Here is a 227,869-nt window from a genome sequence, read left to right as displayed (position 1 = left end):
GTGGAACCAAAAATATCGATTGCCGGGAAGTTACCTGCGGCATCATCACCTTTGGTGCCCACGGTGTGGTCAACGGTGCCAATGAAGCGTTCACGCCGGTGAGTTTCGGCGCCGCTTCCAGCGGTGCCCAGACGCAGAAAGAAACCACCAAGGACTCTTCGACCACGCAGAATTCGACCACTACCGCTCCGGCCCAGCAGGCGCCTGCCCAGGCCAACGGTGCGACCGGTACCGAGAACCAGCAGGGCACCCAGCAGTCAGGGGATGCCGCCCAGAACGGCGAGCAGACCACTGAACAGGGAACCACCGAACAGGGGACTACCGAGCAGTCAACCGGAGCAACCGGCCCACGCGAGGCAGTGACCAGCGGGGATCCCACCCTGGGCCTTGAACAGGGCACCGTGATTGCAGGGCGTTCCCTGGGATTCACCGGCCGCGGATTTGCCGCCGGTGAGCAGGTAGTCGCCACCTTGTCCTCGGGTTTGAGTGCTGCAGGTCCGGTCGTTGCCGGCGAATTCGGCGAAATCGCTGGAACCGTCCAGATTCCTGCAGACACCGTAGCCGGAACCCACAAGATCAAGTTGACCGGCGCCGGCTCCGGCACCTCGGTTGAAGCTGAATTCAGCGTGATGGCCGATGCGCAGGCACTGGCCAGCGCAACACCTGAGAATCAGCAGCCGATCCGCTGGGCCCTGATTGCGGTTGTTGTCGCTGGCGCGCTGCTGGTGGTTTTGATTATCAGCTCGCTGATCTCAGGGATCATGCAAAGCCGCCGCAAGGCCGCTGCGGCAACCGGTGCCGCGGCATCCGGTAAACGCAAGGTCAAGCGTCCCGTGCAGAAACGTCGGCGCCCGGCGAACCGCAAGCCACGTGTTGAAAAGACCATGGAGGCCAGCGCCGCCGTGCCGCAAGACCCGGACACGGACGATCATCTGGAGACCACTGCCCTTGACCGACTCGAACAGAGTTTTGACAAGGAGCGAGCATGAGTTTTCGGCGCAAGCTTCTTTCAGTGATGGCTGTGCCGGTCCTCGGCGCCAGCATGCTGTTGGCTCCGCAGCTGGCCGTCGCGGATACCGGTGGAAGCAAAGACATTGACCTGAAGGTCACCATCCCTCAGGCAGATGCCTTTGAAGTCAAGGATGCCCAGTTCCGCTGGGGCGTCAACGTTGAGTCCAACGCCGGCTCCTTCTCCGGAGATTGCAACTTCCTTTCCGCTGGTGTGGCGGCAGACGCGGGCGCGAGCAAGGTCTGGAAGCAGTCCGATGGTTTGTATAAGACCTCGGATGGGAATACCCGGATTGAGAAACCCAATGCAGCCGGCAAGTGGGCAGATGCATCATGGGAGAACAAGTGCCTTGATGCAAATGGCCGCAACGTTGGCACGCTGTTGACCGAAACGGGTACCGGGGCTCAGGTTGTGATCGACAAGGGTGTCGGCAAGGTGGACGCGGCGAAGGGCACCGCAGAAATTTCCTGGAAGGGCTCTTTCTCCCTGGTGTTCTACGGGGGACTGACGTACTGGTCTCTTTCTGACCCGGTGCTTAAGGTGTCCGGCGGCAAGGGTACCCTGACCGCAACGGCCAGTGGGTACGCCGCAGACCGCATCGACACCACCAAGTGGAACAAGCTGGAAAGTAAAACCATCGTGATGGCGGAGCTGCCCAAGGTCAGCCTCGGGAAAAACGGCATCGTGACAACTCCTGCCTATAAGGGAGTCGAAATTGACGGTGTTGAGCCAGCCCAGTCGCGTGAGCAGTCCTGGTGGGGTTCGTTCCCCGAAGACTGGGTGGAATACAACCAGTCAACAGGTCAGGGCTCGTACTGGTACTCATCCGGTGGTGCGGCCGACGTGCGCAAGGTGGCAACCGACGTGTATATCAACTACACACAGGAGAATTCGGTGATCGCTACACCGATTCCGCCAAAAACGTCCACCGAGGAGGAGTCCGCCGACGAGGATCACACTGACGGCGGAACCGGTGCGGTGACGCAGGATCCAGAGAATTCCGGAGGCACGAACAACGTGACCCCCGGGGCAGCCAGCGCCGGTTCGCCGGTACAACAGCTGGTGCAACAAGCGCTCGAATCGGTTTTGCCGGCGAGTGCAGTACTACCAGGGGTGGGAACAACTCTCCTCGAACCAATGGCTTTGACGACCAGTGCGATCAACTGGGTGGGGAAGTCACTTATTCCAGAAGCCCTAGAACGCGTCAAGGATTATAAGGAACCATTGTTGTGGTCCCTGGCGGGTTTGCTGGCGTTGGGCAGCGTGGCATGGGTTGGATTCCGCCACGGCTGGCTCGTCTGGCCCTTCTCCTCGAAAAAGTAAGGGTCAGCAACTAACCGATCCGGGAACAAAAACGTTTCCGGGGTCAATCTGATACACATCACCGTCGGAACCCGCCAGGGTCCGACTCCATTCTACAAATCACTCGGAGGGGAAATGTCCGTAGGAAAGAACGGCATGACCAAAGTTCGTAAATCATTGGCACTGGCTGCCGCCGCTGGCGTTGCCGTGTCGATGGCAGTAGTTGCTGCTCCGGCTCAGGCCGCTGAGCAGTCAATCGACGGAGTCACGCTTACTTGGGGGTTCAACGCTGAAAGCGGCGCCGCAGGCTTCGCACCAGGCACCTGCAACTTCCTCTCGGCCGGTGTGGCCGGGAACAGTGGCTCCAGCCGCGTCTGGACCAAGGCCGATGGCTTCTACAAGGCTTCTGAAGGCAACGTCAGCATCATCAAGGACGGCCCAAACGGCGGCACCATGACCCCAGATTGGGATACCAAGTGCCAGACCGGTGACGGTTCGGCAGTCACCACCGGCACCGGTGCTAACCAGAAGGTCAGCAACAACAAGGTTGTGCTGAGCAACGGTACCGGCAGCGTTGATCCGGAAACTGGTGAGGCAACTGTTTCATGGACCGGTTCCTTCACCTCGGTGTTCTACAGCGGCATGACCTACTGGTCCGCTACCAACCCGGTTCTGACCGTCGCAGAAGATGGCACGGCAACGCTGAAGGCTACCGCTTCGGGCTACCAGGCTGATATGAATGACACCAGCAAGTGGATTGAGATCCCAGGCGAAGAGATCACTCTTGCTAACCTGAAGGGTGTCGAGCTGACGGAAGCAGGGTTTAACTCAACCCCTGAATACCTTGAAGTGGCGGCTCCATCCAGCGTCGCCCAGCAAAAGCCAGCTGGGATTTGGGGCTCGTTCCCAGCTGACTTCGTTGAGTTCCAGGGCAAAACCGGAACCCAGTCGTACTGGTTCTCCTCCGGTGGTGCTGCTGATGCGCGTAAGCCAACCACCGAGCTGAACGTGGCATGGGTAGCTGATTTCACCGTGCCAGTAGATCCAGAGCTTCCGGAGACTCCTCAGGTCGCCGAGTCCGAGGACGTAACGCTTGACGTGAACGTTCCTACGAAGCCGGTTGAGCCAGAAGAAAAGGAATTCAAGTGGAACATCGCAGGCAATAGCCTGAGCTTGGGTACCGCTGCTCAGCAGTCGATTGGTTTTGTTGCCAGCGGCACCTTGCCAGAGATCACTGTGAGCGATAACCGTGAAAACTCGAAGGGTTGGACCGTTACCGGTAAGACCACCGACTTCAAGGACGGCGCTAATACCTTCGGTGGCAACGGCCTGGGTTGGGCACCAAGCGGCACAACAACTGGTACCGGTGTAACCCTTGGTGCTTACGTAGTTCCAGGTAGCACCAACGGCCTGTCGGCAACCTCGACCATGGCTTCGGCTACCGGCGCCTCCACCGCAAAGCTGAACACCGGTGTGCACCTGCTGGCACCGACCGACGCTCCTGCCGGTGACTACACCTCGACCCTGACCGTTACCGCTATCCAGAAGTAACATCAGGCAGTAGTACCTAGCGGTGTCCGGCCAACCGACGGTTGGCCGGACACCGTATCACTTTCACGTTGACAGTTTGACTGCGACGACCACACCGCTTTACCCCGCAAGGAAAACATGTTTTCGAACCGCCCAGTCTCCCGTTCTAAAGCCGCACGGCTCATGATGGGCGCCGCCTGCGCTGCGCTTGTTGCCACGGCTACCGTTGCTGTGCCGGCAGCCCAAGCCGATGACATTTCGTGGGGGATCAACCCCGGCGGCGATGAGGATCGTTCAAGTTTTTCCTATGAGCTTGATCCGGGGGATAGCGTCGAAGATAGTTTTCAGATCACCAACTATGGTGTTAATCCGTTGGAACTCTCGGTGTACGGTGCCGACGGACAGACCTCGGCCAATGGTGCACTCGAACTCTTGCCAGCTTCGGAACCATCGCAAAACATCGGAGCTTGGCTGAAAGCGGATGAATCCACCGTTACCCTGGCCGCCGGTGAAGAAACGGAAGTCGATTTTACGCTGAGCATTCCCGAGGACGCGCAACCCGGTGACTACGTTGGCGGCATGATTTCTTCCTACATCGACTCCAGTTCGGGAGCCGCGGTTGCCGTTGACCAGCGACTGGCAACACAGTTGGCGGTGCGTGTTGGCGGCGAAGGAACCATGGCCCTGGGCATGGATAACGTTGATCTCAGCGCACCTATCGCCTGGAATCCTTTCGCGCCGGTCTCGGCGGATTTTGCGGCTCAGGTTACCAACGACGGAACCCTGCGTGCGCGCGGGAACTACACGGTCAAGATTTCAGGCTTGTTCGGTTTGGGCAGCAGTACTCAAACTATTGCGCTTGAAGAGATGCTTCCCGGTGCCACCGTGGATCTCGCATCGCAAGTTCCCGGGCTGTGGCCACTGATCTGGCAGCAGTATGAAGTCACGCTGACCCCGGAAGGCATTGATTCGGTTCCCGGAGAGCCGGTAGTCGTGAATGGCACGTTCTGGACCTTCCCAGCCGGATGGGTTGGAATCCTGCTGCTGATCATCATCGCGGTCGTAATTGTCGCGGTGGTCCGAAGTCGGAGATACGAGTACGTCTACGAAGACGAAGACGACGAAGCAGATGACGCGAAACCCACCGCCTCTGCCTCCCGCGAGTAGGAATTTATGATCAGCCCCAGCGATTCGCTGGGGCTTCCTACATTTAAGGACCTAGACGATATTCACGCTTGTCGCCAAGTACAGCCGTACCCTCGGCTTCTTTTAACGACACATGTCCTTTCGTGACGGAAAGTATTACGTATTTTCAGGCTAAAGAGGTCTGCAAAGTAGCAACATGACGAAGTTACTACGTAACTCTTGCGACTGATCAGACGCAAGTTACAGACTTGAAGAGTTCAAGCGATAAAGCAGAACACCACACCATCCAGAGCGACCGAGAGATCTGGCTCGAAGACGTCGCAGCAACCACCCCGCGGGGCCGGTGCTAAGGCCAGGACCGATGGAGCATTCACAATGACTCTGGCCCGTGCGCGGCTTCGTCCGTGCACAGTTCAGTTTGTTGATAGAGCTTCTAGGTGTAATCACCAGGGGAGAGCATGTACTCGTACTATCACGGAGGGAAAATCTCATGATTGAGATCAGGGATCTCCATAAACACTACGACTCAGCCCAGGGGCGGGTTGAAGTTCTCAAGGGTATCGATCTGAGTGTTGACGCCGGTTCCATTACCGCCGTCGTCGGGCCCTCCGGCGCCGGGAAATCGACACTCTCGCACTGCATCTCTCTGCTGGAGAAACCAAGCAGCGGCCAGATTCTAATTGATGGCAAGAACCTGACGTCCTTGTCGGGCAAGAGCCTACGCGCTGAGCGCCGCGCAATTGGGACAATCTTCCAGAACTCGGCCCTGCTGCGGCGGATGACCGTTGCAGAAAACGTTGCGCTTCCCCTGCGAAATCTCGGCGTGGTACACGGTGAGATGACCGACCGAGTAGCTGAACTGCTGGATCGTGTTGGACTGCTTGACCGCGCAAATTCGTACCCCGGCCAGCTCTCTGGCGGCCAACGGCAACGTGTCGGAATTGCTCGTGCGCTGGCACTGCGGCCGCGGTTGCTGCTGTCCGACGAATCGACCTCTGGTTTGGACCCGGAATCAACACAACAAGTGCTTGAACTGCTTGATTCGTTGCGTACCGATCTCGGTCTGGCAATCATCCTGATCACCCATGAGATGGACGTTGTCCGCCATGTCGCGGACAACGTTGCGCAACTCGATGGCGGCCGCATCGCCGAGTACGGACAGCTTCACGAACTGGTTGCCAACCCCGGTTCCGAGACCGGTTCAAAACTGTTGCCGTTGCGTGCGGAAAAATTGCCGCAGGGCTTCGCCTACTCAATGACCGTCGCCTACCTCAACGACCGTGTTGATCCAGCTTGGATTTCCAGACTGGGTATTGAGCACGGAATTCGTGTTGCCTTGCTTGGCGGTTCAGTCGAGGCGCACCATGACGGAACGCTGGGACGTATCAGCATTGGGGTCGAGGGCGCCGGAGCGGAGCAGGTCACCCAGATTCTGGCCGGATGGGGTCTGCGGGCCACGGTCCAGGAACACGAACGTGAAGAGGTTGCCGTATGAGGTTCCCATTCGAAAGCGCGGCAGTTGGCACGGATACCCCGTGGAATGAACTACTCGCCCTGCTCCTGCCGGCCTACGGTCAAACCTGGGCCATGGTGGGAATTGTTATGGCCCTGGTGATCAGCGTCGGTGGGCTGATGGGTGTTGCGCTCTACAACACGGACCGGCACGGACTGTTCCCGCGACCCAAGGTGCACGCAGTTCTCAGCTGGATTGCGAACATGGGACGTTCGCTGCCCTTCCTAGTTCTGATGGCAGCCATCATCCCGTTTACCAAATGGATCACCGGAACCACCATCGGCATTGCCGCCGCAGCGGTACCGATGACCATCGCCGGCATTCCCTTTTTCGCACGGTTGGTGCAGAACGCGCTTAACGACCTGCCAAAGGAGAACCTCGCGGTGGGTTTGGTAACCGGAGGCTCCCCAACGCAGATCATCGGAGCAACCCAGATCAGGGAAGCGCTGCCCGCGCTGGCCTCAGCGATCACGCTCAACACGATTTCCATGATCGAATATTCGGCCATTGCTGGAACCATCGGCGCCGGGGGTATCGGTTATCTCGCGGTGACCTACGGGTACCAGCGGTTTGATATGAACGTCATGCTGGCAACGATCGTGGCCCTGATCCTGACGGTTCAAATTGTCCAATTCCTCGGCGACCGCATTGCGCATGCACTGGCACGGCCGTAATCGCATCAACACGAACGAGTACAGAAAATGACTTCAACATATTCAGGCCACGACCATGGTTTTACCTTGCGCAAGAGCCGAAATCTGCTGCCTTGGAGTATTGCGGCGATCGCTACGATCCTCGCGGTTGTCCTGGGGGTGCTGCTTGGACAGCAACGAACCTCACCGGCGGTAGCGGCCGCCGAAGGAACCCAAACAAAGTTCGTGGTTCATTTTGAACCGGCCATGGCAGGTGAAGAAAAGATCCTCGACTACGTCGCTGAGAGTATCGCCCCGGACTACGGTGTGGAGATCGAGAAGATCGGTCTTCAAGACCCGATCCAGGCGAACCAGGCGGTGGCCAGCGGCCAATTTGATGCCACCATTTTTGAACACCAGTGGTACATGGAACAGTCCGCAGAAGCTGCAGGCGTGGAATTAACACCCACCGTGGAGCTCTACCAATGGGGTTTCGGCATGTACTCGACCAGGTACGACTCGGTGGATGCTCTGCCCAAGGGCGCAACACTGCTGCTCCCTAACGACGTGGCGAATCAAGGCCAGGCACTGTGGTTGTTGCAGCGCGAAGGATTCCTGAAACTGGATCCGGAGATTGAACCGCGAACCGCAAAAATGTCTGATGTGGTTGAGAACCCCCGCGGATTCGTGCTGAAGGAAGCTGACCTGTTGGCCATGCCTCGGATGCTGGACGACGTCGATGTTGCGATTGGCTACGTGTCGCAGTTTGACGCCGGAAAGATTGGCCGGGACAAGGGAATCTTGTTCCCGGAGCCGCCTAAGACCTTCGCGTCGCGGTTGATCATGGCCTCTGAATTCGCAGAAACCGCCGATGCCAAGAAACTGATCGAAGTATTCTCTGATCCACGCCTGCAGGAGTATTTGGAGACAACCGAAGACCCGTTGGTTCAAGGTGTCCTGACCAAGGTCTCCGACAGCTAACAACCGGTTTCGGTGTCATTGTTTTCTGTCGGATTCCTCCGTTAGGGTAGTGAATACCAGTCCCCCCGCCGCCTCTCACTGAAGCGCCCTGCGGGGGTCCTTTTTACCCACTGCCTGTGAATCTCTAGAAAACTTCTGCTTCAAGAAAGACCCTACGTAGGGGCCGTAGAGCGTAGGACCACAAACAATGCCGGTTACGTAGGTCTCCTCGCTGGCTGTTCATCAGGCTCCATGGTGGCTAAGCCGGTATGGAGCCTGTCACCGAGCTTCTGCTTGTCGGAGGGACCGTGGGACGAGACAGCTCTAGTGGCATAGTCGTGATCACCATTCCAGTGAGCAATCCGCACCGAGAAGATGGGACAGGCGGACAGCTCCCCTCATCCTCCGGTGAGGAAACTGCTAACAACGTAACGGGCTAGGCGGAACGAACCAAAGCACCCGCTCCGCGGGCGAGATGGCAGGGGTATGCTATCTGCGCTTAAAGCCAGTATCAATGACGCCCGGAGCATCCGAAAATTGCGTCGCAACGGAAGTTCCGGGCATCGTTTTGGCTGATTCAGGCACGAATCGCCATCACCTGTTGTTGAAGGGTAGTGAACGCGTGGCCCATGCGAAAACATAAAGAATCACCAACAAGCTGGACTTCTGATGTGACCATGACCCAAAGGTCAGATCTCCATCAGTAGCCAGCCTGTACTGGTGAGTGCCAACTAGACTGTGACGGCCGCGTAAACCTCGGTGCCTTCGAAGTACGTATGAAGTACCTTGGTGCCTGCGACCTCTGCCGGATCACAATCAACAATGTCTCGATCCAAAACGATGAAGTCTGCCGACAACCCGGCGCGCAGGGTGCCGGTGACATCTTCCAAACCCATGGCCTTGGCTGGGTTTTGAGTGAAGGCGGCGATCGCTTGGTGAATGTCCAACGCCTGATCCGGGTTCAATGCTCCCTCCACTTCGGGATCTGGGTTGCTGCGCGTCACCATGGTGGCAAGGCCGGTCCACGGATCCGGGGTAGGCGCCGCGCACGGCCAATCCGACCCTCCGCTGACCAAAGCACCGGCCGCCGCAAGGTCCTTCAGGACCCAGGAGCGGTCAAACACCTCGGCGGGAATCTGTTTGGCAATACTCTGCTGAATGACCGAGGGGAACCACAGATACGGCGAGGCATCGGGGACCACACCCAGGTCTGCGAAGCGTTGGACATCCGATTCATCAATGTACTCGGGGTGGGCGATCTGGAAGATCGGCGCGTCGCCGTGAATGGCGCGAATCTGCTCCACCGCATCCAGCACCGTGCGCACCGACGCGTCGCCGGTGGCGTGGAGCTTGGCATGCAACCCGCGCTGCACCAGGTCATCCAGCGAGCTCACGAGGTCTTCAAGCGACCACAAGGATTCTCCGGTGAAGTCAGCGTCGTGGTCATGGGCGGTGCAGCGGTAAGGGTTCAACATGGCGCTGGTCCGGGTCATCGGCACCCCGTCAAGGACGTACTTGGAGAAGCTCGGGCGTACATGCTCGCTGTGGTGCTGTTCTCCCACCTCATACAGTTCCGCCCCGGTAATTCCTGGCTCGATAAACGTGCGCGACGGCATCGAGGCCACCACATGAGCGGTCAGCTCTCCACGCTTGTCCAGATCATGCAGACCAGTCAGCGCGTAATCCATGGTGGCTGCTTCTTGCACCGCGGTAATGCCAAAGGAGTTCATGGTGGCTACCGCCGTGCGCAGGGCCGTGGTGCGGTAGGCCGCCGGGTCGCTGATGGATGCGTCCACGGCTTCCTCTGCAAGGCTACCGGCCAGCTCCCACAGCACCCCGGTCAGTTCCCCTGCATCATTGTGCACGTAGGTGCCGCCCTCGGGATTCGGGGTGCTGGCATCAACACCCATGATCTGCAGGGCACGGGTGTTGACCCAACGGTTATGCATCGAATCATCACGCAACAACACCGGGTGGCCCAACGAAGCCTCATCAAGCGCTCGCAGGGAGTCAACGTCCAGGTCATCCATGACGGTGGAGCCGACAATGCCGCCCACAACCCATTGGCCATCTTCCAGATCCGCCGCCCAAGCACGTACCTTGCCCAGGATTTCATCCAAGGTATCGGTGGGAAGCACGGGCAGTTCGAAGGCCTGTTGGCGTCCGCCAAGCCCCAGATGCGCGTGGACGTCTACCAGCCCCGGCATGACGAAACGGCCACCCAAGTCATGGACCGCGGCGCTCGCCGGGGCTGACTCGCGAACAGTTCCCTCATCTCCCACTGCACTGAGTTTGTTCCCGGACACCGCCAGGGCCTGGGCCCACGGGTTGCTGGCATCCCCGGTGTAAATACGTGCGTTGACGAAAATGTCAGTGATGCTGCTGGGTGTTGCCAAGGTGCACTCCTATGCTGGGAAGGACGAACGTCCGGTATAACCGAAATCTGACAAGAGGGTTTGGCCGTTAACCGCGCGGGCTTGGGCGCTGGATAGATAGGCGACGGACCAGGCGACATCACCGGGTTGTTGCAAGGGGAAGTCCGGATGATCCATGACGGCATCACCCAAGCCCCGCCGTGCCATCGGAGTATCGACGATTGACGGAGCCACGGAGTTGACCCGGATTCCGTAGTCATCGTAGAGCTCCACGGCCAACGCCCTAACCAACTGCACGGCAGCTCCCTTTGAAGCGTTGTAGGCCAACATGCCCGGTACCGCGACAAAACCGGAATCCGAACCAATGACCGTCACGGTGCCGGCGGTCGACTTCTGCAGAAAGGGGAGGGCCGACTGCACCGCATTAAACGTGCCAAGGACGTTGACCTCTAATACTTCACGGAACCCGGCCGCCGTAACCTCGGCGATGGAAGCACCCATTTCGCCTTCAATTCCGGCGCACAGCACCAGTGCGTCAATGCCGCCCAGATGGTCGGCCAATGCGGCGATTGCCTCCCGGGTCTGAGCATCATCTGCAACATCGGCAGCCGCGGTAGCTACCGACAGGGAATCGTTCTCACCGCGAAGCCGCGTCGCGGCCTGTTGCAACCGGGTGTGGGAGCGGGAAATCAGGCCGACGTGGCTGCCCTGATTGGCAAAGAGCCTGGCGCAGGCCAACCCGATCCCCGTGGCGCCTCCGGTAATCACAACACGCTGCGGTAATTTCAGTACGGCAGAGTCTGCGGACATCACTATTCCTTGCCGCTGTGGGTAGAAGTTTCGGCGTCAAGCGCCTCGTCGAACTTTTCGAGGTCATTGGACAGGTTGTTGTAGACCTCTGGCTTGTTGGACTTCAGGTACAGGCCGTAGAAGATGCCTCCCACCACGGCCGCCACCAAGATCCACGGCAGGGCCAGCACGTATGGCTCGTCCGAACCTGCAACGATTCCGAAGTTCACAATGGCCATGATGCTGAAGACCGCCAGGGCAATGAAACCGAGGCCCGGAGCTACAAAGGTGCGAATCCAGCGTGGGTCACGTTTTTTGCGGAAGTAGCAGACCACGGCCAGTGCGGCGATTGCCTGCACAATGATGATGGACAGGGTCGCAAAACCGAGCCCCACCGGAACCAGTGTGGCGATGGCTGGAATTTCGGGGAAGACGATGCGGAAAACCGCCGCGATGGCAAGGCCGAAAATCAGGTTCACCAGCAGCGCACGCTGGGGAACGCCCTTGTCGTTGGTTTTGGCCAGCCAGTGAGGCAAGACGTGGGCACGCCCCAGGGAGAACAGGTAACGGCCGGCCGAATTGTGGAACGCCAACTGGGCGGCGAAGAGGCTGACCACCACGAGGATCAAGGCAATCACCAGGCCAGCTGGGCCCAGGTAATCGCTGATCAGAACGAGCGACATGTCACCGGCGTCCAGGTGCTCTAGGGCGTTGTCTTGTGCCTGCTGCACACCCACCGCGCTGACGATCGCCCAGGCGGCGAAGGCGTGCATGAGGCCGATAACAACAATGGCCGTGTAGGTGGCCCGCGGGATGGTGCGCTGCGGGTTCTTGGCTTCCTCCCCGAACAGGGAGGTCGCTTCAAACCCGATGAACGCGGTGGCCGCCAGCAGCAAGCCAATCCACAATGAACCTCCGGTAATCACTCCGGGCGTGAAGATCGCTGCGTCAAAGCCGGTGCGAACCAGTACCGCGATGCCAAAGGAGAACACCATGATGATTTCGAGTACCAGCGCGACTCCGAGAACCACTGCACTGACGTGAATACCCGAGCGGGCCAGGAAGAACACCACCACAAACAACACCAGTCCGGTCCAGAACCAGTCCAGGGTGACCGCTCCGCCGGTCAATTCCGGCACCGCGACCATGCCGGCAAAAAAGCCGATGGTTCCCAAAGCCCCAGCCACGAAGGCGTTGTATCCAATGGTGGCAATCAAGCCGGTGATCAGGCCGGCGATTTTGCCAAGGCCCTTGACTGCGATGGCGTAGAAGCCGCCGGCGTTGGTCAGTTCCTTGGTGATTTGTGCATAACCTACAGAGAAGAACAGGAGCGCCAGCGCCACCAGCAGGATGGCAACGGGGATACCGCCGCCGTTGCCCAGGGCGATAGCCAGCGGGAGAACAACAACCAGCACGGTCATGGGTGCCACCGCGGCGAGCACCAAAAAGACGATTGAACCGACGCCAAGTTTGTTTTTGGCCAGTCCATTGGAAGACGATGACATGGGACTTCCTTTGCTATAAGGTCACAAGGACTTCAATTACTAAAGAGTGAAGCACATCACATACCCAAGTTTTAAGGCTTCACCGTGAGGTGTGCACGCAATGACAATGCGCAGGCACTCAAGCGCAACAGCGGGGTCATTCAGAGTGACCGAATGATTTTTGTCAGCTTTTTGATCAGGATTTCTGCATGCTGTTCTTCGAAGGCCAGCGGTGGGCGGATCTTGAGCACTTCATCGTTTCGCCCAACACGGCTGATGAGCACACCCTGGTGGTACATTTCCTCCACCACCTGCTTGGCGGTGGTTGGGTCCGCCTCCCCGGTGTCTGGGTCGGTGAAGCGCATGCCGGCGAACAAGCCATCGCCGCGTATCTCATCAAAGCGGCTGATTCCCGCCAGCTCGCGAGTGAGTTCACTCTTGAGGAAGGCCCCGGTGGCGGTGGCGCGTTCGCGCAGGCCTTCATCTGCCATGACGTCAAGGACCGCATGCCCGGCCGCGGAGGAGACCGGGTTGCCGGCAAAGGTATTAAAGAACATGTTGGCTGCGCCGAAGTCTTCAAGAAGATCGTGACCCATGATGGTGGCACCGATGGGATGCCCGTTGCCCATGGGTTTGCCCATGGTGACAATGTCCGGGGTGACGTTGAAGAGTTCGTGCCCCCACATGAATCTGCCGACGCGTCCGAAACCGGATTGGACCTCGTCGGCAATGTAGAGTCCGCCGGCCTGCCGGACACGCTGGATCAGACCCTCAACGTATCCCGGTGGCACCTTGACCAGTCCCTCGGTGGAGAACAACGGATCAAAAAGTGTTGCGGCGACACCGAATCCCGCTTCTTGCAGGGAGGCGATCGCGGTATCAACCTCGGAGAGTGCCTCGGCGAGCAGTTGCTGGGCTTCCTGCTCCGTGAGGCCGGTCGCGTCGGGGATGCGGATGGTGCGCACGTTTTCACCCATGGGTTCGCTGGTGGCCAGCCCTGTAGTGGCCTGCGCGAGCGTGAGTGTGGTGCCGTGATAGCTGTAGTCGCTGAAAATCAGTCCGGTGTTCCCGCTGCGGAATCTGGCGAGGCGGATGGCGAGCTCATTGGCTTCGGAACCGCTGTTGCCAAAGGAGACTCGATCCAGGTCTGGATGCAGCGTTGCGAGCAGCGCTTCGGCGTAGTCGACCACGCGATTATTGACGTAGCGGGTGTTCAGGGAGAGCTTGCGCATCTGCTGCGAAACCGCGTTGGCGATAGCCGGGTGGGCGTGGCCAACATGGGGCACGTTGTTGTAGGCGTCGAGAAAACGTCGGCCATTGACCGCGCGTAGCCACACACCTTTGCCACTGACCAGTTCCAACGGATCGTTGTAAAACATGGGGGAGTGGGTTCCAAGCACGGCTTTGCGACGAGCAATAAGATCCGGGGTGGCGTTTTGAGTTGAATGCTGCATTATTTGTCCTTGTGTGATCCTGATCTCTTTAGCTAATATCGTACACGGTGAGTAATTTTTGAACAATGTGTTCAGGAATTCTAATAAAAAGGAGTCTAAAGTGTTATTGACTAGGGAAAATTCGGTAGTTCTTGCTCGTCTTGCTCTCGTGGAGTTTGGCTACGATCCGGAAACCGTTGACCTTCAGTTCGTCAAAATGCGGGAAAACACCGTGTTTCGCGCGGAGACTCCCGATGGTTCCATTGCCCTGCGATTGCACCGACCGGGCTATCGAACGCATGAAGAAGTTAAGGCCGAGTCTGACTTCATCGATCTCCTGTCTCGGGAGGGCTTCCCCGTCGTGCACCTGGTGGAAGCGGCAAACGGTCACCGTGCAGTGACCGTCAGCGATGGTGAAACTGAAGTGATTGTTGATGCCCAGCGGTGGTTGGAAAACTCCCGGCAGCTTGGCCAAACCGAGGGAGCCGAAGAGGCGAGCCCGTTGTTGCCGGAGCACTTTGAAACCATGGGGGCGCTGGCGGCGCGCATGCATAATGTTGCCGAACGTCTTGGTGGGGCCGGAAAGTTTCCCCGAGTCCCTTGGGATTGCGAGGCGATTATTGGTCCGGACGCTCTGTGGGGAGACGCGCTCAGCGCGCCGGGTCTAGATGCCGGCGCGACAGGGCAGCTGCAGCGGGCACGGGAAATCATGCGGGATCAGTTCAAGGCTTTTGGGACCGAGCCATCGGTCTACGGCGTGATCCACGCAGACTTCACCCCTGAAAACGTTTTGGTTTCCGGCGATGAATTTGTTGTGATCGATTTCGATGATTTTGGTGATGGATGGTATCTCTTCGACCTGTCCACCGTGCTGTTTTTCTTTGTGGAGAACGAGTTGTACCCGGATTACCGAGAAGCCTTGTTACGCGGGTACCGAACCGAGCGGGACCTGAGCCAACACGAAGAGCAATTGCTTGATCTCTTTTTGCTCGCGCGGGGTTTCACTTACCTGGGATGGGCCGCGACGCGCCCCGAAACTGCGACCGCCCAGTTCTTGATCGCTGAAATCGTTCCGCTGGTCGTGCGCATGGCGACGGACTTGGGCGCGGAGTAGCCCTGGCTCTTCGACAGTGTTAATTCGCTTCAGTTAACAGTGCATTGCAGGTGCGTCGCAAGGCCCGCAGCAGACCATCGGCCTGCTCTGGGTGCTCCGCGGTCACGGAGGCAATTTCACGCAGCGCCCCGGAGACCAAAACTGCGATTTCTTCAACGGGTGCGTCGGCCGGCAGAGTTCCGTCGTTGCGTGCCTGACGAAGATCTTCAAGCAGCATCTGTTTGAAGTGCGATGAGGCCTGACCGGTCACGCCACTGAGCGGGCCGAACGTGGCCGTGCCGATGCGCGCGTAAAAGCGACCTTCCGGGGTTGACGCAATGTCCACCAGCGCAGTAGCTAAAGCGATGATTCGTGCCGTGGCACCAACTTGCTGGTCGCGGCGTGCCGAACCATCGGCATCTAGCAGGTTGCCAATTCGAGTGTAGGCTTCACGAACCAGCTGCTCATGCCCATCAGGGAAATACGTATAAACGGTTCCACGGGATACCCCCGCGTGTTTAGCGACCTCTTCAATGGTGATGCTGTCAAAGGACTTCTGACCGAGCAGCAGCGACATTGCCACGAGGATGTCAGTGCGAGTGCGCTGACGATTGCGTTCACGCAAACTTAGAGGCTCGTGGGACACAGCTGCACTTTCGGGACGAAGATAAATTGGAAGTAGTAGGGATTAGTTAATCATACGAATCAGGTCGTCCCTCTTTTGGTCAGGCACCTATGGGAATCCGTGGATACTCGAATGCCTCCCATTCGGTGGAGGCCAACGGCTAATCTGATTCCCCGAGCTCTGGACGCCGTGGACCGCGGGGCGGTCCGTAGGGCGGTTGATGTCCGAAAGCTGACCGAGCGATTTTCTGATCCATAACTTGCAGGAGCATTCGGGGGTAGTCGATGCGCCCTTGGTCCAGGGTCACCTGAGCATAGTCTTCGAGAGCGAATTGCCGGTTTCCGTGGCTTGCGGACTCAACTTCACTTTTGCGTTTGTGACGCAGCACCCACTCTCTGTGAACTGGTGTTGGAGACTGTCTTCTTTAAAGTCGGGTCATTAAGGACTATCGATAGCCACTAGCGCAAGGGAAAAATCTTCAGTGCGACACAAAACGACTTGTGACGAACTGTGACACCTAGTGTGACGTGATGACGGCGTGTTATCGCTTGGAATATGACTTCATGACGCGGACTTTACGTAACGCTTGGCTGGCACCCGCAATGGGTTGCACACTTGAATTGTTCGGCAGGTTAGCCGAACACCACACCATCCAGAGCGACTGAGAGACCTGGCTCGCAGACGTCGCAGCAACCACCCGAAGCAGGGAGCGGTGCTAAGGCCAGGACCGATGGAGATTGCTAGATTCCACAACGGTCCTTCGCGGGCGGAGCTATGCCTTCCCGCAGATCCTCAACAAAGGATCGTTGAGTATTCATGCGTAATCCTCGGGTCACATACCGAGAGGAACACACGAAGATGCGTATTTCGCACCTGAGCTTGAAAGCAGCGGCCCTGGCCGCCGTATTGGGACTAACCCTGACCGCCTGCGGTGGCAATGCAGATTCTGCTACCCCAGCAGAAGGTTCGCCGGCGGCGGCCGGTGAACCGGTAGAGGGCGGCACCTTCACCTTTGCCGAAGTTACCCCGATCAATAACTGGCAGACCCAGGCCGCTCGTTTCTACGAGAAGGCCAACGTGCTGAATTCGGTCCTGGACCGCCTGACCTACTATGACGTTGAGTCCGGCAAGCTCGTGGGCTGGATTGCCGACGATTTTGAGGCAAACACCGAGCAGACCGAGTTCACCTTCACCATTCGTGACGGAGTGACCTTCTCTGACGGCACCGCACTGGATGCGCAGGCGGTCAAGCTTAACCTTGATGCACTGGGTCTGGGCATCGAATCCGCTCAGATCGCACCAAACGTGGACTTCAGCGCATACAAGTCGGCTGAAGTTGTAGGCGATAACCAGGTCAAGGTGACGCTCAAGCGTCCGGACGCCAACTTCCTGCGTGCCACCTCCTCGGTCACCGCCGGCCTGGTTTCCCCGGCAACGTTGAAGCTGGACAACGCCGGACAGTCGGCGATTGCAAAGATCGTCGGATCCGGACCGTTTGTTTTCGAGTCGGAAAAGCCGGACGAAGAAGTTGTTTTCACCAGCCGTGACGACTACGCCTGGGCCCCGGAAACCGCAGCGAATCAGGGGGATGCCTACCTTGATTCCCTCGTGGTCAAGTACCTGCCAGAAGTTGCCAGCCGCGCCGGCGCCGCCCAGTCAGGCCAGGTCGACCTGGTCCGCGGCCTGCAGCCGGTTGATGAGCAGGTGCTCACCGCCAACGGCGGCCAGGTATTCGCCGCTCAGGGTGTTGACCTGACAACCAACCAGGCAGCGGTGCGTATCGGCTCCGGCAAGCTTGCCGACCCGAAGGTTCGCCAAGCACTCCAGGTCGGAATCGACCGTCAGGCCATCAAGGACACCGTGCTTTCGGACAGCTACGTCATTGCCGGATCGATCTTGAACCACAAGGCGCCGGGATTTGTTGATTTGTCCGCAGATCTTGCCTACAACCCGGAGAAATCCAAGCAGCTGCTCGACGAAGCGGGCTGGACCGTAGGGGCGGACGGCGTGCGCGAAAAAGACGGAGAGAAGCTGGAAATCACCGTTGCCAGCTCGAACAACTCCGTTGTCATCAAGCCGGCATTCGAATTGATCGAGCAGCAGTGGCGCGACCTCGGCGTGAAGCTGGTCAACCGCGCTGCCGACAATACCTTCCTGGTGAATGCGCTGGTTGACGACCAGATTGAGTTCTTCGGTACCCGGCAGTTCGCCCTTGGCGGCCTCGGCCCGGTCTACGCGCCGGCCAACAACACCCAGACACTGAACTCCGACGAAGAGCTGAACGAGCTCTTCGCCAAGGAGCAGGCGGCCACCAGCGAAGAAGAACACCTGAAACTGATCGAGGAAGAACAGCGTGCACTGGTCCTGGACAAGGCGCTGACCCTGGTGCTCTGGGACGAAGTCCAGGTGTACGGTGCCAGCGACTCGGCGCACGTTGAATTCACCTCCGGCACCGCACCAATCTTCCAGGGCGCCTGGAAGAGCGAAAACTAGGAGTTATTGCCATGGGCGGATACATAGCCAAGCGTGTTGGCCAGGCCCTGCTGGTGATCTGGCTGGCCTACACCGTTGTGTTCATCGCGGTACAGTCGCTTCCCAACGATCCGGTGACCATCTTCTTGAACTCGGATTCGGCAGCTGACCCGGCGACCATCGCGCAGATGAAGGCGTACTACGGATATGACCAGCCGGTTTTGTCCCAGTACTTCACCCAGCTGTTCGGTTTGCTGCGCGGGGATCTGGGATACTCGCTATCCAGCGGCTCTGAGGTATCCGCCCGTATTGGCGAAATCGTCGGTTCAACGTTGATCCTGGCCGGCTCGGCATTCGTGGTTGCGGTGGTTTTCGCCGTGGCGCTCACCGCTGCAGCCAGCCTGGCCCGCAGCGCCAAGCTGCGCAACCTCCTGCTGAACCTGCCGCCGCTCATGGTCTCAATTCCCGTCTTCTGGCTGGGTTTGGTCCTGCTGCAGTTGTTGGCCGTGCAGCTGGGGGTGATGTCGCTGTTCCCGGATGATTCCTTCCTGTCGCTCGCGGTGCCGATCTTCGTTTTGGCAGTCCACCTGAGCGCACCCATTGCACAGGTGCTCATCAAGAGTGTGCAAGAAGTGAACACCCAACCATTTGTGGATGTGCTGCGGGCCAAGGGAGCCAGTGAATCCTGGATCTTCTACCGCCACACCTTGAAGAACGCGGCACCAGCGGCGCTGTCGATCGCCGGTATCACCATTGGCACCCTGTTGGCTGGTTCGGTGATCACCGAAACAGTTTTTGCCCGCGCCGGACTCGGGCAGCTGATTCTCCAGGCAGTGACGGTGCAAGACATCCCGCTGGTCCAGGGTTTGGTGCTGCTCACGGCCATCGTGTTCACCGGAGTCAACCTGCTGGTTGACCTCATCCATCCGAAGCTCGACCCACGCATTATCACCGCCCGCTCGGGTTCGCCCCGTGCACTTGCGGCCTAGGGAAAGAAAAGATCATGAGTCTTCTGGCAGATAATGTCGATACGACCGTTGAGTCCCCGAACGCCCAGCAAAAGCCGAAAAACTCGTCCTCAGGTGCCGCAACGGTACGCCGCTGGCTGGCACGGTGGTGGGTATTGATTCCGCTGGCAATCATGCTTGCGTGGGCATTCGTCCCGGCACTTTTCTCCGGCCATGACCCGATCACCGGTGTGCCTGCCGACAAACTGATGGGACCGAGCGCGCAACACCTGTTCGGCACCGATCACCTGGGCCGTGACGTATTCTCCCGTGTTGTCTACGGGACCAGGCAAACTCTGCTCACCGCCGGGCTTGCCTGCCTGATTGGCAGCATTATCGGATCGGTCCTGGGACTTCTTGCCGGTACCGCCGGACGTTTCGCAGACAGCGTGGCCATGCGGTTGGTGGATGTGATCCTGGCAGTTCCAGCCTTCCTGATCGCACTGATCCTGGTCACCGCAACCGAACCGGGCCCGCTATCCTTGGGGATCGGTGTCGGTATTGCCTCCATCGCGGCCTTCGCCCGGCTGGTGCGCACCGAGGTTCTCCGCGTGCGTTCCAGGGACTTTGTGCAGGCCGCGCTCATGAGCGGCGGCAAGTACTTCACTGTTCTTCGCCGCCACATCATTCCCCATGTCATCGGCCCGGTGCTCTCTTTGCTGGCGGTTGACCTCGGGGCAGCCATTCTGGCAATTTCCGGTTTGGGATTCCTCGGCTTCGGTTCGCCGCCGCCAACCCCGGAGTGGGGTCTGCTGATCTCCGAAGGAAGGCAGTACCTCTCGGTGGCCTGGTGGTTAACCACGCTGCCAGGTTTAGTCATCGTTGCCGCGGTGATGCTGATGGCCACCCTTGGCCGCGCAATTAACAAAACCTTCCGTTTCTAGCACCGCTACCAGGCCGAACAGAGAAACCCATGAATACCTCACAGAACGCTGCTACTCCGGTGGTCCGCATCGAAGACCTGAGGGTTGAATACGCGCAGGGAACCATCGCGGCGGACAACATCAATCTAGAGATCCCCGGTGGCCAGATCGTGGCCATCGTCGGCGAGTCCGGTTCGGGCAAGTCCACCTTGACCAAGTCATTGATCGGGCTGCTTCCGCAGGGGACCAAGAGCACCGGCAGCATCCGTTTTGGCGGCACCGAAGTGACAACCTTCGATGTCCATCAGTGGCGCAAGATCCGCGGTGCCGGTATTGGTTTGGTTCCGCAGGATCCAGGCGCGTCCCTGGACCCGGTAAAAACCATCGGCTCCCAGGTTATCGAGGTTTTCAGGCTGCACCCAAGCCGTTCGGTTCCCAAAAGCCAGTGGCGTTCCAAGGCCATTGAACTGCTGGAAAGCGTGGGGATCGATCGCGCGGAAAGCCGGCTGTCGCAGTACCCGCATGAGCTGTCCGGCGGGCTGAAGCAGCGTGTGCTGATCGCCATCGCTTTTGCCCTGAACCCGCAGCTGCTGATTGCCGACGAGCCAACCAGCGCGCTGGATGTCACCGTGCAGCGAACCGTGCTGGAAATTTTTGTGTCGCTGGCCCGCAAAAACGGGACCACGGTCCTGTTTGTCACCCACGACCTGGCGGTGGCCACCGATATCGCGGACCGTGTGCTGGTGATGAATTCCGGGCGCATTCTCGAAGACCGCAGCGTCAAGGAGCTGGTCTCGGAAAGCACCGACCCGTATACCAAGGCACTGCTGGATCAGGCCTATGCCACGGCGAATCAGCAAGAAGCCCGGAGCACCGAAGACATCGCGATTTCCGTCAACAACCTGAGCAAGGTTTTCGGCAAGGGAAACAACGCGCATACCGCGGTGTCTTCCGTATCCTTCGACGTGGCCCGCGGAACCACTTTTTCCCTGGTGGGAGAGTCGGGGTCGGGCAAATCCACCACCGCGAAAATCATTATGGGCCTGCTCGAAGCCAGCGGGGGAGAGGCCTCGGTCAATGGCACAGATGTGAGCAACATCGGAGGCAAACAGCGTTACGCGTTGTGGCGCGAAGCCCAGCTTGTGTACCAGAACCCGGACTCGGCGCTTGACCCGCGGCAACATGTTGAATCGATTATTGCCGAGCCGATGGTCAATTACCGGTTGGGTGACGCCAGCTGGCGGCGTGCCCGGGTCGCCGAGCTCATGGAGCAGGTGAACCTGTCGCCGGAACTGGCTGCCAAACGACCCGGTGAACTTTCCGGAGGCCAGCGCCAACGTGTGGCGATTGCCCGCGCGCTGGCCAGCGGGGCCAAGATCCTGGTGCTTGACGAGGCGCTGAGCGCGCTGGATGTGTTGACCCAGGAGCAGATCCTGGAACTTCTGGACAAACTGCAACGCGAGGAAAACCTGACCTACCTCTTCATTTCCCATGATCTGCACGTGGTTGAGCGTATTAGCCACCAGGTCGGTGTGATGCGCGGAGGCCAGCTGGTGGAAACCGGGACGGTTGCCGAAGTTTTCTCCGATCCGCAGCACGAATACACCCGAACCTTGCTGGCGGCGAACCCCGGCCATGTCCTGCGCGAACTGGCTGATACACGCAGTATCTGATCTTTGACGAACCACTTGTTTCACGAATTTCCGAAAGAGATATTATGAGCACCGACGCCTTGGGCGCCACCCAGACCATCACCGCACCATACGGCAGCGAAGCCGCCTACGCGCAGCTGTCCCAACGATTCGCGGACGTTTTCGCGCGCATCGCCGAAGGCGCCCGGGAACGTGAACAGAACCGCGTTTTGCCATTCGAACAAGTCCAGTGGCTGAAAGACGCCGGGTTCACCACCCTGCGTGTCCCGGCGGCCCATGGCGGCCACCCGGTTAATCATGAGCACCTGTTTCGTTTGCTGATTGAACTTGCGGCCGCCGATTCAAACGTTGCGCACCTGTTGCGCAGCCACTTCTCCTTTGTCGAAACCATTGCCCTTCAGCCCCAGGAATTCCAGGACCGCTGGTTCCCTCGGGTGCTGGCCGGTGAGATCTTTGGCAATGCCGCCACCGAACGCGGCGGCAATGCACTGGGCAGCACCAACACCAAACTGATCCGTACGGATGCCGGATGGGTGCTGCGCGGCGAAAAGTACTACACCACAGGCTCCATCTTTGCCGACTGGGTGGTTGTCATGGCGACAACCGACGGTGTTGATGGACGCCAGTACGCGGTGATTGACCGCCACTCCCAGGGGGTTGAAATCCTCGACGACTGGGACGGGTTCGGCCAGCCGCTGACCGGTACCGGCACCGCAATCTTCACCGATGTTCCGGTGGAAGAAGAGAACATCATCCAGCGCAAGATCGCTTCGACACTGGAACCGGCGTTTTTCCAGCTCTGCCTGCTCTCGGTTTTGGTGGGTATCGGCAAGGCCGCCCGCAACGAAGCCGCACACATCGTGGCAACCCGCACCCGCACCTTCAACACCGGCTCCGGGGCGCTGTTCAAGGATGACCCGCAGATCCAGGAGCTTGTGGGTCGTTTGGCCTCCAACGTGTTCGCCGCTGAATCGATTGTGGTTTCGGCCGCCCGCGACCTCGACGCGGCACTGGACCCTGAACTGGGACTGGATGAGGAAAGCGCATTTATCCGCGCTGAGCTCGCCGTGCAGCAGGCCCACGTTGCGACCCCGAAACTGATACTGGATGCGACCAGCGAACTATTCGACGTCACCGGCGCCTCGGCGGTCTCCACTTCCAAGTCCTTGGACCGCTACTGGCGCAACGCCCGAACCGTTGCCACCCACAATCCGGTTGCTTTCAAGGCCCGCTCGGTGGGCGACTACTTCATCAACGGAACCATCCCGACGGGTCTGCATTCCATCGGCGAAGCTAAAGGAGCAAAATAATTATGGGAACTTTTGATCAGCGGCCACGTTTCCTCCTCTCGGCATTCTTGATGAACACCTCCAGCCACATCCTGGGCGGTATGTGGCGGCACCCGAAGGCCGAACAGCACAAGTTTAATGAGCTTGCGCTGTGGGTCGACCTTGCCAAGAAGCTGGAAGACGCCAAGTTCGACAACATGTTTTTCGCCGACGTGGTGGGCCTCTACGGGGATCACGAAGGCGGCTGGGCTTCGCTGGTACGCAAGGGAATGCAGGTCCCAAGCCACGACCCGCTGGTACTGCTTTCGGCGCTGTCAGCGACGACCGAGAACATCGGGTTGGCCATGACCAGCTCGGTGGTCCAGGCCCACCCGTTCCAGTTCGCCCGCCAGCTAACCACCCTGGACCATGTGTCCAACGGGCGCGCGGCCTGGAACATTGTGACCAGTGTTTTGGAGAACTCGCACCGCAACTTCGGCGGCGAGAGCCTGGTGGCCCATGACGACCGATACGCGTGGGCAGAAGAATACGTGGAAGCCGCCTACAAGCTCTGGGAAGGCTCATGGGAGGACGACGCGCTGCTGGCGGACAAGGAATCCGGCATCTACGCGGACCCTGCGCGCGTGAATAAAATCAATCACCGCGGGCAGCTGTATTCAATCGACGGGCCGCATCAGGCCCTGCCCAGCATCCAACGCACCCCGTTCCTCTTCCAGGCTGGTTCGTCAACGCGTGGTTCGCAGTTTGCCGCCACGCACGCAGAGGCGACCTTCTTGTTCGCCCCGCACCCGGAGTACGTGGCCAAAAAGAACGCTCAGTTGATTGGCAATCTTGAAGCCGCCGGACGCAGCCGCGACGATATCAAGGTCTTCGCCGGGCTCTCCTTCGTGGTTGGTTCCACCGAAGCGGAAGCCAAGGCGCTGGAAGCCGAATACGACCAGTACCTGGATCCGCACGCCATCATTGCGCACATCGGCGGCGGAATCGGTGTTGACCTCGGCGGACGAGACCTGGACACCCCGCTGGGAGAGATCAAGACCGAGGGCGCCCAAGGTGTGCTCGAAGCGGCCATTGCCTCCACCCCGGGTGGCAATCCAACATTGCGCGACCTGGCCCACTACCGGGCCAAGGCGCAGCAGATTGTCGGAACTCCGGAACAGATTGTTGATGAGCTTGAACGCTGGCAGGACGCCGGCATTGACGGGCTGAACATCATGAACCACATCCTGCCCGGCTCCTACGACAACTTTATCGAAGGGGTTCTTCCAGAGCTTCACAAACGCGGTCTGGCCCAGCGGGAGTATGCTCCGGGCAGCCTGCGCCAGAAGTTCTTTGGGCGCGGTGACAAGCTTCCGCAAAATCACCCGGCGGCGCAGTACCGCGGGGTGTTCTCCGAGCTCTCAGCGGCGAATACCGAGGTGAGCCTGCAGGAGCAGGTCTAATTCTGAAACCCAGGAGGCGGCTGGCGGGAGAGTTCCCGACAGCCGCCTCCTGGCCGTTTAACGCTCGAATTCCTAGCATCTGCTTTTCGGGCGTATCGTGGTGGCCATGAGCGCCACACACCATAATGACCCGGAAGTTATCCGCCAACTGCTGTCAACTCCTGCGCGCTGGGCAGTGGTTGGATTAACGAACAATCCACGCCGTGTGGCACCCTCGATCGCGTGGTTTTTGAAGAACGAACTGGGGATGGAAATCCTGCCGGTTTCGTTGACCGGTGAGGCGGTTTTCGGCCAACCCGGGTACCGTCGGTTAGCGGACATTCCAGGGAAGATTGACGTTGTTGACTGCTTTGTAAATTCGCAAAAAGTCGGAGAAATCATCGATCAGGCCATCGAGGTCGGTGCCCGCGCAATCTGGATGCAGCTTGGTGTCATTGACCACGAAGCGGCTCGCCGCGCGACCCTTGCGGGACTGGATGTGGTGATGGATACGTGCCCGAAAATCGAGTACCCCAAACTAGTTTTGTGACAGATTGTGACGCATAAATTTGCTGCTGTGTTGCGCGAATGTGGCTGTTGCCGGATAGGCTGAGCGCAGAATCATAAATTCGGGGGCTGGGGAGCCGAAGAATACTTGGGGATTCGCTCTGACTTGGGGTCTGAGTGATCAATGAGGTGTGGGTTATACCTATACCTCCGATGGTGTTTAACGCCTTCCAGCGTCCCATCGAAATTGGGGAATTTCAATGTTTGGCAAGCCTGATGGGGACGGTTTTGTGCGCGCTCGCGACGCCCAAAACCGGCAGTCTCGGACTTTACATCGTGATGGGACCTGGAAAAACCGTACCCTCCGCGCAATTGGGGGACTGTCGCTGAGTGTTGCTCTCGTGGCATCCATGTCGTTCTCGGGAGTCGTTCCTTCCTTCGCCGCCGGTACCAACCAAGCGGACGAAACGGTTACGGCCACTGCAGAACCTAGCGCATCGCTGCAAACGAGCCCTTCGGATGAAGAAACGAGCTCTGCTAAGAGCCTTGACGAGGTTTCGGAGCCGACCGCTGAGAGCGAATTGGCAGAATCGTCGCGTGACGGTTCGTCCTCGGACATCGAAGCTGCGAGCGATGCTCCAGAAGCTGTGGATGAAGATGTTGCCGAACGGCAGGCCGATGTTGCTGTTTCTCCGCTAAGCCTGGACGCGAACGGAAACAGTGTTGTCAAAACGCCAACACGAACTTCCACGATCATCAAGGTCACCAAGGGGGACGTGCGTACGGCGGCAACAACCATCGCCAGCAACTTCTCGACCGGGGCTCGATTCCAGCTGTACTATGCACGCTCCAATGGTTCCATCGGAGATGCAGTGACCGAGCCCTGGGGTACTTGCCAGATCGAAGCCGGCGACAACGGGATTTGCTACTTCTCAGTACCGAATACAAATAACGGCGGAGCAAATCGGACAAAGTTCTATATCCGCGAGTTAGCGCCTGCTGCTGGCTCTCTCGCAGCTCAGAACTATGATGTCTTGAGCAAGTTCAACACCGGTGCGAACGGTTCGACAGAATCTACGTATCAGTACCGCACCAAAACCTTGACTTCGAACTCCACGATTTCGATGCCTGCGGATCATGACGGTGCCTTGGGGACCGCAGACGCCAGCAGCGGGACATGGGCCAATTCAATCAAGAACCCTACACTTCCAGTTACCTGCGAATTGGGTATCAAAGTTGCTTTGGTGTTTGACCTCTCAGGCTCCGTCAAAAACGCTGGTGCGGCCGATACCCTAGGTAACGCTGGAAAAGGATTCGTTGATGCATTGAGCGGGACGAATTCATCCGTGGCCTTGTTTTCGTTTGGCGATACTTCACCGCGTGCAGGAACCACAAACGTTCCTGGACTTCGGAATATTGACTCCGGTACGAACAGCACGCGTATCAAAAATGACATACAAAATTACATCAATTCTTTTAGCGGCTGGGGATACACGTCCAACGGAACGAACTGGGATGCAGGTCTTTGGGCTACTGCTCAAAACGCAAAACAGTATGACCTCGTAGTCGTGCTGACCGATGGAAACCCGACGTTTTCTGGCATCAACAGCACCGTTGGGCCAGGCAACAGCACCTACTTCCGTGAGCTCGAAGCAGCAGTGTTCTCGGCCAATGCCGTCAAAGCACAAGGAGCACGCATTATTAACGTTGGCATCGGCGAAGGCCTGAATGCGGATAACAATCTTGCCGCAACCTCGGGACCCGTCAAGTACTCACCTGGCGCTTCGCTGAACACGGCCGACTACTTGAACGTAGGCTGGGAGGCCTTGCAGCCTCTGCTTGAAGACTTTGCCAAGTCAATCTCATGCCAAGCCGGTGTAACTGTCACCAAAAAAGTTAAGGATCTGGGAGGAACCACCAAGGTAGCTTCCGGGTGGACGATCGATGCCGCGACGCAGACCGGAAATGCGAGCCTGACACCGGAAACTTCGCAACAGACCAACACCGACGGTGAAGTGAAATTTGATCTCGGTTTCTCGAAACCAGATGGAAAAGAAACTGTCCAGATAGCTGAAACTCAGCAAGATGGGTACAAACTCTCGTCGGTAATCTGCACGATTAACGATCGCACCGTTCAGGTCACGCAATCGGAGAAGTTCACTCTGGCATTGACCGTAGGCGACAAGGCAAATTGCGTGATCACCAACGAGATGAAGCCTTCAACTCCCACGGTAGTCAAGACGTCCAACCCTGTTTCAGGTACCGAAATTCAGCCTGGAGAAGAGATCGAGTACAAACTGACCTTCTCTACAGAGGGAACCTTCTCGACGGATATCGACTATGTCGATCATCTGGAAGGCGTTTTGGACGATGCTGATCTGGTGGCGGGCTCGATAACGGCCGATCCTGGGTTGAACGCAGTTCTCAGCGGAAAAACTATCAAGATCACCGGCGCTGTTTCACCGGGCAAGCCACTGAACGTGACCTACAAAGTTAAGGCGAAAACCGAAAACTTCGGTGATGGCAAGGCTATCAACTTTGTGGTGCCGAACGGACAGACACCTCCTGAAAAGTGCGGGCCCGAAGATACCACCTGTACCGAGCACCCAATTGCTGGAAACCTCGCAGTTGAGAAATCTTCAGATCCGGAATCCGGAACTTCGGTGCTGCCGGGACAGCGTGTGAACTACACGCTGAACTTCGCGAATACCGGCGCTTCTGAGGTAGACGTCAACTACATCGACTACCTTGCTGACGTACTTGATGACGCCAACTTTGTCGAAGGGTCACTTGAAACTGGCCAAGGCCTGGATGCCACATTGGTTGGCGATCAGATTCAGATCACCGGCAAGCTCAAGGCCGAGTCTGCTGCAAGCGTGAGCTATTCGGTGACCATCAAGGAATCTGAATTCGGAAATGGTATCGCGAAGAATTTCTTGGTTCCTGACGGAGAAGATCCAGTGTGTGATCCGGAACAGAGCAACTGCACCGAACATCCTGTGTTGGGATCAGTGACCTGGGAAAAGATCGACGGTGGTGGCAATACACTTGCCGGTTCCGAGTGGGAACTGAGCGGTCCTGGTGCCGATGGGCAGCAGCTTGGAATTGAAGACTGCATCGAAGAAACCGCCGCAGAATGCACCGGAGCGGATAAGGACCCGGCCGCCGGAGCGTTCAAACTGACCGGGTTGACCTGGGGTGAGTACACCCTGGTGGAAACCAAGGCTCCAGCCGGGTACGTCCTGGACGATACCGAACACCGATTCACCATTGGGACTTCAGATGATGCCAAGCTCATCTGGGATCTGGGAGACATGGAAAATGAGCAGCGTCCTGCGCTGGCCTTGCCGCTGACCGGCGGCATGGGTACGCAGTCGTTTATCATCACCGGTTCCATCGCATTAATGGCAGCCCTTGGGGTTGTTGCCTGGCGACGCAGAAAGGCCGCGGCTCAGGGGTAATCCCGGCTTCCGGCTGAAGTACCAACACTCAATTCTGTACTAGAGCTCTACCAAATTTCACTCGCGGCCGTCACTGGGGACATTGCGGCTCAAAAGAAAGGAACAGCTGAAATGGCTGAAATCAAGCACACTCGGGGGAAGCGTGTATTGTCCGGTTTGGGCGTACTGACCCTTGCCGCAGCGGGCCTGCTCGGGGGAACCGGGGCCGCACAGGCCGATGACAACACCGCGTTGAACACCGGCAACATCGATCAGGCTCGTGAAGGATCGATCAAGATCCACAAGCACAAGCACCAGAACGGCACCTCCGCTACGCAGAATCCTGCTGGCACCGGGGACGCCATCAGCACCGAAGGTATTGCCGGGGTTGAATTCACCGCCTACCAGCTGACCGACATCGACCTCAGCGACACCAATGACTGGGACCAGCTCGATAACCTGGATCTGTCCAACGCCTGCACCTCGATCCCGGGCCACACCCTAGGCACCCCGATCGTTGCAGATGCCACCAACAGCCAGGGTGTTTCCACCCTGACCGGCCTGAAGCTGGGCGCCTACGTGGTGTGTGAAACCGACGCTCCGGCCTCCGTGGTCGACCGTTCGCAGCCGTTTGTGGTTGCCATCCCCACCCCGTATGAGAACGCCTGGGTCTACGACGTGAACGTGTACCCGAAGAACGGCACCTCGGACATCACCAAGAGCATCGACCCGCAGTCGGATCTTGGACTTGGCGGTGTGGTGAACTTCCCAGTGACCGTCACCGTTCCGAAAACCAAGGGTGACGAGCTGCTGACCAAGTTCGAGATCGTTGATACCTTCGACTCGCGACTGGGCCTGAACGACGACGGCGTGGCCTCGGTGAAGCTGGGCAGCGCGGATGTCGATTCGTCCTACTACACCGTTTCCAACGACGGCCAGAGTGTGAAGGTGACCTTCAACGAGGACGGCCGCCAGTGGCTGAAGTCCCAGGGCGAGAAAAAGATTGTTGTCACCTTCTCCGCAGTGGTCAAGGAGGTCGGCGAAATCTCCAACGACGCCACCGCTTACATCAACACCCCGGGTCATGACGGCACCATCGAATCCGACCCGGTCAACACCAACTGGGGCGATCTGGTCATCCAGAAGCTCGCCGCGGGTTCAAACGCCACGCTGGCCGACGCGGTCTTCGAAGTCTACGCAGCAGAAACCCCGTACTCCGGCGACAGCTGCGACACCGCAGTTGCCACCGGTTCGGCCCTGGAAGTCAACGGCAAGAATCAGTTCACCAGCGGTTCCAACGGCGTGGTTGACATTGCAGGCCTGTTCGTCAGCGACAGCGTGAACCCGACCATCAATGCCGAACAGCGCTGCTACGTGCTCAAGGAAGTCAAGGCCCCAACCGGCTACGTGACCCCAACCGGCGACAAGGCATTCACCGGTGTTGCGGTCAAGACCGGCGCCAACGCCGCCAACATGTACGACGTAATCATCACCAACCAGCAGCAGGACGTTCCTGAACTGCCGCTGACCGGTGCCAACGGCCAGATCTTGATGATCATGGGCGGTACCGCGGTACTGCTGCTCGCCGGTGGTATGGTCATCGTGAGCCGCCGTCGTGCAGCCCGCGAAGACACCAAGTAACCGCTAGCGGTTTACTACCCGTGATGGCGGGCGGGCATACTGCCCGTCCGCCATCCGTGGCTTAACCCCAGCTCGAGCACCGAGGACAGCAAATGACCGACACCGTGAGTCCACCAACCGGCGACCGTGCACGCAGCGGCCGCCGGGCCGCACCCACAACGCGCGCCTGGCGCCCGGGCCTGCTCACCATCGCCAGCGCACTGTTGGCATTGGTGGGACTCAGTGTGGTCTTGTACCCTTCCGCCGCCAGCTGGATGTCTTCCTACAACCAGTCGCTGCTGATCGAAGATATGGGCCACAGCCTGGAAAACGCCACCCCCGGGGTGGACCAGCAGCTGGCCCTGGCCCACCGCTACAACAATGCGCTGAGCTCCGGGGTGAGCCTGGAAGCTAATGCCAACGTACCCACCGGTAGCGGCACCAGTTCGGATTCAACGCTGGATTACTCGAAGATACTGAACACGGGAACCTCCGAGGTGATGGCCCGCGTCCGGATCCCCGCCATCAATGTCGACCTGCCGATCTACCACGGCACCAGCGACGAAACACTGCTGCGCGGGGTGGGGCACCTTGAAGGATCAAGCCTTCCGGTGGGCGGCGCAAACACCCACTCGGTGCTCACCGCCCACCGCGGCTTGGCCCAGGCCGAAATGTTCACCAACCTGGACAAGGTGGGGGTGGGGGACCGCTTCACCGTTGAAGTCTTCGGAGAGGTGCTGACCTACCAGGTGCGCGAAACCAAGGTGGTGGACCCGGATGACACCGACACCCTGCAGGCCGTGGCGGGAAGCGACCTGGTCACGCTGGTGACCTGCACCCCCTTGGGGATCAACAGCCAGCGAATTCTGGTGACCGGAGAACGGGTGACGCCAACCCCTATCGAAGATATCCAGGCCGCCGGCCAGGATCCGGGAATCCCCGGCTTCCCCTGGTGGGCTCTGATCTACGGGGCCGGTTTGCTGGCCATCACCGTGTATGTCTGGCGTTCGGGTTACGGGGACGCGCGCCGGGCCGCGGCCCGCACCCGCTGATACGGTAGGCACAAGACAGATGTAGTGTGCCCGGCGAAGGGGAGAAGCTGATGAGCGAGGCGGCCGCGGAAGAGCTGGAAAAATTCTGGAGCAAACTGTGCCTGGAGATGCCCGGCGCCTATGAGGACCACCCGTTCGGCCCGGACAGCACGGTTTTCAAGATTGCCGGCCGGGACCGTTCCCGCGGCAAGATGTTCGCCCTGCTGATGAACCTGCACGGGCAATCGGTGCTCAACCTGAAATGCGAACCGGCCCTTGCCGACCAGCAGCGTTCCGAGCATCCGCAGATCACCCCCGGGTATCACATGAACAAAAAACACTGGAACTCGGTGCGTCAAGGGCTGGATGAACAATTGATGCGTGAGCTGATTGAAGACTCCTACGACCTGGTGGTGGACGGCATGCCGCAACGCGAGCAAGAACATATCAAGTTGCAGGCCAAGATCGCCGAAGAATCCCTAGACTAGAAACATGTACTTCATCGTTGTTAAATATCAGGTAAAACCAGAATTCACCGACAGCTTCATGGATCGCGTTGCCGAGTTCACCCAGGCCACCCGCGCCGAGGAAGGCAACCTGTGGTTCGACTGGTCGATCAGCGTCGAAAACCCCAACGAGTTTGTCCTTGTTGAAGGTTTCCGCGACGACGAGGCAGCCAGCGCCCACGTCAACGGCCCCCATTTTGCCAAGGGAATGGAGACCATGCGCCCGCTGCTGGTTGCCACCCCGAACATCGTCTCCCGCAAGGTCGACGGCGAAGGCTGGGACAAGATGGGCGAACTGGTCATCGACTAATTCTGAAGGTTAACTACGTAAGGCGCGGGCCCCGTCGGGTCCGCGCCTTGCGTTTAGGCAGCTGGTGTGCCGTTTAGCCTAGTGGCTGTTTTTGTTCCCGAAGCGGCGAACCAGCAACAAGATGATACCGAGCAACACAATGGCTCCGGCGGCAAAACCGATCCAGGTTGCGCTGAAACCGGTCTGCGCCAGGTCATCATTAGGACCCTGGGTGGAATCATCCGTGGCGCTCGCCGTGGCGCTTGCCGTGGCAGAGGCGCTGGCCGAGCTGGTTGGCTCCTCGGATTCATCCGGGGTTTCGGTTGCGGTGGGAGTTGGCGTGGCCGTTTCCGTTGGGGTGGGGCTTGGAGTTGGAACGGCGCTGTCAGCCACGGTGAACGTGGTCACGATGCTCTCACGCTGTACCTGGGAGATCACCAGCTCGTAGTCGCCTGCCGCGGTTCCCTCGGCAACCGGCAGCGTGAAACTGGTGGTGCCCTGGGCATCAGCCGCGGGGACATCCGCGATGTTCAGTTCCCCGTCGAAGGCCGAGGCGGTGATCTGCGCACCTTCCTCCAGTCCGCTGACGGTCACCTCGATCTGTGCACCGGCTTCAACCTCGGTGGCGGAGAGTTCAACCTGTGCCCAGTCGGTGCCGGCGAGCATTGCCCGTCCCAGCGGAGCCGGGGAAACAACCTCGTGGGACTTGAAGTAGTTCACGGTGGCATCGAGGTCGATCTGGCCGGAGTCCGCGTGATTCACCCCGTCGGCGAAGGCGGTGAAGTTATCTCCGCCGGTCGCCAAGAAGGCATTGGCCGCAACCTGGAAGGTGGCCGATTCATCCAGCGGCTCGCCGTTGAAGGTGATCGACTTGATGTGTTCCCCGCGGGCGGCGTTTTCATCATAGGTGTAGGCAAGCCCGTCGGAGATCCCCAGGTGCAGCTTGGCTCGCTCGGAACCTTCAGGCTGCCACTGCTGTTCCAGCGCCTCGCGGATCTGAGCACCGGTCATCTGGAAGGTGATCAGGGTATTGGCGAACGGCTGGACATCGGCGGCGCTCTTGTAGGTCACCGTTCCGTCTTCGCCGTAGAGCAGGTCTGCACGCAGGCCGCCGGGGTTCATGAAGGCGATCTGCGCCGGGGTGCCGGCGAAGTCCTCATTCGAGGTGGCCCACAGGTGGATGTCGGCCACGGTGTTGCCCAGGGTGGATTCAACCCCGCGGTCTGATCCCGGGACCTCGCCGCCGCGCAGGATGTCTTCTGAAATCTCGCCGACCTTGACGTTTCCGACTTCTTCCGAGTCTTCGATCGCCTGGTCGACAAGGGCCTGGACGGCCGCGTCCGCCGGGTAGTTCGGCTGCCAGGCGCCGGAATCGTCCTTGCTGGTCAGCGGCAGCAGTTCGGTGCTGGAATCCACCACGTCACCGGTGGCGCTGTCGATCTCAAGGGAGACCTTGCCCAGCGTGGTGCCGTACTGGTGTCCCTGGATGACCGGGCGATCACCGTCTGGACCTGGAATCTGGCAGTCGTAGGCCTGATGGGTGTGCCCGGAGACAATTGCATCAACCTTGCCACTGGTTTTGCGCAACAGTTCGCCGTAGCTGCTGTCTTCGCCAGCGATGCTGGAGCAGTCGGCGTTTTCCGAACCGTTGTGGGTCAGCAAGACCAGGACGTCGGCCTCGCCGTTGCCGCTCTGGCCATCGGAGAGCTGCTCGGCCACACGGTTGACTGCTTCAAGCTCGCTGCCGAAGTCCAGGTCCTTGATGCCGGTGGGAGTCACCAGGGAGGGGACGTCCTCGGTGACGGTACCGATGAAACCGACGGTGACGCCATTGACTTCACGCAGCGCGTATTCGTTCAGGACCGGATTTTTGGTTCCCTTTTCGTATACATTTGCTCCCAGCGCGAAGTCTTCACCCGACTGCCCGGAAGCGGCGGCAAAGCGGTCGATGACACGGCCGCCGAGGTCTGCAAAACCCTTGTCGAATTCGTGATTTCCCACGGCAGAAAGGTCCAGGCCGCCAAGGCCCAGGGCATCGATGGTTGGATTGTCATCCTGCGATGCCGAAGCGAAGGTGGAGGCCCCGATGTTATCGCCAGCGGAAACAAACAGCGTGTTCGGATTCTCTCCGCGCAGCTGATCGACGGCTCCGGCGAGGACCGCGGCACCGGCAGAATCGCTGTTGGCGGCGATGCGGCCGTGGAAGTCGTTGATGGACAGGACATCCAATGTGAAGGTTTCCCCGGCTGCGATCTGGGCGGTCGGAGCCGCCTGTGCGACGGCGCAACCCGCGGCAAGCAATGAAGCCGTGGCTAGGGAAGTCAGCGAAATATTCGTGATCCGCCTGATGGCAGGCATAGATTCTCCTCAGAGTTAAGCGTGTGACTTCCTTTATATCTATCGCATCAAAGTGAACCTGTCGATGCTTGAACGTGAATTTTGTGTATAAAGCAGATCTTTACGGGTATGGCCGGTGCCTGCGGCATCCGAGATTTCGGCCTGAAACATCTCTGGCCCGGCTCGTGTGAGCCGGGCCAGAAAATTTTGCTGATGCGGGTCTCAGCGTTGGCGCCGACGGGATGATCCTGCGTCGGTGGCCGAGGAGGAACCTACGATGGTTCCCAGCAGCAGCATTGCCGCGGCAATGAACATGACCGTGGAGATCACCCAGCACGCCGTTGCCGTGGGCCGCTGTGATCCGTCAAGGGAAAACACGAAAAGGCAGACACTCGCCAAGAGCAGCACCGTACCGATCAATCGTGTCTTCATTGCACACCCTTGTAGAGTCGAATTTGGCTAATTTATCGCGAAAGCAATTCACTATCAGCTGGAATAACATCCATAATGCCATAATTCCAGCTGTTTGACCATACAACCATAGTGGTATCTTCCGAGGTTTCGCTCAGCCTTGAGGCGGAGTGCGGCCAAGGCTGGAAGCGGCGACTACACGCAAGCGGTCAGGATTTTTGCGATGGCATCGTGTTCCGCCTGGGTCATCCACGCGCCGTATTTGGCCTTAACCTGGGTTTGCCGCGCCACATAGTCGCAGCGGAAGTCCTTGTTTGGCGGCAGCCACGTTGCCGCGTCCTTGTCGCCCTTGGAGGCGTTGGTCGGCCCGTCGGCGGCCATGAGGTTCAGCGGGTCATTAGCGAACTCCAGCCGCTTCTTCTCGCTCCACTTCTGCGCACCCTTTTGCCATGCATCGGACAAGGCGACCACATGGTCAATCTGCACCGCGGTGCTGGTGTTTTGGCCGCGCTCGAAGTTGATGGTTTTGCCGGTGTAGGGATCGTGGAAGGTTCCACTCAATACAACACAGTTAACCCGGGCGGATTTGTATTCAACATCCACTAGATCTCGGGCAAGAATATCGTTGCGTGCATCGCAACCGTTGTTGTCCGGATCCTTCCACCCGTTGCTGAACTGCTCGCGAGAATACCCGGTTTTCGGGGCTCGTCCCTTGATGTCGATGCCTTCCAATTCTTCCAAGGCTTCGGTGTAGGTTTCCTTGTCGGCCGCAGATGGCGCGGCGGCCTGCGCGCCATTGGTCCCGGTGAAATCCGTAGACGTGAGCGAGGCGCAGGAGGCAAGCCCCAGTGTTGCGGCAATGAGGGCTGTTGAAAGGATGCGGTGCGAGATTCGCATGCTGTGGTGGTTCTCCTTGAGTTAATGCTGGGTTCGACGTTCCGAGCCCACCTGTCGACCCTATGTGCGCCTACCGACGAAACGGTGCATCGCTACACGGCATTCGGATGTGATCCTGTTCTCGACGCTCGATGGCTGAATCTGAAGAGTTATCAATTTGTGTCCATTGGGCCCTGTGACAAGTCTTGTTTTATTTCAGTTATCGAAATATGGTCAATTTGAAGTTAGAGTCTGACTGTTTTGGATGTTCTTGTGAAAAAGTTTGTGTTTCCGCTGGCGGCCGGGGTGCTGATACTTAGTGCCTGCACTACACCAGTATCAAAACTGGAAATGGTTGATCCGCAGGGGAATGGCAGCCCCGCGACGGCGTGGGATTCCGAGCAGCAAAGTTACGATGAAACATTCGCTGATCCCGACGACCCGTATGCGCAGTATTACCAGGACGGGGTTCCGTTCTTTTCCGAGTTGCAGTCACAGGTTGTGAACACCGCTGCGGTCTTTGGCCCGTTGGAGGCACGCGAAAACTCGGAAAACCTTGTGATGGGAATGTCAGGGTTCTTCCGCTCCACGGTATTTACCGATGAAACCGGGGCGCAAGAAGTGGTCAACGATTCCATGTCCATTGGTGGCACGGTGGATGCGCCTGGTACCTACCAGATGGAATTCGGGTGTTGGGGGACTGGCCAAGCCACCGCCCGAGTCATCATGTACGGCGAACAAGCTGAGCTGAACCTGGATCTGGACCTTGACTCCGAGCCGAGCAAAATGATCTCTCTGGCCTGTAACGTTCCCGCAGCAGTGGCTACGGATGAGTTCGAATTCACTGGCAACGAATTGTTTTACGACGTTGTGATTTCTGGCGAGCCGAAGACTGTCGGTTCCTACGAACTGAATCTGTTTCAAACATCTGGTGGGCAGGAGTAAGGGCTGTTTTCAGCACCCGGACAGCGCACGGGAACCGTTGCTGAGTTGTGCACCTCAAGCCGATTGGCAAGCTGGTTTAGCGTTTCGCCCGGACATCTGTTGCGCCGTGCCCGAGGGACTGTGGTACTAATGGGAGATAGTGACACGGGGTGCCGCCATGCGGCTGAGATAAAACCCGTCGAACCTGATCCAGTTAGTACTGGCGAAGGGAATGTCCTGGATACCGTGATGCGACGCATCTATGCCGGGGTCCCGTTCGCCTTGAAATAACCTCAAGGAGTTCGAGCACCATGAACGCACAACTAAGCACCGAAGCCGTACCTTCCGTACATACCGCCCTGCCGCTGAATGAGCAACTGATTCTGGTCACCGGCGCAGCCCGCGGACTTGGCGCAGCAATCAGCACCGCATTTTTGCGTTCCGGGGCGAAGGTCGTGATCAACTACCGCAGCTCCGCCCAGGCCGCCGAAGAGCTGGCCGCCGAATTCCCCGGCCAGGCGCTGGCAGTCCAGGCCGACGTCCGCGATCGGACCCAGCTGGAGACGCTCGCCGCCACCGTCGCAGAGCACTTTGGCCAGCCGGTCACCACTTTGGTGAACAACGCGCTGGTTGATTTTTCCTTTAATGGAGATGCCCGGCCCAAGGCCGCTGAGCTTTCCGCCGCCGACCTCACCGCCCAGTTCACCGGATCGGTGCTCGCCCCGGTCGCGGCGATCCAGGCCGTTTTGCCAGGCATGCGCCAAGCCGGATTCGGACGCATCATCAACATCGGCACCAACCTCTTCCAGCACCCCGTGGTCCCGTACCACGATTACACCGCCACCAAAGCGGCGCTGTTGTCCCTGACCCGCACCTTTGCCGACGACCTGGGGCCGGAGGGAATCAACGTGAATATGGTCTCCGGGGGACTGCTGCGCACCACCGACGCCTCGGCCACCACCCCGGACGAAGTTTTTGACATGATTGCCGCCGGCACCCCGCTGCGCCGGGTGACCACCCCCGCCGAACTTGCCGATGCAGTGCTCTTTTTCGCCTCACCGCTGTCGCGCGGGGTGACCGGGCAGAACCTGATTGTCGACGGCGGACTGGTCAAGGGATGAGCCGGGCACTCAAGCAGGCCCGGTTCAACCTTTTTATCTACGGTGCGGGCCACCATCAGGCGGCATGGCGCGCGCCGGATTCCCACGCCGAGCAGCTCGCCGACACCGGGTACTACGTGCAGTTGGCGCAGCTGGCCGAACGCGGCCTGCTGGATGCGGTGTTCCTGGCGGATTCGCAGGCGGTCAGCGCGGATGCCGCGGCGGCCGGACCTACCTGGCTTTTCGAACCGTTCACCCTGCTTACCGCGTTGAGCCAGCACACCAGCCGCATCGGTTTGGTGTGCACGGTGTCCTCCAGTTTCTACAGCCCCTTTCACGCCTCCCGGATGCTGGCCAGCCTCGACAGGCTGTCAGGTGGACGGGCGGGAGCGAATATCGTGACCAGCATGTGGGATAGCGAGGCCCAGAACCACGGGCGGCAGAGCCTGGGGGACCACGGCTACCGTTACGGGCGAGCCGACGAATTCATTACCGTGTTGCGCCAGCTCTTCGAGTCCCATCCGCGCGACGCGTTGCAGATCCAGCGCGACTTGGTGTTTACGGATGCTGGGCAGCTGCGGGAGATCAATCATGCCGGTGAGCATTTTTCGGTACGCGGCCCGCTGAATCTCCCCGCAGGCCCGCAGGATTCCCCGGTGATTTTCCAAGCCGGATCCTCGGGGCAGGGCCGCGACCTGGCGGCTAAACATGCCGAGGGGATCTACTCGGTGGCCGCGGATGAGCAGATGGCGTTGGAATACGCCCGGGATGTGCGCGCCCGGGCGCAACTAATGGGGCGCGACCCGCAGGCGCTGGCGATCATGCCGGGGCTGGTGACGTACGTGGGCAACACTCTGGAGGAAGCCAGGCAGAAACAACGCCGGCTCAACAACCTGCTGCCGACCGCGCAGAGCCTGGCCCAGCTGGCGGTGTTCATCCAGCAGGACACCAGCGACTGGGAGCTGGATGCCCCGGTGCCTGCCCTGCCGCCGCTGGAGCAGTTCAGCGGACCGGCCGGGCGTTATGCCACGATCCTGCGGCTGATTGAAATCCACCAGCCGACGGTGCGTGAACTGCTGGGATTGCTGGCGGCCGGGGGAGGGCATTGCACCATGGTGGGAACCCCGTCCATGATCGCCGATGAGATCGAGCGATGGCTGGATTCCGGGGCCGCCGACGGTTTTAACCTCATGCCGCCGAGCCTGCCGGATTCGCTGGACGATTTTGTCCAGTTGGTGATCCCCGAGCTGCAGCGCCGCGGGCGGTTCCGCACCGCCTACGAGCACCGCACCCTGAGGGAAAACCTTGGGCTACCCAGACCGGTCCGCAGGGAAAAACTGGCACAGCCCGTTTAACAGCATCGGAGCCCACCACGCCCAGTCGTGCCCGCCGCTCAGCGGCTGGAAATCGATCTGGGTGTGGGCTTCGCTGCCCTCCAGCGCTTCAAGCACCTCGACGCAGGAATCAATGATCGAGGATTCATAGCGCCCGGCCTGGAAAATCATCCGCACCTGCGGGTCCACCTCGCGCAGCGCCTGGCTCAGGTCCGCAAACCACAACGAGGGCGATTGGGCCAACGCCGCACCGATCAGCTGAGGGTATTCCAGCACCGCATGGACCGCGGCCAGGCCACCGAAGGACGAGCCGCTGACCACGGTCTGCTCGGGCAGCTGGGAAACCTCGAAATACGTGCGCGCCCACGGCAGGAACTGTTCGGCCACGGAACGGGTGGTGCCTGCGGCCACCGGAAGTTCCGCGCTGCGCAGCTCGATATTGGTGCTGTCGATGAACATCACGTGAATCGGGGCCAGCGCCCCGGCGGCGATGGCGCGATCCAGCGACGAGGCAATATTCAGGTAGCGCACCCAGGTTGCCCCGTCGTGCACAATGGCCAGCGGGGTTTTCTCCCCGGGCTCCAGGCAGCCGGCCTCCGGTTGGTACACCCACACATTTCGCTCGCGGCGGCAGTTCTCATCCCACAGCACATGATGGGACAGCCGCGGGTGCCCGGCGGTCTCGGAGCCGGGCACCGGTGGCTGCGGTGCCCCCTGCCCGCCGATCGACGGCCCACGGTGCTGCGCCGCAGGTTGCGCGGCCGCCAGATGTTCATTGGATACGGCGTGCGGACCGCCCACCACGGAGACCGGGCCCCCGTTCATGGAGGCGTAGAGTCTGGGGTTCAGCGGGTCCGGCCCGCCGGCATCGGCGGCCAAACGGACCGCGCGGCGTTCGGTTTCTGCGCGCCATAAAGCTGCCCCTGGCCCGCGGTGCACGGTAATCCGGTAGGACGCGATCCAATCCGTCGGAACCATCAGGGTGATGGACCACAACCCCTCACGCACCGGTTCGAACTCGCTGGAGTCCAGATTTTCGTGATCCACCAGCGCATTGGCGGAAAGGATCACCGCCGTTGCCGGGTCCATGCCGGGTTCATCGCGCCACAAGAAAGTCACGTGCGCCAACTGCGCGGATTCAGGGCAGCGATCAAATAGCGGGTAGGCCACCTCGCCCCGGTCGATCGCCGCCAGGGCTGCGGTGATTCCCGCATCGGTCAGCGAGGCGGCGAAAAATCCCGGGACCCGCGGGATGCTGGCGCCGGAGCCGCGTGCTTCGGGGCGCGGCCGAGTGGGATTAGTGCTCATGGGTGTGCTCATGTTCGTGCTCGTGGGTGTGTTCATGACGGTGGGCTTCGTGTCCGGGGCGTTCAAAATCCATCTCTCCATGGACCCGATCGTGATCCGAGTCCTTGCCGTAGGCGACTTCGTTCATCTCCAGATGCCAGTAGCCGATAATCAGCCGATTGCTTTTGGCGATCCCAACCTTGGCGGCCCATTGCCTGGCGAAACGCACCACCTGGGATTCCGCGCCCACCCACAAATTGATCTCCTCGGCGGCCACCTGCTCCGCCGGGAGCTCAAGCGTTTCCATGGCCTCGATCAGCTGCCGGGTTGCTCCGGCGGCCGCCTGGCCGCGCGGGAGCCACTGCACGCGGACCCCCTCCGGCTTCGCCAGCTCGTGGATCTCCGCCTCGTTGTGGACCTCGATGAAAACCTGCCCCACCTGATCCGCCGGCATCTGCTCCAGCGTGTCGCTGATCGCCGGGAGCGCCGTTTCATCGCCGAACATCAGCGCGTAGCCACCGGGTTTGAGCACCCGGCCGCCACCGCCCAAGGCCCCGAGCACGTCCCCCGGGACAATCCGTTCGACCCAGGCGCTGGCCAGCCCCTCGTCGCCGTGGCGGACAAAATCGATGGCGAGCTGGGAGGATGCTTCGTTCATCCACCGCACCGTGTAGGTACGCACCCGGGAGCGTTGGTCGCCGGTGAAGATCCACCGGCCGCGCTCATCCTCGCCGGGCTGGTCCAGCAACTGGCCGGGGCGCGGAAAATAGATTTTGATGTTCGGGACGCAGGGCGGATCAGCCAAATAATCGGCCACCCCGGGTCCGGAAAAAATCACCCGGCGCATGTGCGGGGTGTAGTCGACGATTTTTTCGACGATCATTTCGTTGGCGGGCATCTGATTCCTTGTGGGACGAGGGGTGGGATGAGGGATAAAAATGTTGGATCAGGTTCGGGTTTGCGGCCGGGTCAGCAACCAGAGCAGGTACAGCCCGCCGGCCAGCGAGGTCGCCAGGCCGATGGGCACCTGTGCCTGCAACGGCAGGTTTTGGGTGATGACATCGCAAGCGACCAGCAGCAGCGCCCCGGTGAGTGCCGCGGGCAAAATCGGAACGGTGCGGCTGCCGATCAGCTGGCGGATGATCTGCCCCGCGGCCAGAGCGACGAACGCGATGGGCCCGGCCGCCGCGGTGGCTGCGGCGGTGAGGCACACGGCGGCGAAAATGGTGATCCGGCGGACCGCCTCGGCCCGAACCCCCAGTGCCTGGGCGGTGTCGTCTCCCATTTCCAGCAGGGTCAAGCTGCGTGAATGCATCATCAGCAGCGGCAGCAAGAGCACCAGGGTGATACCGACCAAGGCGGCATCGGCCCAGCTGCGTCCGCCCAGCGAGCCGGAGAGCCAGAGGTTGGCCTGGGCCGCCAGGTCCGAGTCGCCCTTGGACAGCAGCAAGGTGTTGACCGCACCGAGCATGGCTCCCAGTCCGATGCCGATGATGACCAGGCGCTGGCCGCCGGTGGTGTAGCGCGAAAAGGACAACAGGTAGACCGCCAGGGCGGTGAGCAACCCGCTGATCATGGCCGCTAACCCGGTGGCCCAGGCACCGGCATTAAACAGGACGATCTGCGCCACCGCGCCGGTCGCCGCACCGGTGGTGAAACCGATAATGTCCGGGCTTCCCAGCGGGTTGCGGGAGATCGATTGGAAACAGGCACCGGCGGCGCCCAGCGCGGCGCCGACGCCAATGGCGGTCAGCACCCGCGGCGCCCGGATCTTCTGCACCACCAGGATGTCGCGGTTCTCACCGGTGCCCAGCAGGGCCGAAAGCACCTTGCCGGGGGTGAGCTGGATGCTTCCGGTGCCCATGGCGATCACGGCCAGCGCGCCGAGCAAAACGCAGATGATCAGCAGCACGATTTTGGTGCGCGCCGCACGTGCAGCGGAGGTCTTGACGCTCATTTGCCTGCCTTGAGTTTGCGACGGGCCAGGAAGATGAAGACCGGCGCGCCGATCAGTGCGCTCATGGCTCCTGCGCCAATTTCCATGGGCGCCGAAACCACTCGGCCCAGGATGTCCGCCAGGAGCAGCACCACGGCGCCGAGCACCATGGACAGCGGCAAAAACCGCGCATGGTGCGGTCCCACCAGCATCCGAGCGGTGTGCGGCGCGGCGAGGCCGATGAACCCGATGGGTCCGGCCGCGGCGGTCGCGGCCCCGGCCAACAGCATGACCGCGAGCGAAGAAACCAGCCAGGCCCGAGTGGGGTTGATTCCCAGGGCCCGGGCCGAGTCCTCACCCAAGGCCAAGCCGTCCAGCGAACGCGTCAGGCTCAGCGCGAGCAGCATCCCCACGGCGATGACCGTTCCGGCGGCGGGGAGTACGTCGTACCCGCGTCCCTGCAGCGAACCGGTGGTCCACGCGGCGAATTTGGTGTGGGTCTCGGAGCTGCCGCCGATGATCAAGATTTGGGTGGCGGCCATCAGCATCACGGACAAGCCTGCACCGGCCAACACCAGGCGGACCACGTCATTGCCTGCGCGGTGGCGGCTGCCCAAAAGATAAACGATGAGGCTCGCGGCCCCGGCCCCGGCAAAGGCGAACAGCATGTAGCCGGCAGGCTGGATGATCCCCAGCGTGATGGCGATGGCCACGGCAAAGGCGGCCCCGGCGTTAACACCCAAGAGCCCGGGTTCGGCCAGCGGGTTGCGGGTCATGGATTGCATGAGGGCACCGGCCAGGCCTAGCGCCGCCCCGACGACCAAGGCCAAAAAAGTCCGCGGGATACGCAATTCCTGGACCAAGAGGTGGTCGTTGTTGGTGGGATCAAAAGCGCTCAGTGCCCGCCATGACTCGGCAAGCGAAATCGATTTGCTGCCAACTGCCAGGGAGACGAGCACCAGAAGCAGCATGAGCGCCACAGCCACCGGCCAGACGGTACGCCGTGGACGGTGGCTGAGCAGGGTGGATCGTTGCAACACTGTTTACTTCGCCGGGTTCAATCCCGGGAAAACGGTGTCAAAATAATCCAAGATATCGTTCGAGGAGTAGTAGTCCAGGCGGAACGAATTGGCCAGCGGGAAAACGTTGCTGTTCACGACCGAAGGCAGGTTGGCCAAGGTGGTGTCGGCTTTGAAATCCGTGGCGGTTTTATCCGTGGCGGAAATCAAGAACGTCGCATCACCGGTTGCCGATTCGGAAAGGCCTTCGTAGCTGGTGAACGCGAAATCTTCGCGCTTCTGCGTGGAGGTATCAAACTCCGCTGGCGGGTCGACTACGGTAAAGCCCAGCGCCGAGATCAAGCGGGAGTGCGGCCCGGTGGTTTTGCCCACCGGCGAGTCGGCTCCCTTGTTGTAGGAAACGATCGAAGCTGTGGTTCCTTCGGGAATGGCCAGCTTCTCCTTGACCTCGGCTGCGCGCTGGTCGAAATCGGCGGCGACCTGCGTTGCGTTGGCCTCGTTGCCGGTGGCTTCGCCCAACGCCGCGCTGAGTTCTTTCCAATCCTTATTGCCGTAGTTCACCACCATGGTCGGAGCGATGTCCTTGAGCTGGTCCACATGGTCCAGTTCGGAGTCCGCACCGGAAGTGGACACGATGATCAGGTCCGGATCCTGGGCGACGATTGATTCAAGATCAAAACTGCCAACGGTGTACAGCGGTTCAACCTTGCGTTCGGTGGCCACATCAGCCCATTGGCCGAAGAAGCCATTGGAGTCGGTCTCTGGACCGACCGCGCCGGTGGTGCTGGCAATGACGGGAGCGTCGATGGCCAACAGCGAACCGGTGGTGGACACGGTGGTGGAAACAATACGTTCGGGTTTGGCCGGGATCTGCACCTCGCTGCCGTTGTCGTCGGTGATGGTGCGTGGCCACGCACCGGATTCCGTCCCGGTGGATGCGTCGGCCGCGGCTTCTTCGGCACCGCCGGAGGAGCACGCGCCAAGGGTCAAGGTGAGTGCTGCTGCAGCAGTCACGGACGCGAATTTAGTCAGGGTTGAGCGCACTGGAGGATCTCCCGGTTGATGCCTGTATTGGAAGTCAGGCGAGAAGTACTAGGTTTCAGGGATTGAGACTAGCGCAGTTAATTTAGGCTCACCTAGCATCATTCGAACCAGTTTTATGATCGAAAAGGGGGAAAAGTACCGTGATTCCGCGAGTCCCTGCCGGGGAATCGATGAGGTGATCCGTGTCGTTAAGTGATCAAAAAATGTCGGGTATGAAGGTGTTGTGGGTGCTTTGCGGACGTTGTCCGTAGAGCGTGGCGTAGGCGCGGGAGAAGTTTCCCGGCTGTGAGAATCCAAGACGCTGAGCTACGAACTTGACCCCGAATCCCGAGTTCAAGAGGGCTCTTGCATGCTGGAACCGGTGAGCCTGCCGCCAGGAGCGCAGGCCCATGCCGGTCTCTTCCGTCCAGCGGCGCTGCAATTGACGCAGGCTGAACCCATGCTTTCGCGCGATCTGATCTGCCAACGTTTTTCCTTGGATGTCCGCGGCGAATTCGGCGGCGATTCGTTGAATCGCGGGGTCGGTGGGATAACGCAAGCCAGGATAGTTGGGCAGGCGCTCGATGATCCGAAGCGTATCCAGCGGGTCGAATGGTTGCGGGCGTAAGGCAGTGATGTGTGAAACGGCCCGGTGCAGCAACACTTCGGATAGTTCTGCCGGCAGCTGCAGCGGAAGCCGGTTTGGCGCATCAATCGGCAGCGACCCGGCGGGGAAGCGCAACGGAAACAACAACGATCCCTGTTCGATCTCCAACCGCAATGCGTGCCCCGTGGGGAAAAAGAGAAGTTGCCCAGCCTGCATGGGTTGGGATTTTTCGGTTCGAGCAACATGGCTGTGAGCGGTGCTGTGTGCGATTGCACGACCTCGGACGGCCCACAAGATGACATCGTGTTTAAGCAGGTTCATCCAGCGGCTGCTCAGTGCCGGGACCGGTTGGGGAGGAAGCTGGGATGCCTGCTGTGCTGAATTTAGAGCTGCCAACCGGCGAAATTGCCGAAAGCTCAACCCCGTATCCTCGCGAAATGAGCGTTGGATGGTGCGTTCGGAAACCCCCTGGCGAGAGGCAAAATCTTGGAGGGTCAGCGTGGATTCCGGATTGGCCAACAGTGCCGCTGCCGTGCGCTTCGCGGCAGGCTGCTGGGGTAGAGGCAACGGTACGCTGCGTGGTCTTTGTGCCGGGGAATCAAGGAAGTGGGTGAGCAGATCTAAAATAAGCGTGGTGGACACCTGCCCCGTATGCAACGGCGAGAGGGTGAGCAGCATCAGATGGAACATCCATTGACGGTGGGTGTCGGGAACCTCGATTAATAACCTTTTGGATCCCAGATTCTTGCTTGCTCCCGCGGGAATAAGGATTGCCAATCCGAGCGAGTCGGCTTTGTGCTCAACCATGTGCGCCACACGGATGGGAATCCACAGCGCCTGCCCGGTATCAAGTTCTACTAATTCATCCTCGAAATGGACCCGGACGGTTCCCCTGGCCGCCCAGACCACGATGTAGTAGGACAGGTTGCATTTCCAGTGAACCTGGACGTCCTCTGGCACTGGAAAATCAACTAATTCTGGATGTTCTTGAGTATCTGTCATGGAGGCTATCGCGGTGAATCTCAACTTGCCCTGAGGGAACCTTGGAAGCGGACGTCGTGTTTTCTTCAGTCTAGCGTCAAGGTCTCGCACTCACGCGCTAACGCATTAATCGCCCTTCCCTCAGCGTCCAGTACGAGGAAATGTGGCTGGAGTGTTTGTTCAGATTCCAATAGTCGCAGATGCGGTTGATGGTCTTGATGGTGCTGCGCTCGGCATGGGCCACAACACTGAGCCCGTGGTTGGGTACGGTCACCGTTTGGAATGCATAGGCCAGCACGTCGCTTCGGCCAGCGGGTACACCATCGCGGTAAAGCCAGCGTAATTCAATCCCTTGAGGATGTTTCACGTCAAACATTGCCTGTTCGTCGGCAACCTCAAGCAGGGCGATGCCTTGAGCCTGTTCGGGTAGGGCTTCCAGGATTTTCGAAATCGCCGGAATTCCGGCTTCGTCGGCGGCGAGCACGTGATATCCGGCATCCAAGCGGACCGAGTTCTTGCTGCGCGCGGGGGAAATGACCAGCGCCGCGCCGGGCTCAACGGTTCCAGCCCAGTGTCCGACGGTTCCAGGTTCACCATGGACCACAAAATCTATGGCCAGTTCGTCGGCCACCGGATCAACCCAACGAATTGTGTACGACTTTGAACGCGGCATTTGTTCTCGTGATAACCGTTGACGCAACTGGCGGGTGTCGTAGGGAGGAACCAGCCCCAAAGCTGGATCTGCAACGTAGACCTTAACGTACTCATCCAAGGCTCCGTTGGAGCGGTACCCGTCAAGATTGGGAGCGCTGGCGATGATGCGGACCATTTGCTCGCTGAGTTTTTGAACTCGGGTCACCGTGAGAACATGCTGATCGACCTTGCGTCGGGGTGCCTCGGCATGGCTGATGGGAGGCATGTAGCGGGCCAAGGGTTCTTCGTAGGTCTCGGAGTAGGGTCGGGTTTCCTGCGATGGCTGGGCGGCAACTGGCACAGCGGGGGCAGCCGAAGATGGTGGTGGTGCATAAGTGCCTGGACGGAACGATGTGCGCAAGGTTTTGTCCAATACCTTGCGCGCCGCGGCGAGGGCCGCCGCGGCCCCGGCCCGCTCGGCGGCGGCCAGCAGTTCATCGGTTTGCTGTTCATTGAGCAATGAGCCACTGGCAATACTGCGGTAGAGATGTTCCTTCGCTGTGGAGTACCCTGCCTTGGCCCCAGCCTTCTCAGCGAGCGCGAGGACTTCCAAGGTCAGTCCTTCTTTGGCCGAGATGGTCACTTGAGGACCGTATTTGTTGTATTTATGCTTTGACATGGTGCGCCCCTTTGTGCGGCTTGGGCTACTAATCTTAGCCTGAGTATGAGTGATTCGAACCGGTCAGGCAAGGGGCGGTTTCGAGCAATGACTTTGAAGGTAACTTCGATGATTTCGGTCCAAGAGTCAAAAGCAAAAGCCACCTTCTGGTGCTGCTCGATAGTACGACGTTCGCGTCTAATGACTTGATAATGGCAACACCCTAACTTCCTATCCGAGCCAAAACGATCCATAGATCGGTTTTGGAAGGATTGGTAAAATTGTGGCGGGACCATTTTTGAGGGAGACCATCAGTGGCTGAGAAGTTTGATATTGAGGAACGCTGGCCAGAACTGTTTGCACAACTCGACGCCGACCAGCGCAATGCTGTTCGCCAGTCACTGGCTGCCGCCTGGCACGAGGGATGGGTTCCGAACCGCGAGGACGTCGAGAACCTTACCGATGAGGCCCGCGGTGCGATCGACGAGGCCGAGTACCTGCGCCGTGCCGATGCTTCGGCCGAGCGTCACCGCCACGGTGCTCACGTGATGGGCAAATGACAGACTTCGATACCTGGGAGTCGTATTTTTATCCGACACCGGATAACGCGACTTTGCGGAATCTGCTTGGTGAACGCGATCCAGCGGTTTTAGCTCAGAAAGAGCATGCCCGCGCAGCGTGGCGTCAGCGCCAACTCAACGCTGATCCCTCCCTGATTGCTCCCACGTACGACGCCGAGCACCTGCGTGCGATTCATCGGTACTTGTTCCAAGACGTCTATGAATGGGCGGGGGAGTGCCGTACCCAGAACATGTCCAAACCTGGAATGGCCGGCAGTTTTGCTGAGGTAAAAACCGGAGCGGTGGATCGCTATCTGGGTGATGCCCAGCGATTGGCCCAACAGGCTGTTTGGGAGCGGTTGGACCGTGAGCAGTTCGGCGCTGCCGCGGCTGCTGTGTTCGCTCACGTGAACCAGGCTCATCCATTCCGCGAAGGCAACGGGCGTTGCTCGAAAGTGTTCATGGAGCACGTGACGCAGCAATCGCGCTTCACCTTGGACTTTGCTCGGGTTAGTCCGCGGGTATGGAACCAGGCCTCGGCGCTCAGCGGACCGGATCTCGGCAAATACGAGGTGGTGGCCGACTCGTTGGTGCCGGTGTTCCGGCACATCGCGGTCGAACGGTCTTGGCCTGCAACCGTCCGAACCGAAGAACGCTGAGCCTCGGGAGTGAGAAGATGGCTGGGTAGGATGACAACAAACTCTGGAGCCGGGCCCGGCCTGTTCGGAGGCTTTGGGCTGCTCGGGAGGATGCGGTTTTAGTCGACTCTGCCGTAAGAAGATGAGTTGCTATCGCTCCGGGAGAAGGCTTCCACCAGTGCAGGGCGAATGACGTGCTGAGATAGGGGCTTCACTGCACTGTGTCATCCCCGATGAGGGCGGACCCGAGCGGGCTGTGGAAATACAGCATGCTGTGTCCATACCTGGTGGACGTGACCAGCCCGGCTGCTTTCAGGGCTCGGAGATGTTGATTCACCGCAGAAGTGCTCACCCCGAAGCGGATGCCTAGTTCTGTGGATGATGCCGGTGCGGCGATGGCAGCGAGCAGACTGGAGCGTGTTTTTCCCAGTAGTTGCGCGACAGCTTCCGGACTTTTATGGTTTTCCGTTTCCCACATGGCCCCTTGCCCGCGAGCTGGGTACAGAACCATCGGAGCTTCATCCAGATCAAGTGTCGCCGAAGCTCGCCTGGTAAACATGGTGGGGACAAACATCACCCCACGGCCATCGACGTTCACCGTTCGTTCGGCCTGGACACTGGCCAGCAACAGGCTCACCCTCGATCCATTGAACGCGATGGAGGGGGAGACGTCATTGAGCATTTCCGCCATTCCCGCTTGCGCGACTACTCGTCCCCGGTAGGTGATGTCGGATTCGAGGATGGTTCGCATGCGTAACCAATGAGGTGCAAAACAAGCTTCCCAATACTCGCCCAGAGCCGCGACCATCCGGCGAATGGTTGCGCGTGGTGAGCCGCTCAAGACCTTGGGCAACTGTCCGTGGACCCGTTCAAGCTGCAGCGTAAATTGGGCCGGGGACAATGCCGCCAGATCGGTGAGCTCATCGTCGATGCGGGTCAGCGGAGAAACCGGACGCGGGTTGAGAAAGTCCGGTGTCCACAGCTTGTCATTAACCAGTGCTAACAAAAAATCCAGGTCAAGATCGGCTCGTGCCCCTTGGGTTCGTGAAAGCCAAGGCAGTTGAAGTGGATAGCGGCTGGGGTCCTTGACCGATCGCAGCGATAAACCCAGTTCGCAGAGGGGTGAGATCCCAAAACGGATGAGTCCTAGATCGGCCTCACCCAGCTCGTAGTGCAACATGAAGCTATACACTACATCAATACCAACGTCGGATACCGCCGTGGGATAAAGATCCTGTGCCAAAGACCCAGAACTCAGCCCCGGAAACAGGTTCCGTACCCCGCTTGAATAGCGCCGATGACTCACGGCCACGTTTGTTTCGCCGTTTCAATGCTCATGCCATGGATCCGGTGTTACGCATTTTGGTGCTGGCCACCCTGATCAGCCGCGTTGGCCGCGGTGTTTTCCTGACCGTGACGGTCCTCTATCTCACGTTTGTTATTGGTCTGTCGGTAAGTGAAACCGCGGTGATTCTTGGAATCTCCAGCGCCGTGGGTGTTCTCACCTCATATGTGGGCGGGCATCTGGCCGACAGGATCAGTGCCAGGAGACTATTGTTTGTTTTGCTGGCCGCTGAAGGTTTTGCGTTGGCGTGCTACGCATTCGCCGCAGATTTCACCAGTGTTCTGATCATCGCCTGCACCGCCTCCGCCGTTGGAAGTGCGTCGAACGCGACCCGCATGGCGATTATTGCGCGCGCCTTCGAAGGACCTGCCCGTGTTAGCGCCCGTGCAGTGCTTAGGACGGTCACCAACATATCGATTGCGCTGGGTGCCTCCTTTGCTGGTGTTGCACTTTTGGCCGACAGCGCCCAGGCCTACCGCATCGTCATGCTGGGTGCGGCAATAGTGTACTTCCTCGGGGTGATCCCGGTGTGGAAGCTTCCGCAACGGGTTAATGCGCCCGTGAGGGTTGCCGCCACCGGCACGTCGCCATCAACTGACCACCATCCGGCTGCGGCGCCAGTGCAGGCGCCCTCACCCTTCAAAGACCGAAGGTACTTGCTTTTGACGGCGCTCTGCGCAGTTTTCGGGATGCAGTTCAGCCTCGCCGAAGTGGGAGTCCCATTATGGATCGCCCAGAATACGGCCGCGCCGACGGCACTTGTCTCGGTACTGCTCATCCTGAATACCCTGATTGTGGTCATATTCCAGATTCCGCTCGCCCGAGGTACAGGCGACGTTCAAAAATCTGGAAAGGTGATCACGCTGGCAGGGATGCTGATGGCCATTGCCGCTATCACTTACGCCCTGGCCGGCGGGGTGCCGGTAGTGCCGGCCGTGCTCTTGCTTGTGACGGCCGCAACCGCTCATGCATTTGCCGAGGTGTGGTCGCAGGCAGGTTCCTGGGGACTGTCCTTTGAACTTGTCAACGACCTGAACCCCGGAGCGTACCAAGGTGTTTTCGCTATGGGAGCCGGGTTGGGCGCCATGTGCGCCCCGTTTGTGGTGGCGTCGACAGCGTTGAAGTTCGGGTTTCTCGGCTGGGTGGCTCTAGCCCTGATCTTCCTGTGCTCGGCCTTGGCTATCGGGGTCATCGCCAAACAAGAAGTCCGGCGGATGAGTTCAGCTCTCCAGGCCGTTCCACCCGCATGAGCCGCGCTGCGCGGCAGATGCCACTGGGGCACACAGCACGCATCTGCCGTCGCGGCGGACCATGCCCCGGTACTACTTGGAGAGTGCTTCCTTGATCGTTTTGCCCAGCGAGGTTGGCGCCCGGCCGATCAGTTGCGCCAGATCACCGGAGGAAACTTCCAAGGCTCCGGTGCGGATTCGCACATCGGTATCAACCAGGATCTCGGCAAACATCGCCGGGACCCCTGATTCGGTATAGATCTCAACCAGTTTCTGCGCCTCGACGTCTTGGTAACGGACCTCTTGGCCGGCCGCAGCGCTGACCGCACCGGCCAGCTGGGTCAGGGTGAAGGGTTTATCTCCGCCCAACTCGTAGATTTTTCCGCTCTGATCATCCCCGGAGAGCAGTACCGCCGCGGCTGCTTGCGCGTAATCGGCGCGAGGGGCGGCACTGACCTTCCCGTCGCCAGCGGCGCCGAGGATCACGCCGCTGTTCAGGTAGCCCATGAGCTGGTCGGTGTAATTTTCGGTGTACCAGCCGTTGCGCAGCAGCACGTAGCTGACACCCGAATCCGCCAAAAGTTGCTCCGTGGCGATATGCTCGGCGGCCAACTTGGTCTCACCGGTCACCGCATTCGCAATCGAGGTGTAGGCAACCAGTGATACCTTGGCGTTCTTTGCCGCGTTGATAACGTTGGTGTGCTGGACAGTCCGCTGGCCGACTTCACTGCCGGAAATCAACAGGAGCTTGTCCACTGCCTCAAGCGCCGTTGCCACGCTCTGCGGGACGTTGTAGTCAGCGACGCGTGTTTCCAAACCCCTCCCGGCAAATGGGGCAAGTTTTTCTTCGGACCGTCCGATGGCAATGAGCTGCGCCGGATCGGCACCGCGCTCCAGCAATGAGTCGATAACCAGTTGTCCAAGTTGGCCGGTGGCCCCGGCAATAGCGATCTTCATGTGGTCCTCTCAGAGATTTGTCGTTATGCGTAACGCCTCGGGTGCCCGCGGAATTCCGCTAATCACATCGTTGCCGGCTGTGTTTGCGTATTGCTGGCTTATCCTCGCCACAACCTGGAGCTTCGAAAACGCGCTCGCCGAGTGCATCGGGGTTTTCAGGACCTCGGGTGGGTGCCCTGTTCGGACTCGGGTCGACAGGCAAAGCATCACCCACCGTGGACATGGACGTATTGGTGCAGTGCAGCCGCCCCCTGTGATCTACCGGTAGATCACCGGTAGATAATAGGGTGGCTACCGTGGGTGATGAATCAAAGTGCGAAAGGCTAAAACCGTGTCGCTAAAATCCGTGCCAGAAGCCTATACGGCGAAATCGCGTGAATACATCGAAGCCGTTGGGCGTATCGAACACGTGGCCGCCCCTGATTTAGAACTTGTCGAGGCGTGGGCGCGATCCCTCGAAGGTCCGGTGCTCGATGTCGGATGCGGCCCCGGTCAGTGGACGCACCACCTGGCCGGTTTAGGTGTAGATATCCAAGGATTAGATCCGGCTAAGGCATTCATCGACAGCGCACGCATCACCTATCCGAGCGAATGCTTCCGGATCGGCCAGGCCGAAGCCTTGGGTGTTGAGGACTCCTCGTTGGGTGGCATCCTCGCGTGGTATTCGCTCATCCATAGTCTTCCGGCGGAGCTTGACGCTGCGCTCGCCGAGTTCGCACGATGTGTCTGGCCTGGCGGCGGGCTGGCGTTGGGGTTCTTCACGAACTCGACGCCTGGCCTGTTCGAACACGCGGTGGCGCCAGCGTACTACTGGCCTGTTGAACTGCTCTCTGCCAAAGTTGAAGCAGCTGGCTTTATTCTCACGCACACCGAGACGCGAAGCGATCGACCTGCACGGAGTCATGGTGCAATCCTTGCAACCCGCATCTAGGCCAGGCAGAGGCCGCTGAAGGTTGTGGTTTCAGCACAAACGCCGAGGCCAACGAGACACTGAACTTCCTCGTCAGCTACTGAGCGCGGCCGGTCAGGTTTCTCGGTTTGGATAACCGAAATACGATGATCCAAGCCCGCCTGTCCGATTATCGATTCGGTCGACAATATCCAGGTGGAATCACTAAAATTGGGTATATGTCTGAATCTCTGCCACCGTGCCCGCAGTGCAATAGTGAATACACGTACCAGATGGATGCGCTGCTGGTCTGCCCCGAATGCGCCCATGAGTGGAACGCCGCCTCTGATGACGCTGAGGTCGCAGATGCGGTGATCAAGGATGCTGTCGGGAACGTTTTGCAAGACGGCGATACCGTCAGCATTACCAAAACAATGAAGGTCAAGGGTGCGCAGAGCGCGCTGAAGGCTGGGACCAAGGTGCGTAATATCCGCCTTGTGCCAGGCAGTGGCGATCATGATATTGCCGCCAAGGTGGATGGTTTTGGGCAGATGGAGTTGAAGTCTTCGATCGTTAAAAAGATTTAGTGGTGCACCGCGTCCGATGGGCGCGGTGTTTATTTTTGCCCACTGCTTCGGTGTCCGGTTACACGGCAAACGCGTCGAATCAAGTGCGCCCACAGTGGGGCCGTATCCGGCATTCCTGTCACGAAATTGAGTACCTTGGGGGTTTCGTGGCTGTGTCGTTGAGCACTGTGGGCTCTCGGGTGACCCTGCCTACCGATGCGTCGTGCCGGCGTAGGATCCTGGATGATCAGCCGCCTGAGTCCGGTAAATTGCCACTGGCGGACCGTGCCTGTCGCACGAGCGTTATGAGGGGGTGGCTTCCGTTTGCTCGTTGACCGCATCCACGGCTGTGGGTGAATCAACCGCGAAGTTCTGATACGCGCTGACAACTCGTTGCAGGTAGGTCGAGATGACGTATTGCTCCGCGTCAGAGAAGCCTTCCGTGGCCGTATTCAGGGCGGCAACCAAGGGGCCAAGCTCGGATCGCACTCGATCTTTGGCCTGATCAGTCGGGATTAATCGAAAACGGCGCCGGTCGGATTCATCACGCACCCGCTGGATGTGCCCTGCGGTAACGAGCCGGTCGACAACTTCCGTGGTCGAGGAGCGCGTGATGGCCAGCCGCGCGCCGAGTTCTCCGGGGGTCAGCGGCGCGGGGGACAGCGAGATGTACTCGATTGCCAGCGCATCCGTGGCGTTCATTCCCATACGATGCGCCAGGGCTGAGCTGGCAGCTCCAAAAGCATCTTGCAAGACCCTGAGCGAGAAGGCAGAAAGGTTTGAGCTGATTTCGGGGGCGCTAGTCATGATTCGATGGTACTCCACAATATGCTACGGTTACCGTACTACTTAATGTAGGAAGGGTATCGTGTTGTCAAAAGAAGTTTCACCGGAACCGGCCGAGAATACACCGGACCAAGCTCAAAAAACTGCGGGTAAACGCCGCCGCCGTCGCGGCTGGCTCATCGCGCTGAGCGTCGTATTGGTAGCGATCGTTGTGGCGGTTGGTGCTTTTGTCGCGTGGGCGAAGGATACGTACCCGAGCGACGCCGGCGTGGTGGCCGAGGTCCAAAGCGACTCGCGTGTGGTGTATGAGGAGCTGGACGGGATGATTCGGCTGGCTCCCGCGCACACCGAAAGCACCCAAGGGCTGGTCTTTTTGGTCGGCGCCAAGGTGGAACCTGAGGCGTATGTTGGCCGATTGGCTCAGGCAGCCGCTGCCGGGGTCACGGTTCTGATTATCGAACCACCGTTGAACCTTGCGTTGCTCGAGCTTGATTCCTTCGACTCGTTGACGGCATCGGAACCGCAGATCCAGCACTGGGCCGTGGGCGGCCATAGCATGGGCGGGGTCAAGGCTTGTTCCTACGCGGAGGACAGCAAGGTGACTAAGCTGCTGCTGTTCGCTTCCTACTGCTCAACCGACAAGCTCGCCGAACGACAGGACCTGTCGGTCCTTTCGCTTCAGGGATCCGAGGACCTGGTGATCAACCAGGAGAATCTGCACAACGCCGCAGCGAGCATGCCTGAAAACACCGACCAGGAACTGCTTCAGGGAGTCACCCACGGCCAGTTCGGCTCCTACGGCGATCAGCCCGGCGATGGGCAGGCATTGATTTCCGATGCGAAAGCCCAACAGCTGATTTCCTCCAAGGTTCTCGAATTCCTCGTGCCAGGGAAGTGATTGTGAATAACCCAAACAACCAAGCCGCCGTCCCCCGAATGAAATCGACCCTCCTGAAATGGTGGCTTCGGCTCCCGACGGCCGTTACCCCCAAACTTCGCACCGCGGCGTGGGCTTCCTTCGTATCCCAGGTGCTCATCATTGCCACCGGTGGCGCCGTGCGCCTGACCTCCTCCGGGCTGGGATGCCCGACGTGGCCACTGTGCACCCCCGACTCGCTGGTCACCACACCCGAAATGGGTTTTCACGGGATTATCGAATTCGGCAACAGGACACTGACCGGACTTGTCGGCGTGCTGGCGTTGATCGTCTTTCTGATGGTGGTCCGCTTTCGGAAGCAGCGTCCTGACCTGTGCCTGATTTCCTATACGGTGCTCCTAGGCGTTGTTGCGCAGGCGATTGTTGGCGGGATCACCGTGATCACAGGTCTGAACCCGTTTATCGTCGGGTTCCATTACCTGGCGTCAACCGCCATCGTCTGCCTCTGCGCGGCCTTCTTGGTGCGCCTGAAATATGCTGGCGCATTAGACCAGCCGGTTCCCGCACCGCGGGGATTTAAGCGGGCGCTTATTGGCCTCTCGGCCATTACCGGAGTCGTCCTGATTCTCGGGGTGCTGACCACCGGTGCCGGTCCGCACTCGGGAGATGCGATGGCCGGCCGCAACGGATTTGATGCGGTATTCCTGCAGCACGTCCATGCGTGGCCTAGCTACCTGTTGATGGCGCTGACCTTCGCCCTGATGCTCTTCGGCTACACGAAGAAGCATCCTTTGCGGGGATGGCTGCTGACGCTGCTCTGCGTGCAGGGTGTCCAGGCGCTGCTAGGAATTTACCAAGCGCGTAACGGCCTGCCCGAACTGGTGGTCGGGGTGCACATGGTGTTGGCCTCGCTGCTGGCGGCGACAACAACCGTCATCATGGTGAGAACTTTTACCGCCGCCCTGTCTGAGGACATCGATGAGCCGGCACCTCTGCAGGCAGATCGCTGACTCGGCGCTGAGCATGCCACCGGGATAAACACTGTCGTCGGTGTTGTCAAAACACGAAACAACAAAAAGCTGCGGCCTGCTTCCCCAAGGGGAAGCAGGCCGCAGCTTTTGGTCATCAGTTACCCGGGATTGGCTTTTCAGTGCTCAGAAGCCGGCTTGCATATTCCGCAGTGCTTCGGCGGCGCGTAAACGCCGAACCATGATGACAAAATGGGCAGGGTGCAACACCTTGGGATATCCAGCGCTGCAGGAAGTGATGAAATGATTATCACGAGTGACAACAATACGATCGCAAGTCGCGTCGGCCGCGTAGGCCTGACGACCTGTCACGTAGACTAATCCGTCTTCGTGGCTCAATGGAGGATTGTTCCGGGGAATGATTATTCGCCCTAGAGACTGACCGTTAGAGCGCTCGACAATACGATCGATCAGATCGCAGATGATGTCATCTGCTGTTTTGTCATCGATTCCAAATCCAGAATCCTCCGGAGGAGATTGGCTGAGGACCGGCTGGGTCAACTTAGTAAAAAACAAATTGTCGATGTGGTCGCTGGTCCAAACCTGCAACGGGACCGTAGCTGTCAGCCGTCCGGTATCTGTGAGGGCTACTGCTCGTAAGGAATCTAGGCGAGGATCTTGTGCAGGAACAGGTGCGGCACTCTGATCCACAAGATATTCGACCGCTCGGTCCCACGAAAATGGTTGCCCAATGAGAGCAAAAATGTCGAGGAAAATATTGACGTCGAAAACTACGATGACAGGTTGCTGCCTACCAGATTCCGGGGAAGCGTTGCTCATCGGTTGTGGTGTCAGTCCGTGGTCTTCTTGAGGGGACGCACTCGTATTCGGCGATCATCCACCGGTTGCATATTGGCGCTAAACGGATGGTTCCCGAAAGCCTCTGCTGGTAAGGGTGGAAGATCCTGGAGCGCGGCGGACAGGGTGCTGGGTCTGGTCTGCGTCCCTCGTGAAGGAATAAACCCTCCGGCCGCGATTTCGGCTGCACTGCGCCCGCCCAATGTCCGGTTATTGCGGTAGAAACGTTTGATTGACTCATTGGACAGTGCTTCCTGTCCTGGAGCGCCGGCGGGAAGGTTCTTCCGTGCCTCAAGCCAGGGAGATTCCACGTGGATCAGTGCCGAGAGTTCGTCGCCGGAGCGGCCTTCGTATTCGGCTAGAACCAGCTCGGCGATATGGCGGGTGATTGGTGGAATCGAAGGCATTGACTGCGGGGCGTTGCGGGTAGCAATATCCTTGCGGGCTTGATGTACGGGAATGCAGACAGGACCGTCCTTATAGGCCACAGATGAGTCTTCTGAGAAAGCCGGCCTATTCGTGAGGGCAAGATGCCAAGCCTGGATGTAGTACAGAAGCTTTTGCAGCTTCATCGAGGTAAGGCCTGGATTTCGCTGGATAACGAAATCAGCCATGTCATTGGCACGCATTGTTTTTGCCACCTCCGTTCGAGGGCCAGTTAATCAACTTTACGCTGTGCAGGGGATCTGCACGATCAGAATGTGCTTGAAGCCATCGCGCAGGCAAGCCCGCCGGCAAGTAAAAATCAGGGCTGGACTGCTCTGGGAAACCCGCGTGCCAATTAATGAGGAAACGTCGATGGCCCGACTCCCGTTGGTGGGAGCCGAGCCATCGACGTTAGATTCAGTTACCCGGGATTAGCCGAAGTACTTGATCATGGTGCCTTCGTTGGCTTCACGCAGCTCATCCACCGAGACGGTGAACTCGCCCTGAACCTCCAAGGAACCGGACTGCGCATCAACAATTCCCAAACGCGCCACGGTCACACCGCGGGCGCTGGTCATGTCGTTGAAACGAACCTCTTCGCTGCGCGGTACCGCTACCAGGGCACGGGTCTGGGATTCGGAGAACAACGCGGTGAAGCTGTCAATTCCATCACGCGACTTGATCTCGTCCAGGGCCACCCGGGCGCCCACACCGTAACGCAGAACCATTTCGGACAGTGCAGCCGCCAGGCCGCCCTCGGAAAGGTCGTGCGCCGCGTCGATCATGCCGTCGCGGCTGGCGTTGATCAGGATCGCGCCCAGGCCCTTTTCCGCTGCCAGATCTACCTTGGGCGGGGTGCCGCCCAGGTGGCCGCGCAGGTTCGCGAACTCGGAGCCGTCCAGCTCGTCGTGGGTGGTGCCGATCAGGTAGATCGCCTGGCCGTCGGCTTCGGCACGCCAACCCGAAGGGGTGCGGCGGGCTACGTCGTCGAACTTGCCCAGGGTCGCAACCACCGGGGTCGGGTGGATTGCCTTGTCGCCGGTCTGGTTGTACAGCGAGACGTTGCCGCCGGTGACCGGGACACCCAATTCCATGCAGGCATCCGACAGGCCGCGGATACCCTCGGCCAGCTGCCACATGACATCCGGATCCTCGGGGGAGCCGTAGTTCAGGCAGTCGGAAACCGCCGCCGGGATGGCACCGGAGGTGGCCACGTTGCGGTAGGACTCGGCCAGCGCCAGCTGGGCACCGAGGTACGGATCCAGGTAGGTGTAGCGGCCGTTGGCATCGGTGGCGATAGCCACGCCGAGCCCGGTGGACTCGTCGATGCGGACGACGCCGGCATCATCCGGGGCGGCCAGCGCGGTGTTGCCGCCGACGTAGCGGTCGTACTGGCGGGTGATCCAGGACTTGTCGCACAGGTTCGGGCTGGCAATCAGTTCCAGCACCGCGGCCTTGAGCTCGTCGCCGGTCGCCGGCAGGTTGGCGCCGGCGACCGAGGAGCGGAAGGTATCGGCCTGCAGCGCATCCTGCCATGAGGGGCGGGCATACGGGCGGTCGTAGACCGGACCGTCATGGGCGACGGTCTTCGGGTCGACGTCGACGATGACCTCGCCCTTCCAGGTGATGATCAAACGGTCGGTGTCGGTCACCTCGCCCAGCCACGAGTACTCGACGTTCCACTTGGCCATGACAGCCTCGAACGCCTCCACGTTTTCGGGGGTGACGACCGCCATCATGCGTTCCTGCGACTCGGACATCAGGATTTCGCCCGGGGTCAGCGTGGAGTCGCGCAGCAGCACGTCGGTCAGCTCGACCTGCATGCCGCCCTCGCCGTTGGAAGCCAGCTCACTGGTGGCGCAGGAGATGCCTGCGGCGCCCAGGTCCTGGATGCCCTCAACCAGCGAAGCCTTGAACAGCTCCAGGCAGCACTCGATGAGCACCTTCTCCGCGAACGGGTCGCCCACCTGCACGGCGGGGCGCTTGGAAGGCTTGGTGTCGTCGAAGGACTCGGAAGCCAGCACCGACGCGCCGCCGATGCCGTCGCCACCGGTGCGCGCACCGAAGAGCACAACCTTGTTGCCCACGCCGGAGGCGTTGGCCAGGCGCAGGTCCTCGTGGCGCAGGGCGCCAACGGCCAGGGCGTTAACCAGCGGGTTGCCCTGGTAGATCGGGTCGAACACGGTTTCGCCGCCGATGTTCGGCAGGCCCAGCGAGTTGCCGTAGCCGCCGATGCCGGAGACCACACCGTGCACCACACGCTGCGAATCTTCGTGGTCGATCGCGCCGAAACGCAGCGGATCCATCACGGCGATCGGGCGGGCGCCCATGGAGATGATGTCGCGCACGATGCCGCCGATGCCGGTCGCCGCGCCCTGGTAGGGCTCAACGAAGGACGGGGAGTTGTGCGACTCGATCTTGAAGGTCACGGCCCAGCCGTCGCCCAGGTCGGTGACACCGGCGTTTTCGCCCATGCCGACCATCAGGTCCTTCTTCATCTCCGGAGTCACCTTGTCGCCGAACTGGCGCAGGTGGTTTTTGGTGGACTTGTACGAGCAGTGCTCGGACCACATCACGGAGTACATGGCCAGCTCGGCCGCGGTGGGGCGGCGGCCCAAAATCTTGACGATTTCCTCGAACTCGTTGACCTTCAGGCCAAGTTCGGCCCATGGCAGCTCAACGTCCGGGGTTCCGGCGGCGTTGGCAACGGTGTCGATGTTGAATTCCTGGCTCACTACTTGCCTCCAACAAGGCTGGTCAAAACACTGGTGAAGAACGTCAGGCCGTCGGTGCCGCGGTGATCCGGGCCGAAACCGGCCTCGATGGCGTGCTCCGGGTGCGGCATGAGGCCCACCACGTTGCCCGCCGCGTTGGATACACCGGCGATCGAACGGCGTGAACCATTCGGGTTCCAGCCTACGTAGCTGAAGGCGATACGGTTTTCTGCTTCGAGCGCGTCCAGGGTTTTGTCATCGGCCACGTACTGGCCGTCCTGGTTCTTCAGCACGATGGTGATCTCCTGGCCGGCCTCGAAGCCGTTGGTCCAGGCGGTCTGGTTGTTCTCTACACGCAACAGCTGGTCGCGGCAGATGAACTTCAGGTGGTCGTTCTTGATCATCGAACCGGGCAGCAGGTGCGACTCGGTCAGGATCTGGAAACCGTTGCAAATGCCCAGCACGGGAAGTTTTGCATCCGAGTTCGCCGCGTCGACGATCTTGGACATCATCGGCGCGAAACGCGAGATGGCTCCGGCGCGCAGGTAGTCGCCGTAGGAGAACCCGCCAGGGATCACCACGGCGTCGACGTCTTGCAGGTCGGTGTCTGCGTGCCACAGCGGCACGGCCTGGGCACCGGCGGCGCGCACTGCACGTGCAGCGTCACGGTCATCGAGGGTGCCGGGGAAGGTCACCACACCGATGCGGGCACCGGACAGTTCAGCGGTTGGCGCCGAATAATCGCCAATCAGGGGAAGTTCGGTGCTCATTAGTCCGCAACAACCTCGACGTTGACAACATCTTCAATGACCGGGTTGGACAGCAGGGTTTCGGCGGCCTCGCGAGCCTGGGCCAGGATCTCATCGGTCACCTCGCCATCCACGGTGAGTTCAAAGCGTTTGCCCTGACGGACGGCCTCGAAGGAGTTGAAGCCCAGGCGGGGCAATGCTCCCGCAATGGCCTTACCCTGGGGGTCGAGGATTTCTGGCTTGAGCATGACATCTACAACGATGCGGGGCATCCGGCGTATCTCCTGTGCGCGAAGGGGTTAAATGCCACACGGAGACGTGCCGTCTCACACCAAGGGGATTTGGCGCTCCGCGAGCTTGCAGATTCAAGTCTACGTGATGCGCGGCTGGTAAAACTTACCGGTGCGGGACAAGCGCTGTTTCTCCTAGTTATTGAACATGTGATCTTAGGCTCATGGGCAGGTTTTCGGGTGTTGCGCGTAAGCTGGATGGGTGAAATTCTCTGCAGACAGCATGTGCCCATGCCGTGTACTTGATACCGAGCAACCTGGCTACAGCCGGTGTTGCCAGCCGTTTCATCTGGGCAGGGCCAGCGGTTCGCCAGTGCCGGACACGGCCGAAGAGCTGATGCGTTCACGTTATAGCGCGTTTGTGCTGGGCCTGAGCGACTACCTCTTGCGCACCTGGCACGAAACCACCCGCCCGGCGGATCTTGAGCTTGATCAGCAGACGCGTTGGGAAGGGCTTGTCATCGATTCGACCCGCTCCGGCGGGGCAACGGCGAACCGCGGGGTGGTGGAGTTCACCGCGCACTACTCCCAAGCGGGCCTCGGCGGCCAACAGCATGAGGTGAGTACGTTTGTTCGGGAAAACGGGGCCTGGTTTTACCTGGACGCCCTTTAATGGCGGCTTGCCGTGGTGAGCATGTTCAGCATTTGAGTCTGCTCGCGTTCCTTGGCCAGTTCAAAGGCGTCCGAGCCGGTCTGGTCCTTCAGGTTCGGGTTGGCGCCGTGGGTCACCAGCAACCGGGCAATGGTGATTGAATTCGCGGTCCCCTGGCCCAGCACGATGGTTTCATGCAACGCGGTCCAGCCCAGATCATTAACGTGATCAACCGGGATATCGGTTTTCAGCAGCACCCGGACCGACCCGACTTGGCCGTTTTCCGATGCCACCGACAATGCGGTGCCGCCGACGCGGTTGGTTGAGTGGGTATCCGCACCGTGCTCCAAAAACAGCGTTAGCGCGTTGACCATGCCCGAAGCGCTGGCGCGCAGGAAGGGAGACTCTTGGTAGTCGTCCTTGGTGTTGGGGTCCGCGCCGGCATCCAGCAGCTGCTTGATGATTGCCGCGTTGCCGGTGATCACCGCGCGCATCAGGGGTGTGCGCCCGGAGGAATCGGTGGCGCTCACATCAGATCCGGCCTTCAGCGCCTTGCCTACGGCATCGGACTTGTTCTCTTGGATGGCTTTGAACAGGGCCGTGGTTGATTTGGAGTAGCTCGGGCTCGACGAGGGAAGCACATTCAACGTTGCCCCCGAGGCGGCCCCGGAAGACAACGGCGAGAGGGTTGCCGGGGCAAGTGTTGCGGACGTTGGTGCGGTGTCTTGCGCGCTCGCACTGCTGGGTGTTGCCGCGTCAGTTGTCGTTTCAGTGGTGCTGGTTGCAGTCGATGAGCTGCTGGTACCGGCCGGAAGTGAAGAAGTCGTTGGCGCTTGAGCTTGGACACTGGGCGCGGTGGACTGCGCAGAAGCCACTGGTTGGCTTGCCAGGGTGCTCTCAGCCTGCGGGGTCGAAGGGCCGCACGCCGTGCAGGTTCCAAGAACCGCGGCGAGGGGAAGGGCCAGCAAAGCCAAACCACGCGGAGTTGTGGTGAGCTCGGTACGAAGTGACATCGTTCCTTTCGCGGTCCGCAAACCTCTTGTCCCCGATTAACGGCAACAAACACTGCTCGAAAACTAATTGATCTGAAATTGAGCTTAGCGTCCGAAGCTGAAAATTTACGGGCAATCCGCGTCAAGAACTCTTGGCGTTCAGGCACCGGGTTCTTCGCTAAAATCGTAGGCACCATGGAATGCCTTTATTTCTCCGCCGAACGCTGCCGATCCTGCTCCTTGATGACGGTGCCTTATGTCCGCCAACTGCAGTCGAAGGTGGATCACTGCCAGCAGCTGCTCTCCGATTTCGGGCAGCTCACATTCCTGCCTGCCCAGCCCAGCCCCGAACACGGCTTTCGGAACAAGGCCAAGATGGTGATCTCAGGTACCACCCAGAATCCCACCATCGGCATCTTGGACGCCGACGGCCACGGTGTTGACCTGCGCAATTGCGGTGTCATCGATCCTGCCCTGCGGGCCATGTTTCCGATCATCGAACGCACCATCCATGAGCTGAAACTGATTCCCTATGACGTTCCCAAACGCAAGGGCGAAGTGAAACATGTGATCTTGACGCTCTCGGATACCGGGGCGATCATGGTGCGCTGGGTGTTGCGCACCAAAAAACACTTTGTGGCCCTGCGTAATTCGCTGCCCGAGTTTGTGGGCAAGCTGCCGCCGGGCTCGGTGGTATCGGTGAATTTCCTCCCCGAGCACAAGGCGGTGTTGGAGGGCGAAGAGGAGATCATCCTCACCCGGCGCACCACACTGCAGTTCGAGCTCAACGGCATCCCCATGCATCTGCGCCCCCAGGGATTTTTCCAAACCAATACCCAGATCGCCGCCGCGCTGTACCGCCAGGCCCGGCAGTGGATTAATGACGTGAACCCGGAGAGCATCTGGGACTTGTATAGCGGGGTTGGCGGGTTCGCGTTGCACTGCGCCGGTGAAGGCCGGAGTGTCCACGGGATTGAAACCAGCGCCGAGGCAGTTGAGGCGGCCGCCACCAGCGCGCGCAGCCTGGGCATGGAAGGTGTCGAGTTTATTGCGGGGGATGCCACCGACTACGCGCTCACCGCAGGATGGGCCCCTGACGCGGTGATCGTTAATCCACCGCGTCGCGGCATTTCCGCCGACCTGGCGCAGTGGCTGAACACCTCGGATGCGGAGCACCTGATCTATTCCAGCTGCAACGCCGAATCCTTGGCCCGGGATCTGAAGCGGCTGGACCAGTTCACCCCGCAGCTTGCCCGGGTGATGGACATGTTCCCGCAGACCGATCACTATGAGGTGATCGTCAAACTTCAACGCACCGCGGCCTAGGATCGGCTACCGGTCAAGGGTCGCGGTACGCCGGTCCAGACGGCCCATGATCTCGTCCACCAGGTGCGGGTCGACGTTCGGTTCGCGCCGCGCCTTGAGCAGCTCGGCGCGGGCCGCCTGCAGGGCGATCGCCTGAATGGCATCCGCCTTGGCGATCACCGCACGAATCTGGGTGTACTTCTCGTCGGTGATCGCATCGTGCGGATCCGGGTCGGTGGATAAGATGGTGTGCAGCGAATTCATGCGTCGGCGCACCGCCTGCTGGTAATTCTCCGGAAGATCCTGCAGTTCCAGGTTCTTCTTGAGGGGCGCGATGGCTACCGCCTCGGCCCGGCGGGCCAGCGCCCGGCGGGCACGCTTGGTATCCTGCTCGTTGCCGCGCAGTTTCAGCACCCGCATCAGCGCCGGCAACGTCAGCCCCGGGATCACCAAAGTCATCAGCAGCACCGAGCAGGCGGCAACCACCACAAAGTTGCGTCCCTCGATCTCGGTGCCGTCGGCGGCGACCTTGGGCAATGCCAGTGCCAGCGCCAACGTGGCCAAACCGCGCATGCCGCACCAGGTGAGCACCAGGGTGTCCTTGGCCGCTGAAATCTTGCGGTTCTTGCGGTTGGGCAGGTAATAGGTGCCGAACATCCACAGCGCGCGCACGCCGATCACCACCACACAGATCGCGATGATTCCCGGGATGAATCCCAGCAGGTTGCTTCCCTCCTCCTGGATGACGGAGTTCATCTCGATACCCATCAGGCCGAAAGCCAGACCGGTGGCGAGCATCTCCAGCACTTCCCAGAACGCGTGGCGGGTTAAGCGCTCCTGCGAATCCTGCGGGCGGTCGCGCCGGACCATCTCCAAGGCGGTGACCACCACGGCGATCACACCCGAGACATGGATCTCCTCTGCCAGCATGTACACCGCGTAGGGCGCAACAAGTGTCGCCGCGCAACGGGCGGCGAGGTTTGGCACAAAACGGTTCAACGCACCGATCAGCCAGCCCATGCCCAGGCCCAAGATGACCGCCCCGGCGGCGCCGATGAGGAACTGCGGAATGATCTCCAAACCGACTTCGGATTGGTTCACCGTCGCCTGCACGGCCAACTGGAAAATCACGATCGCCATGGCGTCGTTGAACAGGCCTTCGGTTTCCAACAGGGACGTCAACCGGCGGGGCATTTTCACCTTGGTGGCAATGGCGTCCACCGCCACCGGGTCAGGTGGGGCGACCACCGCGCCGAGCGCCAAAGCCAGCGGGATCGAGACGATGGGGGAGAACGCCCAAGCGGTCGCCGCCACCAAGCCGGCGGTGACCACAATCAGGATCACCGCCAGTCGAATCAGCGCTTTCCAGCGGAACCTGAAGACCGACCAGCTGCTGCGTTGCGCCGTTGCGAACAACAACGGCGGCAGGAAGATCGGCAAGATCAATTCCGGTTCAATATGCATTTCCGGCATAAAGGGGAGAAACCCTGCAAGCGTTGCGAAAATGAGCATCAAAATGGGATAGGGGAGCTTTATTCGCTCACCAATACCCACAATCAAAATTGTGGCGAACAATAGCGCGATAACCAGCAGGAAGAACTCCATAGTCTTTCAAGTCTAGTGCTTAACGCTGCTGGATCAGGGGAATTAGTCGTTGTTTGACGCGTCGCCAATCAATGGCGCCGCATTGTCCCAATCGCCAATGGCGCATCCGTTGTGGCGGTCGAAGCTGGTGTTGACGGTTTTCCCGTTCAATGTGCCGGTCACTTCCGCGGTGTTAGGTCCTCCGTAGATTTCGGTGCACATGCGGTTGGGATCAGCCGGCTCGGTGAGGATCGAGGGTTGCGCAACCAGCAACTCGCAGGCGGCCTTCGCAGTTGGCAGCGTGCTGCCCTCGAGCACCTGGTCCGCGTTGCAGAGCAGGCGGTATTCGTGCGACACACTTTTCCCGTCGTCACGGATGACGATGTTCAGATCCGCGCTGGGCGTCGAGGCTTCCGGGGCAGAACAGCCGGTCAAAAACGAACCCGCTATCCCCATCACGACGAGCACGGTTAGTGGGCCGGTAACTGCGGTCCGCCGGCGAGTAAACAGCACAGGTTTCATGGGTTCATTCTCCACCTGTACGAGCTGACATAGCTAGAGAAGAACGACTGGGTGTTGGCTGCGCGTCGAAACAGGAGCGGACGGCGGATGCTGGGGTATCACCTATCGGAGGTTCCCCAGCCCCGGATTCCCGGATATGAAGCTACTACTGGGATAACTTCCACGCGGGCAGCTGGTTGCGCAGTAAATCAATAAACTGCATTGCCTGGCTTTCGTCGGTACCGATGTTTTCTTCGACCCATGAGTAGTAGCGGTGAGCCTCACTCAGCATTCCTGGAACAAAGTCGTGTGGATCAACGAGGCTCGTCTGCTGGTGAACAGTGAAAAGTGTCGATCGCCCCTTCGTAACCAAGCGAAGTGGCACTGGCTGGCCGGGAAACAGCCTTTCGGCTGATCCCTTGCGCATGAATTCCTCGATCAGTTCAATCAGCTCAAACCAGATTCCAGTAACTTCATCCCACAGATCTGCCGAAATCAACTCGATACCGTAGTGGGACAGTGACAGAAAACCTTCGCTGCCGTAGGGATTCGTATTCAAGCGGCTCCTCCACATGGCAGCTGCACGTTGTGGATCACCGAACATGCTGACCAGATACTTGTCTGGATTATTGACGAAATCGTCAAGATTTGTGACCGTGTGTGGAATCAAAATGTACGGTTCACTCCGAACAGCTTGCATAGTTTGTCCTTTCATCCCATCTTGACTCTTAGCGGGGCAGCGACGGTCGTCGCGATCCGTTGTGATGATGACGGTGACTTACGCCAGGGAGCAGGTGCTGGCTCCTGAGCTGGATGTTGGATACTTCGAATGATGTTCATCCTGAGTGGTCAAACATGCGCTCGGGCAGGTGCTTCTCGAGGAAGTCTAGGAAGGCCGTGACTCGACGAGGTAATTGGCCGTCAGACGTGTAGAGGGCGAAGACGTTGGCTTCTGGTGTTGGGATATCGGGCAGCACTTGCTGCAGTAGACCTCGTTTAATCAGGGGATCGACATGCCAGGCCGAGCGCATGATGAGTCCGTGTCCTTGCATGCACCAATCGGTGACGATCTCGCCATCGTCGCTGATCATATTCCCGGATACCCTGACAAACCGCTCTCCGGATTCTCCGAACCTCCAAAGTGCGTAGTCATTGCTGTTTTCTCGTAGAACAATGCAGTTGTGACTCTCCAAATCAACCAGATCTTCTGGTGCGGGATGTTGTTGTAAGTATTCGGGGGAGGCGCAGACAATACGCCGGTTCCTCGCGACGAGTCGAGCCTTCAAACGGGAGTCGTTCAGCGCGCCGACTCGAATTGCAACATCAAAAGTCGGGTTGGCTAGATTCAAGGGAAGTGGTGAGAGTTCCAGGTCGATCTCTACCGTCGGGTGTTTGATCAAGAACTCGCTGAGCAGCGGAGCAATGTGCGAACGGCCAAATCCGGGTGTGGAATGCACTCGGATTCGCCCCTGCAAATTGCCATGTTGGTAGAACAAGGAATCTTCCAGGTCCAGTTTCTGACGGAGCAGGTGCTTGATTCCTGCCGCGTATTGCGATCCTTCTTCGGTGAGTGAAAGCCTGCGGGTACTGCGGCGAACTAGCTGTGCTCCCAAGCGCTCCTCAAGGTGGGAAAGCCGCTTGCTGACCGCGGATACCGACTTACCCCATGCCCTGGCAGCCTCGGTCAAGCTCGCGCTTCGCGCAATCTGATCAAAAAACTCCATGTCATCTATGGAAGCGAGATCCATCCTCATTCCTTTCGTCTCACGAAAGAAGACATTGCGCATTTGCCTCTTTCTGCTCTTCTTTTTGTCCAATACTGTTTTGTGATGGGCGTCATAAGCAAATCGGCAAAGGCCCCGATGAAACAGAATGGGGAGTTCCATGACTCGAATTCATAAAATTGCGTCGATCGCAGGCGACGGCATCGGCCAGGAAGTTGTGCCTGAAGGGCTGCGTGCACTTGAGGTTGCTTCGGAGGCATTCGGCTTCAAACTGGAGGTCACCGAGTTCGACTATGCCAATGCTGACTATTACAAAAAGCATGGTCAGATGATGCCGGACAACTGGGAAAATCAGCTTTCCACCCAAGACGCGATCTTCTTCGGAGCTGTTGGCTGGCCGGATGTCGTCCCCGACCATATTTCGCTCTGGGGCAGCTTGCTGCAATTCCGTCGAAAGTTTGATCAGTATGTCAGCCTCAGGCCGGTCAAACTCCTTGAAGGCATGGAATCTCCGCTGGCGAATCGAAAGCCAGGAGAAGTCGACTTCTACGTTGTCCGTGAGAACACCGAGGGTGAGTATTCGTCGGTGGGCGGCAAACTCTTCGAAGGCACCGAGCGAGAAGTTGTTATGCAGGAAACCGTGATGACTCGGATCGGTGTTGACCGTATCCTCAAGTACGCATTCGAACTGGCGCAACGTCGTGGCAAGAACCATCTGACATCAGCAACCAAATCGAACGGTATCTCAATTTCGATGCCTTACTGGGATGAACGTGTTGCTGAAATGTCTAATCAATACCCCAATATCGACGTGGACAAGTTCCACATTGATATCCTCACCGCGAACTTTGTGTTGCATCCAGATTGGTTCGATGTGGTTGTCGCCTCGAACTTGTTCGGAGACATCCTTTCCGACCTTGGCCCTGCCTGTACCGGAACCATTGGTATTGCACCGAGCGGAAACATCAATCCTGAGCTCAGGTTCCCGTCCTTGTTTGAACCGGTGCATGGATCTGCTCCAGATATCGCAGGTAAGGGGATCGCCAACCCTATCGGTCAGATCTGGTGCGTCGCCATGATGCTTGAGCACTTGGGCGAATTTGAGGCCGCCAAAGCGGTCCAAAAGGGATTCGAAAATATTATCGCCCGCGGAGATAAGAGTTTGCTGACTCCCGACTTGGGTGGCTCGGCAACCACCGAAATTCTCGGACGTGCTATTTCCGATGAGATTCGTGCCCTTGCGTTGCAGCCGGTCCTCTAGCTTCCACTAAGCCACTTGAGTTTTTGAAATCAGCGAAGGAGCTGACATGGAACTGCAAACAGGTACTACCCCCGCGGTGAAACCCGCAGCACGATTCCAGCTTGGAGGCGTGCCACTGCTGGCGCCCGTAATTTTGACGCTAGCCGTCCTAATTGCCGGCGTTGTCGGAGCCATCCCCGTCAACATGATCGGTGGCTTAGCAGTCATTACTTCATTGGGAATGCTGCTCGGGCCATTCGGTAACTGGCTGCCGATTATTAACAAGATCGGTGGTGGTGCGCTGGTGTGCCTGCTTGTGCCTTCCATCTTGGTTTATTTGGGTGTTTTCAGCCAGAACATGCTTGATGCCGCTCATGCGCTCATGAAAGATGCCAATTTCTTGTATTTCGTCATTGCCACGTTGGTTGTTGGCAGCATCCTCGGCATGCAACGAACCACGATGCTACGAGGTTTGGTTAAGGTATTCCCACCATTGATCGTTGGCACGATCGCAGCGGTTTTGGTGGGCGTTGGCGTGGCGATGCTTTTCGGATACAGCTTCGAGCGCGCGCTGTTCTATATCGTGGTCCCGATCATTGGTGGCGGGATCGGCGAAGGCATCATTCCTCTATCAGCGGCTTACTCAAACGTCTTGGGTGGAGAACCTGACGGCTTCATAGCGCAATTAATCCCTGCAGCGGTTATCGGCAACATCGTGGCAATCATCATGGCCGGAGTTCTGCGCAAGTTGGGCGACGCCAAAACTGCGCTGGATGGTGGCGGCCGGCTGGTCAAGCCTAAACCAGGAGAAAAAGTAGATTCAGACGAAGCCGAACTGGAAGCTGACTGCCAACCGAACTATGCCATGGGTTTTTTGCTCATCACCGGTTTGTACGTCATAGCCTGTTTGGGTGAACCGTATCTGCATCTACCGGCACCGGTATTGGTCATCGTTTTTGCTGTGATTGCCAAAGTCACTGGGATCGTTCCGCGAAGTGTTGAGAACGCCGGGCGAGGTGTCTACAACATTGTTTCCAAGCACCTGATCTATCCAACAATGATCGGTCTTGGCATGTTGTATGTGCCATTGGAAGACGTGGTTGGTGTACTTTCGTTTGGCTATGTCCTAACGTGCATCGCGGTGGTGCTTTCAATGGCCGCCAGCGGATTCTTTGTAGGAAAAATGCTTGGTATGTATCCGGTGGACGCTTCCTTGGTAACGATCTGCCATAGCGGATTGGGTGGAACCGGCGATGTGGCGATCTTGTCAGCTTCGAACCGTATGAACATGATGCCGTTCGCTCAGATTTCTACGCGTATTGGTGGAGTTACCACTGTTATTTCGGCCTCGGCGCTCATTCACCTCACGGCGGGTGGCTCGTAGTCTGAGCAAAAAACTCGGAACTACGCTGTTGGCGCCTTGTAGTTCCGATACTTGAGCCCTGCACGGTGAGACGATTTCACCGGGCAGGGCTCGAACTTTTTAAGTGGCGCGCCACGAAAGTAGTGAATCGTAGCCTGGTCACGGGTTACGCCGGTGATCAGAGATCGTCCGGCAAATACTTATTCGGGCAAGACCAGAGCGTTAGCCACCTCTAGCAACCGGGCGCGCAAAACATCCGCCCGCTGGGCGAACTGTTTTTGCTGGCGCACGTAGTCTGCCTTGCCCTCGGGGGTTTCGATGCGGATCGGGTCGTGGCCCCAATCGCCTAGATCGTAGGGGGATGCCTGCATGTCCATGGTGCGGATATCCCACGCCAGTTCGAAGCAATCCATCACCAGATCGCTTGGCACCGCCGGGGTGAGCTTGTAGGCCCACTTGTAGAGGTCCATATTGGCATGCAGGCACGCTGGTTGTTCCAGGTCGCGCTGGGTTTCCCGGGTGGGTTGCAGTTCGTTGAGCGGCGTAGCTTGCGGGGTGTAAAAACGAAACGCGTCGAAGTGGGTGCAGCGAATTTTGTGGGATTCCACCACCTCATCGGTGCCGGCGGCCCCCAAACGCAAGGGGAGGTATTCATGGCGGATGCCGTTGACCTCCGACTTGTAGGCCATGGCCCACTCATGCAGGCCGAAGCAGGCGAAGTTGCCCGGGCGTTGCACCGTCCCGGCAAGGATGATCCGGGCGAACCTGATCGCCTCGGCCCGTGCCTGCCCAAAAGCATCGGCATCAAAACCCAAGCCGGTTCCGGTTGCGGTGGGCACCTGCTGGTAGAACTTCCAGTTCTTGCGTTCGGCAGCCTCGGCGCCGGAGAGCACCACCCCGGCACCCGGGTGCCAGCGGTAGAGCTGCCCGGGTTTTTGGGTGTAGTAGGTGAACAGGAAATCTTCGATCGGGTGTTTGCGCCCCTTCATCCGCCGCGCCACAAAAGGTTCGCCAAACGCGCGGGCGCGCTGTTCATGAGCGGCCTGCAGCGGCATCCATTCGGTCGGCGACAGGACCTCGAGCGTTAGGGGCATGGCTCAATTATCCGAGATCCTGCGGGGCAACTCCACCTTTGGTACGCCAGTTCACACACCGGGTGCTCCGGTGCGGTGCATCGGGGCCGCCCGAACAAAACACCGCGGCCCGTGTTCCCACCGGATGTGGCGGGAACACGGGCCGCGGCTGACGACGGACCTTGGAAAGGTCGCTGGGTGGTTAGCCCATTGAGATCGCGCCGAAGAGCACACCCGAAACGAGCATGACCAGGCTGACCACCAACGCACGCCACAGAACCTTCTTGTGGTGATCACCCAGGTCCACACGAGCCAGGGATACCAACAGGAGGATTGCGGGGACGAGCGGAGACTGCATGTGCACCGGCTGGCCGGTGATGGACGCGCGGGCCATATCCACTGCCGGCACCCCGAAGTGCGCACCGGCCTCGGTGAGCACCGGAAGGATTCCGAAGTAGAACGCGTCGTTGCTCATGAAGAAGGTTGCCGGGATCGAGATCAGGCCGGTGATTACCGCCATGTACTGGCCCAACGAATCCGGAATGATCGTCACCAGCCACTGGCTCATGGCATCCACCATGCCGGTGCCGGAAAGCACACCGGTCAGCACCGCTGCGCCGAGAACCATGGAAACTACGGCAATGATCTCGCTTGAATGCGCGGAAATCATTTTCACCTGGTCGGAGACCTTCGGGAAGTTGACCACCAGGGCGATCGCGGTACCGATCATAAACAGGTAGGACAGCGGCAGGACGTCGACCACCAGCAGCACCATGATTGCCACGGTGAGGATCAAGTTGAAGATGAAGAGCTTGGGGCGCAGGGTTTCGCGGTTCGGATCCAGCACGGTGCCGTCCAGGGTCGCGGCTTCGGTGCCGTCTCCCTTGGTGGCCACGGATTCAAGGACAGCAATCGAGGAACCGCCCGGGGTTTTGCCACCCTTGCGACCCTTGCCCGTGCCGCCCGAAGATCCGGTGATGTTGCCGCCGCCGAAGGCAGTGCCCCACAGCTCGGGGCGTTCGCGCTGCATCCGGCGACGCTCGGCGACACCCAACTGCCAGGCGAAGATGCCGATGACCACCAGGGCGATGCCCAGCGAAGGAAGCATCGGAACAAAAACGTCGGAGGCTTCAACACCCAGGGCCGCCGCGGCGCGGGCCGTCGGGCCACCCCACGGGACGATGTTCAAGGTGCCGTTGGTCAAGCCGGCCACACAGGTCAGCACGACGGGGCTCAGGCCCAAGCGCTGGTAAATCGGCAGCAGGGCCGCGGTGACCACAATAAAGGTGGTCGAGCCGTCGCCGTCCAAGGAGATGACCGCGGTCAGCAGGGCGGTGCCCATGATGATCTTGGCCGGGTCGTTGCCAACCAGCTTCTGGATACCCGCCACCAGGCGGTCGAAGAGTCCAACGTCGATCATCAGGCCGAAGTACATGATGGCGAACATCAGCAGCGCTGCCGTGCCCGACATGGACTTGATGGCGTCCATGATCATGTCGCCCAGGCCGAATCCGGCGCCGGCAAACAGGCCGAATGCGGTAGGGACGATAATCAGCGCCAGCAGTGGCGTCATGCGTTTGGTCATGATCAACACCATGAAGGTGATGACCATGAGGAATCCGAGGGCAACTAGCATTGCTCCGACCTCCTTGGGGAATTGGCAGCACGTCGTCGTGGAACCGTGTGGAATGAGGATGCTTATTCAAGGTACGTGGCGGCGCTCACGTTGCGGCGGTTGTGCTCCTACTGCTCTCTTTAGGTCATTGGAATCTTTTTGCTCATAAAAATCATCCGACGGCGATCTGGTGGATATGCTTGGTTTTATGCCCTCCTCGCACTCCGGAACCAAACACTTTGCCTCGCGCATCATGCGCCTGCAGTTCATTGTGGTCGGCTCCCTGATCGTGCTGGTCACCGCGGGCACGCTGTTCGTTGGCTACAACCAGGTTTTTGATCGCGCCGAAGACCGCTCGCTGACCATCGCGCGCTCGGTGGCGGTGCAGCCTGCGGTGATTGACGAGGTGGAGCACTACGCCGCGCAGGAAGACCTGGACATCCAAGAGCTGAAGGCCGGGCCGCTGCAGGCATTGGCTGATGCCATCGTGGACAGCGGCGAGGCGTACTTCGTGGTGATCACCGAGGATCGCGGCCTGCGGTTAAGCCACCCGAATCCCGCGGAGATCGGCCAAAAGGTCTCCACCGATCCGGTCGCCCTTGACGGGGTGGAACACGTTTCGCGTGAGCACGGCACCCTGGGTGAGTCCGTTCGAGCCAAGGTGCCAATATATTCCCCGTCAGGCATGATTATAGGTGAGGTCTCGGTTGGCGTGACCACGGATTCGCTGACCGGCGCCTTGCTGATCTCATTTAGCTGGATCGCGCTGTTCGCCTTATTGGCCGGAGCGCTCGCGGTGTTAACCGGGCGCTATACCGTGCGCCGGCTCAAACGCCAGACCCTGGGATTGGAACCATCTGAAATTGCGCAGTTGGTCCGTGACCAGCAGGCGGTGCTCTACGGCGTGACCGAAGGGGTGATGGGTATCGGTGTCGACCACCGCATCACGGTGCGCAATAAGGCGGCCCGTCAGCTGCTTGGCTTGCCGCACCGGACCGAGTTGAAGGATGTGGTGGGCAGGCACTACGCCTCGGCCGGGCTTGATCGATCTCTGGTTCGGGCCATCCGCGAGCATGACAAGGACCCGCTGCGACTGAGCGTGAACGGGAACTCGCTGATCGCCCGCGTTACGGACGTCACCCGCGACGGGGTTGAGCTCGGCCAGGTTGTGCTGTTCCACGACGTGACCACCGTTGAGGCATTGGGCACCAAGCTGGACGCCGTGCAGGATATGGCCGACGCGCTGCGCGCCCAACGCCACGAATTCGCCAACCGCATGCATGCGGTGCTCGGCCTGATCAACCTGAACAAGATTGAACAGGCCGAGGAGTACTTGCGCGAGGTAATGGAAACCGGTCCCAAAATAGCCCAGGTCCAGGGGCTGGAGGCGGTGGGGGATACCTACCTCTCGGCCTTCATTTCGGCCAAGGCCGTGCGCGCCCATGAACTGGGAATCGAACTTCGGGTATCTTCTCAATCAATGCTTTTTGGCCAGATCGCCTCGGCGCATGATGCCCAGGACGCGACGGCGGTCCTGGGTAATCTGCTGGACAACGCGTTCACCGCGGCCCTGGCCTGTGACCAAGAGCGCTGGGTTGAAGTCGATCTGCTTTCCGAGGGGACAACATTGCACCTGGCCGTCTCGGATTCGGGCCCGGGGATTCAGGCGGGCCTGGATATTTTTGCGCCGGACGTTTCAACAGGATCAAGCCTCGGCACCTCCCACGGCCAGGGGGTCGGTTTGCCGTTGATTCGCCGGCTCGCCCAGGGGCGAAGCGGTGATGTCTGGGTTGCCGATGCGGGCGGAGCGGGCGCCGGCGCGGTGATTTGCGCCAGGCTTCCGGCGGTGCTGAGCGAAACAAAAACTACAACCACCCAGCGACTCTTTCCGGAAGGAAATAACTGATGACCCAGAAGATGACGGGGAACTACCGGGTATTGATAGTGGATGACGACTTTCGCGTCGGCGCCCTCCACGCGGAGATGGTCAACGCCATCCCTGGCTTTGAAGCCCTGGAGCCGATCCAGGATCCCCGTGTTGTCCCCAAGGTGATCTCCAGCCACAAACCGGATCTGGTGCTTTTAGACCTTTATCTACCGCATGTGAGTGGGCTGGAGCTGCTGCCAGCGCTTGGTGTGGATGCAATCATGATTTCTGCAGCCACCGAGCCCGAAAACGTATCCCAAGCCATCGCCCGCGGTGCACTGTCATTTATCATCAAGCCCTTCGGCGCGAAGACCTTGGCCTCGAAGCTCAAGGGCTGGGCCAGGTACCGGCGGCAACTGGAATCGGCAGTCGTGCTTGATCAGCAGGGAATCGACCGACTCTACCGAACGCTGCAAGGTTCTGATGAAGCGGCCTCCACGAGCTCTGGTGCCGCGCCGACCGAACAGGCCGTGCTCGCCTGCGTGAAGTCCGCTGCGGCCCCGATGGGTGTTGCCGAGGTTGCGGAAGCGGTTGGTGTAGCTCGGGCCACTGCTCAGCGATATCTGGCGGCCTTGGTTGCCAATGAATCCCTGGAACTGCAGCTGGGTTATGGCACCCGAGGTCGGCCGGAACACCGCTACGTGGCGCGGTGATGGCACATAACCGAAGTGTTAAGTTTCATGACTGCGGCTACGTTCCGGCGCATGCGTGGGTGAAGTGACACCATTTAATCTATTAGATAATCATATTATTTAAGCATGCAAATATTCTCTAATAGCTGGGATTGGCATTTAGGTAGACCTTATTGTTGATCCGTGACTATTGATACAACATCTGAACGCTCATCGGTTAAGGTTTCCGTTCGCTCGGAACCGGCAGTGGCCTTGGCGGTGCTCCGCATCGTTTTGGGACTGGTATTCTTCTGGGCATTCATCGACAAGCTTTTTGGCATGGGGTACGCGACACCCACGGAGAAGTCCTGGCTCCACGGAGGAAGCCCCACCGCTGGCTACCTGGGGCACCTGGAAGGAACCGCGGCAGGCTTCTTCGCACCCATGGCGGGATCTGTAATTGTCGATCTGCTATTCATGGTTGGTCTTCTGGCGTTGGGTGTCGGCCTGCTTCTGGGTATTGGACTGCGTGCGCTGGCCGTCGCAGGTGCCACGCTGATGCTCCTGATGTGGCTCAGCGCGCTTCCGCTGACCACCAATCCAGTCATTGACGAGCACATTGTCTACGCCGCCGCGCTGGTAGTGCTTGCGGCCACCCACGCGGGTAATGTGTGGGGTTTTGGAAAACAATGGAATGCGATGCTGAAGAACACCAATCCAACGTTGGCCCGAATCTTTTCCTGATCGCACTGTGGGATGCGATCCTAGGTTGCATCCCACAGTCGCCGATAAAAATTGATTTTCTGTTCATCCGGTTCGATCTCATAACCTTCGTACACAAACTGCTCAAATCCCGGGCCGAAGTTCCATTCGGTGCTCAATGAGGCAATCGACAAGTCGGCCCAGCGATCTCCCACACCTAACATGCCCAGGTCGACGTGGCCTGCCACCTGAAAACTTTTGTCGATCAGCGTATTCGGTGCGCACGCATCACTGTGGCACACCACCAGATCCTCTTCCGGTGCTTGAGCCAGAAACTCTGCGCGAAGCGCTTGGGGCAGCACCGCTATCCGCGAGTGGATGTTCCACTCGAAGGGGCACTGTGCCACCGGGAGTCGGGAATGCAATTGCCGCAACCCTGCACCCAGCGCGATCGATGCACGCCGAGGATCGCGTTGCCCGCGCTGGGAGACAAGGTTTTCACCGTCCAACCCGGTGGTAATCATCAACTGCCCCGCATCAAAGTCTTCACAGCTAAGTACCTTCGGGACCACGGTGTAGTTCGAAGCCCAGCTAAGGCGTTGGACCTCATTATTCAGCTGCATTTCTTGCAGTGCCAAGGGCGCGACGTCCACACCGGGCTCGGGACGAATGGAGAATTTGGCAAACCGCACCGAGCGAGGTCCGATGAGTTTAAACGTCAGCCCGCCAAGCCCGTTGACCCACACGGGGATAATCCGGTCCTCCCCGGCAACCTTGAGGACTTCAGCCGGAACTGGTGTGTCTCCTGGCGGAACACAGGCAATAAATCGAGGTGCACTCATGTCATCAATCATTCCAGCACGAAAGTTTCAGTTCAGCGGGAACGGGCTGAACGTTGCCGTGGCAGCATCTTGGCGCTCGACTGAATTCCAAGCTCGTTAAAAAACCACGGGAGCGGCCAGCGAGGCTGGCCGCTCCCGAAAACCTGGCGCGCGTTCTAGCGGCCGGTGCCCCCGTATACGGTGGCTTCAACGTCGGTATCCAGGTCGAACGCGGTGTGGATGGCGCGTACCGCGTCGTTGAGCTTGTCGGCGTCGGTAACCACGGAGATGCGGATCTCTGAGGTTGAGATCATGTCCACGTTCACACCTGCCTGATGCAGCGCTTCGAAGAAGGTGAAGGAAACACCCGGGTTCGAGCGCATCCCCGCACCGATCAGCGACAGCTTGCCGACCTCGTTATTGTGCTCGATATCTTCGAAACCAATTTCACCCTTTGCGGTGTTCAGCGCGTCGAGCACATGCTTGGTCTCGGTCATCGGCAGGGTGAAGGAAATGTCGGTTTTGCCCGAGCCGTGGGTCGAGATGTTCTGCACGATCATGTCGATGTTTGCCTGGGCCGCGGCGATGACGCCGAAGATCTGTGCGGCCTTGCCCGGGATGTCCGGGACACCGATCACGGTCACCTTGGCCTCGGAATGGTCATGGGCAACACCGGAGATGATTGGCTGTTCCAAGGGTTCTCCCTCTTGAATCTTGATCTTGTCGTTGGGGTTCGGGAGCACCCAGGTGCCCTCGTTGGTGCTGAAGGAAGAGCGCACATGCAGGGGCACTCCGAATCGGCGTGCGTACTCTACGCAGCGCAGGTGCAGGATCTTGGAGCCGCTGGCCGCCATTTCCAGCATTTCTTCGCTGGTGATCTTTTCGATCTTGGTAGCCGATGGGACAACCCGGGGATCTGCGGTGTACACGCCGTCCACGTCGGTATAGATTTCGCAGACGTCGGCGCCAAGCGCCGCGGCCAGTGCCACCGCGGTGGTATCGGAACCGCCGCGACCCATGGTGGTGATGTTCTTGGATTCCTTGCTCATGCCCTGGAACCCGGCAACAATGGCGATGAAACCGCGGTCGATCGCACGGCGCACACGCTGCGGGGAAACCTCCATGATGCGAGCCTTGCCATGGCTTGAGTCGGTGATCAGACCCGCCTGGGAACCGGTGAAGGAGGCCGCGCGTTCGCCGAACTGGTCGATTGCCATGGCCAGCAAGGACATGGAGATCCGTTCGCCGGCCGACAGGAGCATATCCATTTCACGGGCCGGGGCGTCGTCGGTCAGCTGACCGGCCAGGTCCAGCAGGTCATCGGTGGTGTCGCCCATTGCCGAAACCACCACAACCACGTCATGGCCCTGGTTCTTGGTGTCAATAATTCGGCGCGCGACACGTTTGATGCCCTCGGCATCTGATACGGACGAACCGCCAAACTTTTGCACAATTAGGCCCATCGGCACTCACTCCACCTGTTGAAAGCTGTGGCTCGCGCATCCTTTCCACCCGTCGAAGCGACGCTGTTACGCGGGTGCAGGAAAAGATGGTGCGAGACATCTACCAGATAATTGTGACAGCTTCGCTTGATCATGACCTACTTGTGACGTTAACGGTTGGTCATATTGCCTAGAGGGAACCGGAAAATGTGCCTCAAATCGCACCCTACCCCTTGGTAAGTGCCAAAATTTGTCGCCAAAACACCTTCCATTCCGACACCGTTTGCTCGGTTTTAGCCTTAGTGATGTTTATGGCAATGGCGACTTTTCCGCCCTTAAGGCCTATGTTTACCTGAGTCTTGGTTCCGTCGCTGAAGCCCGCACGCCAGTAGCGCCAACGCTCGCTGGAACTTGTGCTTGGTTCGCCTATCATCTGCTGCCCGTTGAACACCGAAACCTGGCTTACCGCGTCCAGCCAGCGTGCCAAAGCCTCGTCCAGTGTGGTGTCAAGGGTAGTGCTTAGTGCTCCCTGGAAGCTTGAGTCCTGGGCCTGGCCCGGAACCCTGCGGCCAATGGATTGTTCGAAAGCCACCGCGACACCCTGGGCCCACCACTCGGGATTCTTCAGGTCCGCGGGCATTTGGGCGAGGGCCAGCTGGGCGATCTGTTGGTGATTCTTATCCGCGGCCGAGGCTTGCGTGAGCATGCGGACCCATTGCTCCCACGCCCTGCCCGTCGCGGCGGCGATTGCCGCGGTGTTGCTGCTGCGTGTGGCCATGATCGAAGTGTAGACCAGCGGCCTGGATGGATACAGCAAACCGCGGCACCGAGTGTATTCGGCGCCGCGGTCTGGGGTGTGGAGGGGATTAGAACCTCTGGAGATCGGAGGTGAGACGACCAAGCAAGCCGGTGAGGGCTGCCAGGTCATCCTCTGCCCAGCTGCTCATGGAGCTTCGCAGATTCGACCGCCAGCTGGATAACCATTCGCGCCAGCGGGTGACGGCCAGGTCCGTTGGCAGCAGCTGGGAGACCCGGCGATCTTCGGGATCCACCTCGCGGGTGACCAAACCAAGTTCTTCGAGTTTAGCCACCATGCGGGACAGGACTGCCTTGTCGATCAGCAGCATGTCGCAGATTTCGGACTGCGAGATGCCCTTGGATTTCAGGATGATGCCCAGCACCGGGATCGCCCCGGGGGTGAGGCGATGCTCCATGCGTGTGGCGACTTCGCGTTTGGTCCGGGAAATGACAGACACGAATTCCAGGAGTTGCTGCTCGGCTGACTCGTAGAGATCGATCCGATCGCTGCTGGTAGTCCCGATGCCGCTGTTGATGGTATCCACATTTGGCCCCTAGACTCCGGCGGCAGGGCCGGTTTTCCCGTTGCTGTCCTTCTCGTCCTTTGGCGCCGCGGTCAGTACGGTACCTTCGGCGATCTGGGTTTCGGCGGAATCGGTGAGCGCGGAGGCTGAGTCGGCAACCGGTTCTTGGCCTTCGCCTTCCTGGTGGCGCTCAACCGCGGTCTGGGTGCGCAGCTTCTGGTTTGGAAGCAAGCAGACTGCAATCACGGTGATCAGCGAGATCGGCGCCGCGAAGGCGAACAGCGCGGCAACCCCGTCGCCGTACACGGATTCAAAAATCACGCGGACCGGCTCCGGCAGGGTGGAGATGGTCGGCAGGCTGCCGGAGGACAGCTGTGCGGAGACCTCGGCGGCCTTGTCGCCCAGCGTGGCCATGGCCTGCGCGAGGTCGGCCTTGCGATCGGCGATCATATTCGGGATATTGATCGCCAGCAGTGCGCCCAGCCCGGCGGTACCGGCGGTGCCACCCAGGGTGCGGAAGAAGTTCACGGCCGAAGAGGCTACACCGAGCTCGTGAACCGGAACGGCATTCTGGACCACCAGCACCATGTTCTGCATGACCAGGCCAACGCCGGCACCCAGGATGAACATGTACACACCCACCAACGCGAAGTTGGTGTCGTAGTGGATGGTGCCCAGCAGGAACAGGCCGATGACCTGGAGGATCGAACCGGTGACCACAAAGGCTTTCCATTTGCCGAAGCGGGTGATCAAGGCGCCGGCGATGGTGGAGATGACCAGCAGCCCAGCCATCATCGGGAAGGTCATCAGGCCGGCCTGGGTGGCGGTCGCGCCGCGGGCCATGATCATGTACTGGCTCAGGAATACCGAGGTGCCGAACATCGAGACGCCGACGGCCAGCGAGGCGATGACCGCAAAGGTGAAGGTGCGGTTCTTGAACAGCTGCAGGTCCAGCAGCGGCTCGGTGGCCTTGAATTCGGTCAATACGAACAGTGCCAGCAGAACAACCGAACCGCCGACCATCAGGAAGCTGGTGGAGGAGTTCCATTCAAACTGCGAACCGCCCATGGACAGCCAGATCAGCAGCAGGGCCACACCGGCAGAGAGCAGCATGATGCCCATGTAGTCGATCTTGACCTTGCGCTTGGCGAAGGCCGGCAGGTGAAGGGTCCGCTGGATCAGCAGGATCGCGACGACGGCGAATGGCAGGGCCACGAAGAAGTTCCAGCGCCAGTTGATGGTGTCGGTGATGAAACCGCCGATCAGCGGGCCGCCCACGGTGCCCAGGGCCATGACGGCGCCAAAGAGGCCCATGTACTTGCCGCGTTCACGCGGGGAGAGGATATCGGCCATGACGATCTGGCTCAGCGCGCCCATGCCGCCGCCGGCCAGGCCTTGGATCACGCGCATGGTGATCAGGAATTCGGTATTCTGCGCGAAGCCCGCTGCGGCCGAAGCCAAAACGAACATCGCCAACGAGATCTGCAGCAAAAGCTTGCGGTTGCCCAGGTCGGCGAGTTTACCCCAGATCGGGGTGGAGATGGTGGTGGCCAGCAGGGTGGCGGTGACGACCCAGGTGTAGGCGGTCTGTCCGCCGTTGAGATCGGAAACGATCACTGGCAGTGAACTGGAAACGACGGTGCCGGCCAGGATCGAGACAAACATACCCATCAGCAACCCGGTCAGGGACTGCATGATTTGGCGGTGACTCATCTTGGGCTGGGCGACCGGTGCGGTTGCGGTCATTGGCGCTCCAAAAGAAGAGAGGAAAGGTTGATTGTTATCAACTATAAGCGTTTAGTTGACGATTATCAACCAAGTGTGTGTTGCTCCACAAAAGGGCTGCGCGGGGAATAAAAACACCCCGCCAACCGCACCTTTGGGTGCGGCCGGCGGGGTGGATTCGGTAGCTGGCGGGTGTTTAGCGGGGTCCTAGCGGGTGGCGCTGCGGTGATCGTCCATCTCCGGCACCACAAAACGCGGCTGCGGCGGCTGGCCATCGGCAACCTGTTCCGTGGCAGAGGTGTCCGCGGGCCCTGCTTCCACGGCCGCCGGTTGCGGCGCGGGCTCGGGCAGCTGCGGTGCCACTTGAGGCGCGGAGGCGCGGCCGGCAACCCGGCGGCCTTCGAAAGCCCGAGCGAGGGTGACCTCATCGGCGTATTCCAAATCGCCGCCGACGGGCAGCCCGGAGGCCAAGCGGGTGATCTTGATTCCCAACGGGGCCAGCGCGCGCACCAGATACACGGCGGTGGCCTCGCCCTCCAGGTTCGGATCCGTGGCCAGGATCAGCTCCGTGATGGAATCATCGGCCAACCGGGTGACCAGCTCGCGGATATGCAGCTGCTCGGGTCCCACCCCGGCTAGCGGATTGATCGAGCCGCCCAGCACGTGATAACGCCCGCCGAAGGCCCGGGTGCGTTCGATCGCCAACACGTCCTTGGACTCCTCGACGATGCAGATCGCTGAGCCGTCGCGTCGTTCATCTCGGCAGATCGCGCAGGTGTCCTGCTCCGAGATGTTAAAGCAGATCTCGCAGAATTTCACCTTCTCCTTGACCAGCTGGATCGAGGCGGCCAGGCGGGTCATGTCCTCGGCGTCGGCATCAAGAATGTGGAAAGCGATGCGTTGCGCCGATTTCGGGCCGATGCCAGGCAGCCGACCGAGCTCGTCGATCAGTTCCTGTACAGCACCTTCGTACACGTGCGCCTTCTTTCCTTGGTTGCGGGGATGGTGATGGTGCGGCCCGCGGGCCGTCTGCGGGAAGGTTCGCGCATCCCGCCAACGTACACACTAGTGTCTCACTCCGACACCTTGAATGGCTGCCGGGTTGCTCACAGGCTGCGCTTGATTTCCACGACGTTGCCGTTGACGTCGCGTTGCTCGATGAGCATGCCTCCAAGCAGCCGTTCAACCGCCGGGACACCGATCAGCGCGGAATCCTCCACCTCGATGTCATCCTCGCTTGGCACAAACTCGGCGGGATCTTCCAGCGGCGGCTCGGGCGGCAGCGGAATCGAACCCCACCCGTTGGCGGCCTGGTGGGGGGCCGGGGTTGGGGCTGAATCCTTGGCCTGGTTCATCAACTGCTGGTAGCGGCTCATGCGCCCGCCGGTGTTCGGAGCCGGGGCAGCGGGAGCGGCAGCCGATTGCTCAGCCGGTTCCGGGGCACCCCACGACGGAGCTGTTTCTTGAGCCGGTGCAGGTGCCGGAGTCGGTGCAGGTGCCGGTGCTGGAGCCGGGTTTGGCGTCGTGGCGGGGGCAGCAACCGGGGCCGGGCCCTGTGGCTGGGACGAAGGCGCGGGTACAGGTGCCACCGGTTCACGGGTGGCCGGCTGCACGGGTGGGGCAACCGGTTCCGGTGCCGCAACGGGGTCAGCCGATCGGAACTGAGCAACCTGGGCCGGCGGCTGAGCAACCCGGGTTGGGGGCTGGACCATTTCGGAGACCTGCGGCTCGGGCTCGCCGGCGACCGCCAGCGGCTCGAACGAATCCGTGGTGCTTCCCGGGCGCAACGGGGTGGAAGAGACCGGGCGGTCGATCACGAACTCGGGCCGTTCGGCCTGACGTGCGTTCATCCCTGCGGTCATCCGCGGGCGCGGAGCAACCGGTGGCCCGTCGAATGACCGGGGGGAGCCGCCGCGTGCTGGGGCTGGAACTTGGGCTTCCGGGGTGGCTGCCTCGGTGCGAGGCGGCTGCGCCGGCTGGAGAGGCGGAGCCGGTTGCACTGGCGGGGCCGGTGCTTGGGACGCATAAGGGTCGCCAAAGGCGCCATCGTCCGGGAACGGCGGCTCATCCATGTACGGCTCGTCGTATGGAGGCGGGACGTCATCGTAGCCGGCCGCGTAACCGGTCTCTTGTGAAGGAACCGACGACGGCTTCGCGACAGCTGCGGGGACCTTGGGGGAAGGCTGAACGACTGCGGGCGACGTCGGCGCCGAGGAGCGCGAAGCTACCCCAGTGCTGTTAGCCGCAATGAACTTGCTTGGTGCTGGGGTTGGCGCCGGGATTGGCCGGCGCTCACCTTTTGGGGAACCACCGCCCGCGGGCTGGGAGCCACCCTCCGTGAGGACAACCTCGATCGGCCCGCCGGCCACTTGCGACAGGATCCCCGTCAGCAGGTGCATCATGTCCGGCCGGTTTCTCAGATTGACGATCGGACCAGAATTGCTGAAGGCAAGCGTCAGTGTCTGGCCATCGAATCCGGCAACAGATCCGTAGTTGGACACCATTGAATGCAGCACCCGCGAACTTGACTGCAGCTGCTGAAGAATCTGTGGCCAGGCCTGCTGGAACCGCGCAACGGGAGATCCTCCGGTCGGTCCCGATGCCGGCTGAGAACCCTGCTGCGGGCTCTGCTGGTATTGCTGCTGCTGCGCTTGTTCGCGTTGCGCTTGCTCGCGTTGTGCTTGTTCGTGGGCTGCGCGTTGGGCGGCTTCGCGTTCGGCTTGTTCACGCTGCGCCTGTTCGCGTTGTGCTTGTTCGTGGGCTGCGCGTTGGGCGGCTTCGCGTTCGGCTTGTTCACGTTGCGCTTGCTCACGTTGTGCTTGTTCGTGGACTGCGCGTTGGGCGGCTTCGCGTTCGGCTTGTTCACGCTGCGCCTGCTCACGCTGTGCTTGTTCATGGGCCGCGAGTTGTTGCGCCTGAGCATCTGGCTGGGCTGGCGACACCGGGGCAGAAGGTTGCTGTTGCGCCATCTGGCTCTGCTGCGCGGCGGCCTGAGCCTGCTGCTGGGCACGGTTTTCGGAGGCGCGGCGCGCGAACTCCGCCATGGCAGGGTTCTGCTTGACGTCGTCGATGGAGACTCCGGTCCCAAAAGACAGATCCTCACCGCTGGCAGGATCTGGCACCAAGCTAAACGGTGCGACACCGTCGGGGCGCTCAGCAGGGACGCTAGGACCGGGCTGGATCTGGGTAGTGACCGAGTTGCGGTCGTCCTTCGGACCCCATGTGGCACCCCAGTCGGCATCTGCGCCGGTATTGAGTGAGGAGGCAGCTCCCGGATCCAATGGAGCGTTGATGTCATCCGGCAGCTGGTCCAGCTGTTGAGCGGAATTCTGCGGCTGCTCGACTGGCCGTGCGGTGTGCTGCTCGGCAGCTTGGGCAGTCGCAGGGGCCGGCGGCTCCTGAACCGGAGGCACCGGCTCGGCATACTGTGGTGCCTGAACTGCCTGTGGCACCTGTGCTGCCTGGGCAGCTTGCGCGGCCGGCTGTTGGGCAGGGGCCGACTGAGTCGGAGCTGGAGCGGGGGAGGCTTCCACCGCGGCGGGTGCCGATTCAGGGATAGCTTCTCCCTCGCGGCGGGCCTTAGCCGCAGCTAGCGCCTGGCGAGCCGCCGCGGCGCCTTGACGCGCGGCGCCGGGATTCGGCGTCGACCCCATCGCGACGGCAGTTTCCTCGGAACCGTCGTCGTTCAACGCCGGCAGTGCGCCACCGGTCATGGCATGGCGTTCCAGCCGGTCCAGGCGAGCGGCGAACGAACTTTCGGTGTTCTGGGAGCCTGGCAGCAAGAGCCGCGCGGCCAACAGCTCCAGATGCAAGCGCGGGGATGTCGCACCGGTCATGGCGGTTAGCGCCTGGTTGGTGACATCTGCCCACCGCGACAGTTCTCCTGGTCCGGCCAGATCAGCTTGGAGATGCAACGCTTCCAACTGGTCCGCTGGAACCCCGCGCAGGATCTTTTCCAGACCCTCGGGCATGGCCTTGGCAATCACCAGATCGCGGAAGCGCTCCAGCAAATCCTCCACAAATCGCCGCGGATCCAAGCCGGTCTGAATGATGCGGTCGATCGCGCTGAACAACCCGGCACCATCTGATTCGTGCAGGGAGATGACAACCTCATCCAGCAAGGTGGAATGGGTATAACCCAACAGCGAGATGGCGGTTTCGTAGTCAAGAATTCCTTCGCGCGCACCTGCCATCAGCTGGTCGAGCACCGAAAGGGTGTCTCGGACCGAGCCAGCGCCAGCGCGGATGACCAAAGGCAGCACCCCATCGGTCACCTCCACGTTCTCGCGGTCGCACAGGACCTTGAGGTACTCCAAGAGAGCCTCAGGTGGCACCAATCGGAAAGGATAGTGGTGGGTGCGCGACCGGATGGTGCCGATGACCTTATCCGGTTCGGTGGTCGCGAAGATGAACTTGATGTGCGCCGGAGGCTCTTCAACAATCTTGAGCAATGCGTTGAAACCGGCCGAGGTCACCATGTGGGCCTCGTCGATGATAAAAATCTTGTAGCGATCGCGCGCCGGGGCGAACGTTGCACGCTCACGCAGATCGCGCGCATCCTCCACACCGCCGTGGCTGGCCGCGTCAATCTCGATGACATCCAGCGATCCTGGGCCGCCGTTGGCCAGCTCTACACAGCTCGGGCAGGTGCCGCAGGGGATCGGGGTCGGACCCTGCTCGCAGTTCAAGCAGCGCGCCAGAATACGTGCCGACGTTGTTTTGCCGCAACCGCGCGGACCGGAGAACAGGTATGCGTGATTAACCCGGTTCTTCTCCAAAGCGGTCATCAGCGGAGCGGTGACGTGCTCCTGCCCGATGACCTCGGCGAAGGTATCGGGACGATATCTGCGGTAAAGCGCTGTAGTCACACCGGTTCCCTATCGGTTGCGCGATGCCGGGGGCATCAGCTGTTGGACAATGTTTTCAGGTTTCACGATCCACGGTTCACGCGGAAGCGCGGCCGGATTGAACGCCTTTAGGGCTGCCTGCAATTCCTGACCCGGCAAGCCCAATGACTCTAGCAAAAATGCGCGTAATTCGGCGGGACGCACACCTTGTTCGGTGATCTCTTCGAGGGTTACGGCGCCATCGCGTTTGGCCAACCGTTGCCCCTTCTCATTCAGCGCCAGTGGAACATGCGCATAAGTTGGTGTGCCATACCCCAAAAGCTGGGCTAGGTACGCCTGCCGTGGGGCCGAGGACAGGAGATCATCGCCGCGGACCACCTGGTCAATGCCGCTTGCTGCATCGTCGACGACCACCGCGAGGTTGTAGGCCGGTGCACCGTCGTTTCGCACCAGAACAAAATCATCAACTGCGCCCGTGTAGTCGCCTAGGAGTTCATCGTGAACAGAAAATTTGTTCACATTTGCGCGTAGTCGCAAGGCTGCTGGCCGTTGTTGGGCTTTCTCGGAGCGTTCTTTGGAACTCAGGTTGCGGCACGTGCCCGGGTAGGATCCTGGCGCCGCATGCGGTGCGCTGCCAGCTTCTGCAATGTCTTTGCGTGAACAGAAGCATTCGTAGACCAGGCCTTGTGACTTCAAGTCCTCGACGATTCCGTGGTAAACCGGCAAACGATCTGATTGCCGCACCAAGCGGCCGTCAAAATCCAGCCCCAGAGTTTCAAGTTCAGCAAGCTGCTCTGCTTCGGAGCCCGCACGGACACGGTCAAGGTCTTCGACGCGGAGCAAGAAATCGCGTCCACTCGAGCGAGCGAAAAGCCATGCCAGAATGGCGGTGCGCAAATTTCCGATGTGGAGGCGCCCTGACGGGCTAGGGGCGAAACGGCCAGCGCCCACGTGGACTCCATTCGGCTTGCGTAAAAAAGTAAAGACCCCTCATGCACCTGTCAGAGCCCATCTACCCTTGCTACCTTCCGGTCCTGGGGGAGTTCAACAGGATGACACCACACGAGGGGTCACCCAAAATACTACCCGAGGTAGGGCTGTGGATAAAAATCGACATCGCGTGCGCTTGATCTCACGAGGCTTCAACGGCAACTTGAACGAAAATTCTGATCAGAATTTCTTTCCGGTCTCCCCACGATCCGGCACAGCGATCATTGTTCGACGAGTGGAGAGAACGACAGGGAATTCTGATCGAAAATTTTGGTCAGGGAAAGCAAGACTTGGACATCCCACAGTACGTCGGGTCGGTTTGTGCCGTGGATCTGATCAATTTTTTTGGTCAAGATTGCTCGGGGTTACGGTTTCTGCAGTTGAACGTGGTGTTGGATGAGCGAGGCGAGGCAGGCATTCGATTTTGATCGAAAATTTTGGTCTGGGAGATTCGACCTGAGATTTTGGGCGCTGATGATTGAATGCGGCAGAGTTGCCGTGAATCTGATCAATTTTTTTGGTCAAGATTGTTCGGGGGTCACGGTTTCTGTCGCTGTACGTGTTGTTGGATGAGTGGGGCGAGGCCGGCACTCGATTTTGATCGAAAATTTTGGTCAGAGAAAAACAAAAGCGAGACTTGAATGTCCCGAAGCTGGTGGGGGCTGTCTGTGTCGTGAATCTGATCAATTATTTTGGTCAAGATTGCTGTGGGGCATCACGATCTCTGCTGCAGTGCGCGCTGTGAGATGGACTGCAGATTATTTTTTGATGAGGGGTGGCCAGATTTTGACCAGAAATTTCGATCAAATAACGGTCCGTAGTAACTAGTTTTGAGTACAGATGTCTGAACCCCGGAACAATCCCGCACAGGCAACAGTAAGAACGCATCAACCGTTGCGGGTTCCGAGGAAAGAAGCCCAAAGTGGGGAACTCCCGTCCGCAACCTTGAAGATATGAATGAAAACTGACGCAAAATTTTGGTCAGTGGCAGAACGATCCTTTGCTGACTTGGATGAGAGGGCGCCAGATAAGAGGGCGCTATCGTGGAGTGCATGCATGATGAGCGACGCGCAAATTGAAGGTAACCAGTTGCGACGGACGGGGATAGCGATCTCTGATCGAGAATTTCAGTCAATTTCTCTGCCGTGCAACGGCACTCGGTAGAATTATCCGGCTTTTGCGTCTGGTGGATCGTACCAGCCGAGAACCCTGCGGACGCGATCAGTCATTTGGACTTCGGGCAATACAGGTGTCTGGGTCTGCTCAAAGTCGAAGTTCTGAACCGTTTTAACGCTTCCAGGAACTTCCGTACAAACAACACCGTTTGGTGTACGCCAGAAAACTGAGCCATCTGGACGGTAGGTTACATCCCATCCCAAAGCGTGCTTGAAAAGCTGGTGTCTTTTGCACAAGAGCTCTGTGTTGGTGCGTGAGGTGTGCCCGCCTTGGGCCCAGCCATCAATATGATCGATTTCGGACTGCTCGGCCAGCCTATTGCAACCGGGGAATCGGCAATGGACATCTCGGAAACGAAGAAGGTCCTTCAGCGCCTTGCTCGGACGATACTTCTCACGAGCCACATCAATCGCGGCACCCGTCCAAGGATCGGTGAGTACCTTTATGAACGATGGCGCGTCGGCGGCGATTTTGAGCGCAGTGCCGATTGGAATCGGACCGTAGCCCTCAAGGTCAGCCAAGGACTTCTTAGGATCTGTAAGCATATCCAAGGCCGGGATTGTGACGGCGACCCGTGCTTTTAACGGTGTTCCCTGGGTTTCTGGCCATCCATCGATCAAGGCATCGCGAAAAATATCTGCGCGACGCTGGCGTTCGGTGCGCACATCATCCTCGTCAACGTTCGTCACTGCGTGGTAATTGACGGTGTTGACTATGCTGATGATGTCCTCTGCGGGGAGTAATACCTGCAACGTAGCCATGCCATCTTCATCAGCCCACCATGAAACATTTCGACGTTCACGCGCCTCCTTGTGTCGTTCTTCGACAGGTTTTGGATGAAGGCGTTCTCTCATACGTCGGGCGCGTTGCGAAATCGCGGAATCTGTGGCTGTCTTGGCTAAGGGGAGCAGAACATGCTCCATTTGCTTAACGTCTTCAGGGTCTAGATCTTGAGAATTCTTGACGATTTCTCTGGCCGATTTCGTGGTGATTTCGCCGTTGGCCAACGCAGTGAGTGTGTCAAGGCAAAGATTACGCAGCCCTTCCGCAGTAAACAGCTTGTCCTGAATGTGTTTTTCTGAGTCTCGCATAGCAATAGCGGCTTCGGCGATGAAAGATGGTCTGACGGTATTCTCATCGGCCAAATTAACGCCGTAGTACTGAGCTGACAGTTGCTGTGCTTGATCGTCGGAATCATCAAACAGCGAATCTTGTACTCCTAGGTTCGCAGCGTTGCGAGAGCACATTTCAAACGTATCTGCCAAAAGTGATGCCTCCGCAGCCTCTATCATGCTTCGGAGTTGACCAATACGTTCGAGTCTCTTGAGTCCATCCGCTGGGTTGGCGACAGGAGGCAAGTTGTATAAATCTAGGGCCGTTGCGGCGAGATTGTTATAAAACTTTTGATGGTCGAGTTCGCCATCCCAGACTCCGCCTGAGCCGAAATTCTTACGAAGGCCAGGAGGATACATCGGCAGACGACGAGCGTCGTCGTCACTGTGAAATACCTCTCTTTTACTCATGTTATTCAGTATCCTCCGGGCAACCGACACTTTGGAGGACACCCGTTCGTCGTGTGGAAATCGCCGAAAATCCGCTAAATCTCAGGGTTCATCGGGCTTGCTTATGCGTGGTTTACCGCCATGTAACCTTCGATTCGTGATTGTGCGGAAATTTAGATATGCTTGATTCTGCTCCACGGAGCAACTGAGGAGGATTCGCCTAGCGGCCTATGGCGCACGCCTGGAACGCGTGTTGGGTTAACGCCCTCAGGGGTTCAAATCCCCTATCCTCCGCCAAATGAAAGCCCCCGAGAAATCGGGGGCTTTTCAATTTTTAGAACATGAGCAGGCGGGATCTGGAACTGAAGCCTGCGACTACCGTCAGGTGCGGTGGCGGAGCGTCTGCGAACAATTTGGCCCAACAGATTCGGCCTCTTGCCCGATCCACCTGCGCGCGAACTCCGAGTCGCTCTTGGTCCGGCATTGCCTCTTTCTTAACCTCCAAAAGCCCGATTTCGCTATCTTGCGCCGTGGGCAGGCGTATCATCCGTGGCGAAGGCTGGTGCGAAGTGCCTGCCGTTGAGATGGGAGATGAGTAGGTCATGCCTGTAGCCATTAGTGAGATCGCCATCGATTGCCGGAACCCAATGCTTATTGCCAAATTTTGGTGCGAAGTGCTCAACTATGAAGTACGGGAGGAATCCGCGGGTCTGGTCACCATTGGCAGGTGTGGTGGCGATGAGCATGAGACGGTGATCTGTTTTGCGCAGGTGCCGGAAACTAAGAGCATTAAAAACCGTCTGCATCTTGATCTGAGGCCTTGGCAGAGCACTCAGCAGGATGAAGTTGATCGAGTACTGGCGCTGGGGGCGCAGTACGCCGATATCGGGCAAAGCGGAGACGAAGATTGGGTCGTCCTCTTTGATCCGGAGGGTAACGAGTTCTGTGTGCTCTCCGGTAGCATGTAGTCCACGCGGCGGACTGTAACGTTAGGCCGCCGCGATCGCCTTAACAGGGGATTGGGGAAAAACGTGGTTGGGGAAATTGCAAAGGCAGTCGTTATTGAGTACGACGAGTCTGTGCGCGGAAAAATGACGACTTCATTGCGGCAAATCGGATATGCCGTGCATGAGGAGTCCAGCGGGCAAAGGGGAGTCGCGCTGGCTCAACGGGTCAAGCCGGATTTGGTGGTTGTTGGTTTTGGCCTTCCCGATATTGACGGAATTGAAACCATACGTAGGCTCAACGCGAACCTCGAGGCTGATATTCTCGCCGTGATGGACATCAGCGAAGAAATTGAAGTGGTGTTGACCTTCGATGCTGGAGCAGATGGATACTGCCCTAAACCGCTGCGCGAACGTGAGTTCCGAGCTAGGGTGGATGCTTTTTCTCGTCGTAAGGCGCGGATCAACCAGTTATTGAGCGACAGGCACGGGGCTACGCCCAGGGTGCTCAGCCATGGAGCACTTCGTTTGGATTCATCAACGTGGGAAGTGCATTTGGATGGAGCGCCCATCGTCTTGACCGCTACTGAATTCACGCTTCTGCATGTACTGATGCAAGTGCCGGGCAGGGTCCGGAGCAAGAAAGAGCTCGCGCGAAAAGTCAGCGCTGACAGCGACGATCTTGAACTTGGTTATGTTTCGGACTCGGACGTGCGAAGTATCGAAGTGCATATCGCGAATCTGCGGCGTAAACTCGGAGATTCTGCGCGTTCGTCATTATGGATTGAGACCGTCAGAGGAGTCGGATACAGATTGGTAAATGACCCCGGTTCATACTAGTGATACCTCAAGCTTTTTAAAGCCACGTTTTGGATTTTTTGAGGCTTGATGCAATCTTGAGCTAATTGATGTCACAGCTTGAGTGTGATCTTGCACAATAAGTCCCATGGTCGAGAGGCCTAGCGAGAACTACGAAACTGAACGATGGCTGCAATTTGGGGGAATAGCCACATCGCCTTGGGGGAGGCGTCGGGTAACGCAGCAAACTCGCAAAAACGTGAAGACTTCGGTGCGGTGGCGCAATACCCCGTCGAAGTCTTCACGTTTTTAATCGCTGAAGCGATCCGCTTCAGGTTGTACCTAGGCCGTGGCGCGTTTTTGCACCAACTGCGGGTAGTGGATTGCCGCGGTCTGAGGGTGGGCGCGTAGCCAGCCCTTCAACACGTTGGCTCCATAGGAAGCCAGCATCGGGTTATGCGGATCATCGGAAACCCCGCGCGCGTCGGCGGCCAACTCGGCAGGAAGCTGAACCTTGTCGATCACGGCGTCCAGGCGTGGCGAGTAGAAGAACGGAACCGAGTAGCGGTCGACGTTGGCTGGCGGGGCAATCACGCGGTGGATCGTGGCCATCAGGTAGCCGTCGGTGGCGACCTCGAGCATTTCGCCCAGGTTCACCACGAGGGCACCGGGAGTTGGTGGAACCTCGATCCACTCTTCCTGTCCGTAAGGCTGGACCTGCAGTCCGCCAACCTGGTCCTGCAGGAGCAGGGTAACGAAGCCGTAGTCTGCGTGCAGGCCAACACCCTGGTTGCCGGCCTCTGGAACAACGCCGCCGCCAACGTAGTGAACGAGCTTGCCCATCCAGGCCGGAGCGCCGGAGAACGGTTCGTCGAAGTAGTCTTCGCCCAGGCCAAGCCCGACGGAGATGGCAGATAGCAGCTCGTGGCCGGTGGTGTTCATCAGTTCGGCCCACTCGGTGGCACGTTCGCGCAGCTGCGGGAAGTCATCGGGGAACTGGTTGTGGCCCTGCAGGTTCAGATAAGGCTTGTCCGCTGGAACTACGCTTAGCGGCTCGCGATCCGGACCGTAGTCGATCTGTTCGCGCGAGTCGGCGCGGCCGCGGGTGATCTCGGTGCCCAAGCGGGTGTAGCCGCGGAACTGGGCGCTGTTGCGGTTGTCGAGCTTGATCTTCTCGTCAACGGGTTTCGCGAAGAACTCAGCAATCGTGTCCAGCAGTTCCTGATCTTGGTCGGGACGCGAAGCGTATCCCACAATCTGGAAGAAACCGACGCGGTGGGCGGCGTCGAGCAATGCGGCGACGAACTCGCGGTTGAACGTGCCATCGGCATTCCGGGAGGTGGAGATATCAAGGACTGGGATCTCGGTTACTACGTTGTTCATAACCCTAGAGTGCACCCGGCACGTGGATTGTTACTATCTAAAATTACGCACCGTTCCGCCAGGTTTCAGCAGATGTAACAATCCTTGCCAGGATCTGGGAAATCGGTCATAATTTGCGGATTCCGGCGCCAAGGAGCCTAAATGACCCCTGAAAGAAATGCTTGAAGTTCTTGATTCGGACGCTACCGGTTCCGTGTGCATAATGCCCGAATCGACGTGGTCCGCGGCCATCGGGTCGCGCCTGCAGATAAATTGTTACGCGGTTCCCTATGCTTGAATGGTGATTTTCCGAGCAGTGGGCGACTCGCGCCCGTACCCCGAGCATAAGCTGACCAGTACGAGTGACTGGAGCGCGATCCCGCCCTCCCAGGTCAAGCTCGACCAGTTGGTAACCACCAAGTCAACACTCGATCTGGAAACTCTGCTCTCCGAGGATTCAACGTTCTTCGGTGATTTGTTTCCCCATGTGGTCCGCTACCGCACGGTGCTGTATCTGGAAGACGGGTTGCATCGTGCGCTGCGCTCCGCGTTGCACCACCGCTCCGTGATCCACGCAAGGGTCTTGGATTTAGACGTGGATTAGGTATGCTGTCGCCACAAAGGGTAGTTGCCTGAAAGTGGGTGCGATGATGCACGAACGCGAGGATCCGGCCACATGGCATGGGGCTCACATCGTCAACGAGCGAGAGCTGAGCTTCGTGTCCAACGCCCAGGCGAAACGCAGGGCCCGCAAGCGGCAAAACGTCATCTTTTCGGTGATGGCTCTGGTGGTGCTGGTGGCGTTTGTCGCGGCGACACTGGCCTTCACCGGGGTGCTGAAGATCGGCGGCAGTTCCAACCAGTTGCAGGCGCAGGCGCAGCCGGCCGCGGTCATCGAGAACCCTGCCTGCCCCGAGGCCAACTTCGCCTATCAGGACCCCGCAAGTTTTAAGGTTCGGGTGTTGAATACCACCACCATTTCAGGGCTTGCCGGGAAAACCGCAGAAGCGCTGGAAAAACGCGGTTTCAAGATCTCGGCGACGAGCTCCGGCCTGGAGAATTATCAGGACCGCGTGGCCGTGGTACTGGCCGGGCCTCACGGTTATGCACAGGCGCTGACCATCCAGCGGCAGGTACCCGGATCCGAGTTCGTCTACGACGAGAAGATGTACGGCACCGAGGTGGACCTGGCGCTGGGCAGCGGATTTGAGAACCTGGTCAAGGAGCGCAAACTGAATACCGCCCCGGGCGCGCTGACGTGCGCCGGGGCGGATTAGCTATGGCCGCAGGCCGGTTTGGTGCTAGTTGGTTCCGACCGTTTCGGAATGGACCTGGGTCAGCGCGTTGGCGAAGACCTCGGCCGGCTGGGCTCCCGAGATCCCGTACTTGCCGTCCAGGACAAAAAACGGCACCCCGGTAACACCGATCTGGCGGGCCTGGTTGATGTCCGCGTTGACCTCATCGGTGTAGCGCCCGGCCTGAAGTGCCGCGCCCAGCTCCTGCGAATCCAGGCCAACCTCGGCGGCCAGCTGCAGCAGCGTGGCAACGTTTCCGGTGTCCAGGCCCTTCTCGAAGTGCGCCGAGAGCAGCGCTTCCTTCATCTGGTTTCCGCGGCCGTGCTGTTTTGCGTGTTCCAAAACCCGCAGCGCGGTGAACGAATTGGCGACAACCAGGTTCGCGAAGTCGTAGGACAGCCCTTCTTCGGCGGCCTGGGCGGTGACATGCTGAAGCATTGACTGGACCTGGGCCGGATCCATGCCCTTGGCCTGGGAGAGGTAGTCCAGTTCGCTTCCCTCGTAATGCTCGGGCAGGGTCGGGTCCAACTGGTAGGCGTGCCAATAGACGTCGACCTCTTGGGCCAGGCCAGAGGCGTCCAGGCCCGATTCGAAACGGCGTTTGCCGATAAAGCACCAGGGGCAGGCGATGTCTGAAAAGATGTCGACGCGTAGGCGTTTGGCCTCGGCGGTGGTTGGGGATTGCGCGGTTTCACTCATACACGGTGTAACACTTCTGGGCGCGCGGGCATTCCTGAGGCGGGGGCGGGGCGGGAGCGGGATACTTGCAGGGGGCTGCGATGCACCGCAACCGCGCCCATGGCTGGATTTGCCGACGAGGTGGGGTTCGTCTACCTGGGCGGGTACGTCCCGTCGTTCATGTCGGGTAGCTGACCCCCGCGAGTTGCAGGTGCATGCCTCCGCAGACGGCCTGGCCGGCCCTTGGCTAGCGGCCGGAGTCCACCGAATCGGCTCGTTCCGCCGGTGCGTTCGCGGCCGCGGTGCCGCGTGGGTAGATTGCGATGCGGTACACCGCCGCCAGGATGAGCAGCCAGGCGGCGCCGGTGTACAACGCCACCCGGGTCTGCGCGCTGAGCGCCAGCAGCACCACAACAAAAACCATAAACGCCAGGGCAACCCAGGCGGTGGGCGAGCCTCCGGGCACCGCGTAGTCGCGCGGGCCGCCGGCCGCGGCGTCGCGCTTTTCCGCCCGGCGCATGGCCAGGTAGGAGGCGAGGATCATGATCCAGACCCAGACGGTGGCAAAGGTGGCGATCGAGGCGATGATGGTGAACAGCTGCTCGGGCAGCAGCGCGTTGAGCACCACGCCGGCGAGCAGCACCGCCGACATCACCACCACGGTCATCCACGGCACCCCGTGGGCAGAGACCTTCGCGAAGGACTTCGGCGCGTGGCCCGCGTCTGACATCGCGAAGAGCATCCGCCCGGCACCAAAGGTGTCCGCGTTGATGGCGGAGATGGCCGCGGTGATCACCACGGCGTTGAGCACGTGGGCGGCGGCCGGAATGCCCAGCGCGTCGAAAATCTGCACAAACGGGCTGGCCTGCCCGTCGATCTGGCGCCAGTCGAACAGCATCATGATCACCGCCAGCGAGGCTACGTAAAACAGCAGGATCCGCCACGGCACGGTGTTGATGGCCGCTGGAACCGATCGGGCGGGGTCATCGGCTTCCCCGGCGGTGATGCCGATGGTTTCGATGCCGCCGAAAGCGAACATCACCACCGCGAACGACAGCAGCAAGCCGGTGAAACCATGCGGGAACAGGGTGCCGGCGGCCAAGAGGGTGTCCAGGCCGGTGGCATGCTGCGACCCCGGGGCGGTGAAACCGAAGATGATCAGCAATACACCGCCGACGATCATCGCGATGATGGCGCTGACCTTGATGATCGCCAACCAGAATTCGGTCTCCCCGAAAACCTTCACCTTCATCAAATTGATCGCCGCAATCAGCAGCACCACCGCCAGCACCCAGATCCAGGTGGCGACCTGCGGGAACCAGAAACCCATGTACACCCCGAAGGCGGTCACGTCCGCGATGGCAACGATGGCCATCTCAAAGGTGAAGGTCCAGCCGGTGATGAAACCCGCGAAGCGGCCCAGATAGCGTGAGGCGTAGTGCGCGAACGACCCGGAGACCGGATGTTTCACCGCCATCTCTCCCAGCGCGCGCATCACGATGAACACGGCGGCGCCGCCGATCATGTACGCGAAGAGCACAGCCGGCCCGGCGGCCTGAATGGCGGCGGACGAGCCGTAGAACAGGCCCGTTCCAATCGCCGAGCCAAGGGCCATAAAACGGATATGCCGGGCGGTGAGCCCGCGGGCGAGCGATGCCTTGATGTCGGTCACGATGAACTGCTCGGATCCTCAACTGGGGGATGGGGGACAGGGCTCCGAGGCCGCAAAAACGGGCGGAACTTACCAAATGCTACGCGTCGCGGCAAGCAGTTCGGGGATAAATGTGTCTGGTGGAACCCGTGGTTTTGCGCACATCGGGGCCATGGCGCGGGGCAACCGGTGGAAGAATGTGGGGTATGAAGCTGGGATTCGTCCGCCACGGACAGACACAATGGAACCTCGAAGGCCGCTTGCAGGGAAGCAGCGATATCCCGCTGAACGCTTCCGGGCGCATGCAGGCCGCGCAGGCCGTGCAGGTGCTGGGCGCCGGGCAGTGGGACGTGATCGTTTCCTCTCCGCTGGACCGGGCGCGGCAGACCGCGCAGATCATCGCCGACGGGCTGGGCCTTGAGCTCGGCCCGAGCTATGAGCTGCTGATCGAACGGGACTACGCCCAGGGCGAGGGAATGATCGAAGCCGAGGCGCTTGAACGCTGGCCGGGGAAGATCGGCGGCGGGATCGAACCCCTGGAGTCGGTGGTGGACCGGGGGCGGCGGGCCATCAGCCAGATCATGGCGGATTTCCCGGAGAAAAACGTTGCGGTGATCTGCCACGGCACCATCATCCGCTACACCCTCTCCGACATCGCCGGGTACAAACTGGACACCATCCGCAACGGTTCGGTGGCCGTGGTGGGCCAGGACGAGCACGGGGTGCTGCGGCTCGAGCTGGTCAACGACCAGGTTCCCAGCGTGAACTAGGTCCGCCGCACGGCCCGTTGCACGCTGGAGGTCAGGGATGAATCGTGTTGCCGGTTCTTGACCGCGGCCAGCCAGGCCCCCAGATCCAGATAGGCCTGCGAGCGCACCTCGGGGATGGAGAGGAACACGTCGTGCAGCGCATCGCACAACCGCACCAGGTGAAGTTCCCGGCCCAGATCCAGGCTGCGTTCGGCGACCAGCTGCACATTCAGGGCGACATCGGATTTGGACGCGGCATCCTGCCAGCGCGGCAGCAGGTAGTGGTTGGCGGAGAGCAGCACCAGCACCGGCATCTGCAATTGCAGGCCCTTTTTGACCTTGGCTTGCGCCTCGAACACCGCGGAGATGAATCCGGTGGTGATCTTGAATCCGTTCACCGGGCGCCAGGCAAGGTCGTAGTCCCATTCGCCGTCAAACTGGCTGGAGACCGTGCGGGTGTAGAAGCCCGGGTCGATGCTGGGAAGAAAGCGTTGGGGATTAACCTGCCGGGCGGCCTGCAACAACGTGGACAGCGCGGTGCGCCCCAGCTCGCTGGCCTGGAATTCCAGCCACGGGCTGTTCAGCGCCAGGGCGTCGATTTTATCCGGGTGCGCCGCCGCATACAGGCTGGTGCTCAGCCCGCCGGTTGAATGCCCCAGCAGCACCACGCGGGTCCCGGGGTGGGCGCTGGTGATGATGCGCAGCGCGGCGTCGAACTCCTCGAAATACTGTTCCAGGTTCGTGGTGAAGCCCGGCGGGAATTGCGCACTGAGCCCGCGTTCGGCATCCAGCGGGAGGTTCCGCCCGTAGTGGCGCAGGTCCAGTGCGTAGAAGTCCACGCCGGCATCGGTGAGGAACTGGGCCAGTTCGCGCTGGAAAAAGTAGTCGGACCAGCCGTGCACATACAGCACCGAGAGGCCGCGCAACGGCGGGGCCAGGCGCAGGCGGGCCGAACGGTGGCGAACCAGCGTGGCGGTGGAGCCATCAGACAACGGCAGGGTGCGCCGGGTGAATCCCTCACCCAGCAGATCGGGCTCCCAGAGGCCGTCGGCCGGGTTGCTGAACGTGAACGCCATGGGTTCAGCCTATCCAACACGTCAAGCCCCCAAGTCCAGTCCGGAGTCCAGTTCGGAGTCCAGTCCTGAGTTGAGTCCGGCGGCGCAAAAACGGCGCAAAAAAGCGGCATCCACCCGCGGGAATGATTACCAACGGATGAATGCCGCCCCTTGCGGCCGATCAACATCGGACGACTGGTGGACAATCGGCCAGGAATTGGGTGCGGCTGGTGCCAGCCGCCGGGTTAACCTGCCATTTCAAGCACGGGGACCGGCAGGTCCAGGTAACGCAGGTAGGCGTTGCGGGTCATGTAGGTCGGGAAGTCGTCGCGCAGGGCGCAGGCCTCGAAGATCTCCATGGCGGATTCGAAACGATCCCCCTCGAAACGCTCCATCCGCTCCATGGTCTCCTCCGCCAGGTCCTGCACCCAGCGGCGGGTGACGATCTCACCGTGGTTGGTGATGGCCGACTGGTGGATCCACTGCCACAGCTGCGAGCGGGAGATCTCAGCGGTGGCGGCATCCTCCATCAGGTTGCGCAGGGCCACCGCGCCGTTGCCGCGCAGCCACGACTCGATGTAGCGGATGCCGATCTCGATGTTGTCCCGGATTCCCTGCTCCGTGATGGTGCCTTCCAGGCCAGCCACATCCAGCAGCGCGGAGGCGGAGACCGCCACATCTTCCCGGGTGCGCTGGATCTGGTTCGGATTTTCGCCGAGCACCTGCGTGTATTCCTCGCGGGCCACGGCCACCAGGTCCGGGTGGGCCACCCAGGAGCCGTCGAAACCGTCGGCTGCCTCGCGGGCCTTGTCTTCGCGCACCTTGCCCAGGGCGATCTGGTTGATCGACGCGTCCTTGCGGCTTGGCACGAACGCGCTCATCCCGCCGATGGCGCTGGCCCCGCGGCGGTGGCAGGCACGCACCAGCTGCTCGGTGTAGGCCCGCATGAACGGGGCGGTCATAGTCACCGAATCGCGGTCCGGGAACACAAAACGCGGCCCGCGGGAGCGGAAGTTCTTGATGATCGAGAAGATGTAGTCCCAGCGCCCGGCGTTCAGCCCGGAGGAGTGCTCGCGCAGCTCGTAGAGGATCTCCTCCATTTCAAAGGCCGCGGTGATGGTTTCGATGAGCACCGTGGCGCGGATGGTGCCGCGTGCGATCCCCAGCATGTCCTGGGCCATGTTGAACACGTCGTTCCACAGGCGCGCCTCCAGATGGTTCTCCAGCTTCGGCAGGTAGTAGTACGGGCCGCGACCGGCGGCCAGCAGGCGCTTGGCGTTGTGGAAGAAGTGCAAGCCGAAATCAACCAGTGCCCCGCTCATCGGGGTGCCGGCCACCTGCAGGTGCTTCTCCGGCAGGTGCAGCCCGCGGGGGCGGACCACGATGGTTGGCAGCTTGCGCAGGTCGTAGCTGTTCAGCACGTAGTCCCGGCCGTCGGGGGCGGTGAAGTCCAGCTCGTGATCCAGGACGCGGATCAGGTTCACCTGGTTCTTGATTACGTTCTGCCAGGTGGGGGAGCAGGCGTCCTCCATGTCGGCCAGCCACACGTTGGCGCCGGAGTTCAGCGCGTTGATCGCCATCTTGCGTTCGATCGGGCCGGTGATTTCCACCCGGCGATCTTCCAGTCCCGGAGCGATCGGTGCGACCTGCCATGAGGTGTCTTCGCGGATGCCCCGGGTCGTTTCCAAGAACTTCGGATCGCGGCCATTGGCGATCCGGGCCCGATTCAGCTGGCGATTCTGCATCAGCTCGGCGCGGCGGTGCTCAAAACCCTGGTGCAGGGCGGAAAGGAAATCCAGTGCCTCGCTGGTGAGGATCTTTTCCTGGTAGCGCACTTCGGTAGCGGTGATGGTGATGTTGTTCAGGGTGATCGGGGTGTTCATGGCAGCGTCCTTAAAACTTTAAAAAATGGTGGTGGTGCTAGCTGGCGGCCTTGCCAGCTAGCACCATCGACCCGTGGAGGGTCTAATGGAATTGGCCTTCTTCGGTGGAACCAACCAGGGCCAGGGTGGAGCCGTTCGGGTTCAGCGCGGTGGCGATGGCGTCGAAGTACCCGGTGCCGACCTCACGCTGGTGCTTGGTGGCGGTGTACCCGGCGGCCTCGGAAGCGAACTCGCGTTCCTGCAGCTCGACGTAGGCGCTCATCCCGTCCTTCGCATACCCGGAGGCCAGGTCGAACATCGAATGGTTCAGTGCGTGGAAGCCGGCCAGCGTGATGAACTGGAAGCTGAAGCCCATGGCACCCAGTTCGCGCTGGAACTTGGCGATGGTCGCGTCGTCCAGGTGCTTTTTCCAGTTGAAGGACGGCGAGCAGTTGTAGGAGAGCATCTGGTCCGGGAAGTCCTTTTTGACTGCCTCGGCGAACTTGCGGGCAAGCTCCAGGTCCGGGGTTCCGGTTTCCATCCAGATCAGATCCGAATACGGAGCGTAGGCCTTGGCGCGGGCGATGCATGGTTCGATCCCATTGCGCACCTTGTAGAAACCCTCCGGGGTGCGCTCGCCGGTGATGAATTCCTGGTCGCGCTCATCCACATCCGAGGTGATCAGGGTTGCCGCTTCGGCATCGGTGCGGGCGATCACCACCGAGGGGGTGCCGGCCACGTCGGCGGCCAGGCGGGCTGCATTCAGGGTGCGGATGTGCTGCTGGGTCGGGATCAGCACCTTGCCGCCGAGGTGGCCGCACTTCTTTTCCGAGGCGAGCTGGTCTTCCCAGTGAACACCCGAGGCGCCGGCGGTGATCATTGACTTCATCAGTTCGTAGGCGTTCAACGGGCCGCCAAATCCTGCCTCGGCGTCGGCGACGATCGGGACCATCCAATCTTCGACGGTCTGGATGCCCTCGGCGAATTCGATCTGGTCTGCGCGCTGCAACGCGTTGTTGATGCGGCGGACCACCTGCGGCACCGAGTTCGCGGGGTAGAGCGACTGGTCCGGGTAGGTCTGGCCAGAGAGGTTCGCGTCCGCCGCGACCTGCCAGCCGGAGAGGTAAATGGCGCGCAGTCCGGCCTTGACCTGCTGAACTGCCTGGTTGCCGGTCAACGCACCCAGCGCGTTGGTGTAACCACCGGTTGGGGTTTCCTCGGTCAGCTGCTTCCACAGTTTCTGCGAGCCGCGCTTGGCCAAGGTGTGCTCTTCTTGGACTCGTCCCTGGAGCTTGACCACGTCTGCTGCCGAGTAATCGCGGGTGACACCGTCCCAGCGGGGGTTGTTCGCCCAGTCGTTCTCAATGGCCGCGATGCGGTTGTCGATCGAATTCTCGTTGGTAGTCATGTTGCTGGCTCCTTCAAACAATCTCGGTGGTTCTTCCAGGTTCGAAGCCTTGCGGATTCGATCCGGTGAACTTCTTCGTGACAACAACTATTCCCTGCAAACAACACCTCCAAAAGGGGAGTTTTGAATAAAGATCGTGTGTTTTTTGTTTGAGTGGAAAATTTGCACTTCTTGATGTTAGATGTGATCCACAGCCCAAAAAATGCGCCATATTGCCCGTTTTCGTATGAAAGAAATGTAAAATTTACCGATTGTTTGGGTGTTTCACCGCGTTGTTGTGCTCCGAGGGAGCCTGCGGCGGACAAACGAAGTTTCAGGTGATAGCCCTTTTCTTTCAGGGTGGAGCCAGTTTTCGGCCATGTTCTCCGGAGTGAAGGGGGCATCGGGATTCGGTGCTTCCGAGGAATCGCGCGGAATGCTGGCTGTGTTGCCAGTCAAGGGTGCGCGGCGATTAGGAGGCTCGCGAGCTGGCGGAAAAAGTGGAGAACTTCCGAAAGGCAACTCGTCGGGACGGACCTCAAAGGGCCACGATGTCACCGGTTGGCCGCGCGGCGTTTTCGGGATTCGGCTGTCCAAAGCTGCCAACAACCTCGAACCCGTCGATAAACGGCCGGCGGCTCGTTAGACTCCTGTCACGTCAGGCCCGTTGGATGACCGCGGGCTTATCTCCACAGGAATGGGGTAAACCCATGAGCAGCCGGACCGTCATTTACCCTGCACGTATGGTTCACACCATGGATCCGGCGCGGCCGCAGGCTCAGGCGGTGGCCGTCAGGGATGGGCGCATTCGAGCGGTGGGAAGCCTGAACGAATTGCTCGAGTATTCCGATTGCGTGGTGGACGAGCGTTGTCTGGATAAGGTGATCGTTCCTGGATTTGTCGAAGCCCACGCGCATGCGGGATCCGGTGGAATGTGGGATTCGGCGTTGTATGTCGGTTATTTCGACCGGACGGATCCGGCGGGGAAACTCTGGCCCGGATGCCCGGATGCCGCGGCGATTTTGGAGCGATTGCGAGAGGCCGAGGCGAACCTGGCCCCCGGCGAACCGCTGAAGGCGTGGGGGCTGGATAATATTTATTTCCCGGACACCCGGATTCTTGCTCGGGATTTGGACTCGGTTTCCACACAGCGGCCGGTGCAGATTACCCACGCCAACGGCCATGTGTCGGTGGTGAACAGCCTGGCGCTGCGCCGGGCGGGTATTGATGCCTCCACGCAGGTTGAGGGGGTTGAAAAATTTGAGGACGGCACCCCTACCGGCGAGCTGCGTGAATTCGCGGCACTGGGTTTGGTGCAAGAACTTTTCGGCCCGGGACTGCTGGAGCTTTCCGAATCCAGCCTTCGCAATTTCGCTCAAGACGCGGTCAACCACGGGGTGACCACAATTACCGACTTGGGCAGCATGCGCCCGCTCAGCGAACAGGGGAGGCGCGACTACGCGGACACCGTGGATGAACACTTTCCGGTGCGTTTGAGTGTGTTCCAGTTCGGCATGGGACTGGGGGACGGACCGCTGCTGGAGCAGGCGGCGCAGCGGCTGGCCCAGATCCGGGAGTTGGGTCATGACAAACTGCGTTTCGGGCATGTGAAGCTGATACTCGACGGCTCGATTCAGGGTTTTACCGCCCGGCTTCAGGAACCTGGCTACTTCACTGTGCGTGAGAACGGGATCTGGAACATCAGCCCGGAGGAGTTCGAGGAGGCTTTCAGCGCCTTTCACCGAGCTGGGTTGCTGATACATGTGCATTGCAACGGGGATGAGGCCAGCGAGCTGTTCCTGAATACGTTGGAGAGGGTGTTGACCCGGTATCCGCGGCCCGATCACCGGCACACCATCACCCATTCGCAGCTGACTACCCAGGCGCAGTACCGCAGGGCGGCGGCGTTGGGGGCTTGCGCGAACATTTTCGCCAATCATCTCTGGTTCTGGGGTGACCAGCATGCCCAGCGGATCCTCGGGATCGACCGGGCGTCGCGGATGAACGCGGCGCGCTCGGCGTTGCGTGCGGGAGTTGAGATCTCCTTGCATTGCGATGCTCCGGTGACCGAGCTGAACCCGCTGCAGAGCATGAAACACGCGGTCACCCGGTTGACCCCGTCGGGGCGGGTGCTCGGCGAGTTTGAGCGGATCGAGGTTTATGAAGCGTTGCATGCGGTGACCCTGGGTGCCGCGTATATGCTCAAAATGGATCATGAGGTCGGTTCGCTGGAGGCGGGCAAATGGGCTGATTTCGCGGTCTTGGGTGATGACCCGTTCGAGGTGGAGCCCGAGCGGCTAGGTGATATCAAGGTCTTCGGCACACTGATCGGCGGTGTGCCTCAATCCAGCTGCCAGCACCAGGAATCCTAGTTGAGAATCCTTGGCTCCTGAGTTCACGCGGTTCCGCCGTGAATCACTGGCGTTGGACGTTCCCGGCGTAGTGGAAATAAGTTTGGGCATAATTCGCCTCAGGCACCACGAAGCGCGGTGTTTTGAGGGAAATCTGGCGGATTCTACTGGAAAGTTTCCAACTTCTTCCTCTAGTCTTGTGATGTGACTGCTACCACATGGAATCGTGAAGCTCGGTTAGAGGGCTCCGGCGCGGGTGCCGGGACGAACTCTGAACTAGACGTGATCGCGCTGGGCCGCCGCATCCGCTACCTGCGTAAGGAAAAGGGGCTGACCCTTGACGACATCTGCGCGTTGGTGAATACCGCGCCGAGCCATCTGTCGATGGTGGAAAACGGCAAACGTGAACCGAAGCTGTCGCTGCTTTCTTCCCTCGCCTCGGCCTTGGAAGTGAGTGTGGATGACCTTTTGGGGGCCGAACCGCCCTCACGCCGGGCGGCGCTTGAAATCGAGTTGGAACGTGCCCAGCGTGGACCGCTGTATGATTCCCTGGGGCTGCCGAAGGTGCGGATTTCAAGCCGTTTGCCCATGGACGTGCTTGAATCCCTCGTAGGGTTGCAGCGCGAACTGGAACACCGCTTGGACGAGCAGGCCGCCACCCCGGAAGAAGCCCGCCGGGCCAATACCCAGCTGCGTGAGGAAATGCGCCAGCGCAACAACTACTACCAAGAGATCGAGCAAGAAGCCGAACGGATTCTCAAGGCTTCGGGTCATACCGGCGGCCCGCTCTCGCACCATCGTGCGGCGGATATCGCCGAATACCTCGGTTTCAGCCTGCGGTACGTTGGCAACCTTCCGCATTCCACCCGCTCGGTCACCGACCTGAAAAATCGCAGGATCTACCTGACCCAGGCGGCGGCCCGAGCTGACCATGACCCGCGTTCGGTATTGTTGCAGGCGCTGGGCCACTACGTGCTGGGACATCAAACCCCGGTGGACTATGCGGACTTCCTCTCGCAGCGTGTGGCCACCAACTACTTTGCCGCGTCGCTGATGATGCCGGAGAAGGAAACCACGGCGTTCCTGCAGCGTGCCAAAAAGGAGCGCACGCTGGCCGTGGAGGATATTCGTGATGCCTTTGCGGTGTCTTATGAATCCGCCGCGCACCGCTTCACGAATTTGGCTACCGAGCATCTGGGGATTACCTGTCACTTCCAGAAGGTTCACGAATCCGGGATCCTGCACAAAGCCTATGAGAACGACGGGGTGAATTTCCCCGCTGACCATACCGGGGCGATCGAAGGACAGAGCATCTGCCGGTACTGGACCAGCCGGGTGGTTTTCGACGTCGCGGACAAGTTCCGTTCTTTCGAGCAGTTCACCGACACCATCAATGGCACCTACTGGTGCACGGCGCGTACCGAGCGGCACTCGTCGGGCATGTATTCCTTGTCTATCGGGGTGCCGTTCGAGCATGTGAAATGGTTCCGCGGCCGCGATACCAAGGAACGTTGCCAGTCGAAGTGCCCGGACGAGAACTGCTGCCGCCGCCCACCGGCAGACCTCTCCAGTACATGGTTCGGCAACGCCTGGCCGGCTACCAGGGCGAACACGCACCTGCTGGCCGCCATGCCTACCGGGGCGTTCCCCGGGGTGGATGAAACCGAGGTCTACAAGTTCTTGGAAGCGCAAACCTGAGAACTGCGGGACGGCGCTCTGCTCACGTCTACCGCTGGTTTGTCCCGGCGGCTTCCCTGGCGGTGAGGATAGGGCGTGACACCGGGTAACCGGTCAGCGAACGCAGGTCGGCCAGGAGTTGGTGCGGGGGCCGGGAACCGTCCAAAACGACCCAGCCGTTGGCCGCCGCGAGCCGCAGGTATTCCTTCCGGCTTGCCTGCAGGTACTCCAAGGTTTCAAAATCGTCCTCGCGTGAGGAAATTCGATCAAAGGCGGTTTGCGGGTCGACGTCGAGGACAACCACCAGCGAACTGCCGATGGCTCGGTGAGCCAGCCAGGGCAAGAGCAAACCCAACGGCTGACCACGCACGCTGCGCAAGACTAGTTGGCAGTACAGGTGCCGGTCCATGACGGTCAGTCCGTCCAGCGTGTTTGCGCGTCGCGTATTGAGCGCTACGTTGACGGTGCGGATGGCCATTTCGATAAAGTCTTGGGTGAAGGTGGGGAAACTGATGCCCCACGACCGCGCGCGCTGGGTGAGCCAACGCCGCCCGGAAACGTTCGCGGCGAATTGCGCGCTGAAGCCGTTGCGCCGAAGATCCTCAACAAGCGCTTTGGCCAGGGTGGTTTTTCCCGCGCCGTCGGTACCCATGATGATCAACGATTGCCGAACACCGTGGGCCGGGCCTGCGCGGGAATTCTCCTGCGGTGCACCTCGTGTCATGACTCTCCTCGTTGGATGACTTGTTATTGTATCCAACGAGTGGGGGCCGGGTTGTTCTCCGCTTTTCTCCTGTGGGTTTCATGAGCATGTCCGCGCACCGGGCAGCGCTAGGTGTTAGCCACCGTGCGGTTGATAAAACCTGCGGTCGCCTCCGCCAAGAGCGCTCCGTCTTCTTCCACGCTGCGGCCTGAGCGGGCCGCCTTAAACGAATGATTGCCGCCGTCGAAGAAGACCAGCTCGGTGTGCTGGTTCAGTTTGTCCGCAACGTCCGCCATGAGTTGCACATTGGCAAAGGGATCGCGGGTGCCCTGGAGAAAGAGCATCGACAGCTGCAACGGGTACAGGTGCGCATCTCGAGGTTTGTCTTCCTTCTTGGGCGCGTGCAGCGGATAACCAAGGAAAATCAGTCCCGACGTTTTCATGCCTTCGGCAACGGCCAGGGAGGCCATCCGCCCGCCGAAGGATTTGCCGGCGCTGAAGACCGGCAGATTCTCCGCAAGGTGTTCACCGGCCCAAGCCTGCACCTGATTCCACACCGCCACGGCGGTCGGCGCCTTGTCCGGGAACTTCTTGCCGGCATCCATATAGGGGAAGTTGAAACGCAGGACGCTGATCCGCAAGGCCGCAACAGCTTGGGCGTACCCGGTCATAAATGGGTGGTCCTTGCCAGCGCCTGAGCCATGGGCCAGGATCAACAGCGCCGTAGGGTTTTCTGCGCGGTCCAGCAGTGCGCTAAGTGAGGTGTCACCGAAAGGGATCTGTAGTTCGTGGCTCATGTATTCAAGACTAGTTGCTTCAGAAAGGCGAGCCTGGCAACGGTGCTTAACGAGGTCATTGCGCCAGATCGCGTGGCATTTCCACAGCGGTATCCTCACCATTCCTTGCGATGACGGTGAGTTTGTCGACTTTTCCTTCGCCAACAGCCTTTTCATTGATCCTGATGAGCATATTGCTTGAGACGAAGCGGGAGGCGGGAATGTCGTAGTCGTCGCCCATCCAAGGGCCGTCGGCAATGGAAACTACCAGTTCCCCCTTCGCCGGAGACTCAACCGTGTCAACATAGGCATGCGGGTCGTTGGGGATACACGACCTATAGACCTTTAGCGAAGTGATGGGGGTTCCGCAGAAGGATTCGTAGGTATCATTCATGCTGTTGAGCCACTGAGCGTACTTTTCGTCGGCCCAAGCTTGTCTGTTGGAGGGATCTGCTCCGGTTCGACCGCGCGAGTAACTGCCGGAGTACTTCCCGTCTTCCGTCGAAAAAGTTACCGTCTCCAACTCCGGAGAAGCTTCTCCGATGCTGTCAAACATGATGCGGCCCATAAAACCCAACTCATCTTTGGGACCCTCGTAAGATTCCTGGGCTGAATCGCGATTGAACACAATGTCGTTCGAGAGCTTGATATCGATAACTCCGTCCTCGGGCGAGTCCCAGGAGGTCATGAGACTATAAGGATACAAAAATCCTGCCGTGGATTTGATTCCGGAGTTATCCACCCACATTTGGATTTTTGCATCAGCCCAGGCTTGCCCGGAATTCACCACCGGGGCCGAGGGGCTTGCTGACGCAGATTCAGCAACTGCTTCTGGACCCGCAGACGTTGTGGCCTCGTTGCTCGGCGAGGAGGTGGATGAGGCAGGCGGCGCAGTGGCAGCAGTGCTTTTCTGGCTGTCGGCGGCGCTGCATCCGGCCAGCAGCAGGGTGGCAATGGCGGTAGCAGCAAGAAGTTGAGGTCGCAAAACACGCTCCAAGGGTAGGTATTAAGACCATCCTATGGAACGTGGGCGACAGAATAGGTGTTTATTGCGGGTGCACAGGGCGGGGCATCGCGAGCGGAGCGGCAACCAGGCCTAGCTAGTCCCCGTGGGGATCCGACAGGCAGAAAACGATGCCGAATGGGTCGCGCAGCACGCTCCAGCCGAAGTCCGGGTCATCGATATGTTCTTCAACCAGGGTGGCCCCGGCGGCGATGAGTTCTTCAACTTCCGCGGCCCGATCGGCCTTGGCTTCAAGGTCCAGGTGCACCCGGTTTTTCCCGGCAGTCACCTCCGCGACCTGCTGGAAACCCAGACGGGCGGGGAATCCGGGGACCGTGAGCATGGTGAAGCCGGGATACTGGCCCGCGTATTCACCATGCAGCACCAACCGCCACCAGGCTGCTGCCGCTTGCTCGTCCAGGGTATCGAGGGTGATCATGCCAATAGTTGCCATGGGTACCAACCTACCGGGGGACAGGGGACTTGGGTAGGGTCAAGCGCCAGCGGTGGTCGCCGAACAGCACGAAGGGCGGTGCGCCCAACCACGTATGGTTGCGCGAACCGCCCTTCGCTGAGGGGGATGCAGGCTAGCTGCCGAAGAAATCCATTACCTTTTCTTCGCTAGCAGGCGGAAGGCTCGGCGCCACCTGCTTGGCCACCTTGAGCTGGCCGTCGGCGTAGTCCACCGCGATGGTGTCCCCGGCGCTGACCTCGTCGCTGATCAACAGGTCGGCAATCGCGTCCTGGACCTTGCGCTGCACCAGACGGCGCAGCGGGCGGGCGCCGAACTCGGGGTCGTATCCCTCATCCGCAAGCCACGCCACGGCGGCATCGCTCACCTCAAGGCCAAGCTCCTGCTCGCTCAGGCGCTCGCAGGTTTCGGCCAACACGAGCTTCACGATCTGGCCGATCTCCGACTGGCTCAGCTTGCTGAACAGCAAGACCTCGTCCAGCCGGTTCAGGAACTCCGGACGCATGAACTCGCGGACCTTGCTCATCACCTTGGCCTTGATCTCCGCGGATTCACTGGTCGCGCTGGACGACGTGAAACCGAAGTTGCCGGCCTTGTTGGCCAAGTATTCGCCACCTAAGTTGCTGGTCATCAGGATCAACGTGTTGGAGAAGTCCACGGTGCGCCCGGACGAATCGGTGAGCCGACCGTCGTCGAGTACCTGCAGCAGCACGTTGAAGACGTCCGGGTGGGCCTTTTCGATTTCGTCGAGCAGGATCACCGAATACGGGTTGCGGCGTACCTTTTCGGTCAGCTGACCGGGCTGGTCATGGCCGATGTAGCCCGGAGGGGCTCCGATCAGGCGCGCCACGGTGTGCTTCTCGCCGTATTCGCTCATGTCCACACGGATCATCGCGTCGGCTGAGCCGAACAGGTTGGTCGCCAGTGCCTTGGCCAGCTCGGTTTTGCCCACGCCGGTCGGACCCAGGAACAGGAAGGACCCGATGGGACGCGCTGCGGGGGACAGGCCCGTGCGGTTGCGGCGCACCGCGCGGGCGACCGCGGTCACGGCCTGGGACTGCCCGATCACCGAATGATGCAACGACTCTTCCAGCGTTGACAGGCGGGCCTTGTCATCCCCGGAGATTCGGGAGGTCGGGATGCCCGTGGAGCGTGCGATCACCTCAGAGATCTGGGTTTCGTCCACCACACGGGTGACACCTGCATCGCCGGCGGCTTCCGCGCTGGCAATTCGTTCACCCAGCGCGGTGATGTGATCGCGCCAGGCGCTGGCATCCTCAAAACGCTCCTCGCCCACCGCGCGGGCCTTATCCCGTTCGGCCTCGACCAGTTCGGCGCGCAGCCCCTGCACGTCTTCGGTGTCACCGGCGGCGATCGAACGGCGCGCTCCGGCAATATCGATCAGGTCGATCGCCTTGTCGGGCAGCCGGCGGTCGGTCAGGTAGCGAGCCGACAGGCTCACCGCGGCCTTGAGTGCTTCCGGGGTGTACTGCACCTGGTGGTGGTCCTCGTAGGATTCGCGCAACCCTTCAAGGATCGCCAGTGCGACCTCTTCAGAGGGCTCTTCCACGGTGACCTTGCCGAAACGGCGGGCCAGGGCGGAGTCTTTCTCCACCTTGCGGAACTCGTCCAACGTGGTGGCGCCGATCAGGTGCAGCTCGCCGCGGGCAAGTCGCGGCTTGAGGATGTTCGCGGCATCCATATTGCCCGATTCGCCCGAGCCCGCGCCGACCAGCAGGTGCATTTCATCGATGAACACGATTGCCTGGCCTTCGGCGTCCGCGACTTCCTCCAACAAGCCGGTCAAGCGCTGCTCGAAGTCGCCGCGGTAGCGGGTCCCGGCAAGCATGCCGGGCAGGTCGATGGAAATCAGGTGGGCGCCGCGGATCTGTTCCGGGACTTCGTCGGCCACGATGGCTCGCGCCAAACCTTCGGCGATGGCGGTTTTGCCCACACCGGCTTCACCGATGAGCACCGGGTTGTTTTTGGTCCGCCGGGCCAGGATCTCGATGACCTGGGCTAGTTCGTCGTCGCGGCCGATCACCGGATCAATCTGCCCGTCGGCGGCCAGCGCGGTCAGGTCGGTGCCGTAGCGCTCCAACATGGAGACCTCGGACTCTTCCGAGTCTTGGTTCTGTCCTGATTGGGCACGCTGGACCTGTTCCATGGCTGCCTGTTGCAGCGACTGCCCGGTAATCCCATGCTGGGCCAGCAGGTTGCTGACCGGGGACTCCGGGTTGAACACAAACGCGAGGAACAGGTGATCCGGGTCGATATAGGTGGATCCGTAGTTGCGAGCGACCTGGTAGGCATCGAAGAGGCTGCGCTGGGCGGCAGATGAAAGCCGGGTTGGCTTTTCCTTTTGCTCATGGCGCTGGGGCAGATGAGCGATCGCGTCCTTAGCTAGCGACTCGACGTCCGTGCCCATGGCTTCGAGATGAGAATTGATTGGCTCGGTGCGCAACAGCGCAACAAGCAGGTGCAATGAGTCGATTTCGTCGTGGCCGTGTTCATGCGAGATGGACGCGGCGGTGTTGACTGCCTCGTGGGTACGCGCCGAAAGCAACCGGGTGATGTCAATCGGCCGGGCAGCTTGTGCGCGCGAGGAAAGGAACCGGGAGAGAAATTCCTCGAACGAGCCGTTGTCGGGAGAGCCGAAGAATGCTGGCAAGTGAGCCTCCTAGTAGAAACTTGAGTGGTCTATGCTCATGTTCAACGTATTCGGCGCGAATCTATTCCCGGCATCCTTCGTGAACGTCCACAAAGAGGTTCAACTCACGTCCAGCAGGACCGTCTATTGGTCGCGAGGAATCTCAATAAGTCCCATACGTGTCGCGGCTACAAGTGCCTGTACCCGGTCGCGAACCTCTAGTTTTGCAAAAATTTTGGCCATGTGTGTTTTTACGGTGGCTTCGGAAATCTTCAGGGTTCGACTGATTTCGGTGTTATTAAGGCCGTTCGCCAAAAGTTTGAGAATTTCGACCTCGCGCGCGGTGATCCCGAGGTCTTCAATCAAATCCCTGACTTCCTGGCGGGTGTCGCGGTAGGCCGACTGAATTGCCGAAACCAGGTCTGAAGATACGGATGGAGAAATGGCCGCCGTTCCGTTGTAGACCGCATGGATGGCGCTGATGATCTCAGCTGGTTCGGTGTCTTTGACGAGGTATCCACCCGCGCCAGCGGCGAGAACCGGAACAAGATAGTCATCGGAAGAGAACGCTGTGATGGCGAGAATGGCAGGGCTGTTTTGCGCTGACTTGATTTCGCGGGTGGCCTCAACACCGTCCATGATCGGCATCTGCAAATCCATCAAAACAACGTCAACAGCATTGTCTTGGCAGAATTCAACTGCTTTTAACCCATTATCTACGGATTGAAGCGTTACAATTCTCTGATCCGTTGCTAGGATTGTGCCCAAAGCACTTCGGATAAGAGGCTCGTCGTCAACGATGAGCACTTTAATCGGTTCCATCAGTTTCCTTAGAAAGATACTGCAGACCAACTCCGGACTGCCCACTCGAACTATATAAGATTACTCAAACATGGGGTGTGTTATGAAAGCTTTGAAGATGCTCGCCGTTGCAGCGTTGGTACTTGCGCCGATCACTGCTGTTGCAGCTCCGGCCTCCGCCGACAGTGGCTCGACAGTAATTGGCGGCGGCGCCGTTGCTACTCCTGCTGGCTGGGGAACTGACCTGTCGAACTGGTTCTGCAAGCACTACGGCATCTCCTGCTAGTAGAGCTGTCCGCTTGACTTCAGTGTTAACCCAGTGAAGTATCGGCGTATGAAAGCACGGCTTAAAGACACCCTGACCAAGCAGTTTGATGGTCGGGGTGTCATTGTTTGGGCGGGTACAGCCACGTTGTTGGCTATCTCAGCGACTGAAATTGTTACGATCCTGCAAGACGGGGTTATTGACTCAACTGCGAAATCTATACGTGGGGCGCTGGCTGGTGTCACTTTGTGTATTGCCTTGGTTATCGGGCGCCGTTGGGTTGGTGCTTCGCTTGGCATTTATATTGCATCTGCGTTCTTTTTCTTCGGCAACGGTCAGTTGCTTTTCTGGATGGTTTTTTCAGTTGTAATCTTTTCGGCGCTTGCTGCGACGGCCAAATCGCGTCACGTCAGGGTCTGGTATCTGACATTGCTGGTTGGGTGGATGCTTCAATTCATCATTCGTGCAGGTGCTGATGCGATCTTGATCCTCTTTCTTGCCCCGCTGGCGGCGTTGTCCTACGCGTTGACCCGCAGTATTTTTCTATTGCGAGAGCGAAACGCAAAGGCAATCAAGGCAATGAGGGCCGCGGACGCTAACGCTCGTCAGGCGATCGAAGCGGAACGCAAAAATATCGCGCGGGATCTGCATGACATCGTGGCTCACGACATCACCGTGGTTGCCATGCAGTCCAAGGCCGCAAAATTTGCCAACGACGGGCAGATGGCGTTGGACGCTATTGACGTAATCGCCAAGCTCAGTACCGAGACATTGCACGACTTGCGCCTGATGCTCAACGTATTGAGAACAGACGGAACCATGGCGGACCCGGCGTTCAGTACAGGGGATAAGCCCGCCGCGACGACGGTTTACGCAGTTCAAGGAGTTGAACTCTTCTCTCAGCGCCTGCGGGAAGCAAATTTTGTTGTGTCATCGCACACCGAGGAAAAAATTTCTGATCTTCCGCGCTCTGCGCAGACTGCGCTGTATCGGGTGATGCAAGAAGCGACAACCAACGTCATTAAGCATGCTTTGCCAGGCGGTGAATGCACCATTTCCTTGGCTGTTCAGGGCTCCGAAGCTCGGCTCAAAATTACTAATCAGATGCCGGAATCAAGCTCTGAAAACCATTCACTTCCGGTGGGTGGCAGTGGACTGATTGGTATGGAGGACCGGATGAAAGCGTTCGGTGGTCGTTTTAAGACCGCAGAGCGCAATGGCCACTGGATTTTGACGGCCAGTATCCCGTTCTGAGCCCTACCCTCCTACTTAAGTATGATTTCGCAATTCTTGCAGACGCGATAAGTTATATACGTATCGGTGAAGACCGATCACCGGTTAGGTACTTGGTGGTGTTTTGCGAGTGGCATCATCAAGGACCAAGGGTGATTAAAAGGTACGTTGCGTTACTGAGCGAACGATCTTTCATCGGCGTTGTGCCCCCATCGCACGCCGTTGTTCGCAAGTGACGTAACGTACCTTTTATAACTTAATCCCCAGGAATTTTCTCGTGACAGTGTTCACAAAATCGCGAGGGCGGCGCGGAATCTCTATATCCTGATTCCAAGAATCCGTGAACATTGCGAAAGCGAGCCCCCATGACTGTCCAGACTGAATCAAACGTCTACGAAGCGCTCACCATCGATCCGGCGTCCGCGGATCAGCTCTTCTTCGAAGCCCGCAGCGCGAACTCCTTCAGCGACGAACCAGTGTCAGATGAAACTCTTGACGCAATCTACGAAACGATGAAGATGGGCCCCACGCTGATGAACAATCAGCCGCTACGTATTACCTGGGTCAAGTCCGAAGAAGCGCGTCAGACGATCGCTGGAACCATGTCCGGCACCAATGCTCAGAAGGCGCTTACCGCCCCGGCACTGGCTGTGCTGTCCTTCGACACCGAATGGCATGAAGAATTCGAGAACTTCTTCCCGCATGCGCCGGAGCGCAAGGCGATGTTCGAGAACGCCGAGGTGCGTACCGCCGTGGGCAACAACAACGCCTGGCTCCAGGCTGGTTACTTCATCATGGCCGTGCGAGCTGTTGGATTGGCCGCCGGACCGATGGGCGGTTTCGATTCGAAGGCTGTTGATCAGGCTATCAACGCCGAGAACAACCAGAAGTCGTTCTTGATTGTTAACGTTGGCAAGCCGGGAGAGAACCCTTGGTTTGATCGCCTGCCACGTCACGACAGCGAACTGGCTACCCGCAGCATCTAGCCAGCGGGACGGGCTGAGAACAAAAAACATCGGGAGTGCAACGTCGCGTTGCACTCCCGATGCTTTTGGGTCCCGCAGAAAAGTATTACCGCGCGGTCGTTGGACCTTCGCCGGTCGAATCGGTCCCGAGGACATGATCCGAGACCTTGGTCAGTGCACGCTCCAATGCTGATCGGAGAACTACCGGTACGGTGATCTCGTCTTCGATGACAACCAGCCCTTCGCGTTGGAAGCTGCGCAGCAAGCTTTCCACCTGCGGGATCACTACCTCAAGGCTGGCGATCAGGTGATGCTGTTCTTCTGGCAGATCATCGGTTGTTGGCACCTGCAATGCGAATTCGGTGCGCGGCGGTGTGCTTGACGCTGCATTGCTCAAGACCCCGGCAGTCATTTCTGCGATGGTCGACTTGCCTGGCGTATCCAGCGTGTTGATCAGCACGTGGGAGAAGAGCACCTCTGCAATGAGTTCCTTGACCAGCCGTGAGCCGGGGCCGGAAGCGCCCTGCAGTGCCTGCGCCAAGGATTCGGTCGGCATGGCGTTCGGTGCCTGATAGCGAAGCATTGCGGTGCCAATCAGCGCATCCCAATAGGCCGATAAGCGTGGGATCTCAGCCAGGCCGCCCACCGTGCTGCCGTCCGCAGGCTCCCACTGGACCGAGCCGGTCTCGGCTGGCTCGGCCGTCTCGTCAACGGTAACGATCAGGCCCAATGCGGAGGCCGCATCTTGCAGTGTTTCGCCGGTGAGAACACCGGACGGTGAGGTTGGTTTGCCTTCCCCGACCCAGTTGACCAGTTCGCGAGCGGCAAAAACAAAAGGCATGGATTCCAGCTCGGCATTGGCCTCGTCGTCCTCCAGGAAAGGCACGACGATCGGAGAATCTCCGGCCATCCGGGAGAGGAACTCAAAGGTCTGCTTGAAGTCATCCACGCTTCCGCCGAAGTTGGCAGTGGTGCCGAGGAAGGTGAGGTAGTGCTTGAGGATCGCCGCACTGGCCTCGGCCACTTCTTTGCCTAATGACGACAGATGCCCCAGCTGTTCGCCGAGCACCTCTGGATCCAGGGTTTTGACGTCAACGGTCTTGCGCAGCTGAGCATGAACCGTGAGCAGCGTCGTGAGGCCTTCTACTGCTGCCCGGGTCTCGCTGGCCGGTTGGCCTTCTTCCTGGAAATGACGGAAGAGCTGGGATTTGAACGGTTGCAGTTCCTGGCGCACTTCAGACTCGAAAGGAACCGAGCTTGCGCCTTCGCGGCGTGCGGGATGACCCTGTGACTGCTTTTTCTTGGCTGGTTTACGTGATGCCATAAGTTTGCTGGTTTTCCTTAACTAGGCAGGAAAGATGATTCCCCTCCAGTCTACTTAGACATCGAATCCTTCAACCCGACCACAGGGCTTTGACCGATGAGGGTGAGGGAATCTATTCAACTATGCGATGCAAACCGTAATAAATACGGTACTCATTGTTGATCTCCGCAAAAAATTCAGATCACATCAGTGTGTGTCTGCGATCACCGTGGAATCCTCAGACCCCGTTGATTTTCGGCCAATTTCAGACGAGAGTGAGTTGCAACGGCCCTGTGCGGAGGGGCTGTGACTAGAGGAGTGTGGATCATGGGTGCGGCTGTTCCTGAGCATGTGGTTGTTGTCGGTGCGGGATTTGTTGGTTTGTCGACTGCTTGGTACCTGCAGGAAGCTGGCGTTAAAGTCACCGTCGTGGATCGCGGAGGTGTGGCTTCCGGGTCGTCATGGGGAAATGCTGGCTGGCTGACTCCCGCCCTGACCCTGCCGATTGCCGAGCCATCGATCTTTTCCAATGGTCTAAAAATGATGCTGGATCCAGCCTCGCCCCTGTATATTCCGCTGAAGGCCGACACTAAACTGCTGCGCTTCCTGCTCGGTTTCGCTTGGCATTCAACCCCGAAGAAGTGGGAAGAGGCCATGCGCATCTTCTCTGAAATCGGGACGAGCGGCCTGGATGCTTTTGACGAGATTGCTCAAGACACCGAAAAGGGCCCCGGCACCCGAGAGCTGACCAAGCCAGCGGAGCCGTTTTTGACTGGGTTCGTGTCCATGAAGGACCGCGATGCCTTGCTTCACGAGTTTGAAATGATCCACAAGACCGGCGGCCATGTCGATTTTGAAACTCTGACTGGCGACCAGCTTCGAGCTATCGAACCCACCCTGTCCGAGAACGTTGTGGCAGGTGTCGCCGTCAAGGGGCAACGTTATTTGAACCCACCGAAGTTCATGGCTTCCCTCGCTGAATCGGTGATTGCCCGCGGTGGAGACATCATCGGCGCGTTTAACGTCACCGACGTGCGCGATCACGGGGGTTCGGTCACCGTCATCGGTTCCGAAGGACGTGCAATTACCGCAGATCATGTGGTGTTGGCTACGGGGGCCTGGATGACCGACTTGGCGGCCAAATTCGGGGTGAAGGTCGTGGTGCAGGCCGGTCGCGGGTATTCGTTCACCGTTGAGCCGGAGCATATGCCGACCCATCCCATCTACTTCCCAACCCAGCGTGTTGCCTGCACACCTCTGGGCGATCGCTTCCGCGTGGCCGGCACTATGGAGTTCCGCGACGTCAACCACAAGCTGGAACCGAAGCGTATCGAAGCGATTGTCGCCGCGGCCACCCCGGTCTACCGGGGGATCAAATGGGAGAACCGCAAAGAGGAATGGGTTGGCGGGCGCCCCTGCACCGCCGACGGACTTCCCCTGGTCGGACATACTTCGTCGCCACGCGTTTCGGTAGGCGGCGGGCATGGCATGTGGGGTGTGGCCCTCGGGCCACTGACCGGAAAGATCTTGGCGGCGCAGATTACCGGCCAGAATACCCCGGCCATTGCGCGTCATTTCAACCCGCTGCGCAAGGGTTTCTAAACCCTTCTAAGACATACCCGAAACACCAAAAGGCAAACCGGCCCGAATGCACGCATCCGCGAGCAATCAGGCCGGTTTGTTGTTTGTGGTGAGTTTAGCGGTGGCGGATGGACTCTTCGGCCAGCACCGAACGATAGCCTTCGCGGTAGCCGGGAAATTCTAAGGCGAATCCCGTGGAGAGCAGTTTGGAATTCTTGACCCTGCGGTCCGCGGCGCGACGAGTCGACGGTTCGGCGGCTTGCGGGGGAACTGGCAGATCCAGCTGCGCGGACAGGAAAGCGAAGATGTCCTCCAGCTGGGCCGGCTCATTGTCGGTCACCATGTACAGCTCATCGGCGCGTTCGCCCATGCTGGCCACGTGGACGATTGCCTGAGCTAGGTCGTCGCGGTGGATGCGGTTGGTCCAGTGCGACCCAACGGGCAAACGCGCGGTGCCATTGCGTACCTGGGTGATCAGGTGGTTGCGCCCGGGGCCGTAAATACCCGACGCACGCAATATCGTCACCGGCAGTCCGGAACCCAAGAACTCTTGCTCGGTGAGGGCAAGAATTTGGGAGGTTTCGCGGTTTGGCTCAGCCGGTGTCGACTCATCGATCCATTCCCCGTGATCCCCGCCGGATACCGCGGTGGAGGAAACGTACACAAGACGTTTGAGATTGGGCGCCTGCTCCTGAAGTGCGTGAACCAGCCTCCGCGCAACCTGCAGGTAAGCGCGCTCGTAGCCCGGGACATCGCGGCTGGAAGGCACCGGGGTGAGGAGAACAACCTCGGTGTCCGGGTCAATTCGTGGCCAAGGCCGCTGATCCTGAAGATCAACATCTTCCCCGTGTAGCGTGGCGGGAAGTTTGGAACTGTTCCGGCGCCATCCGGTCACATGATGTCCCAGCGCGGCGAATCGCAACCCCGCTTCGGTTGCCACATCTCCGCAACTGATCAACAAAACTTTCACGCTACTCCTTGATTGGACGTGTTGAAGGCCGCTTGAGCCACATGACCCCAGCCTAGGCGCAGGCTGGCGGCGGAGCCACATTGACCTTCGCCGGAACCACCAGCGCTGTATCTGCAAAACAGGGTACAATCTCAATTGTTCGAAAGTATATCCGAATAAATCTTCCGTGGGATGTTTTGAAGTAGGTGAGGCAGCGGTGGTAGATGCAGACCCATTTGTGCCCGAAACAGCCAGTCAAGGGCCGGTGCAGGCGGTCTCCGCCATGGGTTTCCCCTCGCCTGCCAGGGATTATTTCGACGGTGGTTTTGATCTGAATCGACTGCTGGTCAAGGACCGGGTCTCCACCTTCATCATGCGGGTGGGTGGTGATTCGATGCAGTCTGCCGGGATCTATGACGGGGATGAAATCATCGTGGATCGCTCCGTCCCGGTGCGTCACAATTCGGTGGTGATCCTGACGCTCAACGGCCAATTGCTGGTACGCCGATGGCAGATCGACGGCCAGCGGGTGGGATTGTTGTGCGATGAATCGCCGCTGCCGGTGGTGCTGACCGAAGGCGATGAGGTCAGTGTGTTTGGTGTGGTCACGAGGTGCATTCACCATGTCCGGTGACCACGTTGCGCTGGTGGACGTGAATAATTTTTACGTTTCCTGCGAGAGGGTTTTTGATCGTTCGTTGATCAACCGTCCAGTGGTGGTGCTCTCCAACAACGACGGCTGTGTGGTCGCCCGCTCTCAGGAAGCCAAGGAACTCGGCATTGGCACCGGTGAACCGTTCTTCAAGGTGCAGCGTTACATGCGCAGCCACGATCTCGCCGTGCGCTCAAGCAATTACGAGCTGTACGGAGATATGTCCGCGCGGGTCATGGAACTTCTGGGCCGTTACGGGACCTGGCACGAGGTGTATTCAATCGACGAATCTTTTGTCGGGTTGGAAGGCACCTTGGAGCAGGTGCGCAGCACCGCGGCGCAGATCCGTGCGGCAATAGACCGGCTGATCGGGGTGCCGGTGTGTGTGGGAGTCTCCTCAACCAAAACGCTGGCGAAGTTCGCTAACCACGTCGCCAAACACAACACGAACCTCGGCGGGGTCTGTGTCCAGGATCTGATGGATCCGCAAGTCCTCGAGCGGATCAAATCATTGGTTCCGGCTACGGATGTTTGGGGTGTCGGACGTAAAACCGGGGCCAAACTAGCTGGCATGGGCATTGTTTCCATTGCTGATCTTGAAGCGGCCGACCCGCTGCTGATCCGCCGAAAATTCTCGGTGGTGCTGCAACGTACTGTATTTGAACTCAACGGGCAGCGTTGCATCGGCCCGGTTGAAGAACGCAGCGACAAGGGACAAGTCATGTTCACCCGCTCGTTCTCAACCCCGGTGCGGACCCGTGAATCCATGGAAGAAGTCATGTCCATCTATGCGCAAAAAGCGGCTGGGCGTTTGGCCAAGGAGGGACGCTACGCCTCACTGTTAACGGTGACGGCGGGAACAAGCCGATTCGCCAACGGGCAGGCATCCTTTCCCAGCACCCAGGTGCGCTTACCGTCGCCCACACGAGACCCCATCATGCTCACTCGCATCGCGGTGGCGGCCATGAACGAATTGATGATACCCGGAGTGGATTACGTCAGGGGCGGAGTGATCCTCTCCGGGCTCAGCGATACCCCGGGCGAGCAGCAGTTGGATCTTTTTGGCCAGGGTGAGCACACGGAAAATGCCGATCCGGTGAACGTCTCGGACGTGGTGCAGGATATCTCGGCCAGATTCGGGTCCAAAGCAATTGGGTTGGGGCGTGCGGGCATTGCGCAGAGTCCTTCGTGGTCGATGAAGCGCGAGCATATCTCCCAGCGCTACACCACCGAGTGGGATGAGCTGCCGCTCGCGCGAGCCTGAACTGCTGGTTGGGCGGCACCATGTTTCCATGCAGGATCGAGTGAAAGAATGGTCCCATGACACCTCGTACACACCGGTTTGTTGCCCTGGGTTTGCTTTCCCTTCTGGTGGTGAGCGGGTGCAGCAGCGCTGGATCGGACGGGCAAACCTCGGCACCCGACACTGCGTCCACCGCGGAGCCGACTAGCTCGACGTCCGGTGTGAGCCCGTCGGCTTCCGGCTCGGAACTAGTTCCCAGCGAAAGCCCGGCCCAGGAAACCGAAGCTACCCCAGAACCCACGTCCAGCAACGGTTCAGAGTTGCGGGATCGGGCCGCGGGCCTGGTTGCCCGGATGAATGTCCAAGAGCAAGCCGCAAGCCTGGTGATGGCCGGTGTTCCCGCCACCGGGGCGAGCAGTGCTGAGATCGCCGCGTTGCAAAAACAAGGAATCTCCAACATCTTTTTGCGCGGGCGCTCTTCGCTTTCGGTAGCCCAAACCGCGGACAAGGTTGAAGATATTACCGACAAATTGGAGAAGAATCTCCCGGAAAAGCTGCCGGTGTGGGTTGCGACGGACCAAGAAGGCGGCTTTGTCAGGGTGCTTCAAGGACCGGGATTCACCCAGTTGCCCACCGCGCTGACGCAGGGCACCTGGTCCCAGGAGAAACTCGAATCCCAGATCACGCTGGTTGGCGATGAACTTGCCGACGCCGGGATCAACGTCAACTTGGCACCGGTGGCCGATGTGGTTCCAACCAGCATCGGCACGGAGAATGCGCCGATCGGCTACTTCGGCCGCCAATATGCTGATAATGCCCAGCAGGTGTCCGACGCCGTGCTAATGGTGAATCAGGCGCTGGAAGCCAAGGGCATCCAGCCGGTGGTTAAACACTTCCCCGGGCTGGGAAGGGTGAGCGCGAATACCGACACCTCCAGTTCCGTCACCGATACCGTGACCGGTGTCGATTCCCCGGACCTTGAACCCTTCAAAGAATCGATTTCGCAGGAGATCGCTTGGGTGATGATTTCAAATGCACGCTACACCCGCATCGATGCGAAGACCGATGCACCTTTTTCAGACAAGGTCATCACCGGGTTGTTGCGTGAACAGCTGGGCTACGAAGGCTTGGTCATCTCGGATGACCTGTGCGACGCGAAGCAGGTATCCCACCTCGCGGTGGGCCAGCGAGCCATACGATTTGTGGCGGCCGGCGGCACCATGCCGTTGTGTGTGAGTGCCCCTGATGCGATCACTATGGCCGTGGCGCTGGCCAAGGAAGCGGCGAACAATCAGGAGTTTTCAGCCCAGGTGCAGCAGCAAGGCCTTGGCGTCCTTGGCATTGCGGTCGACGGTCACCGGAAGACGGGTGTCGTCCAGATCGGTGAACAGGGTGCCGGTGGCCCCGAAGTCGACCTTCGGTTTGGCCACGTTGAACTTGACCCATCCGGTCTGGTCGATCGGAACCATCGATCCTTCCTCATTGGTGTTGTACCAGGAGTAGCTCGCCACCCGGTATGAGATGACCGCGGAATCCTCGGTCAGGCCCAGCGCCGCCAACGACACCGGCAAGATCGCCGTGTTGGTGTCGAAGCTGTTGGTGTCCACATCTCCCAGCACCCCGTTGACCGGTTGCAGGTCGACCTGTTCGCCGGTCTTCAAATCGAAGGTGGCGGCCAGATCAAGGTCGACTTCATCGATGGCCGTGGTGAAGGTGACAAAATCCGCGGTTCCGTCGTTATCGGTATCGATTTCAACATCAAGCTCCGTGCCACCGGCAAGGTGTGCCCAGTTGGCCCAGGTGGAGATGCCGATATTCAGCAAGCCATCGGCAACACCGGTGCGCGGTGCGGTGCTCGAAGCGCCGACATGCTGCAGGTCCATCGATCGTGCGCCGGGAATGGCGTCGAGCGAGGACGGGCCGCGTTTGCTGCTGGCACCCAATTCAAAGGCTCCCAGCAGGGAGAAGACCTGGCTAGGACCCTGGCCGGCGGTGATGTCATGACCCTTCAGCGACAACTCCAGAGCCGAACCGTTTTTGCCCTTCTTGACCGTCTTGATTTTTCCGGACATATCGGCGGCGAGTTTGGGCGCAGCCTGGACCGGAACCCGCAAGGTCGGAGCCGACTTGCTGGTCAGCTCCACCCGGCCGGTGGCATCCGCGACCCAGGCCCGTTCCAAGCCGGACTGCGCGGTATCCAGGGTCGGATCCATGCTCTTGGCCCACCGTTTGGGGTCGACCTTGAGGGTGATCTTCACCTTGGCGGTTTTACCCGGTGCAAGACTCACCGTCCGGCGGTCGAGGCTGTAACTGGCGCCGGGAATTTCCGTGGCCGGCACATACTTCACCGTGTAGTTCTGGGTTTTGCGGCTGGTGTTTTTCACCGTGATATCCCGGCTGGCCTTGTACTGCTTTTTCCCTTCAAGCTCGATGACGCCAAACACCACACTGGTCAGATCTTTGTCCTTGGATGCGTAGGCGTAGGCAGGGGTGGAGATGGCTTGCCGCGCCATCACCCGGCCAGCACCCACCCGGGTGGGGCCGTACGCGTTGCCCTTAGCATCAAGGATGTCGGTGGCGGCCGTGTTCATCACGATGCTCTTGGCCTGCGCCGGAGTCAGGTCCTTGTCTTCAAGGACCAGCGCGGCGATTCCGGCAACCAGCGGGGTAGCCATGGAGGTTCCGGACATGACCGCCACGCCGTTGCCGGTGCCGACACCAACCGAACCGATCTGGGTGCCCATGGCGGCGACATCCGGTTTCACGATGCCGTTGGAGCCGTGGACCCCGCGGGAAGATGAAGGATTGAGGGTGTCAAGGACACCGGAAGGGCTGGAAGCCGCCCCGGCGAAGTCAGGGGACAACGTGACTTTCAGCGTGCCCGCCTCGGCGGCCGGACGCAGCTTGGTGGAGTTATCCAGGGTCAGCTGGGCGCCGGGGATCGTGGTGTTGCCGGCGATGCCGGCATCGAAAACGTTTGCCTCGGAATCCAGCAGGATACCGGTGGCGCCTGCAGCCTGGGCGTTGTTGAAGCGGGCCGCGGAACCGCACGGGAATTCGCCGTTCTCGCTCCACTTCAGCCAGACCCACTTGCCGGTCAGCGATCCTGCCTCAAAGGCGTTGCAGCCAAAGGCATTGGCCGCTGGGGCCATGACCACCTCGCCGGACAGCGATGCCGGATCTGCGGCGGTGTAGTTGAAGTTCGCCGAATACTGTCCGGCAACGTCGCCGGCGACATCCGAGGGGGCATCAACACGGATCTTGTCCATGGTCAGGGAGGAGCCAACCGAGTTCGCGACGGTCAGCGAGCTGCGGGAGTTGCCCGGTGAGCCGCCGACATCGGTAACGTCTCCGGCATTGCCGGAAGCCACAACCGACAGAATGCCGGCCTCGGAGAGTGCGTCAACGATGTCATTTTCCGGATCTTCGACCGGGGAATGGTCCGAACCCAGGGACATATTGACCACGTCTGCACGATCCGAGAAGTCGCCGTCGCCGTTTGGATCAAGGACGTAGTCCAAGGCCTGCCCGACCACATCGGAGGAGCCCGTGCAGCCGAAAACGCGGATGCCGATCAGCTGGGCTTCTGGTGCGGAGCCGGGGCCGACCTTCATGCCCATCACTGTCTCAGCGTCCAGCGTGGAGTAGTCGCTGGTGAAGGTCGAGCCGTCAGCGTTCACCCCGTAACCGGCGGCGGTGCCTGCCACGTGGGAGCCATGGCCGGCGAATTCGCAGTCCAGCGGGTTGGGGTCTGGATTGGGGATCGGCTGGTAGTCATCTGCGTCCGGGTCTGCGTTGTAGTTATCACCTACGAGGTCCCAGCCGCCGACAAACTTCTTGGGATCCAGCAAACCTGAACCAGCTGCCGGAAGACCAGAAGATGCCTGAGCTTGTTTGTATGCCTCCAACGTTCCAGGGCCGCCGAAGCTGGCATGGGTGTAGTCGATACCGGTATCCAGCACCGCGATCTTTATTCCGTCACCGGTTTTGTCCAACGCGGTCCAGGATTCAAGGGCGCCGGTGTCGATGACCGAACCGCGGTTGGCGGGTTTTTTCGGAACGATGGCACTGATTTTGGTGACATCGGTGCGTTCTGCCAGATCACGTAGCTGATCCGCGTCACCGGTCAGTGCGACTCCGCGCAGGGCATTTGACGTTGAGTAGATGACCTCGGAATCTGCCTCGTCCGCGAGTTCCTTTCCTTTGAGCTTCACTTCGGAACGGATCTTTTTGACCTTGGCCGTGTCTTTGGACTTGCCGGACTTCTCCACTTCTTGGAAGGCGCCGTCGCCTTCCAACTGTACAAAGACCGAAACTTCACCGCTGGCTTTTGCCAGAGGTTGCGAAACTTTGAGGTTTGACAGGGTATCGCTGCGGGTGATGGGCAACGAGGCCGCCTCATCACCGCTTGCAGGTTGGGGGAGGTTGACTGCGCTTGCGGTGCCCGTGACGGAAACTACCAATGCCAAAGCAGTGGCGGATCCCAACACGAGGCGCGGCAACTTGTCAGAGCGCCGTGTGACCATGATTCTCCTAGCCGAGCTGGACAGCGGAAATGCGCCCATTTCCGGGCGGCCGATGCGACAAAGCGGTGCGTGCAATGATGATCGTCCAGGGGCCAACGTCCGCTGACGCACTGAACCCCTAGTCTGGAATTTTAGGTGACCTACGTCATATATCAAGGGGATATTGAACAATTTATTGCTGTCGTTCTCGGCGGAACCATCAGTCTTTCAGACTTGTTTAGTGGAGTTTGCACCGCAGAAGTGGATATAGCTCGTTGCGGAGGCGGCTAAATTTTTAGATTTTCGGTACACGAATTTGAGGTGTGTAGATCACCGCCAGTGGTGGAGAATCGGGGAGTTCCGGCGGAACCGCAAAATCTCGATTGCGGTTCCGCCGTAGTGGTTCACACGCGCTGGATGAAACTATCCACCCGTTGATCGAGCTGAACGATGCGTTGCGCAACAACCACCAGCGGATCGGGGTTGATCGGATCCTTGGGTGGTGCGATTCGCACATTGGTTGAGCACTCGAAATGTGTACACATCAGTGTTCCGAGGGTGTCGCCATCACGCCCTGCCTGGCCTGAACGGCGGGTGGTGAACATCCCTACCGCGCAGGGCAGGGTGACGTCGCGGCACATCTCGCACATTGCCGCGCTTGCGGCCTTGCGAGTTCCATCGGTGGCGCGCAACAACAGGCCCCGGGTTTCACCTTCGGCATTGGTGTACACCATGTAGCCGCGTTGCGGCATCTTTGGGTCTCGCCAGCCAAGGTATTCCAATGATTCCCACTCCAGGGAGTCGAAGTTCTCGGGCAGGGTGAGCTTCTTCGCTTCTTGGCGGCTGGCATTGATGAAGCTTGAGCGGATGGTTTTTTCGGTTATTGGCTGCATGGCAATTCCTTGGAAAGTCCGTCCGGGGACCGCTTAGGGTCGGCGGACGGCGCGCAAAACGTGCGCAAATGGTGGGAAATGGGCGGGTCCCAGCACTGGCGGAATTGTTTCGGGGTCGCTGACAAGGCGCTGCAACATGGGTGTTGAAGCTTTAGCTACTTGCGAGTTGCCCCGTCCGCCGTGGAGACGAACGGGCAGAGCGTCAAAGTGGCGTGCATCGCCGACCGCCCTTTCCCGTGCCCAGGCACGCAACAAATTAAAAATCTTCAACCACTTTAGCAAGGTCAAAGCCATGTGCTCAAGAATTACTGGTCAGAAGGCAAAAACACGGCGCCGAGGAGAAGCTCCTCGGCGCCGTGGCGAAACAACGGTGTGACTACCGGCGGCCACCCTGCCAGAGGGCGTCGAACGGAGTATTGCCGGCTACGCGGTTGCGGATGCCCTCGGTGACGAAGGCCTTGGCGGTGCGGGCTGCTTGAAGCGGGGTTGCGCCCTTGGCGAGTTCTGCGGTCACCGCGGCGGCCAGCGAGCATCCGGCGCCGGATACGGCGACCTCGCCGATCTTCTTTTCGCGCAGGATTTCCAGGGTGGTGCCGTCGTAGAACACGTCCACTGCGTCTTCGCCCGCAATGCGGACACCGCCCTTGGCCAAAACGGCCGCGCCGGAGATCTCATGGATCTTCTTGGCGGCAGCCACCAGGTCGTCCTCCGAAGTGATGCTCAAACCCGAAAGCTGTTCGGCCTCGAAGTGGTTCGGGGTGACGAAGGTGGCCAGCGGCAACAGGTTGGCCTTCAGTGCTTCATCGGTGTCCAGGGCGTGGCCTGGCTCCTGGCCTTTGCAGATCAGTACCGGGTCAAGCAGGACGTTGTCCCACTGCTGCGACTTCAAGGCGGTGGCAACGGTGTTGATGGTGGCCGGGGAGCCCATCATGCCTAGCTTGACGGTTCCGAGCTTGTCTTCGTAGCAGGCCTGGATGGCTTCAAGCTGGTCGGCGATGACCTGCTGATCCACCGGCACAAAGCGGTGGTTCCAGGAATCCTTGGGGTCGAAGGACACGATGCAAGTGAGCGCGACGATGCCGTAGGTGCCCAGCTCCTGAAAGGTCTTAAGGTCGGCTTGGGCGCCAGCGCCGCCGGTTGCCTCGGAACCTGCGATGGTCAGTGTGAGCGCAGGGCTGCTTGCGATGTTTGAAGTAGTCATAGTCCCATGAATGGTTGTGCGTATTGGTGGAAATAGTTAGCTCTGTTGCCAGAAGCTGAGATCTGTCGCCTTGGACCAGCCTTCGGCCAGCCGCTGCGCGTTGTCACTGGAAGCGACCAGTAAGAGCCATGGTATCCCGTGGCTGTAAGCCGCACCGGCGAAATTCGCCAGAACTGCCCGACGTACGGTATCCGGATCGCTGGGGGCGTGCAGGTCCGGGTCTGAGAGCAGTGCGAAGTTTGCGCCGTAATGCATCCGGCCGCGAGCCACGGGGCGATCGAAGTCGGTAACCTCGACGACGTCATAGTCGTTCATCGGGGCTTCGAACAACGCCGAGGTATCCGGAAGTTTAACAACCTGCTCGACGTCATCGGGTTTGCCGGCCAACAGCGACATTCGTGCGGTTTCACTCCAGCCAGCCTGCTGCAGGGCGAGCGCGGTGTGCTCCTTGGCCGGTCCCAGAAGGACAAGCCGCTGCGCGTCTGCGGCCGGAACCCACGAATCATCCGGCCAATAGCTGAGTATTTCGACGTCTTCACCGTCGTGGTTCACCGATCGGATCTCACCGGGCGTGGGGAACGAAGCAATGCGGTCGCGCAGCAGCGCGTAGGCTTCGGTCCAAGCTGGTAATTTACGTCGTGTTCCGCTCATTGTGTTTCGCACTCCTTCTCGGCCGGGGTCACCGGTTCTCACCTCAGACTTTACGCCCAAACCATGATGACTTCAGAACCCGGGCCACCGATGGCCGATGAGCGTCATATTCCCGCGAAGAGGTGGGGATCAGCGGGTGCGGCACTATGAGGCTTTGGAGACCCTGTGCGCTGGATCTTGGGTGTTCTTTTGCTCGGGTATCGAGTTCCCGGAATCCATCAGCGACAGGATGTCCTCAAAGAGCGAACGCACCACCGGAAGCCGGCACAGGACCGCGAATTTGGCCACGACCGGGGCGGCGTTGTTCATGAGCACCAGTGAACGGCGTTGATTAGCGGATTGGTCGTAGGCCCAGGCGGAGAACAGCTGTCGTGAAAGTAGCCAAAGGAACTTGGGCAGATCTCGCCTGATACCCAGTGGCGGCAAGGGGCGCGCTCCAGCGACGGCCTTTTCCCACAGCGAGAACTCAATGGCGGCGAGTTCCTCTTCCATGAGGTCCTGTGAGAGCAATACCTTCAGGAATGCCGGACCGAATTCGTGATATGGCCGAATGACCTCAAGGCCCGACTGAAAAACCACCCGGATATTGCTCTCCAGGGTGTTTCCTTCATCTAACACCGCGTGGCACCGCTCGAACTGTTCGGTCCGCAGATTCAGCAGCAACCGGGCAATGATGTCCTCTTTGGAGGAGAAATAGTAATAGGCGTGGGAAAGCGACACCCCGGCGCGGGCTGCGATTACCCGCATGCTCGATGCCTTGTACCCCTCGGTGGCAAAACAATCCAACGCGGTGTGCAGGAGTTTTGCCTGGGTTTCCTGCCCCTTGAGTGTGCGCGGCTGAATGCTCATGTACACGATTCTAGCGATCTTTTTGAACGCGTTCAAAAAGTCTTTCGCTTCATGCGGATTCGGGGGAGGCGCGTCACCATGCCCGTTCGTACCTCGAATACATGTTTCAAAGAACATCAGGTGAGATGTCTGATTTCGGGATCAGAAGTTCTGAGTTCATTGTTACTATGAGGTAGGTCAACGAAAAGGGCCTAGTGGCCCGTGGGATACTTGATCGGTAAGTGCTAATACAGCGGGATTGCAAGCCCGCCGACTGCTACCCCCTTGAATTGCGCAGGGTGTAGGGGCGGTCGGCGCACAGGGAATTCTGGCGAACCACTTTGACAAGGACAAATCATGGGCGAATCCAACGCCAACACTTCTGTGCACCCTTCTTCCAAGGCAGTTTTTGCCGCAGCGGGGTCGCCGTACTTCTCCACCGTGTTAACTCTTATGGGCGCGGTGGTCATCCTCTCCAACATCGGAGCTTCCAAAGGCGTCACCATTGGCCCCTTGGTGACCGATGGTGGATTCTTCCTATTTCCGTTGGCGTATATCCTCGGTGACGTCATTTCCGAGGTCTACGGGCTGAAGGCCGCCCGGCGCTCAATCATCACGACGTTTGTGCTCGCGTTTTTTGCTGTTGTCTGTTTCTGGATCATGATTCAGCTTCCAGCCGCCGATTTTTATGATGGGCAAGAGGCGCTTGAACGCACCCTCGGACCGATCTGGCAGATTGTCCTTGCTTCGGCTGCCGGTTTCCTGGTGGGGCAATTGGCCAATTCATGGGTGCTGGTGAAACTCAAGGAGCGCACCGGCGAGCGAGGGCTGATCGGCCGGCTGATCGGCTCCAGTGGTGTCGGCGAGTTGCTGGACACCATTATTTTCTGCAGTATCGCCGCCCCGGTTCTCGGGATTTCCGATGCCCCGACGTTCATCAACTACGTGGTGGTTGGCTTCCTGTACAAGACCGCGGTGGAAATCATTTTTGTCCCTGTCACTTCCTTGGTGATCCGCTGGTTTAAGAAGCGGGAGCCTGGGTACGGACAGTTGTTGGCTGGGCGGGAGTAATCCCCGGATTCATCATTTCGGTCTACTGCCTGAAGCTCCGGCGATGGTTAGGCTGAAGCCATGGAGAGTGACTCAGAAATCCGGTCCTTGGTGGATGCTCGCGGGCTGATTATCGGATATCCGCAGCGCCGGATCTGCGGGCCCCTCGATCTGCAGTTGCGTGCAGGGGACGGGTTGGGCGTGATTGGTTCGAACGGCAGCGGTAAATCAACGCTGCTGGCAACACTTCTTGCGCGGATTCCGGCGCTGTCCGGAAGCACCGAGTATCGCGGCCTGCCACTGGATGAAGACCGCCTGGACTTCCGCCGGAACGTTGCGGTCCAAGTCAGCGACGGCGCGTTTTTAGAGGAGCTGAGCGTCGCCGAACACTTGGAAATGGTGGCGCGGGGGCATGGGCTCGCGCGCTGGGAATCCAAGGTCGAGCACGAGCTGGAGTTTTTCGAGTTGAGCGCCGTGGCCGACCACGTGCCGGGTGAATTGTCCTCGGGGCAATGCCGAAAGCTGCTGCTGGCCGCGACGCTGATCCGTCCAGCGGAACTGCTGATCCTCGACGAGCCGGAACAACGCCTCGACCTGCGTATCAGGCAGCGGTTGTATGAGCGTTTGGCCCAATTGCGAACCCAAGCGGTCAGCATCCTGGCGGTGACCCACGACCCGAAGATGTTGCGGCACTGCCTGAGCCGGGTACTGCTTGTGGAAGGGGATGCCGGGGAATACCTGAGTGCCGAGCAGGGAGCGCAGTGGCTTGAACGCTGACACCGAGCGCGCCAACATCAGCAACTACAACCCTGGCGATATCCTTCACCGCGTGCGCGCCAGGCGCAGCTTTGCGCAACGTTTCGACGTGTTCTCCGAGATCTATATTTGGGTGTTGGCCGCTGTGGTGGCGCTGGCCTACCTCAGCAGTGCGCTCTATGGGGCTGTTTTTGTGCTGTTGAGTACCGGCGTTGCACATCTGGAGCTTGGCACCGCGCGCTGGGGACTGAACGCGGTCGTGCTGTTCGCACTGCCGATGCTGATGCTGTTGGTTTTCAGGCTGATGCTCTACCTCGGTCCGAATGCGCTGGAACCTCAACAGGCAGACTGGTGGCTTCCGTTACCAGTGGACCGCTTGAAACTGCTTCGCCGGCCGTGGTGGCGGAGTCTGGGGTTGGGGGTGGCAACCAGTGTGTTTCTGGGGCTGCTGTGGGTCATCACCACTTTTGCGCTCACCTCGAACTGGTCTGCCAAGTTGCTGGTGTGGGTTGTCGGGTTTTTGATCGTATTCGGCCTCGGAGCCGGAGCCGCAGCTAGCCTCGCCCAATCAGCCGGCCGGCAACGAGCCGCCATCAGGTTCTGCTCGACCGGGGTCTGGGCCGTCGCCGCGGTGTATCTGCTGGCATGGACGGCCCAGCTTTGCGGGCTGAACCTGGACGCGCCACTGGCATGGATGGATCGCGCCGTGATGAACGCGGAGCTGTGGATTGTGGTGACCTGCATCATGGTTCTCGCCGCTGTCCCGTGTGCTCTCTGGGCTACTCGCAGGCTCTCTGGCACACCCGGTGCCGCGTTGCGCACCGCTGGTCTGCATCAGCAACAGCTGGCCGGAGCATTGATGCAAGGTGATCTGCGTGGAATCGATCGCCACCGCGGGCGTCGCGGCCCGGCGAAACGGGGCCGTCGGCGGCTGGGCAACGTCTTGCCGGTGGCGGTGCGGGTTCTTGTGCTGCGCAGTGTGCGTGGCGGGTATTGGAAACCAGTGATGGGATACAGCCTGGCGGTACTGGTATTGCTGCTCAGCGTATTGACCGCGGCCAATGCCTTGGTCATGACCGTGGCCCTGGCGATTTTGCTGCTGGTGCTGAACAACTGCGTAGCAGAAATCCTTCGCCCCGCCGCAACCCAGCCGGAACTAGGGCTCATGCTGGGGATTGGCTCTCAACAACTTGAACGGGCATTAATTGGCGTGGCAGCAACTCTGGCCCTGCTGGTGCTTGGCATCTGGACCTTGGGTTTGTTTGGTCTGGGGATGCTCAACGGGATCACCTGGTGGGCCTGGGGTGCGGCCGTGGTGCTGGCGGCGTTGGGCCTGGCCGCTGCCAGCTTGGCTCATGCCCGCCGGGCAGAGCGGGACTGGGAAGAAATCTTCGCCGGGGCTGCCAACGAGCTGTCCATGGCATCGGTGCTGATCGGGCAGCTGTGGACCGTGCTTCGCGCGGTTGCAGCTGGAGCGGTGTTGTACTTCCTGCTGCTGACCCCGCAGCTTGCGGTCCCGTGGGGGATTTGGGTGATCTGCCTGCTCGGTGCGGTCCCGGCGGTTAAAAAACTGGCCGGCTAACCAACCCTCAGCGATATCAGGGTGGATTAGCCGGCAGCCGTGGTGAAGCTTATTTGGCAGGCTGTGCGACCGCGGTGCCCTGCGGATCGGGCTTGCCTGCGTAGTAGCTGCTCAAGACACGTTCCTTGAGCTGGAAGAACGTACCGTCCTCGATCGCCTGGCGAGCGGACTCCACCAAACCTACGGTGAAGTGTTCGTTGTGGATCGAAATCAGGGTATGGCTGAGCAGCTCCTTGGACTTGTACAGGTGGTGGATGTACGCGCGGGAGAAATTCTGGCAGGCATAACACTCGCAGCCTTCAACCAGCGGGGTGAAATCGCGTTTGTAGCGGGCTCCGGAAAGATTAAACCGGCCCCACGGGGTGTAGAACGCGGAGTTGCGGGCCACGCGGGTTGGCGAGACGCAGTCAAAGGTGTCCGCGCCGTTTTCGATCGCGGTGAAAATATCATCCGGTTCCGAGATGCCCAAAAGGTGCCGGGGTTTGTCCTCGGGCAGCTCCTCGGCGCACCAGCCAACGATGGTGCCGAGGTTTTCTTTTTCCAATGCCCCGCCAATACCGAAGCCGTCAAAGGCCATGGCCCCAAGATCCTGGCAAGCCTTGCGGCGCAGGTCCTCGTACTGCGCCCCCTGGATCACCCCGAACAGGGCCTGGTATTCCTTGCCTTCGCGGGCGTCGGTGAGTGCAAAATGCTCGGCGATGCAGCGCTGCGCCCACCTGCGGGTGCGTTCCAAGGACTCAACCTGGTAACCGCGGGAGTTCTGCAAGGTTGTTAACTCGTCGAAGGCGAACATGATGTCCGCGCCGATCTGATGTTGCACACCCATGGAGATCTCGGGGGAGAAACGGTGGCGGGTGCCATCGAGATGGGACTTGAACCAGACACCATCTTCATCCACGTTCGCCAAACGTTCCTTGCCCGGGGCGACGGCGTCGTCGGGGCCAGACTGGTCCACGGATTTCATGTCGATGACCTTTTTGAACCCCGAGCCCAGGCTCATGACCTGGAATCCGCCGGAGTCGGTGAAGGTCGGGCCCTCCCAGCCCATGAACTTGCCCAGGCCTCCGGCCTCATCCAGGATGTCTGCCCCTGGTTGCAGATACAGGTGGTAGGCGTTGGAGAGCACCGCTTGCGCGCCGAGTTCCTTGACATGTTCCGGGGTGAGCGCCTTGACCGTGGCCTTGGTGCCAACGGCAATAAACGCCGGGGTTTTGACTTCGCCGTGCGGCGTACGGATCACTCCGGTGCGGCCAAGCATGGGCGTTCCGTCTTCTGCGGCAAGTCGGGTCCCGACGGTGAAGCCGAAATCTTGCTGGCGTGGGTGGAGGGCACTGGGATCAAAATCTGTATCGGGCACATATCAAGTTTGCCGTATTTAATGAGCCGGTGAGTAAACCGACAGTGTGATTCGATACCCAAACTTAGGTTTTCGTGCGGGAAAAGGCGAATAATGGAGGCTGTCTTGTTGTGTTCAACGTGACGGAAGGAAACTGTGGGCCTGGAACAATTAAGAGAATCGGCAAAGTCGTTAGTTACGTTGGGCCCGGCCCGCAAGGATCACTGGATCGGCTTGCGAACAGCCATCGGTGTTTTTGCCCCACTCATTACCCTGCTGCTTATTGACCGCTTGGACCTGGTGGTTTTTGCGGTCTTCGGAGCCTTTGCCGGTGTGTACGGCCGCGTTGACGGCTACTGGAATCGACTGCGGATGCAGACCCGTTCGGGAATCTTGCTGCTGGGCGTGATTACCGCGGCCCTGCTCGCGTCGCACTATTGGATCGCCCATGATCAACCGGAGATCAAACAGTGGCAGATTGTCGGTGCGACCACATTGGTTGCCGGTATCTGTTCGGTGCTGGCTGGATTTATGCGTCTACGCCCGGCCGGGTCTCTGTTCCATATCTTCGCCTTTGCGGCGATTGCCTCGATCTCCCAACCTGCGCCAATCTGGCAGGGGCTGCTGGTTGCGGTGCTGACCATGTTGCTGGCCCTGGCGATCGGTGCCGTCGGCGCGTTGGGCCAGTGGTCAAGCCTGTGGAAACGAACCCCGCTGCCCCCGTTGTCGGATAACGTCCGTGCCGCGATCTGGTGGGAAGGGCTGTTCTACATCTTGGCGGCCGGGATTGCCGGTGCAGTGGCGAACATTGTTGGCAGCCAGCTGGAGGCCGGACACAATTATTGGGCCATGGTGGCGGCGGTTGTTCCGTTGGTCGGGCATACCACCAAGCTGAGGCTGCATCGCGGAATCCACCGTGTGCTGGGGACCCTGGTGGGTTTGAGCCTGGTTGCACTGTTGATCGTGCTGAATCCGCCGCTGTGGCTGCTGCTGGTCCTGATCGGGTTTTTCCAGTTCATGACCGAGATGCTGGTGATGCGCAACTATTTCCTTGCGCAGATTTTTGTGACCCCGCTGGCCCTGGTGGGAGTTTCGGTGGCGGCTGGCCTGTCGACGAATCTGCTGTACGACCGCATGGTTGAAACCGTGATCGGCTCCGTGGTGGGTATCTGCGGGGTGCTCTTGGGAAGCTGGTTTGGCGGAATCATTCGGCGCCGTGCCGGGATCGATCCGCCAAACCAGAATTAGGATTGCTAAATATTCACACCGACATGGGCTAATGCTTGACGGAGTATATTTTCTCGACCGCCTGCGAACTCACCTTGGATGTCGCTGCTCAGCGCTTCCGACGGGGTGAGCCAGGTGAGTTCCAACGCGTCCTGGCGAGGGGTGGACTCCCCGCGCACCGGCACGATGTAGCACATCGATACCGCGTGCTGGCGGTTATCGGTTAAGCCGGTTTCGCTGGGCGCGGGGAAGTATTCGGCCACGGTGAACGGCACCGGCGAAGCTGGCAGCTGCGGCAGCACCATGGTTCCCAGGTCCTTTTCGATGTGCCGGATGAGTGCAGCGCGAATTGTTTCGCGGTACATCACGCGTCCGGAAACGAAGGTGCGCAGCATGCGCCCGTCGTTATCTCCGGTCAGTAGCAAACCGACTTCGTTGACATAGCCCAGCGGGTCCAGACGCACCGGAATGGCCTCGACATACAGCATGGGCAGGCGCTGGCGGGCCTCATAGAGATCTTCCTCAGAGAGCCATCCAGGATAGGGATCAGGCGTGCGCACGTTCATGCTTCCATCTTCGTACACAAACACCCCACATGCCATGAATCTGATTCCGTGTTGCGTAACTCACCATTCTGAGGGAAACGCGCCCTAGCGCGGAATGGGAGCTCTCTGTAAAATTGATTGGGGTATCTCAATCAGAACCCAACTGATGCTGAGAGCCAGACCTCCTTTTCGCCCTTCACTTGGAAGCAGACCCTGCCGTGTCACAGGCTCCAGAGCGCTTGAGCAAACAAAATTTCACAACGATTACGGTGCTGATCGTCTCCAGCTTCGTCGTCATCCTCAACGAAACCATCATGAACGTGGCGTTGCCCGTGCTGATGGAAGAATTTAACGTCACCGCGGATGCCATCCAGTGGCTCTCCACGATCTTCATGCTGACCATGGCCGTGGTCATCCCAATGACCGGATTCCTGCTGCAGCGGTTGAGCACCCGCAAGGTATTTGTGCTGGCCATTGGCCTGTTCACCCTGGGTACCGCTTTGGCGGCGGTCTCCCCGGGCCTGGCGGTGCTGCTGATTGCCCGAGTCATCCAGGCTTGCGGCACTGCAATCATGATGCCGCTGCTGATGACCACCATTCTTGACCTGGTGCCACCGGCGCGCCGCGGTGTGCTGATGGGCAACGTGTCCATCGTGATCTCGGTGGCCCCGGCCATCGGCCCGACCCTGTCCGGAATCATCTTGCAGTACCTCACCTGGCGATTCATGTTCATCGTGATTATCCCGATCGCCGTGGCCGCCTTGCTGATCGGCACCCCGCGGCTGTCGAATGAGCCGGGGGACAACTCGGCTCCGCTATCGGTTCCGTCGCTGATCTTGGCCGTGCCGGGCTTCGGCGGTCTGGTTTACGGCCTGAGCGGCCTGTCGGCCGGTGTCACCCCGCTGGGAATTGGCATCCTCGCGGTGGCGGTGCTGTGCCTGATCGCGTTCGTGCTGCTGCAGGTTAAGCTGCAGCACGCCGACAAGGCTTTGCTTGATCTGCGCTCGTTGACCTACCGTGACTTCACCTTGTCCCTGGCGCTGATGATGTTCGCAATGATTTCACTGTTCGGCGTGATCATCTTGTTGCCGCTGTTCTTCACCACGGTGCTGGGTATTGAAACGCTGACCACCGGACTGATCATGCTGCCCGGCGGTTTGCTGATGGGTCTGCTGGCGCCGCTGGTCGGCAAACTCTACGACAAGGTCGGTGCCCGACCGCTGATCGTTCCCGGCGCCTTGGTGCTGATGGTTTCGCTCTTCGGCTACGCCTTGATTCTGAACGCGACCACCCCGATCTGGTTGCTGGTGGTAATGCACCTGGTGATGAGCCTGGGACTGGCATTCATCTTCACCCCGGCGTTCACCACGGCGCTGAATCCGCTGCCGCATCACCTGCACTCCCATGGATCCGCACTGCTCTCCACCTTGCAGCAGCTGGCAGGCGCCATGGGCACCGCACTGATCGTTGGCGTTGTGGCCGCGACCACCGCCTCGAAGATTGCCTCGGGCACGGACACGCTCACCGCAACCGTGGAAGGGTTCACCCCGGGATTCTTGGTTGGCGCGGTGTGCAGCATCGGCATCCTGATTATCGGATTCTTGCTTGGCGGCAAAAAGGAGAATGCCGAGCAGGCTTCGCAGCAGGCTCCCATTGCGACCCACTAATCCCTGAGTGAAAAACTAGATCACCTTCCAATGCCCGGCGCCCTGGTGCCGGGCATTGGCGCACCTGGCGGAAACCCGCACAGTGGGAGTTGGATCTTCACGTTCACCGCTGTGGGCGATAGGCTGGCCGAAGATTCACGAATATTAGAGGGGTTGGCATGCAACTAGAGGATTCGCTTGCACTGGTCACCGGAGGGCTGTCGGGCTTGGGCCGGGCCACCGCTCAGCGGTTGGCGGCCCAAGCCAAACATGTGGTGGTGATGGATTTGCCCCACGAAGACGGGGACGCCACGGCGGCGGCCATCGGCGCCAATGTGCGATACGCCCCGGCGGATGTGACCAGCGGCGGGCAAGTTGCCGACGTGATGGAGCGTGTGCGTGAACTTGGCCAGCTACGCGTGCTGGTGAATTGCGCCGGGGTCGCGACCCCGGGCAAGGTGCTGGGCCGAGACGGGGTGCTGCCTTTGGAAAAGTTCGCAAAGGTCTTGGAAATCAACGTCAACGGAACGTTCAACGTGATCCGCCTGGGCGCCGAACTGATTGCCCACAGCGAATCGTTGATTGATGCGCAGGGCACCGCCGAGCGTGGCGTGATCATCAATACCGCCTCGGTGGCGGCTTTTGACGGGCAGATTGGGCAACCTGCCTACGCCGCCTCCAAGGGGGCGGTGGCGGCCATGACCTTGCCGCTGGCCAGGGAATTGGCGCAGCATCAGATCCGGGTGATGACGATTGCCCCGGGGATCTTCCACACACCCATGATGGCAGGCCTGCCCCAGGCGGCGCAGGACTCGCTGGGTGCGCAGGTGCCGCATCCCTCGCGGCTCGGACGTCCGGAGGAATACGCGGCCCTCGTTGAGCATATTGTGGCGAACCCGATGCTCAATGGGGAAACGATTCGGCTCGACGGCGCCATCCGCATGGCACCACGCTAGGAACCCCGGGAGGGGCAAGGGGCCTAGAAATCCAGCTCCTTACCCGCATTGACCCGGTGTTCGGCATGGCTGACCTGGAAGCGGCGGTTCTCCGCGCAGATCAATACCACGATGGCCAGGAACACCCACAGCATGCTGACCCACAAGGGCGTCGAACCAGCCAGCCATCCCTGGAACGCCGCGGCAACCATGGCTAGGGCGAACCCGCTGGCCAGGGCGTGACGCCCGCGTTCGGAATGGGCGAACACGGCGGCCGGCACCGTGGCGGCCACCGCGAAGAGCGACACCGCAAGCGCATGGCTCGGGTCATTGAACCCGGCGGCGGCGAAAAATAACTGGAGTGTGTACACCAGGGAGAAACCGGCAAAAAATCCCAACGGCATATCCGTGGCAATACGTTCAACCCGGTTGCGGGCCGTATGAAGGTTCAGCTGATGCACACCGTACAACGCGATGACGGTCGCCACCAAGGAAAGTACCGAGGCGGTCCAGAGCAGGAACCCGGAGGCCAGGGTGAGCGCGCAACTCATCAGCGCCGCGCTGCTGAGTGCATACACACTCACTGCTCGTTGCCGGCGGGAGGAAAGCTGATGGGGCAGGGCGCTGTAGGCTGCGCTGCCGATCAGCGCGATGGCAATCAGCGGCCAGAGCACTGCGTGGACCAGCCCGGTATCCAGCAGGTTCGAGGGTAAACGTCCACCCAGAACTGTTCCGAAGGCCAGAGAAGTAGCCAGCAAAAGCACCCCGGCCAGTCCAAACAGCCCGGCACGCGCCTTGTCGAAAACCTCAACCGAGGGGTTGGGCCGCCGGTCGGGTTTGGCGTAGGGAAGCTCGAATGTCGGTTGGCGAGCGGACTCGGCGAGGGCCCGCTGGGCGGAACCCACCAGCGTGAGCAGCTGCATATTGGGCTGGGCCTGGGACATGGGCGCACCATCCTTTGCGTCGGTGAGCAACAGCCTAGGATAAATGCGCCAATTTGAGAAGAGTTTTCAGGCTCCTGGCGCCTCGCGCAGGTTTTGTGACGAACTGAAACTCCGCGCTTGGCCCGTGAGCGGGTCGATAAACGAAATACTGTGCGCCAGCAGCTGCAACGGCCGGTTGTAGTCATCCGGGGCCAGGTCCCACAACCGCGGGTAAAACGCATCATTGATGATTCCCAGGCCCAGCGAAGCCAGGTGGATGCGCAGCTGATGGGTTTTGCCCGAATGCGGTTCCAGATCCATCAGGGCCACTTCGGTCCCGGCATGAAAACCTGTGCTGCGGCCGATCGATTCAACGTTGATTAACGTCTGCGCGTTCGGTGCGCCCTCCTGCACCACCGAACGCAGCTGGCCCTTGACCTTGGACATCCGATTTTCGTAGGTCATTGGCATATCGTCCAACAAAAGGCGCAGTTGCTCGGGGGTGCGCACCACCTCGGGTTTCCCGTCGGCTTGAAGCACTCGACCGGTTTCAAGCCCGTCGCCGGGGCTCAGCGCCACCACTGCCTTGTAGCGTTTGCTGATTTCACGACGCTCAAACAGCATCTGATAGGCGCCACGGGTCGCAGGATTAACCGCGAAGAGGATCACCCCGGCGGTGGCCCGGTCCAGCCGGTGCATGGGAACCAGGTCATCGATTCCGGTTTGATTACGCAACCGCACCAGCGCTGATTCTTGGATGAATTTTCCTCCCGGGGTGGTGGGCAGGAAATGCGGTTTGTCCACCACCAGCAGGTGTTCATCTTGATGCAGGATGGGTGCCTGGAAGGGGATCGGGGCTTCCTTGGGCAAGGATCGGTAATACCAGATGAACTCGTGTTCCCCGAGGGCGGTTTGTCGGCTCAGCGCTACACCGCCCAGACCCACAATCTCTCCCTCATCGAAACGACGCAGGATACCCTCGGGGTCCACATGCCCAAAACGGTCCAGCAGGTAGTCGGCTACGGTGCTCCACGGCCCGGTGCGCGGCAGGTGCAGACGGGTGGCATTGACGCCGTTGCGGACGGGAAGGGGAGAAACCATGACCATGGCTCCCATTCTTTCATCTTTACAAGCTGGCCATGGCCGCTGCTAGTTCGCGGCCGATTGGCAGTGCGGGCAGAAGAAGCAGTCTCGTTGCAACTCCGAATCCTGGGCGGCGATCCGCAGAACCTCAACCTTGGCGCCGCAGCGCAGGCAGGGTTTGCCGGTGCGCCCGTACACCCAATAGGGTTCACGGGTGCGGGCCAGGCCGGTGGTCACGCGACGGCCGCGGTCCTTGTTGACGACCAGCAACCGGTGCGCCATCTCGATGACCTTCTCAAGCTGCACAATGTCTCCCACCGCGGTTAGCGGGTGCAAGCGGGTGAGGAAAAGGATTTCACTGCGGTAAATGTTCCCCACCCCGGCCATCAGCCGCTGGTCCAGCAACGCCTCGCCGATCCCACGGTGCGGATGGTCCCGGAAGTTCGCGGCGGCTTGGACTGCATCCCAGTTCGCGCCGAGCAGATCCGGTCCCAGGTGGCCGACGAGGTCCGCTTCTTCGGCGGTGGGAACGAGCTTGACCTGGGCGATGTCGAAGCCGACCGCAGTGAGATCCGCGAAGGCGAGCAGGACACGGACGGTGTTTGCCGGGCGCCTGAATCGTTCACCGGGACGATAGAGATCCCAGCGGCCTTCCATCAGCAGGTGCGAGTGCAGGGTCAACGGCGGTTGGCTGAAGTCCGGGTCCGGGGTCAGCGGGGGCTGCAACCTCATGAGCAGGTGTTTTCCCCGGGGAACCACTTCGGCCACCGCGTAGCCGGACAGGTCAACCGTGGCCAATGAGGGAACACGGAAATCCGAGCGCAGCAGGGTTTGTCCAGCCAGCGCGCGATGCAGCGTGGCAGTTGCCCGATAAACCGAGTCGCCTTCCGGCATCAGAGATCTCCTTTCGGCTCCAGGCTAACGCCTGAAACGGATACCTTGCGGGGTTGAATAAAATCCTGCACCCAGCAGCGCGGCCGCCACCGGATGCTCCTGCACCGGGGTTCCGTTGACGGTGGCGATGGCGATCTTCTCCACCGTGGCTTGGCGCAGCACGGCAACCAGTTTGGCTGCAAGCAGGTTCCAGGCTTCGGTGCCGGGCTCACAGAAGGCCAGCACGGTGCGTCCGCCGCGTTCCAGATACAACACCAGCTCGCCATCCAGCAGTCCCACAATGGCCCCGGCCTTGCGCCCCGGCCGGTGCCCGGTTTGGGTCGGTGGCCAAGGCAACGCCGCCCCATAGGGATTCGCCGGGTCGGTTGACGCCAGCACCACGGCTTCCGGCTGGCGACGCGGATCATCGGGAAGCTGGAAGGTCCGCAGCCTGTCGATGGTGTTTGAGGTGGAAAATTGGGCGGCGCCCAGCTTTTCAATGAAGTAGCCGCGTCGGCTATGCCCGGCCTCCTCCAGCTTGGACAGTACCCGGTACAACGCGCCGAAGCCTCCGGGCACTGCCTCGGCGGCAACCGACCCGCGGGTCAGCACCCCGTACCGTTCAAGCATGATTTCGGCGGTGGCATGAGCGTAGATGGTGGGGTCCTGCACCGGTTCGGGCAGCAGCGACCAGCGTGCCGAACCCCGGGTGCTCACCACCGGGCCGCCGGCCTGTTCGCGGGCAAGGCGGCTGAGGCCGGAGAGCCGGTTCAGCCGCGCGGCCCGGGCCCGTGGCGCAGGTTTGGCAATTTTGTGCGCCGTGCTTCCGCCGGCCAGGTAACCGCGCACCGGCGCCAGGGTATCGGGTGAGATGAACCCGGCCCAGAACAGCTGCCAGCAGGCTTCGGTAATCTCATCTTCGCGCGGTGCACGTTCCTCGGTCTGCTGGAGCCGAGCGGCGATTTCCTGCACGAAGTAGGCCCCGGTGGGCTCGAAGGCCGCCAACACCCGGCGCGCCAGCGCGTCCAAGGATGCCGGATCCGGGGTCGGCAGGCTCAATGTTGCGTGTTCTGCGGTGTGCAGCGACAACCAGCCGTCCTTGCCGCCCGCCGCCCCGGCGCCGCAGACCAGCACGTCCCCGGAACTGGTCACCTCGTCCAGCCAAGCGGATTGATAACCGGGAAGCCTAGCGGGCAAGACAAAGGACTCGAGGGCGGACGCGGGAATCTGGGCCCCTGCCAGCTGCATCACCACCTCGTACACGCCGTTGCTTCCCTCCAAGCGGGACCCGACTTGTTGCCATGCCGGAAGGAATCGCGCGAAGGCAGGCTGGTCGACCGGCTCCACCTCGGCGCGCAGGGCCGCCAGCGAGCGGGTGCGGATGGTGCGCAGCACCTGGACATCGCAGTATTCATCCCCGCTGATGCCTTCCGGGATGAGCTCAACCGGGCGGAAGGCACCCAGTGAGAGGCGCCCGGCATGCGCCAATTGATCCAGCACCGGGCGCAGCACCGCAACACCCAAACCCAGGACCCCGGCAATCTCGGTGACTGTAAACGGGGCATGGGTGCGGGCGTAACGGGAGACCAGGTCCTCGACGGGGGCGGCCGCGGGTTCCAGAAAGGCGGCCGGAATGCCGGTGGGCAGCGGGGTGCCCAGCGCATCACGCAGTCTGGCGGCGTCCTCAATGGCGGCATAGGCCAGCTGGCCGGCCAGCCGCAGGGTGAAGGCACGCCGTGTCGCGACCAGGGATTCGGCGTGGGTGCGGGCAACCGCCGGATCAAGGGACTGCTGTTCGTCCAGCGGGTCACGCAGGCGGGCGGCCAGCTGCTCGGCGGTTAATGGTCCGAGCAGGCGCAACAGGTCGGCTGCTCCCTCCATCCCGGCAAACCGCCGATTTGCCTCAAGATGCTGCAGTTGGCGTTCTAACTGGGCGATGACCTGGGAATCCAAGATCTCCCGGACGTCATTGCGGCCCAGCAGCTCACCGAGCAATACCGGGTCGAGGCTCAGCGCGGCGGCGCGCCGCTCGGCCAGCGGGGCGTCGGATTCGTAGAGGAACTGCGCCACGTAGCCGAAGAGCAATGATTGCGCGAAGGGCGAGGGCAGCTGCGTGGTGACTTCCACCATCCGGATGGCGCGCGAGGAGATGCGGGACAGGATCTGGCGCAGCGCCGGAAGGTCGTACACGTCGTTCAGGCACTCGCGCACGGTTTCCAAGATGATCGGAAAATCCGGGTAGTTGCGGGCGACATCCAGCAGTTGGCTGGCCCGCTGGCGCTGTTGCCACAGCGGGGTGCGTTTGGTCGGGTTGATCCGCGGCAGCAACAGGGCGCGGGCGGCGCATTCACGGAAGCGGGAAGCGAACAGCGCGGAGTTGGCGACCTGGCCGGTGACCACATCGAGAATCTCATCGGCCTCGAAGGCAAAAAGCTCCGCGCCCGGCGGCTGGTCGTCCATGGCGGGGATACGCAAAACAATCCCGTCATCGGCCGCCATTGCCGAGGCATCCAAACCCCAGCGTTCACGGACCCGCGCGCCGACGGCCAGCGCCCAGGGGGCGTGCACCGCCAGGCCGAAGGGCGAATGCAGGATGACACGCCAGTCGCCGAGCTCGTCGTGGAAACGTTCAACCACAAAATTCTGGTGGTTGGGCACCTGCCCGGTGGCCTGGCGCTGCTCCTCCAGATAGTTCAACAGGTTCTGGGAGGCAAAGGGATCCAGCCCGGAAGCTTCCAGCACCTGTGAGGCATCGGTGCGTTCGCGGGCGAGGAGACCGGTGGTGAATTCTCCCAGCGCGGCTCCCAGCTCCACCGGCCGGCCAAGCCCGTCGCCGTGCCAGAACGGCAGTTTGCCGGGTTGGCCGAATGCCGGGGTGACCAGCACCCGGTCGTGGGTGATGTCCTCGATCCGCCAGCTGGTGGCACCCAGGGCGAACACGTCCCCGACCCGGGACTCGTACACCATCTCTTCATCCAGCTCGCCGACGCGTTTGGGGGCTTTGTCATCTTCCGACCCCGCGAGGAAGACCCCGAACAATCCGCGGTCCGGAATGGTCCCGCCGGAAATGACCGCCAGCCGCTGCGCTCCAGGGCGTGCGGAGAGGATACCCGCGTCGCGGTCCCACACCATCCGCGGTTTCAGCGTTGCGAATTCATCCGATGGGTACTTGCCGGCCAACATGTCCAGTGTTGCCACAAATACGCTGCGGGGCAGCTGCTGGTAGGGCGCGGCCTTTCGCACCGTGTCGAACCAGGCTTCCACGTCCAGGTCCTCAAGAGCCACCGCGGCCAGGGTCTGCTGGGCAAGCACATCCAACGGGTTGGCGGGGATGACCATCTTTTCAATTTCGCCCTGGCGCATTCGCGTGACCACCAGCGCCGTGGAGAGCAGGTCTGCGCGGTGTTTGGGGAAAAAGATCCCTTGGGAAACCGAGCCGACCTGGTGGCCGGCGCGGCCCACTCGTTGCAACCCGGAGGACACCGAGTTGGGGGATTCAACCTGGATCACCAGGTCCACCAGCCCCATATCGATTCCCAGTTCCAGGGAACTGGTGGCTACCACCGCGCGCAGCCGGCCAAGCTTGAGGTCCTCTTCAATCTGGGCGCGCGAATCCTTGGATACCGAGCCGTGGTGGGCTCGGGCAAGCAGCGGCGCCTCGGGATTGGCGGCTTGGGTGGAACCGGCCTGCGCCATCATCACCGCCGGGGTGGAGGAAAGCGGGTTCTGAACCGCGAAACCCTCGCGCTCGGCGTAGATCTCATTCAGCCTGCCGGTGAGCCGTTCGGCCAGGCGCCGGGAGTTGGCGAAGATGATGGTCGAGTGATTGGCCAGCACCAAATCCACCAGCTGGTTTTCCACGTGCGGCCAGATGCTGGCCGACGCGGCGGGGGAGGAGCCTGGTCCCAGATCATGTGCGGCGGCCGCGGAGGGCAGATCGGTCATGTCTTCGACCGGGACCTGCACCTGCAGATCCCACTGCTTGGTTGATTCCGGGCGCACGGTATTCACCGGGGCTGAACCGGCCAAAAACCGTGCGACCTCTTCGGGCGGCTCGACGGTGGCTGACAGGCCGATACGCTGAGCCGGTGTGCTCAGCAAGCTGTCCAATCGTTCTAGGGACAGCGCTAGGTGGGTGCCGCGTTTGGTGCTGGCGATCGCGTGGATCTCATCGATGATGACGGTGTGCACCTCGGTGAGGGTGCTGCGGGCCTGGCTGGTCAACATCAGGTAGAGCGACTCGGGTGTGGTGATCAGGATGTCCGGCGGATTACGCAGAAGCTGGCGACGCTCGTTGGTGGGGGTATCACCCGAGCGGACCCCCACGGTGACAGATGGTTGCGAGAGCCCGAGGTCGTGGGCGGTGGCGCGGATCCCGGCCAGCGGTGAGCGCAGGTTGCGCTCCACGTCCACACCCAGGGCTTTGAGCGGGGAGATGTACAGCACCTTGGTGCCGGTGCCGGTTGGATGATCGGTATTCTGCTCCAGCCCGGGAAGCGCCGGAGCCTCAAGCTCTGCATGGTGCAGCCGATCCAGCGCCCAGAGGAATGCGGCCAGGGTTTTGCCCGATCCGGTCGGGGCAATCACCAGCGTATGGTTTCCGTCGGAAATAGACTCCCAGGCTCCGGTCTGAGCGGTGGTTGGCGCGGTAAAAACGTCGGTGAACCACTTTTGGGTGGCGACACCGAACCGGGACAAAACATCACTCATGGAATTGATCCTACGTTCTGAGACCGACGGGTGGGATCAACCTTCGCCAGCGGTGATTTCCCGCAAGGCGGCAACGTGGCCCACGTAGGCTGTACGGCCGGCCTCGGTGAGGCTGACCCGCAGATGGCTGTGTCCCCGTTTGGCGAAACGTTCAACCCGGACATACTCCGCGTCGGCCAATTGCTTGATGTGTTTGCTCAGCACCGAATCGGCCACCCCCAGATTCTGCTTGAGCAGCGAAAAATCCGCCCACTGCACCGGGGCGAGGCTTGCGCAAATGCGTAGCCGCAGTGGTGCATGGATCAGTTCGTCGAACCGTGCCTGGTCAGAGGGATTGTCCATGGCTGTCCTCGACTCGGAACTTGTTGTAGGAATCGCGGAGTTTTGCCAACAGGAACATTGCGGCGATGAAGGTCACGACGATTTTTGCGATGAGTTCGTCCACCTGGCTTGCATCCCAGAATCGCAGGCAGTTCACCAGCAGGATGGTGAGGAAAAAGTAGCCCGTATAGGAGCTGGCGTAGAGGTCGGCCGAATTCACCAGGGAGCGTGAACGCGCCCGGTTGCGTTTCCACAGCCAGTACCACACAGCCAGCGGCGCATAGAGCAGCAAGAGCCAGAACCCCTGGGGCGGGTAGGCCTGGATAAGGGTCAGGCAGATGGAACTCAGTGCCGCAATACACGTAAATAATCCGCGCGGACTGTCGCTGGCGCGGACCATCTGGGAGGAGTCCTGGCTGATCGATTCCAGTAACTGTAAAGCGTCTTGGCGGTCGGGTTGGGCTTTGCGAGATTTCATGGTTACTCACTTTCCGTTACGGAAAGTCTTTAGTTTCCATGACGGAAAGTCAAGGGGTGGGCTAAATATGGTGATATTTCCCGCCGGCAAGGATGTCTTGCGCACGGTAAAGCTGCTCGGTGAGGATCAGGCGGACCAGCTGATGCGGGAAAACCAGCTTTGACAGGGACCATGCGAAATCAGCGCGGGCATGAACCGAGGCATCGACCCCGTAGGCGCCTCCGATGATGATCACGACGTTGCGCGAGGCATCGATGGGGGTGCGCAGCGTATTGGCCAGTGCGGGGGAGTCTACGTTTTTGCCGCGTTCATCGAGCAGCACCACAAAATCGCGGTCATCAATTTTGCTCAGGATCCGCACCGATTCTTCGGCGCGGGCGGCCTCGTTTTCACGAGAAGAGTGGGGCAGCAACTGCCACGAGAGATTAAAGGGCTTCTTCAGTCGCTTTTCGTAGCGGGAAATTCCTTCATCCACCCACGATTCATGTTTTTTACCTACGGCCAACACCTTGATAGTCATGTTCCCATTCTCCCGCAAGCAACGGGACAAGGTATCCATAGTTCAGTTGACTACGATGGAAGGCATGCGATCATCTTGGTTTTTCCGTCCTGGGCAACGTTCCCGAACGGCGCAGATATTGTGGATCGTGTTCGGACTGATTGTGGTGATGTTCTATTTCACCCGTCGCGTGATTGTTTCGGTGCGGGTTGGAGGCTGGGCGCGAGATGTCGACGCGCCGGTCTACCAGTGGGTGCTAGAACATCAAACGCCGTTTTGGCATGCGGTGTCTTACGGCTTGTATCTGTGGGGTTCGACGCCGGGCATGTTGATCACCATGGCGGTCTTGGCAACGCTGTTGTGCTGGTGGGTTCGAAACCTGTGGCCGTTGGCCACAATTGCCTTCACCGCGCTCGGCTCCGTCCTCATTACCGTGATTCTCAAAGCCTCGCTGAGTGTGCAACGACCAGATGGGGTACCCGGTGGTCCCGCACCGCCGCAGTCTTTCTCGTTCCCCAGTGGGCATACACTCAATGCCGCGGCGCTGCTCGGCATTGCGGCCTATCTTTCGGTGGTTTACGGGTTGCGCCGGTATGCCTACCTGATCGGCAGCATCACCGCCCTGTTTGTGTTGGCGATGGGCGCCTCCCGCATCTACATTGGCCACCACTGGGTCTCGGACGTGATGGTTGGGCTGGTGATCGGTGCTAGCTGGGGCGCAGTGGTTGCAATCTTGCACTACTACTTTGTCCCGCTGGGACAAAGAATAAAGCCGCTCAGCTAGCACGAAACACGGTCAGCCTAGGCCTGGAGCACATTGATCGGTGAGCCGCTGGCCCACGCACGGATGTCTTCCACTGCATCGCTGAAAAAGATCTCAAACTGTTCCGCGGTGACGTACCCGATGTGCGGGGTGGCGATGACTCCGCGGGTGTTGGTCAGCCGGTCTGCCTCGGGCAAGGGCTCGACATCAAATACGTCCACGGCTGCCAGGTAGAGCTGCTGGTTTTCCAAGGCCTGGATCAAGTCCTCGGTCCGGACGATCTTGCTGCGGGAAGTGTTCACAAAAATCGCATCGGGTTTCATCCAGGCGAACTGGGTGGCGCCAATGAGGTCAGTGCTGCGCTCCGAAAGTTTCAGGTGCACCGAAAGCACGTCGCTGCTGGCAAAAAGCTCTTGCTCGGAAGCGAGTTCAACTCCGACTTCCTCGGCGCGTTCAGCGGTGAGGTTTTGGCTGTAGGCAATGACCCGCATACCGAAGGCCAACCCAACTTTGGCTACGCGTGAGCCGAGGTTTCCTAAACCGTAAACACCCAAGGTCTTACCTGACAGCCCGGTGCCGAGGGTGCTTTGCCAACCACTGGGATGGGCGAGGGGCCGTTCGGCAGAAAACAGCTCGACATCGAGCCTGCGCGCAGCGGCCAAGATCAGGGCCCAGGTGTGTTCGGCAGCGTCGGTGGCCTTGTAACCGGTGTGGCTGACCACAATGCCGTGCTTTTTGGCCGCGTCAAGATCTATGGATCCGTTGCGTCGTCCCGTGGTGACCAACAACTTCAGGTTGGGCAAGGCAGCCAACCGCGACGCAGGAAAAGGTGTACGTTCGCGCATCGCCACGATGACATCAAATGGCTGCAGAGCCTCTATTACCGCTGCGTCTTCGTGACCTAGATGCTCTGTAAACACGGTGATCTGGGCACCTAATTGGTCTGCGAGCGAGTCAAAGTCCGCCAAGGACCGGGCAATGTCATGGTAATCATCAAGCAGGGCAATTCGCATGCTTTTATCCTAGAACGCCGCCCTGCAGCGAACACAAAGATCTAGTTAACTTGTTGCAGATTTCTGATCTTCAGATCTTGTTTTCTGACACACCATCCTTGGACGAGTAACCGCAGCGGCTTGCCTAACCGCACAGGCTTTGATTCGCATTGCGGCTGGTCGCCTTAACTTCTTTCTCCGGCGTCTTGACCAACGAAAGATAATCCTGGCCCAGGATCAACTGTGTTGTCTCGACGTCGCTTGCAACAGGTTTGATCTTGAGCTCAAGCGCTTGTGCGAGGGCAGTTGCAAACTTCTGGGCATCGACATCATCGGGAATGAGAAGCTGAGTTTTATCTGCTGCGGTGGCCGCAGTTGTGATCGAAGAATTAGTGAACCCCTGGTCCGCGGCGCTTTGAGCAAATTGGGCGGCCAGCCCATTGACCCTAGCCCCATTAACAATGGTGAATGGCAAGGTTGCGTCCGGGCTTGAAGCCTCGGCAGTGTCTTCGGTGGGTTTGTCAGTTGTCAGCTTCACCGGGTTGCCTTGGGCAATTCGGTCAAAAATGACATACGCATCTTCGGAGGGGACCACCCGGTTGGGGTTCTCGGGAGCCGGTTGATTCGGCATCGTCATGAAGGTGATTTGATCTGTCGGGACGGCTTGCACCCGGGCTGCCAATGATGTCAGATCAGCGATTGAACTGAGGCCGCGGTCCACGGTCATCGAGGAAGTAGTGGCATCAAGGAAGGAATACAGCCGGTCTGGCCGAGACAGGACTTCCTTGCTGGTTGCGCGCTGCACGATTGCTGACATCACCATTTGTTGATTCCCGAGCCTGGCGATGTCGCTTCCATCCCCAATGGCATGCCGGGTGCGGGCCAAGGCGAGTGCGTCGTACCCACCCAGGGTTTGCTGCCCGGCCGGGAGATCAAGTTTTGCCTTGGAATCGACAAGGGGAGTAGCGAGGCAGACCTTGATTCCGTCCATGGCATCCACAATGGAAATGAATCCTTCGAAATCAAGCATGATGAAGTGGTTCACGTGTACATCCGTGAGCGCTTCCACTGCGGCAACTGAACATGCCGGCCCATAATTGAGCGCAGAATTGATCATTCCACGGCCACCGGCGTAGGCTCCGGAGCCGGTATCTTCACAGGCGGGAAGCTGTATCACGGTATCGCGAGGAATCTGCACTGCGTCAATTCGTTGATTGTCCGCGCTCAGATGCACCAGGAGCATTGAATCACTACGTTGCGTCCCGGTGTTCGTGCCGAAACTGGCCGACTCGGAATCTCGACTGTCGGATCCCAACACCAGGATGTTCACACCCTTGCTCGAGTCGGGGACATCGACCTCGGAGACCCTGATTTCGGAGGTAGTGATGTTTCCTTGCAGGCGTGCAACCAGTAGTCCGACACCTGCCACGAGCGAAAGAACAAGAACGATGGCCGTGAGGCCAACCCAGCGTTTCCACGACCTTGTGGGTCGCCGATGGGCAGATCTTTGCTTCCGCGGCGTCCCCAGAGTCATGTGTGTCCTTGCCCAACGTGAGATTTAAATAGCTACTCCAGCTGAACACGGTGTGAGAGTCCATTTCCAATAGACTGGACGCGCGGATTCATGCACTGAACGCATAGAAGTTTGAATCAACGCCGTAAATAAAGGGAACCTATGCATCGTCGAGACCCAAGTCTCAAAGATTTTCAAGGAAAACTCTCAGCGCGGGATTCCTGATTTCCGCCTCCCGGTAGAAAACACCCAATTTTCTGGTGGCCAAGTGGTCCAATTGAAGCTGCCTGCCCCCAGATACACTCGCCGTGTTGGCTAAGGGCTCGGGAACGAAGGTGATACCGCCAATGGCAACACTGAGATTCACCAACGCGTCTCGTTGCGTTGTGGTAATTATCCGTGGAGCAGTTGCATGGAAGCGCCGATAGACCTCGTCGGTAATTTTCCGTATCGAGGTTCCTTGCGGAAGGGTCACCAACGTTAACGAATTCAGTGCCTCAACCGTTAGCTCGCCGCCCGATGCAAGATCCATGTCTTGTGCGACGACCGCCGCAAACTTTTGCTCACCGATGGAACGGCTGAGCAGATCGGATGGGATCTGATGGTTCACACCGAACGCAAGGTCAACTCGGTTCAGGCGCAACGATTCGACGAGTTCCTCGTGGTCTTCGACGCTGATGATTTCTAAACGGATACCGGGATGCTGACGATGGAATTCGCCCAAATACGCCGGCATCACACCGGCAACCAATGAAGGCAGTCCGGCAATACGCAGCGAACCAGTGATCAATGAACGTTTGTTGAATGCCACGGTACCGATCGCCGCAACTTCTCTTAGCGCGCGGCGTGCGGATGGGACGATACTCCGTCCGATATCGGTGAGCGCCATTTCACGGCCGACAGGTTCGAAGACCGGAAGGGCCAACGACTGTTCGAGTGCGTGGATACGTCGGGAAAGCGATGACTGGGAGATCCCGAGGACTTCTGCGGCCGCGGTGAACGATCCATGATCCACAATCGCAATAACTGCCTCTAACTGCGGCAGCGAAACGCTTCCCTGCAGGGGATCTCGACCCATGTGTTCCGGAGCCTCTCAGTGTTCTCGAAAACCTTGCCGTGAAGATCCAATCGTACGTGACCAAATTCGTTTACCAGATGACCGAGGAAGGTTGTCTCGCGGGTTGATGTGCCAGAACCAATACATTACCGCAGGCTCCTTTAGCTAGGACTATTGGAAATGATGGTCAACCTTTCCGCGGACTCTGCGGAGGCTATCGCTACCTGTCAAGGATGGAGAGAACCGGGAAACCTCATCGAAGTGGCGTGTCCCCGCAGCTATTGAACTGTGCAATGTTCGGGGACATTGGTTGTCGTCATGGTTTGGTCGGTGATGGGGAAACCGTCCGTCCTGTCTTTTGGGTGCGCTGGGGGAAGCCTCTTGTGAATTCATGTCCGACGAGGCACTTGTGAAATTCTCTGGACCTCAATTCACAGATGTCAGTTTCGGGCAACGAAACGTTTCACAGCCATTGGACTCCGAGGCGGTTAGTGCGGCTCCGCATGTCTCATGCGAAGGAAACCGATGGCAAAGGGCAAGATCACCCACAGGGCAAACGAGGACAGCGCGGCAACAGGGCTTCCATCACCAATCAGGGAATTGGACATTGAAGATGTTTGGAAGAATGGGCCGATTCCACCTGGCAGTAACAACAGCAAATTGTCGATGAGCAAGACTTGGATAATCACGACGACAATCGACAGCGGGGTTGATAACAAGGCCGAGCCCAATGCCGCACCGCTGAGCGCTCCAGCAAAGGAGAGCACGACCAGCATGGAGAGAACCTCCATGGATCCTTGCGCCGTCCACGACAGCCTAAAGGCAGCGGCTAGACCGAGGCTAACCGCTAATCCCGTCAAGATGAACGCTGCGCAGAGAGCTACACCGATGAGCACGGAGGAAAGGAGTTTTGCTAGGAAGATTCGATGCCGTCGCGGCTCCAGTGTCAGAATCATCAGCATGTCTCGATGCTGCCAATCCGAGGTGTAGATCAATATTCCGAGAATCGGGGTTCCCAAAGCGGCGCAAAGGGTAAACGCCATCATGACAACGGAAAAGGACAGCTCGGATTCTTTCTGGGGAATAAGCACCCAACACATTCCCAGAGACAGCAGCAGCCCGACACCCAACATGCTCCACAGCACCGACTGCCCGGACCGGACCGTGGTCAGTTTTTGAAATTCCAGTCCCACCAAGCGGGCTAGCGACGGCCGAGAAACAACGGATGATTGCCGTTCTTGTATTTCCGTGGTTCTCATAGGTCTATTACTTCCGTCCGATCAACGCTGTATTCACCCTGTGTCAGGCGCAGGTACGCTTCCTCTAGCTGATGTTCCTGCTGCGCTCCCAGTGAGGTAATTAGGATCCTGTGCTCCATGGCCAGCTGAGCTACCTGCCGGTTGCTGGCCTGAACTTTGAGCCACCCGGGAGCTGCATGATCCGCAACGGAGTACCCATGAGCCCGCAATAGAGCTGCAAGTCTCTCAGGTTCATCGGCCTCGACATTAACCTGTTCGTTCGGGTTGTTAAGGTCCGACAAGGCGGATTCCGTCGCAATGCTGCCGCGGTCGATGATCACCACACGATGCGCATAGGATTGCAGCTCCTGTAGGAGATGGCTGGAAACCAGTACGCTTCCTCCGTCTTGAGCGTATTTGGTCAACAAGCCACGTAGCCAGCTGATGGATTCGATGTCCAAACCGTTCACCGGCTCATCTAGGATCAGGCACTGAGGGCGGCCAAGGATCGCAATCCCCAGCCCGACTCGCTGGCGCATCCCCAGTGAAAGGGACTTGAATCGTCGTTTAGTGACTGACCCCAGGCCCATCTGTTCAATAACTTCATCACGGCGTCCGTTGCTGACACCGAGCATGCCTGCTGCAAGGCTGAAGCTGTCCCGGACATTTCGGCCCGGGTGCCGAGCAGCCGCATCAAGCAGCGAACCGATTCTGGCTCCCGGGTTCGGCAGGTCGGCGTACTGAACACCGTCGAAAAGGATCGTCCCGGAGTCAGGCGTTCCCAGCCCCAGGATCATTCGCATTAACGTGGATTTGCCCGAACCATTGGGTCCTAGGAGGCCGGTAATTTGGCCAGCTGGTATTGAGCAGGAGATGTCCTTGAGGATATGCGCTTTGCCATAGTGTTTGGACACCGACGAGACCTGTATATGCATACTTATTCAACGCCCTTGGGAATACGGTGATCAACCAGTGCACCAACAACTGAACCAATAAGAACTATGGCCGCTGCGGCAACAAGCATCAGAATGCTGAACAGCGGGTTTGACTCAGTGGAGGTGACTAAAGCTGTGATCACCCTGCCAAGAATCAGCAGTACCGAGGTCGCAACGGCAAAGGTGATAATCCAGAATCCCTTAGAAATGGCTTGCCCTTTGGCGAAAGATTCGGAGTACCTTTTCTCCGGACCGAAAAGTTCAAGGGGTGTGCTTCGCGCTGCCATGGACTGCGCACGAACTTCGCGAAGGGTTCGCGCCACGGCATCCTCAGGCATACGGCGCCAGCGAAGCTGATAGGCCAAGTTCTTAACGTATTCATCGTTCATGGGGGCAGTGATTCTCTTCATCTGGTAGTTGGTTCATGAGCGCGGGGAAATTCCTCCAGTTTTCCTGCGCCGCAATCGGGTGACAGCCCAATCCCTTCAGGTTCATTTGCTCCGTTGTCGAGGTGACCTGATCTCAACTCAATAATCGGCTAGGTGGCTTTTAGCTATCTGCTTGGTCTTTTATCCACTAGAGCTATGCGTAGATTGTAATTTGATGTATATCAAAAAGTCGCAAATATTTCTTTGCCGGTCGGAGTATCGTATGAGCAGGTCGTCAAAACCAAGCTCAGGTTTTCGTCGAGAATTGATGCGGCTTGAACAAGTAGCGTCACGGAGAATGACGAGGAGAAGCGCCCTGATGGATTTTGCGCAGAAGTTGGTGCACGGACGCAGGGGGCGGCGAGCACTGGCCTTTCTGTCCACCGCGGGTGATTCGCCCGCCGCCAAGTTTTTGAGGCACAAGATTTTTGAAGCGTCACATCGGATTGAATTTGAGCGATCAGACCCGGCTACAAGATTCACTGTGGGTGCCAAATCTTCAGCACCAGAGGCACCGCTGACCGATGAATCTTGGTGGCAATCTAGGGAGCGAATTGCGCAGTTGTTCGCTGACTTCAGATTCGATGGTGTGCTGGACACTGAGGTGTTGCGCAGTGCTTTGGTCGAGACCGTGGAATCGGCGATGTACTGGCAAGCCGCCGACGGGCAGGACACGCTTTACGCGGATCCTTTGCTGAGTAAAGCAATGAGCGGGATCGCCGAGCAGGTCGCTTCGATGGGAGGCTACGCGGGGTGGGGAACGCAAGCTGCTGCTAGCGCGCAATGGATGGTCTCGTGGCGTGGAGAAGACTCTGAAGGCACCTGGCAACCGGGGATGGAACCTGCAAACTCCCAACTGAAGGAATGGAAGACGCGGGTCCATCAGGACGAACTGCGGCATCGGAAGAATCTGACAAGCGAAATGTCCGACGTAATGAGCAACTCGTGGTGGTCTACTCCGCCCGGCGGGCTGTATCGAAGCTATTCGCGACCGGTAGGTTTGGCACCCTTGGGGTTGGATTGTGTGGAAGACGGCTTGGGGTGGAAACAAGCAACAATCCAACGGTTGGAAATCGCGCAGAGCAAGCCGGTCTTCGAGATCTCAGAACCGGATGATTGGGCGAATCTTTGCCAGCGCTATCCTTTAGATGTCAGTGGCACCATGCGTGGATGTTGGTGCGAAACCACCGGTCGTGATGGTCAATGGGTCCAACCTGACTGGTTATCGGTCGCACAGGACTATGACGGTGTTCACCTGAGCCTAGGTGCCTACCTGTCCGGCGCTGGTGAGGGCATCCCGGTTGGTCCTACCGTGGCCACAGTTGTTGCGGGGTGGAATCCGGATGAAACATTCTGGTTCACCGACGCCGTCAAACCAGTAGGTGCGGCCGAAGCTTGGGAAGTTTTCGATTACAGCGCACATGAGCAATGGCGGCGCAGCGGCGAAGACCGATGAAGCGCAGTCGCTGGGTTTAGCGGTATCAAACCGGTGCGTGGTTCGCCTGTAAGCAGTGAGTCACGCACCGGTCGCCAGCACCAAAGGCTAGTTTGCCTTGTATTCGGCGAACACCTTTTTGCCGATTTGAAGGCGACGTTGGCCGCCGGAACCGAGCAGTAGATCGCCGACTGCAGGAATACCTCTTTGATCTCATCCGGGGTCATACCGTTGCGCAGGGTCACGAGCAGTGAAGGCCGAAACTCGTCGGAAGTGGTGTTCGCGTCGGCTTTCAAACGTCCTGACCCTCGATTTTCCTAGAGGGCAACAAACCGGTGTTAAGTGAGAGGCTACGAGGCTGTCTGGGCAAACCAAATCCGTGTCAATTTTATACCGATAACGGTATAGTAATGACATGAAACGAAGCTACCGATCCGTTTTGCGAGAGATCGCCTACGACAATCATGGCTACGTGACGGTAGGCGATGCGATGGATGCTGGCGTACCAGCAGCGGAGCTGCCGAAACTTGCAGCCAGAGGCGGGTTGGAGCACTCTGGCTACCGACTTTATCGGTTCACCGATATTCCTCCCGGTGAACATCAGCAGTTCGCAGAAGCTACCTTGCGTGTCGGGGACGGTTCGCACCTACGCGGAGAATCCGTTCTTGCTCTGCTCGGTTTGGCAGACGTGAATCCACGCAAGATAACCGTGGGGACACCACAACGAATCCGTAGAAACTTACCCACTTTCATCGATCTTGTCCGTTCTCCGGCTGATACCACAGTGAGCAGCTACCACGGAATACGATCCCAAACGGTTGCCGAGGCACTCCTAGAATGCCGTGGGCGAATTCCCGCATCGCGTCTGCACGATGCGGCTGCTCACGCTCGCGCGGAGGGTTTGCTCACCACCGCGGAATGGCGACTTGTGCGTACGGAGCTGTCCACATGAGCTATCGAGCTCCACCAGCCAGCCTCATTGCACTCAATCACCGGTTGAGAAACCTTACAGGCGAAGAGCTGCTCGTGACCCGACGCCGAACCTCCATGGCTTTGGTTATTGTCGGCCAGTTGCTTCCCGAATGTTCTGTTAAAGGCGGAAGCGCGATGGCGCTGCGCTACGGCGCCCAGACCCGGTTCACCAAAGACCTGGACGCGGCACGCACTAGTGGGTTGTCGAAATTTCGAAGCGACTTCGAAGAACGCCTGCTCGAAGGATGGGAAGGATTCACCGGTCGTTTGGTAGAGAAAAAGGCACCTAGGCCCGCAGGAGTTCCAACCGCCTACGTGATGAAGCCCTTCGAGATCAAAATCTCGTACAAGGGCAAAGCATGGTGCACCGTGTCATTCGAACTAGGCCACAATGAAATTGGGGACGCTGAAAACCCGGAGCCGATTCTTGCGCAAGATCTTGCCGACCTGTTCACGTCTCTGGGGTTCCCAGCTCCTTCTCCTGTCCCCGTTGTGCCCGTGGTGCATCAGGTGGCACAGAAAATCCATGCCTCTACGGCCCCCGGCAGCGAGCGTGCCAGAGACCTAGTTGACTTGCAGCTTTTAGGAAACCGCGAGCAGCTGGACCTTAGGCAAATCAAAACAACATGTCTGCGCCTATTCGATTACCGTAACACCCACCTCTGGCCTCCAACCGTGGTTGAAGGACCAGACTGGCAGACGCTGTATGCTGAAGCCGCTCAAGGGCTTGACGTGGCTCATGACGTTGACTCCGCGATCGTGTGGGTTAATGCCCTAATCGTCAGCATCGACCGCGCCGTCACAACCGCCTAGAAACGCTCAGCTGCCTGAATATTCGATAGTGCTACGTAGGCGCAACCGCATTTGGAGCTTGCCGCAGTTCGCTGAACTTAGGACTGCTCCTCGTATTCGGCGAGCACCTTTTTGCCGATTTTGAAAGCGACATTGGCCGCCGGAACCGAGCAGTAGATCGCCGACTGCAGGAATACCTCTTTGATCTCATCCGGGGTCATGCCGTTGCGCAGGGCCGCGTGCACATGCATTTCCAGCTCTTCCCAGTAGCCGCCGGCGATCATCGCGGTCAGCGTGATGGCGCTGCGGGTGACGCGAGGCAGCCCATCGCGGGTCCAGATGGTGCCCCACGCAAAACGGGTAATCATTTCCTGGAATTCATCGGTGAACTCGTTGGAGCTGCTGGTCGCCCTATCTACGTGCTCGTTGCCGAGCACTTCCCGGCGCACGGCCATGCCGGCGTCGTAGGTGTCCCCGGGCAGTCGTTGTGAGTCAGTCATAAAAATCTGGCCTTCCTAGTTGGCGGAGAAAAAATCGGCAAGGAGCGCGGCGGTGGCCTGCGGATCTTCGGCCGGGGCCAGATGGGCCACGGTGTCAATGATGGCAAAGCCGGCATTTTGCGCATGCTGGGCAATGAACTCGGCGTCGGCCGGCGGGCAGACCTGATCCTGCGCGCCGTTGATGACCAGCAGCGGATCACGCAGCTCGGGCAGCTGCTCGCGCAGGTCGAACCCGGCTAACGCGCCGCAGGCATGGGCGTAGGAGAAACGGTCCGCATCCTGCAGGTTATGCAGCAAGTTGGTGGAGGTGACAGCGTCCTTCTCAATGAACCCGGGGGCGAACCAACGCTGCGCGGAACCGACCACCATGGTCGGGGTGCCAGCTGAAGCTACCAGTTCGGCGCGTTCGTTCCACCCTTTGGGGGTGCCAATTTTGGCCGCGGAGCACACCACGGACAGGGCATCGAAAACCCCGGCATGATCATGCGCCAGCTGCAGGGCGGTGGCCCCGCCGATGGACACCCCGGCGTAGTAGAGCTTGGCGCCTGGCGCGATGACCCCGTCGGTCCGCAGGGCGGCGATCATGGTGATCACGCCCTGGGCCAGTTCGGCCATGCTGAAAGCCTCGGTGGAGGGGCTGCTGGCGCCGTGGCCTGGCAGGTCCCACGCCACCAGCTGGAAGTGATCCTTCAGGTACGGCACGGCCGGACCCCACAGGTGCAGCGAGGAGGTTCCCAGCGAAGGGCCGAGGATCAGCGTTGGCAGTTCGGAGTTCTGCTGCAGCAGGGAGGGGGTTAGTTGCGGGATTGCCATGATTCCTTCCAATTGGTGTAGTCGGCCAGTACGGCATCGGTGAAGCGGATGGCTGAGCCGAGATAACCGGCAGGGTCCAGCAGGTTATCGAGCTGGGCATCGGTGAGCTGGTCGTGGGGGATTTCCGCACGCAGCAGCTCGCGCAACGATACCCCGTCGGACAGCGAACGGAGCACCAGCTGTTGGATGGCCGGTTTTCCGCCGGTGACAACCGGAGCAAGCACGGTCGCCAGGCGTTCGGAGAGCACCGCGTCCCCGCCGAGTCGCAGGTTGCGGTCCAAGGCTGCGGTATTCACCTGCAGTCCGACGGCTAGCACCGCTGCCTGTTCGGCGGCTCCGACGGCCAGGCGTAGCAGTTCACGCAGGGCGGGCCACTCGGCATGCCAGCCGCCGTCGGGGCGTTCGTCAACCGCGGTACCCGCGGCGGTGAACAGGGTGGAAAGCAGGCCAGGGGCGCTGAAAGCGGCGTTGCGCAGCAGCACCGAACGCACCGGGTTCTGTTTTTGCGGCATGGCCGAGCTGCCGCCCTTGCCGGCCTCGCGGGGTTCGTTCAGCTCGGCAATTTCGGGGCGGGACGCGGTGAGCACATCCGCGCCGAAGGTCCCCAGCGCGGCAATCACACCGGCCAGGGCGCTGCCGGCTTGCACTATCGGCTGGCGGTTGGTGTGCCACGGCAGCTGCGGGTCATGCAGCGACAACTCGGTGGCGAGCGCTGAACTCAGCGCGGCGCTGGTGCGATCCTCCGCCCGGTGATCGGCCAGGAACTGGTCCAGCGAGGCAAGCGTGCCCACGGCCCCGCCCCATTGCAGCGGCAGGCTCTCGGCCACAAGTCCCAGCTGGCGTTCGGCGGCGAGCAGGGAACTGAGCCAGGCGGCGGCCTTGTATCCGAACGTGGTGGGCAGCGCGTGCTGGGTCAGCGAACGCGCAATGCACACGGTGTCCCGGTGCTCCAGGGCCAGGCCGGCCAATCCTTGCGCGGCGGTGCGCAGGTTTTCACGCAGCGCGAGGATCCCGCGCCGCAAGACCAGCACCAGTGCGGTGTCGATGATGTCCTGGCTGGTGGCTCCGCGGTGCAGGCTGCGCCCGGCTGAGGCCGGGGCGCCATCGGCCGCCAGCTGGGCGCGCATCATGCCCAGCAACGGGATCAGTGCGTTGGCCCCGTCGGGGGTTTTGGATGCGAGTTCGGATAGGTCATACCGCGCCGCCTGGGACACGGCGGCGACAGCCTCCGCCTCCTGCTCCGGGCATAACCCGGCGGCCGCCTGCACCCGAACCCACGCCGCTTCGGTGTCCAGCATTGCCTGCACAAACGCCGTATCGGAAGCCAACTCGGCGGCTTGGCCTCCGGCCCAGGTGGGGGACAGGATTCCGTAGTCCACGCCTGTCATCAATGCTCCTCAATTCGCTCAAAAAAGTATCTGGCCCGTGAAACGGGCAAGACCCCGCTTGGGTGAAATGCCCGCAGCCACGTGGTGCCTGATGGAATTTCACCCTAGCGGGGTTGACCAGCCGGTATCAGCTTTCGCGCGGGTAGGACAAGAACACGGTCTCGCCCTCACCCTGCAGGCGAATGTCCAAACGCAGCGAACCGTCCTCTTCGCGGGTGGCGATCAGGGTCTGGCGGCGTTCCTCGGACAGCGAGGCCAGCAGCGGGTCGTTGGCTAGCGCTTGGGTGTCCTCCGGCAGGTAGATGCGCGTGAACAAGCGGTTGAGCAGGCCGCGGGCGAACACCGTCAGCATGATGAACGGTGCCTTGCCCGGCTCGGTAGCCCCGGGATTCACGGTGGTGAAGGTGTAGTGCCCCACGTTGTCCACCGCCACGCGGCCCCAGCCGGTGAAGGTGTAGCCGTCGCGAACCAGCGAGCCGTCACGGGAGACGACATTGCCGTTCTCGTCCGCCTGCCAGATCTCCAGCAGCGCGTCGGGAATGACCTCGCCCTTGCCGTCGTACACCACGCCGTGCAGGCGCACCGAGTTGGGGTTTGCCTGGTTGACCAGTTCGCCGCCCTTCTCGAAAGGCAGGGCGTAACCGTAGAACGGGCCGATGGTCTGCCCCGGGGTCGGGGTGAGCTTCAGTTCAGGTGCCTGTTTCATTTAGTGCTCCTCCTCTTCGTCTTCCATCCAGGTGCGGTTGCTGCCGGTGAGCACAATGTCCCAGTTGTAGCCGGTGGCCCATTCGTGGCTGGTGATCGAGTGGTCGTAGGTGGCGACCAGGCGGTCGCGTGCCTGCTGATCGGTGATTGCCTGGTAGATCGGATCCAGGGCGAACAGTGGGTCGCCCGGGAAATACATCTGGGTGATCATCCGCTGGGTGAAATCGGTGCCGAACAGCGAGAAGTGGATGTGCGCCGGACGCCAGGCGTTGTGGTGGTTCTTCCACGGGTACGGTGCCGGCTTGATGGTGGTGAACGAGTACTCGCCGTTGGGTCCGGTGATTGCGCGGCCCACCCCGGTGAAGTTCGGATCGATCGGTGCCGGGTGCTGGTCGCGCTTGTGCACATAGCGGCCGGCGGCATTGGCCTGCCAGATTTCGATCAGCTGGTTGGATACGGGGCGGCCGTCGCCGTCCAGCACCCGCCCGGCCACCACAATGCGCTCGCCGATTGGCTCGCCGTTGTGCTGGATGGTCAAATCCGACTCCAGCACGTGCACATCACGCTGTCCGAAGGCCGGAGCGTACAGTTCGATGGTCTCCGGGTCGGTGTGGTGCAGGTCCTTGGTGGGGTGGCGCAACAGCGAGGAGCGGTACGGCGCGAAGTCCACCCGAGGCTGGGTTTCGGCCTTGGCGCCGGCCAACACCTGCTGGCGGTAGGACTCGTGGATCTCAGTGATCTCCGCGGTCATTTGCTCCTGGGTCGCGGTGGAGGCGGCCGGGTCCAGGACGTGGGCATTTTCGAAGGGCTCGTCCGGGGCGGTCTGGGTGCTCACGGTTAGGCTCCTTTCGGTGTGTGGTGGGTGTGGTGGGGTACTTCAGGGATTAAGCGTGGGGCCAGCCGGTGTAGGACTCGGCCAGGTACTGCTGTCCGTACCGGGAGGAGGTCACGGTATCCAGTTCTCCCAGCGCGCGCTGGGTCATGAACGGATCGGCGTTCACCGGGGTGTGCAGCATGGAGGTCATCCAGTAGGAGAAGTTCTGTGCCTTCCAGACCCGCTTCAAGGCGAGGTCCGAGTAGCCGCCGAGCAGCTTGTCGCTGCCGGTGGAGAAGAACGAGTCGAGTGCCTCAAAAAGCACCTTGACATCAGCGAACGCCAGGTTCAGTCCCTTGGCTCCGGTGGGTGGCACGGTGTGTCCAGCATCCCCGATCAAAAACATCCGTCCGTGGGACAGCGGCTGGCGCACAAATGAGCGGAATCCCAGCACGGTTTTATCAAAGATCGGTCCGGTCTTCAGCTCGAAGCCGTCCGGCCCGGCAACACGTTTTTGCAGTTCGCTCCAGATGCGGTCTTCGCTCCAGTCATCCACGTTTTCGTTGGGATCGCACTGGAAGTACATCCGCTGCACGTTCTCGCTGCGCTGGGAAATCAGCGCGAAACCATCTGGCGAATTCGCGTAGATCAGTTCGGCCGAGGATTTTGGCGCTTCGGTGAGGATGCCGAACCACGCGAACGGGTAGCTGACCTTGAAGTCCTCGCGGACGGTGTCCGGCATCTGGCGGCGGGCGAACGAACGCGAGCCGTCGGCGCCGACGATCACGTCTGCGTGCACCTCGAAGAGTGTGCCCTCGGCATCGGTGAAACGGAACTTGGGGGTGCTGGTCTGCATGTCCAGGATTTCGGTGACCTCGCAGTTGAAGCGCACGTCGCCGTTGTCACGGGCGCGGGCCGCGGCAAGGTCCACAAACACTTCGTTCTGCGCGTAGAGGGTGACCGTGGCATCCACGAGCTCGCGGAAATCCAGCGGGTGGGACTCGCCATTGAAACGCAGGTCGATGCCTGCATGCTCGTCACCAAGGGTCAGCACTCGCCCATCAACACCTGAATCGGTGAGCATGCTGACCGCCTGGGATTCCAGGATGCCGGCGCGGTGGGTGTTGCGGATGGTCTCATGGTCGCGCATTTCGACCACGATGTTCTCAATACCCGATTTTGAAAGCAGGTGGGAGAGCATCAGGCCGGCGGGGCCGCCGCCGATGATGCCGACTTTGGTTTTGAGAATACGTGCTGCCTGCGTCATGAGTTTCCTTCGAGATGTGGCCATGTGTGGTGGGTGAAGGACGAGTTGCTCTGCCCGCCCGTCAACATGGACGCCGACTTGAATCTTCTACAGCATGACGGTGTTGTGGTTCACACTTCTTGTTCGTTCTTATTGAATGAGAATAATGATCGTGAGGTGCTCAGCGGCTTGCGCGTACGGAGAGCAGGGCTGTCAGCGCAAGCAAAAGCAGCAGCAATGCCCCGAACCCCAGTACCGCTGGAACCAGTGGGATTACCAGCATGAGCGCCCCAAGCATCAGCACCGGCAGCGACATTCCGAGGTAGCCGGCCAGAAAAATTCCGGCAATCACCTCTCCACGCTGCTCGGGTGACGAGATTCCAATCGCGGTGCCCAGACCGGCCTTGAAGGCGATACCCGAGCCAGAGCCAGCAACCACGCCGCCGAGCAACAGCAGCGGCATCGAGGCAAACAAGATTCCACCGGTGACCAGAACCAGGCCGAGGCCTAGGGTGAGCAGTCCCGAGCGGATCTGGGTTGTCAGCGCCCAGCGCGAGGAGAACATCTGCATCACCGCGGCCGACGCGAACACCACAAAGGTGACACCGCCGGCCACGGCTAGCGAGGTGATACCCAGGGTGCCCCGGATGAGCACCGGGGCCAACGAACTGAAGAGGCCGAACATTCCGAAGCTCACAAAGGCCATCATTGCCGCCGCGGCGAAGCTTCCCCGGTGTTCGCGAGGTACCGAAATGCGTTGCAGGCGATATTCCCACCTGTCGCTGACGCTTACCGTTTCTGGCGTGCGCAAAAGCAGCGCCAGGCTCAAGAGGAGTAGGAAAGCGAACACCAGGTAGGTCAATTGCAGCGGCGCAGGAGCGAACTGAGCCAGCAGTCCGGAGATCAACGGCCCCAACCCCAGGCCGCCAATGTTCGCGGCGGTCGCGGTAATCTCGGCGCGTTTCAATCCGGCGCCCGGACGTGCGACGGTGTGCAGTTCGGTGAGGTAGGCGGTGGCGGTGGCTGTCAGCATGCCAACACCCATGCCGGAGACCAAGCGTGCGGTCAGCAGCCCCGGCAGATCCGGGAAGAAGATGAAAATTGCGGCGGAGATCAAAATCAATCCGACCGACGGCAACAATAATCGGCGGCGCCCCACCCGGTCGGATAAATGCCCGATCGTGATCAGGGTGGACAGGACACCCAAGGCGTAGGTGGCGAAGATCAGGGTGATGGTGAACGCGCTGAATCCCGAGCGCTGTTGGTAGAGCGCATACAGGGGTGTTGGCGCGGTGGCGAAGGCCATGGAGGTCAGGAACGCGAAGGTGACGATCCAGAAACTGCGCCCATGAAGTGCACGGTTTTTGCTCTTGATGGGTGGGGCGGAAGTGATGCTCATGTCTTCAGTATCGGAGGATTATCAGATCAGATCCAACGATATTTATTGATCAAATGCATCAAGGATTGTGATAATGGATTTATGCAGATCACCCAGATCGAGTATTTTCTTGCCGTTGCCCAGCAGCTGAGTTTCACCCGCGGGGCGCAGTCGCTGCACGTGGTGCAGTCGGCGGTGTCTGCGGGCATCAAGCAACTCGAGCAAGATCTTGGAGCGGAGCTATTTGTGCGGCAGGGGCGCTCAATCCGGCTCTCTCCGGCTGGTGAGGCCTTGTTGCCCCGGGCGCAGGCGATCCTCGGTGAGGTTCAAGCCGCGAGGGATGCGGTAGATGCGGTGCGCGGAACGGTGTCTGGCACCGTAGAGCTGGGAACCTTGTCCTATTTGGGGCCGCTGGATATGTCGCGGGTGCTGGTGCGTATTCACCGCGAGCACCCGGGGGTGGTGGTGAGGCTGAGGCAAACGGTGCAGGGGACCCGTAGCTCCTTGGCTGGGCTGCTGGACGGTTCCTTGGACTTGGCGTTGTTATCGGTCGCGGAAAACTCGGTCCCAAACCTCAAGGTTCATCAATTCCACGTGGAACCAATGGTTTTTGTTGTTCCGTCTGCCCACCGCCTGGCTGGCCGAAAACGTATCAACTTGGCCGAAGTTGCTGGCGAAGAATACGTGGATTTTCCCCAAGGGTGGGGAAATCGTGTCACCGTGGACGCCGCTTTCGCCGCGCAGGGCCTGCAACGCATCGTGCGGACCGAGGTGGTTTATCTTGAATTTGCGTTAAATCTTGTCCGGCAGGGCCTAGGGGTTGCCTTCTTGCCGCAATCGACCGTGACCCGTGGCGGGGACGAGGGGATCTGGAGCATTCCGGTGTCCCTTGAATGGAAAATTCAGCTCGCCCACTCCACCGCGCGTCCGCTGACGGCCGCGGAAACCGTACTGATGCGCGCGATCCTGGAGGATGTGCAGCCCTGAGGGTAGGTCGATAAAACTTGGTGAACTGGGGTGCCGGGTTTCGCAGGCTCCACCCCATTTGCTGCTGATGCGATGTTTCCCAAGCTCGTGTTTGGAACTGGGTCTAGGCGTCGAAAGCGATACGCGTGAGCAAGTCCCGCAGGGTCTCGCGCTCGGCGGCGCTGAGTGCCTTGAGCGAGACTTCTTCTGCCTCGCCTGTCGCTTTGCGCGCCTGGGTGTACAGATCCTGACCCGCCGGGGTTCCGGCAATCACCTTGGTGCGTCGATCGTTCGGCGACGTGACACGTTCAACCAGGCCGCGGGATTCCAGCTGGTCCACCAGCGGGACAATCTGGCTGGGGTCCAAGGACAAAAACTCCGCCAATTCACGCTGGGTAGGCGCCAAATCGCTGCAGGCCAGAGACAACACCGAATACGAGCGGACCTTCAAGCCCAGCGGTGCTAGCAGCAGATTGGCGCGGGTGCTGCCCTGCGAGCGCATCCGTGCGGTGAGAAACTCGATTTCTCCAGCCAATTCGCTGTGTGCGAGTCGCTGTACGGGGGTCAGGGTGACGGAGTTTTTTGTATCCACGGATAGAACCTCATCTGTTAGTGAAAAAATCAATCGTTGACTTTTTTAAGTATTCAAGATTTTATGTATCTAGGAAAGGTTCCCACGTCTCGCATCATGGGGCAATCAGGGAGCCGCATAAATCGCGAACCACTTGAGGAGTCGGTATGTCGTTGTCAGGGAAAGTTGCAATTGTTACCGGTAGCGGTCGAGGTCTGGGACTGAGCTACGCTCAGGAGCTTGTGCGCCAGGGTGCCGCGGTGGTCATCAATGATATTGACCAGTCTGCCGTGGATTCTGCGGTGGCAACCATCATTGAGCAGGGTGGTCAGGCGGTGGGTGTGGCCGCGGCTGTAGGTTCCACCGAGACCGCCAAGTCGCTGGTTTCCGCCGCCGTAGAGAACTTCGGACGCCTGGATATCTTGGTCACCAACGCCGGGGTGCTGCGGGACAAGTCCTTGCTGAAGATGACCGATGAAGATTTTGATCTGGTGATCAATGTGCACCTGCGGGGTACCTTCACCTGCGTGCGCGAGGCATACGGCTACTTCAAGGAAAACGGTATTTCCGGACGTATCATCGCCATCGGTTCGCCAACCGGCCAGCGTGGCAACTTCGGCCAGACCAACTATGCCGCCGCCAAAGCGGGCATCGTAGGTATGGTGCGGACCTGGGCGCTGGAAATGAAGCGCTCGGGTGTGACCGCCAACGCCGTGATCCCGGTCGCCGCCACCGAAATGACCAAAACTGTGCCGTTCTTCCGCCCTGCCGTTGAGGCCGAGGAGCGCGGAGAAGTTATGCCTGATTTCTACCGCAAGGACCTTGGTTTTGGTTCGGCCGAGGACGTGGCCGGTATTATCGCCTTCCTCGCTTCCGATGAGGCGCAGAACATCAATGGACAGGCTATTGGCGTGGGTGGTGACCGTTTGCAGATCTGGACCCACCCGGAGGCCGCGGTCACCGAGTTCCATGAAGGCGGTTGGGACTATGCGACCTTGCAGGCAGAATTCACCGAGCGTTTCGCCGGCAGCCAGCAGAGTGTGGGGGAGAAGTTCCCTGAGATGCCTGCCGAGCTTGCCGCGCAGATCGCTTAGTAGACGGAGCGTATCTTCATGACAACCCGCTACGAGCTGGGCATCAACTTCCAGAGCATCGACGCTATTGATATGCACGTGCATCTGGAAGTAGACGAATGCGGACACAAAGCCATGCCGCAGGACCTGTTTGATGCATCTGCGGCGTACTTCAAATCTTCCGAACGCACCCCGTCGATTGACCGGATTGCGCAGGTGTACCGGGAGAAGAACATGGCCGCGGTGGTTTTTACCGTCGATGCGCGGACAGCGCTGGGTCATGAACCAAACTCGGTTGAAGACTTGGTCGCAGGCTGTTCTCGAAACAACGATGTGCTGATCCCATTCGGGTCCGTGGATCCGCGCCGCGGCGCACCAGCCTTGGATGACGCCCGGCATCAGGCGCAGGAGCTGGGGGTTCGGGGATTCAAATTCCACCCCTCGCTGCAGGGTTTTGACCCGAGCGACGAAGCCTTTTACCCGTTGTGGAAAGTATTGGAAGAACTGGGACTGCCCTGCATTTTTCATACCGGGCAAAACGGTATGGGCGCAGGTCTTCCTGGCGGTCGCGGTATCAAGCTGCGATACTCCAACCCTTTGCTGTTGGATGATGTAGCCGCGGACTTCCCGCAGCTGAAAATCATCATGGCCCATCCCTCGGTGCCGTGGCAGGAGGAAGCGAACTCCATCGCCACCCACAAGGCGAACGTTTTTATTGACCTTTCCGGGTGGAGCCCCAAGTACTTCCCGGAATCATTGGTGAAACTCGGTAATAATGTGCTTTCCGGCAAGCTTCTATTCGGGACGGATTTCCCGCTGATCACACCGGAAAAGTGGCTTGGCGCCTTCGCCCAGTTGCCCTTGAAGGACGAGGTGCGTGCCAAAATCCTGAAGGCCAATGCACTAGCTGTACTGGGAGTTGATTCCTAGTGGTGTCGGCACCCGGCAGCGACCTCTACGGCATGTGGGACCTGCTCAGCCAGCCCGAGCAATCGGCCGTGGGCAGGTTGCGGGCGGCGCTTGATCAACACGTGCGCCCGGTTGTCAACGAGTATTGGGAACGCGGCGAGTTTCCGGAACAGATTGTGGATCCGCTGATCGAAGCGGATCTTATGGACCCGGTTGAGCTCAAGGAAGCAGGTGTTCAACCGTCGGGCTTGTACGCTGGTTTTCGCAATTTTGAGCTGGCCCGGGTGGATGCTTCGGTGGCGACGTTTTACAACGCACAGTCGGGCCTCTTCCGTACCACGGTGAATCTTGGTGGAAGCCCGGAACAGGTTGCCGCGCTGGATCCGCAGATCACGTCCTATCAATACAAGGGAGTGTTCGCGTTGACCGAGCCGGAGCACGGCTCGGACATTGCCGGCGGGCTGGAAACCAGTGCCCGCGCAGCGCAACGCGAAGGCCGTTCGGGCTGGTTGATCACCGGAGCCAAGCGGTGGATCGGCGGCGCGGCGCAGGCGGACGTGCTGGCGGTATTCGCCCGCGATGAGGCAGATGCGCAGGTTAAGTGTTTTCTGGTGCCCACCGATGCGCCAGGCGTGGAGATCACCAAGATCACCGGCAAAACCAGTTTGCGAATCATGCAGAACGCCGACATTTCCTTGCAGGAAGTCTGGGTGGATGACTCGGCACGGTTGGTGAAGATCAACTCCTTTGCCGACGTGGCCTCCTGTCTGCGCAATTTGCGTTCGGACGTTGCCTGGATTGCCACCGGGGCGATGGCAGGAGCCTACGAGGCCGCCCTGCGTTACACCACCGAGCGTACCCAGTTTGGCAAACCGTTGGCTGGCTTCCAGCTGATCCAGGAAAAACTCGCCCACATGTTATCCAATGTCACCGCCAGCCTCGCCTTGGTTACCAGACTGACCCAGCAACAGCAGGCGGGCAACTATAAGGATGAGAACTCCGCGTTGGCAAAGATGTTTACCGCGCGCATGTTGCGCGAAACCGTCGCATTGGCCCGTGAAGTCTGCGGAGGCAACGGGATCCTGCTGGATAACGATGTGGCACGTTTCCATGCGGATGCCGAGGCCATTTATTCCTATGAAGGCACACACGAGATCAACTCACTGATCGTCGCACGCGCCGTCACCGGGATCAGCGCCTTCCGCTGATTTCCAACCCTAATTCAACTATTCAGCAATACATTTAGAGGAGCATCTCATGGCAAAAACAGTTATTAACTACGCAGACCTCGCCAACGCCGCAGGCACCGACCTGGGTTACAGCGAGTACCGCAACGTTCCGCAGGACCAGATCAATACCTTCGCGGACGCCACCGATGACCACCAGTGGATTCACACCGATCCAGAAAAGGCCAAGTCCGGTCCCTTCGGTGGTCCCATCGCCCATGGTTATCTGACCCTGAGCCTGCAGATCGCCTTCTGGAGCGAGCTTTTTGATGTTGATGGCGTGAGCACCAAGGTGAACTATGGCCTGGAGAAGGTGCGTTTCCCTTCGCCGGTGCCCGTTGATTCCAAGATCCGGATGAAGGCCACCATTGCCGAGGTTGAAGAGGTCAAAGGCGGTTACCAGATCGCGGTGGACCAGATGATCGAGGTAGAGGGTGCCACCAAGCCGGCAGTGGTATCGCGTGGTCTATACCGGTTCTACGCCTAAGGTTCAACGGCAGGTTCCGCTGATCCGGCGTAGTGTACGAATAATCGAAAAGAGCGACAGATGTTAAATAAGGGATTTGGCAACTGGATCCACCGGCGCCGCGTGAAATCAGCGGATCATCCGGCAGTGATTCACGCCGGAGTGAGCCTCAGCTATGCCGAGCTTGCCGAGCGCATCAACAAACTCTCCGATGCGTTGCGCGAGCGGGGAATTGGCGCGGGCAGTCGCGTCGCATTTTTGGGTGCCAATCATGCGGCGTTTCTGGAAACCATGTTCGCCACCACGCAGCTCGGTGCCATCTTTGTTCCGCTGAACATCCGGCTGGCCCCTCGTGAACTGAATTTTGCGCTGCGGGATTCAGGCAGTGAGTTACTGATCCATGTCGCAGATCTCGCGGCTGACGCCCAAGCAGCAAGTGCGGATAGTCCGGTGTCCCAGCTGCTTGAGGTCGCCATGATTCCGGGCCAGGATTCAAGTTATGAGCGTGCGCTGCAGGCTGGATCCAGTGAGCACAAGGATGTGAATGTGCAGCTGGAAGACCCGGCGATCATTCTCTACACCTCGGGTACTACCGGAACGCCCAAGGGTGCGGTGCTGACTCACGGGAATATGACCTGGAATTCGTACAACGTCATCGTTGACTACGACATCACCAGCAAGTCCGTGGGGCTGCTGATTGCTCCCATGTTCCACGTAGCGGCCCTGGGGATGGGCGCACTTCCCGTGCTGCTTAAGGGCGGCACCTTGGTGCTTCAGGAACGTTTTGAGCCGGCGGCGGTTCTGGATGCGATTCAACGCTACAAGATCACCCAGCTTTCGGGGGTGCCAACAACCTTCCAGCTTTTGGCCGAGCATGAGAATTGGGCGGCCGCGGACCTCTCGTCGCTCCAGATGCTCACCTGTGGTGGTTCTGCGGTGCCGCTGCGTGTGCTTGAAGCGTACGAGGAACGCGGGCTGGGATTCAGCGGGGGTTACGGCATGACGGAAACCGCCCCGGGAACCAGCATGCTCCAGGCAGCGTATTCCCGGCCCAAAATGGGGTCGGCAGGATTGCCGCACTTCTTCACCGATATTCGAATTGCTGATGGGCAGGGACAAGCGCTGCCGGCAGGCGAGGTTGGCGAGATCCTGATCAGCGGACCAAACGTGATCGAAGAGTACTGGCAGCGGCCCGAGGCCACCGAGGCGTCCTTCCACGAGGGAGGATGGTTCCGCTCAGGGGATATTGGGTACCTGGATTCCGAGGGTTTCCTGTTCATTTCGGATCGTCTCAAAGACATGATCATTTCCGGTGGGGAAAACATTTATCCCGCGGAGGTTGAACAGGCCATTATGGAACTGCCCGAAATCGAATCGGTAGCCGTGATTGGTGTTCCGGACGACAAGTGGGGTGAAGTTCCGCGCGCCATCGTTGTATTAAAACCCGGAAGCACCTTGGATGAAAGCGACATCGAAGGGCACCTCAACGGGCGTCTGGCGCGCTACAAAATTCCTCGTACTTCGGTGTTCCTCAACGAGTTTCCCCGTACTGCAAGCGGCAAGATACGCAAGTCTGACTTGCGTAAACAGTTTAGCTAGGCGCCGCTGGATCGCGTGCCCACGAAGGCGCCAGCGGGCTTTAGGCTCAAGGCGACAGCAAAATTCATAATAATCAGAAAATCAACCATTGACATTCTCAATAGTTGGATTAGTCTTGAAATGTGGCTCAAGTCACACCTTTCCCGGCTTGCCACTCGAGGCCGCGGGAACGGGTTTCTAAGGGGAGAAAATGAACAAACGCTGGTCCATACTGCTTGCAGGCGCCGCTGTCCTATCACTGGGATTGGCTGGGTGCGGCTCGGGGTCCCTCTCTGGCTCCGGGGATACCCAAAACACGGAGTCATCGGGTTCTGCTGACGGGTCGCTGACCAAGGTCACCGTGGGTATTCTGCCCATCGCGCCGTCGGTTGCGGTACAGCAGGGTGTTGATGCTGGAACCTTCGAAAAGCATGGCCTTGATGTCGAGCTGAGCACCTCAAACGCAGGTGCTGCCATGCTTCCCGCTGTTTCCACCGGTGAGCTCGCCATTGCAGTGGGAAATCCACTGTCGGTGCTGACCGCGGTGGATAAGGGCCTGGACATGAGAATTGTCAGCGGATATTCCGCCTCGAAGGCCGAGGGCAATGACATCAACGGTGTGGTTGTGCGCAAAGACTCGGGAATTGACGGTTGGGATGATCTGGCAGGAAAAACAACAACGGTAAATGCGTTGCGCACCCAGGGGGACCTGACCATCATGGAATCCGCCGAATTGGCCGGAGCGGATCCAACAAAACTGAAGTTCAGTGAAATGCCCTTCCCGGACATGGAAGCCCAGCTTGAGCGCGGCAACGTTGATGCCATTTGGGTTCCGGAGCCGTTCCTGTCCAAGGCGCTGACTGATGAGAATAATGAGCTGCTTGGGTACCCGAACCAAACCGCAAGTCCCGGGATGCCAACCATGGTGAGCTTCACCAGCGGTAAGTTCGCTGAGGAAAACCCTGAAGTCATCAAGCAATGGCAGGAGGCGTTGGCGGAAGTCCTCACGGCTGCGCAAGACGATCCGGATTCGGCGCGTGCGCTGTTGCCTGACTTTATGAGCATGGATCCTAAGGTTGCCGAAGGGCTGAATATGGAGTCGTGGAATGCTGAAACACCGGTGGCAGAACTGACTGATTTGGGTGAGCTGGCAGCTAAGTTCGGATTCCTCGAGAACGTGCCGGACATCAACGCAATTATCATCCAATAATTCCACTACAACGCCTGTTGCCGCTGCGGATGATCATGTGAGCACCGCAGCGGCAACGGCACCATATGGGAGAAAAGCCATGAGAATTCCGTTCATGAGCGCACCAGTTTCTCAGCCAGTCTCCGGGCGCGCAACCGGCGGCTCGGATATGCCGAGGCATAGAGAAACGCAGAAACCAGCGCAGGCGCAACGTGCGCTAGGGCAAAACGCCTCAGACCTTGCGGAGATGCTCGGATGAGCGCGGTAACTATGGCGCGGAGCAAAGCCAAAAGGACCCGCAGGAATCCTTCTAAGTCCGCGATGCCCAATGGGGTGTGGGGGTTGATTGGCATCCTAGCGTTCCTAGGAATCTGGGAATTGATGCCGGCGCTTGGGGTGGTTCAGGCCAAATATCTGCCCCCAGCATCAGAAGTTCTTAGAACCTTGTTTGCAGACTTCACGCTAACTGCCTTCTGGGTGGCCGTGGGTGAAACCCTTTTGGCATGGTTTATCGGTTTGGCTATTGCCGTACTGCTTGCACTAGTTCTTGGGCTAGCTATCGGAATGTCTAGTTTCCTTCGACGCGCCACCAACTCGACCATTGAGTTTTTGCGGCCAATTCCATCGGTGGCACTGATTCCGCTGGCCGTGCTGATGTTTGGCACGAAGATCGAATCCTCGCTGATGCTGATTATTTATGCCTGTTTCTGGCAGGTGCTGATCCAGGTGCTTTATGGCGTGGCAGATGTGGATAACGTGGCCATGCAGACCGCGCGGTCCTATGGTTTTTCCAGGTTCCAACGAATCCGGGATGTTATTTTTCCAACCATGCTGCCGTATCTGATGACCGGCATCCGCTTGGGCGCAGCAGTGGCGTTGATCCTGGCAATCACCGCAGAATTGATTATCGGAGCACCGGGTTTGGGTAAGGAAATCCAGCTGGCTCAGTCCGGCGGTGCCATAGCGGGTATGTATGCGCTGATTGTGGCGACCGGACTACTGGGAGTGGCCATCAACCTATGTATGCGTGTGGTTGAGAGGCGTGTGCTTTCCTGGCATGCTTCTGTTCGAGGGGAGCGCATCTCATGAAAACCCTGAAGTCAGTTTGCTTTTTATTGGCGCTGCCTCTCCTGCTGATCCTGTGGTGGGCTGTGGCTACCGCGGGCGGCACGAGCTTCTTTGTGCCCACCCCGGGCGAACTGGTCAAAACCTTTGCCGAGACCTGGATCGGTGAGCGTATGTTCACTGACGTGTTTCCAAGCATCCTGCGGTTGATCCTCGGGGTGATCGGAGCGATTGTGCTGGGTGTGTTGCTCGGCCTGCTGGTCGGTTTGAATCGCACCGCTCGGGCAATTACCGAGCCGGTTTTCGAATTCTTCCGGGCTCTGCCTCCGCCGGTGCTGATTCCGGTACTGATGCTGCTGGTTGGCATCAACGACGGAATGAAGATCGCGGTGATCATTTCCGGAGCGATCTGGCCGGTCCTCTTGAACACCATTGAAGGTGTTCGCGCGATTGACTCGGTGCAAAATGAAACCAGCCGGTCTTATGGAATTAGCGGATTGGCCCGTATTCGCTATCAGGTGCTCCCCAGCGCCATGCCTACCATCATGGCCGGCATTCGCCAGTGCCTTTCCATTGGCTTGATCCTGATGGTGATCTCCGAGATGTTCGCGTCTTCCTCTGGGCTGGGGTTCGCGATCGTTCAGTTCCAACGATCCTTCGCTGTTCCGGAAATGTGGTCCGGCATCGTCATGCTGGGTCTGATCGGAGTCATCATGTCCTTTATCTTCCAATGGGTCGAACGCCGTGTGCTGCGCTGGTACAACGGATTGAAAGAGGTTGAAAATGCTGTCTAGCCAGAATGGAACCATTGGCGGGCGAACCCTGCCTGAGGGTGAAGCGCTGCTATCGGTCCGCGGACTGAAGAAGGTTTATCATACCGACGGAGGCGATATTGAGGCCGTCCGGGATCTAACCTTTGACCTGGGGCACGGAGAGCTTGTGTGTCTAGTAGGCCCTTCAGGATCAGGCAAAACTACGCTGCTTAAGTGCATTTCCGGCCTGTTGAGCTCCACCAGCGGCGAGGTGCTACTTGACGGGCAGAAAGTCACCGGGCCGCCCAAAAAGATGGCAGTCGTTTTCCAAGAGTACGGTCGTTCGCTGTTCCCCTGGCTGCGAGTTGCCGACAATGTTGAACTGCCACTGAAAAACGCTGGAGTGCCAAAGGCTGAGCGCCGAAAGCTGGTTGATGAGGCTCTTGAAGCTGTAGGCCTGAGCCATGTGCCAAAGTCTTACCCCTGGCAGCTCTCAGGCGGTATGCAGCAACGCGTGGCCATCGCCCGTGCCGTGGCGTACCAACCGGAAGTGCTGCTGATGGATGAGCCATTCGCAGCGGTGGATGCGCAGACACGTGCCGATCTTGAAGATCTGATCCGTAATGTCTGGAAAAATCTGGGTGTTACCGTGCTGTTTGTGACTCACGATATCGATGAATCAATTTATCTCGGTGAACGAGTAATCATCCTTTCCTCCTCACCTACCGTGGTGCAGGAAGACATCCTCATCGACCTGCCGGTGGAACGCGATCAGCTCGAAACTCGATCGTTGCCTCGTTTTACTGAACTACGCCACCATGTTTACGCTGAAATTCAGAAGGCGAAACAGGGGCATCGTCCGGAAGAAGCGAAAACGAAGTTCCTCACCAACCCGAAATAAAGATTCAAGCCGCCGGTTCCAACACTGGAGCCGGCGGTTTTCTCCTGAGCCGCCGGTGAATCCCTATGATCCGGGGTAGAGGTCGTCACGGATTGAGCCGGTTGATCAGCTCGATTCCCCGCGTGGCCCACTGGATTTCCGCTTCGGCACGGGCAATCAGGCCCTCATAGGTGAAACGTTTGTAGGCGATGGTTGCCTCTTGCTGTTCCGGCTCAGTATTTGCCAAGCGGCGTTCAAGCATCGAGTTGGTGCCCTGCTCCATTTCGCTGATTTTCTCCTGCCACTGCGCCAGGAGTGCCTGATGGTGGGCGATATGCGCGCGCATCTGTTCCTTGGCGGGTTCCGGTTGCGCCCATTCCAGGTAGGCCGCCTTCAGGTGCGCCGGGTCGCGGGTGCGCGCGTAATCCAGTGGGGTGTTCATCCAGGCCTTGAACTCGGCGATGCCCTCTTCGGTAATGGCGTACTGGCGCTTTTTGCCTCTCGGACCCCACGGCACATCCTGGCCGGTGATCAGCCCCTCGGCCTCCATCCGCTTCAGCTCGGGGTAGATCTGGGAATCGGGAGCGTGCCAGACGTGGCCAACCGAGGTCTCAAAAACTTTGTAGAGGTCGTAACCGGTCATGGGTTCCACCGTCAGCAGTGAGAGCAATGCGTTGCGAAGACTCATGGAGAACTCTTTTCGAAATTGTGTTGCCAATCACTATCTGTGTAGTTAGTCTATAACCAGAGCAACTAACTATCTCCATAGATAGTTGGGATTATTTTTCCCCTGAGCATATTTCACCGAATCCTTGACCGCCAAGCGCGCTGATTCGAAACCGAGAGGACCGTCATGACCGACGTCGCCGCCAAGAGCACCACCACCGCAAAAGTACTCGGCCACCCGCTTAACGCCTGGTATGTGGCCGGCTGGGACCACGAAATCACCCGCAAACCAATGTCCCGCACCATCGCCAAACGGCCGGTCGCACTGTACCGGACCGAGGACGGAAATGCCGTCGCATTGGCCGATTCCTGCTGGCATCGACTGGCCCCGCTGTCCATGGGCAAAACTGTTGGCAAGGACGGGTTGCAGTGCCCGTACCACGGCATCGTGTACAACTCAGCTGGGCGTTGCATCTCCATGCCGGCCCAGGAAACCATCAACCCCTCCGCGACGGTGCCTTCCTTCCCGGTGGTAGAGCGCTACCGATACGTGTGGATCTGGATGGGTGATCCAACCTTGGCGGATCCCGATCTGGTGCCGGATATGCACCAGATGTCTTCCGATCAGTGGGCCGGTGACGGGCTGACCATCGAAGCCGCATGCAACTACCAGCTGATCCTCGATAACCTGATGGACCTGACTCACGAGGAGTTCGTCCACTCATCCTCGATCGGCCAGGATGAACTGAGCGATTCGGAATTCATCACCACCCATGAGGGAAACAAGGTCACGGTGACCCGCTGGATGCACAACATCGATGCCCCGCCGTTTTGGCTCAAAAACATGCGTGACAAGTTCCCGGGTTTTGAAGGCAAGGTCGACCGCTGGCAGATTATCCACTTTGACGCGCCGGCAACCATCACCATTGATGTGGGTGTGGCCAAGGCGGGGACCGGTGCACCGCAGGGTGATCGCAGCCAGGGAGTCAACGGTTTCGTGATGAACACCATCACCCCGGAAACCGACCGTTCATCACACTATTTCTGGGCATTCATGCGCAACTACCGGCTGGACAGCCAGCTGATCACCACCCAGCTGCGCGACGGGGTGCACGGGGTGTTCGGTGAAGACGAAGCCATGCTGAAGGCCCAGCAGGAAGCAATCGACGCAAACCCTGATTACGAGTTCTACAACCTGAACATCGACGCCGGCGGCATGTGGGTTAGGCGTATCCTCGAAAACATGCTGGACGCCGAGGCGCATCAATCGGCCGCAGCCCTGTAGCAGCCCCTGCCGAAACGAAAGGTTGGAGTCAGCGACATGGCAGCAACAAATATTGAAGTATGGCAAGAAGCCACCGTCAACCGCACCGAGGTAATTGCCGACGGAATCTTGCGAATCGAACTGGAACCCGCACAGCCCAAACGTGCCGACCCGGGATCGCATATCGATCTGATGGTGCGGCTTGAGGGTATTGAGGCCAAACGCTCCTATTCGATTGTCGATTCGAGTGCAGACGGCAAGCAGTTGGTTATCAGCGTGCTGAGGGCACCGCTCTCACGCGGAGGTTCAGAGTTCATGCACCAGCTTGCGGCGGGGGACCGGCTGAAGATTACCCAACCGCTGCAGAACTTTCCCCTGCGGGTGGGAGCCCCGCGTTACATCCTGCTGGCCGGCGGGGTGGGAATCACCGCCATTGCGAAGATGGCATCGGTACTCAAGCGGATCAAGGCTGACTACACCCTGGTTTTCGCGGGCCGCACACGCACGGCCATGGCCTACCTCGCGCAGCTCCAAGCAGAGCATGGCTCTCGGCTTGAAGTGCACGTAGATGATGAAGGCAGCTCTTTGAACGTGCAAAAATTGCTGGCACGGGTCCAGGACGGAACCGAGCTGTATATGTGCGGACCGATCCGCCTCATGGATGCGGTACGCCGCGGTTGGGGTGAACGCGAACTCGACCCCTCGGCGCTGCGTTACGAGACCTTCGGGAATTCCGGGTGGCACGATCCGGAAGAATTTATTGTCCGGGTTCCCCAACTGGACCTTGAGGTGCGGGTGCCGCAGGGCCGCTCGATGCTTGAAGCGCTGCAAGACGCCGGGGCCGAGATGATGTACGACTGCCGCAAGGGTGAATGCGGACTGTGCGAGGTGCGAATCACCGAACTGACGGGGCGGATCGACCACCGGGACGTTTTTTACAGCGAGCGGCAGAAACGCCAGGCCAGCAAGATGAACTGCTGTGTTTCGCGTGCGGTCACCTCGGAGACCGGAGCCCAGCAAGATGCGCGACGTTCATCCCCTGCGGTCGTTACCATCGAACCAAACTAGAACAAAAGCACCGAGGCAGAATGCCCACCGAAAGGACTTGATGATGGATCAGCACCCCGCACCACCGGCACTTGAATTTGTGGCGAGCATCGACGTGGAGGTCAGCCCCACCATTGAGGTTGGCTCCACCGCGCAGGGGATCCGCCGGGTTGCCCCGATCCGCGGAGGAAAGGTGCACGGCCCCGACCTGGCAGGCAAGGTTTTGGATGCCGGGGCGGACTTCCAGCGCTACCCCAGCGCCGATCTGGCGTTGCTGGAAGCGAACTACGTGCTTGAACTGGAGGGCGGCCAGCGGATCTTGGTGGAGAACCGGGCCGTGCGTGTGGCGGATCCGGCGGATCTTCAACGGATGATGGCCGGCGAATATGTGGATCCGTCCCGGGTCTACTTCCGCTGTGTCCCGGCGCTGTCGGCCGATGATTCCGGGCCGCACGCCTGGATGAACCGCACCCTCTTCCTGGGGGTCGGCGAACGCAAGCCCGGCGGGGTGCGGATCGATATCTTCCGGGTGCGTTGAGCATGGTCGGCGGGGCCGCCTTCGCGGTGCTCCCACTGCGTTAGTCTGGAAGAAACCGATGCCCTGAGGAGTTGCCCCCCGTGTCATGCTGCCAGCCTGCCCAGCGTCCAGAATCCGGCTCCCTGAGGCCCGATGCATCGGCGGCCCGGCCGGCTTCTCCTGCAGGCGTCGTTGACCCCGCGACGCGAATGATGGATACGGTCACCCTGCCCGGAGGGCGCTTCAGCATGGGTGATGCCTTCAACGAGGGGTATGAGCCGGATGGCGAAGTGCCGGTGCATCCGGTGGAACTGTCGAGTTTCTCCATAGACACCACCACCGTGACGAATGCGGAATTCGCGCGTTTTGTGCAGGCCACCGGGTACCAGACCGAGTCTGAAAAGTTCGGTTATTCCGCGGTTTTCCACCTGCTGGCCCAGGCGCCGGCAGAAGACATCCTGGGAAGCGCCGAAGGGCACGGCTGGTGGTTAACCGTGCGCGGGGCCAACTGGGCCCACCCCCACGGCGCCGGATCGAACTGGCAGCAGATCCCGGAGCATCCGGTGGTCCAGGTGTCCTGGAATGATGCCCAAGCCTACTGCACCTGGAGCGGGCGGAGGCTGCCCACCGAAGCGCAGTGGGAGTACGCGGCGCGCGGCGGCCTGGACTCCAAACGTTACGCCTGGGGTGATGAACTGCGCGGGCCCGCCGGCGAGCACCTGTGCAATATCTGGCAGGGTGAATTCCCGGTGCGCAACACCGGGGAAGACGGATTCCTGGGCACCGCTCCGGTGAGGTCTTTCCCCGAGAACGGCTTCGGATTGTATGAAACCGGCGGCAACGTCTGGGAATGGTGCGCCGACTGGTTCCTGCCCAAGTACTACCGGAATTCCCCGCTGGTAGACCCGGCCGGGCCAACCATCGGTCGGGGCCGGGCCATGCGCGGCGGCTCATTCCTCTGCCACGATTCCTACTGCAACCGCTACCGGGTCGCGGCCCGCAGCTCCAATAGCGACGAGTCCTCCAGCAGCAATACCGGTTTCCGCACCGTGGGGCCGCGCCAGTAGAACTTCGCGCCGCGATATGCCGCGCAGGGTGGGCCTAATTATCCGCGGTACCCAGCGCGCGGGATATGCCGCGCGCGGCGGTGCGCAAGGCCAAGGCGGCGGCCGGAAGCGTCGCCGAGCCGCGCGGAACCACCACGGATAAGACCGCCAGGGCATAACCCTGCATATCAAGGATGGGGGCGGCGACCCCGGTGGTCTCCGCGTCGATATACCCGTCCATGGAGGCAAAACCGTTGCGCCTGATCTCGGCCATCTCCACCCGGAAGTTCGGATGGGTGGCCCGCATGAGCTCCCGGTGGCGTTCCAGGAAGCCGTGGATGACCTCTGGTTTGGAGAACGCAAGCAGCGCCATGCCCATGGAAGTGCGGTGAACCGGCATGCGCCCGGCCACACTTGCCTGATTAACCACCGATCCGGGGCGGGAGAGCCGCTCGATGATCAGCACCTCGTCCTCGTGCAGCATCGAGAGCTGGGTGTTCTGCCCCAGCAGCTGGTTGATATCTTCCATGAAAGGCAGGGCCGCGCGGCGCAAGCCCTGGGGCGCGGCGCTGCGGTTTGCCAGTTCCCACAGGCGCAACCCCAAACTCACCTGGCCGTCCTTGCCGCGCGCCAGCATCCCGTGGGAAACCAGGTCGTCAAGCAGCCGGTACATGCTTGCCTTGGGGATCTGCGCGCGCCGAGCCAGCGCGAGCACACTCATCGAGGGCGTCTGCTGATCAAAGGCATCCAGGATGCGGACCAGGCGGTCCAGCATGGAGTCACCGCTGGGCGAATTGGCCATGAAATCAACTCTAACTGCACTGGCTGGGGTCCGGGGAAAACACCAACGCCGGGCCTGCGAATCGAGGCCCGGCGTGATGAGAGGTATTACTGGGGTGGGATGCCGTTAGGCGCTTTTGGGTTTGGGGATCTGCGCGATAACCAGAACCGCAATCAGCGCCGCGCCGCCGTAGAGGAAAAACGCTCCCGGGTACGCGGTCCCGGCGGCCACCATCAAGCCGGTGACGTATGGGCCGATGATCGCGCCAAAACGGCCAATGCCGGAGGCCAGGCCGATGCCGGTGGCCACCATGTCGCGCGGGTAGACGTGGCCCGCGTAGACATACATCAGGCACTGCGCGCTGAACACGAAGATACCGGTGATGAACAGGACCACGGTGAGCAGCACCTGATTGCCGAACGGAACGGCCAGCAGCACCAGCAGGACCGCGGAGGCCGCGAACCAGAGTAGCGAGACCAGTTTGATTCCCTTGGCATCGGCCGCGTAGGCGCTGATGATCAGGCCGGCGATGGCGCCCAGGTTCAGCACAAAGAGCATGGTCAGCGAGTCGGCCACCGGGTAGCCGGCGGCGCCCATGATCTTCGGCAGCCAGGCGTTCAGGCCGTAAACCAGCACCAGGCCCATGAAGGCCGCGATCCACAAGCCGATGGAGCTGCGCAGGTACTTCGGCTTGAGCACATCGGTGATGGAGGTGCGCTCACCCGACGGGGTGACTTCGCTGTCGGGAAGCTTGAACCACAGCAGTGCAAGCAGCACCAGGCCCAGCCCGCCGCCCAGGTAGTAGAGGTTTGCCCAGTGGATTCCGGCGGCCTTGCCGGCCAGCGAGGCAAGCACCGCGCCCAGGTGGTAGCCGACCATCGGCAGGTTGTTCGCCAGCGCGCGACGGCCCACCGGCGCGTTTTCCTGCATCAGCGCCAGGGCCACCGGCATGCAGCCGCCCAGGCCCAGGCCGGCGATGAAGCGCACCGCGCCCATCAGCACGGCCGAAGGCATCAGCGGGAAAATGAGGGTGAAGATCGAGAAGATCAATACCGCGATCAGCAGCGGGCGGCGGCGGCCATAGCGGTCGGCCAGGCGGCCCATGAAGGCCGCGCCCACTCCCACGCCGATCAGCGAGAAGGTGTTGACCCAGTTCATCGCCTGGACGCTGAAACCGCCAACGTCCGGATCGGTGAGCACCGGGATGGTCGCGCCGAGCGCGACGATGTCGTAGCCCTCGAAGACCACGATGAAGAAGCAGAGAGCGGCAATCCAACCACCGAGTTTAAGCGGTGTGGTGCCGGCGGGTGTCGTGGCCAAAACGGGGTCCTTTCAAAAACGCTCTGCCATGGAGGTGATGCGCATCATGGCACAGTGAGACTAGCACCTCATTCGCCTAACGTACAAATGTTCACTGTGCGAACTATTGCCTGGCTAAATTTTCCCGCTAAACCTTGAGGTCGGATGCGTTCTGCTGGTAAAGTTCATTTCACGAACAGAAGTTCACAATGTGAACATTCCCCGCAACGGAGTTAGTGACTTATGCAGCAGGCCTACCTGTACGACGCAATCCGCACCCCCTTCGGCAAAATCGGCGGCACCCTGTCCGGGCACCGCCCCGACGATCTGGCCGCGCATGTGGTCCGGGGGCTTGTTGCACGTTCATCCTCGCTTGACCCGGCTTCGATCGACGAAGCGATTTTCGGCAACGCCAACGGCGCGGGCGAGGAAAACCGCAACGTCGCCCGCATGGCCACCCTGCTCGCCGGGCTTCCCACCTCCCTTCCCGGCACCACCATGAACCGGTTGTGCGGTTCCTCGCTGGATGCGGCCATCGCCGCCTCGCGCCAGGTGGCGTTGGGGGATGCGGACCTGGTGCTGGTCGGCGGCGTCGAGTCGATGAGCCGCGCCCCCTGGGTGCTGCCCAAAACCGATCGCCCTTTCCCCATGAGCAACCTGGAACTGTCGAACACCACCCTGGGCTGGCGCCTGGTCAATCCGGCGATGCCCGGCGAATGGACGGTTTCCCTGGGGGAGGCCACCGAGCAGCTGCGCGAGCGCCACCAGATCACCCGTGAAGACCAGGACGAATTCTCCGCCCGCTCGCATCAGCAGGCCGCCGCGGCCTGGGATGCAGGCAAGTACCAGGACCTGGTGCTGCCGGTGCCGCCGGCGTCCAAACGCGGGGTAGAGGTCACCCGGGATGAAACCATCCGCGCCGACTCCACCGCCGCGACCCTGGCCGGGCTGCGCACCGTATTCCGCACCGGTGAGAACGCCACCGTCACGGCCGGCAACGCCTCGCCGATGTCCGACGGCGCCTCGGCCGCCTTCATCGGATCCGAGCGCGGCGGGCAGCTGCTCGGCGCCAAACCGATCGCCCGGATCGTCTCCAACGGCGCCTTCGCCCTGGACCCGCAGTTCTTCGGTTTCGCCCCGGTTGAGGCGGCCAACAAGGCCCTAGCCAAGGCGGGACTTTCCTGGAAAGACATCTCAGCGGTTGAGCTGAACGAGGCATTCGCCGCCCAGTCGCTTGCCTGCGTGCGGGCTTGGGAGATTGATGAGTCGATCGTCAACGCCTGGGGCGGGGCCATCGCCATCGGCCACCCGCTGGGCGCTTCGGGCCTGCGCATCCTCGGCACCCTCGCCCGCCGTCTGGCCGAATCCGGCCAGCGTTACGGCGTGGCCGCGATCTGCATCGGCGTGGGCCAGGGGCTGGCCGTCGTCCTGGAAAACACCACCGCCTAAATCCACCAGAGAATTCGGAGAACACCAGTTATGGCACCACGTATTGCCACCTCGGCGGCCGACGCTGTCGCCCAGATCACCGACGGTTCAACCGTGCTGATTGGCGGCTTCGGCAACGCCGGTCAGCCCATGGAGCTGATCGACGCGCTGCTTGATTGCGGGGCCACCGACTTGACGGTGGTCAACAACAACGCCGGTCAGGCCGATGCCGGCCTGGCGCTGCTGATCAAGGAGCGCAAGGTCAAGAAGATCATCTGCTCCTTCCCCCGCCAATCGGACTCCTGGCATTTCGACGCGGCCTACCGCGCCGGGGAGATTGAACTGGAACTGGTCCCGCAGGGAAACCTGGCCGAGCGCATCCGCGCCGCAGGAGCTGGCATCGGAGGGTTCTTCACCCCCACCGGGTACGGCACCCTGCTGGCCGAGGGCAAGGAAACCCGCGTCATCGACGGCAAGGGGTATGTGCTTGAGTCGCCTATCCACGCGGACTTCGCACTGATCAAGGCGCTGCGCGCGGACACCTTCGGCAACCTGGTGTACCGCAAAACCGCCCGCAACTTCGGCCCCATCATGGCCACCGCCGCCGCGCAGGCAATCGTCCAGGTGGACGAGGTTGTGCCGGTGGGAAGCATCGATCCGGAAAACGTGATCACCCCGGGAATCTACATCGACACCGTGGTGGCGCTGGGAGGCAACAACTAATGACTACGAACACCGCAGAAAAACTCACCCGCGATGAGATGGCGCAGCAGGTGGCCGCGGATATTCCCGCCGGCGCCTTTGTGAACCTGGGTATCGGGCAACCGACCAACGTCTCCAACTTCCTCACCGCGCAGCAGGGGGTCACCCTGCACACCGAAAACGGCATGCTGGGCATGGGCCCGGAAGCCACCGGGGAGCAGATCGATGAGGACTTGATCAACGCCGGCAAGATCCCGGTCACCGAACTTCCCGGAGCCAGCTTTTTCCATCACGCGGATTCATTCGCGATGATGCGCGGCGGGCACCTGGACGTGTGTGTGCTGGGCGCCTTCCAGATCTCTGAAGCCGGAGACCTGGCCAACTGGCACACCGGCGCCGAGGGCGCGATCCCGGCCGTGGGCGGCGCCATGGACCTGGCCATCGGCGCCAAGGCAACCTGGGTGATGATGAGCCTGTTCACCAAATCCGGCGAATCCAAGCTGGTGAAGGAGCTGAGCTACCCGGTCACCGGGCTGGGTTGCGTCTCGCGGATCTACACCGAGGTCGCGGTCTTCGAACTGCGCGAGGGCAAGGTCTTTGTCCGCTCCACGCACGGCATCAGCTTTGAAGAGCTGCAAGTTCGCCTTCCGGTGGCGCTGACCCGCGTCTAAGCGGATCAGGTCTTCGCAGACCAAGTAGATTGGTGGGGGTGCCTTCTGTGGGCGCCCCCACTGGTATTTTTAGAGACAATAAGAAGGATGGCTGATGAGCGAGCAGAGCACGGGCACCGCTTCAGTGCAGTCCCTGGCCCGCGGCCTGAAGGTGATTAGCAGCTTCGACGCGGAACACGCCTCCATGACGTTATCCGACGTCGCCGCGCGCACCGGGCTGTCGCGGGCCACCGCCCGGCGTTTTTTGCTCACCCTGCAGGAACTGGGGTATGTGCGCTCGGATGGAAAATACTTCGAGCTGACCGCCAAGGTTTTGCAGTTGGGCTACGCCTACCTCTCAAGCGCCACGCTGCCGCAACTGATTGAACCGGTGCTTGAAAACCTGTCCGCCGCGGTGGGTGAATCCGCGTCCGCCGCGGTGCTTGAAGGCAACGAGATCATGTATGTCGCCCGGGTCCACACCCGCTCAATCATGCGGGTGGGGATCTCGGTGGGCACCCGCTTCCCCGCCGCCAATACATCAATGGGCCGGGTGCTGCTTGCTTTCGCGGACCCGGAAACCGTGGAGCGGATCCTTGCCGATGGGGTGCGCTCGCTGACCGGCCGCGGCATCGAGAATGCCGAGGACCTGCGGGGCGAACTGGCGAAAATCCGCGCCCAGGGATACGCGCTGGTCGATCAGGAACTGGCGGTCGGGCTGCGTTCGGTGGCGGTGCCGGTATTCGACCGCGCGGGAGAAACCGTGGCCGCCATGAACGTGTCGATGAGTGTCGCCTTGAACTCCACCGACAGCGTCCACGAAGCCGCCGAACTGGTGCTCCCCAAGCTGCAGGAAGCCGCGCAGCAGGTCCAAGACGCCCTGGCCGCGCGGCGCTGAGATAAGGATCTGCACCGGAGCCGAAACACGGAAGAGCATCAGAAACCTATAGATGCAGGGCAGTTCCTTGGGCATGCTGCCCGCAGTTGGCTGGTTATGCAGGATTGAATTTAGTGGCCGCAAAATCTTCAAGCCCGCCGCCGCGGACGGTTCCAAGGTCAGTAGCGCCCATAACGGTTGGCGTTAAGAGAATTTCGGCGGCTGCGACGGGGTGATCGAAGACGGTGTCTGCCAGAGTGAAGCGCGCACGGCGGAATATAACGACATCGACCGCGCGTTCGGCGATGGCGGCACCGGACCCAAACGGCAAATTCAACGGTGCCTGGCTGGATGCCGCGTCGGCCGGGGCATCCCGACGGGCCGTGGAAAATCATCGTCACCGACTCCGGCTACGACTGGAGCAGCGGCGGGCCTAAGGCCTAGGTCCGCGGCTCGTGCCGTTGTGCCAGCAGCTGCACCAGCTGCTTCACGGTGTCAGCTGTCAGGAACTGGTCCTGGTGGCCCCGGGAGATATCCAGGTGGTAGCTGACCCCGTCGCCGGCCAGCAGCGCGAGTTTGGCCAGTACGGGGTCGCCCAGCGAATCGTTGAGCACCTGGAACCACAGGTCCCGTCCGCGGCGCAGCGCCGCGGACGCCTGGTCGTTGCCGCGCTGGGCAAGCCGGGTGGCCGCCACCACAATGCGCTCAAGTGGTGAATCCTCCTCCAAGGAGGAGGCGAAGTAGTAGTGCACCGCCTGTGCCGGGTCGGCGAGCATGGCGGCCACATCCGCGTCGATCAGCTCGTTCAGGCGCCGGACCAATTCGGTGTCCAGCGCCTGGCGCGAGCGGAAGTGATGCAGCAGCCCGGCCTTGGACAAGCCGCTGCGTTTGGCCGTGGCATCGATGGTCGCTTCGCGGGCCCCGTGTTCGTAGAGCAAGGCGACGTAGGCGTCGAGGATGATCTCTTGCTTGGTGGCGGTGCTCATTGGCTCGGTGTCTCCAGGGGCTTGGGCGCTGCGGTTTACCTCTCGACGATACCCCACGGCGAGCCGTAGCCTGCAGGTTCGGCCGCCGCCAGCAGCTCCAGGAACGGCGTGGCCGCAAAGGCTTCCGGGCCAAGCACCCCGGCGCCGGACCACACCCCGGTGGCCAGCAGTTCCAGGGCGATGACCGGGTTGATGGCGGTCTGCCACACCACGGCCTGCGAATCATCGCGGGCCATGGTGTCCTGGTTGTCGGCCACATGGTAGAGGTAGCGTGAGCCGGTGCTCCCGTCCTTCAAGGTGCCGGTCACCAGCACCCCGGCACAGGTTTTGCCCTTCATCAGCGGCCCCAGGGTTGCCGGATCCGGCAGGCAGGCGGCCACCACGTCGCGCGGGGAGATCTGCACGCCGCGCACCGGGACCGGATCGGTGGAGTCCAAACCCAGTTTGTTCAGGGTCTTGAGCACCTCGATGAACTCGTTGCCCAGTCCGTACTTGAAGTCGACCCGTTGCGCATCCAGCCAGCGCGGCATCATGGTGACCTCTTCGTGCTCCACGTTCACGCATTCAACTTCGCCAATCCCTTCCGGGAACTCGAAAACGGTCGGCTCGGAAAACGGCGCGGTGGTGTACCAGCCGCCCTTGTCCTTCTCGAAGATCACCGGAGGATTCAGGCATTCCTCGATGGTGGTCCAGATGGAGAAGGACGGGGCGAATTCGTAGCCCTCAACACTCAGGTTGGCACCGTCACGCACGCTGAGCTCGTCGATCTGCTCGAACAGCTCGTCGGCCGCGTAGCGGGCCAGCACGTTGGACAGCCCCGGCTCCACTCCGATCCCCACCAGGGCCAGCTGGCCGTCGCGCTCCCACTCGGCGGCCGCGGCGAATTGCTCGTCGCCCAGCTTGATGTGGGTTTTGCGAAACGGCTCGTCCGGATGGCGCTGGGACAGGCTCATGGCCATGTCCAGGTAGGTCACCCCGGCGGTTTTGCAGGCGTTGAAGATCGGCATCACGAAACGCGGATCCACGGCGTTGAGCACGTGGGTGGCGCCGGTGGAACGGATCAGGGCAACCAGCGAGTCCTGGCTGGAGGCGTCGACCTGGGCGGCGGCGTAGCGGGTATCGCCGATGGCCTCGACGAGCTGCTGCGGGCGGGCGGGGTCGTAGTCCGCAATGGTCAGTTTCTCGAAGAAGCCGCGGCGCGAGGCGATGCGGGCCGCCGCACTGCCGACTCCGCCGGCGCCGATGATGAGGATCTGCATGGAAGGTTTTCCTTAGGTGTAGTAGCAAGGTGGGGTAGTGGCAAGGTTCGGGCAGGGTGGGAAATGCTTAGTTTTCGGGTACCAGTACCGGGGTCTGGCGGTTGAGCGAGCGGCCGGCAAAGTATTCGCGTGATTCCGGGCGCAGCGCCCACCAACCCATCACCGCCAAACCTGCGGCCAATGAACCGACACCCATCACAAAGGTTCCGCTGATGCCCAGAATGGTGGTGGTTCCGTACTCCGGGTCCAGCATGCTGATGGCCGAGTAGATGAAGACAGCTGACATCATCAGCCCGCCGAGCAACGGCATCAGCAGCCGGAAAAAGAGGTTGCGCACCGAGTCAGTTAGCGTGGAGCGGAAATACCAGATGCACGCGAAGGAGGTGATCGCGTAGTACAGGGCCACGGCCAGCGAGGTGCTTTCAATGGTGTCCGCCAGGATATCCCCGGAGATGATGGTCATGCCCACGTAGAACACCAGGGACGCCGAACCGGTGAACAGGGTCGAGTACGCCGGGGTCTTGAATGCCTGGTTCACCACGCCGAAGCGCTTGGGCAGTGCCCCGTAGACACCCATCGACAGGGTGCCGCGGGCGGTGGGCAGGATGGTGGTTTGGCAGGTGGCCAGCGCGGAGACCGCCACGGCCAGCACCAGCAGCCAACCCCAGGAACCCATGGCGTCCAGCCGCAGGGCAAAAAACACGTCATCCGCGCCGTCCGGGTTGCCCAGCCCCTTGCTGCTCTCGCCGACGCCGGCGAACATCATGGTCAGCACGGTGATGCCGATGTAGGTCACCAGCAGCATCACGGTGGACAACAACGCCGCCAAACCCGGGGTGGTGCGCGGGTTCTTTGTTTCTTCGGCCAGCGCCAGGCAGGTATCCCAGCCCCAGTAGATGAAGATGGCGATCAGTACACCCTGGACGAATCCGGCCGGGTTCTCGCTGGCCAACGGGTTGAACCAATCCCAGGAGAAGGCCGGCCCCAGCTGCGGCATGTTCTGCAGCGCGAAGTACAAACCGATGCAGAAGGCGATGATCGCAACATACTGCAGGGCCATGAGCAGGTATTGGGTGATCGCACCGGTTTCCACATCGCGATAGGAGATCCAGGTCATCGCGATGATAATCACCGCGCCAAAGGCGGTGACCAGGACCTTTGAATCCGCGATCGACCCGTCGCCGATCAGCAGCAGGAGGTACTTGGAGGCAACCTCAGTCTGGCTGGACATGACAATCACCCCGGCAACCATGACGGCCCATCCGGCCATCCAGCCGGTTTTCGGGCCGAAGGCCTTGGCCGCCCAGGTGAACGCGGTGCCGCTGTCCGGGATTTCGGTGTTCAGCTCACGGTAGGCAAAGGCGGTCAGGCACATTGGGATAAATGCAACGATCAGCGCCGCCGGGGTCTGCGCGCCGGCGGCCATGACGATGAAACCAAGGGTCGCGGCCAGCGAATACAGGGGAGCGGTTGAGGCGAGCCCGATGACCGTGGACTGCATCAGCCCTAGTTTTCCTGCCGCCAGCCCCTTGGATGTCAGCTGGGGGCCAGCCTTCTGATCGATGTTTGTCATACGGATTGGACCTCCAGGAAATTGCATGAAACCGGAAAATAGACCAACCAACTGGTCGGTCTGATTTATCTTGCCAATTTCCTCGATGTGAGTCAAGTTACAACTTATGGTGATTTATCGCACTGGCCGAGGCTAGTGGCATCAAATGCAGATCAATGGAGTGGCTGCGGTACTAATTTCAAGGGAAGCGCAAAAATTCTTGTGCTTGGCATCGGGCGAAGGGTGGATGTGCCCTTGAGGTTGAGCTCGTTGCCTGAGGCGTGGTGTGGTTGCAGGGTGCCGTGAAGAATGAAGGTTAAACACGCACGGCAACTTTCCTGGCGGAAAGCTGCCGTGCGTGTGAGCGCGTTTGAAGTTATGCGGTGACTGCCAATGCGTCGATCTCCACAAGCATGACTTCGTGGGGAAGATCCACAAAGACGGTGGTGCGGCTTGGGAGCTGACCGCTGGGGACGTTTTCGGTGATGAACTCGCCGTACGCCTCGTTCATTGCGGTGAAATCTTCGCGCTTGGTTAAGTAGACGCGGAACATCATGACATCCTCCACCGAGGATCCGCCCGCTTCTAGAATTGCTTTGACGTTCTCCAAGGTTTGACGAGTCTGCGCCTTGACGTCGCCTTCTGCGATGTACTGGTTGGTGGTTGGATCCATGGGGCCTTGGCCTGAGACCTGGAAGAGGCCACCTTTCTTCACACCCTGGCTGAAGGTGTGTGCTGGGGCGGGTGCGTTATCGGTGCGTACGATTTCCTTGCTCATAAGGAGTTCCTTTCGATGGATACAAAACCGAGGTCAGCGGATATTGCCTCGGCGGCGGATTTGATGTCTGGCACCAGGGCCAGCAAGTCTGTTTTGTTCAGCAGGACCACTGGTACCGAGCAGGAGATTGCCGCGACGACGTGCCCCGTTGCGTCGCGGATCGGAGCCGCGACGCAATGCACAAATTCCTCGTGTTCTCGGTCGTCGAAAGCGAATCCTTGGGCTCGGGTAGCGGCTAGCGCACGGAGGAATTCTTCGCTGTTGCTGACGGTGTGCTGCGTGAAACGGTGATAATTCAGTGATTGTGCGATATGTTCCTGACGCTCTATTGGCAGGTCGCAGAGGAGTACTTTTGCTACGGCGGTGGCGTGCAAGGACGCGGTGAGCCCGATTCGCGAATACATGCGTACCGCATGGCGGGACTCTAGCTTGTCGATGTAGACAACTTCCGGTCCTTCGAACGCTGCAAGGTGTATGGTGTGGCCGGTAAGGCGATTGAGGGCGGTGAGGTGAGGCCGGGCCACGTGGACAATATTTCGCTGTTCCAAGGCGAGCGACGAAAGTTCGAAAAGCTTGGAACCGAGCTGATATTTGCCGTGCCCGTTGCGTACCACAAAACGACACTCTTCCAAGGTGTGCAGCTGGCGCATAATCGTGGTTTTGTGCACCTGTCTCTGCGCGGCAAGTTCATCGAGACTCATGGGTTCAACGGCGACGAGGTCCAGTAGCCCGAGAGCGCGCTTCAGCGTTTCGCTCACGATACTCCTATTCTGTAGATCTGTTCACCTAGAACACTAATGCCTGCCGCATCGACGCGAACATCGGACCACTGGTAGTTGTCAAGGCCTAGAAGGCGTTCGATGACGAACTTCGGTGGCAGATCTCCGCGATCAGCGCGTACCGTCAGGGTGCATGCGGCGGCTAGATGCCCGCGGCGCAGCGCTTGCGGAATGCTTAAGCCGCGCAACAGGCCGGACAGGAACCCGGCGGCGAAGGAATCGCCAGCGCCAACAGGTTCCACCACATCCACGTGCAAGGCGGGAACTTCAAAACGACCTTCGCGTGTCAGGGCAATCGCACTGGTGGACTCATTTTTTATGACCAGAACCGATGGATTTGGAAGCAGGTCGCGGATTTGCTGCTCGTTGCTGGTGCCAAATGCGAGCTCGGCTTCATCAAGCCCAACCATCACCACGTCGGCACTGTTAGCGAGCTGTTGCACGAGGCTCGGATCGCGATCCTGCCAGAGCGCGGCGCGCCAGTTCACATCAAAACACACCGTGCCGGGCTGAGGCGTCTTGAGGAGCTCGAGCATCATCTGGGCGCAAGAGACCGAGAGCGCTGCGGTGATGCCGGAAAGATGAATGAGTTTCGCATGCTGTAGTGCATGGGCCAATGATTCGGTGCGAAGGAACTCGGGGCTCATTGCGCTGGCGGCGGAGCCGGCGCGGTAGTACAGCACCTGCGCTGGGTTGTGATCTTGGGCTGGGGCCTTGACGTAGAGGCCGGTGGGCCGTTTAGGGTCGATTTCCACAAGGTCGGTATTGACTCCCGACTTGCGCAGTTCTGTGATGATGCGTGCTCCAAAGTCATCCGCCCCAACACGGGAAGCCCAAGAGGTGTTGACACCCATGGCGGCTAGTCCCAGGGCAACGTTGGATTCCGCGCCGCCCACGGAAAGGGACATTTTTTCGCTATGGAGCAGGGATGAGCCATTGGTGGGGGTGACCATGGCCATGGTTTCACCCAGGCAAATGACCTCGCTCATAGGGTACGTCCTTTGTGATTTGGAGTCTTGGATTCGAACCAGTTGTGTTTCAGGATCGGTCTCGTGGGGGCGTTGACGGATTCGCTGGATCAATGCTAAACATATCGAAGCAACATTTGCAATCACCATTGCATTATATGCAACGAAGGGGATGTGGTTATGGAATCACCGAGCAATCAGCTGATTGATGCACAACGTGTCGAAAAGCTGTCAGCACAGAGACTGGACTGGCAACACCAAGCGATTCCTGCCGCCTACCACGGCCAGAGTGTGAGCGAATTCCTTGCCGGGGGTCCGCGACTCGAAAACCTGCAGACCCCGGTGCTGACACTCGACGAGTCGGCACTAGCGCATAACGCGCAACTACTGAATACCTGGTGCCAAGCGCATGGGGTTCTGCTTGCGCCGCACGGAAAAACGACCATGTCCCCGGAGCTGTGGAAGCGCCAGCTGGATCTTGGCGCCTGGGGTATTACATTGGCCAATGCGCACCAGCTGCGAACCGCACGGGCATTTGGTGTTCAGCGCGTGATGATCGCGAACTCGCTAACCGATCCGCAAGCCATCAGTTTCGCATCCGCTGAGACTGCCAAAGGTGCGCAAATTTATTCATGGGTTGACTCGGTTCGCACCGTCGAGTTGCTCTCCAAGGTCCTTGCTTCTACGCCAGGGGTCATTCTGCCGGTGATTGCCGAATTGGGTGCTCCTGGCGGACGCACCGGTGCGCGGACGGATAACGAGGCGCTGGAAATCGCCCGCGCGGTAGCCGCCGCACCACAATTGAGCTTGGCCGGAGTTGGCGGTTATGAAGGTTCGCTAGCCCACACCACCGATGCCCAGGCCTTGGAAACCATTCGTGATTACCTGCAACGGGTTGGAGTACTGCATCGGGCGGCACTGGCCGAGAAACTGTACGGTTTGGGGCAGGTAATCATCACCGCCGGCGGCAGCGCATACTTCGACGAGGTAGCTGGAGTCCTTGCCGAGCTCAGCAACGCGGCCACGGCGGATGAACCCGAGGTGCAGGTGGTGTTGCGCTCGGGAGCCTACATCATTCACGATGACGGTTTCTACCGAATGATTTCGCCGCTGGGACGGAACGATCCTGATGCAGACCAAGCGCTGCGTGCTGGTATGCATGCCTGGGTCCGTGTCGTTTCGCAACCGGAACCGGGCTTGGCAATTTTGGACGCGGGCAAAAGAGATCTCCCCTTCGATGAGGGGATGCCGGTGCCGCAAGGGTTCGCCCACCAGCTGGGCGAAGAACTGAGGGAACTTCCAGGAGCCCGCATCACGGCGGTAAATGACCAGCATGCATTTTTGCACTTTGAACCCGAACTGAGCTTGAACCCAGGAGACGTCATCCGGTTGGGACTTTCTCACCCCTGCACGGCCCTTGATAAGTGGGTCTTGATCCCGGTGATCGATTCCGTGCACCATAGCAATCCTCGCGTGGTCAACGTGGTCAGGACGTTTTTCTAATGAGCGCGACAACATTATTCAGCAACGCAACCATCATTGATGGAACCGGTGCTGAACGCTACGAAGGCGACGTGCTGATCGAGCAGGGGCGTATCAAAAAGATCGCTCCCGGAGGAAGCTTGAGCACCGGCGGTGTGCAGATTGATGCTACTGGATTGGTGCTCAGCCCTGGTTTTATCGACATGCACGCACATTCGGATCTCTACCTGCTCACTTCTCCAGCGCACCTACCCAAGATCACCCAGGGCGTCACCACCGAGCTGCTTGGCCAGGACGGGATTTCCTACGCTCCGGTGAATGACGAGATCTTGCCGCAGATCAGGGAAAAGATTGCCGGCTGGAACGGCAACCCGCAAGACTTTGATTTCAACTGGCGCACCGTTGGAGAGTATCTTGATCGGCTTGACGCACCCGACGCGCAGGGGCAACGCATCGCAACCAACGCCGCGTACCTGATTCCGCAAGGGACGGTGCGTGCCCTGGTGATGGGATTCGGCCAAGAATCGGCTGGACCCGATCAGATTCAGTTAATGCGCCAGATCATTGCCGAAGGGATGCAACAAGGCGCCGTAGGGATGTCCAGCGGCCTGACGTACACGCCCGGCATGTATGCTTCCACCGCGGAACTCGGTGAGCTCTGCGCGGAGGTGGGAGCACACGGCGGGTTCTACGATCCGCACCATCGGTCATATGGCAAGGGTGCGTTGGACGCCTATGCCGAAATGATCCAGCTCTCTCGAGATTCGGGATGCGCATTGCACCTGGCCCACGCCACCATGAACTTTGCAGAGAACAAGGGGAAAGCCCCGGCGCTCTTGGAACTGATAGACCAGGCTTTGGCCGAAGGCGTCGATGTCACCTTGGACACCTACCCGTACCTGCCGGGTTCCACAACTCTTTCAGCCGTGCTTCCGAGCTGGTCTTCTGCGGGCTCCGTTGATCAGACGCTGGCCCGCTTGGCCGATCCTGAACAACGTGAAAAGATCCGTGAGGCCCTAGAAGTGACGGGATCTGACGGTTGCCATGGGGTCGTCGCCGAGTGGGAAACCCTTGAGATTTCCTCCGTGCAGAATCAAGAACTCGCCAACTACATTGGGCGAACCATTGACGAGATTTCACGGACCGAACAACGCGACCCATTTGAATTGTTCTGCTCGATCTTGCTGGCAGACCGCCTGGGAACAGGGATACTGCAGCATGTCGGACACGAGGAGAACGTGCAGACCATCATGGTGCACAAGTCCCATACTGGCGGGTCTGACGGTTTATTGCATGGGGCAAAACCGCATCCACGCGCATGGGGAACCTTCCCGCAGTATTTGGGACGCTATAGCCGTGAGCTCGGAGTGATGAGCCTGGAAGAAACGATTAATCATCTCACCGGTCGTCCGGCTCGACGGCTCAAGCTTGTCGAACGGGGCGAAATCCGTGAAGGATACGCGGCTGATCTGGTGCTCTTTGATCCGCAGACGGTGGCCGCCGCAGCAACTTTTGAAAACCCTAAACTAGCGGCCCGGGGCATTCACGCCGTGTATGTCAACGGCGTTGCAGCGTTAAGCGACGGCCAACCAACCGGCGCGCGAGCTGGACGGGCCTTGCGCCGCACAACCGAAGGAACCCGAGCCATATGACCATGAAACTTCACCAGCTGCTACAGGCCGACAAAACCCTTGCCGTTGTCCGAGCAGAGCATATCTCCGACGCTTCGGAACTGGCACTAGCACTAGGTCGCGGCGGCATTCGCACCCTTGAACTCACCTTCACGACACCAAATGTTCTTGAGCATATCCGCAGGGTCGCGGACACCGCGGAACAACACGGTGTGATGGTGGGTGTAGGTACGGTGCTTACCGCTAGACAAGCAGAGGCCGCACTAGACGCCGGCGCGCAGTTTCTGGTGACACCAGGGCTGCGGCCCGAGGTGGCGGCAGTCGCCCGTGAACGTGAAATCCCCTTTAGCCTAGGGGCTTTGACCCCCACCGAGGTAGCCCAAGCGGTGGACCTCGGCAGCGAGATCGTTAAGATATTCCCGGCCCGGCACGTGGGGCCTAACTATCTTAAAGATCTGCTGGGCCCCTTCCCGGAACTGAAACTATTGCCATCGGGAGGTATCAACGAGCACAACGCAGTCGAGTTCCTCAAGGCCGGTGCTTTGGCCGTATGCTGCGGCACTTCCGTGGTTCCACCCGCGTTGGTGGCCGAAGGCGGCTGGGAACAGATCACCGAACGCGCCAAGAAATTCACTTCATCACTTTCATAACCTTCAGCTAAGAAAAGAGGTGGCACCGTGGCCACATTCCTCGATTGGCTCAGACACGATACCCTCGGCCTGCTTTTGCTGGCCGCCGCGGGTATCGCGCTGCTGCTGACACTGATCATCAAGTCAAAGATCGAACCGTTTATCGCACTGGTCGTTTCAGGAGTATTGGTGGCGCTGGTCGGCGGAGTATCCCTGACCGACCTGGTGGGCACCCCTGTCAAAACCTCCGATGCACTGATCGAAAAAGGTTTTGCCGGAATCCTGGGCCATATCACCCTGATTATTGGTTTAGGTACGGTGCTCGGCGCCATCTTGGAGCATTCCGGTGGCGCCCAGGTCCTGTTGGAAAAGCTGGTCAAGGTTTTCGGCGAAAAGAACACACCAATCGCCATGGGCGTGACTGGTTTTGTGCTGGGCATCCCAATCTTCTTTGACATCGGCATTTTTGTGCTGGCGCCGTTGGTCTACGTTGCCGCCGTTCGCGGACGACGCTCACTTGCGCTATATGCGCTGCCGCTACTCGCAGGCTTGTCGGTCACCCATGCTTTCCTGCCACCTCACCCGGGGCCGGTCGCAGCTGCCGGATTCTTTGGAGTTTCCCTAGGCTGGATCATCGTGATGGGTTTGGTCTGTGGCATTCCAGCTTGGTTCGCATCAGGTATCTTGTGGGGCCGCTGGATAGGTGCCCGTGTGCAAGTTGATGTTCCCGGAGAACACGTACGCGGCACCAAGGAAGGCAGCGACCTTCCCGCTCCGGGCCTCGGTACCGTTTTGATTTGCATCGGTATGCCGATGCTGCTGATTTTGGGGGCAACCTTCGGCAACCTGTGGTTGCCAGATGGCTGGCTGAAGAACCTGCTGGTCTTCACAGGCAACCCTGCAATCGCATTGACGTTGGCGGTTTTGCTGGCCATGTGGCTGCTGGGAACCCGCCGGGGTATTAGCACCGCGGATCTTTCGAAGGTGACCAGCGAATCGCTGCGTCCAGTCGGAATGATCTTGTTGGTGGTTGGTGCAGGTGCATTCTTCGGTGCCGTCCTTGCGGCCACCGGAGTGGGGCAGGCCGTGGCGGACTCGCTCTCCCAGGCGGGGCTTCCCCTGATCCTTTCGGCCTACGTGATTTCCTGCGGTATGCGTATTGCCCAGGGGTCGGCCACCGTCGCAATCGTGACAACCTCAGGTATCTTAGCTCCGACCCTGGCAGCTAGCGATTTCACCCAGCCGCAGATGGCTCTGATTGTGATCGCAATTTCCTCAGGATCGATTATCGCCAGCCACGTTAATGACGGTGGTTTCTGGATCATTTCCAAGTACTTCAACATGTCGGTGAAAGACACATTAAAAACATGGACCGTGCTTGAAACGGTACTTTCCGTTGTCGGATTCGGGGTGGCGGCAATACTTTTCGCCATCATTTCCTAGCCGCGGGATCAGCGCAAAAGCAGTTTGGCATGGCACCGTTGGGTGCCATGCCAAACTGCTTTGAACAACCTAACGTTGCACCTGGTGTCCACCCTGGCCGAGACGTTGGCTCAGCAGGTGCTCGAGGATCGGTTCCAACACCGCCAGCCCGTCTTTCACCCCGCCGGAGGAGCCGGGCAGGGTGAGCACAAAACTTTCCCCGGCAAATCCTGCCACCCCGCGGGTGATCACCGCCATGGGAGTGGAAGCTTCACCGCGGCGGCGGATCGCCTCAACGATCCCGGGCAATTGAACCTCCAACAGCGGCTGGACCATTTCCGGGGTCTGGTCATCGGGGGAGACTCCGGTGCCACCGGTGGTCAGCACCACCGTGGCCCCGGAGGCGAGACTGCTTTCCACCGCACGGCGTACCGGTTGGCCGTCGGCAACCACCAGTGGGCCGGCAACACTGAAACCACGCTCAGCCAACCATCTCACCAACAACGGTCCGGTGGTGTCCTTGGCAGTTCCGGCCGCGGCACTGGTGGAGGCGACGATCACCGCGGCATTCCTAGGCATCGGTGTCACGTGCCCAGTCGCCGCTTTTTCCACCAGACTTTGCAAGCACCTTCACTTCGGTGACCTCAGCGTTCTTATCCACTGCCTTAACCATGTCGTACAGGGTCAACGCGGCGACGCTGGCGGCGGTGAGTGCCTCCATCTCCACCCCGGTCACACCCTTGGTGGTGACCTGTGCGGTGACCAGCACCGCAGAATCCTGCGCCTGGAAGTCCACCGATACCTTGGAGATTGGCAGCGGGTGGCACAGCGGGATCAGCTCCCAGGTGCGTTTGGCGGCCATGATGCCGGCGATCCGCGCGGTGCCCAAGGCTTCCCCCTTGGGCAGATTCCCGGTCATCAGCATCTGCACCACCTCTGGACGGGTGGTGAACAACGCCTGCGCGGTGGCCACGCGTTTGGTGACAGCCTTATCGCTGACGTCGACCATGTGGGCGCTGCCGTCCTCGCGCAGGTGGGTGAGTTTCTCAGACATCCATTCTCCAAACATCAATCATGGTGCCGGCGGCCAGATGGTCAACACCGACCGGGATATGCACCAGTGCGTCCGCACGAGCCAAGTCGTGCACCAGGTGAGATCCCGGCTCCAGGACGGTGACCGTTCCCTGGCCCAGCGTGGCACGGCGCACCTGGTGTTTCGCAACGGGCGATTGCACCGCCTCCGCCAGCTCGTAGCGCTCGGGAACCGGCTCGGGCAGCCCGGCGACCTGGCGCAGCACCGGGGCCAGGAACAATTCAAGGGACAGCAAGCAGCTGACCGGGTTGCCCGGGAAACAGAGCACGGGGGTGCCGCCAAGTTGGGCGAATCCCTGCGGGCCCCCGGGTTGCAGGGCCACATGATGGAATGTTCCGCCCTGCGGGGTCAGCGCTTCACGGACCACCTCAAAGGCGCCGGCGCTGATCCCGCCCACGGTGAGGATCAGGTCTACCTCACGGGCTTGTTCTTTCAGGGCCAGGCTCAGTTCTTGCACCTCATCGGGTAGCTGCAGGGTGTGGACCTGCACGCCGTAACCGCGCAACGCCGCGGCGAGCATGGGTGAATTTGAATCCGGAATCCGGCCCTCGTGTGCTGTCCCGCCCATCAGTTCGTTACCGGTGGTGCACACCAGCACCCGGAGCTTGCGGCGCACCGGAACTTCGGGCACACCGCTGGCGGCCAGCGCTCCGATCAGGGTGGGGGTGAGTCGGGTGCCAGCAGCCGCAACCAGTGCACCGGCCTGCAGGTCTTGGCCTGCGGGGCGGATGAAGGTACCGGGGGCAGAGGGTGCGCTGAAGGTGGCGGTTCCGGTGGGTTCGCCCTCGCCGGCGCGCACCAGGGTAACGAAGGAGCCTTCCACGGTGGCTTCCACGGGGATGACGGTGTCCGCCCCGGCCGGAATCACCGCACCGGTCATCACCGGGGATGCCGTGCCGGGCAGCAGTTCGATCTGCCGGTCTCCGGCCGCGGCGGTCAACCCCAACGGCAACGTCACCGGGTGCTCGGCGCTGGCCTGGGCCAACTGCTCGCTGCGTACGGCGTAGCCATCCATCTGGGAATTGGTGAAGGCGGGGATGGGCAGGCGCGCGGTCACCTCCGCTGCGATGACCCGTCCGGAAAGTTCCGCGGCGGTGACGGGCAGGGTTTCGGTTCTCAGCGCGGCAATCACCGGGTCAAGCAGGCGGGCAATTTCCGCCCGGTGGGATTCAAGGGTGCAGGTCATGGGTTATCCGCCGGCAAAGGGCGGCAACACGTCAACGGTCAGCTCGCCCTCGGCGCCCAGCTCTCCGTTATCACGCCTGACCACGCCGTTGATCAGGAAACTTCCGGCACGCAAAACCTGGGCCATTTGATCGCCGTAGGCCTGCACCAGTTCGGCGCGCAGCTGGGCCAACGATTCGGCGCGTGGCCAGTGTTCCTGTTCTTTGCCCGCCGCGGCTGCGGCGGCCGCGAAGTAGCGTATCGTAATCTGCGACATGACTTCATGCTATCGCCTATCATCCGGCGCGATCGCGAGTTTAGGATTTTGTTATGACTGATCGCGCCTTCCAGCCCCTGGTTGACCCGGTTCCTGCGTTGAGCAACGAGCAACTGGCTCGCGCCCAGCGCCAACTTGCCCTGCCCGGATTCGGGCTTGAGTCCCAGCGCCGGCTGGCCGCCGCTCGCGTGTTGGTGATTGGCGCCGGGGGGCTGGGCAGCGCCTGTATTCCCTATCTGGTGGGCGCCGGGGTGGGCACCGTGGGCATTGTGGATGATGACGTGGTTGAGTTATCCAACCTGCACCGCCAGGTCACCCACACCACCGCAAACATCGGTGCTCCCAAAACTTCCTCGTTGGCCGACGCTGCCCGCGCCTTGGATCCCGGTGTGCGGATCATCGAGCACAACCTGCGGCTGACCGCGCAGAACGCACTGGAGATTTTCTCCGGCTACGACCTGGTGATTGACGGAAGCGACAACTTCCCGACCCGTTACCTGAGCAATGACGCAGCCCAGCTGAGCGGCATCCCGCTGGTGTGGGGATCGATCTTGCAACACCACGGGCAGGTCTCCGTCGCCTGGCACCAGCACGGACCGGGCTACCGCGACCTGTTTCCGGTGCCGCCGGCCCCGGGCGTCGTGGCCGATTGCGCCACCGGGGGAGTGCTGCCCGGCTTGTGCGGCACGGTTGGATCGCTGATGGCCACCGAAGTCTTGAAACTGATCACCGGAACCGGCTCGCCGCTGGTGGGCCGGGTCTTGATCTACGACGCGCTGGCCGCGAATACCCGCACGCTTGAGTACTCGCGGGATCCCGCCGCCTTGCCGATCACCGAGCTGATTGACTATGAGCTCTTCTGCGCCGGCAACTTTTCGCAGCCCGAACAGCTGGCCCCGGAAGACCTGGTGACGGCACTGAACTCGCAGAATCCGCCGTTTATGGTAGATGTGCGCAACCTGGACGAGCGCGCGCAGCTGAACGTGCGGGGGTCCTTCCACCTGCCGTTGCCGCAGTTGGAAGCGGCAATCGAATCCGGTGCCGAGTTGCCGCAGCTTCCCAAGAGCCTGGTTGTTTATTGCGCGCAGGGTCCACGGGCGCTGCGCGCGGCGCAGCTGCTGGCCGGACGCGGCATCAGCGCCAGCTACGTGCCAGGGGGCGCCAGCGCTGTGGCCAGCCTCGCACCAGACTTAACCGAATCCGCGCTGCATCCGCAGTCCTGAGAACCTGACACAAAGGAAATACGTGAGCTACGCACTGATCACCGATCTGCCAATCGATGAGGACGCCGTCAAAGCCGCCGTGCAGTCGCAGACCGCCGGGGCCGTGGTGCTGTTCCATGGGATTATCCGCAACCACGACGGCGGGCAGGCGGTGAATTCGCTGGATTACTCGCACCACCCCGAAGCTCAGGGATTTTTGGAGAAAATCCTTGCCGAGGAGGAGGCCCGCACCGGTCTGAAGCTCGCCGCCGTGCACCGGGTTGGCGCGCTGAGTGTTGGCGACGCGGCACTGGTCGCGGCCTCTGCCGCGGCGCACCGACGCGAGGCATTCGAAGCCATCGAAAACTTGGTGGAGCGCATCAAGGCGGAAGTTCCGATTTGGAAACGCCAGCATTTCAGCTCCGGGTCTTCCGAGTGGGTTGGCCTCTAACGGCCTCAGCACCCTGGCCGGTTGGCTGATGAGCAAACGATCCGTTGACTGCGAATCAAATGATCGTGCACCGAGTCCTCCGCACATTCCTGACGGGGCGGGGTTTTTCTGTGTGAAAGAATGCATGGGCGAAGCATCGATGCAGAGTGACGCTGCATGAGGACAATACTGAATTTGGGACTTCCCGCCGACCTCACCGACAAGGTTGAAGGGTTCTGTGCATGGACTGGGATACTGATCTTGTGGACTCTAACAATCGCCGCATGATAGGCAGTCGCTTAACCCCGAACGAGATATTACTGCTAGAACGTTTGAGTTCGGGCGATTGGGCTGGATCACGCCAAGCACCTCAACAAGCGGCCTATGATTCTTGGGGCGGGCTTCAGTTTGAAGACTGTGAAGACTTCTTAATTGACATTCCTGAACATCTGAATTTGGACAAAATTCCGTCGCTTCCGGGCGGGCCTTTTTCGATCCTCGAGGTTTTCGAAGAGAAGCTTTTTCTTGGCCACCTGGAGCTCTGGGTGTTGGACGGAGTGCTCCACTCAGTTGACTACATAACCTTCGGCGCTCCAGATCGGATTCTTCCTGAGGTTCATCAACTCGCTTCGAGCCCGTTCGCGTCGTGGCTTGATTCAGACGATGTTAGCGTTTGACAGTGGAAACCTGCAGTAGCGTACCCCCGGCTTAGCAGATCAGCGACTTTGGGCTGGCTGGACACAGGGACTTCGGCGGCAAGATGGAATCACCGCTCCCGCCTGCCCAGTCGGTTGGCTTGGTGCGGTGGATGCTGGATTGCTCCTGAAGCATTGTGCGACGATGAGCCCATGAGCGATGAATTCGTGCTCGTGCACAGCCCACTGGTCGGACCGTCGACTTGGGATTTCTTGGCGGCTGGACTCCGGGCGGGCGGACACCGGGTATACGTTCCGGATCTGCGTGGAACGCTGGCCGGCGGTCCACCATACTTGCCTCGGCAAACCGCTGCGATTGCTCAAAACGTTGGCGAGAAGCCAGCGATCCTTGTGGGGCACAGTGGAGCAGGTCCGCTTCTGCCCGCACTGGGTAATTCACTGAATCGGGTGGCCGGATACGTTTTCATTGACGCAACGCTTCCGCATCCAGGACGGAGCTGGGTGGAGCAGGCCGAAGCCGAGCTTGGCGAGCAGCTGATGGCCATGGCAATAAACGGATGGCTGCCGCCCTGGCCGCAGTGGTGGAGTCCTGCTGTCCTCGCCGAACTGCTTCCAGGAGCTGACTTGCGAGATCGGTTCTCGAACGGCTGTCCGCGATTGCCGCTGAAGATGTTTGAAGAAATCCAACCCGTGGTGACCGGCTGGCCAGATGCACCGTGCGCCTACCTTCAATTGAGCCAGGCCTACCAAGACATGGCTGAGACTAGCGAGGTGCTGGGGTGGCCAACACGATCCTTGCCCAGCCACCACTTGGCGATGCTCACCGATCCTGAACTTGTATTGAAAGCCCTGTTTGACCTTGTCGCCCGGATCTGACGGGGTCAGTGGAATTCTCCGTCCACGGCCGCACCGAAAAGCCTCCGGGGAACACTGGTCTAGGTATCAGAACCAGGCGCCAGCCTGTTGGACCAGTCCACCAGCAGTTCACGCAATTGCGCCGGTTGCACCTCGGTGACCCGCGCTTCACACATCGCCAAACCGAACGCCACCCAGCGCAGATCCGATTCGGTGATGCTTACCCTGCAGCTGACCTCATCCAACGGCTGAATCTCAAACCATCTGCCCACCCGTGAAAAAAGCTCCTGGGCACTGGCATACACCCGGGCGCTGGCCTGCAGGTTCCCGGAGCCACGCAGTCCGGTGCGGACAAACTGCGCGGCATCGCCGCCGGGAATCTGCCGCGGTGCGAAACGCAACGCCCGCGGCTGCGCGTTTTCCGCGCGGTCAACCCGGAAGCTGCGCCAGTCGGCGCGATCCAGGTCGTAGGCCACCAGGTAATAGCGGTTGCCCACGTTAACCAGCTTGGCCGGCTCCACCCGGCGTGAACTGTTTTTTCCCTGGGCATCGCGGTATTCGAAGGCCACCCGTTCGCCATCGCGGCAGGCTTGGGCGAACACCACCAGCACCTGCGGATCAACCAGGGCAGCGGACGAATGCTGGGAAACCAGCGGAACGGTGCTTGAAGCCAGCGCCTGGGCGCGTTGCCGCAACCGCGCCGGCAGCACCGGAATGACCTTTGACAGGGCGCGCAGCCCGGCGTCGGCCAGGGCATGCTCACCGCCGTGGACGGTTGATTGCAGGCCGATCACCAGTGCCACGGCTTCCTGGTCATCGAGCACCAGCGGAGGCAGCGCCGCTCCGGCGGCCAGCTGGTAGCCGCCTCCCACACCGCGCTCGGCCTGTACGGGATAACCCAGCTCGCGCAGCTGATCCACGTCGCGGCGCAGCGTGCGCAGCGAGACCTCCAGGCGTTGCGCCAGCTCGTCTCCGGACCAGTAACGCCGGGTCTGCAGCAGGGACAGCAGGCGCAGGGATCGTTGGCTTGTGCTCATAAAAATATTCTGCCCTTATTTAGGACAGAAACTGACACTTATGGCTCCTAATCTGGATTTATCAGCCGCACAAACATCGCAGGAACCAAGGAGAAACACCATGAGCACCACCATGAAGGCCACCAACACCACCCTGGCCGGGGAACGCGCCGACCTGCACCAAGCATTGGCCAACGCCCGCCACTTCCTGCGTTTCACCGCCACGAACCTGACCGATCAGCAGGCGGCGGCCCGCACCACCGTCAGCGAACTGAGTGTAGGAGGGCTCATTAAGCACGTGAGCGCGGTGGAGCTGCAGTGGCAGCAATTCATGGTTCGGGGCAAGGCGGCCATGGACTGGGGAGACGTCGACTTCTACAACATGCCGCCTCAGGCGCTTGAGGCCTTCGCCGCGGAGTTCGCCATGCAGCCCGGGGAGACCCTTGAGGGATTGCTGGAAAAATACGGCAAGATCGCGCAGGAAACCGACTCGCTGCTGGCCAGCATCGAGCTGGACACGGTGCATGAGCTGCCCCAGGCCCCGTGGTTTGTGGACACCCACTGGTCGGTGCGCCGCACGCTGCTGCACATCATCGCCGAAACCACCCAGCACGCCGGGCATGCGGACATCATCCGCGAATCCCTGGACGGGCAGAAGTCCATGGGGTAGCTACCCGCCGATGTAGGACATTTCAATCCGTGTGCGTTTGCCCGGGGTGAGCGCGGCGCGCAGCTCCGAGTAGTTGTCATCGCGTTTGCGCCAGTGCCCGCTCAGCGCATCGGCCAGCTGCTGGTCATCGGCCCCGCCGCGCAGCAGGGCGCGCAGGTCGTAGCCGGAACCGGCAAACAGGCAGGTGTACAGCTGGCCCTCGGCGGAAACCCGGGCGCGCGAGCAGTTCCCGCAGAACGCGTTGGTGACACTTGAAATCACGCCGATCTCCCCGGAGCCGTCGGTGTAGCGCCAGCGGTTGGCGGTTTCGCCCGGCTCGGTTTTTGTCACCGGTTCAAGCGCCCAGCGTTCGTTGATGCGGGAGACCACCTCTCCCGAGGGCACCACGGCATCCAGGTTCCACCCGTTGGTGGTTCCGACATCCATGAACTCGATGAACCGCAGGACCTGCCCGGTGCCGCGGAAATGCTCGGCAAGGGCCAGGATCTCATCATCGTTGACCCCGCGTTTGAGCACGGTATTGATCTTCACCGGTCCCAGGCCCGCCGCCTCGGCGGCCTCGATTGCCTGCAGCACCCGGGAGACCGGGAAGTTCACGTCGTTGATCGCCTTGAAACGGGCATCGTCCAGCGAATCCAGGGAGATGGTCACCCGCTGCAGCCCGGCGGCCTTCAGCTGCCCGGCCATCACCGGCAGGGCCGAGCCATTGGTGGTCATCGCCAGGTCCACCGGGTTCCCATCGAGGGTTTTCAGGGCCGAAAGCCGTGCGACCAGGTCAACGATGCCGCGGCGCAGCAGCGGTTCGCCGCCGGTCAGCCGCAGTTTGCGCACGCCCAGAGCCACCGCGATGCGTGCCAGGCGTTCAATTTCTTCGAAGCTCAGGAGCTCGGAGCGTTCGCGGAACTGGAAATCGCGCCCGAAGATCTCCTTGGGCATGCAGTACACACAGCGGAAGTTGCACCGGTCGGTAACCGAGATCCGCAGATCGTGCAGTGGCCGAGCGCGGGCGTCGAGCAGTGGCGCGCCAGGTTGTGCGTTCATCATCCCAGCGTAACCTCAACTTGCCTTGCTGCGAAGATCCGCGGAAATTTAGCAGCATCGGCGGTAATATACTACGGGTTGGCGCCCCGCCTGGCGGTAGCATGACAGGCAAGAGAGCAGTTTACACCCTTGATAAGGACACTCATGCGCCGCATTCCACTCGCCGTTCGCTACCCATTCGCTCTGCTGGCCGCGGGAACCCTGGCCCTGAGCGGGTGCTCGGCGCAGGATGAGCCGGCCGCGGAAACCAGCACCGCACCGACCAGCACGTTGACCATCTCCGCGGCCGCCTCGCTGCAGCGCTCATTTGATCAGATCGCGCAGGAGTTCACCGCGGCGCACCCCGAAACCGCCATCTCCACCATCGCCTACGACGGGTCCTCCACGCTGGCCACCCAGATTGTCGAGGGCGCGCCGGTGGATGTTTTCGCCTCCGCGGATGAGAAGAACATGGCCACCGTCACCGAGGCCGGGCTGGGGGAAAACCCGCAGATTTTCGCGACCAATACCCTGGTGATCGCGGTGCCGGCGGGAAACCCGGGCAAGGTGAGTTCACTTGAGGACCTGGCCGGGGTCACCACCGTGCTGTGCGCCCCGCAGGTTCCGTGCGGCGCGGCCTCCACCACCTTGCTGGAGAACCAGTCGGTGAGTGTGGAACCCGCGAGCCTGGAACAAAACGTGACCTCGGTGCTGCAGAAGGTCAGCGCCGGGGAAGCCGACGCCGGCCTGGTGTATGCCACCGACGTGGTGGGGCAGGATGCGGTTGAATCCATGGTTCCAGCCGGCGCGGATCAGGTGGTGAACTCCTACCCGATCACCGCGCTGAGCCAGCAGCCGGGGGCCCAGGATTTTGTCGATTTTGTGCTTTCTGAGCAGGGCCAGCAGATCCTGAAGGAGCACGGTTTCGGCAGTGCGGCCGGTGCCAATGGCTAGCGACACCGGGGTGCGCGCCCCGGGGCTGACCATCGCCCCGGCGGTGCTGGGGATCGCGCTGCTGGTGCTGCCGCTGATTTCCCTGGTGGGACGGGCCAGCTGGGGAACTTTCTGGCAGGACGTGACCAGCAAGGCGGCGCTGGATGCGCTGTGGCTGAGCCTGCGCACCGGGGTGGCCGCCACGGTGCTGTGTGTGCTGCTGGGGGTGCCGCTGGCGGTGCTGATGGCACGCAGCGGGCCCAAGGTGGCCCAGCTGCTGCGGGCGCTGGTGGCCGTTCCACTGGTGCTGCCGCCCATGGTCGGCGGGGTGGCGTTGCTGTTCCTGTTTGGACGCACCAGTCCCGTGGGGCAGTTCATCGACTCCGCCTGGGGGATCACCCTTCCCTTTTCCACCGTGGCGGTGGTGATCGCGCAAAGTTTTGTGGCCCTGCCCTTCCTGGTGCTCTCCGTGGAGGGCTCGCTGCGTTCGCTGGGGACCGGGTACGAGCAGGCCGCCGCGACCCTGGGGGCAGGGCGGGTCATGGTGCTGACCCGGATCACCCTGCCCCTGGCCGCTCCGGGTCTGGTGGCCGGGGTGATCCTGTGTTTCGCGCGGGCCATCGGCGAGTTCGGGGCCACCGCGCTGTTCGCCGGCAACGCCCCGGGCATCACCCAGACCATGCCGCTGGCGATCTATACTGCATTTAACGGCGCCGGCGACGGGCGGGACGCCGCCGTGGCGCTGTCACTGCTGCTCTTGGGCACCGCGGTGCTGGTGCTGATCTGCGTGCGCGCCTGGCGCCCGGGAGCGCTGAAATGAATTGGACACGGCAGTGAACGGGGTGGATGTATGGCGCTGATCGCGCGACTGGAGATCCCACGCACCGGGTTCACCGTGAGCGCCGACTTCACGGTCGAATCCGGGAAGGTGCTGGCGCTGATGGGTCCCAGCGGGGCCGGCAAATCAAGCATCGTGCATACCCTGGCCGGGGTGGAAAAACTCGGGGGCGGGCTGATCGAACTGGACGGCACGGTGCTTGCCGACGCGCGCACCCACGTCCCGCCGCACCTGAGGAAAATCGGGCTGCTCGGCCAGGACCCACACCTGTTCCCGCATCTGGATGCGGCCAAGAACATCGCCTTCGGCGCCCGCGCCGGGGGACTTGAGTCCCGGGCCGCCACCGCGGAAGCCAGTGCCTGGTTGGAGCGCCTGGGGCTGAGCGAGATCGCCCGGCATCGCCCGGGCGCGCTCTCCGGCGGGCAACGCCAGCGAATCGCGCTGGCCCGCGCGCTGGCCGCCCGCCCCCGGCTGCTGCTGATCGATGAACCATTCGCCTCGCTGGACGTGGAAGCCGCCGCGGATATGCGTCTGCTGGTGCGCGAACAGCTTGCGCGCACCGGCATCAGCGCGGTCATCGTCTCCCACGCCGCGGTGGACACCCAGGAGCTCGCCGACGACCTGCTGGTGATTGAACGCGGGGCCGCCACCCACCAAGGACCCACCGCGCAGGTGTTCGCCAATCCCGCTACCCGTTTTATGCGCGCCGTGATCGCCACCTTGCCGGCCGGCGCGCCCCCAGAGCTGAAAGAGGCAACCGATGGCGCCTGAAAACGGTCCGGACACCGCGCCGCTCACCCCGCAGGAGCACCTGCGCGCGGTGCTGGAGCTGGTGGACCCGCTGCCGCCGGTGCGGCTGTCGCTGGCCGAGCAGGCCGACCTGAAGTCCTTGCACACCACCGTGCACGGGACGGTGCTCGCCGAGGATGTGGCCGCCGCCCACCGCCTGCCGTTGTGGGAGAACTCCGCCATGGACGGTTACGCGGTGCGCGCCGAAGATACCGCGCACGCGCCGGTTGAGCTGCAGGTGATTGGTGTGGTGCCGGCCGGCAGCGGCGCCGACCCGGTGCTGGGGCCGGGGCAAACGGTGCGGATCATGACCGGCGCCCCGCTGCCGGGCAGCGCGGACGCGGTGGTGCGGGTGGAAGAGACCAACGGATTCCACCAGCACACGGTGCGGATCAACACCCCGGTAGCACCGGGTAAGGACGTGCGCCGGGCCGGATCGGACGTGAACGCGGGGCAGCTCGTGGCCTTGGCCGGTGAGCGGCTCACCGCGGCCCGGCTCTCGGCGGTGATCGCCGCGGGGGCCACGCACCTTTCGGTGCGCACCGCGCCGCGGATCGCGGTGCTGATCACCGGGGCGGAACTGCGCCCCCCGGGAAGCACACTGAGCCGGGGGCAGATCCCGGAGTCGAACTCGCTGCTGCTGGCCGGGCTGCTGGAAGAATCCGGTTTCACGGCCGCCACGGTCGAACACTGCGCGGATGACCCGGCGCTGGTGCAGGCCCGGCTTCAGGACCTCGGCGCCCGGCACGAGGTGGTCATCTCCACCGGCGGGGTAGGCCCGGGGGAGTACGACGTCATGCGCCAGGTGCTTGAGCAGGAACCCGCGGTGCGCGCGGTGCGGGTGCGGGTGCGCCCCGGCGCCCCGCAATGCGTCGGCCGGCTGCGCGCCGGGGCGCTGATGTTCGCGTTGCCCGGCAACCCGGTGAGCGCCGCGGTGGGTTTTGAACTGTTTGTCCGCCCGGCGCTGCGCGCCCTGCAGGGGTATTCCACCACCGCCCGCCCGGTGCTGCGCAGCACCGCGGTGCGCGGGTGGAAATCCCCGCCGGGCCGGATGCAGGTGTTGCCGGTGGTGTTCGACGAGCGCTTCGGCTGCGCCCCGGCGGTTGACGCCGCCAGCATCTCCCATGCGGTCGGCGGGTTCGGCGCCTCGCAGGGCTACGCACTGATCGACCCGGAGACCACAGATGTGAACCCGGGGGACAGCGTCGACGTATTGAGGCTGCACGCATGAGCGCCACGGATTTCCAGGCGCTGGTGCTGGCCGGAGGCCGCGGCTCCCGGCTGGGCGGGGCGGACAAGGCGAACCTGGAACTGCACGGCCGCCGCCTGGTCGACCGGGCGGTCGACGCCGCCCGCCGGGCCGGAGCCGGCCGGGTCGTGGTCATCGGCCCGGATTCGGCCGGCACCCGCGCCGATGCAGTGCTGCGTGAAGATCCGCCCTTTGCCGGACCGCTGGCCGCGCTCGCCGCCGGCCTGCCAAGCCTCAGCGCGCCGTGGGTGCTGGTGTTGGCCTGCGACCTGCAGCGTCCCACCGCGGTGGCCACGGAGCTGGCAGCCGCCCTGGCCGAAGGGCTGGAATCCGCCGAGGACGGGGTGGTGCTACGCGATGCCGATGGCCGTGTCCAGTGGCTCGCCGGGATCTACCGCACGCAGGCGCTGCACGCCGTGTGCGCGGCCCTGGGCGACCGCGTGGTTAATGCACCCGTACGCCGGGCCTTGGGCGAACTGACGTTGCGCGAACTCCCGGTGGATAATGACACCAGCAGTGATATCGACACCCCGCAGGCGCTTGAGCGCGCCCGAGCAAAGGAGAAGAACAGCATGGGACAGTACCTGCCACCGGAAGCCCTGGAAACCTGGCTGGTCGCCGCGGCCAAAGAACTTGAGCTGGATGATTCATCCGTGGATATCGCCACGATCCTTGATGTCGCCAAACACGTCGCCCATGAGGTGGCCCGCCCGGCCGCACCGCTGAGCACCTTCCTGCTCGGGCTGGCCGTGGGCAGAGGCAAGGGAGAGCTCGCCGGCTTGTCGGAGCAACTTATTGAACGTGCCCACCGTTGGGCGGATGAGCACCCCGAGGAGTAGCGCCACGAGCCGCAGGCCCCATGGATGCCGTCATAGCGAAAGCTGTGTGGCTTCCGCGGGACTTTTTTGATCTGGATTGGTTGTCCATGGTTGGGCACCCCACTTTGGCGAGGCCGGTGTGGGCTCTGGGGACGTTGTCAGTGGTGAGGGAGCGTGAGTAAAAGTTTTGGCGTTGACCAGTTTGTGCTTTGGCTGGGTTCTGACTCATGGGATTCTGTCCTTCTCTCCTGAAATCCAAGAGGGAGCGACAGTAGGTAAATTCGGCATCCTTGCCAATGCAGTGATTAGCGTCTTCAGAACTGGTTAGGCAAAACAAACGAGGGTGACCAGTTTGTTAGTCATTGTCGGTGGTCGTGTTTGCGGAGCGTGTCCATGCTGTGTCGACCATGCTGATCAACCGACATAGGCTTTGCGCTTCGGTCTGGGTACTACGATTCTGGCTGGAAAGATAACGGCTATAGTGACGCAGAGCTTCGAAGAGACTGTAGCTTTCTTCTTCGTTTTCAATGTTAAGCACAACGTGATAAGGGGTGAAGTTTCGTTCTGTGGTCATAAAGTCCGTTCTTAAGTAAGCGTCCAGTAGCACCGAAGTAAAACTGAGGGTCGCGTGGTGTGGACGTTATGCCCTAGACAACTATAGACGTCAAGGATTGAGCGACTGCTTCGTTGGTGAACGTTTAACACTCTTTGTGTGGAGCGTTCGCTTGGGCAGGTGCTCAGTACCTTGATGGGCGCCTAAGCTGTGGCGATGCCCCTGGTTCTGGCTCACAAGCTGCGCCAAAGGGACTGTTGACTCTCAATGGGCGGACGAGCCAGAACCGAGAGGGCAAAGAGTTTATCTGCTGTAGCTTGCAGCGATTGGCGCTGAGGTGTGTCGTAGCGTTGGTAGTGGATAGCGTGTGGATGCGGTGTTCTGAGGTTGCATCCCGGGGCACGTTGGGATCTTGTGCGCTACGGCGGTATGCTTCCAGAATTTTACTCGGAACTCGGCGATGGTCGCGGTTGACAGGCGCTGGAAGAACTCCCCCATGGTGAGTCGGTCTGCGCAGGCCTTTGTGACTTTCAGTGTGATTTGCGGGACGGTGACATGTAGCATGTGCAGCTCTTTGGTCTGCGGATCGAGCATGGCTATCAACACTGCGCGGCCGTGGATCGATGCCATGCCCATTGCTTCGTTGAGCGATTCGGTCGGTTGGGTCATGACGATTGGCATTCCCGGAGCCCAGCCGTAGTTCGACAGGTGAGCTTTGCCTTCACGGGTGGCGAGAAAATCAGCGACTCTGACTGCGGTCTGGGTTCGAGCGATTCGACCTGGCATTTTAGATACTTCCCTTTCTTGCACTGCTCATGAAAATGATGACGTCGAAGCAGGGCTGTGTAGCCAGATGCGCTACACGGCTGGTCCTGCGCCTTGGTGTTGCCGCTCTTCGCGTGCGGCGGGTCTTGCAGGTTTTAGACCAGGCTCAAATCTGTCTGGGGCTCGTCTGTTTTGATCCTCGAATCGGCGGTTCTGCTCCTGACTCCAGCGGTGGGAGTTAGCGATGGAGCGGTGAAGGGGTGTTCCAGCCAATTCTTGGGGAGTTTCGCTTCGGCTGCATGTTCTGGGGCATTAAGGTAGTTCTCCTTGCCGGCTACGGCGAACTGCAAGTTCCGCACTTCGAACTGGATGCCGAGGGCGTTCTCCATCTGTGGCAGTAGCACGTCGTTGACGTACTGCATCAGCTCGGATACGTAGTCCTCGGCCTTAGCGATGCAGGCCAAGTTCACGATGAGCTCATCGAGGGGTCCAGTGATAGTGCAGGTTGCTGAATGCACGGTGTCCAGGCTCTGGCATTGCTGCGAGCCGGAGGCCGCGATTTCCTGTATTCGTGCGGCCCACACCATAGTTTGGCGCGTGGTGGTTTCTACGGGAACTGCTAAGGGTTTTTTCATCTTTCACTCCGGTGCTGGTAGCTGTTTCGTAGTAGAATATGTTTAGCCTAGCTAACTATTAGCTAGGCTACAATATTATTTTTCGGTTAGGCAAGCTGGACTTCAGTCAAAGGGGCAGGGACCCCTGAAGTTCACGGACGTGGCGTCCGCACCCGGCGGAAGGAGTTCTCATGAGCAGTTATCAAGCCAGTGGGTATTGGTATGGCGAGGGTAGTACGGTGCCCGCAGCGGTGGATTTGTTGAATCTGATGCGCAAATATCGTGAAGCGGAGCAGAAGATGCGAGCTTCGACTCGAGGGTCTATGGGGATGAATGAAACCGATATGTCTGCGTTGCGTTTCCTCCTCGCGGCGCACCGTAAAGGGGTGATTCCGCGCCAGCGAGATTTTGCTGAAAAACTGGGTATTTCCAACGCCTCGGTGTCGGTCTTGATAGATCGGTTATGTCGGGACGGGTATGCCGAACGTATTGTGCATCCTGCGGATCGGAGGTCAGTGGGGATTGTGCCCACGGAGTACAGTGATACGGAGGTTCGCGGAACGCTTCAGGGGATGCATGAGCGGATGATGGATGCCGTGGGCACGTTGTCCGAGGATGAGCGGGTTGCTACGGCTAAGTTCTTGGAAGCTATGATCCGCAGCGTTCAGATCGGTGATGAGCCAAGAGAACCCTCCGCGCGGGGGATCGTGATGGCCGAGAGCGTCACACCTTCCCGTTAGATGTAGGGCGCATAGCAGCTGCTTCGCCTCCGTGTGCGTGATCTGACTGATGCATTGGCCGGTAATACACGTCCAGGATTGTCTTTCGCTTGACTTCCTTCAGGGATTTCTGATTCCATATGTGGTTTTCGCGGGTGACCTCCTGAGGTCCGATGGTACTTGTCTCTGAATTTCTGAGGGAAACCTTATGGTCGCTGTCATGGATCGCTCCTACACGTAAGTTGGATGCAACTAAAAAACTTAGCCTGTCTAACAAGTGAGGAAGATTCGAATGCCCCGAAGGCATATTGATGTCAGAGTGAGCCGCGACCAGTTCGAAGATCTGAATAACGCTTTGGAAGACCATCGTGATGGTTTCAAGCGTATGGCTGAAAAAGCGACCAACGGGTTCGGCCTTGAGCCTGAATATTGGGCCGGGCGGGCCAAGGCAGTTGATGGCCTTCGCGAAACGATTTATGAGCACAGCGCTGAGGAACTTGAACAGGGCGAGTCTTCCACCGAGGAATCACACGCTGGCACCGAGGTTGAGTCGGCTCAGGATCGGGACTTCGAATCTGATTCACGTTACTGAGCCTCTGACGGGGCATACGACATATATTTTCGTCCGGAAATCACAACGGTCCACCACGATTCCGTGGTGGACCGTTGCTATGCAGTTGTGATTAGGCACGCTTGCGCGTGAGTAATCCCCAGATGACCAGTACGATCAACGAACCGCAAATGGCCAGGAGCCAAGTGGATAGGGACCAGAACTTGTCCACACCTTCGCCGAAGACTGCTGAGCCGATCCAGCCGCCTACGACCGCGCCGACGACGCCAAGCAACAAAGTGGCGAGCCATCCGCCGCCCTGTTCTCCTGGTTTGATGGCCTTGGCAATAGCACCGGCGACCAGTCCTAGAACGATCCATCCTAAAATACTCACAGGGTTCTCCTTGACTTGTTTATAGTGTGTCTTGTCCGTTTGCGTCAACACATATCTTCTGGTTTAGAAAGTTACCCGCAGGTGAAAATCACTGGCTTAAAGCTGGATTTTTCCTGATCGCCGAGGGGAACGCGAAGCCGGGAAAAAGCACTGCCTACTACCACGTTCAGTACGTCGGAGGCAAAAGGCTTCGCGCTGCGCAGATACTTGCGACTATTCGGCTGCTGAAGTCGCAAGATGCTAGTCGTACCTTTTCTAAAAAGGAAGCCCCGGTAGTCGTGTGATCACTAGGCGGGCCAAACCACCAAAAGCGCGAAACCCGACACATACCCATGCCTAAGAAAAATTACTGCGGTGGTGACCGAATGAGGTAGCTCTTTGAACATGGTGAAGGCCAGAGCGATGTCGAACGAAGTACGTCAAATTCGTGAAATACCCTGAGCCGGTGTCATAGGCTGTAGCCATGTCACCACTACGGCTCGGTCTCATCCTGACAGGCGCCCCGCTGCTTATCATGGGAGCAATTGGCTTGGCCTTGTATTTCCAAGGTGACGTTTCCAACGCCCGAAGCACCTTCGCGGTTGGTGTAATTATCGCGGCAGTCAGTGGCACGTCGGTGCTATATCAGGTGAACCAGTGGTCGCTGAAAAGGCAGTCGTTGATCCATTTTGGAATCATGCTGGTGACCGTGTTGCCGGCCCTGTATTTCAGCGGCTGGTTCAGCCTGAATCGACCCATGGATTATTTCTGGGTTCTTGGCATTTTCCTGATGGTGGGCGCCGTGCTGTGGCTCCTGCTTTATCTCATTTTTGGTGTGCTTCAGCCAAAGCTCAGGACCAGGCCCCGAGGCTAGACCCTTGCGATCTCAGCGACTGCGACGTCCGCGCGCTCGTGGTGGAGTGGTGACCGGGTCCCAGCCCCGCCGTACTGGACGGGTTCCTGCGCCGCGGGATTCATCCCGTGAACGGTAAACGATATACGGGCGGAATAGGTAGGGAATCGGAGCCGAAAAAACATGAACCAATCTGGTGAACGGCCAGAGGGCAAAAAGCAGTGTCGCGGTGATGACGTGTAGCTGGAATAGCAACGGTACCTGCACCATCAACTCAGGGTGTGGCTGGAAGATGATCATTTGCCGTATCCACGGAGAAACTGACTCGCGGTAGGAGTACCCAGGGCCGAAAACCTGATGCGTTAGAGTGGCCAGCGTTCCGAAGAGCAACGTTGCGCCGAGAAATACATACATCACCTTGTCCATCGGGGTCGTCGCCAGAAAGACAGGGCCAACCGTTCGCCTCCGATAAATCAGGATGGCTAGGCCTGCCAAGGTCAGCAAAGCCGCCGCTGTACCCATCCACGTTGCCCCCAGGTGGTACATGTGTTCGTTAATGCCGATGGCGTAAAGCCATTCGCGGGGGATGAGCAGGCCGACGACGTGACCTGCGATCACCATCAGGATTCCAAGATGGAACATCGGAGATCCCCAGCGCAGCAAGCGGTTTTCATAGGTCTGGCTGGAACGTGTAGTCCAGCCGAATTTATCGAAACGATAACGCCAGATATGCCCAACGATAAAAACTACGGCGCAGGCATACGGAAGAACAACCCACAAAAGAATCGAACCGGTACTCACGGGTTCCCCCTCGGGCTGAACGGTGGAAGATTTCCAAGGAAAGAGAGCCCCACTGTTTCCGTGGGCGGCCCCTCGCTGACCAGCGCAAGCACCCGTTCTTGGGTCGCGGCGTCCACCGGTGGCAAGGACAACGTGATGGCTCGAAGCAGCGGCGCCCAAGGGCTGTGAATTGCTTCCAGCGCCGCGCGTAATACTTCAATCCCTTCAACATGGGCCGCCAGCAGTACCTCCGCGATCTCATCTGTGCTCACGGCAGAGAACTCCAGTACCGCTGGCAGATAGTCGGGTAACTCGTCGGCCTCGAAATTCCAGCCGGCGGCCCGATAGGCTTCGATGAAGGTGACCAGGGCTGTTCCCCGTTTCCGGGTGTCACCGGTGGCGAAGTAACTCAGGTAGAGGCTGCATTTGCGTTTCAAGTCAAAGGTTTCCACATAGTCGCGCTGCAGTTTTTCGGCCCCGGAATGACGAGCCGAGGTGATGAACTCGGCGAAAAGGCTCGTGAGAGGTTCCGGCACCCGGCCCAGATGAGACTCGAGTTCATCCAACCGGGCAAACCAGAGGGCATCGGGGTAATCCAGCAACAATGAGGCCAACATGTGCACCCGTGAACGTTCAGCGCGGGTCAGCCGCACCGGAGTCAGCTCTCCGGGCAGCGGACGCTGCGGGGTCGCCCGGTTGAACAACCGCGGAATCATTTTTTCTCCTCAGGCGGGAAGAGCCCATCAGGTGTACCGTTGCCGTCCCAATTCAGCAGGTTAAGGCGTCCGGGGCCGGAAGGCCTGTCAGCGGTCTGCCGGTTCTTCAGCGACTGAAAGTTCTCCACCGCTACCGGGACCGAAGCGCCGGAGGAAGAACCGAACGGTCCGGCTCCGCCCATGCCCGGTCCATCCTCGAAGTCCAGCGAGCAACCCATTTCCTCCAGGTCGTGGGCCTGCTCGGCGTGAGCTGCCGGGATGACGTAGCGCTCTTCATATTTGGCGATGGCGAGCAGCCGGTACATTTCCTCCAGCTGCGCTCCGCTCATCCCCACCGTGTTCGCGATGGCTTCCTCGCGCGTCTCGTGCAGCGAGATGCCGCGCATATACGACCGCATGGCCGCCAGCTTGCGAAGCGAATCCTCCACCGGTGCAGGGTCCCCCGCGGTGAATAGCTCCGCAAGGTATTCAATCGGAATACGCAGTTTGTCGATGGCGGCGAACAGGTTGTTGACATCTTCGCCGTCGTTGCCGGTATTGGTGACCACATCCACCACCGGGGACAGCGGCGGGATGTACCAAACCATCGGCATGGTGCGATATTCCGGATGCAGCGGCAAGGCGAGCCGGTATTCGCGGATCAGTTTCCAGATGGGGCTGGCCTGCGCGGCGGCAATCCAATCTTCGGGAATTCCCTCGGCCCGGGCGGCATGGATCACCTCGGGGTCATTCGGGTCCAGCAACACGTTACGCTGCGCTTCCAGCAGCTCGTGTTCGTTTTGCACACTGGCCGCGCCGGCCACGCCATCGGCATCGTAGAGCACCAGGCCCAGGTAGCGCAGGCGCCCGACGCAAGTTTCCGCGCAGACCGTGGGCAACCCGACCTCGACGCGCGGGTAGCACAGGGTGCACTTTTCGGCCTTGCCCGTGCGGTGGTTGAAGTAGACCTTTTTGTAGGGGCACCCGGAGACGCACATCCGCCAGCCGCGGCAAGCATCCTGATCCACCAGCACGATCCCGTCTTCCACTCGTTTATACATCGCTCCGGAAGGACAGGAAGCCACACACGACGGGTTCAAGCAGTGTTCGCAGATGCGCGGCAGGTAGAACATGAAGGCCTGCTCGTATTCGGCTTTGACCTCTTGGCTCATCTTGGCAAGCACCGGGTCCTGGCTCATCGTTTCCAATGAGCCGCCGAGGTTGTCATCCCAATTCGCGGACCACGAAATTTTGAGGTCCTTGCCGGTGAGCAGCGACTTCGGGGTGGCCACCGGTGTGTGCTCCCCAGACGGGGAATTCAGCAGCATGTCGTAGTCGTAGGTCCACGGCTCGTAGTAGTCGTGGATGGTCGGCAGCTTCGGATTGGAGAAAATCCGTGAGAGTTTGCGCCACCGCCCGCCGTCGCGCAACTTCAGCCGCCCGCGGGGGCTGCGAACCCAGCCTCCGCGCCAGGTGTCCTGGTCTTCATAGCTGCGGGGATACCCCACCCCGGGGCGTGTTTCCACGTTGTTAAACCACACGTACTCCACCCCGGAGCGGTTGGTCCAAGCCTGTTTGCACGTCACCGAGCAGGTGTGGCACCCGATGCACTTGTCCAGGTTCATCACCATGGACATCTGAGCCATGACCTTCATCGGTAAGACACCTCCTGGCTGCGGCGACGGATCGTGGTGATTTCATCGCGTTGGTTTCCGGTCGGGCCAAGATAGTTGAAGGCCCAGGCCAGCTGCCCGTAACCGCCAATCAGGTGGCTGGGCTTCATGAGGATTCGGGTGAGCGAGTTGTGGATGCCTCCGCGTTTGCCGCTGGTTTCGGCGATCGGCACATCAACGGTGCGGTCCTTGGCGTGGTACATATACACCGTGCCTTCGGGCATTCGATGCGAAACGATCGCGCGAGCTACCACCACGCCGTTGCGGTTGTAGGACTCAATCCACTCGTTGTCCTTCACCCCGATTTTTGCCGCGTCCTGTGTCGAGAGCCAGATGGTGGGCCCACCGCGGGACAGCGAGAGCATAAACAGGTTGTCTTGGTATTCGGAGTGGATGGACCACTTTGAATGCGGCGTCAGGTATCGCACGGCGACCTGGGCGTTGCCGGACTCGTGCGCGCCCACCTCGCCCAGTTTGGCATCACCGAACAATCGGTGCATGTCCAGCGGCGGCCGGTAGATCGGCAGGCTCTCACCCAGTTCCTGCATCCAATCGTGGTCCAGGTAAAAATGCATCCGACCGGTGAGTGTATGGAAGGGTTTGAGATGCTCGATGTTGATCGCGAATGCGGTGTATCGCCGTCCGCCGTGCTCCGAGCCGGACCATTCGGGGGAGGTGATTACGCTGCGCGGTTGGACCTGCACATCCTTGAATGAGATGCGTGAACCTTCGTGCTCTTCGGCGAGGAACGCCATCTTCTGCCCGGTATGCTCCTCCAATTCCCGGAACCCGGCCGTGGCCAATCGGCCGTTGGACGTGCCGGAAAAGGCCAAGATCATTTCGCAGGCCTTCTGGTCGGTGTCCAATGACACCGTTCCGCTGGGTGTGACACCGTTGAGCTGTCGCAGCTGGGTAATTTCCGGTTCAACGTGGTACTTCACACCCTTGGTGACCATACCCAGTTTTTGCGTCAGCGGGCCCAAAGAGCTCCAGCGCTCATATAAATTCGGGTAGTCACGTTCGACAACGGTGAGCTTGGGCATGTTCAGTCCCGGGACCAACGGCTGGTTCTGCTGAACCCGGCCTTTGACGGTCGCCATGGCATCCGGGGTGTCGTGCTGCAGCGGGGTCGCGACGAGGTCTTGGCGTTTGCCCAGATGCGTCGAGGCAAAGTTCGCGAAGCGTTTGGCTAGCTGCCCGAAGAGTTCAAAGTCGGTTTTTGTTTGCCACGGAGGCGCAATCGCCGGGTTGAACGAGTGGATGAACGGATGCATGTCGGTCGAGGACAGGTCAAACTTTTCGTACCAGGTGGCTGCCGGGAAAATCAGGTCGGAGAACAAGGTGGTGCTGGTCATCCGGAAATCTGCGGTAGCCAGTAAATCGAGTTTGCCTTCGGGTGCCTGCTCGTGCCAGGTCATGTCCACCGGACGTGAACCTTCGGGGCTTTGCGGGGCGCGGACCGAAGCATCGGTGCCCAGCAGGTGCTTGAGGAAATACTCGTTGCCCTTGCCCGAAGAACCCAGGATGTTGGCGCGCCAAACCAGCACAACCCGCGGGAAATTCGCCGGGGAGTCCGGATCCTCGCAGGCGAAAGCCAGTGAGCCATCGGTCAGCGAATCGACCACGTAGTCTTCCGGCTTCTTGCCTGCGCGGGTTGCCTCATCCACCAGATCCAGGGGATTGCGGTTAAACGTCGGGTAGTCCGGCATCCATCCGCGTTTAACCGATTCAACAAGGCAGTCGGCGGTGGTGCGGCCGGTGAAGGTGCCCTGCGCCAACGGGGATGCCAAAGATGTTGCCGGCAATCCGTCGTAGCGCCATTGGTCGGTGGCGAGATACCAGAAGGCGGTGCCAATGGTGTGCCGTGGCGGGCGAACCCAGTCTCCGGCGGCCGCGTACTGCTGGTAACCGGTGATCGGACGGACCTTTTCCTGACCCACATAGTGCGCCCAGCCGCCGCCGTTGACCCCCTGGGTTCCGGTCATCATGGTCAGCGCCAAAAAGGTGCGATAAATGGTGTCCGAATGGAACCAGTGGTTGGTTCCAGCCCCCATCAAGATCATCGACCGTCCCTGGGATTTCTCCGCGGTGTCCGCGAACTCGCGGGCAATCCGGATTGCCTGCTGCGGCGGGACGCCGGTATGTTCCTCCTGCCAGCCCGGAGTCCCCACGGCGGCGGTATCCAGGAAGTCTGTTGGCCAATCGCCGGGCAGGCCCGGTCGCCCCACACCGTACTGGGCGAGCATCAAGTCGAACACCGTGGTCAGGTGTTTCCCACCGAGCTCGATGATGGGCACACCCCGTGAGAGGATGCCGGAGCCGCCGGTGTGCTCCTGTCCCGCCTGGGGCTCCACGTCGAAACGAGGCAGGTTGATGGTGGCGCTTCGCCCATCCCAGCTAGCCAAATCCATCACCGAAAGCACCGGATTGAGGTCTCCCAAATCCAGATTCCATTTGCCCTTGTCCCCGTCGCCATAGCGGTGGCCCAGGGTGCCGCGCGGGATGCGCGCGGTACCGTCAGCATCCAGCAGCGCGGGTTTGAACTCGGCGTTGGCTTCTTGGCTGAGACCCAGATCTGCTGCGGTGAGGAACTTACCGGGCACCGGGGTGCCTGAGAGCGCATCGACTTCTACCAGAAAGGGCGAATCGGTGAAGCGCCGCATGTAGTCCTCAAAGCGGGCGGTGCGTTTTTCGACGTAGTGCTCGGTGAGGATGACATGCCCCATCGCCAGAGCCAAGGCCGCATCAGTGCCGGGCTGTAGCGCGACCCATTCATCGGCAAACTTGGTGTTATCCGTATAGTCCGGAGAGACGGTGACAACTTTTTGCCCGCGGTAGCGAGCCTCGGCCATGAAGTGGGCATCCGGGGTGCGGGTGACCGGGACGTTCGACCCCCACATGATCAAGTACTGCGCGTTGAACCAGTCGGCCGACTCGGGCACGTCGGTTTGATCCCCGAACACTTGCGGGCTGGCGACCGGCAGATCGGCATACCAATCGTAGAAGGAGAGCATGGTGCCGCCGATGAGGTTCAGGTAACGGGCGCCGGCTCCGTGCGAGACCATAGACATCGCGGGAATTGGCGAGAACCCTGCGATTCGATCCGGGCCGTAGGCTTTGACCGAATAGACCTGGGCCGCGGCTGCGATTTCCAGAGCTTCATCCCACGTGGTCCGGATCAAACCACCCTTGCCGCGGGCCTTTTTGTAACTTTTGGCCTTGGCAGGGTCCTCGACGATTGAGGCCCAGGCGTCCACCGGATCGGGATGGAGAGACTTTGCTTCGCGGTAGAGGGACGCCAGAACATCACGGATGTAGGGATACCGGACCCGCGTGGGGGAGTAGGTGTACCAGCTGAATGCGGCGCCCCGGGGACACCCGCGAGGCTCGTATTCGGGGGAGTCGGGGCCGACGGATGGGTAATCGGTCTGCTGGGTTTCCCAGGTGATGATGCCGTCCTTGACGTACACCTTCCAGGAACAGGAACCTGTGCAGTTCACCCCATGGGTGGAGCGCACCACCTTGTCGTGAGACCATCTTTCGCGGTAAAAGACGTCTCCTTGACGTCCTCCGGAGAGGAACATCGCCCTGAGGTCTTCGCTGGTTTCGCCGCGGCGCAGAAATCTACCCAGTGAAAGTAGCGAATCTGCGAGCGGACCGTCGGTGGCCGGTTGTGTGTGGTGCGGCCGATCTGTCATTGCAGGGTCTCCCTAACTGTGACGTGTACCACTAGCTTGGTCTTAAAGTTCAAGAGTTTCAAGGGCTGCAGTTTTCTCGCAGGTTTGGTCAGCCGCGGCGCACGATTGGTGGGAATTTGGCCCGAGGCACTGGCGCGGTGATCTAGTCAGCGCTTAGGGTGCACAGTAGAAGCTGTGTGAAAAATCCTGATCATTGCCCCTGGAGGGTCAGTATGAGCACGAATTCGGCACCGTCATCTCAACCCGCTGCACCAGAATTGCGTGGGCAATTTCCGCAGGTACTGCTGGCCACCGTGGCCAGCGCCGTCGGCTTCTGGGCGTGGATGCTGATCGCACCGCTGCAGAAGTACTATTCCGAGGAAATGAACCTCTCGGAGGGACAGATTTCCCTGATGCTGGCAACCCCGGTACTTGTCGGCGCCCTGGGGCGGATCTTTACCGGTGCGCTGACCGACCGCTATGGCGCACGCAAGATGTTCACCGTGGTACTGCTGGCCACCGTGCCGGCCGTATTGCTGGTGGCGCTCGCCGGATCGATAGGTAGTTTTGCGCTGTTGATTATTGCCGGGACGCTGCTTGGTGTGGGTGGCACAGTTTTCGCCGTGGGTGTTCCGTTTTCCAGCGCTTGGTATGAACCCAAACGCCGTGGATTTGCCAACGGGGTATTTGGCATGGGGATGATTGGCACCGCGATTTCAGCTTTCCAGACACCTCGGTTGCTCAGCAGCTTCGGTTATGTAGGCACCCACGTGTTGATTGCTGTTCTCCTGGTGATCATGGCGGGGTTGGTCTGGTTTTTCCTGCGTGAATCGCCGGCATGGAAACCCAATACACAACCGTTGATTCCCAAGGTGGTTGGTGCCTTGAAGCTGCCGATCACCTGGGAAATGTCTTTCCTCTACGGCATTGTTTTTGGTGGATTCGTGGCCTTCTCCACCTTCCTGCCCAAGTACCTGACGACCATTTACCCGGATCAGGTTGACCCTGTGGGGGCAGGTACACGCACCGCGTTATTCGCGGTGGCGGCGGTTATCGCCCGGCCGATTGGCGGTGTGCTGGCCGATAAATTTGGTCCGAAAATTATCGCGTTGATTTCACTGGCAGGAATCGTTTCGCTGGCCTACATTGTGGGTCAGCAGCCACCCGAGGGAGTCCTCACCGGAACGATCTTTATCTTGATGGCTTCGGCCATGGGCCTAGGCATGGGGGCGGTGTTCGCCTGGATTGGCCCCTCGACTCCACCGGAGAAGGTCGGCTCGGTCTCCGGAGTTGTCGCGGCCGCCGGCGGCCTTGGCGGGTACTTCCCTCCGCTGGCCATGGGCGCGACCTATCAAGCGGAAAACAATTCCTATGCATTGGGCCTGTGGCTGCTGGTGCTGGTTGGCACTTTTGCGTTGGTGGTTGCCGGAATGCTGAACGGGGCGCCGAGGCAAACCGGCAAGTAGGCTGAATGCATGGAAGAAATCGCGGCACTGTATAACGAACACGGCGAAGTCATTGGCAGCGCACCGCGTTCCCGGGTCAGGGCCGATAATCTGCGCCATGGAGCCACCGGAATTGTTGTCTTCAACCCGCAGGGCCAGATTTTCGTTCATCAGCGGACGTGGATCAAGGACGTCTATCCGGGGTTGTTCGATTTCAGCGCGGGTGGCGTCATCCAGGCCGGAGAAGACCCGCTGGTCTCGGCACAGCGGGAAGCCGAAGAGGAACTTGGTGTCCATAGTGAACTAGTCAGCCTGGGTGAAGCGAACTACCAAGACGAGTCCACGCAATATCATGCATTCTGTTTTTGGGTGATTGCCACCGAACCGCTGAAGTTGCAGCCTGAAGAAGTGATTGACGGGCGTTGGGTGGAGGTGTCCGATCTGATTTTGGACATCGAGGCCAGACCGCAGCGGTACATGCCGGATGCGGTGCAATTGTTTTTGCCATGGCTTGAGACGTTGGAAACGCTGCCACCGTCGAACGACAAGTAAAATTGTGAACCATGGCTATCGGCGCAACTATACGAACCTTTGACATCCAACTTTCGGACATGGACCGAGGTGTGTACGAGGAACTGTCCCTGCGGGTAGCGCAGCATCCTTCGGAAACCGACGCCTACCTGGTTACCCGGGTGCTGGCCTATTGCCTTGAATTTGAAGAAGGCATCAGTTTTGCCGCAGCGGGGGTGTCCTCCGGTGAGGAACCTGCGGTGCTGGTCAAGGACCTGACCGGGCTGACCACCGCTTGGATTGAGGTCGGTGCCCCGGATGCGCAACGTTTGCATACCGGTAGCAAACTGGCCGACCGCGCGGCGGTTTATACCCACCGCGATCCGCAACGACTGCTGGCTTCCTGGAGCGGAAAGAACATTCATCGCGCCGAAGACATCGTGGTGCGTTCATTCGATCCGAAGTTCATCGACGCCGCTGCACGGGAAGTGACTCGCCGCAATACGATGTCTGTTTCGGTGACCGAGGGACAGGTCTACCTGGAGGTTAACGGAACTTCTCTAGAAACTCAGATGCAACAGCACGAAATCCTTTAGGCGATACGTCGAAAGCGGGGACCGGAGTAGTCCTCGCGTTCGACGATTTCATCGAACATCTCCAGCGGTCGAGCCCAAAAACTGTAGTCGCCGTAGAGCGTGCGGTAGAAAACCAGCTGTTCTTCGGTTTCACTATGTTTGCCTACGGCGAGCACCTCATAACGCTGGCCCTTGAAGTGTTCGTAAATTCCCGGTTCGATGCTCATGGGCGACAACCTCTCGATGCGATCAGCGGCTGATCGTAGTTTTCTCGGAAGACCCCAGACTATCGGATTATTATGCGGAATCGACCGGACTGATTGGCGGGCAAATGCGCCATTCGCCCCTTTTGGACTGTGGCGTTCGGCAGGGAACCGAAGCTAATTAGTGAAGCAGATTCGCAGAGCTCCGCACCTCGAATGGCAGTGATCGGGTGCGGCGAAGCATAGAAATCGTCACGCGGTCCAAAGCCGTTTCCAGAGAGGAACTAAGGCATTCGTCGTATTGATCAGATGCATGGTGACGGATTGCCAGCATGGAAAATAGTTTGTCGACGACTATGAACAAGTCGCTTCGTCGACCGATAAGTAGCTCCTCAGGTGATGGTGCGCGTCAGTGGGTATTTGGACAAGCGCGGTGACGTATACAGATGTTGCGAGCGCTGATACCTATGGTGGCATAGATTCCATATTGCAAAATTTGGTTTTCAAAAAACCTTGCATCGTGACTTGAGTCACTGGTAGTCTCCTAATTGCGCCGAGGCGCCCTGGATCAGCAGACAGGCATAACTGAGCTGGCATTTCACTTTTCAACGAAAGGAATGTCGGCCATGCCAGACATTACTGCTCTATGGATCAAAAACCCACAAGGAATTCTCAGCGATACGGATGCCGGTAGCGGCATCGTTGTTCAAGGAAATAAGATTGTCGAGCTTGTTGCGGCAGGAGAAACCCCGACGAGCGCCTACACTCAGGTATTTGATGCAAGCAAGCATGTCATCACACCCGGGCTTATCAACACCCACCATCACTTTTATCAGACGCTGACCCGTGCATGGGGACCAGCAGCCAACGCGCCGTTGTTCCCATGGTTGCAGAACCTTTACAAGGTCTGGGCTCGGCTCACACCGGATGCCTTGGACACCGCGGTACGTGTGGCCCTCGCCGAGCTGCTGCTGTCTGGATGCACCACCGCGGCGGATCATCATTATCTGTTTCCCCAAGGCCTGAACGAGGCAATCGATATTGAAGTTGCTGCAGTCCGCGACTTCGGAATGCGTGCAACGTTGACTCGCGGGTCAATGACCCTGGGAGAGAAAGACGGCGGCTTGCCTCCGCAGTCCACAGTTCAGGAATTGGACGTGGTTTTGGCAGATAGCCAGCGTTTGATCGAAAAGTACCATCAGTCTGAGGTAGGTGCCACGATTCAAATTGCTCTTGCTCCGTGCTCGCCATTCTCTGTCACCGCCGACGCCATGCGAGAAAGCGCGGCTCTTGCTGGCAGTCATGGCGTTAGACTTCATACTCACTTGGCCGAAACCCTGGATGAAGAGGAATTTTGCCTCGAACGTTTTGGGCTGCGTCCGCTTGACTACTTGGAGAGCGTGGACTGGCTTGGTCCCCAGACCTGGTTGGGCCACGGAATCCACTTCAACGAAGCTGAAATACAGCAACTGGCAGCTGCGGGGACTGCCGTCGCATACTGCGCGACGTCGAATATGCGTCTGGCATCCGGGATCGCTAAGGTACTGGAACTGGAAGCTGCCGGCGTTCCGGTAGGTCTTGGTGTGGATGGCTCCGCGTCAAACGACGGATCAAACATGATCCTTGAAGCGCGGCAAGCCCTGTATCTGCAGCGCCTTCGATATGGGGCGCACGTCCCGGTGGAACGGGCATTGAACTGGGCGACGGCAGGTTCAGCCAAGGTTTTGGGCCGCAGCGACATTGGCAAAATTGAAGTGGGAATGCAGGCGGACTTGGCGTTTTTCACGACTGATGAGCTGAGATTCTCCGGCAGCCACGACCCCATTGCCGCTTTGCTGCTATGCGGCGCGGACAAGGCAGATCGGGTCATGGTCGGTGGAGAATGGCGAGTTGTTGATGGGGCGATTCCCGGGTTGGACCTGACGGAATTGATTCAGCGGCACAGAAAACATGCACGAGCGTTGGTTGAGCTCGATGCCCCAACACGGCTGTACGCCTGAGCGGGGAGGAGAATGCGATGTTTAGTTCACGGACTAAGGCAGGTACGAAGCCCCAAGGCAGCCAAAGGCCGGAAGACGAGCGCCTTCCTGCGGTGCAGAATATAGGTTTTGGCCTTCAACATGTACTGACGATGTACGGCGGAATCATTGCACCGCCATTGATCATTGGCACCGCAGCGGGATTGGGCGAAGCTGAAATTGGGGTGCTGATTGCTTCCTGCCTTTTTGTTGGCGGGTTGGCCACGATATTGCAGACCGTGGGTGTCCCGTTTTTCGGTTCTCAGCTTCCGTTGGTGCAGGGAGTTTCCTTTGCCGGGGTCGCCACCATGATCTCGATCTTGGAAGGTGGCGGATCGATCTCCACAGTCTTCGGCGCAGTGATCGCCGCCTCGGTCATAGGATTGGTGATTACGCCGATTTTTTCAAGAATTATCCGGTTCTTCCCTCCCGTGGTGGCAGGAACGGTAATCACCACGATCGGCTTGACGCTGATGCCCGTGGCTGCCGGATGGACAATGGGCGGCAATGCCAGTTCGCCGAGCTACGGTTCAGTTCAGAACCTTGGGTTGGCTGGTATCACCCTGGTTTTGGTGGTGATCTTCAGCAAAATCGGTGTAGCAGCGATCTCTCGATTGTCGATCCTGCTGGCGATGATCGGTGGAACGATAATCGCTGCGGTTACCGGGATGGCAGATTTCAGCAAGGTTCTTGAGGGACCGATATTTGCTTTTCCCAAGCCCTTTGCTTTCGGACCACCTGACTTTCAGGCTGCTGCGATCCTTTCAATGGTCATCGTCATCCTGGTGACGTTGACCGAAACGTCCGCCGATATCATCGCCGTGGGCGCGATCGTCGGTACCAAAACCGACGCAAAGCGTGTCGGAGATGGATTGCGTGCAGACATGGTTTCTAGTGCGATATCTCCTTTGTTTAATTCCTTCACACAGAGCGCTTTCGCCCAGAATGTCGGGTTGGTCGCGATCACTGGAGTAAAGAGCCGGTTTGTGGTTACTGCTGGAGGTGGCATATTGGTGGTGCTCGGGCTCCTGCCGGTTCTTGGACGTTTCGTGGCTGCTATCCCGACGCCAGTTCTTGGCGGGGCGGGAATCGTGCTTTTCGGTACCGTGGCTGCCTCGGGAATCCGGACGTTGTCCACCGTGGAGTACGAAGGCAATATGAACCTGGTGATCGTTGCCGCTGCATTGGGATTTGGAATGTTCCCTATTGTTGCACCGAATATCTACGACCAGTTCCCGAGCTGGTTCGTCACGATTTTCCATTCGGGTATCAGCTCATCAGCGATCATGGCCATTGTGCTGAACTTGTTGTTCAACCACCTAAAAATCCGGGGCAATAAACCGCGATCCGTGATGGCAGAGGCGAGTAGTCGACGAATTTCTTCAGCGATGCTCGGGGAACTGCAAGAAGGGGACTATGTACAAGACGGGAAGCTGTTTGACGCAAAATCAAAGCATGTTCCAAGTGCTGATTAAGGAACTGTTGCTAGCTGCTTAGTTCTAATGCCTCTTGGAGGTCAGTTGCGAGAACTGCGTTGACCTTGGGATAAATCCGGACAGGCGCCGCCCAGACGCGGGTACGCACCAGAAAAACAACACAGGTTCCGGGAGCTTGATTTCTCAAGTTCTCGGAACCTTTGCTTCTGGCGGTGACGGTGGGATTTGACCCATTGTGCCATCCGCATGCTTACTGGGATGATTCGAAGTTCCCCTGTATTTACTGGAATCTCAGCCCATAGGCTCACAGGTGCGCACCACGTCTCGCAGGTGTTCCTGCACCAAAAATGCACCACGGTGCACCACGCAAGAGGTGTTCTGCGCGCTGCTTGCTGAGGGCTTCTACGACGTTGTCGAGGTCGTCGGGGAACAGTGCCGCATAGGTGTCCAACGTGACCTTGGCCGACGGGACATCGTATGTGAGCTACCCGCTAGTCGGCGACGGTGTCCAGCTCGCCACAGCCGGTGCACTCCTGGACAACTCAGGCAATGTTGCGCAGCGCACAGAGAAGGCTTTCGTTGGCGACGATGCATCTGGTCATGCCCGAATGAGGGTTGACGGAAATCTGACCATGGACAAGCAATTGACCACTACTGACGCGGAAAACAACGTCACCACATATGCCGGTTTCTGGGACAAGCTCAACAACTGCCTTGCCAACGCAGGCATCCCTAGCTGGGTTATTACCGCCATCACTATCGCCTGCGCGGCGGTCTGCGTAGGAACCGTTGGGCTCGGCTGCGTGGGCTGCATCGCGGCAGCCGCGGGCATCTGGGGCGGCCAGGTCGGCTATTGCATCGACCAGGCCCAGAAATAGGAAGTGGTCAACATGAAAAAGATCTCGAAAGCAATCATCGCGATGGTTGCAGGCTGGGCAATGCTCTTCGCGGTTGCTAGTCCGGTCAACGCTTCCGAAAGCTCGTTCTTAATCAACGAGCCGCTTTCGGATTCAACTGTTGAGCGAGCGATCGCAATAGCTGAGCCGAGTTTCGACGCACAGCTGCGAAACGGCGCAGAAGTCGATATCAAGCAGGCAAACGTCGCCCGGGTCAATGGATCCAGTTCGCTGATGGTGGCAGTGGCTACGTCTGGCGGCGGCCACGACGAGGGTTCGTTTGCCGTTGCCGTCGTCGACGCCGCTGGAGACGTTGTCCAGAGCTTCGCGCAGGTTCAAGCTACGTACACCAGCGACAGCACTGCCGATGTGAAGCAGTGGGTCGATGGGAGTCTCCTTAAGTAGTGGACTGTTGAAGCCACTCCCGAAGCTGAAGCTCAGGCTGCGAAGGCTTTGAGCTCCATGTCTCCTGCAGGCTCGTCGGTGGGCGTTGCGGCCGCTGGTAACGGGGGTGTGATCAAGTGCCTCAACGCGCTGGGCATCTCCACCATGGCGGCGCTCGTGATCATCTCCACCTGTGCGGCATTCTGTGCTGTTACCGTTGGAACAGGCTGCATCATCTGCGTGGCTGGGTTCACCGCTGTCGCTGG

At 60.0% G+C, this 227,869-nt stretch carries 209 protein-coding genes, 1 tRNA gene, 1 other RNA gene, 2 pseudogenes and 3 riboswitches (2 of these 216 cut by a window edge); of the genes and pseudogenes, 106 read left to right on the top strand and 107 right to left on the bottom strand.

What is annotated here, in order from left to right; genetic code table 11:
* The 7 genes from ACIOWL_RS11705 to ACIOWL_RS11675 all read left to right on the top strand — a co-directional run.
* On the top strand, nt 1-989 hold the 3' portion of the coding sequence (locus ACIOWL_RS11705; RefSeq protein WP_400384994.1) for a hypothetical protein. It extends 496 nt beyond the left edge of the window; the window shows 989 of its 1,485 coding nt (coding positions 497-1,485); its start codon lies beyond the left edge, outside the window; its stop codon occupies nt 987-989.
* Nucleotides 986-2,332 (top strand): hypothetical protein, encoded by a 1,347-nt coding sequence (locus ACIOWL_RS11700; protein WP_400384991.1) that lies wholly within the window; start codon nt 986-988, stop codon nt 2,330-2,332. The genes ACIOWL_RS11705 and ACIOWL_RS11700 overlap by 4 nt, the downstream gene beginning before the upstream one ends.
* Before the next feature lie 135 nt (nt 2,333-2,467).
* Nucleotides 2,468-3,862, top strand: coding sequence for a hypothetical protein (locus tag ACIOWL_RS11695; protein WP_400384988.1), 1,395 nt, complete (start codon nt 2,468-2,470; stop codon nt 3,860-3,862).
* A 117-nt stretch (nt 3,863-3,979) separates the two neighbouring features.
* Nucleotides 3,980-5,008 carry a WxL protein peptidoglycan domain-containing protein gene (locus ACIOWL_RS11690; RefSeq protein ID WP_400384985.1) on the top strand — a complete coding sequence of 343 codons (1,029 nt, stop codon included), beginning with the start codon at nt 3,980-3,982 and terminating at the stop codon, nt 5,006-5,008.
* 258 nt (nt 5,009-5,266) lie between these two features.
* A riboswitch (SAM riboswitch) is annotated at nt 5,267-5,355 on the top strand.
* Nucleotides 5,356-5,477: 122 nt separating this feature from the next.
* The gene (locus tag ACIOWL_RS11685) at nt 5,478-6,482 is read left to right on the top strand and encodes a methionine ABC transporter ATP-binding protein (RefSeq protein ID WP_400384982.1); all 1,005 of its coding nucleotides are present in this window, start codon (nt 5,478-5,480) and stop codon (nt 6,480-6,482) included.
* Complete coding sequence (locus ACIOWL_RS11680; RefSeq protein ID WP_400384979.1) at nt 6,479-7,174, top strand: methionine ABC transporter permease; 696 nt, start codon at nt 6,479-6,481, stop codon at nt 7,172-7,174. The genes ACIOWL_RS11685 and ACIOWL_RS11680 overlap by 4 nt, the downstream gene beginning before the upstream one ends.
* A 27-nt stretch (nt 7,175-7,201) precedes the next feature.
* Nucleotides 7,202-8,113 carry a MetQ/NlpA family ABC transporter substrate-binding protein gene (locus ACIOWL_RS11675; protein ID WP_400384976.1) on the top strand — a complete coding sequence of 304 codons (912 nt, stop codon included), beginning with the start codon at nt 7,202-7,204 and terminating at the stop codon, nt 8,111-8,113.
* 710 nt (nt 8,114-8,823) lie between these two features.
* Here ACIOWL_RS11675 and ACIOWL_RS11670 read toward each other — a convergent pair.
* The 4 genes from ACIOWL_RS11670 to ACIOWL_RS11655 form a co-directional block, all read right to left on the bottom strand.
* Nucleotides 8,824-10,488, bottom strand: coding sequence for an amidohydrolase (locus ACIOWL_RS11670; RefSeq protein WP_400384973.1), 1,665 nt, complete (start codon nt 10,486-10,488; stop codon nt 8,824-8,826).
* Nucleotides 10,489-10,497: 9 nt separating this feature from the next.
* Nucleotides 10,498-11,277, bottom strand: a complete 780-nt coding sequence (locus tag ACIOWL_RS11665) for an SDR family NAD(P)-dependent oxidoreductase (RefSeq protein ID WP_400384970.1) — start codon at nt 11,275-11,277, stop codon at nt 10,498-10,500.
* 2 nt (nt 11,278-11,279) lie between these two features.
* The gene (locus ACIOWL_RS11660) at nt 11,280-12,761 is read right to left on the bottom strand and encodes an APC family permease (protein ID WP_400384967.1); all 1,482 of its coding nucleotides are present in this window, start codon (nt 12,759-12,761) and stop codon (nt 11,280-11,282) included.
* A gap of 140 nt (nt 12,762-12,901) precedes the next feature.
* Nucleotides 12,902-14,194 (bottom strand): aspartate aminotransferase family protein, encoded by a 1,293-nt coding sequence (locus ACIOWL_RS11655; protein WP_400384964.1) that lies wholly within the window; start codon nt 14,192-14,194, stop codon nt 12,902-12,904.
* Nucleotides 14,195-14,261: 67 nt separating this feature from the next.
* Between ACIOWL_RS11655 and ACIOWL_RS11650 the strand changes: the two genes are divergently transcribed.
* Nucleotides 14,262-15,287 (top strand): phosphotransferase enzyme family protein, encoded by a 1,026-nt coding sequence (locus ACIOWL_RS11650; protein ID WP_400385128.1) that lies wholly within the window; start codon nt 14,262-14,264, stop codon nt 15,285-15,287.
* Nucleotides 15,288-15,306: 19 nt separating this feature from the next.
* Here the strand turns inward: ACIOWL_RS11650 and ACIOWL_RS11645 are convergent, their stop codons facing one another.
* Nucleotides 15,307-15,891 carry a TetR/AcrR family transcriptional regulator gene (locus ACIOWL_RS11645; RefSeq protein WP_400384961.1) on the bottom strand — a complete coding sequence of 195 codons (585 nt, stop codon included), beginning with the start codon at nt 15,889-15,891 and terminating at the stop codon, nt 15,307-15,309.
* Between the two features lie 645 nt (nt 15,892-16,536).
* A riboswitch (SAM riboswitch) is annotated at nt 16,537-16,628 on the top strand.
* Nucleotides 16,629-16,749: 121 nt separating this feature from the next.
* Here ACIOWL_RS11645 and ACIOWL_RS11640 point away from each other — a divergent pair.
* The 12 genes from ACIOWL_RS11640 to ACIOWL_RS11585 all read left to right on the top strand — a co-directional run bounded on the left by ACIOWL_RS11640 (nt 16,750) and on the right by ACIOWL_RS11585 (nt 32,009).
* Nucleotides 16,750-18,384 (top strand): ABC transporter substrate-binding protein, encoded by a 1,635-nt coding sequence (locus ACIOWL_RS11640; protein WP_400384958.1) that lies wholly within the window; start codon nt 16,750-16,752, stop codon nt 18,382-18,384.
* 11 nt (nt 18,385-18,395) lie between these two features.
* Complete coding sequence (locus tag ACIOWL_RS11635; protein ID WP_400384955.1) at nt 18,396-19,352, top strand: ABC transporter permease; 957 nt, start codon at nt 18,396-18,398, stop codon at nt 19,350-19,352.
* Nucleotides 19,353-19,366: 14 nt separating this feature from the next.
* Entirely contained in the window at nt 19,367-20,254 is an 888-nt protein-coding gene (locus ACIOWL_RS11630) for an ABC transporter permease (RefSeq protein WP_400384952.1), read from the top strand.
* A gap of 29 nt (nt 20,255-20,283) precedes the next feature.
* Entirely contained in the window at nt 20,284-21,906 is a 1,623-nt protein-coding gene (locus tag ACIOWL_RS11625; RefSeq protein ID WP_400384949.1) for an ABC transporter ATP-binding protein, read from the top strand.
* Nucleotides 21,907-21,950: 44 nt separating this feature from the next.
* A complete protein-coding gene (locus tag ACIOWL_RS11620) occupies nt 21,951-23,195 on the top strand; it encodes an acyl-CoA dehydrogenase family protein (RefSeq protein WP_400384946.1) in 1,245 nt (414 codons plus the stop codon).
* A 2-nt stretch (nt 23,196-23,197) separates the two neighbouring features.
* Entirely contained in the window at nt 23,198-24,616 is a 1,419-nt protein-coding gene (locus ACIOWL_RS11615) for an NtaA/DmoA family FMN-dependent monooxygenase (RefSeq protein ID WP_400384944.1), read from the top strand.
* A gap of 106 nt (nt 24,617-24,722) precedes the next feature.
* A complete protein-coding gene (locus ACIOWL_RS11610; RefSeq protein WP_400384941.1) occupies nt 24,723-25,145 on the top strand; it encodes a CoA-binding protein in 423 nt (140 codons plus the stop codon).
* A 217-nt stretch (nt 25,146-25,362) separates the two neighbouring features.
* Entirely contained in the window at nt 25,363-28,563 is a 3,201-nt protein-coding gene (locus tag ACIOWL_RS11605) for a SpaA isopeptide-forming pilin-related protein (protein ID WP_400384939.1), read from the top strand.
* 111 nt (nt 28,564-28,674) lie between these two features.
* Nucleotides 28,675-30,183: a SpaH/EbpB family LPXTG-anchored major pilin gene (locus ACIOWL_RS11600; protein ID WP_400384937.1), complete on the top strand. Its 1,509-nt coding sequence runs from the start codon at nt 28,675-28,677 to the stop codon at nt 30,181-30,183.
* A 92-nt stretch (nt 30,184-30,275) separates the two neighbouring features.
* Entirely contained in the window at nt 30,276-31,214 is a 939-nt protein-coding gene (locus tag ACIOWL_RS11595) for a class C sortase (RefSeq protein WP_400384934.1), read from the top strand.
* A gap of 50 nt (nt 31,215-31,264) precedes the next feature.
* Nucleotides 31,265-31,681: an MmcQ/YjbR family DNA-binding protein gene (locus ACIOWL_RS11590; protein WP_400384931.1), complete on the top strand. Its 417-nt coding sequence runs from the start codon at nt 31,265-31,267 to the stop codon at nt 31,679-31,681.
* 4 nt (nt 31,682-31,685) lie between these two features.
* A complete protein-coding gene (locus ACIOWL_RS11585) occupies nt 31,686-32,009 on the top strand; it encodes a putative quinol monooxygenase (RefSeq protein WP_400384928.1) in 324 nt (107 codons plus the stop codon).
* Nucleotides 32,010-32,087: 78 nt separating this feature from the next.
* Here the strand turns inward: ACIOWL_RS11585 and ACIOWL_RS11580 are convergent, their stop codons facing one another.
* From ACIOWL_RS11580 to ACIOWL_RS11570, 3 genes are all read right to left on the bottom strand, one after another.
* On the bottom strand, nt 32,088-34,346 hold the full coding sequence (locus ACIOWL_RS11580) for a bifunctional metallophosphatase/5'-nucleotidase (RefSeq protein WP_400384926.1): 2,259 nt from the start codon (nt 34,344-34,346) through the stop codon (nt 32,088-32,090).
* A 201-nt stretch (nt 34,347-34,547) separates the two neighbouring features.
* Nucleotides 34,548-34,757: a hypothetical protein gene (locus ACIOWL_RS11575; protein ID WP_400384924.1), complete on the bottom strand. Its 210-nt coding sequence runs from the start codon at nt 34,755-34,757 to the stop codon at nt 34,548-34,550.
* 174 nt (nt 34,758-34,931) lie between these two features.
* Entirely contained in the window at nt 34,932-35,633 is a 702-nt protein-coding gene (locus ACIOWL_RS11570; RefSeq protein WP_400384922.1) for an HNH endonuclease family protein, read from the bottom strand.
* Nucleotides 35,634-35,885: 252 nt separating this feature from the next.
* Between ACIOWL_RS11570 and ACIOWL_RS11565 the strand changes: the two genes are divergently transcribed.
* From ACIOWL_RS11565 to ACIOWL_RS11555, 3 genes are all read left to right on the top strand, one after another.
* A complete protein-coding gene (locus ACIOWL_RS11565; protein ID WP_400384920.1) occupies nt 35,886-36,557 on the top strand; it encodes a hypothetical protein in 672 nt (223 codons plus the stop codon).
* A gap of 135 nt (nt 36,558-36,692) precedes the next feature.
* Nucleotides 36,693-36,786: riboswitch (TPP riboswitch) on the top strand.
* 61 nt (nt 36,787-36,847) lie between these two features.
* Entirely contained in the window at nt 36,848-37,657 is an 810-nt protein-coding gene (locus ACIOWL_RS11560; protein ID WP_400384918.1) for a 3-oxoacyl-ACP reductase, read from the top strand.
* Nucleotides 37,654-38,991 carry an NtaA/DmoA family FMN-dependent monooxygenase gene (locus tag ACIOWL_RS11555; protein ID WP_400384915.1) on the top strand — a complete coding sequence of 446 codons (1,338 nt, stop codon included), beginning with the start codon at nt 37,654-37,656 and terminating at the stop codon, nt 38,989-38,991. Before ACIOWL_RS11560 ends, ACIOWL_RS11555 begins: the two co-directional genes overlap by 4 nt.
* Here the strand turns inward: ACIOWL_RS11555 and ACIOWL_RS11550 are convergent.
* The 7 genes from ACIOWL_RS11550 to ACIOWL_RS11520 form a co-directional block, all read right to left on the bottom strand.
* Entirely contained in the window at nt 38,947-40,278 is a 1,332-nt protein-coding gene (locus ACIOWL_RS11550; protein ID WP_400384912.1) for an esterase family protein, read from the bottom strand. The two genes, ACIOWL_RS11555 and ACIOWL_RS11550, sit on opposite strands and share 45 nt — an antisense overlap.
* Nucleotides 40,268-41,155, bottom strand: a complete 888-nt coding sequence (locus tag ACIOWL_RS11545) for a siderophore-interacting protein (protein ID WP_400384910.1) — start codon at nt 41,153-41,155, stop codon at nt 40,268-40,270. The genes ACIOWL_RS11550 and ACIOWL_RS11545 overlap by 11 nt, the downstream gene beginning before the upstream one ends.
* A 48-nt stretch (nt 41,156-41,203) precedes the next feature.
* Complete coding sequence (locus tag ACIOWL_RS11540; protein WP_400384908.1) at nt 41,204-42,214, bottom strand: FecCD family ABC transporter permease; 1,011 nt, start codon at nt 42,212-42,214, stop codon at nt 41,204-41,206.
* Nucleotides 42,211-43,233: a FecCD family ABC transporter permease gene (locus tag ACIOWL_RS11535; RefSeq protein ID WP_400384905.1), complete on the bottom strand. Its 1,023-nt coding sequence runs from the start codon at nt 43,231-43,233 to the stop codon at nt 42,211-42,213. Before ACIOWL_RS11535 ends, ACIOWL_RS11540 begins: the two co-directional genes overlap by 4 nt.
* A 3-nt stretch (nt 43,234-43,236) precedes the next feature.
* On the bottom strand, nt 43,237-44,226 hold the full coding sequence (fepB, locus tag ACIOWL_RS11530; RefSeq protein WP_400384902.1) for a Fe2+-enterobactin ABC transporter substrate-binding protein: 990 nt from the start codon (nt 44,224-44,226) through the stop codon (nt 43,237-43,239).
* A 226-nt stretch (nt 44,227-44,452) separates the two neighbouring features.
* The gene (locus tag ACIOWL_RS11525; RefSeq protein ID WP_400384899.1) at nt 44,453-45,844 is read right to left on the bottom strand and encodes a helix-turn-helix domain-containing protein; all 1,392 of its coding nucleotides are present in this window, start codon (nt 45,842-45,844) and stop codon (nt 44,453-44,455) included.
* A gap of 97 nt (nt 45,845-45,941) precedes the next feature.
* Nucleotides 45,942-47,135, bottom strand: coding sequence for a siderophore-interacting protein (locus tag ACIOWL_RS11520; RefSeq protein WP_400384896.1), 1,194 nt, complete (start codon nt 47,133-47,135; stop codon nt 45,942-45,944).
* Nucleotides 47,136-47,428: 293 nt separating this feature from the next.
* On the opposite strand from ACIOWL_RS11520, the gene ACIOWL_RS11515 reads away from it, so the two are divergent.
* Together ACIOWL_RS11515 and ACIOWL_RS11510 are read left to right on the top strand one after the other, a co-directional pair.
* Nucleotides 47,429-47,674 carry a hypothetical protein gene (locus tag ACIOWL_RS11515; protein ID WP_400384894.1) on the top strand — a complete coding sequence of 82 codons (246 nt, stop codon included), beginning with the start codon at nt 47,429-47,431 and terminating at the stop codon, nt 47,672-47,674.
* Nucleotides 47,671-48,333 (top strand): Fic/DOC family protein, encoded by a 663-nt coding sequence (locus tag ACIOWL_RS11510; RefSeq protein WP_400384891.1) that lies wholly within the window; start codon nt 47,671-47,673, stop codon nt 48,331-48,333. The genes ACIOWL_RS11515 and ACIOWL_RS11510 overlap by 4 nt, the downstream gene beginning before the upstream one ends.
* A gap of 190 nt (nt 48,334-48,523) precedes the next feature.
* Here ACIOWL_RS11510 and ACIOWL_RS11505 read toward each other — a convergent pair whose 3' ends face one another.
* Nucleotides 48,524-49,492, bottom strand: a complete 969-nt coding sequence (locus ACIOWL_RS11505; RefSeq protein ID WP_400384888.1) for a DUF5937 family protein — start codon at nt 49,490-49,492, stop codon at nt 48,524-48,526.
* A gap of 161 nt (nt 49,493-49,653) precedes the next feature.
* Here ACIOWL_RS11505 and ACIOWL_RS11500 point away from each other — a divergent pair, with 161 nt between their 5' ends.
* Nucleotides 49,654-50,907: an MFS transporter gene (locus tag ACIOWL_RS11500; protein ID WP_400384886.1), complete on the top strand. Its 1,254-nt coding sequence runs from the start codon at nt 49,654-49,656 to the stop codon at nt 50,905-50,907.
* A gap of 72 nt (nt 50,908-50,979) precedes the next feature.
* Here ACIOWL_RS11500 and ACIOWL_RS11495 read toward each other — a convergent pair whose 3' ends face one another.
* Entirely contained in the window at nt 50,980-51,843 is an 864-nt protein-coding gene (locus ACIOWL_RS11495) for an SDR family oxidoreductase (protein WP_400384883.1), read from the bottom strand.
* Between the two features lie 331 nt (nt 51,844-52,174).
* On the opposite strand from ACIOWL_RS11495, the gene ACIOWL_RS11490 reads away from it, so the two are divergent.
* Together ACIOWL_RS11490 and ACIOWL_RS11485 are read left to right on the top strand one after the other, a co-directional pair.
* Entirely contained in the window at nt 52,175-52,774 is a 600-nt protein-coding gene (locus ACIOWL_RS11490; protein ID WP_400384881.1) for a class I SAM-dependent methyltransferase, read from the top strand.
* A gap of 197 nt (nt 52,775-52,971) precedes the next feature.
* The gene (locus ACIOWL_RS11485) at nt 52,972-53,319 is read left to right on the top strand and encodes a zinc ribbon domain-containing protein YjdM (protein ID WP_400384878.1); all 348 of its coding nucleotides are present in this window, start codon (nt 52,972-52,974) and stop codon (nt 53,317-53,319) included.
* A 282-nt stretch (nt 53,320-53,601) separates the two neighbouring features.
* Here the strand turns inward: ACIOWL_RS11485 and ACIOWL_RS11480 are convergent, their stop codons facing one another.
* The gene (locus ACIOWL_RS11480; RefSeq protein ID WP_400384875.1) at nt 53,602-54,105 is read right to left on the bottom strand and encodes a MarR family winged helix-turn-helix transcriptional regulator; all 504 of its coding nucleotides are present in this window, start codon (nt 54,103-54,105) and stop codon (nt 53,602-53,604) included.
* 61 nt (nt 54,106-54,166) lie between these two features.
* Between ACIOWL_RS11480 and ACIOWL_RS11475 the strand changes: the two genes are divergently transcribed.
* Nucleotides 54,167-54,982 (top strand): alpha/beta hydrolase, encoded by an 816-nt coding sequence (locus ACIOWL_RS11475; protein WP_400384873.1) that lies wholly within the window; start codon nt 54,167-54,169, stop codon nt 54,980-54,982.
* A gap of 38 nt (nt 54,983-55,020) precedes the next feature.
* Complete coding sequence (locus ACIOWL_RS11470; protein ID WP_400384870.1) at nt 55,021-55,971, top strand: heme A synthase; 951 nt, start codon at nt 55,021-55,023, stop codon at nt 55,969-55,971.
* Nucleotides 55,972-56,115: 144 nt separating this feature from the next.
* Here ACIOWL_RS11470 and ACIOWL_RS11465 read toward each other — a convergent pair whose 3' ends face one another.
* The 5 genes from ACIOWL_RS11465 to purS all read right to left on the bottom strand — a co-directional run bounded on the left by ACIOWL_RS11465 (nt 56,116) and on the right by purS (nt 60,948).
* Entirely contained in the window at nt 56,116-56,769 is a 654-nt protein-coding gene (locus ACIOWL_RS11465; RefSeq protein WP_400384867.1) for a hypothetical protein, read from the bottom strand.
* Between the two features lie 11 nt (nt 56,770-56,780).
* Nucleotides 56,781-57,401, bottom strand: a complete 621-nt coding sequence (locus tag ACIOWL_RS11460; protein WP_400384865.1) for a Panacea domain-containing protein — start codon at nt 57,399-57,401, stop codon at nt 56,781-56,783.
* Between the two features lie 243 nt (nt 57,402-57,644).
* Nucleotides 57,645-59,948, bottom strand: a complete 2,304-nt coding sequence (purL, locus tag ACIOWL_RS11455; RefSeq protein ID WP_400384862.1) for a phosphoribosylformylglycinamidine synthase subunit PurL — start codon at nt 59,946-59,948, stop codon at nt 57,645-57,647.
* Nucleotides 59,948-60,697, bottom strand: coding sequence for a phosphoribosylformylglycinamidine synthase subunit PurQ (purQ, locus tag ACIOWL_RS11450; RefSeq protein WP_400384859.1), 750 nt, complete (start codon nt 60,695-60,697; stop codon nt 59,948-59,950). The genes purL and purQ overlap by 1 nt, the downstream gene beginning before the upstream one ends.
* A complete protein-coding gene (gene purS, locus ACIOWL_RS11445; RefSeq protein ID WP_400384856.1) occupies nt 60,697-60,948 on the bottom strand; it encodes a phosphoribosylformylglycinamidine synthase subunit PurS in 252 nt (83 codons plus the stop codon). Before purS ends, purQ begins: the two co-directional genes overlap by 1 nt.
* Nucleotides 60,949-61,189: 241 nt before the next feature.
* Here purS and ACIOWL_RS11440 point away from each other — a divergent pair, with 241 nt between their 5' ends.
* Entirely contained in the window at nt 61,190-61,579 is a 390-nt protein-coding gene (locus tag ACIOWL_RS11440; protein WP_400385126.1) for a YchJ family protein, read from the top strand.
* Here ACIOWL_RS11440 and ACIOWL_RS11435 read toward each other — a convergent pair.
* Nucleotides 61,576-62,571 (bottom strand): ankyrin repeat domain-containing protein, encoded by a 996-nt coding sequence (locus ACIOWL_RS11435; RefSeq protein WP_400384853.1) that lies wholly within the window; start codon nt 62,569-62,571, stop codon nt 61,576-61,578. The genes ACIOWL_RS11440 and ACIOWL_RS11435 overlap by 4 nt on opposite strands.
* 174 nt (nt 62,572-62,745) lie before the next feature.
* Here ACIOWL_RS11435 and ACIOWL_RS11430 point away from each other — a divergent pair, with 174 nt between their 5' ends.
* Nucleotides 62,746-63,876, top strand: a complete 1,131-nt coding sequence (locus ACIOWL_RS11430) for a methyltransferase domain-containing protein (RefSeq protein ID WP_400384850.1) — start codon at nt 62,746-62,748, stop codon at nt 63,874-63,876.
* Between the two features lie 6 nt (nt 63,877-63,882).
* Here the strand turns inward: ACIOWL_RS11430 and ACIOWL_RS11425 are convergent, their stop codons facing one another.
* From ACIOWL_RS11425 to ACIOWL_RS11410, 4 genes are all read right to left on the bottom strand, one after another.
* Nucleotides 63,883-65,460 carry a cation:proton antiporter gene (locus ACIOWL_RS11425; RefSeq protein ID WP_400384847.1) on the bottom strand — a complete coding sequence of 526 codons (1,578 nt, stop codon included), beginning with the start codon at nt 65,458-65,460 and terminating at the stop codon, nt 63,883-63,885.
* 42 nt (nt 65,461-65,502) lie between these two features.
* Nucleotides 65,503-65,961 carry a hypothetical protein gene (locus ACIOWL_RS11420; protein ID WP_400384844.1) on the bottom strand — a complete coding sequence of 153 codons (459 nt, stop codon included), beginning with the start codon at nt 65,959-65,961 and terminating at the stop codon, nt 65,503-65,505.
* Nucleotides 65,962-66,106: 145 nt separating this feature from the next.
* Entirely contained in the window at nt 66,107-66,640 is a 534-nt protein-coding gene (locus tag ACIOWL_RS11415; RefSeq protein ID WP_400384842.1) for a hypothetical protein, read from the bottom strand.
* A 136-nt stretch (nt 66,641-66,776) separates the two neighbouring features.
* Nucleotides 66,777-67,826, bottom strand: a complete 1,050-nt coding sequence (locus ACIOWL_RS11410) for a LysR family transcriptional regulator (protein WP_400384839.1) — start codon at nt 67,824-67,826, stop codon at nt 66,777-66,779.
* Here ACIOWL_RS11410 and ACIOWL_RS11405 point away from each other — a divergent pair.
* Together ACIOWL_RS11405 and ACIOWL_RS11400 are read left to right on the top strand one after the other, a co-directional pair.
* Entirely contained in the window at nt 67,825-68,925 is a 1,101-nt protein-coding gene (locus ACIOWL_RS11405) for a tartrate dehydrogenase (RefSeq protein WP_400384837.1), read from the top strand. The two genes, ACIOWL_RS11410 and ACIOWL_RS11405, sit on opposite strands and share 2 nt — an antisense overlap.
* Before the next feature lie 46 nt (nt 68,926-68,971).
* Nucleotides 68,972-70,288 (top strand): 2-hydroxycarboxylate transporter family protein, encoded by a 1,317-nt coding sequence (locus ACIOWL_RS11400; protein ID WP_400384835.1) that lies wholly within the window; start codon nt 68,972-68,974, stop codon nt 70,286-70,288.
* 179 nt (nt 70,289-70,467) lie between these two features.
* On the opposite strand, the gene ACIOWL_RS11395 is transcribed toward ACIOWL_RS11400, so the two are convergent.
* Both ACIOWL_RS11395 and ACIOWL_RS11390 read right to left on the bottom strand, forming a co-directional pair.
* A complete protein-coding gene (locus ACIOWL_RS11395) occupies nt 70,468-71,361 on the bottom strand; it encodes a 3-methyladenine DNA glycosylase (protein WP_400384834.1) in 894 nt (297 codons plus the stop codon).
* 181 nt (nt 71,362-71,542) lie between these two features.
* Nucleotides 71,543-72,976: a CitMHS family transporter gene (locus ACIOWL_RS11390; RefSeq protein WP_400384832.1), complete on the bottom strand. Its 1,434-nt coding sequence runs from the start codon at nt 72,974-72,976 to the stop codon at nt 71,543-71,545.
* A gap of 187 nt (nt 72,977-73,163) precedes the next feature.
* Between ACIOWL_RS11390 and ACIOWL_RS11385 the strand changes: the two genes are divergently transcribed.
* The 3 genes from ACIOWL_RS11385 to ACIOWL_RS11375 all read left to right on the top strand — a co-directional run bounded on the left by ACIOWL_RS11385 (nt 73,164) and on the right by ACIOWL_RS11375 (nt 76,237).
* Nucleotides 73,164-74,861: an ATP-binding protein gene (locus ACIOWL_RS11385; protein WP_400384830.1), complete on the top strand. Its 1,698-nt coding sequence runs from the start codon at nt 73,164-73,166 to the stop codon at nt 74,859-74,861.
* Nucleotides 74,861-75,535: a response regulator gene (locus ACIOWL_RS11380; protein WP_400384828.1), complete on the top strand. Its 675-nt coding sequence runs from the start codon at nt 74,861-74,863 to the stop codon at nt 75,533-75,535. Before ACIOWL_RS11385 ends, ACIOWL_RS11380 begins: the two co-directional genes overlap by 1 nt.
* Nucleotides 75,536-75,697: 162 nt before the next feature.
* The gene (locus ACIOWL_RS11375) at nt 75,698-76,237 is read left to right on the top strand and encodes a hypothetical protein (RefSeq protein ID WP_400384826.1); all 540 of its coding nucleotides are present in this window, start codon (nt 75,698-75,700) and stop codon (nt 76,235-76,237) included.
* Nucleotides 76,238-76,257: 20 nt separating this feature from the next.
* Here ACIOWL_RS11375 and ACIOWL_RS11370 read toward each other — a convergent pair whose 3' ends face one another.
* The 10 genes and pseudogenes from ACIOWL_RS11370 to ACIOWL_RS11325 form a co-directional block, all read right to left on the bottom strand.
* Nucleotides 76,258-77,037 carry a phosphotransferase gene (locus ACIOWL_RS11370; protein WP_400384825.1) on the bottom strand — a complete coding sequence of 260 codons (780 nt, stop codon included), beginning with the start codon at nt 77,035-77,037 and terminating at the stop codon, nt 76,258-76,260.
* Between the two features lie 155 nt (nt 77,038-77,192).
* The gene (locus ACIOWL_RS11365; RefSeq protein WP_400384823.1) at nt 77,193-78,479 is read right to left on the bottom strand and encodes an aspartate kinase; all 1,287 of its coding nucleotides are present in this window, start codon (nt 78,477-78,479) and stop codon (nt 77,193-77,195) included.
* Nucleotides 78,480-78,684: 205 nt separating this feature from the next.
* Nucleotides 78,685-79,236 (bottom strand): hypothetical protein, encoded by a 552-nt coding sequence (locus ACIOWL_RS11360; RefSeq protein ID WP_400384821.1) that lies wholly within the window; start codon nt 79,234-79,236, stop codon nt 78,685-78,687.
* 88 nt (nt 79,237-79,324) lie between these two features.
* The gene (locus ACIOWL_RS11355; RefSeq protein ID WP_400384819.1) at nt 79,325-79,801 is read right to left on the bottom strand and encodes a MarR family winged helix-turn-helix transcriptional regulator; all 477 of its coding nucleotides are present in this window, start codon (nt 79,799-79,801) and stop codon (nt 79,325-79,327) included.
* 9 nt (nt 79,802-79,810) lie between these two features.
* Complete coding sequence (locus tag ACIOWL_RS11350) at nt 79,811-81,526, bottom strand: DHA2 family efflux MFS transporter permease subunit (RefSeq protein ID WP_400384817.1); 1,716 nt, start codon at nt 81,524-81,526, stop codon at nt 79,811-79,813.
* Between the two features lie 365 nt (nt 81,527-81,891).
* Nucleotides 81,892-82,480, bottom strand: a pseudogene (gene recR, locus ACIOWL_RS11345) (recombination mediator RecR); the annotation flags it as partial.
* A gap of 131 nt (nt 82,481-82,611) precedes the next feature.
* On the bottom strand, nt 82,612-86,373 hold the full coding sequence (locus tag ACIOWL_RS11340; RefSeq protein WP_400384815.1) for a DNA polymerase III subunit gamma and tau: 3,762 nt from the start codon (nt 86,371-86,373) through the stop codon (nt 82,612-82,614).
* Nucleotides 86,374-86,382: 9 nt separating this feature from the next.
* Complete coding sequence (gene gluQRS / locus ACIOWL_RS11335; RefSeq protein WP_400384813.1) at nt 86,383-87,303, bottom strand: tRNA glutamyl-Q(34) synthetase GluQRS; 921 nt, start codon at nt 87,301-87,303, stop codon at nt 86,383-86,385.
* 27 nt (nt 87,304-87,330) lie between these two features.
* An RNA gene (gene ffs, locus ACIOWL_RS11330) (signal recognition particle sRNA small type) lies at nt 87,331-87,427 on the bottom strand.
* Nucleotides 87,428-88,508: 1,081 nt separating this feature from the next.
* The gene (locus ACIOWL_RS11325; protein ID WP_400384811.1) at nt 88,509-90,041 is read right to left on the bottom strand and encodes a DUF222 domain-containing protein; all 1,533 of its coding nucleotides are present in this window, start codon (nt 90,039-90,041) and stop codon (nt 88,509-88,511) included.
* 188 nt (nt 90,042-90,229) lie between these two features.
* Here ACIOWL_RS11325 and ACIOWL_RS11320 point away from each other — a divergent pair.
* The 3 genes from ACIOWL_RS11320 to ACIOWL_RS11310 all read left to right on the top strand — a co-directional run bounded on the left by ACIOWL_RS11320 (nt 90,230) and on the right by ACIOWL_RS11310 (nt 91,804).
* Nucleotides 90,230-90,317 (top strand) — tRNA-Ser (locus tag ACIOWL_RS11320).
* Nucleotides 90,318-90,622: 305 nt separating this feature from the next.
* On the top strand, nt 90,623-90,988 hold the full coding sequence (locus ACIOWL_RS11315) for a VOC family protein (RefSeq protein ID WP_400384809.1): 366 nt from the start codon (nt 90,623-90,625) through the stop codon (nt 90,986-90,988).
* A 63-nt stretch (nt 90,989-91,051) separates the two neighbouring features.
* A complete protein-coding gene (locus tag ACIOWL_RS11310; RefSeq protein WP_400384807.1) occupies nt 91,052-91,804 on the top strand; it encodes a response regulator transcription factor in 753 nt (250 codons plus the stop codon).
* 300 nt (nt 91,805-92,104) lie between these two features.
* On the opposite strand, the gene ACIOWL_RS11305 is transcribed toward ACIOWL_RS11310, so the two are convergent.
* On the bottom strand, nt 92,105-93,145 hold the full coding sequence (locus ACIOWL_RS11305) for an isopenicillin N synthase family dioxygenase (RefSeq protein WP_400384805.1): 1,041 nt from the start codon (nt 93,143-93,145) through the stop codon (nt 92,105-92,107).
* 280 nt (nt 93,146-93,425) lie between these two features.
* Between ACIOWL_RS11305 and ACIOWL_RS11300 the strand changes: the two genes are divergently transcribed.
* Together ACIOWL_RS11300 and ACIOWL_RS11295 are read left to right on the top strand one after the other, a co-directional pair.
* Complete coding sequence (locus ACIOWL_RS11300; RefSeq protein ID WP_400384804.1) at nt 93,426-93,728, top strand: type II toxin-antitoxin system VapB family antitoxin; 303 nt, start codon at nt 93,426-93,428, stop codon at nt 93,726-93,728.
* Between the two features lie 43 nt (nt 93,729-93,771).
* Nucleotides 93,772-94,401 carry a LytR C-terminal domain-containing protein gene (locus tag ACIOWL_RS11295; protein WP_400384803.1) on the top strand — a complete coding sequence of 210 codons (630 nt, stop codon included), beginning with the start codon at nt 93,772-93,774 and terminating at the stop codon, nt 94,399-94,401.
* Between the two features lie 24 nt (nt 94,402-94,425).
* On the opposite strand, the gene ACIOWL_RS11290 is transcribed toward ACIOWL_RS11295, so the two are convergent.
* Together ACIOWL_RS11290 and ACIOWL_RS11285 are read right to left on the bottom strand one after the other, a co-directional pair.
* Entirely contained in the window at nt 94,426-95,118 is a 693-nt protein-coding gene (locus tag ACIOWL_RS11290) for a DsbA family protein (protein WP_400384802.1), read from the bottom strand.
* A gap of 226 nt (nt 95,119-95,344) precedes the next feature.
* Nucleotides 95,345-96,769 (bottom strand): amino acid permease, encoded by a 1,425-nt coding sequence (locus ACIOWL_RS11285; protein WP_400384801.1) that lies wholly within the window; start codon nt 96,767-96,769, stop codon nt 95,345-95,347.
* 185 nt (nt 96,770-96,954) lie between these two features.
* On the opposite strand from ACIOWL_RS11285, the gene ACIOWL_RS11280 reads away from it, so the two are divergent.
* On the top strand, nt 96,955-97,518 hold the full coding sequence (locus tag ACIOWL_RS11280; protein ID WP_400384800.1) for a histidine phosphatase family protein: 564 nt from the start codon (nt 96,955-96,957) through the stop codon (nt 97,516-97,518).
* On the opposite strand, the gene ACIOWL_RS11275 is transcribed toward ACIOWL_RS11280, so the two are convergent.
* From ACIOWL_RS11275 to aceA, 3 genes are all read right to left on the bottom strand, one after another.
* Complete coding sequence (locus tag ACIOWL_RS11275) at nt 97,515-98,573, bottom strand: alpha/beta hydrolase (protein ID WP_400384798.1); 1,059 nt, start codon at nt 98,571-98,573, stop codon at nt 97,515-97,517. The genes ACIOWL_RS11280 and ACIOWL_RS11275 overlap by 4 nt on opposite strands.
* Before the next feature lie 224 nt (nt 98,574-98,797).
* Nucleotides 98,798-100,435: a malate synthase A gene (gene aceB, locus ACIOWL_RS11270; protein WP_400384796.1), complete on the bottom strand. Its 1,638-nt coding sequence runs from the start codon at nt 100,433-100,435 to the stop codon at nt 98,798-98,800.
* Nucleotides 100,436-100,517: 82 nt separating this feature from the next.
* Nucleotides 100,518-101,822: an isocitrate lyase gene (gene aceA, locus ACIOWL_RS11265; protein ID WP_400384794.1), complete on the bottom strand. Its 1,305-nt coding sequence runs from the start codon at nt 101,820-101,822 to the stop codon at nt 100,518-100,520.
* Nucleotides 101,823-102,511: 689 nt separating this feature from the next.
* Here aceA and ACIOWL_RS11260 point away from each other — a divergent pair.
* Nucleotides 102,512-104,173 (top strand): amidohydrolase, encoded by a 1,662-nt coding sequence (locus ACIOWL_RS11260; RefSeq protein ID WP_400384792.1) that lies wholly within the window; start codon nt 102,512-102,514, stop codon nt 104,171-104,173.
* A gap of 183 nt (nt 104,174-104,356) precedes the next feature.
* On the top strand, nt 104,357-105,850 hold the full coding sequence (locus tag ACIOWL_RS11255) for a helix-turn-helix domain-containing protein (RefSeq protein ID WP_400384790.1): 1,494 nt from the start codon (nt 104,357-104,359) through the stop codon (nt 105,848-105,850).
* A gap of 28 nt (nt 105,851-105,878) precedes the next feature.
* Here ACIOWL_RS11255 and ACIOWL_RS11250 read toward each other — a convergent pair whose 3' ends face one another.
* The 6 genes from ACIOWL_RS11250 to ACIOWL_RS11225 all read right to left on the bottom strand — a co-directional run bounded on the left by ACIOWL_RS11250 (nt 105,879) and on the right by ACIOWL_RS11225 (nt 112,255).
* Nucleotides 105,879-106,553 carry an AAA family ATPase gene (locus tag ACIOWL_RS11250; protein WP_400384788.1) on the bottom strand — a complete coding sequence of 225 codons (675 nt, stop codon included), beginning with the start codon at nt 106,551-106,553 and terminating at the stop codon, nt 105,879-105,881.
* Between the two features lie 107 nt (nt 106,554-106,660).
* The gene (locus ACIOWL_RS11245; RefSeq protein ID WP_400384786.1) at nt 106,661-107,329 is read right to left on the bottom strand and encodes an alpha/beta family hydrolase; all 669 of its coding nucleotides are present in this window, start codon (nt 107,327-107,329) and stop codon (nt 106,661-106,663) included.
* A gap of 55 nt (nt 107,330-107,384) precedes the next feature.
* Nucleotides 107,385-108,305 (bottom strand): hypothetical protein, encoded by a 921-nt coding sequence (locus ACIOWL_RS11240; protein ID WP_400384784.1) that lies wholly within the window; start codon nt 108,303-108,305, stop codon nt 107,385-107,387.
* A 103-nt stretch (nt 108,306-108,408) separates the two neighbouring features.
* Nucleotides 108,409-108,765: a VOC family protein gene (locus ACIOWL_RS11235; protein WP_400384782.1), complete on the bottom strand. Its 357-nt coding sequence runs from the start codon at nt 108,763-108,765 to the stop codon at nt 108,409-108,411.
* Nucleotides 108,766-108,898: 133 nt separating this feature from the next.
* The gene (locus tag ACIOWL_RS11230; RefSeq protein ID WP_400384780.1) at nt 108,899-111,454 is read right to left on the bottom strand and encodes an ATP-dependent Clp protease ATP-binding subunit; all 2,556 of its coding nucleotides are present in this window, start codon (nt 111,452-111,454) and stop codon (nt 108,899-108,901) included.
* Nucleotides 111,455-111,577: 123 nt separating this feature from the next.
* The gene (locus tag ACIOWL_RS11225) at nt 111,578-112,255 is read right to left on the bottom strand and encodes a response regulator (protein ID WP_400384778.1); all 678 of its coding nucleotides are present in this window, start codon (nt 112,253-112,255) and stop codon (nt 111,578-111,580) included.
* An 82-nt stretch (nt 112,256-112,337) separates the two neighbouring features.
* Here ACIOWL_RS11225 and ACIOWL_RS11220 point away from each other — a divergent pair, with 82 nt between their 5' ends.
* The 3 genes from ACIOWL_RS11220 (at nt 112,338) to ACIOWL_RS11210 (ending at nt 114,718) form a co-directional block, all read left to right on the top strand.
* Nucleotides 112,338-112,520, top strand: a complete 183-nt coding sequence (locus ACIOWL_RS11220) for a hypothetical protein (RefSeq protein ID WP_400384776.1) — start codon at nt 112,338-112,340, stop codon at nt 112,518-112,520.
* 48 nt (nt 112,521-112,568) lie between these two features.
* Nucleotides 112,569-113,753, top strand: coding sequence for a sensor histidine kinase (locus tag ACIOWL_RS11215; protein ID WP_400384774.1), 1,185 nt, complete (start codon nt 112,569-112,571; stop codon nt 113,751-113,753).
* A gap of 344 nt (nt 113,754-114,097) precedes the next feature.
* The gene (locus ACIOWL_RS11210) at nt 114,098-114,718 is read left to right on the top strand and encodes a malonic semialdehyde reductase (RefSeq protein WP_400384772.1); all 621 of its coding nucleotides are present in this window, start codon (nt 114,098-114,100) and stop codon (nt 114,716-114,718) included.
* An 85-nt stretch (nt 114,719-114,803) separates the two neighbouring features.
* On the opposite strand, the gene ACIOWL_RS11205 is transcribed toward ACIOWL_RS11210, so the two are convergent.
* Nucleotides 114,804-116,021: a hypothetical protein gene (locus ACIOWL_RS11205; RefSeq protein ID WP_400384771.1), complete on the bottom strand. Its 1,218-nt coding sequence runs from the start codon at nt 116,019-116,021 to the stop codon at nt 114,804-114,806.
* Nucleotides 116,022-116,327: 306 nt separating this feature from the next.
* Here ACIOWL_RS11205 and ACIOWL_RS11200 point away from each other — a divergent pair, with 306 nt between their 5' ends.
* Complete coding sequence (locus ACIOWL_RS11200) at nt 116,328-117,602, top strand: NAD(P)/FAD-dependent oxidoreductase (protein ID WP_400384769.1); 1,275 nt, start codon at nt 116,328-116,330, stop codon at nt 117,600-117,602.
* Nucleotides 117,603-117,696: 94 nt separating this feature from the next.
* Here the strand turns inward: ACIOWL_RS11200 and ACIOWL_RS11195 are convergent, their stop codons facing one another.
* Complete coding sequence (locus ACIOWL_RS11195; RefSeq protein WP_400384767.1) at nt 117,697-118,551, bottom strand: SDR family oxidoreductase; 855 nt, start codon at nt 118,549-118,551, stop codon at nt 117,697-117,699.
* A 166-nt stretch (nt 118,552-118,717) separates the two neighbouring features.
* Between ACIOWL_RS11195 and ACIOWL_RS11190 the strand changes: the two genes are divergently transcribed.
* From ACIOWL_RS11190 to ACIOWL_RS11180, 3 genes and pseudogenes are all read left to right on the top strand, one after another.
* Nucleotides 118,718-119,164, top strand: coding sequence for a LexA family protein (locus ACIOWL_RS11190; RefSeq protein WP_400384765.1), 447 nt, complete (start codon nt 118,718-118,720; stop codon nt 119,162-119,164).
* On the top strand, nt 119,154-120,446 hold the full coding sequence (locus ACIOWL_RS11185; protein WP_400384763.1) for a Y-family DNA polymerase: 1,293 nt from the start codon (nt 119,154-119,156) through the stop codon (nt 120,444-120,446). The genes ACIOWL_RS11190 and ACIOWL_RS11185 overlap by 11 nt, the downstream gene beginning before the upstream one ends.
* 56 nt (nt 120,447-120,502) lie before the next feature.
* Nucleotides 120,503-121,711, top strand: a pseudogene (locus ACIOWL_RS11180) (glycoside hydrolase family 3 N-terminal domain-containing protein); the annotation flags it as partial.
* A gap of 15 nt (nt 121,712-121,726) precedes the next feature.
* Here ACIOWL_RS11180 and ACIOWL_RS11175 read toward each other — a convergent pair.
* From ACIOWL_RS11175 to ACIOWL_RS11155, 5 genes are all read right to left on the bottom strand, one after another.
* Nucleotides 121,727-124,951 carry a S8 family serine peptidase gene (locus ACIOWL_RS11175; protein ID WP_400384761.1) on the bottom strand — a complete coding sequence of 1,075 codons (3,225 nt, stop codon included), beginning with the start codon at nt 124,949-124,951 and terminating at the stop codon, nt 121,727-121,729.
* 383 nt (nt 124,952-125,334) lie between these two features.
* Nucleotides 125,335-125,823 (bottom strand): FBP domain-containing protein, encoded by a 489-nt coding sequence (locus ACIOWL_RS11170; protein ID WP_400384759.1) that lies wholly within the window; start codon nt 125,821-125,823, stop codon nt 125,335-125,337.
* Nucleotides 125,824-126,199: 376 nt separating this feature from the next.
* Nucleotides 126,200-127,024: a hydroxymethylpyrimidine/phosphomethylpyrimidine kinase gene (locus ACIOWL_RS11165; RefSeq protein WP_400384757.1), complete on the bottom strand. Its 825-nt coding sequence runs from the start codon at nt 127,022-127,024 to the stop codon at nt 126,200-126,202.
* A 36-nt stretch (nt 127,025-127,060) separates the two neighbouring features.
* Complete coding sequence (locus ACIOWL_RS11160) at nt 127,061-127,675, bottom strand: hypothetical protein (RefSeq protein WP_400384755.1); 615 nt, start codon at nt 127,673-127,675, stop codon at nt 127,061-127,063.
* Between the two features lie 144 nt (nt 127,676-127,819).
* Entirely contained in the window at nt 127,820-128,524 is a 705-nt protein-coding gene (locus ACIOWL_RS11155; RefSeq protein WP_400384753.1) for a TetR/AcrR family transcriptional regulator, read from the bottom strand.
* A 336-nt stretch (nt 128,525-128,860) separates the two neighbouring features.
* On the opposite strand from ACIOWL_RS11155, the gene ACIOWL_RS11150 reads away from it, so the two are divergent.
* Genes ACIOWL_RS11150 through ACIOWL_RS11140 form a run of 3 tightly spaced genes read left to right on the top strand, consistent with a single transcriptional unit; the run spans nt 128,861 to nt 131,891 of the window.
* Nucleotides 128,861-129,574, top strand: coding sequence for a queuosine precursor transporter (locus tag ACIOWL_RS11150; RefSeq protein WP_400384752.1), 714 nt, complete (start codon nt 128,861-128,863; stop codon nt 129,572-129,574).
* Between the two features lie 60 nt (nt 129,575-129,634).
* The gene (locus ACIOWL_RS11145; RefSeq protein WP_400384750.1) at nt 129,635-130,330 is read left to right on the top strand and encodes an ATP-binding cassette domain-containing protein; all 696 of its coding nucleotides are present in this window, start codon (nt 129,635-129,637) and stop codon (nt 130,328-130,330) included.
* Nucleotides 130,320-131,891: a DUF6297 family protein gene (locus tag ACIOWL_RS11140; protein WP_400384749.1), complete on the top strand. Its 1,572-nt coding sequence runs from the start codon at nt 130,320-130,322 to the stop codon at nt 131,889-131,891. The genes ACIOWL_RS11145 and ACIOWL_RS11140 overlap by 11 nt, the downstream gene beginning before the upstream one ends.
* Nucleotides 131,892-131,940: 49 nt before the next feature.
* Here ACIOWL_RS11140 and tgt read toward each other — a convergent pair whose 3' ends face one another.
* The gene (gene tgt, locus ACIOWL_RS11135; RefSeq protein WP_400384747.1) at nt 131,941-133,248 is read right to left on the bottom strand and encodes a tRNA guanosine(34) transglycosylase Tgt; all 1,308 of its coding nucleotides are present in this window, start codon (nt 133,246-133,248) and stop codon (nt 131,941-131,943) included.
* Between the two features lie 213 nt (nt 133,249-133,461).
* Here tgt and ACIOWL_RS11130 point away from each other — a divergent pair, with 213 nt between their 5' ends.
* On the top strand, nt 133,462-134,475 hold the full coding sequence (locus tag ACIOWL_RS11130) for an FUSC family protein (RefSeq protein ID WP_400384745.1): 1,014 nt from the start codon (nt 133,462-133,464) through the stop codon (nt 134,473-134,475).
* Between the two features lie 5 nt (nt 134,476-134,480).
* Here ACIOWL_RS11130 and ACIOWL_RS11125 read toward each other — a convergent pair whose 3' ends face one another.
* Nucleotides 134,481-135,020 carry an NUDIX hydrolase family protein gene (locus ACIOWL_RS11125; RefSeq protein WP_400384743.1) on the bottom strand — a complete coding sequence of 180 codons (540 nt, stop codon included), beginning with the start codon at nt 135,018-135,020 and terminating at the stop codon, nt 134,481-134,483.
* A 218-nt stretch (nt 135,021-135,238) separates the two neighbouring features.
* Here ACIOWL_RS11125 and ACIOWL_RS11120 point away from each other — a divergent pair, with 218 nt between their 5' ends.
* Together ACIOWL_RS11120 and ACIOWL_RS11115 are read left to right on the top strand one after the other, a co-directional pair.
* Nucleotides 135,239-136,666, top strand: coding sequence for an MDR family MFS transporter (locus tag ACIOWL_RS11120; RefSeq protein WP_400384742.1), 1,428 nt, complete (start codon nt 135,239-135,241; stop codon nt 136,664-136,666).
* A 158-nt stretch (nt 136,667-136,824) separates the two neighbouring features.
* The gene (locus ACIOWL_RS11115) at nt 136,825-137,601 is read left to right on the top strand and encodes an SDR family NAD(P)-dependent oxidoreductase (RefSeq protein ID WP_400384740.1); all 777 of its coding nucleotides are present in this window, start codon (nt 136,825-136,827) and stop codon (nt 137,599-137,601) included.
* Between the two features lie 23 nt (nt 137,602-137,624).
* On the opposite strand, the gene ACIOWL_RS11110 is transcribed toward ACIOWL_RS11115, so the two are convergent.
* The 7 genes from ACIOWL_RS11110 to ACIOWL_RS11080 form a co-directional block, all read right to left on the bottom strand.
* Nucleotides 137,625-138,524 (bottom strand): hypothetical protein, encoded by a 900-nt coding sequence (locus ACIOWL_RS11110; protein ID WP_400384736.1) that lies wholly within the window; start codon nt 138,522-138,524, stop codon nt 137,625-137,627.
* Between the two features lie 66 nt (nt 138,525-138,590).
* Entirely contained in the window at nt 138,591-139,604 is a 1,014-nt protein-coding gene (locus ACIOWL_RS11105; protein ID WP_400385123.1) for a pseudouridine synthase, read from the bottom strand.
* Nucleotides 139,605-139,652: 48 nt separating this feature from the next.
* On the bottom strand, nt 139,653-140,480 hold the full coding sequence (locus ACIOWL_RS11100; protein WP_400384734.1) for a DNA-formamidopyrimidine glycosylase family protein: 828 nt from the start codon (nt 140,478-140,480) through the stop codon (nt 139,653-139,655).
* A 24-nt stretch (nt 140,481-140,504) separates the two neighbouring features.
* A complete protein-coding gene (locus ACIOWL_RS11095; protein ID WP_400384732.1) occupies nt 140,505-145,169 on the bottom strand; it encodes an ATP-dependent helicase in 4,665 nt (1,554 codons plus the stop codon).
* 36 nt (nt 145,170-145,205) lie between these two features.
* Complete coding sequence (locus ACIOWL_RS11090) at nt 145,206-145,511, bottom strand: transcriptional regulator (RefSeq protein ID WP_400384730.1); 306 nt, start codon at nt 145,509-145,511, stop codon at nt 145,206-145,208.
* Complete coding sequence (locus ACIOWL_RS11085) at nt 145,495-145,968, bottom strand: hypothetical protein (RefSeq protein ID WP_400384728.1); 474 nt, start codon at nt 145,966-145,968, stop codon at nt 145,495-145,497. Before ACIOWL_RS11085 ends, ACIOWL_RS11090 begins: the two co-directional genes overlap by 17 nt.
* Before the next feature lie 61 nt (nt 145,969-146,029).
* Nucleotides 146,030-146,488, bottom strand: coding sequence for a 23S rRNA (pseudouridine(1915)-N(3))-methyltransferase RlmH (locus ACIOWL_RS11080; RefSeq protein WP_400384726.1), 459 nt, complete (start codon nt 146,486-146,488; stop codon nt 146,030-146,032).
* Between the two features lie 127 nt (nt 146,489-146,615).
* Here ACIOWL_RS11080 and ACIOWL_RS11075 point away from each other — a divergent pair, with 127 nt between their 5' ends.
* Nucleotides 146,616-147,251 (top strand): phosphatase PAP2 family protein, encoded by a 636-nt coding sequence (locus ACIOWL_RS11075; RefSeq protein ID WP_400384724.1) that lies wholly within the window; start codon nt 146,616-146,618, stop codon nt 147,249-147,251.
* 17 nt (nt 147,252-147,268) lie between these two features.
* On the opposite strand, the gene ACIOWL_RS11070 is transcribed toward ACIOWL_RS11075, so the two are convergent.
* From ACIOWL_RS11070 to ACIOWL_RS11045, 6 genes are all read right to left on the bottom strand, one after another.
* A complete protein-coding gene (locus ACIOWL_RS11070; protein WP_400384722.1) occupies nt 147,269-148,243 on the bottom strand; it encodes a D-2-hydroxyacid dehydrogenase family protein in 975 nt (324 codons plus the stop codon).
* 124 nt (nt 148,244-148,367) lie between these two features.
* Nucleotides 148,368-149,651, bottom strand: a complete 1,284-nt coding sequence (locus tag ACIOWL_RS11065; RefSeq protein ID WP_400384721.1) for an LCP family protein — start codon at nt 149,649-149,651, stop codon at nt 148,368-148,370.
* A 268-nt stretch (nt 149,652-149,919) separates the two neighbouring features.
* Nucleotides 149,920-150,813, bottom strand: a complete 894-nt coding sequence (locus ACIOWL_RS11060; RefSeq protein WP_400384719.1) for a LysR family transcriptional regulator — start codon at nt 150,811-150,813, stop codon at nt 149,920-149,922.
* 467 nt (nt 150,814-151,280) lie between these two features.
* Nucleotides 151,281-152,051 (bottom strand): hypothetical protein, encoded by a 771-nt coding sequence (locus tag ACIOWL_RS11055; RefSeq protein ID WP_400384717.1) that lies wholly within the window; start codon nt 152,049-152,051, stop codon nt 151,281-151,283.
* The gene (locus tag ACIOWL_RS11050; RefSeq protein ID WP_400384715.1) at nt 152,048-152,944 is read right to left on the bottom strand and encodes an ATP-binding cassette domain-containing protein; all 897 of its coding nucleotides are present in this window, start codon (nt 152,942-152,944) and stop codon (nt 152,048-152,050) included. Before ACIOWL_RS11050 ends, ACIOWL_RS11055 begins: the two co-directional genes overlap by 4 nt.
* A gap of 23 nt (nt 152,945-152,967) precedes the next feature.
* Entirely contained in the window at nt 152,968-153,354 is a 387-nt protein-coding gene (locus tag ACIOWL_RS11045; protein WP_400384713.1) for a hypothetical protein, read from the bottom strand.
* A 214-nt stretch (nt 153,355-153,568) separates the two neighbouring features.
* On the opposite strand from ACIOWL_RS11045, the gene ACIOWL_RS11040 reads away from it, so the two are divergent.
* The gene (locus tag ACIOWL_RS11040) at nt 153,569-154,849 is read left to right on the top strand and encodes a hypothetical protein (protein ID WP_400384711.1); all 1,281 of its coding nucleotides are present in this window, start codon (nt 153,569-153,571) and stop codon (nt 154,847-154,849) included.
* Here the strand turns inward: ACIOWL_RS11040 and ACIOWL_RS11035 are convergent.
* Complete coding sequence (locus tag ACIOWL_RS11035; protein ID WP_400385120.1) at nt 154,804-155,055, bottom strand: hypothetical protein; 252 nt, start codon at nt 155,053-155,055, stop codon at nt 154,804-154,806. The two genes, ACIOWL_RS11040 and ACIOWL_RS11035, sit on opposite strands and share 46 nt — an antisense overlap.
* Nucleotides 155,056-155,243: 188 nt before the next feature.
* Here ACIOWL_RS11035 and ACIOWL_RS11030 point away from each other — a divergent pair, with 188 nt between their 5' ends.
* Both ACIOWL_RS11030 and ACIOWL_RS11025 read left to right on the top strand, forming a co-directional pair.
* Complete coding sequence (locus ACIOWL_RS11030; protein ID WP_400384709.1) at nt 155,244-155,780, top strand: hypothetical protein; 537 nt, start codon at nt 155,244-155,246, stop codon at nt 155,778-155,780.
* Nucleotides 155,781-155,854: 74 nt separating this feature from the next.
* A complete protein-coding gene (locus ACIOWL_RS11025; protein ID WP_400384707.1) occupies nt 155,855-156,613 on the top strand; it encodes a nucleotidyl transferase AbiEii/AbiGii toxin family protein in 759 nt (252 codons plus the stop codon).
* A gap of 77 nt (nt 156,614-156,690) precedes the next feature.
* On the opposite strand, the gene pcaC is transcribed toward ACIOWL_RS11025, so the two are convergent.
* The 7 genes from pcaC to ACIOWL_RS10990 form a co-directional block, all read right to left on the bottom strand.
* Nucleotides 156,691-157,092, bottom strand: coding sequence for a 4-carboxymuconolactone decarboxylase (pcaC, locus tag ACIOWL_RS11020; RefSeq protein WP_400384705.1), 402 nt, complete (start codon nt 157,090-157,092; stop codon nt 156,691-156,693).
* 15 nt (nt 157,093-157,107) lie between these two features.
* On the bottom strand, nt 157,108-157,905 hold the full coding sequence (locus ACIOWL_RS11015; RefSeq protein WP_400384703.1) for an alpha/beta fold hydrolase: 798 nt from the start codon (nt 157,903-157,905) through the stop codon (nt 157,108-157,110).
* Nucleotides 157,887-159,293, bottom strand: coding sequence for a lyase family protein (locus tag ACIOWL_RS11010; RefSeq protein ID WP_400384701.1), 1,407 nt, complete (start codon nt 159,291-159,293; stop codon nt 157,887-157,889). The genes ACIOWL_RS11015 and ACIOWL_RS11010 overlap by 19 nt, the downstream gene beginning before the upstream one ends.
* Nucleotides 159,294-159,420: 127 nt before the next feature.
* The gene (gene pcaG / locus ACIOWL_RS11005; RefSeq protein WP_400384699.1) at nt 159,421-159,999 is read right to left on the bottom strand and encodes a protocatechuate 3,4-dioxygenase subunit alpha; all 579 of its coding nucleotides are present in this window, start codon (nt 159,997-159,999) and stop codon (nt 159,421-159,423) included.
* The gene (pcaH, locus tag ACIOWL_RS11000) at nt 160,000-160,749 is read right to left on the bottom strand and encodes a protocatechuate 3,4-dioxygenase subunit beta (protein ID WP_400385117.1); all 750 of its coding nucleotides are present in this window, start codon (nt 160,747-160,749) and stop codon (nt 160,000-160,002) included.
* A gap of 133 nt (nt 160,750-160,882) precedes the next feature.
* Complete coding sequence (locus ACIOWL_RS10995) at nt 160,883-162,079, bottom strand: 4-hydroxybenzoate 3-monooxygenase (RefSeq protein WP_400384697.1); 1,197 nt, start codon at nt 162,077-162,079, stop codon at nt 160,883-160,885.
* A 160-nt stretch (nt 162,080-162,239) separates the two neighbouring features.
* Nucleotides 162,240-163,457, bottom strand: a complete 1,218-nt coding sequence (locus ACIOWL_RS10990; protein ID WP_400384695.1) for an MFS transporter — start codon at nt 163,455-163,457, stop codon at nt 162,240-162,242.
* A gap of 81 nt (nt 163,458-163,538) precedes the next feature.
* Between ACIOWL_RS10990 and ACIOWL_RS10985 the strand changes: the two genes are divergently transcribed.
* Nucleotides 163,539-164,423 (top strand): LysR family transcriptional regulator, encoded by an 885-nt coding sequence (locus ACIOWL_RS10985; protein ID WP_400384693.1) that lies wholly within the window; start codon nt 163,539-163,541, stop codon nt 164,421-164,423.
* 103 nt (nt 164,424-164,526) lie between these two features.
* Here ACIOWL_RS10985 and ACIOWL_RS10980 read toward each other — a convergent pair whose 3' ends face one another.
* Nucleotides 164,527-164,994, bottom strand: coding sequence for a MarR family winged helix-turn-helix transcriptional regulator (locus tag ACIOWL_RS10980; RefSeq protein ID WP_400384691.1), 468 nt, complete (start codon nt 164,992-164,994; stop codon nt 164,527-164,529).
* Between the two features lie 146 nt (nt 164,995-165,140).
* On the opposite strand from ACIOWL_RS10980, the gene ACIOWL_RS10975 reads away from it, so the two are divergent.
* The 10 genes from ACIOWL_RS10975 to ACIOWL_RS10930 all read left to right on the top strand — a co-directional run bounded on the left by ACIOWL_RS10975 (nt 165,141) and on the right by ACIOWL_RS10930 (nt 174,132).
* The gene (locus ACIOWL_RS10975; protein WP_400384689.1) at nt 165,141-166,067 is read left to right on the top strand and encodes an SDR family NAD(P)-dependent oxidoreductase; all 927 of its coding nucleotides are present in this window, start codon (nt 165,141-165,143) and stop codon (nt 166,065-166,067) included.
* Nucleotides 166,068-166,085: 18 nt separating this feature from the next.
* Nucleotides 166,086-166,976: an amidohydrolase family protein gene (locus tag ACIOWL_RS10970; protein ID WP_400384687.1), complete on the top strand. Its 891-nt coding sequence runs from the start codon at nt 166,086-166,088 to the stop codon at nt 166,974-166,976.
* Nucleotides 166,977-167,008: 32 nt separating this feature from the next.
* The gene (locus ACIOWL_RS10965) at nt 167,009-168,163 is read left to right on the top strand and encodes an acyl-CoA dehydrogenase family protein (protein ID WP_400385114.1); all 1,155 of its coding nucleotides are present in this window, start codon (nt 167,009-167,011) and stop codon (nt 168,161-168,163) included.
* A 49-nt stretch (nt 168,164-168,212) separates the two neighbouring features.
* Nucleotides 168,213-168,668 carry a MaoC family dehydratase gene (locus ACIOWL_RS10960; RefSeq protein WP_400384685.1) on the top strand — a complete coding sequence of 152 codons (456 nt, stop codon included), beginning with the start codon at nt 168,213-168,215 and terminating at the stop codon, nt 168,666-168,668.
* A 60-nt stretch (nt 168,669-168,728) separates the two neighbouring features.
* Nucleotides 168,729-170,246 (top strand): o-succinylbenzoate--CoA ligase, encoded by a 1,518-nt coding sequence (gene menE / locus ACIOWL_RS10955; protein WP_400384683.1) that lies wholly within the window; start codon nt 168,729-168,731, stop codon nt 170,244-170,246.
* 190 nt (nt 170,247-170,436) lie between these two features.
* Nucleotides 170,437-171,435 (top strand): ABC transporter substrate-binding protein, encoded by a 999-nt coding sequence (locus ACIOWL_RS10950; RefSeq protein ID WP_400384681.1) that lies wholly within the window; start codon nt 170,437-170,439, stop codon nt 171,433-171,435.
* A 94-nt stretch (nt 171,436-171,529) separates the two neighbouring features.
* Entirely contained in the window at nt 171,530-171,673 is a 144-nt protein-coding gene (locus tag ACIOWL_RS10945; protein WP_400384679.1) for a hypothetical protein, read from the top strand.
* Complete coding sequence (locus tag ACIOWL_RS10940) at nt 171,670-172,503, top strand: ABC transporter permease (RefSeq protein ID WP_400384677.1); 834 nt, start codon at nt 171,670-171,672, stop codon at nt 172,501-172,503. Before ACIOWL_RS10945 ends, ACIOWL_RS10940 begins: the two co-directional genes overlap by 4 nt.
* On the top strand, nt 172,500-173,273 hold the full coding sequence (locus ACIOWL_RS10935) for an ABC transporter permease (RefSeq protein ID WP_400384675.1): 774 nt from the start codon (nt 172,500-172,502) through the stop codon (nt 173,271-173,273). The genes ACIOWL_RS10940 and ACIOWL_RS10935 overlap by 4 nt, the downstream gene beginning before the upstream one ends.
* Nucleotides 173,263-174,132 (top strand): ABC transporter ATP-binding protein, encoded by an 870-nt coding sequence (locus tag ACIOWL_RS10930; RefSeq protein ID WP_400384673.1) that lies wholly within the window; start codon nt 173,263-173,265, stop codon nt 174,130-174,132. Before ACIOWL_RS10935 ends, ACIOWL_RS10930 begins: the two co-directional genes overlap by 11 nt.
* Nucleotides 174,133-174,217: 85 nt before the next feature.
* On the opposite strand, the gene ACIOWL_RS10925 is transcribed toward ACIOWL_RS10930, so the two are convergent.
* Nucleotides 174,218-174,799, bottom strand: a complete 582-nt coding sequence (locus tag ACIOWL_RS10925; protein WP_400384671.1) for a PadR family transcriptional regulator — start codon at nt 174,797-174,799, stop codon at nt 174,218-174,220.
* Nucleotides 174,800-174,964: 165 nt separating this feature from the next.
* Between ACIOWL_RS10925 and ACIOWL_RS10920 the strand changes: the two genes are divergently transcribed.
* The 4 genes from ACIOWL_RS10920 (at nt 174,965) to ACIOWL_RS10905 (ending at nt 178,672) form a co-directional block, all read left to right on the top strand.
* Nucleotides 174,965-176,062 carry a Rieske 2Fe-2S domain-containing protein gene (locus ACIOWL_RS10920; RefSeq protein WP_400384669.1) on the top strand — a complete coding sequence of 366 codons (1,098 nt, stop codon included), beginning with the start codon at nt 174,965-174,967 and terminating at the stop codon, nt 176,060-176,062.
* A gap of 36 nt (nt 176,063-176,098) precedes the next feature.
* On the top strand, nt 176,099-177,109 hold the full coding sequence (locus tag ACIOWL_RS10915) for a PDR/VanB family oxidoreductase (protein ID WP_400384667.1): 1,011 nt from the start codon (nt 176,099-176,101) through the stop codon (nt 177,107-177,109).
* A 43-nt stretch (nt 177,110-177,152) separates the two neighbouring features.
* Entirely contained in the window at nt 177,153-177,626 is a 474-nt protein-coding gene (locus ACIOWL_RS10910; RefSeq protein WP_400384665.1) for a DUF3237 family protein, read from the top strand.
* A 188-nt stretch (nt 177,627-177,814) separates the two neighbouring features.
* Nucleotides 177,815-178,672: a formylglycine-generating enzyme family protein gene (locus tag ACIOWL_RS10905; RefSeq protein ID WP_400385111.1), complete on the top strand. Its 858-nt coding sequence runs from the start codon at nt 177,815-177,817 to the stop codon at nt 178,670-178,672.
* 34 nt (nt 178,673-178,706) lie between these two features.
* On the opposite strand, the gene ACIOWL_RS10900 is transcribed toward ACIOWL_RS10905, so the two are convergent.
* Nucleotides 178,707-179,453 (bottom strand): IclR family transcriptional regulator, encoded by a 747-nt coding sequence (locus ACIOWL_RS10900; RefSeq protein WP_400384663.1) that lies wholly within the window; start codon nt 179,451-179,453, stop codon nt 178,707-178,709.
* Nucleotides 179,454-179,558: 105 nt separating this feature from the next.
* Nucleotides 179,559-180,752, bottom strand: coding sequence for an MFS transporter (locus tag ACIOWL_RS10895; RefSeq protein ID WP_400384661.1), 1,194 nt, complete (start codon nt 180,750-180,752; stop codon nt 179,559-179,561).
* Nucleotides 180,753-180,974: 222 nt separating this feature from the next.
* On the opposite strand from ACIOWL_RS10895, the gene ACIOWL_RS10890 reads away from it, so the two are divergent.
* From ACIOWL_RS10890 to ACIOWL_RS10875, 4 genes are all read left to right on the top strand, one after another.
* Nucleotides 180,975-182,180: a thiolase family protein gene (locus tag ACIOWL_RS10890; protein WP_400384660.1), complete on the top strand. Its 1,206-nt coding sequence runs from the start codon at nt 180,975-180,977 to the stop codon at nt 182,178-182,180.
* A 30-nt stretch (nt 182,181-182,210) separates the two neighbouring features.
* Complete coding sequence (locus ACIOWL_RS10885) at nt 182,211-182,882, top strand: 3-oxoacid CoA-transferase subunit A (protein WP_400384658.1); 672 nt, start codon at nt 182,211-182,213, stop codon at nt 182,880-182,882.
* Nucleotides 182,882-183,532 carry a 3-oxoacid CoA-transferase subunit B gene (locus ACIOWL_RS10880; protein ID WP_400384656.1) on the top strand — a complete coding sequence of 217 codons (651 nt, stop codon included), beginning with the start codon at nt 182,882-182,884 and terminating at the stop codon, nt 183,530-183,532. The genes ACIOWL_RS10885 and ACIOWL_RS10880 overlap by 1 nt, the downstream gene beginning before the upstream one ends.
* 94 nt (nt 183,533-183,626) lie before the next feature.
* Nucleotides 183,627-184,409 carry an IclR family transcriptional regulator C-terminal domain-containing protein gene (locus tag ACIOWL_RS10875; protein ID WP_400384654.1) on the top strand — a complete coding sequence of 261 codons (783 nt, stop codon included), beginning with the start codon at nt 183,627-183,629 and terminating at the stop codon, nt 184,407-184,409.
* A 94-nt stretch (nt 184,410-184,503) separates the two neighbouring features.
* On the opposite strand, the gene ACIOWL_RS10870 is transcribed toward ACIOWL_RS10875, so the two are convergent.
* The 7 genes from ACIOWL_RS10870 to ACIOWL_RS10840 form a co-directional block, all read right to left on the bottom strand.
* Nucleotides 184,504-184,725 carry a hypothetical protein gene (locus ACIOWL_RS10870; RefSeq protein ID WP_400384651.1) on the bottom strand — a complete coding sequence of 74 codons (222 nt, stop codon included), beginning with the start codon at nt 184,723-184,725 and terminating at the stop codon, nt 184,504-184,506.
* Between the two features lie 103 nt (nt 184,726-184,828).
* Nucleotides 184,829-185,374 (bottom strand): TetR/AcrR family transcriptional regulator, encoded by a 546-nt coding sequence (locus ACIOWL_RS10865; protein ID WP_400384649.1) that lies wholly within the window; start codon nt 185,372-185,374, stop codon nt 184,829-184,831.
* A gap of 35 nt (nt 185,375-185,409) precedes the next feature.
* The gene (locus tag ACIOWL_RS10860) at nt 185,410-186,633 is read right to left on the bottom strand and encodes a saccharopine dehydrogenase family protein (RefSeq protein WP_400384647.1); all 1,224 of its coding nucleotides are present in this window, start codon (nt 186,631-186,633) and stop codon (nt 185,410-185,412) included.
* A gap of 67 nt (nt 186,634-186,700) precedes the next feature.
* On the bottom strand, nt 186,701-188,206 hold the full coding sequence (locus ACIOWL_RS10855; protein WP_400384646.1) for an APC family permease: 1,506 nt from the start codon (nt 188,204-188,206) through the stop codon (nt 186,701-186,703).
* 355 nt (nt 188,207-188,561) lie between these two features.
* Entirely contained in the window at nt 188,562-188,963 is a 402-nt protein-coding gene (locus tag ACIOWL_RS10850) for a RidA family protein (protein WP_400384644.1), read from the bottom strand.
* On the bottom strand, nt 188,960-189,721 hold the full coding sequence (locus ACIOWL_RS10845; RefSeq protein WP_400384642.1) for an IclR family transcriptional regulator: 762 nt from the start codon (nt 189,719-189,721) through the stop codon (nt 188,960-188,962). Before ACIOWL_RS10845 ends, ACIOWL_RS10850 begins: the two co-directional genes overlap by 4 nt.
* Entirely contained in the window at nt 189,718-190,731 is a 1,014-nt protein-coding gene (locus ACIOWL_RS10840) for a sugar kinase (protein ID WP_400384640.1), read from the bottom strand. Before ACIOWL_RS10840 ends, ACIOWL_RS10845 begins: the two co-directional genes overlap by 4 nt.
* A 159-nt stretch (nt 190,732-190,890) precedes the next feature.
* Here ACIOWL_RS10840 and ACIOWL_RS10835 point away from each other — a divergent pair, with 159 nt between their 5' ends.
* The 4 genes from ACIOWL_RS10835 to ACIOWL_RS10820 are packed head-to-tail and all read left to right on the top strand — an operon-like array spanning nt 190,891 to nt 195,895.
* Nucleotides 190,891-192,213 (top strand): alanine racemase, encoded by a 1,323-nt coding sequence (locus ACIOWL_RS10835; RefSeq protein WP_400384638.1) that lies wholly within the window; start codon nt 190,891-190,893, stop codon nt 192,211-192,213.
* On the top strand, nt 192,213-193,844 hold the full coding sequence (locus ACIOWL_RS10830) for an amidohydrolase family protein (RefSeq protein WP_400384636.1): 1,632 nt from the start codon (nt 192,213-192,215) through the stop codon (nt 193,842-193,844). Before ACIOWL_RS10835 ends, ACIOWL_RS10830 begins: the two co-directional genes overlap by 1 nt.
* Entirely contained in the window at nt 193,841-194,473 is a 633-nt protein-coding gene (locus ACIOWL_RS10825) for a bifunctional 4-hydroxy-2-oxoglutarate aldolase/2-dehydro-3-deoxy-phosphogluconate aldolase (protein ID WP_400384634.1), read from the top strand. Before ACIOWL_RS10830 ends, ACIOWL_RS10825 begins: the two co-directional genes overlap by 4 nt.
* 27 nt (nt 194,474-194,500) lie before the next feature.
* Nucleotides 194,501-195,895 carry a GntP family permease gene (locus ACIOWL_RS10820; protein ID WP_400384632.1) on the top strand — a complete coding sequence of 465 codons (1,395 nt, stop codon included), beginning with the start codon at nt 194,501-194,503 and terminating at the stop codon, nt 195,893-195,895.
* Between the two features lie 69 nt (nt 195,896-195,964).
* Here ACIOWL_RS10820 and ACIOWL_RS10815 read toward each other — a convergent pair whose 3' ends face one another.
* From ACIOWL_RS10815 to ACIOWL_RS10800, 4 genes are read right to left on the bottom strand one after another with little or no spacing between them, the layout of a single operon-like run.
* Entirely contained in the window at nt 195,965-196,453 is a 489-nt protein-coding gene (locus ACIOWL_RS10815; protein ID WP_400385108.1) for a molybdenum cofactor biosynthesis protein B, read from the bottom strand.
* Complete coding sequence (gene moaC / locus ACIOWL_RS10810; RefSeq protein WP_400384630.1) at nt 196,446-196,928, bottom strand: cyclic pyranopterin monophosphate synthase MoaC; 483 nt, start codon at nt 196,926-196,928, stop codon at nt 196,446-196,448. The genes ACIOWL_RS10815 and moaC overlap by 8 nt, the downstream gene beginning before the upstream one ends.
* The gene (gene glp / locus ACIOWL_RS10805) at nt 196,921-198,153 is read right to left on the bottom strand and encodes a gephyrin-like molybdotransferase Glp (protein ID WP_400384628.1); all 1,233 of its coding nucleotides are present in this window, start codon (nt 198,151-198,153) and stop codon (nt 196,921-196,923) included. Before glp (ACIOWL_RS10805) ends, moaC begins: the two co-directional genes overlap by 8 nt.
* 3 nt (nt 198,154-198,156) lie before the next feature.
* Nucleotides 198,157-198,408, bottom strand: coding sequence for a MoaD/ThiS family protein (locus ACIOWL_RS10800; protein ID WP_400384626.1), 252 nt, complete (start codon nt 198,406-198,408; stop codon nt 198,157-198,159).
* 53 nt (nt 198,409-198,461) lie between these two features.
* On the opposite strand from ACIOWL_RS10800, the gene ACIOWL_RS10795 reads away from it, so the two are divergent.
* The 4 genes from ACIOWL_RS10795 (at nt 198,462) to ACIOWL_RS10780 (ending at nt 201,572) form a co-directional block, all read left to right on the top strand.
* Nucleotides 198,462-199,631: a ThiF family adenylyltransferase gene (locus ACIOWL_RS10795; RefSeq protein ID WP_400384624.1), complete on the top strand. Its 1,170-nt coding sequence runs from the start codon at nt 198,462-198,464 to the stop codon at nt 199,629-199,631.
* Between the two features lie 22 nt (nt 199,632-199,653).
* Complete coding sequence (locus ACIOWL_RS10790) at nt 199,654-200,061, top strand: molybdenum cofactor biosynthesis protein MoaE (RefSeq protein ID WP_400384622.1); 408 nt, start codon at nt 199,654-199,656, stop codon at nt 200,059-200,061.
* Between the two features lie 221 nt (nt 200,062-200,282).
* Complete coding sequence (locus ACIOWL_RS10785) at nt 200,283-200,717, top strand: hypothetical protein (RefSeq protein ID WP_400384620.1); 435 nt, start codon at nt 200,283-200,285, stop codon at nt 200,715-200,717.
* 171 nt (nt 200,718-200,888) lie between these two features.
* On the top strand, nt 200,889-201,572 hold the full coding sequence (locus tag ACIOWL_RS10780; protein ID WP_400384618.1) for an alpha/beta fold hydrolase: 684 nt from the start codon (nt 200,889-200,891) through the stop codon (nt 201,570-201,572).
* A gap of 59 nt (nt 201,573-201,631) precedes the next feature.
* Here the strand turns inward: ACIOWL_RS10780 and ACIOWL_RS10775 are convergent, their stop codons facing one another.
* Nucleotides 201,632-202,588, bottom strand: coding sequence for a helix-turn-helix transcriptional regulator (locus tag ACIOWL_RS10775; protein WP_400384616.1), 957 nt, complete (start codon nt 202,586-202,588; stop codon nt 201,632-201,634).
* Between the two features lie 100 nt (nt 202,589-202,688).
* Between ACIOWL_RS10775 and ACIOWL_RS10770 the strand changes: the two genes are divergently transcribed.
* Nucleotides 202,689-203,237, top strand: a complete 549-nt coding sequence (locus tag ACIOWL_RS10770) for a DinB family protein (RefSeq protein ID WP_400384614.1) — start codon at nt 202,689-202,691, stop codon at nt 203,235-203,237.
* Here ACIOWL_RS10770 and moaA read toward each other — a convergent pair whose 3' ends face one another.
* Complete coding sequence (gene moaA, locus ACIOWL_RS10765) at nt 203,238-204,278, bottom strand: GTP 3',8-cyclase MoaA (RefSeq protein WP_400384612.1); 1,041 nt, start codon at nt 204,276-204,278, stop codon at nt 203,238-203,240.
* A 144-nt stretch (nt 204,279-204,422) separates the two neighbouring features.
* Between moaA and modA the strand changes: the two genes are divergently transcribed.
* Genes modA through ACIOWL_RS10740 form a run of 5 tightly spaced genes read left to right on the top strand, consistent with a single transcriptional unit; the run spans nt 204,423 to nt 208,905 of the window.
* A complete protein-coding gene (modA, locus tag ACIOWL_RS10760) occupies nt 204,423-205,211 on the top strand; it encodes a molybdate ABC transporter substrate-binding protein (RefSeq protein ID WP_400384610.1) in 789 nt (262 codons plus the stop codon).
* Nucleotides 205,204-206,010 (top strand): ABC transporter permease, encoded by an 807-nt coding sequence (locus ACIOWL_RS10755; RefSeq protein ID WP_400384608.1) that lies wholly within the window; start codon nt 205,204-205,206, stop codon nt 206,008-206,010. Before modA ends, ACIOWL_RS10755 begins: the two co-directional genes overlap by 8 nt.
* Before the next feature lie 30 nt (nt 206,011-206,040).
* Complete coding sequence (locus ACIOWL_RS10750; RefSeq protein WP_400384606.1) at nt 206,041-206,799, top strand: ATP-binding cassette domain-containing protein; 759 nt, start codon at nt 206,041-206,043, stop codon at nt 206,797-206,799.
* Nucleotides 206,789-208,048, top strand: a complete 1,260-nt coding sequence (gene glp, locus ACIOWL_RS10745) for a gephyrin-like molybdotransferase Glp (protein ID WP_400384604.1) — start codon at nt 206,789-206,791, stop codon at nt 208,046-208,048. Before ACIOWL_RS10750 ends, glp (ACIOWL_RS10745) begins: the two co-directional genes overlap by 11 nt.
* The gene (locus tag ACIOWL_RS10740; RefSeq protein WP_400384603.1) at nt 208,045-208,905 is read left to right on the top strand and encodes an NTP transferase domain-containing protein; all 861 of its coding nucleotides are present in this window, start codon (nt 208,045-208,047) and stop codon (nt 208,903-208,905) included. Before glp (ACIOWL_RS10745) ends, ACIOWL_RS10740 begins: the two co-directional genes overlap by 4 nt.
* A gap of 835 nt (nt 208,906-209,740) precedes the next feature.
* Here ACIOWL_RS10740 and ACIOWL_RS10735 read toward each other — a convergent pair.
* Both ACIOWL_RS10735 and ACIOWL_RS10730 read right to left on the bottom strand, forming a co-directional pair.
* Nucleotides 209,741-210,223 carry a hypothetical protein gene (locus tag ACIOWL_RS10735; protein ID WP_400384601.1) on the bottom strand — a complete coding sequence of 161 codons (483 nt, stop codon included), beginning with the start codon at nt 210,221-210,223 and terminating at the stop codon, nt 209,741-209,743.
* Nucleotides 210,224-210,357: 134 nt separating this feature from the next.
* On the bottom strand, nt 210,358-210,837 hold the full coding sequence (locus ACIOWL_RS10730) for a hypothetical protein (protein ID WP_400384599.1): 480 nt from the start codon (nt 210,835-210,837) through the stop codon (nt 210,358-210,360).
* A gap of 170 nt (nt 210,838-211,007) precedes the next feature.
* Between ACIOWL_RS10730 and ACIOWL_RS10725 the strand changes: the two genes are divergently transcribed.
* Nucleotides 211,008-211,556, top strand: coding sequence for a MarR family winged helix-turn-helix transcriptional regulator (locus ACIOWL_RS10725; protein ID WP_400384597.1), 549 nt, complete (start codon nt 211,008-211,010; stop codon nt 211,554-211,556).
* Between the two features lie 298 nt (nt 211,557-211,854).
* Nucleotides 211,855-212,127 (top strand): hypothetical protein, encoded by a 273-nt coding sequence (locus tag ACIOWL_RS10720; RefSeq protein WP_400384596.1) that lies wholly within the window; start codon nt 211,855-211,857, stop codon nt 212,125-212,127.
* Between the two features lie 91 nt (nt 212,128-212,218).
* Here the strand turns inward: ACIOWL_RS10720 and ACIOWL_RS10715 are convergent, their stop codons facing one another.
* Nucleotides 212,219-212,479 (bottom strand): GlsB/YeaQ/YmgE family stress response membrane protein, encoded by a 261-nt coding sequence (locus tag ACIOWL_RS10715; RefSeq protein ID WP_400384594.1) that lies wholly within the window; start codon nt 212,477-212,479, stop codon nt 212,219-212,221.
* A gap of 463 nt (nt 212,480-212,942) precedes the next feature.
* Between ACIOWL_RS10715 and ACIOWL_RS10710 the strand changes: the two genes are divergently transcribed.
* Entirely contained in the window at nt 212,943-213,332 is a 390-nt protein-coding gene (locus ACIOWL_RS10710) for a DUF3021 domain-containing protein (protein ID WP_400384592.1), read from the top strand.
* 12 nt (nt 213,333-213,344) lie between these two features.
* On the opposite strand, the gene narI is transcribed toward ACIOWL_RS10710, so the two are convergent.
* Genes narI through ACIOWL_RS10690 form a run of 4 tightly spaced genes read right to left on the bottom strand, consistent with a single transcriptional unit; the run spans nt 213,345 to nt 220,157 of the window.
* A complete protein-coding gene (gene narI, locus ACIOWL_RS10705; protein ID WP_400384590.1) occupies nt 213,345-214,112 on the bottom strand; it encodes a respiratory nitrate reductase subunit gamma in 768 nt (255 codons plus the stop codon).
* Nucleotides 214,109-214,807: a nitrate reductase molybdenum cofactor assembly chaperone gene (gene narJ, locus ACIOWL_RS10700; RefSeq protein WP_400384588.1), complete on the bottom strand. Its 699-nt coding sequence runs from the start codon at nt 214,805-214,807 to the stop codon at nt 214,109-214,111. The genes narI and narJ overlap by 4 nt, the downstream gene beginning before the upstream one ends.
* Nucleotides 214,804-216,441 (bottom strand): nitrate reductase subunit beta, encoded by a 1,638-nt coding sequence (gene narH / locus ACIOWL_RS10695; RefSeq protein WP_400384586.1) that lies wholly within the window; start codon nt 216,439-216,441, stop codon nt 214,804-214,806. The genes narJ and narH overlap by 4 nt, the downstream gene beginning before the upstream one ends.
* Entirely contained in the window at nt 216,438-220,157 is a 3,720-nt protein-coding gene (locus ACIOWL_RS10690) for a nitrate reductase subunit alpha (protein WP_400384584.1), read from the bottom strand. The genes narH and ACIOWL_RS10690 overlap by 4 nt, the downstream gene beginning before the upstream one ends.
* A gap of 212 nt (nt 220,158-220,369) precedes the next feature.
* On the opposite strand from ACIOWL_RS10690, the gene ACIOWL_RS10685 reads away from it, so the two are divergent.
* Genes ACIOWL_RS10685 through ACIOWL_RS10675 form a run of 3 tightly spaced genes read left to right on the top strand, consistent with a single transcriptional unit; the run spans nt 220,370 to nt 222,687 of the window.
* A complete protein-coding gene (locus ACIOWL_RS10685) occupies nt 220,370-221,602 on the top strand; it encodes a nitrate/nitrite transporter (protein ID WP_400384582.1) in 1,233 nt (410 codons plus the stop codon).
* Nucleotides 221,603-221,611: 9 nt separating this feature from the next.
* Entirely contained in the window at nt 221,612-222,133 is a 522-nt protein-coding gene (locus ACIOWL_RS10680) for an NUDIX domain-containing protein (protein ID WP_400384580.1), read from the top strand.
* Between the two features lie 11 nt (nt 222,134-222,144).
* On the top strand, nt 222,145-222,687 hold the full coding sequence (locus ACIOWL_RS10675; RefSeq protein WP_400384578.1) for a YaeQ family protein: 543 nt from the start codon (nt 222,145-222,147) through the stop codon (nt 222,685-222,687).
* On the opposite strand, the gene ACIOWL_RS10670 is transcribed toward ACIOWL_RS10675, so the two are convergent.
* Nucleotides 222,684-222,893 carry a DUF1653 domain-containing protein gene (locus ACIOWL_RS10670; RefSeq protein ID WP_400384576.1) on the bottom strand — a complete coding sequence of 70 codons (210 nt, stop codon included), beginning with the start codon at nt 222,891-222,893 and terminating at the stop codon, nt 222,684-222,686. The genes ACIOWL_RS10675 and ACIOWL_RS10670 overlap by 4 nt on opposite strands.
* 593 nt (nt 222,894-223,486) lie before the next feature.
* On the opposite strand from ACIOWL_RS10670, the gene ACIOWL_RS10665 reads away from it, so the two are divergent.
* The 5 genes from ACIOWL_RS10665 to ACIOWL_RS10645 all read left to right on the top strand — a co-directional run.
* A complete protein-coding gene (locus ACIOWL_RS10665; RefSeq protein WP_400384574.1) occupies nt 223,487-224,869 on the top strand; it encodes an 8-oxoguanine deaminase in 1,383 nt (460 codons plus the stop codon).
* A gap of 17 nt (nt 224,870-224,886) precedes the next feature.
* Nucleotides 224,887-226,362, top strand: coding sequence for a nucleobase:cation symporter-2 family protein (locus ACIOWL_RS10660; RefSeq protein WP_400384572.1), 1,476 nt, complete (start codon nt 224,887-224,889; stop codon nt 226,360-226,362).
* 404 nt (nt 226,363-226,766) lie between these two features.
* A complete protein-coding gene (locus ACIOWL_RS10655) occupies nt 226,767-227,201 on the top strand; it encodes a hypothetical protein (protein WP_400384570.1) in 435 nt (144 codons plus the stop codon).
* A gap of 12 nt (nt 227,202-227,213) precedes the next feature.
* A complete protein-coding gene (locus ACIOWL_RS10650; RefSeq protein WP_400384568.1) occupies nt 227,214-227,624 on the top strand; it encodes a hypothetical protein in 411 nt (136 codons plus the stop codon).
* A 57-nt stretch (nt 227,625-227,681) separates the two neighbouring features.
* Nucleotides 227,682-227,869, top strand: the 5' portion of a protein-coding gene (locus ACIOWL_RS10645; protein WP_400384566.1) for a hypothetical protein. It continues 37 nt past the right edge of the window; 188 of the gene's 225 nt are visible here — the first part of the coding sequence; its start codon is at nt 227,682-227,684; the stop codon falls past the right edge of the window.

The sequence above is a fragment of the Glutamicibacter sp. NPDC087344 genome, from assembly GCF_044744225.1.
Taxonomy (GTDB): Bacteria; Actinomycetota; Actinomycetes; order Actinomycetales; family Micrococcaceae; genus Glutamicibacter.
Note: the sequence above shows the minus strand (reverse complement) of the source record. Positions and strands in the feature narration are given on the sequence as shown.

Excerpts from the sequence above, each read along its gene's own strand:
- ACIOWL_RS11700 (WP_400384991.1), top strand. The coding sequence starts at position 986 with ATGAGTTTTCGGCGCAAGCTTCTTTCAGTGATGGCTGTGCCGGTCCTC.
- ACIOWL_RS11695 (WP_400384988.1), top strand. The coding sequence starts at position 2,468 with ATGACCAAAGTTCGTAAATCATTGGCACTGGCTGCCGCCGCTGGCGTT.
- ACIOWL_RS11690 (WP_400384985.1), top strand. The coding sequence starts at position 3,980 with ATGTTTTCGAACCGCCCAGTCTCCCGTTCTAAAGCCGCACGGCTCATG.
- ACIOWL_RS11685 (WP_400384982.1), top strand. The coding sequence starts at position 5,478 with ATGATTGAGATCAGGGATCTCCATAAACACTACGACTCAGCCCAGGGG.
- ACIOWL_RS11680 (WP_400384979.1), top strand. The coding sequence starts at position 6,479 with ATGAGGTTCCCATTCGAAAGCGCGGCAGTTGGCACGGATACCCCGTGG.
- ACIOWL_RS11675 (WP_400384976.1), top strand. The coding sequence starts at position 7,202 with ATGACTTCAACATATTCAGGCCACGACCATGGTTTTACCTTGCGCAAG.
- ACIOWL_RS11665 (WP_400384970.1), bottom strand. The coding sequence starts at position 11,277 with ATGTCCGCAGACTCTGCCGTACTGAAATTACCGCAGCGTGTTGTGATT.
- ACIOWL_RS11660 (WP_400384967.1), bottom strand. The coding sequence starts at position 12,761 with ATGTCATCGTCTTCCAATGGACTGGCCAAAAACAAACTTGGCGTCGGT.
- ACIOWL_RS11655 (WP_400384964.1), bottom strand. The coding sequence starts at position 14,194 with ATGCAGCATTCAACTCAAAACGCCACCCCGGATCTTATTGCTCGTCGC.
- ACIOWL_RS11640 (WP_400384958.1), top strand. The coding sequence starts at position 16,750 with ATGCGTATTTCGCACCTGAGCTTGAAAGCAGCGGCCCTGGCCGCCGTA.
- ACIOWL_RS11635 (WP_400384955.1), top strand. The coding sequence starts at position 18,396 with ATGGGCGGATACATAGCCAAGCGTGTTGGCCAGGCCCTGCTGGTGATC.
- ACIOWL_RS11630 (WP_400384952.1), top strand. The coding sequence starts at position 19,367 with ATGAGTCTTCTGGCAGATAATGTCGATACGACCGTTGAGTCCCCGAAC.
- ACIOWL_RS11625 (WP_400384949.1), top strand. The coding sequence starts at position 20,284 with ATGAATACCTCACAGAACGCTGCTACTCCGGTGGTCCGCATCGAAGAC.
- ACIOWL_RS11620 (WP_400384946.1), top strand. The coding sequence starts at position 21,951 with ATGAGCACCGACGCCTTGGGCGCCACCCAGACCATCACCGCACCATAC.
- ACIOWL_RS11615 (WP_400384944.1), top strand. The coding sequence starts at position 23,198 with ATGGGAACTTTTGATCAGCGGCCACGTTTCCTCCTCTCGGCATTCTTG.
- ACIOWL_RS11610 (WP_400384941.1), top strand. The coding sequence starts at position 24,723 with ATGAGCGCCACACACCATAATGACCCGGAAGTTATCCGCCAACTGCTG.
- ACIOWL_RS11605 (WP_400384939.1), top strand. The coding sequence starts at position 25,363 with ATGTTTGGCAAGCCTGATGGGGACGGTTTTGTGCGCGCTCGCGACGCC.
- ACIOWL_RS11600 (WP_400384937.1), top strand. The coding sequence starts at position 28,675 with ATGGCTGAAATCAAGCACACTCGGGGGAAGCGTGTATTGTCCGGTTTG.
- ACIOWL_RS11595 (WP_400384934.1), top strand. The coding sequence starts at position 30,276 with ATGACCGACACCGTGAGTCCACCAACCGGCGACCGTGCACGCAGCGGC.
- ACIOWL_RS11590 (WP_400384931.1), top strand. The coding sequence starts at position 31,265 with ATGAGCGAGGCGGCCGCGGAAGAGCTGGAAAAATTCTGGAGCAAACTG.
- ACIOWL_RS11585 (WP_400384928.1), top strand. The coding sequence starts at position 31,686 with ATGTACTTCATCGTTGTTAAATATCAGGTAAAACCAGAATTCACCGAC.
- ACIOWL_RS11580 (WP_400384926.1), bottom strand. The coding sequence starts at position 34,346 with ATGCCTGCCATCAGGCGGATCACGAATATTTCGCTGACTTCCCTAGCC.
- ACIOWL_RS11575 (WP_400384924.1), bottom strand. The coding sequence starts at position 34,757 with ATGAAGACACGATTGATCGGTACGGTGCTGCTCTTGGCGAGTGTCTGC.
- ACIOWL_RS11570 (WP_400384922.1), bottom strand. The coding sequence starts at position 35,633 with ATGCGAATCTCGCACCGCATCCTTTCAACAGCCCTCATTGCCGCAACA.
- ACIOWL_RS11560 (WP_400384918.1), top strand. The coding sequence starts at position 36,848 with ATGAACGCACAACTAAGCACCGAAGCCGTACCTTCCGTACATACCGCC.
- ACIOWL_RS11555 (WP_400384915.1), top strand. The coding sequence starts at position 37,654 with ATGAGCCGGGCACTCAAGCAGGCCCGGTTCAACCTTTTTATCTACGGT.
- ACIOWL_RS11550 (WP_400384912.1), bottom strand. The coding sequence starts at position 40,278 with ATGAGCACTAATCCCACTCGGCCGCGCCCCGAAGCACGCGGCTCCGGC.
- ACIOWL_RS11545 (WP_400384910.1), bottom strand. The coding sequence starts at position 41,155 with ATGCCCGCCAACGAAATGATCGTCGAAAAAATCGTCGACTACACCCCG.
- ACIOWL_RS11540 (WP_400384908.1), bottom strand. The coding sequence starts at position 42,214 with ATGAGCGTCAAGACCTCCGCTGCACGTGCGGCGCGCACCAAAATCGTG.
- ACIOWL_RS11525 (WP_400384899.1), bottom strand. The coding sequence starts at position 45,844 with ATGACAGATACTCAAGAACATCCAGAATTAGTTGATTTTCCAGTGCCA.
- ACIOWL_RS11520 (WP_400384896.1), bottom strand. The coding sequence starts at position 47,135 with ATGTCAAAGCATAAATACAACAAATACGGTCCTCAAGTGACCATCTCG.
- ACIOWL_RS11510 (WP_400384891.1), top strand. The coding sequence starts at position 47,671 with ATGACAGACTTCGATACCTGGGAGTCGTATTTTTATCCGACACCGGAT.
- ACIOWL_RS11505 (WP_400384888.1), bottom strand. The coding sequence starts at position 49,492 with ATGTTGCACTACGAGCTGGGTGAGGCCGATCTAGGACTCATCCGTTTT.
- ACIOWL_RS11500 (WP_400384886.1), top strand. The coding sequence starts at position 49,654 with ATGGATCCGGTGTTACGCATTTTGGTGCTGGCCACCCTGATCAGCCGC.
- ACIOWL_RS11495 (WP_400384883.1), bottom strand. The coding sequence starts at position 51,843 with ATGAAGATCGCTATTGCCGGGGCCACCGGCCAACTTGGACAACTGGTT.
- ACIOWL_RS11485 (WP_400384878.1), top strand. The coding sequence starts at position 52,972 with ATGTCTGAATCTCTGCCACCGTGCCCGCAGTGCAATAGTGAATACACG.
- ACIOWL_RS11480 (WP_400384875.1), bottom strand. The coding sequence starts at position 54,105 with ATGACTAGCGCCCCCGAAATCAGCTCAAACCTTTCTGCCTTCTCGCTC.
- ACIOWL_RS11470 (WP_400384870.1), top strand. The coding sequence starts at position 55,021 with ATGAAATCGACCCTCCTGAAATGGTGGCTTCGGCTCCCGACGGCCGTT.
- ACIOWL_RS11465 (WP_400384867.1), bottom strand. The coding sequence starts at position 56,769 with ATGAGCAACGCTTCCCCGGAATCTGGTAGGCAGCAACCTGTCATCGTA.
- ACIOWL_RS11460 (WP_400384865.1), bottom strand. The coding sequence starts at position 57,401 with ATGGCTGATTTCGTTATCCAGCGAAATCCAGGCCTTACCTCGATGAAG.
- purQ (WP_400384859.1), bottom strand. The coding sequence starts at position 60,697 with ATGAGCACCGAACTTCCCCTGATTGGCGATTATTCGGCGCCAACCGCT.
- purS (WP_400384856.1), bottom strand. The coding sequence starts at position 60,948 with ATGCCCCGCATCGTTGTAGATGTCATGCTCAAGCCAGAAATCCTCGAC.
- ACIOWL_RS11440 (WP_400385126.1), top strand. The coding sequence starts at position 61,190 with ATGTGCCCATGCCGTGTACTTGATACCGAGCAACCTGGCTACAGCCGG.
- ACIOWL_RS11435 (WP_400384853.1), bottom strand. The coding sequence starts at position 62,571 with ATGTCACTTCGTACCGAGCTCACCACAACTCCGCGTGGTTTGGCTTTG.
- ACIOWL_RS11430 (WP_400384850.1), top strand. The coding sequence starts at position 62,746 with ATGGAATGCCTTTATTTCTCCGCCGAACGCTGCCGATCCTGCTCCTTG.
- ACIOWL_RS11425 (WP_400384847.1), bottom strand. The coding sequence starts at position 65,460 with ATGGAGTTCTTCCTGCTGGTTATCGCGCTATTGTTCGCCACAATTTTG.
- ACIOWL_RS11420 (WP_400384844.1), bottom strand. The coding sequence starts at position 65,961 with ATGAAACCTGTGCTGTTTACTCGCCGGCGGACCGCAGTTACCGGCCCA.
- ACIOWL_RS11415 (WP_400384842.1), bottom strand. The coding sequence starts at position 66,640 with ATGCAAGCTGTTCGGAGTGAACCGTACATTTTGATTCCACACACGGTC.
- ACIOWL_RS11405 (WP_400384837.1), top strand. The coding sequence starts at position 67,825 with ATGACTCGAATTCATAAAATTGCGTCGATCGCAGGCGACGGCATCGGC.
- ACIOWL_RS11410 (WP_400384839.1), bottom strand. The coding sequence starts at position 67,826 with ATGGAACTCCCCATTCTGTTTCATCGGGGCCTTTGCCGATTTGCTTAT.
- ACIOWL_RS11400 (WP_400384835.1), top strand. The coding sequence starts at position 68,972 with ATGGAACTGCAAACAGGTACTACCCCCGCGGTGAAACCCGCAGCACGA.
- ACIOWL_RS11395 (WP_400384834.1), bottom strand. The coding sequence starts at position 71,361 with ATGCCCCTAACGCTCGAGGTCCTGTCGCCGACCGAATGGATGCCGCTG.
- ACIOWL_RS11390 (WP_400384832.1), bottom strand. The coding sequence starts at position 72,976 with ATGCTAGTTGCCCTCGGATTCCTCATGGTCATCACCTTCATGGTGTTG.
- ACIOWL_RS11385 (WP_400384830.1), top strand. The coding sequence starts at position 73,164 with ATGCCCTCCTCGCACTCCGGAACCAAACACTTTGCCTCGCGCATCATG.
- ACIOWL_RS11380 (WP_400384828.1), top strand. The coding sequence starts at position 74,861 with ATGACCCAGAAGATGACGGGGAACTACCGGGTATTGATAGTGGATGAC.
- ACIOWL_RS11370 (WP_400384825.1), bottom strand. The coding sequence starts at position 77,037 with ATGAGTGCACCTCGATTTATTGCCTGTGTTCCGCCAGGAGACACACCA.
- ACIOWL_RS11365 (WP_400384823.1), bottom strand. The coding sequence starts at position 78,479 with ATGGGCCTAATTGTGCAAAAGTTTGGCGGTTCGTCCGTATCAGATGCC.
- ACIOWL_RS11360 (WP_400384821.1), bottom strand. The coding sequence starts at position 79,236 with ATGGCCACACGCAGCAGCAACACCGCGGCAATCGCCGCCGCGACGGGC.
- ACIOWL_RS11350 (WP_400384817.1), bottom strand. The coding sequence starts at position 81,526 with ATGACCGCAACCGCACCGGTCGCCCAGCCCAAGATGAGTCACCGCCAA.
- ACIOWL_RS11325 (WP_400384811.1), bottom strand. The coding sequence starts at position 90,041 with ATGAGTAAAAGAGAGGTATTTCACAGTGACGACGACGCTCGTCGTCTG.
- ACIOWL_RS11315 (WP_400384809.1), top strand. The coding sequence starts at position 90,623 with ATGCCTGTAGCCATTAGTGAGATCGCCATCGATTGCCGGAACCCAATG.
- ACIOWL_RS11305 (WP_400384805.1), bottom strand. The coding sequence starts at position 93,145 with ATGAACAACGTAGTAACCGAGATCCCAGTCCTTGATATCTCCACCTCC.
- ACIOWL_RS11295 (WP_400384803.1), top strand. The coding sequence starts at position 93,772 with ATGATGCACGAACGCGAGGATCCGGCCACATGGCATGGGGCTCACATC.
- ACIOWL_RS11290 (WP_400384802.1), bottom strand. The coding sequence starts at position 95,118 with ATGAGTGAAACCGCGCAATCCCCAACCACCGCCGAGGCCAAACGCCTA.
- ACIOWL_RS11280 (WP_400384800.1), top strand. The coding sequence starts at position 96,955 with ATGAAGCTGGGATTCGTCCGCCACGGACAGACACAATGGAACCTCGAA.
- ACIOWL_RS11275 (WP_400384798.1), bottom strand. The coding sequence starts at position 98,573 with ATGGCGTTCACGTTCAGCAACCCGGCCGACGGCCTCTGGGAGCCCGAT.
- aceB (WP_400384796.1), bottom strand. The coding sequence starts at position 100,435 with ATGAACACCCCGATCACCCTGAACAACATCACCATCACCGCTACCGAA.
- aceA (WP_400384794.1), bottom strand. The coding sequence starts at position 101,822 with ATGACTACCAACGAGAATTCGATCGACAACCGCATCGCGGCCATTGAG.
- ACIOWL_RS11260 (WP_400384792.1), top strand. The coding sequence starts at position 102,512 with ATGAGCAGCCGGACCGTCATTTACCCTGCACGTATGGTTCACACCATG.
- ACIOWL_RS11250 (WP_400384788.1), bottom strand. The coding sequence starts at position 106,553 with ATGACACGAGGTGCACCGCAGGAGAATTCCCGCGCAGGCCCGGCCCAC.
- ACIOWL_RS11245 (WP_400384786.1), bottom strand. The coding sequence starts at position 107,329 with ATGAGCCACGAACTACAGATCCCTTTCGGTGACACCTCACTTAGCGCA.
- ACIOWL_RS11235 (WP_400384782.1), bottom strand. The coding sequence starts at position 108,765 with ATGGCAACTATTGGCATGATCACCCTCGATACCCTGGACGAGCAAGCG.
- ACIOWL_RS11225 (WP_400384778.1), bottom strand. The coding sequence starts at position 112,255 with ATGGAACCGATTAAAGTGCTCATCGTTGACGACGAGCCTCTTATCCGA.
- ACIOWL_RS11220 (WP_400384776.1), top strand. The coding sequence starts at position 112,338 with ATGAAAGCTTTGAAGATGCTCGCCGTTGCAGCGTTGGTACTTGCGCCG.
- ACIOWL_RS11215 (WP_400384774.1), top strand. The coding sequence starts at position 112,569 with ATGAAAGCACGGCTTAAAGACACCCTGACCAAGCAGTTTGATGGTCGG.
- ACIOWL_RS11210 (WP_400384772.1), top strand. The coding sequence starts at position 114,098 with ATGACTGTCCAGACTGAATCAAACGTCTACGAAGCGCTCACCATCGAT.
- ACIOWL_RS11205 (WP_400384771.1), bottom strand. The coding sequence starts at position 116,021 with ATGGCATCACGTAAACCAGCCAAGAAAAAGCAGTCACAGGGTCATCCC.
- ACIOWL_RS11200 (WP_400384769.1), top strand. The coding sequence starts at position 116,328 with ATGGGTGCGGCTGTTCCTGAGCATGTGGTTGTTGTCGGTGCGGGATTT.
- ACIOWL_RS11185 (WP_400384763.1), top strand. The coding sequence starts at position 119,154 with ATGTCCGGTGACCACGTTGCGCTGGTGGACGTGAATAATTTTTACGTT.
- ACIOWL_RS11175 (WP_400384761.1), bottom strand. The coding sequence starts at position 124,951 with ATGGTCACACGGCGCTCTGACAAGTTGCCGCGCCTCGTGTTGGGATCC.
- ACIOWL_RS11170 (WP_400384759.1), bottom strand. The coding sequence starts at position 125,823 with ATGCAGCCAATAACCGAAAAAACCATCCGCTCAAGCTTCATCAATGCC.
- ACIOWL_RS11165 (WP_400384757.1), bottom strand. The coding sequence starts at position 127,024 with ATGACTACTTCAAACATCGCAAGCAGCCCTGCGCTCACACTGACCATC.
- ACIOWL_RS11160 (WP_400384755.1), bottom strand. The coding sequence starts at position 127,675 with ATGAGCGGAACACGACGTAAATTACCAGCTTGGACCGAAGCCTACGCG.
- ACIOWL_RS11155 (WP_400384753.1), bottom strand. The coding sequence starts at position 128,524 with ATGAGCATTCAGCCGCGCACACTCAAGGGGCAGGAAACCCAGGCAAAA.
- ACIOWL_RS11150 (WP_400384752.1), top strand. The coding sequence starts at position 128,861 with ATGGGCGAATCCAACGCCAACACTTCTGTGCACCCTTCTTCCAAGGCA.
- ACIOWL_RS11145 (WP_400384750.1), top strand. The coding sequence starts at position 129,635 with ATGGAGAGTGACTCAGAAATCCGGTCCTTGGTGGATGCTCGCGGGCTG.
- ACIOWL_RS11125 (WP_400384743.1), bottom strand. The coding sequence starts at position 135,020 with ATGAACGTGCGCACGCCTGATCCCTATCCTGGATGGCTCTCTGAGGAA.
- ACIOWL_RS11115 (WP_400384740.1), top strand. The coding sequence starts at position 136,825 with ATGCAACTAGAGGATTCGCTTGCACTGGTCACCGGAGGGCTGTCGGGC.
- ACIOWL_RS11110 (WP_400384736.1), bottom strand. The coding sequence starts at position 138,524 with ATGTCCCAGGCCCAGCCCAATATGCAGCTGCTCACGCTGGTGGGTTCC.
- ACIOWL_RS11105 (WP_400385123.1), bottom strand. The coding sequence starts at position 139,604 with ATGGTTTCTCCCCTTCCCGTCCGCAACGGCGTCAATGCCACCCGTCTG.
- ACIOWL_RS11100 (WP_400384734.1), bottom strand. The coding sequence starts at position 140,480 with ATGCCGGAAGGCGACTCGGTTTATCGGGCAACTGCCACGCTGCATCGC.
- ACIOWL_RS11095 (WP_400384732.1), bottom strand. The coding sequence starts at position 145,169 with ATGAGTGATGTTTTGTCCCGGTTCGGTGTCGCCACCCAAAAGTGGTTC.
- ACIOWL_RS11090 (WP_400384730.1), bottom strand. The coding sequence starts at position 145,511 with ATGGACAATCCCTCTGACCAGGCACGGTTCGACGAACTGATCCATGCA.
- ACIOWL_RS11085 (WP_400384728.1), bottom strand. The coding sequence starts at position 145,968 with ATGAAATCTCGCAAAGCCCAACCCGACCGCCAAGACGCTTTACAGTTA.
- ACIOWL_RS11080 (WP_400384726.1), bottom strand. The coding sequence starts at position 146,488 with ATGACTATCAAGGTGTTGGCCGTAGGTAAAAAACATGAATCGTGGGTG.
- ACIOWL_RS11070 (WP_400384722.1), bottom strand. The coding sequence starts at position 148,243 with ATGCGAATTGCCCTGCTTGATGATTACCATGACATTGCCCGGTCCTTG.
- ACIOWL_RS11060 (WP_400384719.1), bottom strand. The coding sequence starts at position 150,813 with ATGGGTCGAGATCCCCTGCAGGGAAGCGTTTCGCTGCCGCAGTTAGAG.
- ACIOWL_RS11055 (WP_400384717.1), bottom strand. The coding sequence starts at position 152,051 with ATGAGAACCACGGAAATACAAGAACGGCAATCATCCGTTGTTTCTCGG.
- ACIOWL_RS11045 (WP_400384713.1), bottom strand. The coding sequence starts at position 153,354 with ATGAACGATGAATACGTTAAGAACTTGGCCTATCAGCTTCGCTGGCGC.
- ACIOWL_RS11040 (WP_400384711.1), top strand. The coding sequence starts at position 153,569 with ATGTATATCAAAAAGTCGCAAATATTTCTTTGCCGGTCGGAGTATCGT.
- ACIOWL_RS11035 (WP_400385120.1), bottom strand. The coding sequence starts at position 155,055 with ATGACCCCGGATGAGATCAAAGAGGTATTCCTGCAGTCGGCGATCTAC.
- ACIOWL_RS11030 (WP_400384709.1), top strand. The coding sequence starts at position 155,244 with ATGAAACGAAGCTACCGATCCGTTTTGCGAGAGATCGCCTACGACAAT.
- pcaC (WP_400384705.1), bottom strand. The coding sequence starts at position 157,092 with ATGACTGACTCACAACGACTGCCCGGGGACACCTACGACGCCGGCATG.
- ACIOWL_RS11015 (WP_400384703.1), bottom strand. The coding sequence starts at position 157,905 with ATGGCAATCCCGCAACTAACCCCCTCCCTGCTGCAGCAGAACTCCGAA.
- ACIOWL_RS11010 (WP_400384701.1), bottom strand. The coding sequence starts at position 159,293 with ATGACAGGCGTGGACTACGGAATCCTGTCCCCCACCTGGGCCGGAGGC.
- pcaG (WP_400384699.1), bottom strand. The coding sequence starts at position 159,999 with ATGAAACAGGCACCTGAACTGAAGCTCACCCCGACCCCGGGGCAGACC.
- pcaH (WP_400385117.1), bottom strand. The coding sequence starts at position 160,749 with ATGACCGCGGAGATCACTGAGATCCACGAGTCCTACCGCCAGCAGGTG.
- ACIOWL_RS10995 (WP_400384697.1), bottom strand. The coding sequence starts at position 162,079 with ATGACGCAGGCAGCACGTATTCTCAAAACCAAAGTCGGCATCATCGGC.
- ACIOWL_RS10990 (WP_400384695.1), bottom strand. The coding sequence starts at position 163,457 with ATGAGCATCACTTCCGCCCCACCCATCAAGAGCAAAAACCGTGCACTT.
- ACIOWL_RS10985 (WP_400384693.1), top strand. The coding sequence starts at position 163,539 with ATGCAGATCACCCAGATCGAGTATTTTCTTGCCGTTGCCCAGCAGCTG.
- ACIOWL_RS10975 (WP_400384689.1), top strand. The coding sequence starts at position 165,141 with ATGTCGTTGTCAGGGAAAGTTGCAATTGTTACCGGTAGCGGTCGAGGT.
- ACIOWL_RS10970 (WP_400384687.1), top strand. The coding sequence starts at position 166,086 with ATGACAACCCGCTACGAGCTGGGCATCAACTTCCAGAGCATCGACGCT.
- ACIOWL_RS10965 (WP_400385114.1), top strand. The coding sequence starts at position 167,009 with ATGTGGGACCTGCTCAGCCAGCCCGAGCAATCGGCCGTGGGCAGGTTG.
- ACIOWL_RS10960 (WP_400384685.1), top strand. The coding sequence starts at position 168,213 with ATGGCAAAAACAGTTATTAACTACGCAGACCTCGCCAACGCCGCAGGC.
- menE (WP_400384683.1), top strand. The coding sequence starts at position 168,729 with ATGTTAAATAAGGGATTTGGCAACTGGATCCACCGGCGCCGCGTGAAA.
- ACIOWL_RS10950 (WP_400384681.1), top strand. The coding sequence starts at position 170,437 with ATGAACAAACGCTGGTCCATACTGCTTGCAGGCGCCGCTGTCCTATCA.
- ACIOWL_RS10945 (WP_400384679.1), top strand. The coding sequence starts at position 171,530 with ATGAGCGCACCAGTTTCTCAGCCAGTCTCCGGGCGCGCAACCGGCGGC.
- ACIOWL_RS10940 (WP_400384677.1), top strand. The coding sequence starts at position 171,670 with ATGAGCGCGGTAACTATGGCGCGGAGCAAAGCCAAAAGGACCCGCAGG.
- ACIOWL_RS10935 (WP_400384675.1), top strand. The coding sequence starts at position 172,500 with ATGAAAACCCTGAAGTCAGTTTGCTTTTTATTGGCGCTGCCTCTCCTG.
- ACIOWL_RS10930 (WP_400384673.1), top strand. The coding sequence starts at position 173,263 with ATGCTGTCTAGCCAGAATGGAACCATTGGCGGGCGAACCCTGCCTGAG.
- ACIOWL_RS10925 (WP_400384671.1), bottom strand. The coding sequence starts at position 174,799 with ATGAGTCTTCGCAACGCATTGCTCTCACTGCTGACGGTGGAACCCATG.
- ACIOWL_RS10920 (WP_400384669.1), top strand. The coding sequence starts at position 174,965 with ATGACCGACGTCGCCGCCAAGAGCACCACCACCGCAAAAGTACTCGGC.
- ACIOWL_RS10915 (WP_400384667.1), top strand. The coding sequence starts at position 176,099 with ATGGCAGCAACAAATATTGAAGTATGGCAAGAAGCCACCGTCAACCGC.
- ACIOWL_RS10910 (WP_400384665.1), top strand. The coding sequence starts at position 177,153 with ATGGATCAGCACCCCGCACCACCGGCACTTGAATTTGTGGCGAGCATC.
- ACIOWL_RS10905 (WP_400385111.1), top strand. The coding sequence starts at position 177,815 with ATGATGGATACGGTCACCCTGCCCGGAGGGCGCTTCAGCATGGGTGAT.
- ACIOWL_RS10900 (WP_400384663.1), bottom strand. The coding sequence starts at position 179,453 with ATGGCCAATTCGCCCAGCGGTGACTCCATGCTGGACCGCCTGGTCCGC.
- ACIOWL_RS10890 (WP_400384660.1), top strand. The coding sequence starts at position 180,975 with ATGCAGCAGGCCTACCTGTACGACGCAATCCGCACCCCCTTCGGCAAA.
- ACIOWL_RS10885 (WP_400384658.1), top strand. The coding sequence starts at position 182,211 with ATGGCACCACGTATTGCCACCTCGGCGGCCGACGCTGTCGCCCAGATC.
- ACIOWL_RS10880 (WP_400384656.1), top strand. The coding sequence starts at position 182,882 with ATGACTACGAACACCGCAGAAAAACTCACCCGCGATGAGATGGCGCAG.
- ACIOWL_RS10875 (WP_400384654.1), top strand. The coding sequence starts at position 183,627 with ATGAGCGAGCAGAGCACGGGCACCGCTTCAGTGCAGTCCCTGGCCCGC.
- ACIOWL_RS10865 (WP_400384649.1), bottom strand. The coding sequence starts at position 185,374 with ATGAGCACCGCCACCAAGCAAGAGATCATCCTCGACGCCTACGTCGCC.
- ACIOWL_RS10860 (WP_400384647.1), bottom strand. The coding sequence starts at position 186,633 with ATGCAGATCCTCATCATCGGCGCCGGCGGAGTCGGCAGTGCGGCGGCC.
- ACIOWL_RS10855 (WP_400384646.1), bottom strand. The coding sequence starts at position 188,206 with ATGACAAACATCGATCAGAAGGCTGGCCCCCAGCTGACATCCAAGGGG.
- ACIOWL_RS10850 (WP_400384644.1), bottom strand. The coding sequence starts at position 188,963 with ATGAGCAAGGAAATCGTACGCACCGATAACGCACCCGCCCCAGCACAC.
- ACIOWL_RS10840 (WP_400384640.1), bottom strand. The coding sequence starts at position 190,731 with ATGAGCGAGGTCATTTGCCTGGGTGAAACCATGGCCATGGTCACCCCC.
- ACIOWL_RS10835 (WP_400384638.1), top strand. The coding sequence starts at position 190,891 with ATGGAATCACCGAGCAATCAGCTGATTGATGCACAACGTGTCGAAAAG.
- ACIOWL_RS10830 (WP_400384636.1), top strand. The coding sequence starts at position 192,213 with ATGAGCGCGACAACATTATTCAGCAACGCAACCATCATTGATGGAACC.
- ACIOWL_RS10825 (WP_400384634.1), top strand. The coding sequence starts at position 193,841 with ATGACCATGAAACTTCACCAGCTGCTACAGGCCGACAAAACCCTTGCC.
- ACIOWL_RS10815 (WP_400385108.1), bottom strand. The coding sequence starts at position 196,453 with ATGCCTAGGAATGCCGCGGTGATCGTCGCCTCCACCAGTGCCGCGGCC.
- moaC (WP_400384630.1), bottom strand. The coding sequence starts at position 196,928 with ATGTCTGAGAAACTCACCCACCTGCGCGAGGACGGCAGCGCCCACATG.
- glp (WP_400384628.1), bottom strand. The coding sequence starts at position 198,153 with ATGACCTGCACCCTTGAATCCCACCGGGCGGAAATTGCCCGCCTGCTT.
- ACIOWL_RS10800 (WP_400384626.1), bottom strand. The coding sequence starts at position 198,408 with ATGTCGCAGATTACGATACGCTACTTCGCGGCCGCCGCAGCCGCGGCG.
- ACIOWL_RS10795 (WP_400384624.1), top strand. The coding sequence starts at position 198,462 with ATGACTGATCGCGCCTTCCAGCCCCTGGTTGACCCGGTTCCTGCGTTG.
- ACIOWL_RS10785 (WP_400384620.1), top strand. The coding sequence starts at position 200,283 with ATGGACTGGGATACTGATCTTGTGGACTCTAACAATCGCCGCATGATA.
- ACIOWL_RS10780 (WP_400384618.1), top strand. The coding sequence starts at position 200,889 with ATGAGCGATGAATTCGTGCTCGTGCACAGCCCACTGGTCGGACCGTCG.
- ACIOWL_RS10775 (WP_400384616.1), bottom strand. The coding sequence starts at position 202,588 with ATGAGCACAAGCCAACGATCCCTGCGCCTGCTGTCCCTGCTGCAGACC.
- ACIOWL_RS10770 (WP_400384614.1), top strand. The coding sequence starts at position 202,689 with ATGAGCACCACCATGAAGGCCACCAACACCACCCTGGCCGGGGAACGC.
- moaA (WP_400384612.1), bottom strand. The coding sequence starts at position 204,278 with ATGAACGCACAACCTGGCGCGCCACTGCTCGACGCCCGCGCTCGGCCA.
- modA (WP_400384610.1), top strand. The coding sequence starts at position 204,423 with ATGCGCCGCATTCCACTCGCCGTTCGCTACCCATTCGCTCTGCTGGCC.
- ACIOWL_RS10755 (WP_400384608.1), top strand. The coding sequence starts at position 205,204 with ATGGCTAGCGACACCGGGGTGCGCGCCCCGGGGCTGACCATCGCCCCG.
- ACIOWL_RS10750 (WP_400384606.1), top strand. The coding sequence starts at position 206,041 with ATGGCGCTGATCGCGCGACTGGAGATCCCACGCACCGGGTTCACCGTG.
- glp (WP_400384604.1), top strand. The coding sequence starts at position 206,789 with ATGGCGCCTGAAAACGGTCCGGACACCGCGCCGCTCACCCCGCAGGAG.
- ACIOWL_RS10740 (WP_400384603.1), top strand. The coding sequence starts at position 208,045 with ATGAGCGCCACGGATTTCCAGGCGCTGGTGCTGGCCGGAGGCCGCGGC.
- ACIOWL_RS10735 (WP_400384601.1), bottom strand. The coding sequence starts at position 210,223 with ATGCCAGGTCGAATCGCTCGAACCCAGACCGCAGTCAGAGTCGCTGAT.
- ACIOWL_RS10730 (WP_400384599.1), bottom strand. The coding sequence starts at position 210,837 with ATGAAAAAACCCTTAGCAGTTCCCGTAGAAACCACCACGCGCCAAACT.
- ACIOWL_RS10725 (WP_400384597.1), top strand. The coding sequence starts at position 211,008 with ATGAGCAGTTATCAAGCCAGTGGGTATTGGTATGGCGAGGGTAGTACG.
- ACIOWL_RS10710 (WP_400384592.1), top strand. The coding sequence starts at position 212,943 with ATGTCACCACTACGGCTCGGTCTCATCCTGACAGGCGCCCCGCTGCTT.
- narJ (WP_400384588.1), bottom strand. The coding sequence starts at position 214,807 with ATGATTCCGCGGTTGTTCAACCGGGCGACCCCGCAGCGTCCGCTGCCC.
- narH (WP_400384586.1), bottom strand. The coding sequence starts at position 216,441 with ATGAAGGTCATGGCTCAGATGTCCATGGTGATGAACCTGGACAAGTGC.
- ACIOWL_RS10690 (WP_400384584.1), bottom strand. The coding sequence starts at position 220,157 with ATGACAGATCGGCCGCACCACACACAACCGGCCACCGACGGTCCGCTC.
- ACIOWL_RS10685 (WP_400384582.1), top strand. The coding sequence starts at position 220,370 with ATGAGCACGAATTCGGCACCGTCATCTCAACCCGCTGCACCAGAATTG.
- ACIOWL_RS10680 (WP_400384580.1), top strand. The coding sequence starts at position 221,612 with ATGGAAGAAATCGCGGCACTGTATAACGAACACGGCGAAGTCATTGGC.
- ACIOWL_RS10675 (WP_400384578.1), top strand. The coding sequence starts at position 222,145 with ATGGCTATCGGCGCAACTATACGAACCTTTGACATCCAACTTTCGGAC.
- ACIOWL_RS10670 (WP_400384576.1), bottom strand. The coding sequence starts at position 222,893 with ATGAGCATCGAACCGGGAATTTACGAACACTTCAAGGGCCAGCGTTAT.
- ACIOWL_RS10665 (WP_400384574.1), top strand. The coding sequence starts at position 223,487 with ATGTCGGCCATGCCAGACATTACTGCTCTATGGATCAAAAACCCACAA.
- ACIOWL_RS10660 (WP_400384572.1), top strand. The coding sequence starts at position 224,887 with ATGTTTAGTTCACGGACTAAGGCAGGTACGAAGCCCCAAGGCAGCCAA.
- ACIOWL_RS10650 (WP_400384568.1), top strand. The coding sequence starts at position 227,214 with ATGAAAAAGATCTCGAAAGCAATCATCGCGATGGTTGCAGGCTGGGCA.